The 230,686-nt window shown below is 50.2% G+C and carries 247 protein-coding genes, 1 tRNA gene, 1 riboswitch and 2 other annotated features (1 of these 251 cut by a window edge); of the genes, 202 read left to right on the top strand and 46 right to left on the bottom strand.

All coding sequences use genetic code 11. The annotated features are described in order from the left end of the window. From DESHY_RS10030 to DESHY_RS10060, 7 genes are all read left to right on the top strand, one after another. On the top strand, positions 1-1,523 hold a 1,523-nt coding region (locus tag DESHY_RS10030; protein WP_235695562.1), incomplete at its 5' end, for an extracellular solute-binding protein. 63 nt (positions 1,524-1,586) lie between these two features. Next, positions 1,587-2,519 (top strand): carbohydrate ABC transporter permease, encoded by a 933-nt coding sequence (locus DESHY_RS10035; RefSeq protein ID WP_008412464.1) that lies wholly within the window; start codon positions 1,587-1,589, stop codon positions 2,517-2,519. Between the two features lies 1 nt (position 2,520). Then, positions 2,521-3,360, top strand: a complete 840-nt coding sequence (locus DESHY_RS10040) for a carbohydrate ABC transporter permease (RefSeq protein ID WP_008412465.1) — start codon at positions 2,521-2,523, stop codon at positions 3,358-3,360. Between the two features lie 72 nt (positions 3,361-3,432). Then, on the top strand, positions 3,433-4,473 hold the full coding sequence (locus DESHY_RS10045) for an NAD(P)-dependent alcohol dehydrogenase (RefSeq protein WP_008412466.1): 1,041 nt from the start codon (positions 3,433-3,435) through the stop codon (positions 4,471-4,473). Positions 4,474-4,487: 14 nt separating this feature from the next. Further along, complete coding sequence (locus DESHY_RS10050; protein ID WP_008412467.1) at positions 4,488-5,501, top strand: zinc-dependent alcohol dehydrogenase family protein; 1,014 nt, start codon at positions 4,488-4,490, stop codon at positions 5,499-5,501. Between the two features lie 11 nt (positions 5,502-5,512). Next, a complete protein-coding gene (xylB, locus tag DESHY_RS10055; protein WP_008412468.1) occupies positions 5,513-7,045 on the top strand; it encodes a xylulokinase in 1,533 nt (510 codons plus the stop codon). Between the two features lie 28 nt (positions 7,046-7,073). Beyond that, positions 7,074-8,036 carry a PfkB family carbohydrate kinase gene (locus DESHY_RS10060; RefSeq protein ID WP_082210482.1) on the top strand — a complete coding sequence of 321 codons (963 nt, stop codon included), beginning with the start codon at positions 7,074-7,076 and terminating at the stop codon, positions 8,034-8,036. A 2-nt stretch (positions 8,037-8,038) separates the two neighbouring features. On the opposite strand, the gene DESHY_RS13915 is transcribed toward DESHY_RS10060, so the two are convergent. Then, complete coding sequence (locus DESHY_RS13915; RefSeq protein ID WP_160162496.1) at positions 8,039-8,251, bottom strand: hypothetical protein; 213 nt, start codon at positions 8,249-8,251, stop codon at positions 8,039-8,041. Positions 8,252-8,310: 59 nt separating this feature from the next. On the opposite strand from DESHY_RS13915, the gene hxlB reads away from it, so the two are divergent. Next, complete coding sequence (gene hxlB, locus DESHY_RS10065) at positions 8,311-8,868, top strand: 6-phospho-3-hexuloisomerase (protein ID WP_008412471.1); 558 nt, start codon at positions 8,311-8,313, stop codon at positions 8,866-8,868. A 38-nt stretch (positions 8,869-8,906) separates the two neighbouring features. Here hxlB and DESHY_RS10070 read toward each other — a convergent pair whose 3' ends face one another. From DESHY_RS10070 to DESHY_RS10085, 4 genes are all read right to left on the bottom strand, one after another. After that, positions 8,907-10,136, bottom strand: coding sequence for a diguanylate cyclase domain-containing protein (locus DESHY_RS10070; RefSeq protein WP_008412472.1), 1,230 nt, complete (start codon positions 10,134-10,136; stop codon positions 8,907-8,909). A gap of 211 nt (positions 10,137-10,347) precedes the next feature. Beyond that, on the bottom strand, positions 10,348-11,559 hold the full coding sequence (ilvA, locus tag DESHY_RS10075) for a threonine ammonia-lyase (protein ID WP_008412473.1): 1,212 nt from the start codon (positions 11,557-11,559) through the stop codon (positions 10,348-10,350). Next, the gene (locus DESHY_RS10080) at positions 11,559-12,764 is read right to left on the bottom strand and encodes a dicarboxylate/amino acid:cation symporter (protein WP_008412474.1); all 1,206 of its coding nucleotides are present in this window, start codon (positions 12,762-12,764) and stop codon (positions 11,559-11,561) included. The genes ilvA and DESHY_RS10080 overlap by 1 nt, the downstream gene beginning before the upstream one ends. A gap of 111 nt (positions 12,765-12,875) precedes the next feature. Beyond that, complete coding sequence (locus tag DESHY_RS10085) at positions 12,876-13,571, bottom strand: helix-turn-helix transcriptional regulator (RefSeq protein ID WP_008412475.1); 696 nt, start codon at positions 13,569-13,571, stop codon at positions 12,876-12,878. Between the two features lie 416 nt (positions 13,572-13,987). On the opposite strand from DESHY_RS10085, the gene DESHY_RS10090 reads away from it, so the two are divergent. Next, the gene (locus DESHY_RS10090; RefSeq protein ID WP_008412476.1) at positions 13,988-14,629 is read left to right on the top strand and encodes a lactate utilization protein; all 642 of its coding nucleotides are present in this window, start codon (positions 13,988-13,990) and stop codon (positions 14,627-14,629) included. A gap of 156 nt (positions 14,630-14,785) precedes the next feature. Here the strand turns inward: DESHY_RS10090 and DESHY_RS10095 are convergent, their stop codons facing one another. The 3 genes from DESHY_RS10095 to DESHY_RS10105 form a co-directional block, all read right to left on the bottom strand. Continuing rightward, positions 14,786-15,181 carry a hypothetical protein gene (locus DESHY_RS10095; RefSeq protein WP_008412477.1) on the bottom strand — a complete coding sequence of 132 codons (396 nt, stop codon included), beginning with the start codon at positions 15,179-15,181 and terminating at the stop codon, positions 14,786-14,788. Between the two features lie 24 nt (positions 15,182-15,205). Continuing rightward, positions 15,206-16,165 (bottom strand): ParM/StbA family protein, encoded by a 960-nt coding sequence (locus DESHY_RS10100; protein ID WP_008412478.1) that lies wholly within the window; start codon positions 16,163-16,165, stop codon positions 15,206-15,208. A 227-nt stretch (positions 16,166-16,392) separates the two neighbouring features. After that, entirely contained in the window at positions 16,393-16,749 is a 357-nt protein-coding gene (locus DESHY_RS10105) for a sigma-70 family RNA polymerase sigma factor (RefSeq protein WP_008412479.1), read from the bottom strand. Between the two features lie 76 nt (positions 16,750-16,825). Here DESHY_RS10105 and DESHY_RS10110 point away from each other — a divergent pair, with 76 nt between their 5' ends. From DESHY_RS10110 to DESHY_RS10130, 5 genes are all read left to right on the top strand, one after another. Next, positions 16,826-17,722 carry a helix-turn-helix domain-containing protein gene (locus DESHY_RS10110; RefSeq protein WP_008412480.1) on the top strand — a complete coding sequence of 299 codons (897 nt, stop codon included), beginning with the start codon at positions 16,826-16,828 and terminating at the stop codon, positions 17,720-17,722. 24 nt (positions 17,723-17,746) lie between these two features. Further along, the gene (locus tag DESHY_RS10115; RefSeq protein ID WP_008412482.1) at positions 17,747-19,789 is read left to right on the top strand and encodes a type IV secretory system conjugative DNA transfer family protein; all 2,043 of its coding nucleotides are present in this window, start codon (positions 17,747-17,749) and stop codon (positions 19,787-19,789) included. A gap of 380 nt (positions 19,790-20,169) precedes the next feature. Continuing rightward, a complete protein-coding gene (locus DESHY_RS10120) occupies positions 20,170-20,484 on the top strand; it encodes a hypothetical protein (RefSeq protein ID WP_008412484.1) in 315 nt (104 codons plus the stop codon). Further along, positions 20,484-21,116, top strand: coding sequence for a replication-relaxation family protein (locus DESHY_RS10125; RefSeq protein WP_008412486.1), 633 nt, complete (start codon positions 20,484-20,486; stop codon positions 21,114-21,116). The genes DESHY_RS10120 and DESHY_RS10125 overlap by 1 nt, the downstream gene beginning before the upstream one ends. Positions 21,117-21,127: 11 nt before the next feature. Then, complete coding sequence (locus tag DESHY_RS10130; RefSeq protein ID WP_008412493.1) at positions 21,128-21,775, top strand: hypothetical protein; 648 nt, start codon at positions 21,128-21,130, stop codon at positions 21,773-21,775. A 65-nt stretch (positions 21,776-21,840) separates the two neighbouring features. Here the strand turns inward: DESHY_RS10130 and DESHY_RS13920 are convergent, their stop codons facing one another. Next, on the bottom strand, positions 21,841-22,080 hold the full coding sequence (locus DESHY_RS13920; RefSeq protein ID WP_143147744.1) for a hypothetical protein: 240 nt from the start codon (positions 22,078-22,080) through the stop codon (positions 21,841-21,843). A gap of 408 nt (positions 22,081-22,488) precedes the next feature. Between DESHY_RS13920 and DESHY_RS10140 the strand changes: the two genes are divergently transcribed. The 4 genes from DESHY_RS10140 to DESHY_RS10155 all read left to right on the top strand — a co-directional run bounded on the left by DESHY_RS10140 (position 22,489) and on the right by DESHY_RS10155 (position 24,290). Beyond that, positions 22,489-23,274, top strand: coding sequence for a hypothetical protein (locus DESHY_RS10140; RefSeq protein WP_008412495.1), 786 nt, complete (start codon positions 22,489-22,491; stop codon positions 23,272-23,274). Positions 23,275-23,358: 84 nt separating this feature from the next. Further along, on the top strand, positions 23,359-23,667 hold the full coding sequence (locus tag DESHY_RS10145; protein WP_235695563.1) for a nucleotidyltransferase domain-containing protein: 309 nt from the start codon (positions 23,359-23,361) through the stop codon (positions 23,665-23,667). Further along, positions 23,657-24,049, top strand: a complete 393-nt coding sequence (locus tag DESHY_RS10150) for a HEPN domain-containing protein (RefSeq protein WP_235695564.1) — start codon at positions 23,657-23,659, stop codon at positions 24,047-24,049. Before DESHY_RS10145 ends, DESHY_RS10150 begins: the two co-directional genes overlap by 11 nt. Before the next feature lie 43 nt (positions 24,050-24,092). After that, positions 24,093-24,290 (top strand): helix-turn-helix domain-containing protein, encoded by a 198-nt coding sequence (locus tag DESHY_RS10155; RefSeq protein WP_008412500.1) that lies wholly within the window; start codon positions 24,093-24,095, stop codon positions 24,288-24,290. Between the two features lie 776 nt (positions 24,291-25,066). Here DESHY_RS10155 and DESHY_RS10160 read toward each other — a convergent pair. Both DESHY_RS10160 and DESHY_RS10165 read right to left on the bottom strand, forming a co-directional pair. Further along, positions 25,067-25,420 (bottom strand): hypothetical protein, encoded by a 354-nt coding sequence (locus DESHY_RS10160; protein ID WP_008412502.1) that lies wholly within the window; start codon positions 25,418-25,420, stop codon positions 25,067-25,069. Then, positions 25,413-25,805, bottom strand: coding sequence for a helix-turn-helix domain-containing protein (locus tag DESHY_RS10165; RefSeq protein ID WP_008412509.1), 393 nt, complete (start codon positions 25,803-25,805; stop codon positions 25,413-25,415). Before DESHY_RS10165 ends, DESHY_RS10160 begins: the two co-directional genes overlap by 8 nt. Before the next feature lie 91 nt (positions 25,806-25,896). Here DESHY_RS10165 and DESHY_RS10170 point away from each other — a divergent pair, with 91 nt between their 5' ends. From DESHY_RS10170 to DESHY_RS10195, 6 genes are all read left to right on the top strand, one after another. After that, positions 25,897-26,103, top strand: coding sequence for a helix-turn-helix transcriptional regulator (locus DESHY_RS10170; RefSeq protein WP_048818069.1), 207 nt, complete (start codon positions 25,897-25,899; stop codon positions 26,101-26,103). Between the two features lie 86 nt (positions 26,104-26,189). Further along, the gene (locus tag DESHY_RS10175) at positions 26,190-26,501 is read left to right on the top strand and encodes a hypothetical protein (RefSeq protein ID WP_008412510.1); all 312 of its coding nucleotides are present in this window, start codon (positions 26,190-26,192) and stop codon (positions 26,499-26,501) included. 6 nt (positions 26,502-26,507) lie between these two features. Further along, positions 26,508-27,446 (top strand): copper amine oxidase N-terminal domain-containing protein, encoded by a 939-nt coding sequence (locus tag DESHY_RS10180; RefSeq protein ID WP_008412512.1) that lies wholly within the window; start codon positions 26,508-26,510, stop codon positions 27,444-27,446. After that, positions 27,446-28,885 (top strand): Athe_2463 domain-containing protein, encoded by a 1,440-nt coding sequence (locus DESHY_RS10185; RefSeq protein ID WP_008412521.1) that lies wholly within the window; start codon positions 27,446-27,448, stop codon positions 28,883-28,885. The genes DESHY_RS10180 and DESHY_RS10185 overlap by 1 nt, the downstream gene beginning before the upstream one ends. Before the next feature lie 118 nt (positions 28,886-29,003). Next, positions 29,004-29,771 carry a Fic family protein gene (locus tag DESHY_RS10190; RefSeq protein WP_008412522.1) on the top strand — a complete coding sequence of 256 codons (768 nt, stop codon included), beginning with the start codon at positions 29,004-29,006 and terminating at the stop codon, positions 29,769-29,771. Positions 29,772-30,020: 249 nt separating this feature from the next. Further along, entirely contained in the window at positions 30,021-31,502 is a 1,482-nt protein-coding gene (locus tag DESHY_RS10195) for a recombinase family protein (protein ID WP_008412523.1), read from the top strand. Positions 31,503-31,516: 14 nt separating this feature from the next. Here DESHY_RS10195 and DESHY_RS10200 read toward each other — a convergent pair whose 3' ends face one another. Continuing rightward, positions 31,517-31,882: a sigma-70 family RNA polymerase sigma factor gene (locus DESHY_RS10200; protein ID WP_008412524.1), complete on the bottom strand. Its 366-nt coding sequence runs from the start codon at positions 31,880-31,882 to the stop codon at positions 31,517-31,519. A gap of 201 nt (positions 31,883-32,083) precedes the next feature. Between DESHY_RS10200 and DESHY_RS10205 the strand changes: the two genes are divergently transcribed. The 16 genes from DESHY_RS10205 to DESHY_RS10280 all read left to right on the top strand — a co-directional run bounded on the left by DESHY_RS10205 (position 32,084) and on the right by DESHY_RS10280 (position 46,692). Next, entirely contained in the window at positions 32,084-32,584 is a 501-nt protein-coding gene (locus DESHY_RS10205; RefSeq protein ID WP_048818070.1) for a YqeG family HAD IIIA-type phosphatase, read from the top strand. 52 nt (positions 32,585-32,636) lie between these two features. Further along, a complete protein-coding gene (locus tag DESHY_RS10210) occupies positions 32,637-33,521 on the top strand; it encodes a shikimate dehydrogenase (RefSeq protein ID WP_008412527.1) in 885 nt (294 codons plus the stop codon). Positions 33,522-33,523: 2 nt separating this feature from the next. Then, a complete protein-coding gene (aroC, locus tag DESHY_RS10215) occupies positions 33,524-34,687 on the top strand; it encodes a chorismate synthase (protein ID WP_008412529.1) in 1,164 nt (387 codons plus the stop codon). 1 nt (position 34,688) lies between these two features. Beyond that, positions 34,689-35,216 carry a shikimate kinase gene (locus DESHY_RS10220; RefSeq protein WP_008412530.1) on the top strand — a complete coding sequence of 176 codons (528 nt, stop codon included), beginning with the start codon at positions 34,689-34,691 and terminating at the stop codon, positions 35,214-35,216. After that, the gene (gene aroB / locus DESHY_RS10225) at positions 35,203-36,282 is read left to right on the top strand and encodes a 3-dehydroquinate synthase (RefSeq protein ID WP_008412531.1); all 1,080 of its coding nucleotides are present in this window, start codon (positions 35,203-35,205) and stop codon (positions 36,280-36,282) included. The genes DESHY_RS10220 and aroB overlap by 14 nt, the downstream gene beginning before the upstream one ends. A gap of 23 nt (positions 36,283-36,305) precedes the next feature. Continuing rightward, positions 36,306-37,772 carry a GspE/PulE family protein gene (locus DESHY_RS10230; RefSeq protein WP_008412532.1) on the top strand — a complete coding sequence of 489 codons (1,467 nt, stop codon included), beginning with the start codon at positions 36,306-36,308 and terminating at the stop codon, positions 37,770-37,772. Between the two features lie 122 nt (positions 37,773-37,894). Continuing rightward, the gene (locus DESHY_RS10235; RefSeq protein ID WP_008412533.1) at positions 37,895-39,106 is read left to right on the top strand and encodes a type II secretion system F family protein; all 1,212 of its coding nucleotides are present in this window, start codon (positions 37,895-37,897) and stop codon (positions 39,104-39,106) included. A 19-nt stretch (positions 39,107-39,125) separates the two neighbouring features. Continuing rightward, positions 39,126-39,590, top strand: coding sequence for a type II secretion system protein GspG (locus DESHY_RS10240; RefSeq protein ID WP_008412534.1), 465 nt, complete (start codon positions 39,126-39,128; stop codon positions 39,588-39,590). Beyond that, complete coding sequence (locus DESHY_RS10245; protein ID WP_008412535.1) at positions 39,547-40,074, top strand: type II secretion system protein; 528 nt, start codon at positions 39,547-39,549, stop codon at positions 40,072-40,074. Before DESHY_RS10240 ends, DESHY_RS10245 begins: the two co-directional genes overlap by 44 nt. Positions 40,075-40,083: 9 nt before the next feature. Continuing rightward, positions 40,084-40,530: a type IV pilus modification PilV family protein gene (locus tag DESHY_RS10250; protein ID WP_008412536.1), complete on the top strand. Its 447-nt coding sequence runs from the start codon at positions 40,084-40,086 to the stop codon at positions 40,528-40,530. Continuing rightward, a complete protein-coding gene (locus tag DESHY_RS10255; protein WP_008412538.1) occupies positions 40,494-41,129 on the top strand; it encodes a PilW family protein in 636 nt (211 codons plus the stop codon). Before DESHY_RS10250 ends, DESHY_RS10255 begins: the two co-directional genes overlap by 37 nt. A gap of 3 nt (positions 41,130-41,132) precedes the next feature. Next, positions 41,133-42,608, top strand: a complete 1,476-nt coding sequence (locus tag DESHY_RS10260) for a bactofilin family protein (RefSeq protein ID WP_008412539.1) — start codon at positions 41,133-41,135, stop codon at positions 42,606-42,608. A gap of 17 nt (positions 42,609-42,625) precedes the next feature. Then, complete coding sequence (gene pilM, locus DESHY_RS10265) at positions 42,626-43,693, top strand: pilus assembly protein PilM (RefSeq protein WP_008412540.1); 1,068 nt, start codon at positions 42,626-42,628, stop codon at positions 43,691-43,693. Further along, positions 43,686-44,381 carry a PilN domain-containing protein gene (locus DESHY_RS10270; protein ID WP_008412541.1) on the top strand — a complete coding sequence of 232 codons (696 nt, stop codon included), beginning with the start codon at positions 43,686-43,688 and terminating at the stop codon, positions 44,379-44,381. The genes pilM (DESHY_RS10265) and DESHY_RS10270 overlap by 8 nt, the downstream gene beginning before the upstream one ends. Continuing rightward, a complete protein-coding gene (locus DESHY_RS10275; protein ID WP_048818072.1) occupies positions 44,356-45,099 on the top strand; it encodes a type IV pilus inner membrane component PilO in 744 nt (247 codons plus the stop codon). The genes DESHY_RS10270 and DESHY_RS10275 overlap by 26 nt, the downstream gene beginning before the upstream one ends. A 141-nt stretch (positions 45,100-45,240) precedes the next feature. Next, the gene (locus DESHY_RS10280) at positions 45,241-46,692 is read left to right on the top strand and encodes a TldD/PmbA family protein (protein WP_008412543.1); all 1,452 of its coding nucleotides are present in this window, start codon (positions 45,241-45,243) and stop codon (positions 46,690-46,692) included. Between the two features lie 94 nt (positions 46,693-46,786). Here DESHY_RS10280 and DESHY_RS14745 read toward each other — a convergent pair whose 3' ends face one another. Then, complete coding sequence (locus DESHY_RS14745; RefSeq protein WP_274377196.1) at positions 46,787-46,921, bottom strand: hypothetical protein; 135 nt, start codon at positions 46,919-46,921, stop codon at positions 46,787-46,789. A 95-nt stretch (positions 46,922-47,016) separates the two neighbouring features. Beyond that, a riboswitch (cyclic di-GMP riboswitch) is annotated at positions 47,017-47,101 on the top strand. A 77-nt stretch (positions 47,102-47,178) separates the two neighbouring features. Here DESHY_RS14745 and DESHY_RS10285 point away from each other — a divergent pair. From DESHY_RS10285 to DESHY_RS10350, 15 genes are all read left to right on the top strand, one after another. Continuing rightward, complete coding sequence (locus DESHY_RS10285) at positions 47,179-48,855, top strand: GspE/PulE family protein (RefSeq protein WP_008412544.1); 1,677 nt, start codon at positions 47,179-47,181, stop codon at positions 48,853-48,855. Position 48,856: 1 nt separating this feature from the next. Beyond that, positions 48,857-49,939, top strand: a complete 1,083-nt coding sequence (locus DESHY_RS10290; RefSeq protein ID WP_008412546.1) for a type IV pilus twitching motility protein PilT — start codon at positions 48,857-48,859, stop codon at positions 49,937-49,939. A 31-nt stretch (positions 49,940-49,970) separates the two neighbouring features. Continuing rightward, positions 49,971-51,179, top strand: coding sequence for a type II secretion system F family protein (locus DESHY_RS10295; RefSeq protein WP_008412547.1), 1,209 nt, complete (start codon positions 49,971-49,973; stop codon positions 51,177-51,179). A gap of 82 nt (positions 51,180-51,261) precedes the next feature. After that, positions 51,262-52,224, top strand: coding sequence for a type IV pilus biogenesis protein PilM (gene pilM / locus DESHY_RS10300; protein WP_235695565.1), 963 nt, complete (start codon positions 51,262-51,264; stop codon positions 52,222-52,224). 3 nt (positions 52,225-52,227) lie between these two features. Continuing rightward, positions 52,228-52,866 (top strand): PilN domain-containing protein, encoded by a 639-nt coding sequence (locus DESHY_RS10305; RefSeq protein ID WP_008412551.1) that lies wholly within the window; start codon positions 52,228-52,230, stop codon positions 52,864-52,866. Positions 52,867-52,925: 59 nt separating this feature from the next. Next, positions 52,926-53,408, top strand: coding sequence for a type 4a pilus biogenesis protein PilO (pilO, locus tag DESHY_RS10310; RefSeq protein ID WP_008412552.1), 483 nt, complete (start codon positions 52,926-52,928; stop codon positions 53,406-53,408). 134 nt (positions 53,409-53,542) lie between these two features. Next, positions 53,543-54,157 (top strand): IS607 family transposase, encoded by a 615-nt coding sequence (locus tag DESHY_RS10315; protein ID WP_008412554.1) that lies wholly within the window; start codon positions 53,543-53,545, stop codon positions 54,155-54,157. Then, positions 54,154-54,342 (top strand): helix-turn-helix domain-containing protein, encoded by a 189-nt coding sequence (locus DESHY_RS14645; protein WP_008412555.1) that lies wholly within the window; start codon positions 54,154-54,156, stop codon positions 54,340-54,342. The genes DESHY_RS10315 and DESHY_RS14645 overlap by 4 nt, the downstream gene beginning before the upstream one ends. 56 nt (positions 54,343-54,398) lie before the next feature. Beyond that, a complete protein-coding gene (locus DESHY_RS10320; RefSeq protein WP_235695572.1) occupies positions 54,399-55,421 on the top strand; it encodes an RNA-guided endonuclease InsQ/TnpB family protein in 1,023 nt (340 codons plus the stop codon). A gap of 75 nt (positions 55,422-55,496) precedes the next feature. Beyond that, positions 55,497-56,126: a hypothetical protein gene (locus DESHY_RS10325; protein ID WP_008412560.1), complete on the top strand. Its 630-nt coding sequence runs from the start codon at positions 55,497-55,499 to the stop codon at positions 56,124-56,126. Then, the gene (locus DESHY_RS10330; RefSeq protein ID WP_008412562.1) at positions 56,126-57,205 is read left to right on the top strand and encodes a hypothetical protein; all 1,080 of its coding nucleotides are present in this window, start codon (positions 56,126-56,128) and stop codon (positions 57,203-57,205) included. Before DESHY_RS10325 ends, DESHY_RS10330 begins: the two co-directional genes overlap by 1 nt. A 91-nt stretch (positions 57,206-57,296) precedes the next feature. Continuing rightward, positions 57,297-57,674: a prepilin-type N-terminal cleavage/methylation domain-containing protein gene (locus DESHY_RS10335; RefSeq protein WP_008412563.1), complete on the top strand. Its 378-nt coding sequence runs from the start codon at positions 57,297-57,299 to the stop codon at positions 57,672-57,674. A 169-nt stretch (positions 57,675-57,843) separates the two neighbouring features. After that, positions 57,844-59,490 carry a prepilin-type N-terminal cleavage/methylation domain-containing protein gene (locus tag DESHY_RS10340; RefSeq protein WP_008412565.1) on the top strand — a complete coding sequence of 549 codons (1,647 nt, stop codon included), beginning with the start codon at positions 57,844-57,846 and terminating at the stop codon, positions 59,488-59,490. A 24-nt stretch (positions 59,491-59,514) separates the two neighbouring features. Then, positions 59,515-60,132 carry a PulJ/GspJ family protein gene (locus tag DESHY_RS10345; protein ID WP_008412567.1) on the top strand — a complete coding sequence of 206 codons (618 nt, stop codon included), beginning with the start codon at positions 59,515-59,517 and terminating at the stop codon, positions 60,130-60,132. A gap of 27 nt (positions 60,133-60,159) precedes the next feature. Continuing rightward, positions 60,160-61,539 (top strand): pilus assembly PilX N-terminal domain-containing protein, encoded by a 1,380-nt coding sequence (locus DESHY_RS10350; RefSeq protein ID WP_008412569.1) that lies wholly within the window; start codon positions 60,160-60,162, stop codon positions 61,537-61,539. 15 nt (positions 61,540-61,554) lie between these two features. On the opposite strand, the gene DESHY_RS10355 is transcribed toward DESHY_RS10350, so the two are convergent. Next, entirely contained in the window at positions 61,555-62,721 is a 1,167-nt protein-coding gene (locus DESHY_RS10355) for a PQQ-binding-like beta-propeller repeat protein (RefSeq protein WP_143147745.1), read from the bottom strand. 248 nt (positions 62,722-62,969) lie between these two features. On the opposite strand from DESHY_RS10355, the gene DESHY_RS10360 reads away from it, so the two are divergent. Further along, positions 62,970-63,719 (top strand): prepilin peptidase, encoded by a 750-nt coding sequence (locus DESHY_RS10360; RefSeq protein ID WP_008412577.1) that lies wholly within the window; start codon positions 62,970-62,972, stop codon positions 63,717-63,719. A gap of 134 nt (positions 63,720-63,853) precedes the next feature. Then, positions 63,854-64,066 carry a sporulation peptidase YabG gene (locus tag DESHY_RS10365; protein WP_011877409.1) on the top strand — a complete coding sequence of 71 codons (213 nt, stop codon included), beginning with the start codon at positions 63,854-63,856 and terminating at the stop codon, positions 64,064-64,066. Here the strand turns inward: DESHY_RS10365 and DESHY_RS14055 are convergent. Then, complete coding sequence (locus DESHY_RS14055) at positions 64,063-64,215, bottom strand: hypothetical protein (protein ID WP_160162497.1); 153 nt, start codon at positions 64,213-64,215, stop codon at positions 64,063-64,065. The genes DESHY_RS10365 and DESHY_RS14055 overlap by 4 nt on opposite strands. A gap of 27 nt (positions 64,216-64,242) precedes the next feature. Between DESHY_RS14055 and DESHY_RS10370 the strand changes: the two genes are divergently transcribed. The 37 genes from DESHY_RS10370 to recN all read left to right on the top strand — a co-directional run bounded on the left by DESHY_RS10370 (position 64,243) and on the right by recN (position 98,428). Further along, entirely contained in the window at positions 64,243-65,634 is a 1,392-nt protein-coding gene (locus DESHY_RS10370; RefSeq protein ID WP_235695573.1) for a TldD/PmbA family protein, read from the top strand. A gap of 177 nt (positions 65,635-65,811) precedes the next feature. After that, positions 65,812-66,267: a type II 3-dehydroquinate dehydratase gene (gene aroQ, locus DESHY_RS10375; RefSeq protein ID WP_008412584.1), complete on the top strand. Its 456-nt coding sequence runs from the start codon at positions 65,812-65,814 to the stop codon at positions 66,265-66,267. Beyond that, positions 66,264-67,337 carry a M24 family metallopeptidase gene (locus tag DESHY_RS10380; protein ID WP_008412585.1) on the top strand — a complete coding sequence of 358 codons (1,074 nt, stop codon included), beginning with the start codon at positions 66,264-66,266 and terminating at the stop codon, positions 67,335-67,337. The genes aroQ and DESHY_RS10380 overlap by 4 nt, the downstream gene beginning before the upstream one ends. 23 nt (positions 67,338-67,360) lie before the next feature. Further along, positions 67,361-67,918 carry an elongation factor P gene (efp, locus tag DESHY_RS10385; RefSeq protein ID WP_048818074.1) on the top strand — a complete coding sequence of 186 codons (558 nt, stop codon included), beginning with the start codon at positions 67,361-67,363 and terminating at the stop codon, positions 67,916-67,918. Between the two features lie 82 nt (positions 67,919-68,000). After that, positions 68,001-68,441: a CD1247 N-terminal domain-containing protein gene (locus DESHY_RS10390; RefSeq protein WP_008412587.1), complete on the top strand. Its 441-nt coding sequence runs from the start codon at positions 68,001-68,003 to the stop codon at positions 68,439-68,441. Positions 68,442-68,507: 66 nt separating this feature from the next. Then, positions 68,508-68,767: a binding site (T-box leader), on the top strand. 162 nt (positions 68,768-68,929) lie between these two features. Then, complete coding sequence (aroF, locus tag DESHY_RS10395) at positions 68,930-69,958, top strand: 3-deoxy-7-phosphoheptulonate synthase (protein ID WP_008412588.1); 1,029 nt, start codon at positions 68,930-68,932, stop codon at positions 69,956-69,958. Further along, positions 69,955-71,097, top strand: a complete 1,143-nt coding sequence (pheA, locus tag DESHY_RS10400) for a prephenate dehydratase (RefSeq protein ID WP_008412589.1) — start codon at positions 69,955-69,957, stop codon at positions 71,095-71,097. The genes aroF (DESHY_RS10395) and pheA overlap by 4 nt, the downstream gene beginning before the upstream one ends. 190 nt (positions 71,098-71,287) lie before the next feature. After that, complete coding sequence (locus tag DESHY_RS10405; RefSeq protein WP_008412590.1) at positions 71,288-72,982, top strand: FAD-dependent oxidoreductase; 1,695 nt, start codon at positions 71,288-71,290, stop codon at positions 72,980-72,982. A 119-nt stretch (positions 72,983-73,101) separates the two neighbouring features. Further along, positions 73,102-74,115 carry a stage III sporulation protein AA gene (gene spoIIIAA, locus DESHY_RS10410; protein ID WP_008412591.1) on the top strand — a complete coding sequence of 338 codons (1,014 nt, stop codon included), beginning with the start codon at positions 73,102-73,104 and terminating at the stop codon, positions 74,113-74,115. Further along, positions 74,109-74,627: a stage III sporulation protein SpoIIIAB gene (gene spoIIIAB, locus DESHY_RS10415; RefSeq protein WP_008412592.1), complete on the top strand. Its 519-nt coding sequence runs from the start codon at positions 74,109-74,111 to the stop codon at positions 74,625-74,627. Before spoIIIAA ends, spoIIIAB begins: the two co-directional genes overlap by 7 nt. Positions 74,628-74,643: 16 nt before the next feature. Further along, positions 74,644-74,844, top strand: a complete 201-nt coding sequence (gene spoIIIAC, locus DESHY_RS10420; RefSeq protein WP_008412593.1) for a stage III sporulation protein AC — start codon at positions 74,644-74,646, stop codon at positions 74,842-74,844. 92 nt (positions 74,845-74,936) lie between these two features. Beyond that, positions 74,937-75,323 (top strand): stage III sporulation protein AD, encoded by a 387-nt coding sequence (gene spoIIIAD, locus DESHY_RS10425; RefSeq protein ID WP_008412594.1) that lies wholly within the window; start codon positions 74,937-74,939, stop codon positions 75,321-75,323. Between the two features lie 13 nt (positions 75,324-75,336). Then, positions 75,337-76,506, top strand: coding sequence for a stage III sporulation protein AE (gene spoIIIAE, locus DESHY_RS10430; protein WP_048818075.1), 1,170 nt, complete (start codon positions 75,337-75,339; stop codon positions 76,504-76,506). A 9-nt stretch (positions 76,507-76,515) separates the two neighbouring features. Continuing rightward, complete coding sequence (gene spoIIIAF, locus DESHY_RS10435; protein WP_008412596.1) at positions 76,516-77,160, top strand: stage III sporulation protein AF; 645 nt, start codon at positions 76,516-76,518, stop codon at positions 77,158-77,160. Between the two features lie 19 nt (positions 77,161-77,179). Then, entirely contained in the window at positions 77,180-77,803 is a 624-nt protein-coding gene (locus tag DESHY_RS10440; RefSeq protein WP_008412598.1) for a hypothetical protein, read from the top strand. A 1-nt stretch (position 77,804) separates the two neighbouring features. Continuing rightward, positions 77,805-78,404 carry a SpoIIIAH-like family protein gene (locus tag DESHY_RS10445; RefSeq protein ID WP_008412600.1) on the top strand — a complete coding sequence of 200 codons (600 nt, stop codon included), beginning with the start codon at positions 77,805-77,807 and terminating at the stop codon, positions 78,402-78,404. A 218-nt stretch (positions 78,405-78,622) separates the two neighbouring features. Continuing rightward, the gene (gene accB / locus DESHY_RS10450; protein ID WP_008412601.1) at positions 78,623-80,521 is read left to right on the top strand and encodes an acetyl-CoA carboxylase biotin carboxyl carrier protein; all 1,899 of its coding nucleotides are present in this window, start codon (positions 78,623-78,625) and stop codon (positions 80,519-80,521) included. A 9-nt stretch (positions 80,522-80,530) separates the two neighbouring features. Further along, positions 80,531-81,880, top strand: coding sequence for an acetyl-CoA carboxylase biotin carboxylase subunit (gene accC / locus DESHY_RS10455; protein ID WP_008412603.1), 1,350 nt, complete (start codon positions 80,531-80,533; stop codon positions 81,878-81,880). A gap of 66 nt (positions 81,881-81,946) precedes the next feature. Then, positions 81,947-82,360 carry an Asp23/Gls24 family envelope stress response protein gene (locus DESHY_RS10460; protein WP_008412606.1) on the top strand — a complete coding sequence of 138 codons (414 nt, stop codon included), beginning with the start codon at positions 81,947-81,949 and terminating at the stop codon, positions 82,358-82,360. A gap of 100 nt (positions 82,361-82,460) precedes the next feature. Further along, positions 82,461-83,000 carry an alkaline shock response membrane anchor protein AmaP gene (gene amaP / locus DESHY_RS10465; protein ID WP_008412608.1) on the top strand — a complete coding sequence of 180 codons (540 nt, stop codon included), beginning with the start codon at positions 82,461-82,463 and terminating at the stop codon, positions 82,998-83,000. A 22-nt stretch (positions 83,001-83,022) separates the two neighbouring features. Beyond that, positions 83,023-83,244, top strand: coding sequence for a DUF2273 domain-containing protein (locus DESHY_RS10470; protein WP_008412610.1), 222 nt, complete (start codon positions 83,023-83,025; stop codon positions 83,242-83,244). A gap of 83 nt (positions 83,245-83,327) precedes the next feature. Beyond that, positions 83,328-83,726: a transcription antitermination factor NusB gene (gene nusB, locus DESHY_RS10475; protein WP_008412611.1), complete on the top strand. Its 399-nt coding sequence runs from the start codon at positions 83,328-83,330 to the stop codon at positions 83,724-83,726. 146 nt (positions 83,727-83,872) lie between these two features. Beyond that, positions 83,873-84,724 (top strand): sulfide/dihydroorotate dehydrogenase-like FAD/NAD-binding protein, encoded by an 852-nt coding sequence (locus DESHY_RS10480; RefSeq protein WP_008412612.1) that lies wholly within the window; start codon positions 83,873-83,875, stop codon positions 84,722-84,724. Continuing rightward, positions 84,717-86,123: an NADPH-dependent glutamate synthase gene (gene gltA, locus DESHY_RS10485; RefSeq protein ID WP_048818076.1), complete on the top strand. Its 1,407-nt coding sequence runs from the start codon at positions 84,717-84,719 to the stop codon at positions 86,121-86,123. Before DESHY_RS10480 ends, gltA begins: the two co-directional genes overlap by 8 nt. Positions 86,124-86,304: 181 nt before the next feature. Beyond that, positions 86,305-87,501, top strand: coding sequence for an exodeoxyribonuclease VII large subunit (gene xseA, locus DESHY_RS10490; RefSeq protein WP_048818077.1), 1,197 nt, complete (start codon positions 86,305-86,307; stop codon positions 87,499-87,501). 26 nt (positions 87,502-87,527) lie between these two features. Next, entirely contained in the window at positions 87,528-88,403 is an 876-nt protein-coding gene (locus tag DESHY_RS10495) for a bifunctional 5,10-methylenetetrahydrofolate dehydrogenase/5,10-methenyltetrahydrofolate cyclohydrolase (RefSeq protein ID WP_008412615.1), read from the top strand. Then, on the top strand, positions 88,400-89,035 hold the full coding sequence (locus DESHY_RS10500) for a cyclodeaminase/cyclohydrolase family protein (RefSeq protein ID WP_008412616.1): 636 nt from the start codon (positions 88,400-88,402) through the stop codon (positions 89,033-89,035). The genes DESHY_RS10495 and DESHY_RS10500 overlap by 4 nt, the downstream gene beginning before the upstream one ends. A gap of 12 nt (positions 89,036-89,047) precedes the next feature. Next, a complete protein-coding gene (gene xseB / locus DESHY_RS10505; RefSeq protein ID WP_008412623.1) occupies positions 89,048-89,278 on the top strand; it encodes an exodeoxyribonuclease VII small subunit in 231 nt (76 codons plus the stop codon). Positions 89,279-89,281: 3 nt separating this feature from the next. Next, complete coding sequence (locus DESHY_RS10510) at positions 89,282-90,166, top strand: polyprenyl synthetase family protein (protein WP_008412624.1); 885 nt, start codon at positions 89,282-89,284, stop codon at positions 90,164-90,166. Positions 90,167-90,950: 784 nt separating this feature from the next. Continuing rightward, complete coding sequence (locus tag DESHY_RS10515; RefSeq protein WP_008412625.1) at positions 90,951-91,553, top strand: hypothetical protein; 603 nt, start codon at positions 90,951-90,953, stop codon at positions 91,551-91,553. Continuing rightward, positions 91,550-93,463 (top strand): 1-deoxy-D-xylulose-5-phosphate synthase, encoded by a 1,914-nt coding sequence (dxs, locus tag DESHY_RS10520; protein WP_008412626.1) that lies wholly within the window; start codon positions 91,550-91,552, stop codon positions 93,461-93,463. Before DESHY_RS10515 ends, dxs begins: the two co-directional genes overlap by 4 nt. Before the next feature lie 20 nt (positions 93,464-93,483). Then, on the top strand, positions 93,484-94,290 hold the full coding sequence (locus tag DESHY_RS10525) for a TlyA family RNA methyltransferase (RefSeq protein ID WP_008412627.1): 807 nt from the start codon (positions 93,484-93,486) through the stop codon (positions 94,288-94,290). A gap of 13 nt (positions 94,291-94,303) precedes the next feature. Beyond that, complete coding sequence (locus tag DESHY_RS10530; RefSeq protein WP_235695566.1) at positions 94,304-94,840, top strand: PD-(D/E)XK nuclease family protein; 537 nt, start codon at positions 94,304-94,306, stop codon at positions 94,838-94,840. After that, positions 94,837-95,703 carry an NAD(+)/NADH kinase gene (locus DESHY_RS10535; RefSeq protein ID WP_008412629.1) on the top strand — a complete coding sequence of 289 codons (867 nt, stop codon included), beginning with the start codon at positions 94,837-94,839 and terminating at the stop codon, positions 95,701-95,703. Before DESHY_RS10530 ends, DESHY_RS10535 begins: the two co-directional genes overlap by 4 nt. Further along, on the top strand, positions 95,696-96,268 hold the full coding sequence (mnmM, locus tag DESHY_RS10540; protein WP_008412630.1) for a tRNA 5-(aminomethyl)-2-thiouridylate-methyltransferase MnmM: 573 nt from the start codon (positions 95,696-95,698) through the stop codon (positions 96,266-96,268). Before DESHY_RS10535 ends, mnmM begins: the two co-directional genes overlap by 8 nt. Before the next feature lie 2 nt (positions 96,269-96,270). Next, the gene (gene argR, locus DESHY_RS10545) at positions 96,271-96,729 is read left to right on the top strand and encodes an arginine repressor (RefSeq protein ID WP_008412631.1); all 459 of its coding nucleotides are present in this window, start codon (positions 96,271-96,273) and stop codon (positions 96,727-96,729) included. A gap of 4 nt (positions 96,730-96,733) precedes the next feature. Beyond that, a complete protein-coding gene (gene recN, locus DESHY_RS10550; RefSeq protein ID WP_008412632.1) occupies positions 96,734-98,428 on the top strand; it encodes a DNA repair protein RecN in 1,695 nt (564 codons plus the stop codon). A 43-nt stretch (positions 98,429-98,471) separates the two neighbouring features. Here the strand turns inward: recN and DESHY_RS14750 are convergent, their stop codons facing one another. Beyond that, positions 98,472-98,603, bottom strand: coding sequence for a hypothetical protein (locus DESHY_RS14750; RefSeq protein ID WP_274377197.1), 132 nt, complete (start codon positions 98,601-98,603; stop codon positions 98,472-98,474). 309 nt (positions 98,604-98,912) lie between these two features. Here DESHY_RS14750 and spoIVB point away from each other — a divergent pair, with 309 nt between their 5' ends. Together spoIVB and spo0A are read left to right on the top strand one after the other, a co-directional pair. Continuing rightward, a complete protein-coding gene (gene spoIVB / locus DESHY_RS10555) occupies positions 98,913-100,262 on the top strand; it encodes a SpoIVB peptidase (protein WP_008412633.1) in 1,350 nt (449 codons plus the stop codon). Positions 100,263-100,429: 167 nt separating this feature from the next. Then, a complete protein-coding gene (gene spo0A / locus DESHY_RS10560; protein ID WP_008412634.1) occupies positions 100,430-101,200 on the top strand; it encodes a sporulation transcription factor Spo0A in 771 nt (256 codons plus the stop codon). Positions 101,201-101,401: 201 nt separating this feature from the next. Here the strand turns inward: spo0A and DESHY_RS10565 are convergent, their stop codons facing one another. Together DESHY_RS10565 and DESHY_RS10570 are read right to left on the bottom strand one after the other, a co-directional pair. After that, entirely contained in the window at positions 101,402-103,633 is a 2,232-nt protein-coding gene (locus DESHY_RS10565) for a PAS domain S-box protein (protein WP_008412635.1), read from the bottom strand. A gap of 184 nt (positions 103,634-103,817) precedes the next feature. Beyond that, positions 103,818-105,746, bottom strand: coding sequence for a methyl-accepting chemotaxis protein (locus tag DESHY_RS10570; protein ID WP_008412636.1), 1,929 nt, complete (start codon positions 105,744-105,746; stop codon positions 103,818-103,820). 254 nt (positions 105,747-106,000) lie between these two features. Between DESHY_RS10570 and steA the strand changes: the two genes are divergently transcribed. From steA to DESHY_RS10625, 11 genes are all read left to right on the top strand, one after another. Further along, on the top strand, positions 106,001-107,122 hold the full coding sequence (steA, locus tag DESHY_RS10575) for a putative cytokinetic ring protein SteA (RefSeq protein WP_008412637.1): 1,122 nt from the start codon (positions 106,001-106,003) through the stop codon (positions 107,120-107,122). Positions 107,123-107,135: 13 nt separating this feature from the next. Next, positions 107,136-108,068, top strand: a complete 933-nt coding sequence (locus tag DESHY_RS10580; protein ID WP_008412638.1) for a copper transporter — start codon at positions 107,136-107,138, stop codon at positions 108,066-108,068. Further along, positions 108,025-108,729 carry a glycosyltransferase family 2 protein gene (locus DESHY_RS10585; protein ID WP_048818078.1) on the top strand — a complete coding sequence of 235 codons (705 nt, stop codon included), beginning with the start codon at positions 108,025-108,027 and terminating at the stop codon, positions 108,727-108,729. Before DESHY_RS10580 ends, DESHY_RS10585 begins: the two co-directional genes overlap by 44 nt. 259 nt (positions 108,730-108,988) lie before the next feature. Beyond that, positions 108,989-109,819, top strand: coding sequence for an MraY family glycosyltransferase (locus DESHY_RS10590; protein ID WP_008412640.1), 831 nt, complete (start codon positions 108,989-108,991; stop codon positions 109,817-109,819). A gap of 89 nt (positions 109,820-109,908) precedes the next feature. Continuing rightward, complete coding sequence (locus tag DESHY_RS10595) at positions 109,909-110,604, top strand: nucleotide-binding protein (protein WP_008412642.1); 696 nt, start codon at positions 109,909-109,911, stop codon at positions 110,602-110,604. A gap of 58 nt (positions 110,605-110,662) precedes the next feature. Next, positions 110,663-110,881, top strand: coding sequence for a 4Fe-4S binding protein (locus DESHY_RS10600; RefSeq protein ID WP_008412644.1), 219 nt, complete (start codon positions 110,663-110,665; stop codon positions 110,879-110,881). Beyond that, positions 110,878-111,945 (top strand): 3-methyl-2-oxobutanoate dehydrogenase subunit VorB, encoded by a 1,068-nt coding sequence (locus DESHY_RS10605; RefSeq protein ID WP_008412645.1) that lies wholly within the window; start codon positions 110,878-110,880, stop codon positions 111,943-111,945. The genes DESHY_RS10600 and DESHY_RS10605 overlap by 4 nt, the downstream gene beginning before the upstream one ends. Further along, positions 111,945-112,694 (top strand): thiamine pyrophosphate-dependent enzyme, encoded by a 750-nt coding sequence (locus tag DESHY_RS10610; protein WP_008412647.1) that lies wholly within the window; start codon positions 111,945-111,947, stop codon positions 112,692-112,694. The genes DESHY_RS10605 and DESHY_RS10610 overlap by 1 nt, the downstream gene beginning before the upstream one ends. Then, positions 112,695-113,243, top strand: a complete 549-nt coding sequence (locus DESHY_RS10615) for a 2-oxoacid:acceptor oxidoreductase family protein (RefSeq protein ID WP_008412649.1) — start codon at positions 112,695-112,697, stop codon at positions 113,241-113,243. It begins immediately after the preceding gene. Positions 113,244-113,361: 118 nt separating this feature from the next. Next, complete coding sequence (locus DESHY_RS10620) at positions 113,362-114,495, top strand: M20/M25/M40 family metallo-hydrolase (protein WP_008412651.1); 1,134 nt, start codon at positions 113,362-113,364, stop codon at positions 114,493-114,495. A 94-nt stretch (positions 114,496-114,589) separates the two neighbouring features. Next, the gene (locus tag DESHY_RS10625) at positions 114,590-115,693 is read left to right on the top strand and encodes a DUF3866 family protein (RefSeq protein ID WP_008412652.1); all 1,104 of its coding nucleotides are present in this window, start codon (positions 114,590-114,592) and stop codon (positions 115,691-115,693) included. Between the two features lie 38 nt (positions 115,694-115,731). Here DESHY_RS10625 and DESHY_RS14300 read toward each other — a convergent pair whose 3' ends face one another. Continuing rightward, positions 115,732-115,875 (bottom strand): hypothetical protein, encoded by a 144-nt coding sequence (locus DESHY_RS14300; protein ID WP_162829804.1) that lies wholly within the window; start codon positions 115,873-115,875, stop codon positions 115,732-115,734. Between the two features lie 115 nt (positions 115,876-115,990). On the opposite strand from DESHY_RS14300, the gene DESHY_RS10630 reads away from it, so the two are divergent. The 3 genes from DESHY_RS10630 to DESHY_RS10640 all read left to right on the top strand — a co-directional run bounded on the left by DESHY_RS10630 (position 115,991) and on the right by DESHY_RS10640 (position 117,908). Beyond that, complete coding sequence (locus tag DESHY_RS10630; protein WP_008412656.1) at positions 115,991-116,662, top strand: hypothetical protein; 672 nt, start codon at positions 115,991-115,993, stop codon at positions 116,660-116,662. Positions 116,663-116,845: 183 nt separating this feature from the next. Further along, positions 116,846-117,478 (top strand): stage II sporulation protein M, encoded by a 633-nt coding sequence (gene spoIIM, locus DESHY_RS10635; protein WP_008412657.1) that lies wholly within the window; start codon positions 116,846-116,848, stop codon positions 117,476-117,478. A gap of 139 nt (positions 117,479-117,617) precedes the next feature. Continuing rightward, complete coding sequence (locus DESHY_RS10640; RefSeq protein WP_008412658.1) at positions 117,618-117,908, top strand: alpha/beta-type small acid-soluble spore protein; 291 nt, start codon at positions 117,618-117,620, stop codon at positions 117,906-117,908. Positions 117,909-117,946: 38 nt separating this feature from the next. Here DESHY_RS10640 and DESHY_RS10645 read toward each other — a convergent pair whose 3' ends face one another. Both DESHY_RS10645 and DESHY_RS10650 read right to left on the bottom strand, forming a co-directional pair. After that, positions 117,947-118,402, bottom strand: a complete 456-nt coding sequence (locus DESHY_RS10645; protein WP_008412659.1) for a DUF441 domain-containing protein — start codon at positions 118,400-118,402, stop codon at positions 117,947-117,949. Positions 118,403-118,507: 105 nt separating this feature from the next. Continuing rightward, entirely contained in the window at positions 118,508-118,750 is a 243-nt protein-coding gene (locus tag DESHY_RS10650) for a hypothetical protein (protein WP_008412660.1), read from the bottom strand. Positions 118,751-118,859: 109 nt separating this feature from the next. Here DESHY_RS10650 and DESHY_RS10655 point away from each other — a divergent pair, with 109 nt between their 5' ends. From DESHY_RS10655 to DESHY_RS10720, 14 genes are all read left to right on the top strand, one after another. Then, positions 118,860-119,066 carry a hypothetical protein gene (locus tag DESHY_RS10655; protein WP_008412661.1) on the top strand — a complete coding sequence of 69 codons (207 nt, stop codon included), beginning with the start codon at positions 118,860-118,862 and terminating at the stop codon, positions 119,064-119,066. A gap of 83 nt (positions 119,067-119,149) precedes the next feature. Beyond that, positions 119,150-120,040, top strand: a complete 891-nt coding sequence (gene xerD / locus DESHY_RS10660; protein WP_008412662.1) for a site-specific tyrosine recombinase XerD — start codon at positions 119,150-119,152, stop codon at positions 120,038-120,040. Positions 120,041-120,067: 27 nt separating this feature from the next. Then, positions 120,068-121,261, top strand: a complete 1,194-nt coding sequence (locus tag DESHY_RS10665) for a phosphopentomutase (RefSeq protein ID WP_008412664.1) — start codon at positions 120,068-120,070, stop codon at positions 121,259-121,261. Positions 121,262-121,263: 2 nt separating this feature from the next. Continuing rightward, entirely contained in the window at positions 121,264-122,589 is a 1,326-nt protein-coding gene (locus DESHY_RS10670; RefSeq protein ID WP_008412666.1) for a pyrimidine-nucleoside phosphorylase, read from the top strand. 153 nt (positions 122,590-122,742) lie between these two features. Beyond that, positions 122,743-123,957, top strand: a complete 1,215-nt coding sequence (locus DESHY_RS10675; RefSeq protein WP_008412667.1) for a D-alanyl-D-alanine carboxypeptidase family protein — start codon at positions 122,743-122,745, stop codon at positions 123,955-123,957. A 398-nt stretch (positions 123,958-124,355) separates the two neighbouring features. Further along, positions 124,356-124,694 (top strand): anti-sigma F factor antagonist, encoded by a 339-nt coding sequence (spoIIAA, locus tag DESHY_RS10680; RefSeq protein WP_008412669.1) that lies wholly within the window; start codon positions 124,356-124,358, stop codon positions 124,692-124,694. A gap of 13 nt (positions 124,695-124,707) precedes the next feature. Beyond that, entirely contained in the window at positions 124,708-125,154 is a 447-nt protein-coding gene (gene spoIIAB / locus DESHY_RS10685; protein ID WP_048818079.1) for an anti-sigma F factor, read from the top strand. 18 nt (positions 125,155-125,172) lie between these two features. Continuing rightward, positions 125,173-125,955 carry an RNA polymerase sporulation sigma factor SigF gene (gene sigF, locus DESHY_RS10690; RefSeq protein ID WP_008412671.1) on the top strand — a complete coding sequence of 261 codons (783 nt, stop codon included), beginning with the start codon at positions 125,173-125,175 and terminating at the stop codon, positions 125,953-125,955. 140 nt (positions 125,956-126,095) lie between these two features. Then, a complete protein-coding gene (locus tag DESHY_RS10695) occupies positions 126,096-126,302 on the top strand; it encodes a hypothetical protein (protein ID WP_048818080.1) in 207 nt (68 codons plus the stop codon). A 45-nt stretch (positions 126,303-126,347) separates the two neighbouring features. After that, positions 126,348-126,806 carry a stage V sporulation protein AC gene (gene spoVAC, locus DESHY_RS10700; protein ID WP_008412672.1) on the top strand — a complete coding sequence of 153 codons (459 nt, stop codon included), beginning with the start codon at positions 126,348-126,350 and terminating at the stop codon, positions 126,804-126,806. 52 nt (positions 126,807-126,858) lie between these two features. Further along, positions 126,859-127,842, top strand: coding sequence for a stage V sporulation protein AD (gene spoVAD, locus DESHY_RS10705; protein ID WP_008412673.1), 984 nt, complete (start codon positions 126,859-126,861; stop codon positions 127,840-127,842). A 12-nt stretch (positions 127,843-127,854) separates the two neighbouring features. Further along, positions 127,855-128,208 carry a stage V sporulation protein AE gene (gene spoVAE, locus DESHY_RS10710; protein WP_008412674.1) on the top strand — a complete coding sequence of 118 codons (354 nt, stop codon included), beginning with the start codon at positions 127,855-127,857 and terminating at the stop codon, positions 128,206-128,208. Positions 128,209-128,217: 9 nt separating this feature from the next. After that, positions 128,218-128,793 carry a stage V sporulation protein SpoVABEA gene (gene spoVAEA / locus DESHY_RS10715; protein WP_048818119.1) on the top strand — a complete coding sequence of 192 codons (576 nt, stop codon included), beginning with the start codon at positions 128,218-128,220 and terminating at the stop codon, positions 128,791-128,793. Next, positions 128,778-130,304: a spore germination protein gene (locus DESHY_RS10720; protein WP_008412676.1), complete on the top strand. Its 1,527-nt coding sequence runs from the start codon at positions 128,778-128,780 to the stop codon at positions 130,302-130,304. The genes spoVAEA and DESHY_RS10720 overlap by 16 nt, the downstream gene beginning before the upstream one ends. 206 nt (positions 130,305-130,510) lie before the next feature. Here the strand turns inward: DESHY_RS10720 and mobA are convergent, their stop codons facing one another. Then, positions 130,511-131,101, bottom strand: coding sequence for a molybdenum cofactor guanylyltransferase (gene mobA / locus DESHY_RS10730; protein WP_008412678.1), 591 nt, complete (start codon positions 131,099-131,101; stop codon positions 130,511-130,513). Positions 131,102-131,530: 429 nt separating this feature from the next. Here mobA and DESHY_RS10740 point away from each other — a divergent pair, with 429 nt between their 5' ends. The 12 genes from DESHY_RS10740 (at position 131,531) to fdhF (ending at position 146,116) form a co-directional block, all read left to right on the top strand. Further along, positions 131,531-131,749, top strand: coding sequence for a twin-arginine translocase TatA/TatE family subunit (locus DESHY_RS10740; RefSeq protein ID WP_008412679.1), 219 nt, complete (start codon positions 131,531-131,533; stop codon positions 131,747-131,749). Between the two features lie 47 nt (positions 131,750-131,796). Then, positions 131,797-134,907, top strand: a complete 3,111-nt coding sequence (gene fdnG, locus DESHY_RS10750; protein ID WP_143147746.1) for a formate dehydrogenase-N subunit alpha — start codon at positions 131,797-131,799, stop codon at positions 134,905-134,907. Between the two features lie 28 nt (positions 134,908-134,935). Further along, positions 134,936-135,748, top strand: a complete 813-nt coding sequence (locus tag DESHY_RS10755; RefSeq protein WP_008412684.1) for a 4Fe-4S dicluster domain-containing protein — start codon at positions 134,936-134,938, stop codon at positions 135,746-135,748. 45 nt (positions 135,749-135,793) lie between these two features. Further along, the gene (nrfD, locus tag DESHY_RS10760; protein WP_008412685.1) at positions 135,794-136,960 is read left to right on the top strand and encodes an NrfD/PsrC family molybdoenzyme membrane anchor subunit; all 1,167 of its coding nucleotides are present in this window, start codon (positions 135,794-135,796) and stop codon (positions 136,958-136,960) included. Between the two features lie 24 nt (positions 136,961-136,984). After that, positions 136,985-137,797 (top strand): formate dehydrogenase accessory protein FdhE, encoded by an 813-nt coding sequence (locus DESHY_RS10765; protein WP_008412686.1) that lies wholly within the window; start codon positions 136,985-136,987, stop codon positions 137,795-137,797. 36 nt (positions 137,798-137,833) lie between these two features. Next, the gene (tatC, locus tag DESHY_RS10770; protein WP_008412687.1) at positions 137,834-138,637 is read left to right on the top strand and encodes a twin-arginine translocase subunit TatC; all 804 of its coding nucleotides are present in this window, start codon (positions 137,834-137,836) and stop codon (positions 138,635-138,637) included. Positions 138,638-139,084: 447 nt separating this feature from the next. Next, positions 139,085-139,837, top strand: coding sequence for an SLC5/6 family protein (locus DESHY_RS14755; RefSeq protein ID WP_008412689.1), 753 nt, complete (start codon positions 139,085-139,087; stop codon positions 139,835-139,837). 4 nt (positions 139,838-139,841) lie between these two features. Further along, positions 139,842-140,594 (top strand): SLC5/6 family protein, encoded by a 753-nt coding sequence (locus tag DESHY_RS14760; RefSeq protein WP_274377198.1) that lies wholly within the window; start codon positions 139,842-139,844, stop codon positions 140,592-140,594. Further along, positions 140,584-140,682, top strand: a complete 99-nt coding sequence (locus tag DESHY_RS10780) for a MetS family NSS transporter small subunit (RefSeq protein WP_048818085.1) — start codon at positions 140,584-140,586, stop codon at positions 140,680-140,682. The genes DESHY_RS14760 and DESHY_RS10780 overlap by 11 nt, the downstream gene beginning before the upstream one ends. A gap of 308 nt (positions 140,683-140,990) precedes the next feature. Beyond that, on the top strand, positions 140,991-141,476 hold the full coding sequence (nuoE, locus tag DESHY_RS10785) for an NADH-quinone oxidoreductase subunit NuoE (RefSeq protein ID WP_008412691.1): 486 nt from the start codon (positions 140,991-140,993) through the stop codon (positions 141,474-141,476). Next, positions 141,473-143,419 carry an NADH-quinone oxidoreductase subunit NuoF gene (locus DESHY_RS10790; RefSeq protein ID WP_008412692.1) on the top strand — a complete coding sequence of 649 codons (1,947 nt, stop codon included), beginning with the start codon at positions 141,473-141,475 and terminating at the stop codon, positions 143,417-143,419. Before nuoE ends, DESHY_RS10790 begins: the two co-directional genes overlap by 4 nt. A 12-nt stretch (positions 143,420-143,431) precedes the next feature. Then, positions 143,432-146,116 (top strand): formate dehydrogenase subunit alpha, encoded by a 2,685-nt coding sequence (gene fdhF / locus DESHY_RS10795; RefSeq protein WP_420795118.1) that lies wholly within the window; start codon positions 143,432-143,434, stop codon positions 146,114-146,116. Positions 146,117-146,177: 61 nt separating this feature from the next. Here fdhF and DESHY_RS13725 read toward each other — a convergent pair whose 3' ends face one another. From DESHY_RS13725 to DESHY_RS10815, 4 genes are all read right to left on the bottom strand, one after another. After that, a complete protein-coding gene (locus DESHY_RS13725; protein WP_072866133.1) occupies positions 146,178-146,372 on the bottom strand; it encodes a hypothetical protein in 195 nt (64 codons plus the stop codon). A gap of 55 nt (positions 146,373-146,427) precedes the next feature. Next, positions 146,428-148,338: a methyl-accepting chemotaxis protein gene (locus tag DESHY_RS10800; RefSeq protein WP_008412696.1), complete on the bottom strand. Its 1,911-nt coding sequence runs from the start codon at positions 148,336-148,338 to the stop codon at positions 146,428-146,430. A 451-nt stretch (positions 148,339-148,789) separates the two neighbouring features. Continuing rightward, the gene (locus tag DESHY_RS10805; RefSeq protein WP_008412697.1) at positions 148,790-150,247 is read right to left on the bottom strand and encodes a [FeFe] hydrogenase, group A; all 1,458 of its coding nucleotides are present in this window, start codon (positions 150,245-150,247) and stop codon (positions 148,790-148,792) included. Positions 150,248-150,540: 293 nt separating this feature from the next. Further along, positions 150,541-150,777, bottom strand: a complete 237-nt coding sequence (locus DESHY_RS10815) for a hypothetical protein (protein WP_008412698.1) — start codon at positions 150,775-150,777, stop codon at positions 150,541-150,543. 128 nt (positions 150,778-150,905) lie between these two features. On the opposite strand from DESHY_RS10815, the gene DESHY_RS10820 reads away from it, so the two are divergent. From DESHY_RS10820 to DESHY_RS10845, 7 genes are all read left to right on the top strand, one after another. Then, on the top strand, positions 150,906-151,886 hold the full coding sequence (locus DESHY_RS10820; RefSeq protein WP_008412699.1) for an acyl-CoA dehydratase activase-related protein: 981 nt from the start codon (positions 150,906-150,908) through the stop codon (positions 151,884-151,886). Beyond that, the gene (locus DESHY_RS10825; protein WP_008412701.1) at positions 151,883-152,986 is read left to right on the top strand and encodes a hypothetical protein; all 1,104 of its coding nucleotides are present in this window, start codon (positions 151,883-151,885) and stop codon (positions 152,984-152,986) included. The genes DESHY_RS10820 and DESHY_RS10825 overlap by 4 nt, the downstream gene beginning before the upstream one ends. After that, entirely contained in the window at positions 152,983-153,969 is a 987-nt protein-coding gene (locus DESHY_RS10830) for an acyl-CoA dehydratase activase (protein ID WP_048818121.1), read from the top strand. The genes DESHY_RS10825 and DESHY_RS10830 overlap by 4 nt, the downstream gene beginning before the upstream one ends. A gap of 116 nt (positions 153,970-154,085) precedes the next feature. Next, entirely contained in the window at positions 154,086-154,280 is a 195-nt protein-coding gene (locus DESHY_RS13730; RefSeq protein ID WP_008412706.1) for a hypothetical protein, read from the top strand. Positions 154,281-154,435: 155 nt separating this feature from the next. Next, entirely contained in the window at positions 154,436-156,598 is a 2,163-nt protein-coding gene (locus DESHY_RS10835) for a Tex family protein (RefSeq protein ID WP_008412707.1), read from the top strand. 114 nt (positions 156,599-156,712) lie between these two features. Then, positions 156,713-157,015: a hypothetical protein gene (locus DESHY_RS10840; protein WP_008412709.1), complete on the top strand. Its 303-nt coding sequence runs from the start codon at positions 156,713-156,715 to the stop codon at positions 157,013-157,015. Between the two features lie 82 nt (positions 157,016-157,097). Beyond that, on the top strand, positions 157,098-157,265 hold the full coding sequence (locus tag DESHY_RS10845; protein WP_008412711.1) for a hypothetical protein: 168 nt from the start codon (positions 157,098-157,100) through the stop codon (positions 157,263-157,265). A gap of 65 nt (positions 157,266-157,330) precedes the next feature. Here DESHY_RS10845 and DESHY_RS13735 read toward each other — a convergent pair whose 3' ends face one another. Further along, entirely contained in the window at positions 157,331-157,525 is a 195-nt protein-coding gene (locus DESHY_RS13735; protein WP_072866135.1) for a hypothetical protein, read from the bottom strand. A gap of 364 nt (positions 157,526-157,889) precedes the next feature. Here DESHY_RS13735 and lysA point away from each other — a divergent pair, with 364 nt between their 5' ends. The 19 genes from lysA (at position 157,890) to aroF (DESHY_RS10940) (ending at position 174,849) form a co-directional block, all read left to right on the top strand. Then, positions 157,890-159,230 (top strand): diaminopimelate decarboxylase, encoded by a 1,341-nt coding sequence (gene lysA, locus DESHY_RS10850; RefSeq protein ID WP_008412714.1) that lies wholly within the window; start codon positions 157,890-157,892, stop codon positions 159,228-159,230. 244 nt (positions 159,231-159,474) lie between these two features. Then, positions 159,475-162,168 carry a CBS domain-containing protein gene (locus DESHY_RS10855; RefSeq protein ID WP_008412715.1) on the top strand — a complete coding sequence of 898 codons (2,694 nt, stop codon included), beginning with the start codon at positions 159,475-159,477 and terminating at the stop codon, positions 162,166-162,168. 14 nt (positions 162,169-162,182) lie between these two features. Further along, positions 162,183-162,806 (top strand): site-2 protease family protein, encoded by a 624-nt coding sequence (locus DESHY_RS10860; protein ID WP_008412717.1) that lies wholly within the window; start codon positions 162,183-162,185, stop codon positions 162,804-162,806. Between the two features lie 25 nt (positions 162,807-162,831). Then, entirely contained in the window at positions 162,832-163,824 is a 993-nt protein-coding gene (gene trpS, locus DESHY_RS10865) for a tryptophan--tRNA ligase (RefSeq protein WP_008412719.1), read from the top strand. A gap of 69 nt (positions 163,825-163,893) precedes the next feature. Further along, positions 163,894-164,646 (top strand): segregation and condensation protein A, encoded by a 753-nt coding sequence (locus DESHY_RS10870; RefSeq protein WP_008412722.1) that lies wholly within the window; start codon positions 163,894-163,896, stop codon positions 164,644-164,646. Positions 164,647-164,648: 2 nt separating this feature from the next. Further along, positions 164,649-165,197, top strand: a complete 549-nt coding sequence (gene scpB, locus DESHY_RS10875; RefSeq protein WP_008412723.1) for an SMC-Scp complex subunit ScpB — start codon at positions 164,649-164,651, stop codon at positions 165,195-165,197. A 119-nt stretch (positions 165,198-165,316) separates the two neighbouring features. Continuing rightward, entirely contained in the window at positions 165,317-166,165 is an 849-nt protein-coding gene (locus DESHY_RS10880; RefSeq protein WP_008412725.1) for a Gmad2 immunoglobulin-like domain-containing protein, read from the top strand. A gap of 102 nt (positions 166,166-166,267) precedes the next feature. Further along, positions 166,268-166,930: a DUF2953 domain-containing protein gene (locus DESHY_RS10885; protein WP_008412727.1), complete on the top strand. Its 663-nt coding sequence runs from the start codon at positions 166,268-166,270 to the stop codon at positions 166,928-166,930. Continuing rightward, positions 166,878-167,306 (top strand): GerW family sporulation protein, encoded by a 429-nt coding sequence (gene ytfJ, locus DESHY_RS10890; RefSeq protein ID WP_008412729.1) that lies wholly within the window; start codon positions 166,878-166,880, stop codon positions 167,304-167,306. Before DESHY_RS10885 ends, ytfJ begins: the two co-directional genes overlap by 53 nt. Before the next feature lie 111 nt (positions 167,307-167,417). Beyond that, positions 167,418-169,163, top strand: a complete 1,746-nt coding sequence (locus DESHY_RS10895) for an ATP-binding protein (protein ID WP_008412730.1) — start codon at positions 167,418-167,420, stop codon at positions 169,161-169,163. Between the two features lie 50 nt (positions 169,164-169,213). Then, the gene (locus DESHY_RS10900) at positions 169,214-169,801 is read left to right on the top strand and encodes a nucleoside recognition domain-containing protein (RefSeq protein ID WP_008412732.1); all 588 of its coding nucleotides are present in this window, start codon (positions 169,214-169,216) and stop codon (positions 169,799-169,801) included. 7 nt (positions 169,802-169,808) lie between these two features. After that, positions 169,809-170,339, top strand: coding sequence for a spore maturation protein (locus DESHY_RS10905; RefSeq protein WP_008412734.1), 531 nt, complete (start codon positions 169,809-169,811; stop codon positions 170,337-170,339). A gap of 67 nt (positions 170,340-170,406) precedes the next feature. Continuing rightward, complete coding sequence (locus tag DESHY_RS10910; protein ID WP_008412736.1) at positions 170,407-171,213, top strand: pseudouridine synthase; 807 nt, start codon at positions 170,407-170,409, stop codon at positions 171,211-171,213. 71 nt (positions 171,214-171,284) lie between these two features. After that, positions 171,285-171,524, top strand: coding sequence for a hypothetical protein (locus DESHY_RS10915; protein ID WP_008412737.1), 240 nt, complete (start codon positions 171,285-171,287; stop codon positions 171,522-171,524). A gap of 67 nt (positions 171,525-171,591) precedes the next feature. Then, positions 171,592-172,050: a hypothetical protein gene (locus DESHY_RS10920; protein ID WP_008412739.1), complete on the top strand. Its 459-nt coding sequence runs from the start codon at positions 171,592-171,594 to the stop codon at positions 172,048-172,050. A gap of 55 nt (positions 172,051-172,105) precedes the next feature. Further along, complete coding sequence (locus DESHY_RS10925; RefSeq protein ID WP_008412741.1) at positions 172,106-172,570, top strand: hypothetical protein; 465 nt, start codon at positions 172,106-172,108, stop codon at positions 172,568-172,570. A 104-nt stretch (positions 172,571-172,674) separates the two neighbouring features. Next, complete coding sequence (locus DESHY_RS10930) at positions 172,675-173,097, top strand: HutP family protein (protein WP_008412743.1); 423 nt, start codon at positions 172,675-172,677, stop codon at positions 173,095-173,097. 16 nt (positions 173,098-173,113) lie between these two features. After that, positions 173,114-173,482: a chorismate mutase gene (gene aroH / locus DESHY_RS10935; protein ID WP_008412744.1), complete on the top strand. Its 369-nt coding sequence runs from the start codon at positions 173,114-173,116 to the stop codon at positions 173,480-173,482. A gap of 539 nt (positions 173,483-174,021) precedes the next feature. Continuing rightward, complete coding sequence (gene aroF, locus DESHY_RS10940) at positions 174,022-174,849, top strand: 3-deoxy-7-phosphoheptulonate synthase (RefSeq protein ID WP_008412748.1); 828 nt, start codon at positions 174,022-174,024, stop codon at positions 174,847-174,849. Between the two features lie 86 nt (positions 174,850-174,935). Here aroF (DESHY_RS10940) and DESHY_RS10945 read toward each other — a convergent pair whose 3' ends face one another. Further along, on the bottom strand, positions 174,936-176,126 hold the full coding sequence (locus DESHY_RS10945) for a pyridoxal phosphate-dependent aminotransferase (RefSeq protein WP_008412750.1): 1,191 nt from the start codon (positions 176,124-176,126) through the stop codon (positions 174,936-174,938). Between the two features lie 308 nt (positions 176,127-176,434). Here DESHY_RS10945 and aroF (DESHY_RS10950) point away from each other — a divergent pair, with 308 nt between their 5' ends. The 6 genes from aroF (DESHY_RS10950) (at position 176,435) to DESHY_RS10975 (ending at position 183,255) form a co-directional block, all read left to right on the top strand. Further along, positions 176,435-177,448 carry a 3-deoxy-7-phosphoheptulonate synthase gene (aroF, locus tag DESHY_RS10950; RefSeq protein WP_008412751.1) on the top strand — a complete coding sequence of 338 codons (1,014 nt, stop codon included), beginning with the start codon at positions 176,435-176,437 and terminating at the stop codon, positions 177,446-177,448. 39 nt (positions 177,449-177,487) lie between these two features. Continuing rightward, positions 177,488-178,381, top strand: a complete 894-nt coding sequence (locus tag DESHY_RS10955; protein WP_008412753.1) for a prephenate dehydrogenase — start codon at positions 177,488-177,490, stop codon at positions 178,379-178,381. A gap of 1 nt (position 178,382) precedes the next feature. Continuing rightward, positions 178,383-179,672: a 3-phosphoshikimate 1-carboxyvinyltransferase gene (aroA, locus tag DESHY_RS10960; protein WP_082210490.1), complete on the top strand. Its 1,290-nt coding sequence runs from the start codon at positions 178,383-178,385 to the stop codon at positions 179,670-179,672. A gap of 272 nt (positions 179,673-179,944) precedes the next feature. Beyond that, on the top strand, positions 179,945-180,613 hold the full coding sequence (cmk, locus tag DESHY_RS10965; RefSeq protein ID WP_008412758.1) for a (d)CMP kinase: 669 nt from the start codon (positions 179,945-179,947) through the stop codon (positions 180,611-180,613). A 9-nt stretch (positions 180,614-180,622) separates the two neighbouring features. Then, positions 180,623-181,201, top strand: a complete 579-nt coding sequence (locus DESHY_RS10970; protein ID WP_008412760.1) for a lysophospholipid acyltransferase family protein — start codon at positions 180,623-180,625, stop codon at positions 181,199-181,201. A 35-nt stretch (positions 181,202-181,236) separates the two neighbouring features. Beyond that, complete coding sequence (locus DESHY_RS10975; protein ID WP_174269714.1) at positions 181,237-183,255, top strand: bifunctional 4-hydroxy-3-methylbut-2-enyl diphosphate reductase/30S ribosomal protein S1; 2,019 nt, start codon at positions 181,237-181,239, stop codon at positions 183,253-183,255. Here DESHY_RS10975 and DESHY_RS13740 read toward each other — a convergent pair. Further along, positions 183,239-183,526 carry a hypothetical protein gene (locus DESHY_RS13740; protein WP_235695567.1) on the bottom strand — a complete coding sequence of 96 codons (288 nt, stop codon included), beginning with the start codon at positions 183,524-183,526 and terminating at the stop codon, positions 183,239-183,241. The two genes, DESHY_RS10975 and DESHY_RS13740, sit on opposite strands and share 17 nt — an antisense overlap. A 222-nt stretch (positions 183,527-183,748) precedes the next feature. On the opposite strand from DESHY_RS13740, the gene DESHY_RS10980 reads away from it, so the two are divergent. The 8 genes from DESHY_RS10980 to DESHY_RS11015 all read left to right on the top strand — a co-directional run bounded on the left by DESHY_RS10980 (position 183,749) and on the right by DESHY_RS11015 (position 191,461). Beyond that, complete coding sequence (locus tag DESHY_RS10980; RefSeq protein ID WP_008412763.1) at positions 183,749-184,534, top strand: DUF1614 domain-containing protein; 786 nt, start codon at positions 183,749-183,751, stop codon at positions 184,532-184,534. Then, complete coding sequence (gene spoIIP / locus DESHY_RS10985; protein ID WP_008412765.1) at positions 184,524-185,804, top strand: stage II sporulation protein P; 1,281 nt, start codon at positions 184,524-184,526, stop codon at positions 185,802-185,804. The genes DESHY_RS10980 and spoIIP overlap by 11 nt, the downstream gene beginning before the upstream one ends. A gap of 106 nt (positions 185,805-185,910) precedes the next feature. Continuing rightward, positions 185,911-186,801 carry a YIEGIA family protein gene (locus DESHY_RS10990; protein WP_008412766.1) on the top strand — a complete coding sequence of 297 codons (891 nt, stop codon included), beginning with the start codon at positions 185,911-185,913 and terminating at the stop codon, positions 186,799-186,801. Positions 186,802-186,823: 22 nt separating this feature from the next. Further along, positions 186,824-187,006 carry a capping complex subunit for YIEGIA gene (locus DESHY_RS10995; protein ID WP_008412768.1) on the top strand — a complete coding sequence of 61 codons (183 nt, stop codon included), beginning with the start codon at positions 186,824-186,826 and terminating at the stop codon, positions 187,004-187,006. 63 nt (positions 187,007-187,069) lie between these two features. Beyond that, positions 187,070-188,398 carry a DUF512 domain-containing protein gene (locus tag DESHY_RS11000; RefSeq protein ID WP_008412769.1) on the top strand — a complete coding sequence of 443 codons (1,329 nt, stop codon included), beginning with the start codon at positions 187,070-187,072 and terminating at the stop codon, positions 188,396-188,398. 47 nt (positions 188,399-188,445) lie between these two features. Next, positions 188,446-189,762 (top strand): ribosome biogenesis GTPase Der, encoded by a 1,317-nt coding sequence (gene der, locus DESHY_RS11005; RefSeq protein ID WP_008412771.1) that lies wholly within the window; start codon positions 188,446-188,448, stop codon positions 189,760-189,762. Between the two features lie 46 nt (positions 189,763-189,808). Beyond that, entirely contained in the window at positions 189,809-190,405 is a 597-nt protein-coding gene (plsY, locus tag DESHY_RS11010) for a glycerol-3-phosphate 1-O-acyltransferase PlsY (RefSeq protein ID WP_008412772.1), read from the top strand. 21 nt (positions 190,406-190,426) lie between these two features. After that, entirely contained in the window at positions 190,427-191,461 is a 1,035-nt protein-coding gene (locus DESHY_RS11015; protein ID WP_008412774.1) for an NAD(P)H-dependent glycerol-3-phosphate dehydrogenase, read from the top strand. Between the two features lie 487 nt (positions 191,462-191,948). On the opposite strand, the gene DESHY_RS11025 is transcribed toward DESHY_RS11015, so the two are convergent. The 4 genes from DESHY_RS11025 to DESHY_RS11035 form a co-directional block, all read right to left on the bottom strand. After that, a complete protein-coding gene (locus tag DESHY_RS11025) occupies positions 191,949-193,259 on the bottom strand; it encodes a sodium-dependent transporter (protein WP_048818126.1) in 1,311 nt (436 codons plus the stop codon). 97 nt (positions 193,260-193,356) lie between these two features. Beyond that, positions 193,357-194,742: a tryptophanase gene (locus tag DESHY_RS11030; RefSeq protein ID WP_008412776.1), complete on the bottom strand. Its 1,386-nt coding sequence runs from the start codon at positions 194,740-194,742 to the stop codon at positions 193,357-193,359. A 16-nt stretch (positions 194,743-194,758) separates the two neighbouring features. Continuing rightward, entirely contained in the window at positions 194,759-194,884 is a 126-nt protein-coding gene (locus DESHY_RS14900; RefSeq protein WP_082210491.1) for a helix-turn-helix domain-containing protein, read from the bottom strand. After that, on the bottom strand, positions 194,845-195,399 hold the full coding sequence (locus DESHY_RS11035; protein WP_008412777.1) for a helix-turn-helix transcriptional regulator: 555 nt from the start codon (positions 195,397-195,399) through the stop codon (positions 194,845-194,847). Before DESHY_RS11035 ends, DESHY_RS14900 begins: the two co-directional genes overlap by 40 nt. A 462-nt stretch (positions 195,400-195,861) precedes the next feature. On the opposite strand from DESHY_RS11035, the gene spoIVA reads away from it, so the two are divergent. The 5 genes from spoIVA to DESHY_RS11060 all read left to right on the top strand — a co-directional run bounded on the left by spoIVA (position 195,862) and on the right by DESHY_RS11060 (position 201,679). Then, positions 195,862-197,340 carry a stage IV sporulation protein A gene (gene spoIVA, locus DESHY_RS11040; protein ID WP_008412778.1) on the top strand — a complete coding sequence of 493 codons (1,479 nt, stop codon included), beginning with the start codon at positions 195,862-195,864 and terminating at the stop codon, positions 197,338-197,340. Between the two features lie 376 nt (positions 197,341-197,716). Then, complete coding sequence (locus DESHY_RS11045) at positions 197,717-198,163, top strand: ACT domain-containing protein (RefSeq protein ID WP_008412779.1); 447 nt, start codon at positions 197,717-197,719, stop codon at positions 198,161-198,163. Positions 198,164-198,186: 23 nt separating this feature from the next. Next, complete coding sequence (locus tag DESHY_RS11050; protein WP_008412780.1) at positions 198,187-199,479, top strand: homoserine dehydrogenase; 1,293 nt, start codon at positions 198,187-198,189, stop codon at positions 199,477-199,479. Between the two features lie 8 nt (positions 199,480-199,487). Beyond that, complete coding sequence (gene thrB, locus DESHY_RS11055; RefSeq protein ID WP_008412781.1) at positions 199,488-200,387, top strand: homoserine kinase; 900 nt, start codon at positions 199,488-199,490, stop codon at positions 200,385-200,387. A 53-nt stretch (positions 200,388-200,440) separates the two neighbouring features. Then, entirely contained in the window at positions 200,441-201,679 is a 1,239-nt protein-coding gene (locus DESHY_RS11060; protein ID WP_008412782.1) for an aspartate kinase, read from the top strand. Positions 201,680-201,818: 139 nt separating this feature from the next. Here DESHY_RS11060 and proC read toward each other — a convergent pair whose 3' ends face one another. The 3 genes from proC to proB are packed head-to-tail and all read right to left on the bottom strand — an operon-like array spanning position 201,819 to position 205,019. Next, positions 201,819-202,664, bottom strand: a complete 846-nt coding sequence (proC, locus tag DESHY_RS11065; protein WP_008412783.1) for a pyrroline-5-carboxylate reductase — start codon at positions 202,662-202,664, stop codon at positions 201,819-201,821. A gap of 19 nt (positions 202,665-202,683) precedes the next feature. Then, positions 202,684-203,931 (bottom strand): glutamate-5-semialdehyde dehydrogenase, encoded by a 1,248-nt coding sequence (locus DESHY_RS11070; protein WP_048818090.1) that lies wholly within the window; start codon positions 203,929-203,931, stop codon positions 202,684-202,686. Continuing rightward, positions 203,919-205,019 (bottom strand): glutamate 5-kinase, encoded by a 1,101-nt coding sequence (gene proB, locus DESHY_RS11075; protein ID WP_008412788.1) that lies wholly within the window; start codon positions 205,017-205,019, stop codon positions 203,919-203,921. Before proB ends, DESHY_RS11070 begins: the two co-directional genes overlap by 13 nt. 43 nt (positions 205,020-205,062) lie before the next feature. After that, positions 205,063-205,299: a binding site (T-box leader), on the bottom strand. Positions 205,300-205,458: 159 nt separating this feature from the next. Here proB and DESHY_RS11080 point away from each other — a divergent pair. The 8 genes from DESHY_RS11080 to DESHY_RS14060 all read left to right on the top strand — a co-directional run bounded on the left by DESHY_RS11080 (position 205,459) and on the right by DESHY_RS14060 (position 211,425). Continuing rightward, positions 205,459-206,568, top strand: a complete 1,110-nt coding sequence (locus DESHY_RS11080; protein WP_008412790.1) for a GNAT family N-acetyltransferase — start codon at positions 205,459-205,461, stop codon at positions 206,566-206,568. A gap of 61 nt (positions 206,569-206,629) precedes the next feature. Continuing rightward, on the top strand, positions 206,630-207,094 hold the full coding sequence (locus DESHY_RS11085) for a hypothetical protein (protein WP_008412792.1): 465 nt from the start codon (positions 206,630-206,632) through the stop codon (positions 207,092-207,094). A gap of 412 nt (positions 207,095-207,506) precedes the next feature. Next, positions 207,507-207,731 carry an FmdB family zinc ribbon protein gene (locus DESHY_RS11090; protein WP_048818091.1) on the top strand — a complete coding sequence of 75 codons (225 nt, stop codon included), beginning with the start codon at positions 207,507-207,509 and terminating at the stop codon, positions 207,729-207,731. 87 nt (positions 207,732-207,818) lie between these two features. Beyond that, positions 207,819-207,977, top strand: coding sequence for a hypothetical protein (locus tag DESHY_RS14310; RefSeq protein WP_162829805.1), 159 nt, complete (start codon positions 207,819-207,821; stop codon positions 207,975-207,977). 310 nt (positions 207,978-208,287) lie between these two features. Then, a complete protein-coding gene (locus DESHY_RS11095) occupies positions 208,288-209,031 on the top strand; it encodes an ion channel (protein WP_082210492.1) in 744 nt (247 codons plus the stop codon). A gap of 77 nt (positions 209,032-209,108) precedes the next feature. Further along, positions 209,109-210,737 carry a bacillithiol biosynthesis cysteine-adding enzyme BshC gene (gene bshC / locus DESHY_RS11100; RefSeq protein WP_008412797.1) on the top strand — a complete coding sequence of 543 codons (1,629 nt, stop codon included), beginning with the start codon at positions 209,109-209,111 and terminating at the stop codon, positions 210,735-210,737. 67 nt (positions 210,738-210,804) lie between these two features. Beyond that, positions 210,805-211,020: a hypothetical protein gene (locus DESHY_RS11105; RefSeq protein ID WP_008412798.1), complete on the top strand. Its 216-nt coding sequence runs from the start codon at positions 210,805-210,807 to the stop codon at positions 211,018-211,020. A gap of 228 nt (positions 211,021-211,248) precedes the next feature. Then, positions 211,249-211,425: a hypothetical protein gene (locus DESHY_RS14060; RefSeq protein ID WP_160162498.1), complete on the top strand. Its 177-nt coding sequence runs from the start codon at positions 211,249-211,251 to the stop codon at positions 211,423-211,425. Positions 211,426-211,468: 43 nt separating this feature from the next. On the opposite strand, the gene DESHY_RS11110 is transcribed toward DESHY_RS14060, so the two are convergent. Continuing rightward, positions 211,469-212,185, bottom strand: coding sequence for an LCP family protein (locus DESHY_RS11110; RefSeq protein WP_008412800.1), 717 nt, complete (start codon positions 212,183-212,185; stop codon positions 211,469-211,471). Positions 212,186-212,275: 90 nt separating this feature from the next. Continuing rightward, on the bottom strand, positions 212,276-213,124 hold the full coding sequence (locus tag DESHY_RS11115; RefSeq protein WP_235695568.1) for a methyl-accepting chemotaxis protein: 849 nt from the start codon (positions 213,122-213,124) through the stop codon (positions 212,276-212,278). A gap of 176 nt (positions 213,125-213,300) precedes the next feature. On the opposite strand from DESHY_RS11115, the gene DESHY_RS11120 reads away from it, so the two are divergent. The 6 genes from DESHY_RS11120 to DESHY_RS11145 all read left to right on the top strand — a co-directional run bounded on the left by DESHY_RS11120 (position 213,301) and on the right by DESHY_RS11145 (position 219,204). Further along, positions 213,301-213,858 carry a pyruvate kinase alpha/beta domain-containing protein gene (locus DESHY_RS11120; RefSeq protein ID WP_048818092.1) on the top strand — a complete coding sequence of 186 codons (558 nt, stop codon included), beginning with the start codon at positions 213,301-213,303 and terminating at the stop codon, positions 213,856-213,858. A 165-nt stretch (positions 213,859-214,023) separates the two neighbouring features. Next, complete coding sequence (locus tag DESHY_RS11125) at positions 214,024-215,490, top strand: methyl-accepting chemotaxis protein (protein ID WP_008412805.1); 1,467 nt, start codon at positions 214,024-214,026, stop codon at positions 215,488-215,490. Between the two features lie 3 nt (positions 215,491-215,493). Continuing rightward, on the top strand, positions 215,494-215,697 hold the full coding sequence (locus DESHY_RS11130; RefSeq protein WP_008412807.1) for a hypothetical protein: 204 nt from the start codon (positions 215,494-215,496) through the stop codon (positions 215,695-215,697). A 189-nt stretch (positions 215,698-215,886) separates the two neighbouring features. Next, positions 215,887-217,290 (top strand): VanW family protein, encoded by a 1,404-nt coding sequence (locus DESHY_RS11135; RefSeq protein ID WP_008412809.1) that lies wholly within the window; start codon positions 215,887-215,889, stop codon positions 217,288-217,290. A gap of 131 nt (positions 217,291-217,421) precedes the next feature. Next, positions 217,422-218,936 (top strand): Ppx/GppA phosphatase family protein, encoded by a 1,515-nt coding sequence (locus DESHY_RS11140; RefSeq protein WP_008412811.1) that lies wholly within the window; start codon positions 217,422-217,424, stop codon positions 218,934-218,936. Between the two features lie 191 nt (positions 218,937-219,127). Further along, positions 219,128-219,204: transfer RNA gene (locus DESHY_RS11145), tRNA-Pro, on the top strand. A gap of 82 nt (positions 219,205-219,286) precedes the next feature. Here the strand turns inward: DESHY_RS11145 and DESHY_RS11150 are convergent. The 5 genes from DESHY_RS11150 to DESHY_RS11170 form a co-directional block, all read right to left on the bottom strand. Beyond that, complete coding sequence (locus DESHY_RS11150) at positions 219,287-220,537, bottom strand: glycosyltransferase (protein ID WP_008412812.1); 1,251 nt, start codon at positions 220,535-220,537, stop codon at positions 219,287-219,289. Positions 220,538-220,607: 70 nt separating this feature from the next. Continuing rightward, complete coding sequence (locus tag DESHY_RS11155; protein ID WP_048818093.1) at positions 220,608-221,609, bottom strand: glycosyltransferase; 1,002 nt, start codon at positions 221,607-221,609, stop codon at positions 220,608-220,610. Continuing rightward, positions 221,609-223,597, bottom strand: a complete 1,989-nt coding sequence (locus tag DESHY_RS11160; RefSeq protein ID WP_008412816.1) for a glycosyltransferase family 2 protein — start codon at positions 223,595-223,597, stop codon at positions 221,609-221,611. Before DESHY_RS11160 ends, DESHY_RS11155 begins: the two co-directional genes overlap by 1 nt. A gap of 88 nt (positions 223,598-223,685) precedes the next feature. Further along, a complete protein-coding gene (locus DESHY_RS11165) occupies positions 223,686-224,309 on the bottom strand; it encodes a DUF6385 domain-containing protein (protein ID WP_008412817.1) in 624 nt (207 codons plus the stop codon). 57 nt (positions 224,310-224,366) lie between these two features. Continuing rightward, the gene (locus DESHY_RS11170; RefSeq protein WP_008412819.1) at positions 224,367-225,206 is read right to left on the bottom strand and encodes a DNRLRE domain-containing protein; all 840 of its coding nucleotides are present in this window, start codon (positions 225,204-225,206) and stop codon (positions 224,367-224,369) included. Between the two features lie 210 nt (positions 225,207-225,416). Between DESHY_RS11170 and dinB the strand changes: the two genes are divergently transcribed. From dinB to DESHY_RS11195, 5 genes are all read left to right on the top strand, one after another. Beyond that, the gene (gene dinB, locus DESHY_RS11175) at positions 225,417-226,607 is read left to right on the top strand and encodes a DNA polymerase IV (RefSeq protein ID WP_008412821.1); all 1,191 of its coding nucleotides are present in this window, start codon (positions 225,417-225,419) and stop codon (positions 226,605-226,607) included. Next, entirely contained in the window at positions 226,597-226,917 is a 321-nt protein-coding gene (locus DESHY_RS11180; protein ID WP_008412822.1) for a hypothetical protein, read from the top strand. The genes dinB and DESHY_RS11180 overlap by 11 nt, the downstream gene beginning before the upstream one ends. A 124-nt stretch (positions 226,918-227,041) precedes the next feature. Next, positions 227,042-227,392: a hypothetical protein gene (locus DESHY_RS11185; RefSeq protein WP_008412824.1), complete on the top strand. Its 351-nt coding sequence runs from the start codon at positions 227,042-227,044 to the stop codon at positions 227,390-227,392. Then, a complete protein-coding gene (locus DESHY_RS11190) occupies positions 227,389-228,261 on the top strand; it encodes a CBS domain-containing protein (RefSeq protein ID WP_008412826.1) in 873 nt (290 codons plus the stop codon). The genes DESHY_RS11185 and DESHY_RS11190 overlap by 4 nt, the downstream gene beginning before the upstream one ends. 114 nt (positions 228,262-228,375) lie before the next feature. Then, on the top strand, positions 228,376-228,816 hold the full coding sequence (locus DESHY_RS11195; RefSeq protein ID WP_008412830.1) for a hypothetical protein: 441 nt from the start codon (positions 228,376-228,378) through the stop codon (positions 228,814-228,816). Between the two features lie 102 nt (positions 228,817-228,918). On the opposite strand, the gene DESHY_RS14315 is transcribed toward DESHY_RS11195, so the two are convergent. Genes DESHY_RS14315 through DESHY_RS11200 form a run of 3 tightly spaced genes read right to left on the bottom strand, consistent with a single transcriptional unit; the run spans position 228,919 to position 229,822 of the window. Beyond that, complete coding sequence (locus tag DESHY_RS14315; RefSeq protein WP_162829806.1) at positions 228,919-229,077, bottom strand: hypothetical protein; 159 nt, start codon at positions 229,075-229,077, stop codon at positions 228,919-228,921. A 53-nt stretch (positions 229,078-229,130) separates the two neighbouring features. After that, a complete protein-coding gene (locus tag DESHY_RS14065) occupies positions 229,131-229,292 on the bottom strand; it encodes a hypothetical protein (protein WP_008412832.1) in 162 nt (53 codons plus the stop codon). Positions 229,293-229,297: 5 nt separating this feature from the next. Beyond that, positions 229,298-229,822, bottom strand: a complete 525-nt coding sequence (locus DESHY_RS11200) for a hypothetical protein (protein WP_008412834.1) — start codon at positions 229,820-229,822, stop codon at positions 229,298-229,300. 205 nt (positions 229,823-230,027) lie between these two features. Here DESHY_RS11200 and DESHY_RS11210 point away from each other — a divergent pair, with 205 nt between their 5' ends. Continuing rightward, positions 230,028-230,588: a peroxiredoxin gene (locus tag DESHY_RS11210; protein WP_143147759.1), complete on the top strand. Its 561-nt coding sequence runs from the start codon at positions 230,028-230,030 to the stop codon at positions 230,586-230,588. 86 nt (positions 230,589-230,674) lie between these two features. Then, positions 230,675-230,686, top strand: the start of a protein-coding gene (locus DESHY_RS11215) for a hypothetical protein (RefSeq protein ID WP_008412840.1). It continues 168 nt past the right edge of the window; the window shows 12 of its 180 coding nt (coding positions 1-12); its start codon is at positions 230,675-230,677; its stop codon lies off the right edge, out of view.

Consider the following 230,686-nt stretch of genomic DNA (forward strand, 5'->3'; position numbering starts at 1 on the left):
TTTTGAAAAAGAAACTTATTGCTATTTTAACCTGCCTGGTCGCTCTAACCCTGGTTTTAGCAGGTTGCGGCGGCGAAAAAGCAAAAGAAACGGCCAAGGAGCCCGCTGCCCAGGGTAAATTAGTTGACGGCCCCTTCAAAAAGGTTGAAGGACTGCCTGCCATTCAAGCTCCCGAAGGATTTGACTGGAAGCAGTTTGCCGGTGTTGAACTCAACGTAATTTCCGAGAACACACCGCCCAGTTCTGCCATTGCCGCCAATATCAAAGAATTTGAGGAAGCCACCGGTATTAAGGTAAACATCCAACAAATGGATCTTGGCACACTGGTACAAAAAGTAGGCCTGGACTTTAGTGCCGGCAGCTCCAAGTACCATGTTATTTATGCCGACCCCTACCAGGTATTGGCCAAGTATTCATCTAAGTTTGTTGATCTCAACGAGTTAGAAAAAGACCCCACGTTGCCTAAGATTCCCGGCGGCTTGGAAGACTTTATTCAGAGCCAGTTGGAAATTGACGGTTACATGGGCTCCAAGGATAAACTGTACGCTTTGCCCTATGACTGCCCGACCATGGTACTGGCTTACCGTACCGACGTAATGGCCAAAATTAAAGATAATTTTATTAATGAAAAGGGCTTTGATCCCACCCCCAACCCTAACATGACCTGGGAGCAGTATTATCAAGTTGCCGAATACATTAACAAGCACGCGGCTGAACTGGGTGTAAAATACGGCACAGGTCACCAGGCTAAACAGTACGATTCCTTAATGTGCGATTTCTCCAACATCTTGAATGCTTACGGTGCCGATTACTTTGCCAACCGTGAACTGGGTGGCATTGGTGCTGCCAACCCCGGCAAAACCGCTCTGACCACTCCGGAAGCCTTGCAAGCCTTTGAATTCTACAACAAGCTGCTAAAGATTGCTCACCCCGGCTCCAAGTCCTGGGATTGGAACGGTTTAGCGGAAGCCTTTGCCGCCGGCGAAGTGGCTATGGCTCCTGAGTGGCATGAGTTTGCCTCTATGTTTGAAAATCCTGAAAAATCTAAAGTGGCCGGCAAGGTAGCCTGGACCACCCTGCCCAAGGGGCCCAAGCGTTCTGCCAACATTTTTGGTGGTACCGGTATTGGTATTAACGCTAACGCCAGCGAGAAAGAGAAGAAAGCCGCTTGGTTGTTCCTGGTCTGGGCAACTTCACCGCAAACCCAGCTGATGATCCTGGAGTCTCCCGTCGGGGGCGCCACTCCTTCCCGTACTTCAGTTTACAATGTAGCTTCTGTGAAGAAAGCCATGGAAGACCCTGCTTCCGAAGAGGCTAAGAAAATGCCCAACCTGACTTCCATGAAGGCCACCCTGGAAGCCTGGAAGGCCGAAAATGCTTACGGTCGTCCCAAGGTTCCTCAGTGGCCGCAAATCGATACCATTGTGTTTACTGAACTGTCTAAAATGCTGGCCGGACAGCAAGATCCTAAGACTACTGCTGAATCCATCAGCAAACAAGTTGACGCATTAACCGGTAACTAACAGGATTAGTCAGGGGCCCGCAAGGGCCCCTGCTAAACCCCGGCAGAAGGGAGTTGTTTACCTTTGAGTACAGAAAAAGCACTTGGAGCTTCAATGCCGCAGCCACAGCCAAAGGGTGCCCCCAGCGCCGGGGGACGTTTTGCCCGCTTCTTTACCACTGAGAATATGATGCTGACACCGGCTATGCTGGTGCTGGCATCCGTCAGTATTTTTCCGTTTCTCTACCTGATTTACGCCAGTTTAATGGATTTTTCCCTGGCCATTGATAATCCCGCCTTTGCTGGTTTTCGCAACTGGCTCCGCTTGGTGAAAGATCCGCTTATTTTTCAATCCTGGAAAGTTACATTTATCTATGCTGTAGCCGGTCTGGGCCTGGAGTTGATCCTTGGCGTGGGAATTGCGTTGCTGCTGTATGCCGCTCCCTGGGGTCGCAACTTATTTATTACCCTTTGGATGCTGCCCATCTTTGTGGCGCCGGTTGTGGCGGGGCTGTTAGGCTGGTTTTTGTTGAACAGCAGTTATGGATTATACGCTTGGCTATTGCAGCAGCTGGGCGTCCATGCTGACATTTTTGGCACAGTGGCCACAGCCTGGCCACGCGTCGACTTGTCAGATGTTTGGGAGTGGACACCGCTGATTACCCTTATTGTGCTATCCGGACTGCAATCCCTGCCGACAGAACCACTGGAAGCGGCGGAAGTGGACGGCGCCTCCTACTGGCAAAAGTTGCGTTATGTCATTTTGCCTTTATCTTCTCGCATTATTGTCGTAGCCCTGTTGATTCGTTCCATGGACATTATGCGTTTTATTGACACTATCTTTATCACTACCGCCGGCGGTCCTGCAGACAGCACAAAAATTATCGGCCTACGGCTTTTTGATGTAGCATTTAGATTTATGGATATTGGTTTTGCTGCCGCCATCGGTCTTTCTATGCTGGTGGTAACCATTTTCCTGGGCAAGGCATTTATCAGAGTCATGTACGGGAGGGAGTAACTTGGCCGGAAGAAAATTATCAACTCGCAAATTAATTGCCACGGTGCTGATTTATACCGCACTTGCCATAGCCATGGTATGGGCATTGCTGCCGATTATCTGGATGGTTCTTTCCTCCTTAAAAACCGAGGCTAACATGTTTTCTATGCCGCCTAAGTTCACCTTTAAACCGACCTTCAGTACCTATGCTTTCATGTTTACTGAAGGGAACTTTGGCAGCTTTTTAAAGAACAGTATGATTGCCGCCTTTTCCTCCACCGCCATTGCTCTTATTTTAGGCACCCTGGGGGGTTATGCCCTGGCCAGGGGGAATTACAGACGGGGCAAGGATATTGCCTTTTGGATTATCAGTACCCGCATGACTCCGGTGGCAGCGGCCATTGTGCCGTTATACATTATTTTTGCTAAATTTAATTTAATCGGTACCACCTTTGGTCTGGTTTTTGCCTATACCACCTTTAACTTACCTTTTGCCCTTTGGATGATGATGACCTTTTTTGCAGAGTTGCCGCCTGATATGGAGCACGCTGCTATGGTGGACGGAGCCACCAAGTTTCAGGCCTTTTACCGTATTGCCCTGCCCCAGGTGACGCCGGGGCTGGTAGCTACAGGCATTCTGTGCCTGATGTTTGCCTGGAATGATTTTGCCTTTGCTTCGGTCTTTACCAGTCATAGTAATCAGACCATTCCGGTTGCTGCTTCACTGCTGGTCAGCCAGACAGGTATTGCCTGGGGTCAGGCCATGGCTACCGGTACCGTTATTATTACCCCGATGTTAATTGCCGGCCTGGCGGTGCGTAAGTATTTGGTACGGGGGCTGTCCATGGGAGCAGTTAAATAGAAAAAACAGGGGGCCCTGGCCCCTTCTTCTATACTTGTAATGATTACTTTATTTTTGAGAGGAGTGCAGACCATGAGTAAAATGAAAGCCTGCGTTTTATACGGTCCCCTTGATGTACGGGTGCAAGAATTGCAGGTTCCCCAACTAAAACCGGATCAGGCCCTGGTTAAAGTGAAGGCCGTGGGTGTGTGCGGTTCTGATGTACATTATTATGAGCACGGCAGAATTGGCCGTTATGTGGTGGAAAAACCAATGATTCTCGGTCACGAGGCCGGCGGTGAAGTGGTAGCTGTGGGTGAAGCCGTGACTAACCTGCAGGTAGGGCAGAGGGTCGCCATTGAGCCAGGTGTAACCTGCGGCAAATGCAAATTCTGTAAGGAAGGACGTTACAACCTATGCCCGGATGTTGAGTTTCTGGCAACGCCGCCCTACGATGGAGCCTTTTGCGAATACCTGGCTATGCGGGCTGATTTCCTGCACCCGATTCCTGATCATATGAGCTATGAAGCTGCTTCCCTGGCCGAGCCCTTTTCTGTGGGTTTGCATGCCTGCAGGCGTGCCGGCGTCAAGCCGGGTGACACAGTGGCTGTGCTCGGTTTGGGTCCGGTAGGACTGCTAACCGTTGTAGCTGCCAAGGCCTTCGGGGCTACCAAAATTATTGCCGCTGACTTGGCGCCTATCCGGCTGGAGATGGCCAAAGAAATGGGCGCCACTGCGGTAGTCAATGCTCAGGAACAGGATGTTTATAAATTTATTATGCAAGAAACCGGCGGTCTTGGTGTAGATGCGGCCATAGAAACCGCAGGCAGTACGGCTACGAATTTGCTGGCGGTACAAGCGGCCCGGCGTGGTGGGAAAGTGGCCCTGGTAGGCCTGCCGCCCAACCCGGAAGTTCCCTTTAATGTATTTACTATAGCTGACGGCGAGCTGGATATTTTTGGCATTTTCCGTTATGCTAACACTTATCCCACAGCGGTGGAACTGTTGGCCAGCGGTATCGCCTCGGTGGAAAAGCTGGTGACGCACCGTTTTACCCTGGATCAAGCTAAAGACGCACTGGACAAAGCAAGAACTGACAAACAGGGCAGCATTAAGGTTATGGTTAACCTGTAAGGAGGCAGAAAAACATGAAAACCATGCGCGCAGCGGTTATTGAAGGACCCCATAAAATAACATTACAAGAAGTACCTTATCCTACCCCTGGCCCCGGCCAGGTGGTGGTAAAGGTAGAAGCCTGCGGTATTTGTGGCACGGATTATCATATTTTAGAAGGAGATTTTCTTTCACCCTACCCGCTGATTCCCGGCCATGAGTTTTCCGGTACAGTTTATGAGCTGGGCGAAGGTGTAGAAAACTGGCAGGTGGGCGAAAGAGTTGCCGTAGATCCCTCGGTATACTGCGGTGAGTGTTATTACTGCTTAAGCAACCAGGGCAATATGTGCCAAAAATGGAATGCTGTCGGCGTTACATTAAACGGCGCCTTTGCGGAATATGTGGCAGTACCGGCGAAAAACCTTTACCGGTTGCCGGAGAACATGAACTTTCAGCAGGGTGCCTTTGTGGAGCCCCTTTCCTGCGTGGTTTATGCCATGCGGCGCCTGAATATTCGTTTTGGTGATAAGGTATTGCTGTTTGGCGCCGGTCCTATGGGTTTGCTTTTGCTGCAGGCGGTTGTTAAGGGTGGCGCTTCGGAAGCGGTGGTGGTTGATTTGGCTGAGGATAAACTGGCCAAAGCAAGGCAGCTGGGCGCCCATAAAACCTTTTTGGGTACGGCAGGGCTTCAGGAAGCCTACCCGCTGGGGTTTGACATTGTTATAGATGCCACCGGGGTACCGGCGGTGATAGAGAACATGTTCCGCTTTGCCGGCAACCGCGCCAAGATTATGCAGTTTGGTTGCGCTCCTAAAGATGCCAAAGTTTCCGTCAGTCCTTTTGACATTTATAATAAAGACTGGGAGATTCTTGGTACCATGGCACTGCTGTTTACCTTTCATCCGGCAGTAAATCTTTTGAAGAACGGGGTAGTAGTAGCCGATCCGTTGACAACCAGGGAGATCAGTTTGGATGAATTTCCTGCTTACCTGTCTCAGCCCAAGGACAGTAAAGATTTAAAGGTCCTGGTGTGCCCCTGGAAGAAATAGGAGGGCCTTGTATGCAGAGTTTATTTTTAGGCATTGATATTGGTACTACAGGGGTTAAGGCTCTGGTGATGGATGAGCAGGGTCGGGTGGTAGCCCAGGCAACCAGGGAATACCCCTTGCATGTTCCCCGTCCCGGTTGGGCAGAGCAGAACCCGGAGGATTGGTATAAGGCTGCCTGTGGGGCAATTGCCACGATTATCAGTAAAGGTATTTCGCCCGGCCAAATACAAGGGATCGGCTTAACCGGCCAAATGCACGGTTCGGTCTTCCTTGATGCACAGGGGAAAGTTATTCGTGAGGCAATCCTCTGGTGTGACCAGCGCACTGCGGATGAATGCCGGCAAATTACCGACCTGGTGGGAGAAAGCAAACTCATTGAGCTGGTCAGCAACCCGGCGCTGGCTGGTTTTACAGCACCAAAGATATTATGGCTGCGCAATCATGAACCGGAAAACTACAAGCGTGTGGCCAAGGTACTCCTGCCCAAGGACTACATTAGCTGGCGTATGACCGGTGTTTTTGCCACCGATGTATCAGATGCCAGCGGTATGCTGTTGCTGGATGTAGTTAACCGCAAGTGGAGCTCAGAAATGCTGGCGGCTCTGGAGATTCCCGCTGCCTGGTTGGCAGAAGTCTTTGAAAGTCCCGATGTGGTGGGGCGGGTAAGCGCCCGGGGGGCTGCTGAAACGGGGCTGCCTGAAGGAATTCCGGTAGTGGCCGGTGCCGGCGACAATGCCGCAGGTGCCGTAGGCAACGGGATCATCAGTCCCGGCATGGCCACAGCCAGTTTGGGAACTTCCGGCGTTGTTTTTACCCCCAGTCAGACTCCTGCCGTAGACCGGGCCGGCCGGCTGCACACCTTCTGTCATGCCGTACCGGGTCAGTGGCACCTGATGGGAGTTACCATGGCAGCCGGCGGCTCGCTGCGCTGGTACAGAGATACCTTTGCCGGTGAAGAAAGGGCTGTGGCTCAATTAACCGGCAGAGATCCCTATGAACTGATGAGTGATGAAGCAGCATTGATAGAACCAGGTGCCGATGGATTGATCTTTCTGCCTTATCTTTCCGGGGAACGCACACCCCATGCAGATCCCTTGGCCAGAGGAGTGTTCGTCGGCATGAATTTAAAACACACCAAGGGACACTTTGTGCGTTCTATTATGGAAGGAGTGGCCTTTAGTTTAAAAGATACGCTGGAGATTATGTCCGGTTTGGGCATTGCCTTAAATGATTTGCGGATTACCGGCGGCGGCGGCCGCAGTGCGGTATGGCGCCAAATCCTGGCGGATGTGTTTAACATGCCTTTGCAAGTGATGGAAAACTCTGACGGACCGGCTTACGGAGCAGCTATCTTGGGCGCTGTGGGCGCCGGATGCTGGCAAAGTGTGACCGAAGCGGTGGCTGCTACCTGCAGCCGCCAGCAGCTGCAAGAGGTGGTGCCCATCCCGCAAAACGCAGCCCGCTACCAAAAAATTTACCAAATTTACATTGACACTTACCCGCCCCTGCAACCTCTGTTTAAGCGGCTAAGTGAAGTAAACTAGGGGGTGCGTCTGTACGGATATTATTGCCATTGGGGAAGCCCTGATTGATTTTATCCCCACCACCCCGGGCAAAGGGTTGGCAGATACGCCGGCCTTTGAGAAACGCCCGGGAGGTGCGCCGGCCAACGTAGCGGTGGGGATTGCCCGGTTGGGAGGCAGTTCAGGTTTTATCGGGAAATTTGCTGACGATGAATTCGGTCGGTTTTTGCTTAAGACATTGGAAGAAAACCAGGTAGATACACAGGCAGTTGTTATAACACAGGAAGCTCCGACAGGTTTGGCCTTCGTAACCCTGAAGGATAACGGAGAACGGGAATTTATTTTTTATCGCCGGCCCTGTGCCGATATCCTGCTGACCGCTGATGAGATTGCCGTTTCGTATATTGAACAAGCTAAAGTTCTTCATTTCGGGACTGTATCGTTAATCACTGAGCCAGGTCGCAGTGCCACTTACCATGCAGTGCGGCAGGCCAGGCAGGCGGGCAAAATTATTTCTTTGGATGTTAACCTGCGAGAAGCCCTCTGGCCTTCCCTGGCAGCAGCCCGGCAAGAGATTCGCACAGCCTTGCGCTTGGCGCATATTGTGAAGGTTAGCGGGGAGGAATTAGCCTTTATTACTGAAAATAACGAAAGCCTTGAAGAAGCTGCCAAACAAATACTGGAGCTGGGTTCCGACTTGGTTTTGGTAACCCTGGGAGCGGCCGGGTGTTATGTCCAAACAAAACACTTGGCAACCGCTGTTAAAAGTATTGCCGTGCATTCGGTGGACACCACCGGAGCGGGCGATGCTTTTACGGCAGCTGTGCTGACGCGACTGGTGGAAGCCGGACTGCATGATCCCGGCCGGATTCACAACATATCTTTAAGTACCCTGGAGGAAATTTGTACCTTTGCTAATATTGCAGGAGCTTTGACTTGCACCCGAAAAGGGGCCATACCTGCCTTGCCTACCCGAAAAGAGATAGCAGAACGAATGGGTTTGGCGGAATAACCTCAAGCAAGTAAAGGGCAGCTCCTGTGGAGCAAGTTGGTTTTCTGATCCCCTGACAGCGACTTGGCGAAGCGCCGGCAACCGCATTTGCTGAGCAAAAGGATAAATCGGGCCGGCACCACAGAACGTGGGTGCCGGCCGAACCTGGCCGGAATGGCGCCCCTAATAGCAATTAGTGCTGTTGCCGGTGCGTAGACCGGAGCTAAGGGGATCATAAACTTCCGGCAACCATTACTTGAGTGCTTCCTGAAAGGCATTAAAGGAGGGAAGTTCCATGCAATTGACAGCCTTAAAACAAGATGTTATTACAGAACTGGCCGCTGTTTATAACCAAGTAAAAGATGAAGCAATAATGAATTTGGTGGAGGAAATTGTTCGGGCTAAGAGAGTGTTTATTTACGGACTGGGCCGGGAGCGATTAATGCTGCAGGCTTTTGCCATGCGACTTATGCACCTGGGGGTGCAGGTATATATGGTGGGCGATGTAACCACGCCCGGAATCAGTGAAGGGGACCTGTTTATTACCAGTTCCGGCACCGGCCACTTATCCACTGTGGCAGCTTTACAAAGCATTGCCCAAAATGCCAAGGCGCGCATTGTTTTCATCACCGCTCACCCGGAAGCTCCGCTTCCCCGGGCTGCCGACGCCGTAATTAAGATTCCTGCTCAAACAATGAAAGACAGCAGCCAAAATAAAACCTCCCGGCAACCCATGGGCTCCCTTTTTGAACAGGCCCAACTGCTCTTGCTGGATACGGCAGTTATCCTGTTACAAGAACGGTTGCAACAAAAGGACGAAGATATGGAAAAACGCCATACAAACCTTGAATAAAATGTTTAAATTGCCAAAGTAGCTTAAACAAGAAATTTTTACAGCAAGGAAACAGCGCCGGTGATAATGCTTGCTGCCGTACAAACCCGGTTGCGCCCCTCGTTTTTTGCCCTGTACAGGGCCTGGTCTGCTTGCTCAATCAGGCTTTGCGGCGAACCAGACAGGGATGGAATGGTGGCGGCAACCCCTAGACTGACTGTAACATACTTGCTGCAGTGGGAACCAAGGTGGGGAATACAACGGTCTTCAATGCTCTGACGCAGAATTTCGGCCGCCGTGTACGCACTTTTTAAATCAGTATTCGGCAGCACCACGGCGAACTCCTCGCCGCCATACCGGGCAACCAAACCGGCAGACTGGTGCAGAGAATCCCGGAGGCTGGCAGCCACTTGACGCAAGCAGGCGTCCCCGGCCTGGTGGCCGTAGGTGTCATTATAATTCTTAAAATAGTCGATATCCACCATAATTACTGCCAGCCAGCTAAGTTCACCGGCAGCCTGCTGCCATCGGCGGTGGATAAATTCATCGAAAGATCGCCGGTTTGCTATACCCGTTAATGCATCGTGGGTGGAAAGCTGTTGTAATTGAATATTGTAGTCGGACAACTGTTTTGCTTCCCGCCGGAGGAGTCGTATCATCGGGCGAAATATTAACAGGGCTTCTAAAGTTAACACCAATAGGGTTACAATCAAAACAGTTAACGCAAAATTCTGTATTTTGCGGTTGGCTTTCTCGCTTTCTGCCTGGTATTGGGATACCGCTTTATCAATTGTTTGCAGCAGTTCTCCTTGAGCGGCGGACAGGATATATTGGAGGCGGGGATTATTGTAAGACAGGTTGTTGTTTGTTTCCTTTAACAAAGCGCGTGATGCGGCAATGAATGTCTGCATTTTTATGTCTAAACGGTCGGGTGGTTCAAAATATATAGCTCTCATTTGCGCTGAAAGATGACTTGGCAGGTGCCTGGCGGCATCGCCGTGAATTAGCCCTTGATGAGTTTTTTCCAATAAGGTGATGACTTCAGTTAGTTCCCGGCGAATTTTTTGCTGTTGCTCGGGGCGTTTGCTTTCAACCAACTGCAGGCTAAGCAGGGCAGCTTTTTGCGTCAGCATGCGCTGGCGGCCGCTTAGATTTATAACGGCGGCACTGACTTCTTGCGTTTCAATTATTTGATATAAATTCAGATAACCCGCTGTTGCCAGCAAGGCAAGAGTTGTTAAGGCATAAAAGCACTTTCTTTGCAGGTTTCTAACTGATGCCGGATTCATAAAATTACCTTTCTTTTCTATTGGTCAGTAAAATGTTCAGCGAACGGTCTGCCTTTTATTTTAACAGTGAGAATCATTGCTTGTATTTAATACGACAAAATGAATTAACTTCCTTCCGGCACATGCGAAAAGTATATTGGCAGCCAGGAGAACAGACGGCTAAAAGCAAGCAGCGCCTGAGAATCTTATGACTCCCAGGCGCTGCTTGCAATTAAGAACGGCTGATGCGATAACCTTTTCTTACCAGTTCGCTGATAATGTTATGCAAGTGGTCCATATCTTGGGTTTCCAGCACCAGGTCAACCCGTGCTTGGCCCAGTTCTACTTCCGAACGAATCCTGTTATGGTGGACCTCAACCACATTGGCAGACAGATCGGAAACCGTTTTAAGCAGCCGCTGCAGTTGGCCCGGCTTATCCGGGATAATGGTGGTAAGCTCTGTTTTGCGGCCGGCTTTGGCCAGACCTTTATCAACTATGCGGGAAAGCATGTTGACATCAATGTTACCGCCGCTGATGACAGCTACTACCTTTTGTCCCGGTAAATTAACTTTGCCGTTTAAAAGAGCTGCCACCGGGGTGGCACCCGCACCTTCGGCAATCAGTTTGCACCGTTCCAAAAGTACTAAAATGGCATTTGCAATTTCTCCTTCGTCAACCACGACAAAGTCATCGACAAATTCCTTAACTATGTCATAAGTAAGTTGACCGGGAGTCTTAACCGCAATACCGTCAGCAATAGTGGCGGCATTGGCCAGGGTGACCACCTGGCGGGATTTAATGGATTCCCTCATGGAAGCCGCATTGCAAGGTTCAACGCCGATAACTTTAATACTCGGGTTGACAGCCTTAGCTGCCAAAGCAATCCCTGCAATAATGCCGCCGCCGCCAATGGGCACGATAATGGCATCAGCGTCCGGCAGGTCGTCCAGAATTTCTAATCCGATGGCACCTTGGCCGGCAATAACGTAAGGATCGTTAAAGGGATGGACAAAGGTAGCGCCGGTCTCCCGTTGAATTTCCATTGCTTTGGCATAAGCGTCATCGTACACATTGCCGTGCAGCACCACCTCAGCACCGTAGTTTCTGGTGGCGGTTATTTTAGCCAGAGGGGCACTGGTAGGCATAACGATGGTGGACTTGATGCCGTAAGTTGAAGCCGCCAGGGCAACGCCCTGGGCGTGATTGCCTGCTGAGGAGGCAATCACGCCGGCACGTTTTTCTGTTTCGGACAGGTGGCACATTTTGTTAAAGGCACCGCGAATTTTAAAAGAACCGGTTTTTTGCAGGTTTTCCAGTTTAAGATAGACATCGCTGCCGGAAATTTCGCTGAGGGTGGTATTGGGCACCAAATCAGTACGGTGAATGACGCCCTTCAGACACTGCCGGGCAGCTTTTATATCCTCTAAAGAAATTTTAGACATTATGCTTCACCGCCAACCGCACTGGTTACAGCAGCACCGCTGCCTTTGGCAAATTTATCTGCCAGCAGGGCGATGGCACCGTCACCGGTAACGTTGCAGGCGGTACCGAAGCTGTCCTGGGTAAGGTACAGGGCAATCATCAGACCCAGTTGTGCTTCGTTAAAGCCCAGCATGGATTGCAGCAGGCCCAGGGCTGCCATTACGGCGCCGCCGGGAACGCCGGGAGCAGCCACCATGGTTACACCCAGCATCAGGATGAAGGGAAACATCATGTTAAAACTGGTGGTGCCACCTGACATTAAGATAACTGCCATAGAGCACATGGTCAGCGTAATGGTGCTGCCGGACAGGTGGATGGTGGCACACAGCGGGATGGCAAAGTCAGCCACGCCTTCAGAAATGCCGTTTTTCTTAGCGCTGCGCAGCGTTACCGGAATAGTGGCTGCGGAAGACTGGGTACCGATGGCAGTCAAGTATGCCGGCAGCATGTTTTTCAAAGCGGTAATGGGGTTCTTTCCGGCCACGGTGCCGGCAATGGTGTATTGAAGCAAAATAATGGCAATGTGGCACATAATAACGATGGCAAATACCGAACCAAACACCTTCATGATTTTCACAACCTCGCCGGCGTAGGTCATGTTGGCAAAAATACCGGCAATGTGAATGGGCAACAAGGGGATAATAACGCTTTGGATAACCTTCTCAATAATTTCCTGGAAATCTTTGGTTACCTGATACATGGATTTGTTTTTAATGGCGGCCATACCCAGACCAAACAGGAATGCAGTAATCAGGGCGGTCATAACACCCATGATGGGGGGCATGTCTACCTGGAAGAAACCTTTAACCAGTGCTTCTTCAGGGTTGGAAGCATGTCCGCCGGCAGCGGTGACAATTTTAGGCAACAGGCCGGTACCAACCAGAAATGCAAAAGTACCTGCGATAATAGTCGAGACATAAGCCAGCAGAGTGGTTATACCCAGCAGGCGGCCGGCACCTTTGCCCAGTTCGGCAATACCGGGAGCCACAAAGCCGATAATAATCAGGGGAATCACATAAGACAAGAAACCGCCGAAGATACCGTTAAAGGTAGCCAGCAGGCGAACAAAGAAATCAAACTGCAAAAATTCTTTGGAAACATAACCTACAATAATACCTAAAGCTAGACCGATGATTAATCTGGTTAATAAGCCAACTTTCTTCACGCCAATAACCCTCTCTTTCCGTTAATAATTATTTTAGTCATGGGTCCTGGAAGGTTTTGTTTGCCTAATTCCCCCTTTGCTTAATAATTAGTTAATTATTAAGTTGTTAAGTTATTTGGTTATAAAGTTTAGCCCCTCTGTGGAGCGGACCTTTTGCAAATAGTTGTAAACAGTGTATTTTGACACTCCCAGCACCGTTGCAATGTAGTCTACGGCACCTTTAATTAAAAAAGCGCCTTTTTGTTCCAGGGTTGCCACAAACTTGATTTTTTCTTCCATCGACATGGTGGCAGGCGGTTTGCCGACGATTTCTGACGCCTGAGCCACCAGTACATCTATGGTCTCATGCACGGTAGAAGCAAAGGTTTCCTTCTTTTCATCTTCTCCCTGGTAAGTCAGGTTAATTAAATCCCCCACAGTGGCCTGCATGTGCTGGAAGTCTGTGATGTCAAAGTTTATACAAAGAGCGCCGATAATTTTGCCGGCACCGTTGCGAATAAAAGTGGTAGAGGATTTTAAGATGCGACCTTCTTTAGTAATGCTTTTGTAGCCCACCATATCCCGCGCCCTGTCTCCTTCCTGATGCAGCACTTTCACCACCAGATCCGTGATAGGGGCGCCGGGTTGCCGGTGTGTGATGTCTCCGGCAATATAAATCAGGGATTTGTCCAGGTTGGACAAATCATGGACAGCCACCTCGCAGTTTTTACCAAAATTTTGCGCAATAGTGTCGGCTATCCGAATCAAATTGGTAAAAATAATATCATTTTTTTCTTTGTCTGATTTTACTGTTTTTGTACCAGACATTTTTTCATCACCGCTTTGCTTGGAAACTTAAATAGAAAAACTATTTTTGAATTTTGCCTTACAGCGTCTTACCAATGACATATTACAATCTTGTTGTAAGAATTACAATAATTTTTTAATAAATAGTCCAAGTAAATAAATGGAAAAAAATACAAGTGTGCTTGCAGAGAGGACTTAAAGGTATATAGTAGGCTTTTTCCCTAATATACGGTAAGTATTTGTATGCTGGAGGAGGACATTTGGATTTTTAGTGACGCATTCACATTATATTGAAGTATTGGTGTTAAGTTGCAAATCATTGACAGGTGGTCAATCAACCAGTAATTCTGGTATAATAAATTTTGCTATAAAAATATTTTTAATTGGCCATGAAATAACATAGGCTGGTCAATGTAATTGTTGACGGAGGGGAGAAAATGAGTATTGATCAATGGCATAAAGATGTGATAGGACAAAGGGTAGTTCAAGCATTAAAGAAGAACCAGTTTGATGCTGCTTATTTCCCTACCCGGGAAACAGCCGTTCAGCATGTGTTGAGTTTTATTGCGGCGGGTGCCCAGGTGGGTTTTGGCGGTTCCGTAACTTTGACAAAAGATTTAAATTTAGTGGAACTGGTTAAAGCTAAGGGGGCAGAACTTCTTGTTCACGGCGATCCAAAGCTCTCACCGGAAGAAAAAATGGAAGTAATGCGCAAGCAGCAGGTTTGTGATGTTTTTTTAACAGGGACCAATGCTATTACTATGGATGGCTATTTGGTGAATATTGACGGTGTTGGCAACCGGGTGGCCGCCCTGACCTTCGGACCTAAAAAAGTTATTGTGGTGGTAGGAATTAACAAAATTTGCCAAGATGTTAATGCCGCTTTTGAACGGTTGAAAACCATTGTTTCGCCCAAAAATAATAAAAGGTTGGATTATACCAACCCTTGTACAGTAACCGGTGTATGCGCCGATTGTCAAAGTTCCACCAGAATCTGCAGAATCTACTCGGTAATTAAAAAGAAACCTATGCTTTCCGATATAACAGTGGTAATTATCGGCGAAGAGCTTGGTTATTGATATTTAATATTTAATTAATATAAGGGTGTCCCTCAAGATTTAGGGAACACCCTTTTTCTTAGATACAATCCATAGCTGCCGAGTGCAAGGTTTGGCCTTGCGGACGTTCTGGGCAAGCCAGACCCGCGCGGCCCTAATTCAACCAAAGTTGATCTGTCAGCCCAAATCAAGAAAAGCATTCACATCAAATTTTACTGTCTTGTGCTTGCCTGCGGCCGGTTCGTTTGCTTGCGGCAAGGAGTTAGCCGGGGTATCGGTTGGTGTTCTTAATTCATTTAGCGTTTGTTGTGGCTCGACAGGCACAGTAAGCTGCCCGGCTGAATTTGTTAATTCCTTGATCTCCTGTACAGCAATATATATTTCATCAATAAGTTTTATTTTGGCAGCTAAAAATTCCAGTTTTTCATTTATTTGAATCAGGTGGTTTTCTAACTGCTTAATGTTAGCATAATGATAAATTCCCTGCTCGCCTTTTGATATTTCTAACGGCCCGGCAGCCTGGTTATCTGACGGTTTTATTACCGACCGGCGGGTTTTAAACGTATCTGCCATAAAATCAGCCTCCTGGCAGCGCTGTTACACAATAGATAGGAAACCTTGGGCATTTGCCCATTGGGGTTCCGGGAGGCTGATGGCTCCCCTGAAAAACTCTGTTAACGGTAGTGCCACGGCCCCGCCGCCGGCCAGGTAGACTCTGCTCAGAAAGCTGAACCTTTCGCCCAGAGCGGCTTGTACCTGGTCAAAGACAGATCTGGCTACGCTTTCTTTAATATTTTGAATAATCGGTCGAAAATCATATTCCTTACCGTTGAATACCACCTGACCGTTGCCCCGGACAATTTCAATCACCCGTACCGGTGATATGGGGGAGCCGGTCAGGGCCTGAAACTCTGCCGCAAAGGCATCATATACATTGCCCACCGCAGTTTCCAATGAGCCGCACAGACTGGCAATAGGTCTTACCATGTCATTAACAATTTCAGCTGTTACATAATCAGTGGTTTTTTGGCCCACATCAATTAACAAAACAGTTCCGGAATTTGTTAATAAAGGTGCCTTTAATAATGCCCCTGCCCCCTGGGGGTAGATAATAACCTTGCCAAAGCTAATTCGCTTCGGCTCGCCGCTGCCGGTAGCCACATCTGCTTCCAGCTGTTCCAGATGCTTTTTTAATTCTTCTTTTTGTGCTTTGTAATAGGCTATGGGTAAACCTGCCACCAGGGTGGCTTGGGGTTCTGCGCCCAACAGCTTGGCCACCGTTAAGACTAAAATATCATGGTTTGGATGCCTGTGTTTTTCACGGTCGGTGGTAAAGGTAGCCCCTTGTCCCTCTTTAATGGCTAATTCGCCTACAAAGTACTTTTGGACCGGCCCACCGGGTTTTTGTATGGACACTGCATAGCCTGTTTTTTGGGCAAAGTCAGACAAGGATAACTCCCTGGCCGGGGCAACTACCGAAGGAATGACAATCCGTCCCTGGTGCGAAACTGCCTTAACATGAGAGTATCCTACATCTATGGCGATTACATTACTCAAACCAAGGCCCCCTTTAATAAAACTTATGCAAGCATAATCTGCCGGTAACACGCTGCTTGTAAATTAATTTAGAGTTCTATAGAAAGCACAGTAATCCTTCACAGATCAACTTTAATGTTTCACAAAAAGCAACTGTTTAAACAGGCCAACAGCATTGCAACTGCGTCTGTTTCAGCCGACAGACAGAAAAACACACGCAAGGTTTATTAACACACAGAGGCTGCCGTTCACTGGCAACCTTCTGTAGTAAATTCTTTAGTCAGCTTATTCAACGCTCTTTTTTCAATCCGGGAAACATACGAGCGGGATATGCCCAGAGTGCGAGCGATTTCCCGCTGGGTTTTACGAGCTGTGGTGCCGAGGCCGAAACGCATTTCCAACACTTTTTTTTCCCGGTTGGTCAGGCGACGCACCTTTTCCATCAGGTGTTTTTTTTCAAAAGTATTTTCAACCATGTCAGACACCACTTCCGGGTCGGTACCCAATATATCTATCAGGCTTATTTCATTACCTTCTTTATCCACGCCAATAGGGTCATACAGGGAGACTTCTGCTTTTACTTTTTTGATAAACCTCAAGTGCATCAGAATTTCAATTTAACTGACTAGTAAATAGCAAGCCCCCTTTGGACATGCTTATCAAAGGAGGCTTTTATACAAAATGACCAATACCATCCGTCGCAGAGAAACAGGTTTCTTCATTGGTGATAACGCCATCTTTGACCGTCAAGATTTATCTGCATATGAAAAGCTAGTCTACATTTACCTTTGCCGCCGGGCAGACAGCGAAAGCCGAGCCTGGCCCAGCTATGCCCGCATCGCCAAGGAATGCGGTGTTAGCAGAGATACAGCCATGCGGGCTGTATCTAAGCTGGTGGAAAAGGGGCTGCTGGAAAAAAACGTGCGCAAAGACCCTAACGGTAACATGGCTTCTAATGAGTATATACTTCTGCCTGTTTTTCCACCGCAAAATTGTGATAATAACCATAGTAGTGGCTATGAGCAACCGGGGGTAGTTGCTCACAGCGACCAGGTGGTTGCTGTCAGCCACCAGGGTAGTCGCTCACAGCAACTACCCCTAGTCGCTGACAGCGACCCTAAGAATACCCATATAGAAGAATACCCATTAAATCAATCATTCAATCATCATCCAATAGGTAACCTTACTAAGATAGAAGGGCCTGCGGTCAGCAGCAGTCATGACGGAATGAGTGATGATGGAATGACTAACGAAGAAAAGACAGAAGCAATTACAAGAGTTATCGAATATGCAAAAGAAAAATTAGCAAATATCGTTGCTAAAGAAGATATTTTAAAACTAAACGCAAAATGGGAAAAATGGGTGAGAAAACACGGGGAGCAAAGAGTGCGTTACGCTATCGACAGATTAATAGAGCAAGAGTGCGTGAAGAACATCGCACGCTGGATGGAAGGGCCGCTAGAGCGGCCGGAGGATTACCCGCCAAAAATTGGCTTTATGAAAAAAGTTAAGCAAGTTGAGCAAACACAGCGAGCTGAGCAAAAAAAGAAGACCCTCATCAGGTCTATGTTCATTTAAAGAATAACGAAAGGAGAAATTTTCATGAAAAGTATAACACGCTTTACCCTGAAATTCAACAACCCAAAACTTAATGCCATAACTGCCATAACTAAAGAATGCTTATATTTCGCGGTTTTACCCCTGCTCATAGGGGTATTCATTCTGGATATATGGCTACTGGGCACCCTGGCCGCCTGGCTGGTGGCGGCCGGCAAGTGGGCGGCAGGGATGTCCCTGCTGGCCACGCCTGAACAGAAAGAGGCAGCCAAACACGCCTTAAACATGGTGGGATGGTACTTTCACCATCCCGTATCCACTGCCTGGGCCTGGCTGACCCGCCCCAATGCAGAGCTATCCCAGCCTGGAGTCAGGGTCATGTGGCTTATCCTGAACCTGGTAATGTGCGCCGGAGGCATTGCCTGGTGGATGTGGTGGAAAATCGGGTACGGGAAAAAACATCAGGCAGCCCAAGACGGGAGGGATATTGAGAAAATCAAGTTTGAGAGAGTAAACTTCAAAGCCACGGACTTCATTAACCGGACACCGAAAGATCAAATCTTCCTGGGGTTGGACGACCGGCGGCGGCCGGTGATATTGCCGGTTAAGAGCCTGACCGAACATATTCTTATTATCGGCGGCAGTGGTAGCGGTAAAACCAGTTTGGCTGTGCTGCCCCTGTGCATCCAGGCTTTCCGGCGTGGTATGTCTGTTGTTTGTGTTGATTTCAAGGGAGATGAACAGGCAATTAAGCTACTGGCCAGGGAAGCCAGGGCGGCAGGAAAGCGGTTTTACTTCTTTACCTTACACCCAGAAATTTCCAGTAACACATATAACCCTCTGCAACACGGCACTGCCCTGAGTAAGGTGGAACGCATCATGACTGCCCTGGAACTGGTATTTGAGGGCCAGGCCAAGTTTTATACCTACGTTCAGCAGTCTTTCTTTATTCCGATCGTGAAGGCTCTGGACACCCAGGGGGCCCTGTACACCCTGGAGGGTATTGCCAGAATCCTCAGCAGCGAAGCCCTGGTGGCCAGTCTGCTAGGAATAGACGAAAAAGACGTTAACAAAAATCACTTGAAAGGTTTGACTGCCGCCCTGGAGCCGTTTACTGATTTAAAAATAATCAATCAACCGGCAGCAGACATAAACCTGCGGCAGATCATGGAAGAAGGTGACATTTGTTATTTTGACCTGCGTTCGGCCGTCGCCCCCAGCATAGCTTCTGCTCTGGGCAAGATGATAGCCATGGAGCTGCAGGAGCTGGCTGCTTATCGCACACCGGCTTCCCGGCTGGCCATGATAGCAATAGATGAATTCCAAAACATGGCCTGCCAGGCTTTTGAGAATGTCATTTCAAAAGTACGGTCAGCCAACTACGCCCTGGTGCTGGCCAACCAGGCCAGAGGCAATTTGGAAAAGGTGTCGCCGGCTTTTACCAATGAAGTGGCCACCAACACGGCAACTAAGATCATTTTCCACGTAGACGACCCAAAGGACGTGCAAGACTTTTCCGCCCGGGCGGGTACTGTGTTAGTCAAAGCTAAAACAGAAAGCACAAGCACAAGCAAACCCGGCGGCCGGTTAATCTCTTTTGGCAGCCACAGCAGCGGTGAAAGTGTGCATGAAGAAGAAGTGCCGCGAATTCATCCCAACGTGTTCCTGAGCCTGCCGGAAAGGAAGTCTGTCATCTTCCGCCGACGCCAGCAGGCCACTTTAACAAATCATGCTCATATTCTCACCCGGGAAGAAAAAGAACAGTTGGAAGCAGAGCCCTGGCCGGAACCGGTCAGGGTAAATAAATTTCCGGCCGGCATTACTGTGAGTGAAATCATCGAAGCGGAGAAGCGGAAGATCATCGAAAGACAGTTAGCCAAAAAAAGGGAAGAGGAAGCGGCCCGCAAGCTGCCGACGAACAGGCGGCAGAGGGGCTGCAGCAGGAGGAAATCGAGCTCTAACCGGCCGGTTACGGCAGTGCATCCCACCCGTGCGCCGGCTTCCCGCCGTGTCACGGTGGTTATATACCGTAGCAGGGCACGCCCCGGCAAACCAAGCCAAACCTTGCGCCGCAAGTTTGCCCGTTAGGCCGCAACCTTGTCGCGGTGCGGCCTAACGGAATGGGAGCAGCCACCACGCCAAGCGTTCCAATCCTCGCTACCGCTCGGGGAACGCTACGGCGTGGCGCAGGCCTGACGGCGGCACCCGGCTGCGCGCGCAAGGGGGCTTCGCCCTGCCGCCTGCGCCTGCGGTCTCGCTATCGCTCGACTGGCTGCTCAGTGCCCCGCCGTTCCACCGGCAATTATTCGGGCTACCGCCGAATAATTGACCGGCTTCACTCCGGGGCACAAAGAGGGGGCCGGGGGCTTTGCCCCCTCCCCCTCTTTAACTCCCCCCACCCCCACAGGGGAATTTTATTCCCCTGGACCCCTTTAATTTATCTCTATCTTAAGAAAGGAGCATGTGTGATGAATTTAAACATGACCGCTAACCACGATTTTGAATTAGCCCAGGAAGTAAACGATTTTGTTAACGCCAGGCTGGAAAGCCTCCACCCGGCCGCAATGCCAGAGGAAGCTGTTAAAGCTATCAACAGGCTGGAAAAGTTGCTCGAGGGCATAGACTTTACCATCTTGTCTAACATGACATTTGATGAGGTTAGGGAATTCCAGGCAATTGATGACATTATCTCTATGGCTTTCCACCAACAATATAAGAACGCCTACCGGCTGGGTTTTTGCGATGGCGTCAAATTAATACTCGGCATATTGCAGGAGGAATAATGGCTAGGATTACCAAGGCTAAACAGCTCACCGACCGGGACAGGGATATTTTATCAGACCTGGCCCGGTGCCGGGTGCTGTCTTTAGAGCAAATAAAAGACCAGTATTGGCCAAAGGCCAAGGAAAGGACTTGCTTGGAACGTTTGGCCAGGTTGGAAAAGTCCGGTTATCTAAAGTCCATGGATATTTCCGCCGAAACGCCCGGCCAACATATGAAGGTATATTGCCTTGATATAAAAGGCCGCCGGGAGGTTTGCGGCCCGGCCGGGTTAGACAAGGCTGATGTGTTCATCACCCATGGCAAACAAAACGAAATATTGCACCAAGTGAGAACGAACCAGGTGTATTTCCGGCTATCAAAAACCGAAAGGGAAACTTACAAAATTGGTGATTTGCTAGAAAAAGTTCGAGGCGGCCGGCGGGCCGGCGGTGCAGAAGCGCCGGATGCCGCTTACACTTCGGACGAAGGAGAGGAAATATATATCGAGACCGACACCGGTCAGTATACCGGTAAGCAGGTAAAATCAAAAGTAGCAAGTTTTGCCGGTAAGAAAGTAGTCTGGGTTTGTCCGCAAAACAGGGTTAATTTCTTGCAAAAACATGGTGCAAGAGGTGAATTCTTAACTTATTAGGGGTGGCGATAATGGCAGGCGGAGTAATTATTACAGAAAGAGATAAGCAGGTGTTGTTATTTTTAGCCAAATGGCGGTTTGCCACCGTAGAACAGCTTATTAAGGCCGATATTTTTAAGACCGGCCGCAAAAGGTGCTACAACCGGCTGTTACAGCTATGTAAAAGCAGGTATATTGCCGCCAATCGGTTGGCCAGAGGGCAAATGTATTACCACTTGCTACCCGACGGGGCAGAAACACTAGAACTAGACATACCATGGTATTCTCGCTTGTTTAAAAGCGCCTCGGACAGTACGGTGGTACAGTATTTAGTTTGGTGTGACTACGCCCAGGCTCGTAAGATTGATTATTTATCGTCTAAGCAGGCCTTTCAGGAACTTTCCCAGGCCTCCTACGATGCCCTCAGACGGGTTATAAAAGGTCAGGATAGGTTCTACTACCAGGACGACATTTTACACGCCCTGGTGGCCGATTTTGGGCTTTCCACGAAGTATTTGTCAGAGAGGGCTGCCGCCTATGGTAAACTACCGGCAGCTATTAAAGACCGCTTAACCGTGGTCTTTTTGGTTTTTAACGACACTAAAAGACACGCAGTGGCCAGGTCAGTACAGCATAGCGGACTAAAGGTTAAAATACTTAAAGCAAAGTGGAAGTATTGAACGTACCGGCCATGGCCCTAACGGGCCTTCGCCGGTACGAAAAAAGAGCAGACTGCCGCCAAAGCCTATGCAAGAATGGATTTGGGGTCTGGCTTTGGCGGCAGACTGCCCTGGTGCATGCCGATCTTTGGGGTTTTGCAAGCGGAATAAAATATTTTTCCTTGGCTTCGCTGCGCTGCGGCCTTGGCGGCCGCTGCGGCCGGTGCTGCGGCGGTGCCGATAAGCAGGGCGGCCGGAATAATGTGCATTAAAACGGTATCAAAGCATATTAACGCACCGTCGCTGGCGTATCGGCCTGGTGCCATCGCTAGGCTCTTTCCCAACCCGGCGGGGTAGTTTTATTATACAAAAGCCTAAAAAAATGAATTAATAAGTTTATTCCACTAATTTTTTTCTCTTAGACCATCATTATTGCTATTATTTGCCATGTCTACGTTGCTTTGAGTGGAATAAACGGCAGTTTATTCTATATGTTTATTCTTCTGTATCAGTAAGGGAACATGCTGGCGGTGGCCAGCTTAACTACCTCCACCGAGGCCGGTGGTAGGGCAATGGCGGTTATCGCCCAAGGTGATGGGGTGTACCTTGGTATACCTATATTTAATTAGTAAACCTTGAAAAATTGCTTTTGTCCTTAAAATATCTATGGTATACTAAAAGTATACCGGTTTACCAAGGTAAACTTAAGTAAATTCAAGGGGGTTGAGTATACCATGGCCACAGTGGCTTTTACGGTGAAAGTTGATGAGGAAGTCAGGGATAAATTGCAGGAGGCCATCCAGAATTCAAATATGACGGCCGGTGAGTTTGTGGCCAGGTTGATAGGTTCCTACCAGACGGCCCAGGCCAGGGAGACCGTGGCCCAGGTGAAGGAGTTGGAACAGCTCAGGCACCACTTGGGCAGGGTGGAGGAAATTTATATCAGCCTGGTCAAAGGTGCCCAAGACCGCCAGGAGGCGGATGCCGAGCGCATCGCCCGGGCAGAGGCGGAGGCCCAGGCGGCCAAGGCCGAGGCCCACGAGAAGGAAAAACAAGCGGCGGCAGCCATTGAGTCGGCCAATGAACGGGTACAGCAGGCCGAGGCCCAGGCGGCCCTGTTGCGGGAGCAGACAGCCAGGGAACTGGCAGAGATGAAAGAAGCCTTGGAAAGGGCAGAGAACGCACGGGAACAGTCCAACCGGTTGGCCAGCCTGGCGGAGCAGGCGGCAGCGGCCGCCGATGCCAGGGCGAAAAACTTGGAAGAACAGGCAGCTTTAGCCACAGCCTACCGGCAGGAAAGGGACAGCCTGGCCCAGCAGTTAAAGCAAGCCCAGGAGGCCCTGGCACGGGCCGCAGAACGGGCGGAATTGGATAAAGAAAAGGCGGTGGTGGCGGCCCAACGGGAAATGATGAAGGAGATCAGGGAACTGCAAGAGGCCTTGGTCCGGTGCCGGGAAGAAAAGGCGGTGTTGGAGGTAGAGTTGGCCAGGTTCAAGAATTCTACTCACAATGCTAAATAGTATCATGGACTTGAAGTTATTCAAGGTTTTATAATGGCATTAAGGGATACTCCAGGTTACGGGGGCAATAAGGGGGTGGTCTTGGTGGAAATCATTGAGCTGATGGCCAGGGATATTGCCAGTAAATTTGACCCATTAAAGGTTATTGTTTTTGGTTCCTGGGCCAGAGGGGAAGCAGGGCCGGACAGTGATGTGGACTTACTGGTCATTCTAAACTGTACGAGGGATAAAAAAAGAGATATGCAGGTTGCAATAAGAAAAGAGCTGCGGAAATTCAAGGTTCCCAAGGATATAGTGGTAGCAACGCCGGAAGACATTGAGGAATACAAAGATGCCTGGTGGACTGTCTACCACCCCGCCCTGCAAGAAGGGAAGGTGCTTTATGAGCAGTAAGAAGTACCTCGAAGTCCAGCGTTGGATTAATAAGGCCAAAAGTGATCTAAGGGTTGCTCGAATGGCTTTTAATGATAGCGTTCCTGAATATAGTTTAGCCTGTTATTTATCCCAACAGTGTGCTGAAAAAAGTCTAAAAGCCCTACTAATTTGGTTGGACATCAGGTTTTTGTATAAACACCAGTTAGACTACCTTGTTGAGCTTTTGCCACCAGATTATCAAAGGCTTTTTGAAGAAATGGATATTGAGTGGTTAAGCGACTGGGTAGCAGAGGGGCGTTATCCCGGCGATTACCCGGAGCCTACAAGAGATGATGCTCAAAAAGCAATCAATATGGCAGAAAAAATATTTACGTTGGCAAATGAAATCTTAGTTCTTTGAAACCGCAGCCTAGCGGTTTTTAATTTTAAAGGGAGGTTTTTATATGCAAAATATGGGAATAAAAGAAATTGAGGCGGCAGTTTTATATTCTGTCGAGGATGTCTCTAAGATTCTCAAGGTAAGCAATAAAGCGGTATACAAGTGGTTAAAGAATGGGGTGTTGACCGGATATAAATTTGGCGGAATATACAAAGTAACAGAAGAAGATTTACGGCGATTCATAAAAAAATCACGAATATAAAAAAATATCAAAAAAAGCTTGAAAACAAAAATAGAAAAATATAGAATTTTGGCAAACGGGTGGTTGCGGACGTAGCTCATCTGGCTCCTGTCGGCAGGGGAGAATTTGCTGCCGGGTGCGAAAGAAGGGACGGCAGACTTCTGTAGTGCAAAAAAAAATAAGATGCCGCACGGCCGGCGGTAGTGGCGTACCGCCGGGGTGAAAGAGAGCCCGTCAATGGTAAAGGCGTAAAACAGTCCCTCCGGTGGGTTCTGGGTCGGACAGAACGTGCCACTGGCGAAGTCCTTTGACATAGCCCTTTGTTCCGGCAACACAAAGGGAGTCCCTATGCAGTGTAGTGTAGTGCAAAAGCCTGTAACACCCAGACGGGGTCCCTTGGGCAATGTTTTTGTACTGCCTTTGTGCGTTCTTTGTTTTCGTCGGTTCACCACCCGCCGATGGCAAAGACCCGAAGGGGAAACAGTACAAAAATACCTCGAAGGATAAGACTTTTTCCGGGCTTTCTATTTTTCCGACGCGTAGTTCTGCTTCGGGGGTACATCATGAAAAAAAGATAATTATATTATTAATTCTTGTGTTTTACTCTATTCGTTTCAGCCAGCATTATTGCATGGCTTAGTTTTCTATTGTGTTTTTTGATTTAGTTCTAGCCAAACAAATGTTTTGTTTTTGGCTTAGTTTAGTGTTGTTTTTTGTCGTTTATCGATTTGAGACCGTTCATCTTTTAAAAGATGGACGGTTTTTCTATTTATATAGGGATTTTTGTCTTAAGCTAGCTATTTGGCCCGTCGTTTTAAGTCAAACAGTTGCATGTCGTGCTGGGTGAGTTTGGTTGCTAAGTACATAATGCTGCTGTCAAGTGAGTCAAGTTTTTCAGTAGTTTCTCTACGGTTTAGCAGGACTTCTTCTTTTAAATCATCAATACGGTCAGCCAGGGCCTCTAATGTATTGCTGGTTTTATTAAAGTTATCATTTACAACCTCTCTAAAGTCGTAAAGACCACGGATTTTCTCAATGACTTCGTTTTCAATTTTGGTTTCAAGTTTTAGTTGGTTTTGCTCCAAGTTACTAACCCGTTGGTTAATAGACTTTAGCTCTTCGAGAATTTGAAGAAGTATTTGTTCACTCATGGTTATCACCTTTTATTTCAACTTTTTGTTTTGTTTTAAGTTTTTTCAAGTGCAGTTCTACCAAGGCATCCAGTGTATCCGTTATGTCTTCGATATGTTCATCGGGAAGGTCTTTTACCCGGGCAATTACATCGTAAATTCTTTTAGTGCCTTTAAGTGGTTGCACTTGCGGTGGTGATGGGTCGTCTGAACGGCCCATGAGATAGTCGAGAGATACATTAAAGAAGTCAGCAAGTGTAATAAGATTATTTAAAGGAGGGGATGACTGACCGGCTTCATATAACTGATACTGTCTAAGTGTAATATTTAATAATGTTGCCATATCCGATTGGGTTTTTTTGTTAGCTTTGCGTAAAGCTTTTAATCTATTCTCAAAATTACTCACAGCAGTTTCTCCCTAATATATTTACATGAAATAAAAATTCGTTTATATTAAAAATAACACGAAGTCAAATTACATAAAAGGAGGTGTCATATTGAGGCATTCATTAAAATTAAGACGAAAGGCTGCAAGACTTACTCAGATGCAAGTAGCAAGCAAATTAGGTATCACTTCCAGAATGTACCAATATATTGAGGCTGGTCAGCGCAATCCTTCGTGGCCGGTGGCACTACGATTAGAGCAGATATTTAATACGCCAGCAAGTGAACTTTTGAAAATCTCACAAAGAGGTGGTTATTAATGTATTATAACACAAAACAACCACCCCCAAAACAATAAACCGGAACGGCCTGGGTAAACCGCCGATTTTCGCGAGGAGGGAATAGTATGTCTGTTCCAAAAATACCAAAATCTGACATCATTTACATAGCTGACCTGGACGGTGTGGTAAAATTTTCCATGCCGAAAGAAAAAGCGGAAAAATTTGTTATAAAAGGGAAGGGGGAGTGGGTCAGTCCAAACTTGGTGCAAACAATAGTTCGTCTGCGAGCGCCGCGTCGCGCGATGAAAACAGACGACATCATCTTCACTGACCATTTCTACGATGCCAAAAACTGGAAAGCGGGGGTGGTAGAGCGGGAAAGAATATTTGAGCAAAATTCAAAAAATGTTTTGAAATACCTTCATAAAGGAGAGTGATAGTTCATGAAAAAAATGAAACAAAAACTGTTAACCGCAACCGTAGCAGGTGCTCTGACCCTGAGCTTGGCGGCCGGGGCAGGAGCCGAACAAAAGGAACAGGTTAACATTTACGACCAGCAAAAGAACCTGGTCAAAAGCGTCGTCTTTGTTCCCGGGCAAAAAGAATACTTTGTAAACGGGCAAACCCCCGGGGTAAAGATGGATGCTGCCCCGTATATCAGCCAAAATCGCACATTTGTGCCGGTGCGCTACCTGGGCAACGCCCTGGGCGTGGTAAACGAAAACATTGCCTGGGATACGAAAACAAGCAAGGCTAAGCTGACCCTGGGCAGCCGGTCAGCCGAGCTGACCATCGGCAAAAAGCAGATTATCTCCAACGGCAAAGTGGTTGAAGCAGACGTAGCCCCGGAACTGAAAAGCGGCCGCACATTTCTGCCCGCCCGGTTCGTGGCTGAGGCTCTGGGCTACCGGGTGGACTTCATTGACGGCCTGGTAGTGTGCTACCCGGAAGGCAGTCAGAAACCGGATATTTCAGCAGTTAAGCAGTATATCAACCAGCAACAGCCGCCGGTGCAGCAGGGTGAGACTAAAAATCTGAACGGTTACACCGTGCCGGTGAAGCCGAAGACTGATTTGATTATTAAATATGGTGAAGAAGAAAAAACAAATAAAGTTGAAATGAATATTGCCATCATCATCCCCAACCGGGACGTGCAGGCCCAGTGCGACGAGGCGGAGCAAATCCTGGCATCTAAATTCGGCAAGGACTTTGCTAAAAAAGTGGTGGATGTGGCCAGGACGAAGACTGATGTCTGGCAGGAAATTTCAACAGGGAAGTTCCCTACTTTTACCGGTCCGAATGGTGAACTTGTGGATGTTAATTCCGGGTGGGGAAGTACTAGAACCAGTATCGTGGTCTGGAGTAAAGGAGGCAGTAACTAATGAAAAAATTCATAACTCTTTTCCTGATCACGATATTTGTATTTAGTATGGCCGGTTTTGCTAATGCAGAGCCGGCCAATATTACAGAGGCCCTGGCCACGGCGAATGACGAACTGAGAGATAAAAATAATGGAACAGACTACTTTAAAAGTGTAAATAAGCAGGGCAAACCCATTAACGAAGCCAACTGGGCCAAGAGCCGCCTGTTCACCTACGGCACACCCCAGGAAGCATCACCTGGCAAAAACGATTTTGACCCTGTAACCAACCAATACCGATACCATGGTTACACCCGAAACGGCGAAAAATACACCAACACCTTCTTCCGTAACGACACCACCGATACGCTGGACGTTAACAGTGCAAATTGGATTCCATGGCCGTGGGCTAATACGGCTGTACAAAACTTCGTCACCAACGTCATGCGCGAGCCAGCGCTGGAGTCAAACAACCCCTTCAATAACGACCCGGCCCTTTTGAAGTCAATCATCATGGGTATGGAAAATGTAACCCAGTACAACCCGTATATCAAATTTAAACGAGACAGCCGCCAGTGGCAGCAGTACGTTCACATATTACAACCGCCCACCAAGTACACCTTTGGCATGGGGCGGTTATTTCATATGAAAAATGGTAATATATGGTATTTAACAATCCCCTTGACACCGCTGGCTTTAACTGCTGATCCTGATTTTTCAGTGACATTGGAGGTAGAGAAGTTTCGAGACACAAAACCCGGGGATAAAGTAACGTCAACAGTGACATACAAACTAAATCAAGACCACCCCAGGGCAGAGAGGGCCTGGTTGCGTCTGCACCACCAGGTGGGTAATACTGAATACCCGGTTAAGCTGCAGCCACTCAACCCGGCCGATGCACCGAACAGCAACGGTTACGTAACCTTCCAGCCCGGTGAGAGCAAGACCTACAAGTACACATTCACAGTGCAGAGTACATCTAAGAAAATCATTGCTCGTATTAACCCGGTGGATAGTGCAAACGACAAAGACTGGAACAACAACCGAGATGAAGCAGACATTTTTAGCGGTTACGACGTCGGTATCACTGTAGTTTCGCAGTATGGTAAAGATATCAGCATCGAAAGAGGCAAAACTGATACCCTGCCGTTTTTGGCAATAATTAAACGATACGACCAGGAAGGCGGGACTATCCCGGTTAAACTCACCCTTACCGGCCCCGGTGGAACTGTGACAAAGATACTGAACATGACTTCCGGCCAGCGTATTGATGTGCCGTATAAGTTTACAGTTAACAGTACACCTAAAACATATAAAGTACATGGTGAAGTATGGCCGCCGGACAAATCCTGGGAAGATATTAAACCGAAAAATAATGTTTCTGAAGCCAGCATTACAACTAAAACCTTTGGTCTTGCCCCCGGTGAAAATGAAATCCGAGTCAACCTCGGTGGTATATAACACCGCCTTCCCCGCCCTCCGGGGCGGGGAAATCTTAATAATTTTCCAGCTTTATAATTCCAGGTACATAATAAAAAGTGATAAAATAAGGCTCAAAAGACTCCAGGGGTGTATATAAATGTTTACAAAAATTGATTCTCTAAAAAAAATCGTAGAAGCCAAACGACCTTTACATCCAGAATTAATGGCAACCATTGCCCAAAAGTTCCGCGAGGAATGGACGTATAATTCCAATGCCATTGAAGGCAACACTATGACTTTGCAAGAAACGCTTTTCTTTTTGCGTGAAGGTTTGACTGTACAAGGGCGCACCCTGCGAGAACATTTAGAGATGATTAATCATGCAGAAGCAGTAGATTACCTGCAAGATGCCATTAAACACCGTGATTTAACCGAAGGGCTTATTAAGGAATTTCATGCCATTCTTTTCTCGGGTATTAAGACTATGGCCGGGGGAGTACCTGTGGTACCCGGAGCATATAAAACCAAAAATAATCATGTACTAACTGCCAGCGGTAAAATACATCACTATACGCCGGCCAGTCAGGTTCCGGCTGAGATGGAAAAACTGCTAAAGTGGTACAAGGATAACAAAGGTAAGCTGCATGCCGTTGAATTAGCAGCGCTTTTTCACCACAGGTTTGTTGCTATTCACCCTTTTCCGGACGGAAACGGCAGGGTAGGCAGATTGTGTATGAATTTTATTTTAATGAAAAATGCTTATCCGCCGGCTATTATTCGCAAAGAAAACCGTAAAGAATATTACATTTCTTTAGAAGAAGCTGACCATGGCAACCCGCAGTTATTTATAAATTTGGTGGCTGATGAAGTAATAAGGAATTTACAGTTGATGGTAGATGAAATAGAAAGAGCTCCCAAAAATTAAATAGTTCATGCATTAATAAGACCGCCATGTGCGGTCTTTAATTTTATAGCGGTTTTTTTATTGCAAGTGTACAAACCGTATAAACATATTCTATGACAGGGGTGATATAGTTATGAAAAAAAGCAGCAGCAATACCATTTCCAGGCGGCCGGTTATCTCACTAACAGTTTGTTATTCACAAGATGGCGCAGGTTTAAATGATGCATACAAACTACTGGCCAAAAAGGTCATGGAACGGAGGTTAGCAGTTTGCGGGCGGCGGTCTATATCCGGGTAAGTACAGACGACCAGGTGAAACACGGCTACAGTTTGGCCGAACAACGGGAGGCCTGCTGTAGCCGTGCCCGTATATTAGGAGCCCAGGAAGTGACGGTATTTTCCGATGAGGGAATTTCGGGAAGTACCCTGGAACGCCCTGGCTTAAACGAAATGAGGGAAGCTGCTCGGGAGGGCAGGTTTCAGCTGCTGGTTGTGCGAGATGCCGACCGTCTTTCACGAAAGCTGGCCCACCAGTTGCTTATTACCGATGAATTAGAAAAATGCGGTATTAAGCTGGAATTCCTTGATTTTGACTGGAAGGACACACCGGAGGGACGGTTGTTTTACTCAATACGAGGTGCGATAGCCGAGTATGAAAGGGAAAAAATTCGGGATCGTATGGGCAGAGGGAAAGAGCAAAAGGCAAGGCAAGGCGGTATTCCAATCAATTTTGACGTTTTTGGGTATCAATATGATCCGGAAACCGGAAAAGTAAGCTATTTAGAACACGAAAAAAAAGTTGTAGTTGATATATTTAACTGGTTTACTAGTGAAGATATAGGGGCAAATGGTATAGCAAAAAGACTGAATGAAAACGGTATACCAACCCGCCGTCGGGCTGGACGGTGGCACCGTCAGGTAGTGAAACAAATATTAGCAAACACTGTCTACATTGGCCTGTGGCGGTTTAAAGATATGCTAATTAAAGTACCCCCGATAATAGATGAAAATACATTTTATAGGGCTCAAGAAAAGTTAAGAGAAGTACGCAGGCTTTACGCAGGAAAACAAAAGCATGGGTATCTTTTGTCCGGACTAATTACTTGTGCGGATTGCGGCAATACCATGACGGGCGCATACGCCAGGTGGTGGGGCAAGAGAGAAAGAAGATATACATGCAATAAAACCTGCCAGGGATACAAAAACGAAGGATGCAGACCAGCAAAGTATATATTAGCTGACGTTATCGAAGAAGCGGTCTGGGGGCAAATACAAGCATGGTTAATAGATCCTGACCGCCTGGCCCGGGAGGCTATGGGGCAGATAATTGGGCAGAGCGACCCTAGAGAGCAGATCATGGTTATAAACAAACACTTAGCCGACATAGAAAAAGGTCAAGAGGCGTTAATTGACGTGATTGCCAAAGGGTATCTTGACCATATTGACAGCATAAAGAAAAAATTGACTGAATTGAAACGACGCAAAGAAAAATTGGAAAAAAGAAAAGAAGAATTACTTCTGGCATGCAGGCAACGTGAGGAATTGTTTGCTAAAATAGATGAGATAAGGGAAATATCCGAGTCCATCTTACGAAGGTTAGATGATTTGGCTTTTACTGAAAAGCGTTCCTTGGTCAGGGCCCTGGTCAAACAGGTTATTGTATCCGGCCGAGGTGTACCGGGAGGCAATGGGTTGCGGTTTATCAATGTTACCGTACTGGCTAAAATCCCGGAGCAAAGAATATCTTCTTAACCGCATGGGGCTTGCTATACTCTTGTCAGCGACATTTCATTTTCAATACAGCGAGCTGCGTAGGTAGCCAAGCGGGTTCCCTTATCCGGTTTGAAAGTATTGATGGCTTTAATTAAGCCGATGGTGCCGATGGAAATCAGGTCATCTACATCCTCGCCGGTCGAATCAAATTTTTTTACAATATGGGCCACCAGCCGCAGGTTTCTTTCTGTTAAAACATGCCTGGCATTTTCATCGCCGCCTGCCAGTAGCTCAAGATAATGGGCTTCTTCTTCCTCGTTGAGAGGATGGGGAAAAGTATTGTTGGCAATGTAGGAAACCAGGGCAATGAAGCCGTTGACTAACGACAGGATAGCGACCGTCCACAGGCCGGGTAGCATCAAGCAATCCCCCCCAATAAGAATTAAGTCAACAATATATGTTATGGAGAGAAAAAAAATTGGTGTTTGTCCCGGCAGACAATTTCGGCAAAATTTAGCTGCTAAGTTGACGAAAGGTACCCGATACGAGTAAAATAGGCACAGTAAAATATTGCAAGCAATATGGGTGCCCCGAGGCGCCGGCTATAAGTGGTGTTAAAGATGTTGTCAGTGCTTCATCCCAAGGCCTATGTGCCCTCTTTATTTCATATTAACCTGCAGGATTTAAAAAGCAGGGGTATTAAAGCCATTCTTTTTGATATTGACAACACGCTGATCCCCTGGGATTGTCAGCAGATGGATCCGCAAATTGAAGCCTGGCTGCGCCACCTCTGTCAGCAGGGATTTAAAATATGCTTTGTATCCAACAATAATGAAGGCAGGGTAGCAGCCCTATGCCGCTCTTTGCAGGTGCCGGGTATACACAAGGCTGCCAAGCCCCGGCGTAAAGGGTTGCGGCGTGCCCTTGCCCTTTTAGGTGCGGCAACGCACGAAACTGCCCTGGTGGGGGACCAAGTTTTCACCGATGTACTGGCCGGCAACCGTTTGGGGCTGTATACCATTTTAGTAACGCCGCTGGCCGGTAAGGAGTTTATCGGCACCAGAATTAACAGGCAATTAGAAAAACTGGTACTGGGTCGCATAAAAAAAATGCAATCATAAAGATATTGCTTGGCACCGGCCAAGCTTTTCTTGCATCCGGGAGGAAATATGCATGGGTTTACCTGAAATTAACGGAAAAACAAAAGTGTGCGGATTATTTGGCTGGCCGGTAGAACATTCCTTCTCCCCGGCTATGCACAATGCTGCTTATGCCGGATTAGGACTTAACTGGGTGTATGTACCTTACAGCGTACCCCCCAACTGTCTGAGACAGGCGGTAGAAGGTATGCGTGCCTTGGGTTTGGCGGGGGCAAATGTGACGGTGCCACACAAACAGAGCATCATCCCCCTGCTGGACAAAGTTGATACGGCGGCTCGGATTATGGGAGCGGTCAATACCGTTCGCCTTGAACAGGGTAAGCTGGTTGGCTATAACACAGATGGGCCGGGCTTTATTCAATTTTTAGCTGCTGAAGCAAACTTCTCGCCCCAGGGTAAAAGAGTTTTATTGGTGGGCGCCGGCGGGGCAGCCCGGGCAGTGGCGGTTGCTCTGGCCGGAGCCGGCGCGGCAGCCATTTACATAACCAACCGGACGCCGGAAAAAGCTGAGCAGCTGGCACGGGATGTGGCCCAAGCCGGTCAGTTAACAACCAGGGTGCTTCCCTGGGGCCGCCAATTGCCCGGAACAGTGGTGGCAGAGGTGGATTTGGTGATCCAAACCACCCCTTTGGGCATGGGTGCCCGCTCCGATCAGGTGCCGGAGTTTCCTTTTACTGCCTTGCAGCCCGGGCAATTAGTATGCGACCTGATCTATAACCCGAACAGAACGTTGTTTCTGCAAATGGCGGCCGCTCGAGGGGCAACTGTATTTAACGGCCTGGGCATGCTGCTTTACCAGGGAGTGTTAGCCTTTGAGCTGTGGACCGGCTTGCCGGCGCCGGTGGCGATTATGCGGGAAGCACTGCTGAAACAGGTTTCCGGAGGAGAGGAGAGGTAAGATTGTTGCGATTTTTAACGGCCGGCGAATCCCACGGCCCGGCCTTGACAGCCATAGTGGAAGGTATGGTGTCAGGATTGCCTGTTACGGATGAGTATATTAATAAACAATTGGCCAGACGCCAGAGTGGTTATGGCCGGGGCGGGCGGATGCAAATTGAACGGGATCGGGTAACATTTTTATCCGGTGTCCGGGGCGGCCTGACTACCGGCAGTCCCATTACTTTGCAAGTGGTTAACCAAGATTGGGTTAACTGGTCAGACATCATGGCGCCGGGGCCGCAAGCCCGCCTGAATGAGCGGGTGGTTAGCCGGCCCAGGCCCGGTCACGCGGATTTGCCCGGGGCCATTAAATACAACCAGCGGGATATTCGCAACATTTTAGAAAGATCCAGCGCCCGGGAAACAGCTGCCCGGGTTGCGGTAGGCAGCCTGGCCCGCCGTTTATTGGAAGAATTAGACATAAGCATTGTAGGTTATGTCTGCCGCATCGGAACGGTAGAAGCGACCCGGCAAGAAAACCCGGATCTGCCGAAGTTGCTTGAAAGCCTTGCCAACTCACAGCTGCTTTGTCCGGATCCCCAGGCCGAGGCAGAAATGGTTAAAGAAATTGACCAAGCCAAGGCAGAGGGCGATTCGTTGGGTGGCGTTTTTGAAATTCATGCCTACGGCGTGCCGCCGGGATTAGGCAGCCATGTTCACTGGGATCGCAAGTTAGACAGCCGGCTGGCGGGAGCTCTTATGTCTGTTCAGGCCATTAAGGGTGTGGAAATCGGTCATGGTTTTGCGGCAGCGGCGGCGCCCGGTTCCCAGGTGCATGACCAGATTTACTATGCTGCCAACCAGGGGTTTTACCGGCGTACAAACAGGGCCGGCGGCATTGAAGGGGGAATTAGCAACGGGATGCCTATTGTGGTGCGGGCGGCCATGAAACCCATCCCTACCCTATATAAGCCTTTGCTCAGCGTTGATCTGCATACCAAGGAGCCCTATCAGGCTTCGGTGGAAAGATCAGATGTTTGCGCTGTACCTGCTGCCTGTGTGGTGGGAGAAGCAGTGGTGGCCTGGGAACTGGCGGCAGCTCTGGCGGAGAAATTTGGCGGTGACAGCCTGGCTGAAATAAAAGAAAGGGTTAACCGGTGGCGACAACTGGTTAGGCAGGTGTAAGATGAAAAATATTGTTTTAATCGGCTTTATGGGTACCGGCAAATCCACTGTTGGGCGGGCGCTGGCTAAACGATTGGGTTACCGGTTTATTGATACCGATTATGCCATTGAACAAATTACCGGGCTGACAGTGGAGCAGATTTTCCGCAAACATGGCGTAAAACGTTTTCGGGGTGAGGAAGTACTGCTGGCCAGAAAACTGGCTGCTCAGGAGAACCTGGTGATAGCCACCGGCGGCGGTATGGTGTTGGACCCCGAGAATGTCAAAATGCTCCGGCAAAATGGTTTTCTGGTTTGTTTGGCTGCATCCTCGGAGACCATTTGCCGGCGGGTGCGCAACAAAAGAACCCGCCCCCTGTTAGCCAGGGGAAACTTGCACCGGCGGGTGGCAAGCTTGCTGGAAGAACGCAAAGGAGCCTACCAAACGGCGGACTTCACAGTTAATACAGATGACAAAAGTCCGGATGAGATAGTTAACATAATATACCAAACTCTGCTGGAGAGGGGGGTGCTGGGTGAGAAAAATTAACCTGGCTTTGGGGGAACGCAGTTATCCTATTTATCTTGAGGACGGGGGACTTAACCGCCTGGGTTATTACCTGCAGCAGCTGCCCCTGGAGAAAAAGGCACTCCTCATCACAGACAGCAATGTGTATCCTTTGTACGGCGAAAAGGTTGCGGCAGTTATGAGGCAGGCCGGGTTTCAAGTGGCAGTGGCCCGGGTGCCGGCCGGCGAACAGGCCAAAACCCTGGAGCAGGCTGCCCGGTTGTATGACCTGGCCTTTGACGCCGGGCTGGACCGCAGCTGCCCGGTGGTCGCCCTGGGCGGCGGTGTGGTGGGAGATTTGGCGGGCTTTGTGGCTGCCACCTACATGCGGGGGGTTCCGTTTATCCAGGTGCCCACCACGCTGCTGGCCCAGGTGGACAGCAGCGTAGGCGGCAAGGTGGCCGTCAATCATCCCCGGGGGAAAAATATTATCGGCGCTTTTTACCAACCCAGGCTGGTGCTGATTGATGTGGCTACCCTGCAGACCTTGCCTGCCCGGCAACTAAAGGCCGGCCTGGCGGAAGTCATCAAGTACGGCGTAATCTGGGACGGGGAATTTTTCCAATGGCTGGAAAATAACGGCGTCCGCCTGCTGGCCCAGGACCGGGATGCCCTGCAGTATGTCATAGAGACTTGCTGCCGCATTAAAGCAGCGGTGGTGGAACAGGATGAAACTGAACAGGGGCGCCGGGCCATTTTAAACTATGGCCACACCGTCGGGCATGCGGTGGAAGCCTTAACCGGCTACGATGCATTTTTACATGGTGAAGCGGTGGCCATTGGCATGGTAATTGCTGCCAGAATGGCGGTTCAACAGGGGTTATTAGGCTACCGGGAATATCACCGGATTAAGCAACTTATTGCCTTGGCGGAACTGCCTGCTGAACTGCCGGCAGACTTAGCGCACCGGGACATTTTACAAAGTATCTACCACGACAAAAAAGTAAAAGGTGATCAACTGGTCTTCATTCTGCCGCAACAAATCGGTCGGGTGGGCATCTACAGGGATATTGACGAAAAAAGTGTGATGCGGGCTTTGAAGGAGTAATTTTTAATACTGAGGGTGATCTTTTGTTAAACCAATCGCCCCCCAAAATGATAGGAGATATTTTAGCGGAGCAGGGTATAATTACCCGCAGCCAATTAGAGGAAGCGTTGCAAAAACAGCAACGGTCTCAGGAGCCCCTGGGGCGGGTACTGGTGGGGCTGGGCTATGTTACGGAACACCAGCTGGTGGAAGCCCTGGCGGCCCAGTATCAGTTTGTTGAAAGGGACATCCGTCAGACCGTAGACCTGCCAAATCATAATCTAATCCGGGAAAGTTCCGGGGAAGAAGCGTCGGTTATAGGTCTGGTGCAACATATTTTGCAAAAGGCCGTGCGGTTAGGAGCCAGCGACATTCATTTTGAACCCCAGGAAACCGGCTTCAGGGTAAGACTGCGAATGGACGGAATATTGCGGCCCCTGCTTAACCTGCCTGTAAATATGCAGGCGGCGGTTGTTTCCAGAATTAAAATAATGTCTGATCTTGATATTGCAGAAAAAAGGCTGCCCCAGGACGGACGCCTGCCGTTAAGTACCGGCAGCCAAAAGTACGACCTGCGCGTGTCCACCATGCCTACCGCCTACGGTGAGAAGGTGGTGATCCGTCTGCTGGATACAGGGGCAGTAAGGCAATACCGGCTTGAGCAGCTTGATTTTTCCCCGCACAACCTGGCGCGTTTAAAACATTGCCTGCGTGCCGCATACGGGATGATATTAATTACCGGGCCCACAGGCAGTGGCAAAACCACTACTTTATATACCGTATTGAACGAATTAAACAACGAACAAAGAAACCTGAGCACCATTGAAGACCCTATTGAATACCGCCTGGAGGGAGTTAACCAAACCCAGGTTAATACGAAAGCAGGCATGTCCTTTGCCGTTGGTTTGCGGGCCCTGTTGCGCCAGGATCCGGACATTATCATGGTCGGTGAGATTCGCGACAAAGAAACTGCCGAAATTGCCGTTAAAGCTGCCGGTACAGGGCACTTGGTATTGTCAACTTTACATACCAACGATGCCGTCGGAGCGGTGGACAGATTTATCCATATGGGAATAGAACCGTTTCAGGTGGCCTCCTCGGTGCTGGGGGTAGTGGCCCAGCGGCTGGTGCGCAGGCTTTGCCCGTACTGTAAACAACCATACCGGGTGGTTGCTGATTCTCTGGAAGGCTATTTTGCCGGCGTGTTGCCGGGTCAGGAAGCGGTGTATTACAGGCCGGTGGGCTGTCGCCGGTGCTACCATAGCGGTTACCGGGGGCGGTTGGCCATCCATGAAATTTTGCTGCTGTCCCGGCGGCTCAGAACCCTGCTGTTAAACCGTGCCACTGCCGACGAGTTGCTGGCGGCAGCGGGGCAAGAGGGTATGCAAACCCTGCAGACGGATGGCTTGACCAAGGCTAAACAGGGATTAACCAGCCTGCCGGAGGTAATGCGAGCCACCTATTTCCAGGCAGAAAGTTTTTTTGACACAACCGTATTACAAAAAATGTAAGAGAAAAGATCAAAATGTCGAAAGATTCCTGTCGGTCCGGGCAGGAAATTTTTTATTGTTGCTGAATTTGACAGAATATATTAAATTTTTAGTCGTTTTATTTTGGCCTGCGGGTGGTTATGATGCCCATATTATTTAAATATAAAGCCAAAAAAATAACAGGCCGAACTGTCCGCGGCAGGATCACGGCCGCCGGCAAATATGAGGCCATTCAAATACTCCGGCAGCAAAGGTTGTTTATTACTGAAATTAATGCCATAACCCCGCATCAGCCTTTTTTAAGCGGTTTTGTTGCGCCCAAAGTCAGCCTGAAGGAGCTGGCCCTGTTCTGCCGGCAATTTGCCACCTTAACTGCTGCCGGCATACCGGTTATCCAGGGTTTAAGCATCTTGCTGGCACAAGCCGAGAACAAAAGGCTGCAACATGCTTTGGCCGGTGTAATTGACAACTTGCAGGCCGGTCAATCCTTAAGCCAATCCCTGGCCTGTCAGCCTCGTCTCTTTCCGCCGGTGGTTATTCATATGACAGAGGCCGGGGAAATCAGCGGTTCCCTTGACGATGCGCTGACCCGTTTAGCGGATTACCTCGAAAAATATCATGACCTGTCGGAAAAGTATAAATCAGCCCTGGCCTATCCTGCTTTTATTTTGTTGCTGGCCCTGGCAGTGGTTGGCCTGATGGTGGTGTTCGTGTTGCCGGCCTTTACCCGGGTTCTTCAAGATTTGCAGGCGCCGGTACCGGCTGCTACGGCTTTTGTTATGAAAACAGGCGAACTGTTACGACACCGCTGGTATGTTGGGCTGTCCGCCGGCTTATTTGCGGTGGTGCTGGGGAAAATTTTTGTATCCGGGCCCGGCGGGCAACAGCTAAAGGAAAAGTTAATACTTAAAGTGCCTGTCTACGGATCGCTGGTCAAGAAAATAAATTTGTTGCGCCTTTGCCGGACCCTGGCGGTTTTATTAAGCAGCGGCATCCCTCTTTTGCGCTGTCTGCATGTGTTGCAAAACAGTGCGCCAAATTCAGCCTTTAACCGTGCTGTCCGGTTGGCTGCCGACGGTCTCCAAGAAGGACAAGGGCTGGCTTTTTCACTTCAGCAAAGCGGCTTATGGCCGCCTTTGGCAGTCAGGATGATTCAGGTGGGAGAAGAAACCGGCGAACTTCCTTTAATGCTGGATAAAGTGGCCGGTTTTTATGAAAAAGAAATATATCAAACCCTCAACCGTCTGACTGCTCTGACGGAACCCATTTTAATATGCCTGGTGGGCGGGCTGGTAAGTTTGCTGATGCTGTCCGTTTTGCTGCCTGTTTTCAGCATTATGGATGCTTTGCCATAACCGGCGGGAGGTGAAAAAAATGAATGCATCCTGGCATAAACAAGGCTTTACCCTGGTGGAAATTTTGGTTGTGATAACCATGCTGGGTATCTTATCGGCCGTTCTGGTGCCCCAATTTACCAAACAATTGGACAAGCCCAAACGAAGCAGGGCGGTTTTGGAAATAAAAAGCATGAAGAATGCCCTGGACATGTATTATGCCGAGAACAATTGTTACCCTGCCGGCAAACATGAGATTAACTCTTTGATGCAAAACGAAGGGGTTCTCGGGGGAAAGTACGGTCAACCTTCAGCCGGTGACCCCTGGAACAGGCCCTATTATATAAAAATTGACGGTGCCGCTTATACCATCTGGTCGGAAGGGCCGAACCCGGACAGCCGGGCCGATAATATTTTTACGGACCAAACCGTTAACGATGTTATTACAGGAACCGGTCCCTATGAGCCAAATGAAGCCACCACCCACTCCCGAGACAATTCATAATACTGTCTGTCACCCTGGGGCAAACGGGGCTAACCGGGCTTTTACCCTGGTGGAAATGCTGGTATCACTGTTTTGCATCATTTTACTGTTAACTGCTGCCATGCCTCTGTTGACCGGTTCCCTGGCTCGTTATCAAACAGTTACCACCCTCCACAAACTGGTGGCTGACCTTCAATATGTGCAACAGCTGGCCATTAAGACGGAAGATACCACCGCTTGCTATGAAATATTCTTTTACCCTACCGGACAACAATATGTTATCAGACATGGAGCCAAATTACTGCGTACAGAAAAATTCCCTTATTACGTTTGTCTGGTCAGCACTAATTTCGGCCAATCCGGAGAAACCCAAATCCTAACCTTCAATATCCAGGGTAATCCTGTGCAGGCCGGCACCATTACGGTAATGAACCGCCGCTCGGGTAAAATCTATCTGGTCAGGGTGGCGGTACTCAGCGGCAGAGTAAGGATAGAAGCACTATAGGAGACGCTTATGAAAGCAGTTAACCTGAACCGGCGAGGATTTACTTTAACGGAACTGTTGGTTTGCCTGCTTATTATAACTGTGGTTATACTGCCGGTAGTGACCCTGCTGGCCCATAACAAGCGGCAGCAAATTGCGGTTGAGCGCCGGCTGCTGGCAAAACACCTGGCCCAAGCAAAACTTGAAGAAATCAAAGCCATGTATTGGCGTGATTTTAACGCCGGTTATTTGAACAACCCGGTCATATCGCCGCAACCTCTCACATTTGGCCCACCCTATATCGACGGTAAATATTTAACAGAAAATGATGACCGGCCCCACAATGATTTTACTTATCGCCTTCAGGTCTGGCCGGATCGGAGCAGCCTTTGGGCAACAGTACAGGTAACTATCTATTATCAGGAAGCGGGGCAAGAAAAATGCCTCAGTTTGTACATGGCAAAAGCAAGACGGTAAGTCCCGGCAAGCCGCTGCAAGAGCAGGGGTTTACCCTGGTGGAAGTGCTGGTGGCTACGGTAATCCTGACCCTGGTGGTTAATGCCGCGGCGGCCTTGTTGATGACGGGGCTTACTTCCTATTTAAGGTACAGTGAAGAAAGCGATGTGCGCAGTCAACTGAGGATTGGCATGAACCGGCTGGAACGGGAACTGCGGGAAGCCCGCTGGTTAACTACCACTACCGACACCCATGTACTGAAGTTCAGAATGCCCAAGCCCATGACAGACAGCAACCCGGCCATGCCAACCCTGTATGCCCGGGATAAAATTATTGCTTATTATGTCAAGGACGGCGACCTGCTGCGAAAAATATACGACATTCCCAGCGGTTTTGACGGCCAGGTGCCCAACCGGGGGGAACCGCTTTACCACCCTAACGAAGGGGTGAATACCGTCGCCAGAAATATACAATCACTGAAACTTACCTACCTGCCGGCGGAAACGCCGGACAATTCCTATAAAACCATGGTGATTATCACGCTGGAAGGCAAAGGCCGGCTGACCCGACCACCGCTGCTCACATCGGCGGTACAGCTCAGGTCACCAAAGGACTGGTGAAGCGTGCGAGATTTGATCAATAACCGCCGGGGTCAGGCTGTGCTGCCGGTAGTAACCTTGTTAATGATTTTAAGCCTTTTATGTACCGCTGCCCTTACTCTGACCCGGACAGATCAACTGACTCTGCAGGCTGCGCTGGAAGAAACCCAGGCTTACTATGTGGCTGATGCGGCGTTGGAAAAAACCCTAAGCATATTGCAGAGCCGGGTAAAACTGCTGGACAGTTTGCAAATTAACAAAACTTACGATAAAAAGCAACTGACCTCTTTGCTGGCCGGTTTGTCCGGCCCAGACAAGAACTGCCTGCAATCATTGTTAAATTTGTTTAATGAAAGCTTTGCTGTGCTGGAGATCAGCCGGTCTGACGGTACCCCGCAGCAACCGGCGCAATTTACCGGGGCGGGCACCATCCACTCCCTCAGCCTTACTAAAACAGCGGCAGACGCCGGGGGTTATGCAGTGAGGCTTGAGGTAACCGGCAAATATGCCACCGCCAAACGATCCCTGGTGGCCAATGTGCGGTTTTCCCGTCCGGTCAATGATTTGCCCGGGACGCTGGTGCAGCAATCAGCCGAATTTATCAATGCCATCATCGAATCACCGCTGGTGGTGCTGGCCGACACTGATTTTAGTGCAGACGGCCTGTTTTATGACGGTATCTATATCAAAGGCGGCTGCACATTGGGGCCCGCCGCTAACTTGGCCGCCCCGCAACTGCTGGCAACGGGGCCGATCGTTGTTGAGGCCGGCGCTGTTTATACAGGAGAATTAAAGTCCGGCGGCGATGTTTTAATTAACGGGGATATCATTGACGGGCCTGTACGAAGCTGCGGCAATGTAACGGTACTGCAGGGGCATGTGGGCCGGCCGCTCAACCAGGGACAGGTTATCCGGTGGGATGGCAGCATTTATGCCACCGGCTCCGTTACCCCGATGGTCTCGGATAACTTTGGTCAAGCCTATGCCGCTACTCCCCAGGCGGTCAGCTACCCCTTCCCGGATTTTCCTCTGCTGGATCTTGCCTGGTATGCCCGGCACTGTGACTATTACCTATCCGGCCATCAAACAATCAGGGCGGAAGACCTGCTGCCGGGTATTTATTACATCCAGGGCAATCTGAACGTCTCCGGCCGTTATCAGGGGAATATTACCCTGGTGGCAGCCGGTTCCATAACCATACCCGACAGCGCCCTCCTGCAGGCCCACGATCCGGCTGCCGACTCGCTGTTGTTAATCAGTGCCGGGGAAATCAGCCTGCAGCCGGGAGCTGACGTGGCCGCCGCCTTATATAGCCGGGAGAAGATATCTCTGGCCCAGCAGGCCCGCCTGCAGGGTTTGCTGGTTACCCGGCAGCTGGCCTGCAACCGGGCCACCGTAACCTACCGGCCTGACTTTCAGAATATTCACCCGGCCTGGGTAACCACCCGCCTGAGCATTATATCCTGGCAGGAAAAATATCCGGTCTTTCGCATAGACTAACCTGTAAGAGGTGCCAAGTGAAAAGATTACTTGAACAAATTTTTACCCGGCGGCAGCCCTGCCTGGCAGCTGTTGACCTTGGTACACACCGCATTAAAGCTGTCGAAGTGAAAATTAACCGGGGTGTCCCCAACCTGGCCGCCCTGGGCAGCGTACCGGCCCCGCCGGCAGGCCCGGCACCGGAGGCCGAGGCGGAACTGGCAGAGGCCCTTGGCCGCCTGATGCACACTGCCGGGCTGACGAGCCGCCAGGTGGTTATTTCACTGCCGGTGCAGCAGGTAAAAACACGGCTGTTAAAACTTCCTAAGCTGACCAAACAAGCGTGGCAGGCAAGGATAAACCACGAAGCACAAGAGCTGGTGGGGTTGCCCGCTGCCCACTTGACTGTACGTTATGTAAAGCTGGCTGAACAAGTTGACAACGGGCAGATCTTGAGCAGCCTGCTGCTGGTGGCGCTCCCCACCTCTGTGGTGGAGCAATACTATCATGTTTTTCTGATGGCCGGACTCAGGGTAGTGGGCATTGATTTGCCGGCTTTCAGCCTCTGGCGGTTATTTGGCAGGGAGGCAGACCGGCAACCGCTGGCTGTCATTGATATAGGGGTGGCTGCTGCCCAACTGGTGCTTGTGCAAGGAGGGCGGATTAATTGGGTCGGCCAGGTGGCGGTGGGCAGTGACACTGTTACCGGAGTAATTGCCCAAAGCTACGGCATCAGCCGGCAAGAGGCCCGGCAGTTATTAGAAGAAGGCGGCCGGCTGCCCTCGGGTGAAGGAGCGGCGTCAACTGCCCCGGCGGTTCAGTGGCAACTGGATTTTTATATAAGGGAGGGCATTGACCAACTGGCCAAGGAAATTTACAAGCATCTTGCCCCGGAGCAAACTTATCCGGGCAGAATCTTGCTTACCGGTGCTACTTCCAGGTTGCCGGGGTTAGGCGGCTATCTAAGCCAAAAATGGGGCATTGCCACAGCGGCGGGCCCGCCGGCTTGCTGGCAGAGCGTGGTAGACAAGCCCGACCGGGCCTATGATCCTGCCTATGCAGTGGCTCTCGGGCTTATCCTGGGGGAGGTGGGGTACCATGTATAAAATAAATTTGCTTCCCCCCTGTCTGCAGTGCCCCGGCAATAAAATTAAGGTTAATTATCTCTGGTTGGGGGCCGCTGTGGCCGTTATTTTATTTGCCGGCTGTTTGCTTTTTTATTGCCGGCTGTCGGCCGGCCACAGGCAATTGGCCCAGGCACGGCAGGAACTGGCCCAACTGCAGCCCCGGGTTGCGGCAACAGACAAGCTGACGGCTTCTCTCAGGGAGCAGCAGGCCATATACGACCAGATGTATCAGGTGCTGCACAACCGGCTTACCTGGTACCGCCTGCTGCAGGATTTACCCTTGGCCTTGCCGGCCGATACCTGGGTAAACCGCCTGGAAATTCACAGGGCAGGCGGTTTACCGGGGCACGGCGGTCCGGCTGCCTCGCCGGCCGAGGCTGCCACCGCCGCACAAGGAAATCAGCCGGCCCCGGACAGAACCACCGGGGCGCCGGCGGCTAACCTGTCCCGATCAGCGGCAGTTTCCTGGCGGGTGTATATTTGCGGCAGTTGCTGGGATATGGAGTCGGTGGGTGTTTTACTGCACCAATTAAGCAGGCTGCCTTATTTTGCCTCAATCCAACTAACCGAAGCCCGCTACGACAGGTTGCAGGGCATTGTTAAATTTGAACTGACCGCCGCGGTTAAAGGGGGTGCCCGGCATGACAAGCCGACTGTTCAACCTTAGCACCGGAGAAAGGGTGCTGGTAAGTGCCCTGGTTGTCCTGTGCCTGTGCACCGGTTTGTACCGGTTGGGTCTGGCAAAACCAATAAAAACTTACCTGGATAACCAAAGGCAACTGACCGAAGTCCAACAAGAAATTACCCGGGCAAAGCAGATCCTGGCGGCAGAAAAAATCAGGCAGCGGCAGGCTGCAGCCATGACAGACAAACTTGCCGCCCTGCGGCCGTCTTTTAATACCAATGTACAGACAGGGGCCATGCTGGTGGAATTAAGCCGCCAGGCCCGTCAGGCAGGGGCGGTATTGCAATGGATAAAACCCTGGCCGGCTGCTGCCGGGCAACACCTGTCAGAAACACCCTTTACCCTGCAAATAGACGGTTCGTACAATCAGGTAGTACAGTATGTAAACAGGCTGGAAAACTTGCCGCAGGCTGCTGAAATCCGCCGTATCCACCTCCGGCCGGGCGACAGCGGCCGCCTGTCCGGCTCTTCCGAAACCGCTGCGGAGATACCGGCATGGTATCAAAATGGTGAAGTGCAGGCAGAAATTGAGGTGGTTTTCTTTACTGCAAACGGTTCCCCGGCGTCTCCCAACCGGGCAGCAGAAACCGCAACCAACGGGGCGGTGGGCCGGGCCAATGCCTTTCAAGCGGCTTATCCCTTGTCGTCCCGGCAGAACCTCAATTCCTTCCCTGCCGATGTCAACAAGCCAGGCAATTAAAAACTTTATTTTAACAGTTTCATTGGCAACAACCGGCATATACTATAAAATAATGGTGGAATTTATCAATAATTGTATAGATTGCCTTACCGGGGCAGAAACTAGGTCTAAATATTTGGGTTAGATGTGGGGGGAAGGAATTTGTTGGATAAAAATGATTTAAAAGAAGTGCTTAGTGTTGCTTTAGCTAACGGCGGCGACTTTGCAGATATTTTTCTGGAAGAAAAACAAACCACCGGCATTGGCCTGGAAGCCGGGCGCATTGAGCGGGTTAATTCCGGCCTGGATGCCGGGGCGGGCATCCGGGTGCTGTCCGGCGAGGCCACTGCCTATGCCTACACCAATGACACCAGCAAGCAGGGGTTACTGGCAGCGGCTAAGATTGTCAGCCACGCTGCCCAGGGCGGCCCAAAGGATTTGCAGCTGGATCTTACCACCCTTAAACCGCTGGTTGATTTCCGGATTAAAACCCGCCCGGAGAATGTTTCCACCCAGGCTAAAGTAGAGCTGGTAAAAAGAGTGGAGCAGGCCGCCCGGGCGGTTGACCGTGAGAAAATAAAGCAGGTTATTGTGGGTTACGGCGATACCGTACAAAAAGTAACCGTTGCCAACAGTGAAGGAACTTATGTGGAAGACGAGCGGGTGCGCACCCGTCTGATGGTAAATGTGGTGGCGGCGGAAAACGGCAATATCCAAACGGGCTATGATGCCATAGGCAGTCATGCCGGCTTTGAAATTTTTGCCGACTGCGATCCGGAACAATTTGCCCGGTCGGCGGCCCACCGGGCGGTTAAAATGCTCACGGCCCTGCCGGCCCCGGCCGGCAAAATGCCGGTGGTGATGGCCGGGGAAGCCGGCGGGACAATGGTTCACGAAGCCTGCGGCCACGGCCTGGAGGCCGACCTGGAACAAAGACAACTGTCGGTTTACGCCGGCAAAAAGGGCCAGCCGGTGGCCAGCCAATTAATCACGGTTGTTGATGATGCCACCCTGCCCAACCGTTACGGTTCTTACCGTTTTGACGATGAAGGGGTTCCCTCCCGCAAAGTAACCCTGATTGAAAAGGGTATTTTAACAGATTATCTTTACGACCGCCTTACTGCCGGCAAAGAAAAACGGGAATCCAACGGTCACGGGCGCCGGGAGTCCTACCAGCACAAACCCCTGCCCCGTATGGCCAACACTTATATTGCCCCGGGCAAGGAAGACCCGGACAAAATCATTAAAGATTATAAAAGCGGCCTGCTGGTGAAAAAAATGGGCGGCGGACAGGTAAATACCACCACCGGGGATTTTGTCTTTGATGTGGCTGAAGGCTACTTAATCCAAGACGGCGAAATCGGCCCGCTGGTGCGCGGCGCCACCCTGACCGGCAACGGCCCGGAGGTTTTGCGGATGGTGGAACGGGTGGGCTCCGACCTGGGCTTTACCATCGGCACCTGCGGCAAAGACGGACAGGGTGCCCCGGTTTCGGATGCCCAGCCAACCATGGCTATCAAAGAATTAATCGTGGGGGGGACGGCTCACGGGTCTGCTGACAAGCAGCTGAGCCGCCGGTTTACTGCCGGTTATGGCAAAATACGGAGAATATAGCACACCGAAACGGCCGCAAGGCCGTTTCTGATTGCAGACAAAGAAAAGTCAGGGGGTTTTATGATCCCCTGCCAGCCACTTGTCGAAGCACCGGTCACAGCACTTGATGTGCGAAAGGAGCCATTGGGGTGGTGCTCACAGGATGCGGGCGCCAGCCGATTCTGGCCGGGAGAGCCCGTTTGAGGCGACCCCAAGGGCCACCGTAGCGAATTGGCGGCAGAACTTGCATTTTTTACAAAGTTTTTACCCCGGGGTAATCAGGCAAAGTAGGAATTTTAAATAGTGTGACGAAAATAATTACCAACAAAGCAATATATAACACACGTATTACAAAGGCAAACTCTTTGAAAAAAGAGGACGCAAAGCCACGGGCCTAAGGACCTTAGTCTATGGCGGCCGGGTTGCCTTAGGAATGTAGCTGTCCAAAACCTAAGTAAATTAGAGTTTTGGTTTTTTCATTTTCGTCTTAAAACAGGGGTAATGGCAATGAAACTAACCCGCAGTTTTTTAGGAACCTGGTTGGTTAACGAAGGAATTATCACCCAGAAACAGCTGGAGGAAGCCCTGGCCTATCAAAAATCAAATAAAGACAAGTCGTTGGTGCTGGGTAAAGCCCTGGTGCAGCTGGGTTATTGTTCGGAAGACGATATAGCCGGGGTAATTGCCAAGCATGCCGGGGTACCCTTTGTGTCCCTGGAAAAATACAACCTTGACCCGGCGGCGCTGGCAGCCTTGCCGCTGGAAGCCGTTAAGCGTTACCGGGCGCTGCCCATCGGATTTGCCGAAGGCAAGCTGGTGGTGGCTATGCAAAAGCCCACCGACATCATGGCCATTGATGATTTGCGGGTGCTGGCCGGCTACGAGATTAAACCGGTATTTGCGCCGGACAGTGAACTGGAAGTGGCCATTGAAAAATACAGCCGCAGCAGCATGGAGTTTACCCAAACAGAAGAAGAAGCGGCGCCGGTCACTGAATTAATAGCCGAACCGGAAGATGCCGGCCAGCCGGCGGTGCAGCTGGCCAACCTGATCCTGACCCAGGCGGTCAGTGCCAATGCCAGCGACGTGCATATCGAACGCTATGAAAAACGCATGCGGGTTCGCTTCAGAATTGACGGCGTGCTGCACGATATTATGGAGCCCCCTGTGAAAATGCATGCTTCCCTGGTTTCCCGCATTAAAGTGATGGCTAATATGGACATTGCCGACCGGCGCATCCCCCAGGACGGCCGCATGTCCGTAAAAATAGAAGGAAAATCCATTGATATAAGGGTAGCTTCCCTGCCCGCCAGCTTCGGAGAAAGGTTAACCCTCCGGCTGCTGGACAGTTCGGCCCGCCGCATCAGCCTGGAGGAACTGGGGCTGGCCCCGGCGGTATTGGAACGCTTCCGGGAAGCAATTAAACTGCCTTATGGTTTTATCCTGGTCACCGGCCCCACCGGCAGCGGCAAAAGCACCACCCTGTATGCCGGCCTGAATGCGGTGGACCGGGTGAGCAAGAATGTCATTACCGTGGAAGACCCGGTGGAATACCGGATGGAAGGCATTAACCAAATTCAAATTAACCCGCAGGCCGGCCTTACCTTTGCATCCGGGCTGCGTTCCATACTGCGCAGCGATCCTGACGTTATCATGGTGGGTGAAATTCGCGACCATGAAACAGCCAAAATTGCCATTGAATCTGCCATGACCGGCCACATGGTCTTTTCTACCCTGCATACCAACGATGCCCCGGGGGCCATCAGCCGGTTAACAGAGATGGGCATCGAACCTTTCTTAACGGCTTCTTCGCTGGTGTGTGTGCTGGCCCAGCGTTTGGCCAGGATCTTATGCAGCCACTGCAAGGAAAAGATTGAACTGACCCCGCAAGACCTGGCCCATGTACCCGATTTTCCCATTGACCCCGGGAGCAACCGGGTAACCCTATATAGGCCCAGGGGCTGCATGCGCTGCAGCAATACCGGCTACCGGGGCCGGACAGGCATTTATGAATTGCTTTTTGTCAGCGATACAATCCAGCGTTTAACCCTGGCCCGGGCCTCGGCCAGGGAAATTAAACAAGCAGCCCTGGCCGAGGGTATGGTTACCCTGCGCCAGGACGGCTTGCTCAAGGTGAAACAAGGCATTACTTCCCTGGAGGAAGTGTTGAGGGTGGTCGTTTAAAATGAGCGAACAAGCCTTACCGCACATCAATGAAATACTGGCCCGCACCGTCCGGATGAACGGTTCGGATTTGCACCTGAACGTCGGAACGCCGCCGGTGGTTCGGGTGTTCGGCGAACTGGTCAGGATGGCCGACCTGCCCTGTTTGCTGCCCCAGGATGTGCAAAATTTAATTTATCCCATTTTACAGCCCCACTACCGGGAGCAGCTGGAAAAAGACCTGGAACTGGATTTTGCTTATTCAATTGCCGGCATCGGCCGTTTTCGCGGCAACATTATGTGGCAAAGGGGTACGCTGGCTGCCAACTTCCGGGTAGTTGCCATGCAGATTCCCCGCCTGGAGGATTTAGGGTTGCCGCCGTCGGTGAAAGAGCTGGCCCGCCTGCCCCGGGGTTTGGTGCTGGTTACCGGGCCCACCGGCAGCGGCAAATCAACCACCCTGGCAGCCATCATCGACGCAATTAACCGGGAAAGAAGCTGCCATATTGTAACCATTGAGAATCCCATTGAATTTTTGCACAGCCATCAAAAATCCATTATTAAACAGCGGGAGGTGGGGGTGGATACCCATTCTTTCGCCAGTGCCCTAAGGCATGTGCTGCGCCACGACCCGGACGTTATATTGGTAGGGGAAATGCGTGACCGGGAGAGCATTGCCATAGCCCTTACCGCTGCGGAAACCGGGCACCTGGTGTTTTCCACCCTGCATACCCAGACTGCCGCCCTGGCCGTGCACCGTATTGTGGATGTGTTTGCCGACGGCATGCGTGACCAGATTAGGCAGCAGCTGGCCGATTCACTGCAGGGTATTATTGCCCAGCAGTTAATTCCCCGGGCGGACGGCCGGGGCAGGGTGGCGGCGGTGGAGCTGCTGCTTGGCACGCCCGCCGTGAGAAACCTGATTCGTGAAGGCAAGGAACACCAGCTGTATACCGTCATGCAAACAGCCCGGGCAGCCGGCATGCAGACCATGGATCAAGCCCTGGCCAACCTGTGCCTGACCGGCCGGATCAGCCGCAGCATGGCCCTGGAGCGCTGTGTGGACAAGGTGGAGCTGGAACGCGCCATCAGCAGGGGTTTTTAATTTAGTATTTAATTAAAAGCAGGTAGATAGTATGCCGTTATATGCCTACCAGGCCATCGATAAAACAGGCAATCTGCTGGAGGGCCGGCTGACAGCGGAAAACCCGCAAGCGGCTGCCGACCGTTTAAGCCAAATGGGGTATGCCCCGGTTGAGATAAAGGAAATCAAAGATTCCCCCCTGCGGGGTTCCCTTTTAAAGCGCAACAAAGTAAAACTGGGCGAACTGGCTTTTTTCAGCCGCCAGCTGGCTGCCATGCTTGCTTCCGGTATCCCCCTCACCCGCTGCCTGTATACCCTCAGCGAGCAGACCGGCAATGCCTGGTTGGCCCGCTGCACCGGGGAAATAGCCCGCCGGGTGGAAGGCGGCATGAGCTTTTCGGAAGCCCTGGGGGGCTACCCGGACATTTTTTCCGGCATGTACAGAGAAATGATTAAAGCCGGCGAACTGGGGGGGGCTTTAAATGAAATTCTCCAACGGCTGTCCCAGCAGCTGGAAAAAGAAAAATACCTGCGGGACAGCATCCGGTCTGCCACCTTTTACCCGTCGGTGGTCATTGTATTTGCCGCAATTATTGTGCTGGCCATGATGTTCTGGGTGGTGCCGATATTTGTCGGATTTTTCCCCCAGCAGGCGGCGCTGCCCTTGCCCACCCGGCTGGTGGTTGGTTTCAGCAATTCGCTACGCCAGTTCTGGTATTTTTACCTGTTGGGGCTGGCGGCCGTTATGGGGGGGCTGCGGCTGTATATCGGCAGCCCCGCCGGCAGCCGTGCCTGGGATAAGATAAAATTTCGCCTGCCGGTCTTTGGCGACCTCTTTAAAAAAGCCACCCTTGCCCGCTTTTGCCGCACCCTGGCAACTCTTTTAGGCGGCGGCATTCCGGTGCTGCAGGCCCTGGCCGCGGCCGGGCCGGCCGCCGGCAGCAGCCAGGTGGCGGAGGCTGTCAAACAAGTGGCGGCGGGTATCCAGGAGGGCCGGAGCATTGCTGCTCCCCTTAAGAAAAGCGGCTTTTTCCCGCCCATGGTTATTAACATGGTGGCGGTGGGTGAAGAAACCGGCCAGCTGGCTGCCCTGCTGGGGCGGGTGGCAGATTTTTACGAAGAAGAAGTGGCCACCGTCACCAAGGGGCTAACCGCCCTGATTGAGCCATTACTGCTTATCTTTGTGGGTTTCATCATCGGCGCCATTGTAATTGCCATCTACCTGCCCATCTTTACGGTGGTTACCTCGGTGGGCAGATAGGTGTTTGGGGTGTCCAATAAAACTGAGATACGGAGCTGAATGGGAAAACATGGGATTTTTTGCAAGCCCGGGAGCTGTCGGAGTGGAAATAGATACCGGTGTAATTCGGGTGGTGGAACTGCAGGGCAGCGGCCGGTCAGCCTTCCTGGCGGCGGCCGGTCAAACAGATATCCCGCTGCCGGCGGTGTCCGAAGGGGTGGTGGCACAGGCGGCTGCGGTTGCCGGGGCCCTGCGGGAGCTTTGGGCCCGCTGTGGCATCAGCAAACAGCATGTGGTGCTGGGGATTTGCAATCAAAACGTGTTTATGCGCATTGCCACCTTACCGAAAATACCGGAGAAAAAGTTAGCCCAGGCCCTGCGTTTCCAGGCCGGCCAGTATTTCCCCGTCAACCTCTCCCAACTGGTTTTTGATTACGCCTTGCTGGGCGAGGTAAATAAAGCCAATGCCGCAGAACTGGAAGTTTTGCTGGTGGCCTCCCGGCGGGACATTGTGCAAAGCAACCTGCAGGCCCTGCAGGCTGCCGGCCTGCAGACCGAGATACTGGATATTTCCTACCTGGCTCTGCTGCGCACCCTGTCGGCCGCCCAGCGTTCGGATACCCTGGTGCTGGTTGATATCGCCAACGGATTAACAACCATTCAATTGGTCAGCCAAGGGGTGCCCAGGTTTTCCAGAGTAATTGCTCATTCTTTGATTACTTATGCCGACGAAGCCGGCCTTGCCCTGCAGGAAGCAGCGCTGCTGTCCCGGCCGCCGGCCGGGGATTGGCTTGTCACCCTGGCCAATGAAATTCGTTCCTCGGTAAGCTACTACCTTGCCCAGGGCAATGCCAGCACGGTTAACTCGGTACTGCTCAGCGGCCGCGGGGCCCGCCTGAAGCAACTGCCGGAACGGCTGCAGGAAGAACTGGAGGTGCCGGTGACCGTGCTGGATCCTTTGCAAAACCTCAGCCGATCTTTGCCGGCCACCGGCGTCCATTTAGGGGAGGCAGGAGCAGACTTTGCCGTATGCATCGGTCTGGCTCTGCGGGGATTGGGGGCTTAACCCATGGATATCAGAATCAACCTGTTGCCGCCGGAAATACAACAGCAGCGGCTGCGCTTGCGGCGTCAGAAAAAAATCCTGGCGGCCGGCCTGGTGGTTTTGTGTTTTCTGCTGGGCGTGTATGCGGCGCTGCACCTGGCTGTGCTGCAGGCCCGGCAGGAGCTGGCCCGGCTGCAGGCTGAACGACAGGCCCTGCAGGCAGAAATGGCCGCTTACCGGCCCTATGAACAATTACAGGCGCAGACCAACCGGCTGAACGGCCTGTACCGCGCCGCCATGGGGACACCGCCGGATTATTATAAAATTTTAGAGGGCATCGGCCTGGCCATTCCGCCGGATGTCTGGCTGACGGATTTCCAGGCCGCAGAGCAAACCGGCGGTACGGCGGCTGCCCCGGCAGCCGGCGGGCAGCCGGCCGCCTCAAAGGGTGAATTGGTAATCCGGGGCAACGCCCTTAACCACGCGGCGGTGGCCCGCTGGTTAACAGATCTGCAGCAAATTCCCGGTTTGGCCGACATCCGCTGCCGGTTTATTGATCAAGCAGACCCGGCGAGTCCTTACAGCCGCTTTGAGATTAAAGCAATTTTGTCGGCCGGCCGGGAGACTCCCTTAAGCCAAGCCGAGGCAGGTGGTTTGCCATAGCAGAGAAATCCTTATCTAAAGATAAAATTACTCTTTTTATTGTCGCCGCGGCTCTTATTGTGCTGCTGTGGCCGGTTTACAGCCGGTTCAGCACCCTGCTGGCGGTGCGGCAGCAGGCGGCGGACGAGCAGGACGCCCTGCTGCAGGACCGGCTGCGGCTGCAGGCCCTGGTGCAGGTCAAGGGCCAGGCGGCCCGCTTGCAACAGCAATTGTCAACCCTGCAGGGTCTGCTGCCCGACCGGCCTGATGAAGGCGGGCTGCTTAACGAATGGCAAGGCATGGCCAATGACACCGGCCTGCAATTGCTGCAGGTGCAATTTGCCGACTACCTCCCCCAAAAGGAATATGTGGAGATGCCGGTAACCATTGTTCTGGAAGGACAGTATGAAGGCCTGCTGGCTTTTCTGGCGGAACTGCAGCAAGGTGCCCGGGCTGTCAAAGTTAAGGAAATAAAAATCGGCAAAGGCAGACAGGAAGCGCCGCTGATGAGGGTGGAGCTGACCGCCGGTGTTTTTTATACCGTATCCGGGAGCGGCAACTAAAAAAGTACCATGCCTTTAGGCCAAGTAATAACCGTCAGGGGGTTGTAAAACAGCGATTAATAACTAGTCAAGTTTGCTTAAATATATTCGCATAACCTACCTACCGTTATATAATAATGGCAAGAGGTGGGTTTATGTATACAATTCAAGAAGCAGCAAAACTACTAGGAGTATCAATATCAACCATGCGGAGGTGGGAGAAAGAAGGAAAGATCAAACCTATTCGCACACAGGGAGGACATAGGAGATATACCTTAGAGGAATTATCCCAAATAAAGCCCTTGCAACACGATACAAAACTAACTATAGCCTACTGCAGGGTATCCTCTTCCGACCAAAAAGAAGATTTACAAAGACAGATAGAAAACGTATCACAGTATTGTACGGCCAAGGGATATTCCTTCAAGGTTATCACTGATATAGGCAGTGGTCTAAACTACAACAAAAAAGGGCTTAAAGAACTACTGCATCTGGTTCAATCAAATAAATTAGAACGGATTGTAGTGAATTATAAGGATAGGTTAATTCGCTTTGGCTACGAGGTAATCGAGCAAATCTGCGAATTTCATGGTGTAACTATCGAGATTATCAATCATACCGAAGATAAGACCTATGAACAGGAATTAGTGGAAGATATTCTTTCTATCATAACAGTGTTTAGCAGTAGGTTATATGGCAGCAGAAGCCACAAGCAAAAAAAGATTCAAAAAGAGGCCGAAAAGTGGTTTAAAGAGAGTGATGCCATTTGATATTCAACCGAAAGATAAGGCTAATCGTAACAGACGAACAAGCAAGAATACTAGACTCCCAATCCAAGAAATGCAACTGGCTGTACAACCGGCTTTTAGCTATAGCAAGAGATGACTATATTAACAATGGCAACAGTAAAAAACTCCTATCCGGCCGGAATTTAAGAAACCAGGTGCCATACTAAAGCAAGATAACCCATTTCTTAAGACAGTCCATTCATCACCTCTAAAAAATGTTGCCCTGCGGTTAAAGGATGCTTACATGCGGTTCTTTAAGCAGGGTAACGGCCTACCCAAATTCCGAGCGTGGAAAAAGAAGTGGTTTTCCCTTTTGTATGACGAACCAAACAAAGGCTTTAGAATTAACGGCCGAGAACTAAAACTAAGCCTTGGCACCAATAAAGAAGGCAAAAGGCTTTATATCACCCTGGCTCTGGAAGATACCCCGGCGTCCCCGGAGAGCACCATCAAAAACCTACGCATTACAAAAGATCATAAAGCCTATTATGCAGTCTTTTGTATTGAAAAGCCGGATAAAAAACCGGCTAAAAGATTAAAATGGATAGCCTTAGATCCAAACCACAAAAACCTGATGGTAGGTATTAACCAAAATGGTGTTAGTTATGAGTTTAAGAACTTGACTCAAATTAAATACTGGGACAAAGTAATTGACCGGTTGAAATCGAAAAGGGATGTCTGTCTACGTAAAGCAAAGTTTATTGAAACCTACGAAGGCAGAGGCTATTGGCAGCCCAGTAAGCGTTGGCTGAGGATAAATAAGGCTTTGGATAAGGCCTATAATGCCCGGCGAGAACAGATTAAGCAGGGATTATATGCAATCGCTAACCGGCTGGCCAAAACCTATGATTTAGTTCTTATGGGTGATTATACTCCCACCTTGGAAACAGCTAAATATGATAATATGCACCGTTCGATGCTAAACCGGACAGCCATTGCAAAAGCCAGGAAAATTATTGCCTGGGTCATGGAGAAGTCCGGCAAGCATTTTAAAGAGGTAGCAGAGGAAGGAACCACTAAAACCTGTTCCTTCTGTGGCCACGAAGAAAAGAAGGGCCCAACGGTGCGGGTCTTTACCTGCCCTAACTGTCAGACGACACTTAGCAGGGACATAAATAGTGCTATCAATATAGCCAAAAAAGAAAATTTATTGCCGTGCCTCGGCTATGTGGAAGACTTAAGTCGTACCACGTACACTGTGGCCTGGGATTACACTAGGTGTGACCTGATGGTGCAGATGAATTAAACAGAAACCGTGATAGGTTTCTGCCTGGATTTAGTTAGTTTTAAGTAAATTTAGGAAGGCGGAACCGGTAACACCATGGCAGATAACCGTATAAAAATAGATAAAGAAAAAATTAAACAATTCTGGGCCAGGCTTAATGAAATTAAGGTGGAGGATATAGTTCCTTACGTTAAGCAAAACAAGCGCCAAGCACTTCTGGCCGGCGGTGCTTTGCTTGTACTCATTGGCCTCATCCTGCTTGTTAAATGGAATGTGGCTTTCTTCAGCAGCCAGGCCGGCGGTACGGCGCCCGCCGGGGCCGGGTTGAACCAGGCCGCCCCTGCCGTTTCCCAACCCACCACCACTTTATTGCCGGCAACCAAGCGTACCATGGAGGAGCGCCCCCAGCCCAGGGATCCCTTCAGCGGCTCGCTGCAGCTGAAGGGTGTAATTACCGGCGGCGGTGGCGATAACCTGGCCATTATAGAAGCAGGCAACACCTCTTATATTGTGGGGCCGGGCCAGGAACTGGCGGGCGGCCTGGTGGTGAAGGAAGTTACCGGCAACTGGGTGGTGCTGCAAGCGGCAAGCGGCAAAATATACCTGGAATTCAACGGACGGGTGAAAAAGGAAGCGTCGCCGGCCGCAGCCAAGCAGGATAAGCAAGCGGCGGGTGCGGCTGCCGACCAAGCGGCCGGCAGCCAAAACAAAGGGGGTGGCAACTGATGCCGGGCAAAACAGCGGGGTTAAACAGCCGACATAGGTTTAAAGCCTGCTTGAATAAACTGTTAATAATAGTGTGGCTGGCCGGCAGCCTGGGGCCGGCCGGGGCAGCAGCGGCCAGCGATGCGGCGGCCGGTACCGGCTACCCGGCCTTGGCAGAGGCGGCTTACGACATCGGCAGCATGAATATGGATGTGCGGGATGCCGACCTGCGCGATGTGTTGTCTGCCCTGGCCGTGAAAATGGGCGTCAACATCCTGCTGCTGGATACAGAACCCGAACCGGTAACCTTCCGGGCCTACCGTGTAACCCCCCGGCTGGCCATGGAACTGATTATCCAGAGCAAAGGCCTGGCCTACCTGCAAAAGGGCGATATTATTGTGGTGGGCCCGCCGGATACCTTGCTGCGGGATTTCTTTGACCAGCTGGTGCTTACCCGTTTTGACACCAATTATATTAAAACCGATAAACTGAAAAGCATGCTGAGCGAGCTGGGCATCCAGGGGGTAAAAAGCGTGGTGCTGGATACCAACCCCCATGTGATCTGGGTGCAGGGCACCGCCGCCGGCCTGAAAAAAGTGAAAGAAGTAATTGCCTCGGTGGATATCCCGGAACAGGCGGAGGAAGATGACAAAACTCGTTTTGTTTACAAGTTAACCTATATTGTAGCGGAGGATGCCGCCAAGCGGTTGGAGAAATTTGGTTTTCCGGACGTTCAAACCATTACCACCGACGGTGACCGCTATGGCCACGAGATCATGGTGATCTGCCCCAAAAAGATAGAAACCCAGGTTAAAAGCGCCCTGAACAGCCTGGATATGCCCCGCCAAAAAACCAAAGCCCCCCTGATTACCGCCAAGGGGGACTATGCCCACCAGGCGCTGGCGTCCGCCCGGGATCTGCTCAGCCAGTTGAGCGGCGTCCCGGTGGGCAACATGAGCATCTCCAGGAATTTAGGCACCAGCAAGTCGCCTGCGCATGTTTTATGGGTGGAAGAAACGCCGGATAAAATCAGGCTGCTGCGCGATTTGATCCAGGAAATGGATTTGGGCGATATGAGCAGCCAGGAAAGTTCGGATTGACGCAGTGATTAATCAAAAATATATTAAGCAACCTGATTGCAAAAAGCGGTACTGTGATTTTATGTAAACTAAACGGAAAGGGGGTGAATTTATGTTCCGAAAACTGTGCGCCCTGCTCAAAAACCGCCGGGGCTTTACCCTGGTGGAATTAATGGTAGTGGTTGTCATCATCGGCATCCTGGTGGCCATTGCCGTGCCGGTATATAACAACTCTCAGGTTGCTGCACAACAAAGAGCTGTGGAGGCTAATCTAAGAACAATTGATGGTGCTATTGCTCAATATCAAGCAAACAACAATGGAGCTAACCCTGCTAACATAAATGCTTTGGTAGGAACTTACTTGCAAGGGTTGCCAGAGGGGCCGGCGGGAGCTGTATACTCTATTGGCGGTACGCCTCTTAGAGCGCAAGTGACTGTTACCATTAATGGAACGACTTATACCAATGCATCATTGCCAATCACTTGGTAATAAAGCGACAATAACAATAACTAACATAGTGACAGTAGCTGTAGGGCTAAACAATAACTTTTTTATCCATTGCCACAACGTCACATTCGCCGGGGGAGTGCTGATTGCGCACTCCCCCGGTGAATAATGCGTTGCAGAATTGCAGAATAGCAGCAAAGGAGGCGAGCGGGTGAGGTTGCTGACCAATCAACTGCCAAACCGGCAGGGTTTTACCCTGGTGGAACTGCTGGTGGCCATCACCGTTTTGCTGGTGTTTGTCCTGGCTTATATGCCCCTGTCCACCTTTATTGCCCAGGGTTCCCAGGCCAACCGGGCCCGCCTGACCGCCGGCAACCTGGCTGACAACATGATTGAGGAAATTCGCAGCCGTTCCTATAACGAGGTGGGGGTGCAGGGCGGCAACCCGGCCGGCGACATACCGCCCGTGCAAACCGTCACGCTGGACGGCATTACTTATACCGTTCAAACCTGGATCAACTGGGTGGATGACCCGGCCGGCACCGGCAGCTGCACAGGCAGCGGCCTGCCTTACGATTACAAGCTGGTCAGGGTGGTTGTGACCGCCCAGGGCTTTTTTAACAACGGGGCCGCTGTCCGGGCGGCCGCCCAGACCCTGGTGGCCCGGGAAGGGGAGCAGGTGTTACTGCCCGGCGGCAATATCAGGGCCTGTGTCGTCCGGGGCTGGCGGACGGATGCCGCTGCCCCGGATGTACCGGTCGAAAGCGTAACGGTGGAGCTTACGGCGGGGCCCGACGCGCCCCAAACCCTCTGGACCACCCGCTACGGCGGCGCTGTTTTTGCCGGCCTCAAGCCCGGCACCTACGCCGTGGAAGTGCGGCCTTACAGCCTGGGCATGATACCGCAGCCCGACCAGGCTGCCTGGCAGGCCCAGGTGGCAGAAGGCAGCACCGCAGCCAACAAGTTTGAGGTGGAATACCCGGCCCGCCTGCGTCTCAAGCTGGAAGACCTGGACCACCACCCGGTGACCGGCTTGGCCGGGCAGATGCTTCTGCATCTTGATGCCCCTTACGGGGCTGATATTGATAAAGTGCTGACCGCCGGCCAGCTGCAGGCAGACGGCCGGCTGCCGGACGATTTGCTGCCCCCTCTCTGGCCGGTGGGCAGCGGTTACCCCGGGCGATACCAACTGGCAGTAACCCCCGACGAGGCCGCCGGCTACTTGTTCTCCCGGGTGGTTGAGCGGTCCCACGACGGCGAAAAAGACTGGGATGGGGGTTTTGCCGGGCCGGGAACGGAGAAACAGCTGGTTATTTACCTGGCAGCCATCCCGTCGCCCCCCGGGGATGCCGGGCAGGCCGCTGCCATCGGCTGGTTTAACGGCAACAGCCATGTATTGGAAAACATCACCGACAGGTATCCCCGCAACCCCGGCGAACCGCTGCTGCCGGTAATTTTTCAGCCGGCCAATAACCAATCCCTGATAAAAACCACCGCCAACCAGCAGCCGGATTTTACCGCTTCAGCCATGTTCTGGCAACAGGATTTGGAGATTGCCGGCCGGTCCCGGCTCACCCTGCGCAGCCGGCAGATTGTTTTTAAGGGCAAAGTGGTGCTGGAGGAGCAAAACAACCACCCGACCGGCGAATTATTATTGTCGGTGCCCCGGGAAGAGGCAGCCGGCGGGGAAACAGGCGGCCTGCCTGGACCAAACTACGGCGAGGTGTATTTTGTCAAGGGTGTCTGGCGGGGCGACCAACAAATTGTTGAACCCGGCGCCTATTACTGGCCGGACGGCTTCCGCCTGCCTGCGGATTACGGTAAAACACCGGCGCAGGGCGGCTTAATCAGGCGCTGACCGGCCCCAAGAGGGTGAAAGCATATGCCGTACAGCAAGTTTATGGGCTGCTGCCTTAAAAAGTTGATGAACAACCGGGGTTTTTCCCTGGTGGAATTAATTATCGGGCTGGCCCTGCTCAGCCTTGTGTTGGCTGCCGCTTACCAGTTTTATTTTTTCAGCCAGCGCAGCTGGCAGCGGGCCGAGGCGGAAGCCGGCACCCTCCAGGCGGCCCGCCTGGCGGTCATGCAGCTGGCCAGGGAAATCCGCAGCGCCCGCAAGGCCACCGCCAACCTGGCTGCCGTCTATATTGCCGAAGGTGTTACGCCTGCCGGCAGCCAGCTGGATATTTATACGGATGTTAACAATGACGGCAAACCCGAACGGGTTTGCTACCGCCTGCAAAACGGTGCCCTGCAGCGGGGGGTGGCGCTGCGCCAGAGCCGGCAGCCGGATGCCTTTCCCTATACCTACGGCAGCCCGGCAACCTGGCAGACGGTGGTGGCCGGGGTGGCCAACACCGCCGACCAGCCGGTTTTTTCCCTTAAAGAAGACTATCCCAATGTGGTACAGATAAATTTAATCATCAACGCCGAGGGTTTAAGCAAACCGGTGACTGTCAAGAGCAACCTGGTTATCCGCAGCCGGGCGGCGGCGGACTGATACTGCTGCAGCAAAGGGGTGAAATAAATGGCTGTATGGCGGGATGAGAGAGGTATCGCCTTACCTGTGGTGCTGGTGTTTATCACTGTCTTTACCCTGCTCGGTTTTACCGCCGCTTATCTGGTAACCGGCCAGACTACCCTGGGCAGCCGTTATGCCGGCAGCCGGGACGCCCTGCACTATGCCGAGGCGGGCTGTCAAAACTACCTCTGGCACCTCAACGAAGGCACCCCCGGTAATGTTGAGTTTGATAAGGATATCAAGTTTGCCGACGGCTGGTACCGGCTGCAGTTAATAAGTACCGGCCAGCAGACGGTTACCCTGCGGGCCACCGGCTGGCCGGCCGCCGACCCCACCAACAAGCGGACCATTGAAACCCGCTTCCGGAAGCGGCAGTTTAACCAGCATGTGTATTTATCCCACAATGACGGTTCCAATATCTGGTGGGGGGACGGCGAAAAGTGCTACGGGCCCCTGCACACCAACACCGACCTGCGCATTCAGGGCAGGCCTGTCTTTTACGGCAAGGTTACCTACAGCAACCGGTTGATTAAGGGTACTAGATACAACCCTGATTTCCGGGCAGGCCCGCCCCAAAAGGTAGCCGGCCTGGTGTTCCCCGCCAGCAACAACCAGCTCAAGCTTTTAGCCAGACAGGGCGGCTATTACTACGAGGGGCGCACCAGCATAATGCTGCTGGGCAGCGGCCAGCTGGTCAGCCGCAATGCCAAGCGGGCCGGGGATGACGGGAAATTGGGCAGCCCGGAAACCCGGCCGCTGCCGGCCAACGGGGTCATTTATGTGGACGGCACCACCGGCAATGACCAGTACAGCAATGACAAGTTTGACCTCTCCCGGGGCAATGTCTTTGTTTCCGGTACTTTAAAAGGGCAGTTAACCATCGGGGCGGCCAACGACATTTACATTACCGGCAAAGACCCCACCAATTATGATTACAGCAAGGCAACCGCCACCGGCGGGGTGCGCTATGCCGCCACCACCTTTACCCCGGTTTACCAGAACGGCGAACAGGTGGGCTGGACGGTCAGCGGGGATGATATGCTGGGTCTGGTGGCCAACAATAATGTGTGGATTTTAGGGCGGTACTGGTTTACCGGCAGTGTTCAGGATGTAGCACCCTATGACATGGCCATACAAGGGGTGGTATTTGCCATTAATAAAGGTTTCGGTTATGAAACCTATGATTGGTACGATAAAGGCACCATCAACCTGATCGGTTCCTTAATCCAGTACAAACGCTTGCCGGTTGGTTTGATCGGCCAGAGCGGCTACAGCAAAAATTATTCCTTCGACCCGCGCATGAATTACCAGACGCCGCCGCATTTTTTGGAGCCCAGCGAAGCGGGCTGGGAAGTGGATTACTGGCAGGAGACGGCCAATCCCTGAGCCAACCCGGCGCAATTATTGCGGCACATTAATTTTGGCCAGGTATACCTGCACATCATTGTTGTTATTGCCCAGCCAGGTTAATAAATCGGCCCACCAGCCCACAACCAGGCAACCGCCGTCAGGGGTGGAGCACACTGCAAATCTTTCGTCAAATTTGCTGCCTGGCACGGTTTTCTCCCCCAGCTTGCCGCCCTCCTTATCGGTTTCTACCAGGTACAGGTGGCAGCCCTGCTTGTCGCCGGCAAGCGTCCAACCGGCCAGCAGATACCCCCGGCGGGTAGCTTGCACATGCCTGCCGACAGCCCAGCCGTTGCCATGATAGGATTTTTCCCACTGCACCTGACCCTGGCTGTCCAGCTTAATTAAACAGGCAGCCGGTATGCCGTCCGGGCAGATTTGGCCCGCCAGGATAAAACCGCCGTCCTCGGTTGTTTCCAGCCGGCTGACGCCGCCGCCGCTGCCGCAGGTTTTTTCCCACAGTTTACGGCCTGTGGGGTCGGTTTTAATTAAGTAAATGTCGTAGTTACCCGTTCCCAGGGAGCAGGTGGTACCCGCCAGGAGATAGCCGCCGTCCGCCGTAGGCCGGACACAGGCAGCGGCGTCTGCCCTGGGGCCGCCAAAGGTTTGTTCCCATTGCAGTTTCCCGGCAGCATCGGTTTTAATTAAAAATGCATCTTGATTATCCGACCCGGCAGCAGTTGTTTCGCCGGCGATGATATAGCCGCCGTCGGCAGTTGGCCGGACACAACGGCCGGCCTGCTCGCCCGGGCCGCCGAGATTGCAGGACCACTGCATTTGGCCGGCAGCGTCGGTTTTCAGCAGGTACACGTCCTGATCCGTCCGCCAGGGGTTAGACTGGGTAACCCCGGTCAGGATGCAGCCGCCGTCATTCGTCGGGCAAAGGGCCAAAATCCGGTCGTCTTTGGCGCCGCCGTAAGTTTTCTGCCACTTTACCAGGCCGTTGGCATCCAATTTGGCCAGGTAAGCATCGTATTCCCCGGCGCCGTGCATATAGTAAGACAGTGATTCCCCGGCCACCAGGCAGCCATCGGCGGTTGCCACAGCCGTTAAGCCACGGTCAACCTGCCGGTAACCGAAGGTTTTTTCAAAGGCCGGCGACGGTGCGGCGGCCCAGGCCAAGGAGCAGCTGAGCAAGCCGCCCCAAATCGCCGCCAACACCCACCAAAACCAAAGGAACCCCTGTCTGCCGGGCCAACACCGGTGGACCTGGCTGCTATAGTTTAACCCATCTTGGCTGTTATTGTTGAGCAAACGGTTCACCCTCTAACTGATTTATTAAAGATATTATATCAAAAATTTACCAGGTTTCTTGCATCAGGCCGGCACGAGCAATAAATTTTTGCTCAGGGGCCGCAGGTAAGTGTTTTTGCGGGTTAGCCGGAAAATTAAAGGATTGAGGCAGGTTTATGGAAATATATGTTCTTTGGTTCATCCTGGGATTAATTACAGGCAGTTTTTTAAACGTGTGTATAGTCCGGGTGCCCCTGGGCCGGTCGGTAGTTACCACACCGTCCCACTGTTTTTCTTGCGGCACCAGGTTAAGGCCCCGGGACTTAATTCCCCTGGTCGGTTTTCTTTTGCTGCAAGGCCAATGCCGCTACTGCGGGGCAGGCATTGCCTGGCATTACCCCCTGGTTGAGCTGGCCGGCGGCTTGTTGTTCACGGGCACCCTGTATTACTGGGGGCTGTCCTGGCGGGCCGCTGCCATGCTGGTGTTTTTTTCCCTGCTGCTGGTTGTTGCCGTGATCGACCTGCAGCACCAAATTATTCCGGACGGCATCCTGCTGGCCGGCGCCTTGCTGGGTATGCCCTTTTTATACCTGCAAGGCCCGGCGCTGCTGAAAGACGGTATGGCAGGTTTGCTGGCCGCCGGCCTGTTTATGCTGGCCCTTGCCCTGCTGGCCCAGGGGGGGATGGGGGGCGGCGATATCAAATTGGCTGCCGTCATGGGACTGTTCCTGGGCGTAAAGCAGGTGGCAGTGGCCCTGCTGATAGCCTTTTTACTGGGGGGCACCGCCGGCCTGGTATTGCTGGCCACCGGCCGCAAAGGCAGGAAAGATCCCATTCCCTTTGGGCCTTTTTTAGCCCTGGGCTCCCTTATAGCGGCGGTGGCAGGAGAGCGGCTGGCAGCCTGGTATATTAATTTGCTCTCGTAAGATATCGGCAAAGAACCTTGCTAAAAAGAATTCGTGGCCAGACACACCTGACAGCCGGACGTCATATGTTAATGTAGAAAACGGCAGAGGACTCATGAGTTTTTTGTTTAGAACAGGCGTCTAGGGGGTCGTGGCTGGTGAAAATAGGTGATATCGTAACCAGAAAAATTTATGGGGAAGACATGCAGTTTTGTGTTTTGGGCTTTTATACTAACCAGAGAACCGGTGAAAAGGTTGCTATATTGGCTTTGTTGGATCCAAACCTGATTGTGGAAGCGTCTGTGCAGGAATTAAATCCCGTCTCAGCCAGAAAACTCTTCGCTTTAACCCAAAACTTTGTGCATTAAGCCAACCGTTCCAGGCCGCCCGGCAGGCGGCTCAGAGTGTCGACAAACATCATCTTTGATATTGTTTCGCAGCCTTTGTCTACAGTCTGGGCCGCCCGGCAGGGGCGGCTTCGTTTTTTATGAAGGCAAAGTTTTGTTAACTGAATCACCCTGCCCCCGGAAGGAATATTTTGTCTGTGAGAGAACAATACTTATGGTGTAAGAAAGGAGATGCTGTTTCCTTGGATAATCACAACTATCTAACCATTGCCGAAAACGCTGTGCAAAAAGCCAAAGCCGCCGGGGCGGCCCTGGCCGAGGCTTACCTGTTGAGCAGTAAAGAACTGCTGATAGAAGTGCGCCGGCAAGAAGTGGAAACCATGAAACTGGCGGCAGATCGTGGTTTGGGGCTGCGCATCATCAACCATGGGCGGGTGGGTTTTGCCTATACCACCGAGCTTAACGAAAGCGGTCTGGCCCGGGTGGTGAGCCAGGCCCTGGCCAACAGCGCCATTGCCGAGCCGGACCAATTCTATACGTTGCCGGAAATAACAGGCACCTATCCGGAGCTGGCAATTTACGACCCGGCCATTCGCGCAGCCACCGTTGAGCACAAAATAGACCTGGCCCTGGCCATGGAAAGGGCGGCCAAAGCCTTTGATGCAAGGATAAAAGTCATCGAGAGTGCCGCTTATCAGGACGCCGAGGTTGCTGTCAGCGTGGTAAATTCTTTAGGTTTACAAGCATGGTACAAAAGTGCCTATTGCGGTCTCTACCTGTCCCTGGTGGCGGGAGAAGGAGAGGACAGCCAGACCGGCTTTGCCATGAAATACAGCCTGCAGTTGGCCGACCTGGATCCCGCCTTCATTGGGCGGCAGGCTGCGGAGCGGGCGGTTCGCATGCTGGGCGCCAAACCGGTTAATTCCCAGCGGGCCACGGTGGTGCTGGATCCCTATGTGGCGGCCGGTTTCCTGGGGTTGCTGGCCCCCGCCCTGTCGGGGGAAGCAGTGCAAAAGGGACGTTCCCTGTTTGCGGGCAAAGTGGGACAAAAGGTGGCCAGCCCGCCGGTCACCGTCGTAGACGACGGGCGGCTGCCCGGCGGCATTGCTGCCGCTCCCTTTGACGGGGAAGGGGTGCCGACAGCCGAAACCGTCCTGATCAAAGACGGCGTGCTGCAGGGTTTCCTGCACAACACCTATACCGCCGCCAGGGAAGGTGTCCGCTCCACCGGCAACGGTGTGCGGGGCTCCTTTAAAAGCACCCCGGAGGTGGGAACCACCAACTTCTTTATCCGGCCGGGCCAGGTCAGCAGTGAGCAAATTATTAAAGATGTTGAACGGGGCCTGTATGTTACCGAAGTGCTTGGCATGCACACCGCCAACCCCATTTCCGGCGATTTTTCACTGGGGGCGGCCGGCCTTTGGATTGAAAACGGCCAATTTACCAGGCCGGTGCGCGGCGTAGCCATTGCCGGCAACATTATGGATTTGCTTGGTTCGGTTGACGCTGTAGGCAATGACCTGGAGTTTTTTGGCGGCAAAGGCTCCCCCACCCTGCGCATTGCCTCTATGGCTTTAAGCGGCAGTTAATAAAATACCAAGAACCCGGGCAACCAGGTAAACAGCCTGTAAAACTTTTGCCGGTGCCCGGGTTTTCTTGTGCAACTCATCTCAGCAAGCCCCTTTCCAAAGAGGTATTAAATATGGTAAAATGTGTGTCGGTAATGCGGCTCCGGCATGTTGGCCGGATCTGGGGAGAAGATAAATATGCAGGTTTTGGTTTTGCACGGTCCTAACCTCAACCGGTTGGGTAAAAGAGAACCGGCGGTTTACGGCACGGTCACGCTGGAACAAATAAATTCCCAGTTGGCAAAACTGGCCCAAGAGTTAGGCGTGACGGTGGCATGCTTTCAGTCCAACCACGAGGGAGAACTAATCGATAAACTGCAGGCAGCTGCCGAAATTATGGATGCAGTGGTGTTTAATCCGGGCGCCTATACCCACTACAGCATTGCCCTGCGGGATGCGGTGGCTTCCCTGGAGATTCCGGTGGTGGAGGTGCATTTATCCAACATCCATGCCCGGGAGACTTTCCGCAGCCGGTCGGTTATTGCGCCGGTGGCGGCCGGTCAAATCAGCGGCTTCGGCCCGGCCAGTTACCTGCTGGGGCTGCGGGCGGCGGTTGCCCTGGCCCAATCAAACTCCGGGAGGAAACCAAGTTGAAAACACGTTTGGCTAAGCTGCGCCGGCTGATGGCCCAAAGGGAGATTACCTATTTGATGGTTACCAAACCGGAAAACCGTTTGTATCTCAGCGGCTTTACCGGTACCGCCGGCATCTTGTTAATCGGCCCGGACACAGCAGATTTTTTTACGGATTTCCGGTATATCGAACAGGTTAAACAGCAAAGCCCGCATTTTCGGGCGGTTAAGGTTGACCAGGGATCACCCTTTGAGGCGGTTGCCGAAGTATTAAGGCAGTATAAAAGTGATAAGCTATTTTTTGAAGACGAGCATTTGACGGTTAAACAATACCACCGGCTAAAAGAACACCTGGGGCAGATTAACCCGGTGCCGGCGGGCGATTTGGCAGAAGAACTGCGAATGGTTAAAGACCAACAGGAAATCGGCATCATCCGCCGTGCCATGGAAATAGGCGACCGAGCCTTTGCGCATATATTAAACTATATTAAACCCGGCGTTGCCGAACGGGAGCTGGCCTGTGAACTGGAGTTTTTTATGCGCCGGCAGGGGGCGTCAGGCGCCGCCTTTGCCACCATTGTCGCTTCGGGGCCGCGCTCTGCCTTGCCCCACGGCGTGGCCGGCGACCGGCGGCTGCAGCCCGGCGATTTTATAACCATGGACTTCGGTGCGGTTTACCAGGGCTATCATTCGGATATGACCCGCACTGTTGTGCTGGGTGAGCCGGATGAAAAACAGCAGGAAATATACAACATTGTACTGGCGGCCCAACTGGCCGGTCTGGCAGCCGTCCGCCCGGGGGTTAAGGCCAGGGAGGTAGACGAGGCGGCCCGGCAAGTAATTGAGCGGCGGGGCTACGGAGAATATTTCGGCCACGGCACCGGGCACGGGGTCGGGCTGGCCATCCACGAAAACCCCCGGCTGGCCGCCAAAGATGAAACCGTGCTGCAGGCGGGCATGGTGGTGACGGTAGAACCAGGCATTTACCTGCCCGGCTGGGGCGGGGTGCGGATAGAAGACAGTGTGCTGGTAACAGATGAGGGTTGTGAGGTGTTAACTTCATCACCCAAACATGAGCTGTTAAAACTTTAACAATATTACAGGAGGCGATTTTGTTGATTTCCACCAGTGATTTCAGAACCGGTTTAACGGTCGAGGTTGATAACGATGTCTATCAAATTATTGAATTCCAGCATGTTAAACCCGGTAAAGGCGCTGCTTTTGTGCGCACCAAAATGAAAAACATGCGTACCGGAGCGGTAATTGAAAGAACCTTTAACCCCAACGAAAAATTAGCCCCGGCCAGAATTGAACGCCAGGAAGTGCAGTACCTCTATAATGACGGCGAAAACTACAATGTAATGAATATGGAAACCTTTGACCAGTTTACCATTTCCAAAGCAGATATGGGCGATGCCGTTAAATGGCTGAAGGAAAACATGACCCTCACGGTGGCCAGCTACAACGGGCAAATCATCGGTGTCGACCTGCCCAACGTAGTGGAACTGGAGGTAGTGGAAACCGCCCCCGGCATTAAAGGTGATACTGCTTCCGGCGGCGGCAAGCCGGCTACCTTGGAAACAGGCGCGGTGATCACCGTACCGTTCTTTGTTAACGTGGGCGATGTGCTGCAGGTGGATACCCGCACCGGCAGCTATGTCAAAAGGGTATAACTGCATAAGATGTTTAAAACCCCCTGGATTGCGGCATAATACTGTAGTGTTACTACGGTACCAAGTCAAAGGGGGTTTTTTGATGGACAGTTTAAAGTCAAAGGTGGCTTATTTGCAGGGGTTGGCAGACGGTATGGACTTACCGGCGGAAAGCAAAGAAGGTCGTTTGTTAAACGGCATTATTGATGTCTTGGAGGATTTCGCTGACCATCTGGAGGGTTTGGCAGAGGCCCAGGAACAGCTGGAGGACTATGTGGAGACCATTGATGAGGATCTTTACACGCTGGAGGAGGATTTAACCCAGAGCCAGGATGACGATTATGTGGAAGTTGATTGTCCCGGCTGCGGTGAAACCGTCATGTTCGATGCGGGTATTCTGGAAGACGATGATGTCGTTGAAGTCACCTGCCCCAACTGTGATGAAGTAGTGTTTGTTAACGACGACACCTATGCCAGCGCTGATGAAGCTGAACTGCTGGAGGGCCGGGAGGCAAACGGCAACGGCAAACAGCGGCGGGAATAAAAAAGTACAAGGATGCCCTTGCCAATCCGGGCAAGATTGTATAAAATAAATAACAAATTTTATACCCTAATGTCCATGAAGGAGAAAAGTAGGTCAGACCCAGTCTCACAGGGAGGAAACGTCAGCGACTGAGAGCGTTTCCAGTTATGGCTGATTGAAGTTCTCTCCGGAGATGCCGACTGAACTGACAGTAGGTTAGGCCGTAGTTCCCACGTTACAGGGAAGGGGGTATCGGACATTGTTCCCGTACTCTGCACAGAGGGGGTCTCGTTGAACGGGATCAACTAGGGTGGTAACGCGGTAGCCTTGAGCTTCTCGTCCCTAAAGGGATGAGAAGCTTTTTTATTGGCCTCCCTGTGTTTGTACGGGCAACCCGGTCCTGTATCCTGCTGAGGGGGCCTTTGGGCCAATAAGGGTGGTACCGCGGAAGTCTATGGCTTTCGTCCCTTAGTAGATTTAGCAATCTAAATTTTACGGAGGGATGATCAGTGGTAGTAGTAATGCAGCCTCAGGCAACTCAACAACATATTGCGGCTGTGGATGACCGGTTAACGGCGGAAGGTTTCCGCACTCAAGTAATTTACGGCGAAAAAAGAACTGTGGTAGCTGCTGTGGGTGACCGGCGGGTTATGGAAACCCTGGGGTTAGAAGCCCTGCCCGGTGTGGAAAAGGTGGTTCCCATTATGAAGCCCTTTAAACTGGCCAGCCGGGAAGTAAAAGAAGAAAACACCGTCATCCGGGTAAAAGGAGCTTCTGTTGGCGGTTCCGAACTGGCAGTTATTGCCGGACCCTGTGCGGTGGAAAGCCGGGAACAATTACTGGCAGCTGCCTGGGCAGTGCGAGCGGCCGGCGCCAAGTTTTTAAGGGGAGGGGCCTTCAAACCCCGCACCTCGCCTTACAGTTTCCAGGGCATGGAAGAACAGGGGTTAAAACTGCTGGCTGAAGCATCCGAACTGACCGGACTGGTGACGGTCAGTGAAGTAATAGATGAAGAAAGCCTGGCTATGGCCCTTGATTATATTGATATACTGCAAATCGGGGCCCGCAATATGCAAAACTTCCGCCTGTTAAAGGCAGCGGGCAAAAGCGGCAAACCCATCTTGTTGAAAAGGGGTCTTTCGGCCACAGTGGAAGAATGGCTGATGGCAGCCGAATATATAATGTCGGAAGGCAACCAGCAGGTTATTCTGTGCGAACGGGGCATTCGCACCTTTGAAACATATACCCGCAATACCCTGGATTTAAGCGCTGTGCCGCTGGTAATGGGTTTGAGCCACCTGCCGGTGGTGGTGGATCCCAGCCACGCCACCGGCAAGCGAGATTTGGTGCTGCCCATGGCCATGGCGGCTGTGGCGGCCGGTGCCGGCGGCCTGCTGGTGGAGATGCATCCGGAACCTGCCCGGGCTTTATGCGACGGCCAGCAATCCCTGTCACCCCGGGAATTTGCCCAACTCATGACAAAGTTAAAGCCGGTGGCCAAGGCCGTTGGCAAATCCCTCTGGGGGGTGGGGGCATGAATAAGATTGCCTATCTGGGGCCCCGGGGCACCTTTTCCGAACAGGCGGCGCAGGCTTATGCCGCCGCTCAGCCGGCGCAACCGGTTCCCTGTGCCACCTTGCAGGATGTTTGCCAGGGGGTGGCTGAGGGGCGCTATGCCCAGGGAGTGTTGCCCTTTGAAAACCTGCTGGAGGGCACGGTCAACCCGGTGCTGGATTTATTGTTGGAACTGCCCGGTTTGAAAATTCAGGCTGAGCTGCTGCTGCCGGTGGCCCATCATCTGCTGGTCAGGCCGGGCAGCAATTTTCGGGATATCCGGGCCGTGCTGTCCCATCCCCAGGCCCTGGCCCAGTGCCGTCGGTTTTTAGCCGATAACCTGCCGGCGGCCCAACTTATTCCGGTAGAAAGCACGGCCCGGGCGGCCGGCCAGGTGGCCGGCGGGGATAACACACTGGCGGCCGTTGCCACCGACGCCGCCGCCCAATATTACAACCTGACCGTCCTGGCCCCCAATATTCAAGACCGGTCTGATAACTGTACTCGTTTTGTGGTGGTGGGGCGGCAGGAGATACCCTGCCGGGGACCGTCCTGCAAGACCTCCCTGGCGGTATCCCTGCCTGACCGTCCCGGCTCCCTTTACAGTATTTTAAAAGAGTTTGCCTGGCGGGGTATTAACTTAACCCGCATTGAATCCCGCCCCGCCAGAACCAGCCTGGGTGAATATATCTTTTTAATAGAACTGGCAGGCCACCGGGCAGACCCGGACGTCAGCGAGGCCCTGGCCAATCTTGCTGACCAGGCCCGGCAAATCCGTTTGCTTGGCTGTTATCCGGCCTGCCGGCAGGAGCCCGGCGCGTCCCGGCAGCCGGCCGCAACCCTGGCAGAACTGCGGCAAGCCATTGATATTATTGACGGGCAGATTATTGCTTTACTGGGTCAAAGGGCCAGGCTGGTGACTGAGGTAGGCAAGCGAAAACCCGCCGGCGGGGCGGTGCGGGATCAGGCCAGAGAAGCCCAGGTACTGGCCCGGGTGCGCCGGTTGGCCCGGCACCATGGTTTTGCCGAACCCATGGCCGAAACCATTTACCGTACCCTGCTGGACCATTTTGTGGAATTGCAGACCGAACGGCAAACAGCCGGTTTGCCAAACCCCCATTAAGGTTGCCAAAATGATCACCGGGTGGTTTGATGGTCCCCTGCGGGATCATTGACCACCTAAAACCGGCAAGCCGGGTTTTAGTTCCTATACTAATGATTTTTGGCAATACGATGGTATGGCTATTGAATCTTTTCCAACGTTAGCGTTATAATGTTATTGTTGAAATTTTGCATAAACGGGGGTGGACTGTTTGTCCAACAAAAAAATTCTTATCATCGGCGGTGTGGCCGCAGGCCCCAAGACAGCAGCCAGGGCACGCCGCTTGGATCCGGAAGCGCAAATTACCATTCTGGAGAAAGGTAAATACATATCTTATGCCGGTTGCGGCATGCCTTTCTATCTGGCCGGCAAGATTCACGATTTTGACCACCTTTACTCTACCTCCTACGGGGTGAAACGGGATCCCGATTTCTTTAAATCGGAACGGGGTGTGGAAGTATTTACCGGTATGGAAGCCATTGCCATCGACAGGGACCGCAAGCAGGTCATTGCACGCCATGTTGATACCGGCGAAGAAAAGGTTTTTGATTATGATAAACTGGTGCTGGGCACCGGGTCTTATCCCATCACGCCTCCCATTGAAAACCTGGATTTAAAAGGTGTTTACCGGTTAAACCACCTGGAAGACGCCCAGTTGATTAAACAGGCCCTGGACGCCGGGGAAGTTAATGATGTGGTGGTTATCGGTTCCGGCTTTATCGGCATGGAGGCCGTTGATGCCATTTTCAGCCCGCGGCGCACCGTTACGGTGGTGGAATTTAAAGAAACCCTGCTGCCCGGCATTTTGGATCAGGATATGGGAAACCTGCTTTACAAGAGCCTGTATGAGCAGGGTTTAGAAGGCCGTTTTGGTGAGAAAGTGCTTAAACTGGAAGGCGAAGACGGCAGGGTGGCCAGAGTGATTACCGATAAGGGGGCCATTGATGCGGATGCCGTTATTTTAGCGGTGGGCGTGCGACCCAATGTGCAACTGGCTCAGGCCGCCGGGCTAACCATCGGAGAAACCGGTGCCATTGTAGTCAATGAATACATGCAGACCAGTGACCCGGATATTTATGCCTTGGGTGACTGCGTTGAGAATACCCATCTGCTGACCGGCAAGAAAGTATTCGCTCCCATGGCTACCTATGCCAACCGCCAGGGCCGTGTAGTGGGGGATAACGTGACCGGCGGGCAATCAACCTTTAAAGGTGTATTGGGTACCGGCGTACTGCATTGCCTGGGAATTAACGTGGCCCGCACCGGTTTGGGCGAAGCGCAAGCCCGTGCCCTGGGTTATGAGGTGGAAACAATTCGGGTGGCTACCTTTGACATGACCCACTACCATCCCAACAGCAATAAAATTTTATTAAAAATGATTGCTGATAAAAAGACCCGCCGCTTGCTGGGAATCCAGGGAATTGGCAAAGGGGAAGTGGCCAAGCGCATCGATGTGGCTGCAACCATGATTTACTATGGCGGCACCCTGGACGATTTGCTGAACATCGACCTTGGTTACTCACCGCCGTATAATACCCCCATTGATCCCATGGTGCATACCGGTATGGCGCTCAAGAACAAGCTGGAAGGAGTTGCCGTTACCTATACGCCGGCCGAAGTTAAAGAAAAGTTGGACCGGGGCGATGATTTTATCCTGTTGGATGTACGGACGGCACCCCAGTTTAACATGCGCCATATTGAAGACCCGCGGATTCAGCAGTTGGCCCTGGGCGAACTGCGGCAAAAACTGGATCAGGTACCCCGCGATAAAGAAATCGTTACCGTTTGCGTCATGGGCTCCCGGGCCTATGAAGCCTCCCGCATCCTGCAGGGTGCCGGATTTACCAATGTTAAGTTTATGGAAGCCGGCATGGAAGGCTGGCCCTACGATATGGATGAATTTTAAGTTAACCTGAGTTGCACCCTGACCCGTACCAAGGCGTACGGGTTTTTTTATTTGTCAACAAACTAATTGGTATAAATTGGCGGTGCAGTCATATGTATAAAACAGGGAGGGGACAAACTATGTCTGTCTTGCGATCATTGCCAACCCCGCACGCCCCAAAACACACCGCCCTGGATGAAGTATTAAACTTGCTGCCGCCGAACTTGCGGCAAATGCTCAGTGCGCTGCCGCCGGCCGTCAAAGACAGCGTTGAGGAAATCCGGATCCGGCAGGAGCGGCCTCTGATGCTGGGGCTGGCCCAGGGGGATTGTTTTGTTACCGATCAGGGGGTACCGGTTGCCGGAACGGCTGCTGCTTATACAGTAAGCGCCGCTGATGTAGCAAGAGTTACCCAACTGGTAAGCCGCAGTTCCCTGTATGCCCTGGAAGAAGAACTGCGCCACGGCTTTATCACCCTGCCGGGCGGTCATCGGGTGGGCATCACCGGCAAGGTACTTACAGACCAGGGGGTGGTACGGCATATTAAATACATTTCCGGTTTTAACTTGCGCATTTCGCGGGCCATTAAGGGAGTGGCAGACAGGGTATTGCCGTACCTTATTTCGCCCACGGGAAAATTTTATCACACGGTGCTGGTGTCGCCTCCCCGTTGCGGCAAAACCACCCTGTTAAGGGATCTGGTACGCCGGCTCAGTGAAGGAATACCGGAACTGGGTTGGCCGGGCAGCAACGTGGGGGTGGTGGACGAGCGCTCAGAAATTGCCGGCTGCTACCGGGGTATTCCCCAGCAGGATGTGGGGCCCCGTACAGATGTGCTGGACGCCTGTCCGAAAGCAGCGGGCATGATGATGCTGCTGAGGTCCATGGGACCGGCGGTAATTGCCACGGATGAAATCGGACGCCGGGAGGATGTGGCAGCCCTGGAAGAGGTTTTGCATGCCGGCGTCAAGGTTTTAACCACTGTGCACGGCGGTTCGCTGGCAGAACTGGCTGACCGCCCGGCCCTCCAATATTTATTTAAGATAAAAGCCATTGAACGTTTTGTCATCTTGGGACGCTCAAAGGGTGTGGGCACGGTGGAGGATATTATTGACGGCCGTACCATGAAGTCTCTGGGGGTGAAAGGATGTTGAAATTTATCGGGGCAGCGGCAGTGCTGTTATCCTGCACCTTGATGGGTCTGCTGGTAGCGGGCAGCTACAGCAGGCGGCCGGTGGAAATCAGGTGCCTGCTTAACGCCCTGCAGATGTTGGAAACAGAGGTAACTTACGGGGCGACGCCCCTGCCGGAAGCCCTGGCGGCAGTGGCAGAACGGTGCGATCCCCGGGTAGCCTTGTTATTTAACCGTGCCGCTCAGGAATTGCTCACCATGCGAGGCCTTACTGCCCGGGAAGCCTGGGAAGCAGCTTTGCGTGAATTTTATCCCGGATCAGCCCTCACCAACAGCGAGCGGGCGATCTTGCTGGAATTGGGGAACAGCCTGGGGATTTCCGACCGGTCAGACCAGGTCAAACACCTGGTGCTGGCTAAGGAACAACTAAAGCTGGAACAGGCTAAGGCGGAGGAAGCATCCCTGAAAAACAGCAAAGTATACAACTACCTGGGTTTTTTGGGAGGTTTAACCATCGTACTGATCCTGATATAGGAAAGGGGACAAAAGCATGGGGAATATTGATTTAATCTTCAAAATTGCCGGGGTGGGGCTGCTAACTGCTGTGTTAAGCACGCTGCTGAAAGAATATAAAAAAGACGATTATGCTGTATTGGCCACCCTGGGCGGCCTGGCGGTGGTTTTATTCTGGGTGGTGCAGCTGCTGGGCAGCTTGTTTGACCAGGTAAAATCGGTGTTTAAACTTTTTTAAGCCAGACAAGCAACAGGAAATGCAGTCAGGTGTAACCGGGGGCTGCTCACCGTTCAGCTCATTGCTCAATCTCGCAAGCGAGGTGCCGGAAAATGGATATCTTACAAATTGTCGGCCTTGGCCTGGTGGTTTGTGTCCTGGCTGTTATTTTACGCCAGCAAAAGCCGCCGATGGCCGCCTTGCTGACCATGACCGCCGGGGTCATCATTTTCTTGTTGATGATGCCCCAGATTGCCGGAGTATTCAACATTTTAAAGGACCTGGCCGCCCAGGCCAATATCAACATGGCTTATATGGGCACTATTTTAAAAATTGTCGGCATAGCTTACATTGCTGACTTCGGCTCGCAAATCTGCCGGGATGCCGGTGAGAGTGCCCTGGCCGCCAAGATAGAGTTTGCCGCTAAAATCATTGTACTGGTAATGGCGGTACCCATCATTGTTGCAGTATTACAGTCCCTGATCAAACTGGTACCTTAAGGTGGGGAGAAGGTTGCCCAAGATTATTTGTACCCTGTTGCTTTTATGTATGCTGCTGGCCCCGGGCCCGCTGCAGGCAGCCCCTGAACTGCCGGCCGTAAACCCGGCGGATCAACTGAATGAACTGGATACGGGCAAGCTGGAGGAATTTGTGCAGCATTTGAACACAGAAATTCAGGGAGCGGTACCGGAACTGAATTTTAAAGAACTGGTGGTTCAACTGCTGAAGGGAAATTTAAATTGGCAGGCTACAGATCTCCTGGCCGGCTTGTTTAAGTTGTTTTTTAAAGAAGTGGTTGCCAACGCCTCCCTGCTGGGGAAACTGGTGGTGCTGGCCGTGATCTGTGCGGTGCTGCAGAATTTAATGGCTTCCTTTGCCAAAGGCACCACCGGTCAATTAGCTTATGCGGTCAGTTATATGGCCTTGATCAGCCTGGCGGTGGGCAGTTTTGCCCTGGCGGTTAATACCGGCCGGGAAGCGGTAGATAATATGGTTCACTTTATGCAGGCCTTACTGCCTCTTTTGTTAACCCTGCTGGCAGCTATGGGCGGTATTGCCTCGACAGCCATTTTCCATCCGGTAATTTTTGGTTCTATTACCGCTATCAGCACAATTATTAAAACAATAGTGTTTCCTTTAATCTTTTTTTCCGCTGTATTAACCATACTGAGCAATTTATCGGAAAAATTTCAGGTGTCCCGCCTGGCGGATTTAATGAAAACGCTGGCGCTGGGGGTGCTGGGTTTATGTTCTACGGTTTTCCTGGGTCTTCTGGCCATCAAGGGAGTAGCCGGCTCAGTCACCGACGGGGTGGCCATACGGACGGCCAAATTTGCCACCGATGCTTTTATCCCGGTGGTGGGAGGCATGTTTTCAGACGCCCTGGATGCGGTGGTAGGTTCTTCATTATTAATAAAAAACGCCCTGGGTATGGCCGGAGTCATTATCATCTTTTTCTTAACAGCTTTACCAATGCTGAAAATTTTTGCGGTAGCCTTTGTGTATAAACTGGCAGGTGCCCTAATCCAACCGGTGGGCGATCAACAAATGGCTGAGTGTCTTACGGCCCTGGGTAAAAGTTTAATAACTGTTTTTGCGGCTGTGGCCACGGTGGGATTGTTATTCTTCTTTGCCCTTGCCATTGTGGTGGGCATGGGCGATTTGATGACCATGCTGCGCTAAGGAAGGGTGATGATCGGTTTGGAAATAATAAAAATGCTGGTGCAATCTTTAGTCATCATCATCGTGCTGGCAGTGTTTTTAGAGATGCTGCTGCCCGGCAGCCAGATGCACGCTTATGTAAAAATGGTCATGGGATTGCTGGTAATTGTGCTGGTGCTGGAAGCCGGGGCCAAACTGGTCAGGCAGGATTTTCAGTTGGCCTTGCCGGCCATCAGTCAAAGAACGGCACTTCCCTCAGCGGCCGGGATCATGGCTGAAGGACAAAAGCTGCGGGAACAACAAAAACAACTGGCGGCGGCTGAGTACCGGCAGGGTCTGGAGAAACAAGTATTGGCTTTGGCCCGCCTGCAAAACCGGCTGCATGTTACCGGGGTACAAGTAAAGATAAATCAGCAGGCGGGCAACCAGGATTTCGGCCGGTTAACAGGCATTGTGCTGGAAATTGACCGGTCTGCTGCGGAGGGCAAGACCGGGATCGCCGACATTGAGCCGGTTAAGGTAACTTGGGAAGCCAACAGCCAACCGGAAACCGCCCCCGGGGACGGTCTGGCCGGCAGCGAACAGGCCCGCCGGCTGGCTCAAACAGTGGCCAACTTTTACAATTTGCCGCTGGAGCAGGTACAGGTGGTAGAAAAAAGCCGGCAGGCTGACTGATATGCAAAGGAGGTTATGTATGAGCTGGTTTAAGAACCTGATCAGAGACGGTGAAACGGGTGAGCCCAAAAAGGAACTAATAAGAAAATTAAAACTGCTGGCTGCCGCTGCTGCGCTGGGGGTGGCTCTAATTTTGCTGGGCGGCCTGGGTGGCAAGGCCGACCAAACTGTGCCGCCGGCAGCCCGGGAACAAACCGCCGAACGGGCCACCGACCCGGTTCCGGTAAAGACCGCCATGGCTTCCGAAGAAGAATACCTCTCCCAGCGTTTATGCCAGATGCTGGAACAGGTGGAGGGGGCCGGAAAAGTTAAGGTCACTGTCAGGCTGCAAAACTCCACCCGCACTGAATATGCCGTTAATACCTCCACCGGCAAAAAAACCACCCAGGAGAAAGACCAGTCCGGTGGCACCCGGGTGCTGACAGAAGACACTGATACCGGGCAGCTGGTATTGGTTACCCGCAACGGTGAACAAACCCCGGTGCTGAGCCGGGAGGTGGCTCCTGCTGTGGCAGGGGTGCTGGTGGTGGCAGACGGCGCCGGTGACCCGGCAGTAAAGGCCCGGCTGTTCAGGGCAACCCAGGTGGCGCTGGGGGTAGAACCCCAAAAGGTTGTCGTGATGGCCAGAAAGGCGGGTGAATAAAATGTTAAAACGCTTTTGGCTGCTGGGTTTGTTAACCGTCATGGGTGTCACCATGCTGCTGGCAGGTTACCGGGGGGGAGCCGGGGAAATTTTCCGGTCCCTTGACGGGGCAAGCAGGCAGCAGCCTGCCGCCCTTTCCCCTGACAAGCAAACGGCGGCATCGGATCATCCACAGCCGGCGGCCGGCAGCAGCGTTAAGCAAGACCGACCGCCTGCCGGCCAGGCCGTGCAGGTGGAGCGGCAGGAATCCGACAGCAGCTTTTTCGTGGAATACCGTTTAGAGAGGGAAAGAAACCGCGGGCAGCAAATAGAAATTGCCCGGGAGATCATTAACAATCAAAATGCCGACCCGGAAATTCGCAAAAAAGCCCAGGAACAGCTGTATAATATCAGTAACCAACTGCAAAAGGAATTGGAAACAGAAAGCCTGATCCGGGCTAAAGGGTACCGGGATGCGGTGGTATTTCTTGAAGGAAAAACCGTGACGGTGGTTATTCAGGCTGACCGACTGAACCAGGAAGACGCTATAAAAATTACCGATCTGGTATCCCGCAGCACCCAGGTTAACCCACAAAACATTGTTATTATACCCAAGGCTTAGCAGGCATTTGAAGAATTTTGTCGAAATACTATTATTGCTTACAAAAGCTAGAAATATTGTATACTTGAACCCCTTTGCTAGCCAAACCTTCCCCCGTCTTATATAATTTATATTGTAATGAAATTCAAACATTTTATGGCAACTGACGGACCTGCTCAGGTTGTTAATTGTGCAATAACCTGAGTTTTCTGTTGTATTTGTTGGGGGGAGGACTTGCAATGACGCATCGTTTAAAAATCACCGACACGACCCTGCGGGACGGGCACCAGAGTTTGTGGGCTACCCGGATGGCTACCGAAGATATGCTGCCGATTCTGGAAAAGCTGGATCAAATGGGGTATCACTCCCTGGAGGTTTGGGGCGGCGCCACCTTTGATGTTTGCCTGCGTTTTCTGAACGAAGACCCCTGGGAACGTCTCCGGTTGATTAAAAAACATGTTAAAAATACCCCTCTGCAGATGCTGCTCCGGGGGCAGTCCCTGCTGGGCTATACGCACTACCCCGATGATATTTTGGAAGCCTTCATTCATAAAACCGTAGAAAACGGTATGGATATCATCAGAATCTTTGATGCTTTAAATGATATCCGCAATATGGAAAAGGCCCTGCAGGTTACCAAGCGAGCCGGAGCCCATGCACAGGCGACGGTGGTTTATACCGTCAGCCCGGTGCACACTATCCAGCATTATTTGGAGACCGCCCTGCGTTTAGAAGAAATGGGGGCTGATTCCATTTGCATCAAAGATATGGCCGGCCTGCTGGCGCCCTTTAAAGCCTATGAACTGGTTAAATTGTTTAAAGCTCATTTGAGTGTTCCGGTACAGCTGCACTGCCACTATATCGGCGGTATGGCGGTGGGGGCTTATTTGAAAGCGGCCGAGGCGGGTGTGGACGTGGTGGACACCGCCTCGGTGCCGATGGCCTTCGGCGCCTCGCAGCCACCTGTGGAGACGGTGGTCCGGGCCCTCAAGGGAACCCCCTATGATACAGGTTTAAGTATTAAAGCCTTGTTTGAAGTAGCCCAGTATTTTGAAGACCTGCGCAAAGAATTAGGGCAGCAGCGGGGAGTAACCCGCATTAGTGATATGCGGGTATTTGAACACCAGGTGCCGGGGGGTATGATTTCTAACCTGGTGTCCCAACTGGAAGAACAAAAAGCACTGCACCGGCTGGACGAAGTGCTGGAGGAGATCCCCCGGGTGCGGGAGGAACTGGGTTTTCCGCCTCTGGTGACGCCCACCAGCCAGATTGTGGGTACCCAGGCCGTCTTAAACGTCCTCACCGGCCAGCGGTACAAATTGATTCCCGGGGAAGTAAAGCTGTATGTCCAGGGCTATTACGGACGACCGCCGGCTACCATTGACCCGGCCATCAGTCGCAAAGTACTGGGAGATAAGGAACCCATCACCTGTCGCCCGGCGGACTTGTTGGAACCAAAAATGGATAAACTAAGAGAAGAAATAAAAGATTTGGCCATTAGCCAGGAAGATGTGCTGACTTACGCCATGTTTCCCCAGGTGGCCCGCAAGTTTTTTGAAGCCCGGCGCCGGGGCGAAACCGGTCCCCGGCGGAAGGCGGCATCATACAAAGCGGGGTCACCGGCCGATGCTAGTGGCAACAAGCGTACCAAGGAGGCCAAAAACGTGAACCTTAATGAATTAAAAGAACTGATTAAGGTGCTTGACCAAACGGATATTACAGAAATAGATTTGGAAAGTGACGGGGTAAAAGTGTCCATCCGCAAGGGAGGTAAAATGGCAGCCGCTGTAACTGCGGCGGCAGCACCTTTGGCGGAAGTGCCGGCGGCAGAGACGGCCAAAACTCCCGAGGCTGTTCCGGCAGCCCCGGCAGCCCCGGCGGCTCCGGCGGCCGAGGACCTGGTAGCGGTTACGGCGCCTATGGTGGGAACCTTTTACCGGTCCCCGGCACCGGATGCCGATCCCTTTGTCAAGGTGGGGGATGTCGTGCAGACCGGCCAGACCCTGTGCATTATTGAAGCCATGAAGTTAATGAACGAAATTGAAGCGGAGACAGCCGGTGAGATTGTGGAAATCCTGGTGGAAAACGGCCAGCCGGTAGAATACGGACAAAAATTGTTTTTGATCAAAAAGAAGTAGGGAGAGCGCATGTTTAAAAAAATACTGATTGCCAACCGGGGCGAGATTGCCCTGAGAATTATTCGGGCCTGTCAGGAATTAAACATTAAGACTGTGGTGGTATATTCAGAGGCGGACAGGGACAGCTTGCCGGTCCGCCTGGCTGACGAGGCTTATTGTATCGGGCCGGCCCCCTCGGGCAAAAGCTACTTAAATATTGCCAATATTATCAGTGCTGCCGAAGTTTCCGGGGCGGATGCCATCCACCCCGGTTACGGGTTCCTGGCTGAAAACTCACAATTTGCCATGATCTGCGAGGATTGCGGCATCACCTTTATTGGCCCCTCCCCCCATGCCATTGAATACATGGGCAACAAGGCGCTGGCCCGCCAGACCATGATTGAGGCCGGAGTGCCGGTGGTGCCGGGATCTGAAGGGGCGGTAAAAAGCGACGAGGAAGCGCTTGCCATTGCCAGGGAAATCGGCTATCCGGTATTAATTAAGGCTTCCGCCGGCGGCGGCGGCCGCGGCATGCGGGTGGCCCACAGCGAGGAGGATTTACTGAAGGCCATCAGCACTGCCCGCAACGAAGCCCAGGCAGCCTTTGGCAACGGGGATGTCTATTTAGAGAAATATGTTGAACAGCCTCGACACATTGAAATTCAAGTGCTGGGGGACAAGGAAGGTAACCTGGTTTACCTGGCGGAGCGGGATTGCTCAGTGCAGCGCCGTAACCAGAAGGTTATCGAAGAAGCCCCTTCCGTGGCGTTGAGTCCTTCCCTGCGCCGCAAGATGGGCGAAGCAGCCATTAAAGCAGCCAAAGCAGTTGGTTATTACAATGCGGGTACCGTTGAGTTTTTGCTGGACAAACACAACAAATTTTATTTTATTGAAATGAATACACGTATTCAGGTGGAGCACCCGGTTACCGAACTAATTACCGGCATTGATTTGATAAAAGAACAAATTCGCATTGCCGCCGGGGAGCCCCTGGGTTATGGTCAAAATGATGTGCGCATTGACGGGTGGGCCATTGAGTGCCGGATTAATGCGGAAGACCCTGATAAAAATTTCATGCCCCATCCCGGCACTATTCAGTTATATCACCCGCCCGGCGGCCCCTGGGTAAGGGTGGACAGCGCTGCTTACACAGGGTATGTTATCCCGCCTTATTATGATTCGATGATTGGCAAGTTAATTGTCTGGGGTAGGGATCGTGAGGAGGCCATCCGGAGGATGCAGAGGGCCTTGGATGAATTTGTGGTCGAAGGAATTCCTACCACCATTCCCTTTCATAAAAAGGTACTTAACAATGCCTTTTTCCGCCGGGGTGAGGTTTATACCAACTTTATCCAACGTCGAATTTTGCCTGAACCCTAGCATGGTTGCTGTGTGTTACCAGAATATGTTATAATGCACTTGGAAGTGGATTAACGGAGGTGTAACATGGCAGATAATAAACGTGATATTGTAGTGATGACTCCCCAGGAGGGTTTGGGCGGTATCCGCATCGCGGATGATGTGGTTGGTGTAATAGCCGGCATGGCGGCCACCGAGGTGCCCGGTGTGGCAGGCATGAGCGGCGGTATCGGCGGCGGTATTGCCGAAATGTTAGGCCGCAAAAACCTGTCCAAGGGCGTTAAGGTAGAAGTGGGCGAAAAAGAAGCCGCTGTGGATCTGTTTGTGATTGTGGAATACGGCGTGCGCATTCCGGATGTGGCAACGCAGATTCAAATGAATGTAAAGCGTGCCATTGAAGGCATGACCGGCCTTTCGGTGGTGGAAGTCAATGTCCATGTGCAGGGAGTAGCCTTTGCCAGCTCTGACAATAAGGAAGAAGAACCCCAGCGAGTAAGGTAAGCCAAGTTAACAGCAATGACAAATTCGGAACCAATGCTGCGTTGGTTCCGCATTTTATATGTATAAGTTATGTTTGTATTATCCCATAAGGGAGGGGAATATGGTGAGCCCCTTTGATCGAGGTTTGCTTTTTCTTTATACTCTGGTAATGACGTTCTTTTGTGCCGTGTTACTGCTTATTGTCACCGGCTGGTGGCAGCAGCCCCTATACTTTCTATGGCAGAGCGGCTATGCTTATGAACTGCAGATTTATCTGGCGGCTTTGCTGGGGTTGCTGCTGCTGGTGGGAGTGCGGCTTTTCTGGGTTGCCCTGGTTCGCCGGGAGTCCGGCAAAGCGGTGGTGCACGACTATATGCTGGGCCAGGTGCGTATCTCTTTGCAAGCTGTTGAAAACCTGGTTAAAAAAGCAGTTTATCAAATTGCCGGCGTTAAAGATGTGAAACCCCGGGTAACCCAAACCCCGGGCGGTATGGGGCTGCATATCAGAGCCATCGTGGCTCCGGATATCAGCATTCCTGAGGTCAGCCGCCAAATCCAGCACAGGGTGCAGGAGTATCTTGCCCAAACCACCGGCATTACCGTAAACGATATCAAGGTTATAGTTGAAAATATTTCCACTACCCGCCCCCGGGTTGAGTAGGCCCTTTGGAGGGGAGGTTACTATGATTTATAAATTAATCCAGGATATTTTGGAAAACCACCGGGGAAAAGCCGTCGGCATTTTCTTGGGGCTTGTTTTCGGCTGGTTTGCCATCAACTATGGTTTTTTTAAGGCGCTTTTTGTCGCTTTCTGCGTCACGCTTGGTTATTATGTGGGCAAAGGGGTGGACGAAAGGTTCGATTTTCGCGGGGCCTTTGACCGGCTGTTTCGGGACCGCTGGTAGCAGGCTGCGGTTAGTGTTTATGCAAATAAGTTGCACGGGAAAAACTAGACACAATATCATTGACTTTCAGAGGAGGTCCTAACTTGGGTAGAAGGCAAGCCAGGGAAACTGCGCTGCAGGCTTTATTTCAAATTGATGTAGGAAAAATCGAGCCTGATTTTGCTATCCACAATACGGCCAGGGAGTTTGGCAGCGGTCCTGAAGAATTAGCGTTTGCCCAACAATTAGTTAAGGGTACCCTGGAGCATATGCAGGAAATAGACGAGCTGATCAGCCAGGTCAGCAAAGACTGGCAGCTTAACCGGATGGCCAATGTGGACCGCAATATTATTCGTTTGGCCCTGTATGAAATGAAGTTCCGGGATGATATACCTGCCAGCGTGTCGGTTAACGAAGCAGTGGAATTGGCCAAAATTTTTGGCGGGGCGGATTCCGGCCGGTTTGTTAACGGCATCTTAGGGAAATTTGTGTCTGTTGAATAAACCGGTGGGCAGGTTTTATTACTTAAATACATAATATTCTTTAATCATCAGTTAAATGGCGAAGCGTAGTTTTGGCCCGGCCAGGCTGCCTGCGCGCATTTTTATATATTATGCACTGTGCAATACCGGAGAGGAGGCAACCGGGGATGTATCAGATTGTGTCTAAAAAAACTCTGGCACCGGCTATTCACGAGTATGAAATCCTGGCACCCAAGGTAGCCAAAAAAGCCAGAGCAGGTCAATTTGTTATTTTAAGGGTTGATGAGGACGGGGAGAGAATTCCCCTTACCATCGCCGACTATAACCGGGAGGCAGGTACCATTACCGTCGTATTTGCCGAGGCGGGCTATTCCACCGGAAAACTGGGCAAATTAGAGGCCGGTGACGCCGTGCAGGACTTTGTGGGGCCGCTGGGCGTTCCTTCCCATGTGGACAAGTTTGGCAAAGTAGTTATGGTTGCCGGCGGGGTCGGGGTGGCACCGGTTTTTCCGATTGCCAGGGCCATGAAGGCGGCCGGCAACCATGTGGTGGGCATTATGGGTGCCCGCAGCAAAGACCTGATTTTCTGGGAACAGCGCATGCAAGAAGTTTGTCACCAATTGCTGGTTACTACCGACGATGGTTCCTATGTACGCAAGGGCTTTGTGACTGATGTACTGCGGCAATATATAGAAGAAGCAGGCCGGCCTGATCTGGTTATGGCCATCGGGCCGTTGCCCATGATGCGGGCGGTGGCAGACCTGACCAGAGAATACGGCATTAAAACCATGGTTAGCTTAAACTCTATTATGGTGGATGGCACCGGCATGTGCGGTGCTTGCCGGGTTACGGTGGGCGGCGAAACCAAGTTTGTCTGTGTGGATGGGCCCGAATTCGACGGTCACTTAGTTGATTTTGCGGAACAGTTAATGCGCTCTCGCAAATATAAGGCCGAGGAACAGCTTGCCCTTAACCGGGCCGGTTGCGGCTGTGGCGGAGGAGGTAAATGCCATGGCTAAGCAAATTATTCCCCAAAAGCATGCCATGCCCCAGCAAGACCCGCTGGTACGGTCGAAAAACTTTGCCGAAGTGGCTTTGGGATACGATGAAGAACTGGCAGTGGCAGAAGCAGAGCGCTGCCTGAATTGCAAGAAACCTTTGTGCAAACAGGGCTGTCCGGTGGGAGTTGATATTCCGGAATTTATTGCGCTGGTGAAAGAAAGGAAGTTTGCCGAAGCAGCCAGGGTTATTAAGCGCACCAACGCCCTGCCGGCCGTTTGCGGCCGGGTGTGCCCCCAGGAACACCAGTGCGAAAAATACTGTGTAGTGGGCAAGAAACACGAGCCGGTGGCCATCGGCCGGCTGGAGCGCTTTGTGGGCGACTATGTGATGAATATGGAAACCGAGATAGAAAAGGCGGCGCCAACCGGTTACCAAGTGGCCATTGTGGGGTCCGGCCCGGCAGGGTTGGCCTGTGCGGCTGATTTGGCGCGCTGGGGCCACAGTGTTACCGTTTTTGAAGCGCTGCATACACCCGGCGGCGTGTTGATGTACGGTATTCCGGAATTCCGTTTGCCCAAGCGGATTGTCCAACTGGAAATTGAAAATCTAAAAAAAATGGGTGTCAAAATTGAAACCAATGCTGTTATCGGGCAAATTGCTTCGTTAGATGAATTGTTGAACGAAGAAGGTTTTGATGCTGTATTCCTGGGTACCGGTGCAGGTACGCCTTACTTTATGAATTTGCCGGGTGAAAATTTAAACGGCGTGTATTCCGCCAATGAATTTTTAACCCGTGCCAATTTGATGAAAGCTTACCGTTTCCCCCAATCGGCTACCCCCATTAAAGTGGGTAAAAAGGTGGCCGTACTGGGCGGCGGCAACGTTGCGATGGATGCTGCCCGTACTGCCCTACGCCTGGGGGCTGAGGAAGTTTACATTGTGTATCGCCGCTCACGGGCTGAATTGCCGGCCCGTTTGGAAGAAATTGAACATGCAGAGGAAGAAGGAGTTAAGTTTTTGTTCCTGACCAATCCCACCAGGTATATTGGCAACCAGGAGGGATGGTTAACCGGTTTGACATGCATAAAAATGGAACTGGGCGAACCTGACGCTTCCGGGCGACGCAAGCCGGTGCCCGTTGACGGCTCTGAATTCTTACTGCCGGTGGATGTTGCCATTGTAGCCATCGGCCAGGGGCCCAACCCGCTGATTACCAAAACCACGCCCGATCTGGCTACCAACCGGCGCGGCAACATCCTGGCTGACGAAACCGGTAAAACCTCTAAAGAAGGGGTATATGCCGGGGGTGATGTGGTAACCGGCGCTGCCACTGTGATTAAAGCCATGGGAGCCGGCCGGGCAGCCGCCCGGAGCATTCATGATTATCTCATGTCCAAGGGGCCGCAGAAAAACTAACCAGAACGTGACCGGGTGTATCGCTCCTCAAGGGCGATACACTTTTAGCTTGCGAAGCTAAATCAGAGTGTCGACAAAGGTTGTCAAACAAGTTCGAGATGATTTTATGATCCCCTGCCAGCAACTTGTCGAAGCGGCGGTAACAGCACTTGATAAGCGAAAGGAGCCACTGGGATATTGTATGAAGATACTTTCTGTAACCGAAGTTACCAGGTACATTAAAGATAAACTGGAAAACGACCTGCTGCTGGCTAATGTGTGGGTAAAAGGGGAGATTTCTAACCTTAAAATACACACCTCCGGCCATATGTATCTGACATTAAAAGATCGGGATGCCTGCCTGCGGGTAGTCATCTTTCGATCCCGGGCCCGTAGCTTGCCGTTCCGGCCGGCCAACGGCATGTCGGTGATTGTTCGGGGCTATATTTCGGTCTACGAGCGGGACGGCAGCTACCAGCTTTATGGCGAAAGCATGGAACCTGACGGGTTGGGCGCCCTTTACCTGGCCTTTGAGCAACTAAAACAAAAACTGGCCGCCCAGGGGCTGTTTGACCGGGGCAGAAAACGCCCCCTCCCTAAAATACCCCGGGTGGTGGGTATTGTCACCTCCCCCAGCGGGGCAGCGGTGCAGGATATGCTGAATATTATCGGCCGCCGCTGGCCGATGGCGCAGGTTATCCTGGCACCTGTTCTGGTGCAAGGCGAAGGAGCGCCGGCCTCCATCGCCCGGGGCATTGCCCAAATGAACGGTTTACCCGGGGTAGATGTATTGATTGTGGGCCGGGGCGGCGGTTCGCTGGAGGAACTGTGGGCCTTTAATACCGAGGAAGTGGCACTGGCCATTGCCCGCTCACAAATTCCTGTCATTTCAGCGGTGGGTCACGAAACGGATTTTACCATAGCCGATATGGTGGCCGATTTGCGTGCGCCAACACCTTCGGCAGCGGCCGAACTGGTGGTGCCCGATACCCGAGAAATGGCACGTTACCTGCAACTGCTGGAACAACGAATAGTGAAAGGCATGACGAACGGACTGGCCCGGGCCAGGCAACGGCTGCAACAGTGTACCGAACGCCAGCCGCTGCGGCGGCCTTATTTGATTACCGGCAACCGCCAGCAAATGCTGGATGCGCTGACCGGCAGCCTGCAGCGGGCAGGCAAACTGCTGTTGGCTGACAAAACAGCCCGGCTGGCCGGCCTGGCCGGCAAGCTGCATGTGCTAAGCCCGCTGGCTACCATGGCCCGGGGCTATAGTATTACCACCACCCGTGAGGGAAAAGTAGTAACGGATGCCGGCAGCATTGACATCGGGCAAACTGTTTTGGTATTGTTGCATCAAGGCAAATTGGCCTGCCAAGTTGAATCAAAATCAGATTAACAAGCTACACCAGGGAAGGAGACACCATGGCACAAATTTTAGACGGCAAAAAAGTAGCGGCCATGCTGAGAGAAGAATTAAACCAGCAGGTTGCCGCCTTAAAGGGAAAAAATATACAGCCCACATTGGCTGTGCTGCTGGTGGGTGAAGATGCGGCTTCGGTGGCTTATGCCAGGTTTTTGGAAAAAGTAAGCGGCAATGCCGGGGTTAACTTTCAACTGCATCAGTTGCCCGCCAATGCCAGCGAACTTTATGTAAAGCTGACCATAGAGGATCTCAACCAGGATGCCGGCGTGCACGGCATTTTACTCATGATGCCCTTGCCGCCCCATATTAACAAGCAGCGTGTGATGGAAGCAGTATCGCCCCTGAAAGATGTGGACGGCCTGCATCCCTTTAATCGCGGTCACCTGATCAGCGGCGGCGTTTGCCTGCAGCCGGCCACGCCCATGAGCTGCCTGGAGATTGTTAAAAGGTCCGGTATTTCCTTAGCAGGCAAGCACATGGTGATTGTGGGCCGGGGTGAAACGGTAGGCAAGCCGCTGGTGTTCATGGCGCTGGCGGAAAATGCCACCGTGACGGTATGCCACACCGGCACCAAAGATCTGGCATACATGACCAGGCAGGCCGACATTCTTGTTTCCGCTGTGGGTAAGCCCGGCTTAATAACTGCGGCTATGGTGAAACCGGGCGCTGTGGTGGTGGATGCCGGTATCAGCGAAGTGGCAGGACAAATAACCGGCGATGTGGATTTCGCCGGGGTTAAAGAGGTGGCCGCTGCCATTACCCCGGTACCCGGCGGGGTAGGAAGTTTAACTACGGTTTTAATGCTGAAGAACTTGATCAAAGGTATTCAGCTGCAGGAACAAGCCCGACAATGGGAGGAGGCGGAGGAATTATGATGAATTACTTGCAGTGGTCAGTGGAAGAATTATTTGCCCGGACCGCCTCGCCGGCCCCGGAACCGGGCGGCGGCGGGGTAGCCGCCATGACCGGCTGCCTGGCTGCCGGGCTTTTAAATATGGTAGCCGGCATTACCGCAGGGAAAGAAAAATACCGAGCCTTTGCCGGTGAAATACAGTCATTAATCAGTGACCTGCAGCAGTGTACAGACCGCCTGAAACTCCTGGCCCAAAGGGATATGGAAGCCTTTCACATGTTTATGGCTGCTCTGGCCATGCCCAAGGGTACACCGGCTGAAAAAACGCTGCGGGAAGAGCATAAGCAGCAGGCAGCATTGCTGTGTGCCGACGTGCCCCTGCAGGTTGCCCAAACCTGCCTGGACTGCTTAAAGGCAGCGCACCGGCTGGCTGATGTGGCTGCCAAAACGGCTGTCAGTGATGTGGGTGTGGCAGCTCACCTGTTAGCTGCATCGCTTAAAGGCGCCCTGCTGATGGTGGATGACAACCTGGGCTATATCAATGACCTGGCCCGGGTAAAAGCTCTCATTACGGAAAAGGAACAGTTGCTGTCGGCTGCAGAAGAACTGTGCGCAAGTACACTGGCCAGGGTTAAAGGCCGTATGGCGGAATGACGGGGGTGTAACATGGAGGCAGCAAAACTTAGTTTTGAAGAAGCCCTGGGCAGGTTGGAAGAAGTTGTGCGAGAATTGGAAGCAAACCAACTTCCACTTGACCGGGCGCTGGAATTATTTGCCGAGGGCATTGCTCTGTCTAAGTATTGCAACGGTTGTTTAGAAAAGGCTGAGCAGAAAATAAGCCTGCTGATGGCGGACGGCGAAATTAAAGAAGCCCCCTCTGTCGGCCAGGGAGGTTGACTAATGTCTTTTAAGGAACAATTAACAGCGTGGGCCCGGCAGGTGGATGAGGCACTGCATAATTACCTGCCGCCCGCTGATGCATACCCGGCTGTACTGCACGAGGCCATGCGCTATAGTGTCTTTGCGGGCGGCAAAAGGCTGCGTCCCATTTTGGTTTTGGCCGCCGCCAAGGCAGTAGGGGGCAATACCGACAAGATTATGCCTGTGGCCTGCGCCCTGGAGTTAATCCACACCTATTCTTTGGTGCACGATGATTTACCGGCCATGGACAATGATGATTACCGGCGGGGACGTCCCACCAACCATAAAGTATACGGCGAGGCGACGGCAATCCTGGTGGGAGACGCCCTGCTCACCCTGGCCTTTGAACTGGTGGCCCGCTGCGGCGAAGACTGTCCGCCGGCGGCTGTCAACCGGGTAGCCCGGGAAATTGCCCAGGCGGCCGGCAGCCGCGGCTTAATCGGCGGTCAGGTGGTGGACTTGCTTTCTGAAAACAAACAAATTGAAAGCAGCGTGCTGGAATACATCCACCGCCATAAAACGGGCGCCCTGTTTAGAGCGGCTGTCCGGGCAGGCGCTATTCTGGGCGGGGCCGGAGAGGCACAACTGGCGGCTTTAACCACCTACGCCGAGCAAATGGGTTTAGCTTTTCAAATTAAAGACGACCTTTTGGATATTGAAGGGGACGAAGCAAAAATCGGCAAGCCGGTAGGCAGCGATATAAAAAATCAAAAAGTTACTTACCCGTCCTTATACGGGCTGGACGGGGCCCGCCGGATGGCTGACGAGGCAGCCCGGGAAGCTGTCACGGCATTAAATATTTTTGGTCCGGAAGCGGAATTTTTAAGACTGATGATGCATTTTATTATCAATAGAGATCACTGAAAAGAATGCTACAGCCAGCCAGAGCAATCCCGCAAATGATTAACCGAGTTTTCATTGCAAAAACCGACTGTTACAGTACAGGCGGGTCCGGTTTAGGTTAACAGCGTATTTGTGACGAAGACCGCAGCATGTTATAATTCATAACGTGCAAGCGACATACTTAAAAAATAAGTGATGCAGTATCCTAGTCAGCATCACCTTTCTGAAGGCGGGCCTAAAAATCCGTCAAGGGCACATCGATGAAGTTCCTGGTGCTGGCTTTTGACGCCCAGTTGGGGGCTGGTACTGGGAGTTAAGGGGATGGGGCGACCTGCAACGGCATGTGGGCATCGACCCCGTCCCCGTGGAGACCCAAGTGCGTGGGGAGTCGGCAACGACAAACTATGGCTTGGTTGTTAACCTGCATGTGGTAGGAAGCTGCGTGCAGTGTAGCCTGACTTGAAGTGGCACTGGTGAATTCCTCTGGTACAACAGCTGCCTACGGGCCCGTAAGCGGTTGTTGTGGGATGAAACCTTTGCTGCAAAAGAGTCTAAGAAAGCCTGATGCTGTTGAGGAAAACTCCTAGGCTGTCCGGTACACGCCGGGGCAGGTCAGGGATTAAAGTGTGGACTAAGTGGTAATCCAGCCCTGAGAGCGGCGACGCCTCTGATAGGGTTTAATGGGAAACCGCCGGTTTGGCGACAGCCGGTACCGCTATGGGAAAACCTGCTGGACCTAAGCCACAACGTTTACCTGATCTGCTACCACTTATTAAATTTACATACACTATGAGGTGAAATATTTTTGCATAACCACAAATCCAGCGTGTCTAAAAGATATATTCTTTTTATTTTCGTTGGATCTTTCCTGTTGGCGGTTGCCTTTTCCCTGCTTTCGGAAACCTTAACCAGAAGCGTTAAAAGTGTAGCTATATCCTTGACAGGTTTATTATTTATTATACTGATCGGGATCCTGGCTGATATTATCGGAACAGCTGTTACCGCTGCCCAGGAAGCACCTTTTCATGCCAGAGCGGCCAAGCGTGTCCGCGGGGCAAAGGAAGGTGTTTTTTTATTACGCAATGCTGATAAGGTGGCCAATATATGTAATGATGTCATCGGTGATATTGTGGGTACGGTCAGCGGTGCGTTAGGCATTTCCATAGTGGTTAAAATATTAAATAACAATCCTGGCTGGCCTGCCCTCTGGGCCAATATTATAATGACCGCCTTAATTGCCTCGCTGACGGTTTCCGGTAAAGCATTAGGAAAAACACTGGCGTTAACCAGGGCAAATGATGTAATATTTTTGGTAGGGAAGATTTTGGCTTACTGGCAGAAAATTACCGGTAAAAGATGCACCAAAAAGAATCGCCCAGTTAATAAAAAGAGGGTGAACAAAGTTTGACCTCATTATTGAAAAATATTTACAGTCCTCAAGATTTGCAAAATCTAAGCCTCAAACAACTGGAAGAATTGGCAGCGGAAATCAGGCAGCGGATTATTGAAACCGTGTCGGTAACCGGCGGCCACCTGGCACCCAATCTGGGTGTGGTGGAACTTACCCTGGCTTTGCACCGGGTGTTTAACTCTGCAGTGGATCGCATTATCTGGGATGTTGGCCACCAAAGCTATGTGCATAAGTTGCTGACCGGGCGGCAAAACCGGTTTGCCAGCCTGCGCCAGTACGGCGGTATCAGCGGCTTTCCCAAGCCGGCCGAGAGTATCCACGACGCCTTTGCCACCGGTCACAGCAGCACCTCCGTATCCGCCGCCCTGGGCATGGCGCTGGCCAGGGATTTAAACGGAGCCACCTATGATGTGGTGGCTGTGATCGGCGACGGTTCCCTGACGGGCGGCATGGCCTTTGAGGCCATGAACCATGCCGGGCATTTAAAAACTAATGTAATTGTGGTTTTAAACGATAACGAAATGTCTATCGCACCCAATGTAGGGGCATTATCCGGGTATTTAAGCAGGTTAAGGACCGATCCCAAGTATTCCAAGAGTAAAGATGAAATTGCTGAATTGCTGCAAAAACTGCCCCACGGCAATAAACTGTTAAAAGTTGTCGACCGGTTGAAAGACAGTTTGAAATATCTGGTGGTACCCGGCATGCTGTTTGAAGAGCTGGGTTTTACCTACCTGGGGCCGGTGGACGGACATGATATTAAAGCGGTGATGACCCTCTTGCAGCAGGCTAAATCTGTCAACGGTCCGGTTCTGGTGCATGTACTCACCCGGAAAGGCAAAGGATACTGGCCGGCCGAAGAAAATCCGGATCGTTTTCATGGCGTAGGGCCCTTTGACGTGGCAACCGGCAGGGTGAAAAAAGCCGGGGGAGCTCCCAGTTACACTGAGGTGTTTGGTCAAACGCTGGTTAAACTGGCCCGTCAAGACTCTAAAATTATCGGCATCACTGCCGCCATGCCCAGCGGCACCGGATTACAGGATTTTGCCAGGGAATTTCCCCGGCGTTATTTTGACGTGGGTATTGCAGAACAGCATGCGGTGACCATGGCGGCAGGCCTGGCAACCGCCGGGTACCGCCCGGTGGCGGCCATTTACTCCACCTTTTTGCAACGGGCCTATGATCAAGTATTGCATGACGTTTGCCTGCAAAACCTGCCGGTGACCTTTGCGCTGGACAGGGGCGGTTTGGTGGGAGATGACGGCCCCACTCATCACGGGGTGTTTGACATTGCCTATTTACGGCATATACCGAATATGGTGATTATGTCTCCCAAGGACGAAAACGAGCTGCAGCACATGCTGAAAACCGCGGTAACGCACAACGGCCCGGTGGCGGTGAGGTATCCCAGGGGGCAGGGATTAGGGGTACCCCTGGATCAAGAAATGCACTGCCTGCCTATCGGTCGAGCCGAAGTGCTGCGTGACGGCAGTGATTTGCTGCTGTTGGCCGTTGGCAATATGGTGGCTGAGGCTATGGCAGCGGCAGAAGAATTAAGCCGGCAGGGCATTACGGCGGCTGTCATTAACGCCCGTTACGTCAAACCGCTGGACGAGGAGTTAATTTTGGCATATGCCGGCAAAACTAAAAATGTCATTACCATCGAAGAACATGTTCTGATGGGCGGTTTTGGCAGTGCCGTTGTGGAGCTGCTGCAGCAGGCCGGGCTGCCGGATGTGCAAGTTAAACGAATAGGCCTGCCTGATGAATTTGTGGAACACGGCAAACAATCTTTGTTAAGGCAACAATACGGACTGACGGCTGAGGGCATTGTGGAAGCTGCGCTGGCCTGGGGAAAGGATGTTAAAAAAGTTCGCAAGTTAAAGGCTATCCGGGCGAAAGGCTAAAAATTTAGGAGGCTGTTCAGTTGGCAGTAACAAAAGAACGTCTGGATGTTTATCTTGTCAATAACGGTTATTTTTCCAGCCGGGAGAAAGCCCGTGCCGCGGTAATGGCCGGGCTTGTTTTTGTTGACGGGGCCAAGGTGGACAAACCCGGCCACCAGGTAAAAGAAACCGCCCGGGTAGAGGTGCAGGGGAACCCGTTGCCCTATGTCAGCCGCGGCGGCTTAAAGCTGGCCAAGGCTATCCGGGCATTTGGGATTGATTTAAAGGATAAAGTGGTCATTGACATCGGAGCTTCCACCGGGGGATTTACAGACTGTGCGCTGCAGCAGGGGGCCAGGCTGGTATACGCAGTGGACGTAGGCTACGGGCAGCTGGCCTGGAAACTTCGTTCCGATCCCCGGGTGATATCCCTGGAGCGGACCAATATTCGGTATTTGGAGCCCCGGCTGCTGCCGGAAAAACCCTCCTTTGCCACCATTGATGTGTCTTTTATTTCCCTGGCGCTGGTGTTGCCCCGGGTTGACCTGTTGACCGAAGCCCAGGCAGCCGGTATCGCTTTAATCAAACCGCAGTTTGAGGCGGGGAAAGAAAAAGTCGGTAAAAAAGGCGTGGTTCGCGATCCGGCGGTGCACGTTGAGGTTATTCATAAAATATTAGGCGTGGTGACAGACCTGGGCTGGCAAGTGGGCGGTCTGGATTTTTCTCCTATCCGCGGCCCGGAAGGAAATATCGAATACCTGCTGTATTTTCTGAAGGGATATCAAACAGGTGCAGCCACGCCCAAGGTCAGCGAAGTGGTTGGGCAAGCGCATCAGACTTTGGGGTAGGACATCCGGGGAGGTGTTAGCCCTGCTGCCGGTAGATCTTTTAATTATTGGCATGATTGCGGGTGCCCTGATAATTTATAATATAATCAAGCGGTGGCAGTCCTTTAGGGCCAGGCACCGTGTACGGCAGGCCGGCAAAGCTGAGGCGGCGGCCGGCAGGTTGCTTGAAACGGCGGGATACCGTATCCTGGCTGTGCAGGAGAGGGTGCCCGTTGTCACTAAAATTAACGGCAAGCCGCATAAAAGCCATATCCAGGCTGATTTTATTGTACAAAAAGGCAAGCAGGTTTTTGTGGTGGATGTAAAAACCGGCGAGGCCGCCCAAAAACCCGCCGCGCCGGAAAACCGCCGTCAACTGTTGGAGTATTATCTGGTGTATCGCCCGGACGGCGTGCTGGTGCTTGATATGGACAAGCTAAAATTGTATCACCTGGAATTTGAGGTTGAATTTCCCTCCCCGCGGGGTGTTAGTCCGGTTCCCTGTATCCTTTCTTTTTGTGCCGGGATTCTGGCGGCGTTACTAATCATCAAAGGGGGAAAAATCAGTTGAACACCATTGGCCTGGTGGTCAACAGCAATAAAGGCAATGTATCGGAGCCTGTGAGCAAAGTGGTTGACTGGCTTAACCAGCAAAACATTAAGGTTTTGTTTAACCAGGAAAGCGCCGCTTTGCTAGGGCGCCGGGGGGAAGGCATGCCTACCTGGGAGCTGGCACAGCAGTGCGACTGCATTATGGTGTGGGGCGGCGACGGGACGCTGCTGAACTGTGCCCGGCAAACGGCAGCCACCGGGACCCCCATTTTTGGTGTTAATTTGGGCCGGTTGGGCTTTTTGACCGAAATTGATATGCCGGATTTGCGCCATAAGATGCAAGCCTTAATTGCCGGCCATTACTACATAGAAGAAAGAATGATGCTGCAAACCACCGTGCTGCGGCAAGATGAAATAATAGACCGGGCATTATGCTTAAACGATGCTGTGGTAGCCAAGGGATCTTCCTTTCGTATGGCACGGTTAAACATAAAAGTTAATCAACAGTTTGTGGGAGCATTTGCTGCCGACGGCGTGATTATCGCCAGCCCAACCGGTTCCACGGCTTATTCCCTGTCGGCCGGCGGGCCCATTGTGACGCCGGAAGTACAAGTGATGTTAATTACGCCTATTTGTCCCCATTCCTTGGCCAACCGTTCTATTGTCATTGCGCCTGACAGCGTTGTGGAAGTTGAGGTTTTGCCCTGCGTGGAGGATGTGCATTTAAACTTAGACGGGCAGTACAGCTTCCCCTTAAGGGCCGGTGACAAGGTCGTGGTAAAAAAGGCGTCAGTTAAGGCACGCTTTTTAAAAATACACAAGACGAGTTTTTTTGCAGTTCTGCGGGAAAAATTAAAGGAGTGGCAGCAGGGACTTGATTAACTGGTTTATGGCAGCCAAACTGGGGCATTATTTTTTGGCAGAAATTTTGCAAGAGGGACATACTGCGGTGGACGGCACCATGGGCAACGGGCATGATACCTTAATGCTGGCTGAGCTGGTGGGGGCCCGGGGCAAGGTTTATGCCTTTGATATCCAGAGCCAGGCTCTAAACAACACCCGCCGGCGGCTGGCGGAGGCGGGCCTGCTGGATGGACGGGTGCAGCTTATTCAAGACGGCCACCAGCATATTAAACAATATGTTCAACAGACCATTCAGGGGGCCATTTTTAATTTGGGTTATTTGCCAGGCGGTGACCACTCAGTTATTACCCGCCCTGATACTACCCTGACGGCCATCCGACACACCCTGGAACTGCTGGCCCCTGCCGGGCGCCTGGTGGTAGTGGTCTACCCGGGACACCCGGGCGGGCGGGTCGAGCAGGAGGCGGTGGAAGCACTGGCAGCCAGGTTGGATTCTCTGCAGTTCAGGGTTTTGCGTATGACTTTGCTCAACCGGCCACCCTCAGCACCGGGAGTAATTATGATAGAGAAGGTGAGGGATTAAGGGTGAAGGCGCAGCGCCAGGCTAAAATATTAGAAATAGTTCGTGAAAGAATTATAGAAACCCAGGAAGAATTGGCGGCTGCCCTGCGGGCAGAAGGATTTGAAGTGACCCAGGCTACGGTATCAAGGGATATCAAAGAATTAAGTTTAATTAAAATCCCGGGTGAAAACAATACCTCTTACTACGCTTCACCTGACGAACCGGTGTTGCGACGGGGCAATGAAGACCGGCTCAGACGCTTGGTTCGCATGTCTCTGACCGATATTAATTCCAGCGAAAACCTGATTATTATTAAAACACCTCCGGGGGAAGCCCAGGGCCTGGCTTCCGCCATTGACCAGTCCCACTGGCCTGAGATCATTGGTACCGTGGCCGGCGACGATACCATCCTCATTATCACCAAACCTAAAGAAATCACACCGCAGGTTGTGCAGCGATTCCTGGAATTGGCAAGGGGGTAGAGTTGTGCTCCTTTCGTTATATATTAAAAATTTTGCCTTGATTGATGATGTTGAAGTGACCTTTGCCAAGGGGCTGAACATTATAACAGGCGAAACCGGTGCCGGTAAGTCCATGTTGATTGATGCCCTGCAAGTGGCGCTGGGCAGCCGCGCTTCAACGGAATTTATCCGTACCGGTCGTGACAGGGCCACCGTGCAGGCTATCTTTGACGTTTCCGAGTTAGACTGGATGAAGCAGCGGATGGCAGAACTGGGTGTTGAATGGGAAGAAGACGGGTTGCTGGTGCTGGCCAGAGAGATCAGCCACAGCGGCAAGAACACTTGCCGCCTCAACGGGCGGCCGGTTAGCCTGAGTCTTTATCGCCGGATGGGCAGCGGGCTGGTGGACATGCTGGGCCAGCATGAACAGCAAATTCTTTTAGATCAGGACAGGCACCGGCAACTGCTGGATAAATGGGGCGGTCCCCGGCTGTTGGCCCAGGCCGCCAAAGTGCACGATATTTACAGCCGCTGGCGGGAGGCCTCCGACAGTCTGCAAAGCCTGGAGTCCAACGCCAGAGAAGTGGCCCGGCGGCTGGATATGCTTTCTTTTCAAATTGAGGAAATCAGCCGGGCACAGTTGTCAGAACAGGAGGAAGACGGGCTGGTGGCCGAGCGGCGGCTGCTGGTGAATGCTGAAAAAATTTCCCGTCTGGCCGGCGAGGTCTATGACTACCTGTACGGGGGAGAAAGGGGGATAACCCCGGCCGTTGAAACAGCGGGCAAAGCCCTTGCATCACTTAAGGAACTGGCAGAGATTGACCCCCAGCTGGCCGGTTTAACGGAGATACTGGAACCGGTTCTTTACCAGGTGGAGGATGTGGCCCGGGAAATTGCTTCCTATCGTGATAACCTGGAATATCATCCGGGGCGGCTGGACGAAATTGAACACCGCCTTTCCTTAATTAAGCAGCTGAAGTACAAATACGGCACTACTGTTAAAGAGATACTGGCCTACAAAGAGTCAGCCGAGGCTGAACTGCACCGGTTAAGCCATCGAACAGAAGAAGCCGAAGCATTACAGGCAAAAATTAAAGCTGCGGCCGAAGCATGGCAGCAGGAAGCACAAGCTCTCAGTCAACTGCGTAGGCAAGCGGCCCGCACATTGGAAGAAAGAGCCGCCGGAGAGCTGCGCTATCTGGAAATGGGCGGCGTGGATTTTCGGGTTGGTTTTACGGAGGTGCCGGAATTATCACCCCGGGGTAAAGAAGAGATAGAATTTCTTATTGCCCCCAACCCGGGCGAACCGCTTAGGCCCTTGCGAAAAACAGCTTCCGGGGGCGAGCTTTCCAGGATTATGCTGGCCCTCAAGGTGCTGTTAGCCGGTGTGGATGAGGTGCCCACCCTGATCTTTGACGAAATTGATACAGGGGTGGGGGGCAAAGCGCTGCAGGCCATCGGCGAAAAGTTAGCCCAGGTGGGACGGCAGCGTCAGGTTATTTGCGTCACCCATGGGCCGCAGGTAGCCTGTTTTGCCGACACTCATTACTTAATCAGCAAAAAAGTAATGGCCGGACACACCCGGACAACCGTTGAGCGTTTGGATGAACAGGGCCGCGTGGAGGAACTGGCCAGAATGCTGGCGGGCCGGCAAATTACCGATGTGGTGAAAAACCATGCCCGGCAAATGTTAAAAATGTCTGCTGCCTATAAAAAATAATTTCAGAGTGCAGACAAAGGTTGCCAAACAAAGTGAGGCGGTTTTATGATCTCCTGTCGGCGACTTGTCGAAGCACCGGCAACAGCACTTGATGAGCGAAAAAAGCCATTGGGCCGGGCCGGCATGGCCCGTTTGAGTAGCGAATCATAGTGCTGTCGGTGCGTAGACCAGCCAAAGGGGATCATAAACCACCGATAATGTTTGTCGACACGCTGATTAATTTTTTGTTTTTTTAACAGCTGTTAAGCAGCTGTTATTTTTTTTCGGTAAACCAAACAAAACTTACAAAAAGGTTTGCAGCAGGCATATAGCTTGAATTCGGCAATTTCAGGCAGAATTAGCATGAGTAAAAGTGTTTTCGTAAGGTTATCTTAAAAATACTTAAGAAAGATTCAAATTTTACCGATTTACTTGTTTTTCTGCAATGACAAAATTAGGGGGTGATTTGGCAAAGGTTATTCAAAATAAAAAGGAGGGGCTGTCATTGGAGCAAAAAAATAAAACACCACTGCTTTGCCTGGTGGTTATATTTTTGGGCCTTTGTTTACAGCTACCGTTCCAAACTATTAATAACCTGCCGGTTCACCAGCGGGTTACAGTGGGCGAAAGATTAAACCTAAATCTTAGTTTGCCCAAATTTTTAGCGCCTCATTGCCGGTATACCGTTGACGGCATGCAACCGTCAAATTTTGGTTTAAATGATATAACACCGGTTGCCGCTACCCCTGGTCGGCTGGATGTGCAGATAAAACTGTTTGGGTTTATCCCGGTCAGACACCTGACTGTCAGTGTAGTGCCGGAAATCAGGGTTATTCCGGGCGGTCAAGCCATTGGCGTGATGGTCGAATCAGAAGGCGTGATGGTGGTGGGCAGGTCGGTAATTATTGACCGGCAGGGCCGCCGGCACAACCCGGCTGCAGCAGCCGGCATCGAATTGGGCGATGTGCTGCTGAAAGTCAACGGCATAAAAGTAGAAACCGAAAGCCAGGTCAGGGATTTAATAAATAACTTAGGGCAGGCCGGCAAGCCGCTGCAAATGGAATTAAAGCGCCGGCAGTCCCGGGTAACCTACCGTACCACGGTAAAACCCATATATTGCCAGGAAACAAAACGCTATCGTATCGGTTTATATGTCAGGGACGGTACGGCGGGCGTAGGCACCATGACATTTTATGAACCAAGAACCAAAAGCTATGGCGCCCTGGGACATATCATCAGTGACCTTGATACCTGCCAACCCATTGAACTGGGCCGGGGAAAGGTTATGGGAGCCCGCATTGAAGGAATCAGAATGGGAAAAAAAGGCCTGCCCGGCGAGAAAATGGGGGTTTTCAGGGGTGATGCCGATCTTTCCGGCAATATTATCAAAAACACCAACTGTGGTATTTTCGGCAAGCTCACCCAGGAACCTAAAAATATATACCGAAAAGATGCCCTTCCGGTAGCCATGGCCCATGAAATTAAAGAAGGCCCCGCTGAAATATATACAGTGGTGCAGGGAGAGCAGATAGAAAAATTTAACATAGAAATTCAGCAGGTGCATCCCCAGGGCAGGTCAGAGGGTAAGGGGATGATAATTAAAATTACAGACCCACAATTGCTGCGAAAAACCGGCGGCATAGTACAAGGTATGTCAGGTAGTCCCATTATTCAAGAGGGCAAGCTGGTTGGTGCCGTAACTCATGTTTTTGTCAACGACCCCGCCAGAGGTTATGGAGTATTGGCAGAATGGATGTTAGATGACTCAGGCATATTGCCCGAACAAGTGAGCAAAAGAAATGTGGAAAAAATGACGATATTAGCCTTAAAGCTTGGTTATAGTTTAAAAATTTAAATATACAGCCCAATATATGTCGAAATGAATTAATATAAGCATTTTGGTAAAAATTTACGTTTTCCGGAAGGAGATTATGCCCCGCCTGTCGAATGACTTAAAGCATAAAAATCAATTTCCATTTTATGGAAATTAGAAAGAGAAAATAGGAGGCGGGGTTTTAAATTATGATGAGAAAGGCTATTAAGGTTTTAATTGCTGATGATAACAGAGAATTCTGTGAATTATTGAAAGAATTTATCAATCAGCAGGATGATTTTATTTTGGCCGGCATTGCCAATAATGGATTGGAAGCCTTGGAAATAATTAACCAACAGGCACCCGATGTGATGGTTCTTGATATTATTATGCCACACCTGGATGGCATCGGTGTGCTGGAGAAAATATCATCCGGAGCGGTCGGTCATAAACCAAAGGTTATTATGCTTACCGCTTTCGGACAAGAAAGTGTTACCGCCCGGGCGGTTGAGCTGGGTGCAGATTACTATATTTTAAAACCCTTCGATTTTTCTGTTCTGGCCACCCGTATTCGCCAGCTGGCCGACGGGGTTGCTGTATCCCAATATATCTCTTCGCTTAAGCCTCGCAACCTGGATGTTGCCGTTACCAACATCATCCATGAAATGGGTGTTCCTGCTCACATCAAAGGTTACCACTATTTAAGGGAAGCTATCCTTTGTGTTATTAACGAAGTTAATTTATTGGGGGCTGTTACCAAAGAGCTGTACCCCATGATTGCCCAAAAATACCAGACTACACCCAGCCGGGTGGAACGGGCCATCAGGCATGCCATTGAGCTGGCCTGGGATCGCGGCAATGTTGAGATGATGACCAAATTCTTTGGCTATACCATAAATTTAGAACGGGGCAAGCCCACCAACAGTGAATTTATTGCTATGGTGGCGGATAAACTGCGCATTGAGAGTAAAGTGAGTTAGATTTTTACGCCATTGGGGTCGCCTCAACGGTCCCTCCTGGCTTGGTTCGGCCGGCGACCGCATCCTGTGAGCGCCACCCCAATGGCTCCTTTCGCACATCAAGTGCTGTGACCCTGTTTCGACTGTCGCCGGCAGGGGGAACATAAAATCACCTTTAATGTCTATTGTCTGTAATCCCTATGGTTAGGGATTTTTTTATTTTTATTCAGACGGTATGTTGAATTTAACGTAAAAAGCAGTGCCGGCAGGGGAAGTGTCAACCGCTACAGCAGCCCGGTGCCGTTCGGCAATACTGTAACAGGTTGCCAAGCCCAGGCCGGTGCCCTCAGGTTTGGTAGTGACAAAGGGTGTACCCAGTTTATCCAGCAGTGACGGGTCGATGCCTTTGCCCTGGTCCTTTACAAACAATACCACCCGGTCGTCTTCCACATAAGTTCCTACTGTTACTTGCTTACCGGTTTCTGTTGCTTCCAGACCGTTGCGGACAAGGTTAAGAATTAACTGGTGAATTTCCCGGCGATCCAACAGCAGCCAGGGGGTATCCGAAGGTTCCAATATCAGGTTAACGCCAAAATTCAAGGCATCCGCTTGCAGCAACGGGAACAGTTCTTCGATAATCAGGTTAAGTTTATAGGGCCTTAATTCAGCAGGCTTGTTTTTAGCCAGGGCAAGAAAATTAGTAATAATATCGTTAATGCGGTCTATTTCACTTTGCATAAAGTCAAAATAATGCTTGTGCCGGTGATACATCTCGTTGCTGCCCAGCAGCTGCAAAAAACCTTTTAAAGAGGTAAGGGGTTGTCTTACTTCGTGGGCCAGTGTTCCCGCCATTTGCCCAATAATGTTTAAGCGTTCCAAACGGGCCATTTCTTTTTGATATTGTTTAAATTCTGTAATGTCGTTGCAAATGCTCAAAACATGTGTTTGTCCGGAAAAGTTTAATAACTGGGCAGAAAACAAACCGGTAATAATTTTACCTGATTTGCTGCGGATTTCCAATTCAAAATTATAAAGCCGGCCGGTTTCCAACAGCCTATTAATCACCATTTGACGCCTGTCCGGGTTAACCCACAGGTTTAGGTCCTGAAAGGTGCGCCCCAATACCTCACCAAGCCGGTATTCTGTCAGTTCAAGAAATTTGCTGTTAACGCTTAATATTTTATTGGTATGTAAGTCGGTAATGGCCATGGGGAAGGGGCTGTTGTTAAAAATTTTATAAAATCGTTCCTCGGAGGAGGCCAAGGCCAATTCAGTATTTTTCTGGGCCGTAACATCCCGGAAAAATACCGACAAACCGGGGCCGGCCGGATAGCAATGAATCTCAATCCACTTGTTAACAGCGAATGTTTCAAAATGAACCGGCACCTGGTTGGCCAGTGCATAATGCAGCTTTTGGCTGATGGCCGTAAAACAGGGATGGCTGCCCAGGGCGCTTTTGCCAATCAGGTCACCGGTAGCCATTACTTTACTGAAGATTTGTTTGGCCGCCTGGTTGAGGTAAATAAACCTGAGCTGTTGGTCTAAAGCCACAAAACCGTCGCAGATGCTTTCCAACAGCCGGGTTAATTCTTCATTGGCCCTGACCAGCTCTTTGGCCAGCCTTGTTTCTTCCGTAATATCCAGGCACACGCCGACAATGCCCTGGGCCTGGCCGTTGTGGTCGCAGTAAAGGGCCTTTTGGAAGATAACATGACGCAGGCTGCCGTCGGCATGCTTGAATATGCTCTCATACTTCTGGATGCCGTGATTGTTTATCAGTTCAGAGTCTTTCTCACCGTACAAGCGGGCGGCATCTTTTGGGTATAAATCAAACACGGTTTTTCCGATGACGGCTGTCCGGGGCAGGCCGGTAAATTCTTCAAAGGCTTTGTTGCACCCCTTGTAAACGCCGGCTAAATCCTTATAAAAAATCGGGCAGGGGACGGTATCCAACACCTGCTGCATAAACACCAGCTGCTCCTGCAGCTTGGCCTGAATTTGCTTTAAGGCGGTAATATCCCTGATGACGCCGCAGGCCCAAGAACCCTTGTCTGTTGTGATGCTGAAGGGCATATCCTGGATGGTAAGGGTTTGGTTGCCGGCGGTTATTTCTTGTTCGATGACTTGTTTGTTAAGTGGTACCCGGCCGTTTAACATTTGTTCAAGCATACGTCCCTGACCGGGGCGGCCGCTGTTTGGCCCCTGCTTAATGCGTGAGCGCACAGCCAGGGCGGGCTGGCCGAGAACCTCCGGCTTGGGCAGGCCGGTTAACCGCTCCATTTCTTGGTTCCACTTGATTATCAAACCCTGCTGGTCAACCAGCACGATACCGTCGGTGGCTTGTTCAATAATGCTGTTTAAAATGTCATTTTCATTTTTCAGCCGGCTGTTTTCTTCCTCTAAGGCCCGCAGCCTGGCGGCAATTTCTTCCTGGGCATGTTCTTGATATTTCATGGTACCCACCGTCATTTCGTATAAATTATTTTTATAGAAAATTATATAATAGAATACAAACTTTTCCTACTGTTAGCTTTATGTACAACACAAAACAAACCGGACAGGTTTTCAGCAAAATAAAAAAGCTGCGCTGACACACAGCACAGCTAAATGTTAATTAGGCTTGTCCGGGCGGCCTGCCCTAGTTGATGCGAAACTTCTCAATTAGTTCTTTCAGTTCCTGAGCAAGTTTGTCCAGGGTTTCGGAGGTGGCTGACACTTCTTCCATGGTGGCGGTTTGTTCCTGGGTAACCGCAGCAATGTTTTCGATGCCGGCGGACATATCGCCGGTGGCTGACACAAGTTCTTCGATTTGCCTGGTCAGGCCCTGGACAGCAGTGATAATCTCTTTAAAGTTGCCGCCGATATCCTGCACCAGGGTGGATCCCTTAGTTACCTTTTGGACGTTTTCATCAATACTGGCCACAGCTTTTTCGGCGCCGTCTTGTACCGCTTCAATCAAGCTGCTGATACGCTTGGTGGCTGCGCTGGTTTGTTCGGCCAGCTTTCTCACTTCCTCCGCCACCACAGCAAAGCCGCGGCCTTGTTCCCCTGCCCGGGCCGCCTCAATGGCCGCGTTTAAGGCCAACAGGTTGGTTTGCTCGGCCACACCGTTAATCAACTCAACAATTTGGTTAATCTCCAGCGATTTTTTACTTAATTCCCGGATTGCTTCTGCCAGGGAGGCGGTTGCGCCGGCAATTTCCTCCATCTGGTGGGTAATGGCTTTGATCTCGCTGTTACCCTTCGCTGCCTGCCGGGCCGCATGTTCAGACACCTGAGAAATTTCCTGCACCGACAGGTTGAAATTTTCCACTGTAGCCGATATTTCTCCCATGGTGGAAGCTGTTTCGTTGGCACTGGCGGATGTTTGCTGGGCGCTGGTGGTTAACTGCTGAGCCGAGCTGGCTACCAGCTGCGATTTGGCATTTATATCACTGACTAATTGCTTCATATTTGCCACCATCGAACGAAAAGCCCGGGCCAGCTGACCGATTTCATCGTTGGTCTGCTTAGCGGCAGCCTGGTCATAAATGGTTAAATCGCCGGCAGCCACTTTTTCTGAATCCTTAACCAGTTGATTTAGAGGACCGGTAATTTTTCTTGTAATAAGAGCGTACAGGACAAGAGATACCAGGGTTATGGCAATTAAGAAGGTAATGATGTTGGTGGTAAAGTATTTGGCAATGACGCCGTTAACTTCATCTTCCGGCAACATGATCACCAGTTTCAGGCCGGTATCGCCCACCGGGGCAAAAAAAGCATGGAAGTTTTCTCCTTTTAGGCTCACCTGTGCCTCACCGGCCTGCGCTTGACTGAGAATGGTTTTGCCGAGGGCTTGCAGGCCGGCTTCCTTGTCGGCGGTAATTTTTTCTTTAAGGTTTTTGCCGGTATCCCGGTGGCCCAGGTAGTAGCCCTGGGATGTTACCACAAAGGCAAAACCCGCTTGTCCCACCTTGATTTTAGAAATATAATCCTGCAGTTCTTTAATATTGATATCACAGGTGGTTACCCCCACCACCCCGCTGTCTTTACGGATAGGGCTGGCGGCAGTAATCATGGCAATATTAGTCACGGTATCCAGGTAAGGTTCGCTCCAGGCAATTTTATGGCCTGCAGAAAGGCCCTTTTGGTACCAGTCGTATTGAAAATAATCGTATTGCTCGTTGCTGTATTCCCAGGTGGTAACCAGTTGGTTATTATCCTTGTAAATATAAGGGCCGAAATATTTAAGTCGGCCATCAAAGGCGTAAGGTTCAAACCAAAAGCCGGCCCCCAGGGCCATGGCTTGTTCGGTAATATATGGTTTTATCATGGCCAGCATATAATCTTGATCATAATCGGTCATGGCAGAAATATTGTTGGCCAGGGCCACGCTGACGCGGCCGGTATCCAACAGCTTTTGCGCCAGGTAAGCAGCTTCTTTCTCAACCTGCAGGGTCAGTTTGTCATTGACATTGGTGGAGTAAATTTGTTTGAATTGATAAAAACCCAGGCCCGTCTGGGCGGTAAAAATTAAAAGAATGATGCCTATCGCTACGGAAATAACCAGGGTTTTTAAACTCTTCACAGCATAGATACCTCCATCAACATTTTTTTACATATTGTAACACATTGCTGCCTGTAAAATATTAACTTTTTGTTGTTTTTTTTGTATTAAAATTTTAAATAATAAATTGCTAAGGCTGCTGTAAACCGGGACCATTAAATTTTCGCCATATTATTTTCCATATCAGGAAAATAATAGTATTTTATTCCTGTGGGTATACTTGACTTAACGTATATATAACATTAGAATGAAGTTGGTAAGGTGGTGATTTGTGATTGAATATTAAAGCAATCGCCCGTATTGATAAAAGAACAAAAGATTTAGCCAAAAGAATTAATGCCAATGAAATTGCCGTAATCTGCCATTACGAGCTGGACAAAGTGGCTGCCGATTCTTTGCTTGCGGCTAAAGTTAAAGCTGTCATAAATGCGGTTCCTTCTATGAGCGAAGATTACCCCAACCAGGGCCCCATTACCCTTTTAGAAGCAGGCATTCCCATTTTAGATAATGTTGGCAAAGAGATTATGGAAAAAATTCATGAGGGTGAAGAACTGGAAATTCGGGGTAATCTTGTGCTGCGGCAGGGTGAAGTTGTGGCTGCCGGTACCCGGTTAACTTTGCAGCAAGTTAAAGAGCATATGGAGCAATCCCGCAGCCGGATGGACCGGGTGTTATCTCGTTTTATCCACAACACCCTGGATTATGCCCGCAATGAAGTGGATTTTGTCTGTGGGGGGTTGCAAATACCCGAGATTACCACTTCTTTTAAAGGCCGGCACACTTTGATAGTGGTGCGGGGACATAATTATAAACAGGATTTGAATGCCATTAAATCTTATATTGACGAAGTACGGCCGGTTCTGATCGGGGTGGACGGGGGAGCGGACGCACTGTTGGAGTTCGGCTATACTCCGGATTTAATTATCGGTGATATGGACAGCACCACTGATAAAGCCCTGTGCAGCGGGGCGGAACTGGTGGTGCATGCTTACCCGGACGGCCGGGCGCCGGGTATGGAGAGGATTAAAGCCCTTGGGCTGCAGGCTAAAGTTTTCCCCGCCCCCGGCACCAGTGAAGATATTGCCATGATGCTGGCTTATGAAAAGGGTACCGAGCTGATTGTGGCAGTAGGTACCCACTCCAATATGCTGGACTTTTTAGAAAAGGGACGTAAAGGTATGGCCAGCACCTTTCTTGTGCGGCTGAAGGTGGGGGATATCCTGGTGGATGCCAAGGGTGTCAGCCAGCTTTATAGAAGCCGCATGAAGCTGAAATATGTGGGTCAGCTGTTGCTGGCCGGTTTGGTTCCTCTGGCGGTGGTTATGGCCATGGCACCACCCACCAGAGAATTATTAAGGTTACTGGTATTGAATGTGAGGTTAATTTTTGGCATTTAGGAGGATATTCTCTGTGATTATTGATTATCGCTACCATGTGGCCTCCCTGGTGGCTGTTTTTATCGCTCTGGGCATTGGCATCTTGGTTGGCAGTGCCGTGCTGGGCAACGAAGCCATTGTTAAAAGGCAGCAGCAGTTGGCAGACCGGTTGGAAATGCAGTTAGAAGAACTGCGGCAAAAAAACGAAGCGGTGCAGGCCAGAGCTAACAATCTGGAAATTGACAACAATATACAAAAACAGTTTGAGAAGCAGGTTTTACCGCCGCTGGTAGCCGGCAAGCTGGCCGGCAAACGGTTGGCCATTGTGGAAACCAACAGTTACGGTTTCCGGGATGATCTGGTCAACACTCTGACCATGGCCGGAGCCACTGTGCAATCTGTCACCACAATTCTGGACGGTTTTGATTTAGCCGGCCGGAAAGACAAGCTGGTTCGCGAATTAAACCTCAAGGCCACCGAGGACAACGCCATCGTCAAGCAGTTGGCTGCCGAAACAGCCAGGGGAATTCTAACCGGCGAAAAGCAGGCCTTGTTAAATACCCTGGCGCAGGCTGAACTGTTAAAGTTGTCCGGTGATTATGGTGTACCCATTGATGCGGTAATATTCATCGGCGGCAGTCAGGATCAAACCCTTGTCAAAACAGAAATACTGGACTATCCCATGATAGATTATTTTTTGCAGCAAAAACTGCCTGTTTTCGGGGTTGAAGAAACTGACGTTACTTATTCGTATATGAAGGCCTATCAAAAAAAGAGGATCAGTACGGTGGATAATGTGGAAACACCTCCCGGACAGCTGGCGCTGGTGATGGCTATGGCCGGAAAACCGGGGCATTATGGAGTTAAGCCCACCGCCAAGCAACTACTGCCGCCTTTTGATACCGTAGTGGGAGGTGTGGGTAATGGCCGACCGGGCCAGGGTGTCAGTGGTAATTCCCGCCCATAACGAAGCAGAACGTATTTATGCTACCGTTAAAGGTGTGCAAGCCATTCCCGAGGTTACAGAGATTATTGTGGTGGATGACGCCTCCACTGACGATACCGCTGCGCTGGCCAGGCAGGCGGGGGCGGCTGTGATTTCACTGCCGCACAACCTGGGTAAAGGAGGCGCTCTGAATACCGGGGTAGCTAAAGCCGCCGGTGAGATAGTGGCCCTGCTGGACGGCGATCTGGGCAGCAGCTCCGGGGAAGCCAGAGCCCTGATTTTGCCGGTTCTTAACGGCCTGGCGGATATGACGGTGGCCCGGTTTCCCAAAGCGCAAAAAAAAGGTGGGTTCGGACTGGTAAAAAACCTGGCCCGGGCCGGTATCCGCTACTTTGCCGGGCTGGACAGCCAGGCGCCTTTATCCGGCCAGCGGGTGATGACCAGGCAGGTGCTGGAAAGGGTTGTGCCTTTTGCATCCGGCTATGGTGTAGAAGTGGCCCTTACCATTAAGGTGGCCAGGGCGGGTTTCCGGGTGTTGGAGGTGCCCACCCAGATGCGTCACGCCGAAACCGGCAGAGATCTTAAAGGTTTTTGCCACAGGGGCAAACAATTTATTCATGTGGCCCGGGTGTTGGCCGGGTGCTTTTTAAAATACGGCTTTGTTTCCGGGCGGCAACGGTAAGCGGCCGGCGTTCGGCAAAATTTAATCGGGTGCCAGGCAAACGGCAGTTTACAACAGGCCTGGCACCTGATTAGTTTTCAGCCTGTTTTTTTAGGCAATAATATAAATTGCTTAATTTACTTGCACCGGCACAACCCGGTGCCTGCGCAGCTTGGCCAACGTTTGTTAATTAATACTTTATAATACTTTTGCCAGTGTTATGCAAAATAACGGTTTGGCATCGGCCATGCCGCAACAGACGCTTATTTGAGGTGTTTTTATGCTGCCAAAGAATGAATGGCTTATTTTACTGGCTCCCTTAATATCTTACGGGATGGCCCGGTTGATGCTGCCCAACCTGTTAAAACTAATTGCCGAGGCAGGGTTTGTCAGGCCCAATTTCCGGGGTGACTGCATCCCCCTGGGGGCGGGGCTGCTGTTTTTTTTGAGTGTTCTTTTGCCCGCCGGCTTGCTGATTTTTTCTTTCCCGGCTTACCGGACGGCAGGTTTTTTATACCTGTTTGTCTTCAGCACCATGACCCTGCTGGGGTTGGTGGATGATATTTTTGGTTCCCGGGCGGACAGCGGTTTGAAGGGGCATCTTAAAAAAATGCTGCGGGGCCAATTAACGACCGGGGGATTAAAATTGGCAGCCGGCGGTGTAATGTCCCTGGTGGCGGCGGCTGCCGTCAGCCAGGAATGGCAGTCAATCCTTACCAATACCCTGGTGCTTGCCCTGTCGATCAATGCCATTAACCTGCTGGACTTGCGGCCGGGCCGGGCCGGTAAAGGCTTTTTGTTGGGCGGTCTGCTGTTATGCCTGGGTGGCTGGCCATCTTTTCATTTGATATGGCTTGTTGTTGCGGCGGCAGCTTTACTGGCCTACTTGCCCACCGACCTGCGGGCCGGAGCCATGATGGGGGATACCGGCTCTAATGCCCTGGGGGCAACCATCGGCCTGACCGCTGTGCTGGTTTTGCCGGCTTCGGTGAAAACCGGCTACTTGATTTTTTTAATTTGCTTTCACCTGTTGACTGAAAAATACAGCTTGACCAAGATCATTGAAAAAAATAAAATGCTTAATTACCTGGATCGGTTGGGGCGAAGCTAAGAAATGGCCACAACCGTTTAATTTTTAAGCAGCTAACGGAAGGGATTTTATTGACACAAAACGAAATATTAAGACATTGGAGGTGTTCAATGCAAATCAACATTAAACCGGTCACAATTTTTACAGCCAATCTGGGCAGCGGTAAAACCGAAATTTCTATCAATTTTGCCGGTATGCTGCAAATGCGGGGTGCCAAAGTGTCCCTGGTTGATTTGGATATTATTAACCCCTATTTTCGAACCCGGCTGGCCAAAGATAATTTAGCCGCCCGGGGACTGCGTGTGATATGCCCGCCCGGCCACCTGGTCAATGCCGATGTGCCTGCCCTGACCCCGGCCATCCGGGGAGCCCTGCAGGCCCCGGAGGGTTATTGTGTATGCGATGTCGGAGGGGATGATGTAGGAGCCATTGCTCTGGGTGCTTACCGGCCCTTCCTGCCTGAGGGGAGGTTTGATCTTTACTTTGTTGTCAACACCTGCCGTCCCTTTACCAGGGATTTTGACGGTGTGGTCAAAATAATGCGCAGCATTGAAACAAACTCTCGCTTGCGGGTTACCGGGCTGGTCAGCAATACTAACCTGGGTCGTCAGACCGATGTTGAGGTAATGGTAGACGGTTACGGCAAGGTTTCCCGAATGGCTGAAAAGCTGGGTTTGCCGGTAGCCTTTTTGGCGGCTCCGGCCCCGCTGGCAGCAGAAACGGCAGCGCGGCTGCCGGGTGTTGCCGTGTTGCCCCTGGAATTTCACATGAAAACTCCTTGGGAAGAAGTCTGCGGCGAATGGTAAGGGTTTGCTTATATTTTGAGCAATAGATTAACTAACTGAAATCAAGGAGGGGAAAAACTTGGCCACTGTAACATTCCGGGAAGAGCGCTGCAAAGGATGCGAATTATGTATTGCAGTTTGCCCCGAAAATATTATCCGGCTGGCTGACCACTTTAATGCCATGGGTTTTCACCCGGCTACGGTGGTAGAAACGGATAAATGCAAGGGCTGTGCCATGTGCGCCCGCATGTGTCCGGATGTGGTTATTGAAGTTGTAAAGGAGGAGAAGCAGGCTTGAGCAAGGTATTGATGAAAGGCAACGAGGCTATCGGCGAAGGGGCTATCCGCGCCGGCTGCCGTCATTTTTTTGGTTACCCCATTACTCCCCAGAGCGAGCTGCCACACTACCTGGCCAAACGCATGCCGGAAGTGGGCGGTGTTTTTCTGCAGGCGGAAAGTGAAACTTCTTCAATTAACATGGTATATGGGGCGGCCGGTGCCGGTTGCCGGGTGCTGACCTCCTCCTCCAGTCCTGGTTTAAGTCTTATGCAGGAAGGCATATCTTACCTGGTGGGGGCTGAGCTGCCCTGTGTGATTGTTAACGTTATGCGCGGCGGGCCCGGCTTGGGTAATATTGCGCCGGCCCAGTCGGATTATTTCCAGGCGGTTAAGGGCGGCGGCCACGGTGATTATAAATTAATCGTGCTGGCGCCTGCTTCGGTTCAAGAAATAATTGATTTAATGCAGGTGGCCTTTGACCTGGCTGACCGGTACCGCACCCCTGTCATGCTGGTGGGGGACGGTATCCTGGGGCAAATGATGGAGCCGGTGGAACTGGCCGATGAGGTGACCTTACCTGCTATGCCGGCCAAGCCATGGGCTGCCGGCGGCCTGCGGGGCAGAGAAAAGCCCAATATTATTAACTCCCTCTATATCGTACCGGAACAGTGCGAAAAACTGAATCAAAGGCTGTTTGCCAAGTATGCGGAAATTGCTGCCAAAGAAACCCGCTGGGAAGAATATCAGCTGGCGGATGCAGAAATTGTCTTAACAGGTTTTGGCACGGCAGCCCGCATTGCCAAGTCGGTGGTTGATAAAGCACGGGCGGCCGGCATTAAAGCGGGTTTAATCAGGCCCATTACCCTGTGGCCTTTCCCGTCTGAGGTTTATGCCCGGGCGGCGGCTCATGCGGCAAGCTTTTTATGCATTGAGATGAGTATGGGGCAAATGGTTGAGGATGTTAAACTGGCGGTCAACGGCCAAAGACCGGTACATTTCTATGGCCGCAGCGGTGGCATGGTGCCCCTGGCCAAAGATGTTTTGGCAGAGCTGAAAAAAGTTATGGCAGGGGGTGCTGAGTAATGACCAAAGTAATATTTAAGCGACCGCAAGCCCTGACAGACAAGCAATTTCACTATTGTCCCGGCTGCACTCACGGTATTATTCACCGGCTGGTGGCTGAAGTAATTGATGAAATGAATATCCGGGATAATACTGTGGGCGTTTGTCCGGTTGGTTGTGCGGTATTTGCTTATGATTATTTTAACCTGGATATGTTTCAGGCCGCCCATGGCCGTGCGCCTGCGGTGGCCACCGGGATTAAGCGCTCGCTGCCCGATCGTATGGTGTTTACCTACCAGGGGGACGGTGACCTGGCTTCCATTGGTACGGCTGAAATTGTTCATGCGGCTGCCCGGGGTGAAAAAATAACCACCATTTTTGTAAATAATGCTGTTTACGGTATGACCGGCGGTCAAATGGCCCCTACCACACTGCCCGGTCAAAAGACCACCACCACACCCGGCGGACGCCAAAAGGAGACAGCCGGGCTGCCTGTTAAGGTTTCCGAAATGCTGGCTACCCTGGACGGGGCCGCTTATATTGCCAGGGTTTCGGTGCACGACCCCAAGCATATTATGCAGGCCAAGATGGCTATTCGCAAAGCCTTTGCAGTACAGCAAGCCGGCCTGGGCTTCGCCCTGGTGGAGGTTCTTTCCACCTGTCCCACCAACTGGGGATTAACCCCTAAAGAGGCGTTAAAGTGGCTGGCAGACAACATGATCCCGTACTACCCTCTCGGTGTGTACAAAGAACCGGCGGAGGTGAAGTAAATGTTGCAGGAAATTTTAATTGCAGGCTTTGGTGGCCAGGGGGTTCTTTCTACCGGCCAGTTGCTGGCTTACGCAGGGATGCTGGAAAACAAGCAGGTGGCCTGGATTCCTTCCTACGGCCCGGAAATGCGAGGCGGTACCGCCAACTGTGGGGTGACTATATCTGACGAGCCGATCAGCTCACCCCTGGTTACCGAGCCTACCACATTAATTGTGATGAACCGCCCGTCTTTGGAAAAGTTTGAGCCGGCGGTGGTACCCGGCGGTTTGATTTTAATCAATGCTTCATTGGTTGACCGGCAGGTAAAGCGAAATGATGTTCAAGTAATGGAAATACACGCCAACCAAATTGCTGAAGAGCTTGGCAACGTTAAAGTGGCCAACAATGTGATCCTTGGTGCTTTGATTGAATTAACCGGCATTGTATCCGTTGAGTCGGTGGTGGAATCACTGAAAAAGGTTTTGCCGGCCAGACGTCATAATATGATCCCGGTTAACCGGCAGGCCCTGGAAAAGGGCGCTCAGTTAGCCAGGGAAATGAAAAAATAAATTAAAAGCAACAGGCAGCCGGCAGCATAGCAAGCAATCTATGCTGCCGGCTTGACTTTCTTTTTCGCATATATTAAGTTGATGAACAGCGGGGAGAAAAAATTGGGAGGTGACCCCTTTGGTAAATAAAGAAAGAATAATCCAGGAATTTTTGCAGCTGGTACAGGTGGATAGCGAATCCGGGGCAGAAAGACAGTTAGCCGACCTGCTCAAGGAAAAGCTGACCGACCTGGGACTGGCGGTAGATGAAGATGAAGCGGGCAATTTTATTGAAGTGGGCCGGCGGACCGGCAACCTTATAGCCACCCTGCCGGCCAACGGCGGAGCCGGTCCGCTTTTATTGCTGTCAGCCCACATGGATACAGTCAAACCCGGCCGGGGAGTGCGGCCCCGGCGGGCAAACGGGATTATTGCTTCAGCGGGAGATACTGTTTTAGGTTCGGATGATAAAGCAGGCATTACGGCCATCTTAGAATGTTTGCGGGTTATTCAGGAAGAAAAAATTGCTCACGGCGGTATCCAGGTGGTCTTTACCATAGCGGAGGAGATCGGCCTGGTGGGTGCCAAAAATTTAGATTACAGCCGTATCAAAGCCCGGTTGGGCTTTGTGCTGGACAGCGGCGGGCCGCCGGGAGAAATTATCATCAAAGCTCCTACCCAGTACAGCTTTACCGCCACTGTCAAGGGGAAAGCAGCCCATGCCGGTATTGCTCCGGAACAGGGCATCAATGCCATTGTGGTGGCTGCCCATGCCATTGCCGGTATGCGGGTGGGCCGCATTGACCGGGATACTACTGCCAACATCGGTTTGCTGAACAGCGGTGTTGCCACCAATATTGTGCCGGAACAGGCTGTCGTTCAAGGGGAGGCCCGCAGTATCGATCCTGTTAAAGCAGAGGAACAAATTCAACACATGGTGGATGAATTTAACAAAGCGGCAGCAAAGTTTGGTGCTACCGCCGAGGTCGAAGTAGTAAAAGAATACGATGCCTTTAATTTAAGCCCGGACGCCCTGCCGGTGCGGATAGCCAGGCAGGCGGCAGAGAAGCTCGGTCTTAAGCCGTTGTTGGGACAAACCGGAGGCGGCAGTGACGCCAACATTTTTAACGGCCGGGGTATTGTTTGTGCGAATTTAGGCATTGGCATGTCTAAAGTGCATACAACAGAAGAATTTATCAGTGAAGAAAACCTGGTAACAAATGCCCAATTAATGGTTGAAATCGTTAAAACAGCCCAGCAGACAAAGGAGTAAACCGCCAAGCCGAAGAACAAGGTTTAGATAAAACCTGTTATGTAAATAATGGCTGTTAGCAATATTTCCTGCATGAAATCAAGGAGGTTTTGTTTTGATTCGCACTCGTTTGGGGGTTGTCAAAGAGATTACCGGCACCAGAAAAGGTCTTACGGAATGCCTGGTGGAAGCGGCCGGTGAAATTCAGCGGGCGGTAAATTATGATGAACTTACCGGGCAGTTGCAAGCGGGTGATCAGGTATTGTTAAACACCACCGCTGTTTATAAAAAACTGGGTACCGGCGGCTTTCACTTTGTAATGGCAAATTTGTCCAGGCCGGAAAAAGAGGTGCAGCCGGCGGGGCATATTATGAAGATGCGCTACAGCCCTTGCCAGGTCAAGGTGCTGTCAGTGGAAGACCCGGACAGCCCTCATGCCGCCGTCATGCAACAAACTGACTCGCTGGACGGCACGCCGGTAATTATAGGTACCTTGCACAGCATGCTGGCGCCGGCGGCGGCAGCCCTTAAAAAGCTGGGGGGCGGCAGGTTGCAAGTGGCGTACTTGATGACTGACGGAGCGGCCCTTCCTTTACCGCTGTCCAAGCTGGTTGATGAACTAAAGGCAAAAGGGCTGATACAGCAAACCGTTACCTGCGGCCATGCCTTTGGCGGCGATCTGGAAGCCATCAATATTTATACCGGTTTGTTTGCTTGCAAAGCGGTGGCCGGGGCGGATGTAATCATTGCTGCCATGGGTCCGGGCATTGTGGGCAGCGGTTCCCGTTACGGCTTTACCGGGGTTGAACAGGGGGAGATTATCAATGCTGTGAACATCCTGGGTGGCCGTCCCATTGCCATTCCCCGTCTTAGCTTTGCGGATGCCCGGCCCAGGCACCGGGGCATCAGTCACCACACCCGCACCGCCCTCGGCCGCATAGCCTTAACGAAAGCAACCGTAACTTTGCCCAAATTAGCACCGGACAAAATGGAGACAGTGCTGCAGCAATTAGAAGCAAGCGGCATCAGTCAAAAGCACCAAATTGCCGTGCTGGATGCACAACCGGCTCTGGCAGCCCTGCAGGAATACAACCTGCAAGTTACCACCATGGGCAGGGGAGTCACAGAGGACCCCGAGTTTTTCCTGGCCGCCGGGGCAGCCGGCATATATGCCGCGGACATATTATCAGGCAGCAAATCGGCCGATTCAACAATTTAACCACTAACCGGCCCTGAAAACCGCTGTCGGATATTATGTTAACTGTCATGCCGGTTAAAGGTGGCATTAATTAGGTCCTCCACGGTTTTATGACGACAAGCATATTGATTAATGAGTTTACATAAATCTTTAACCTGGCACAAGAAATAAACTTTATCGCTGTAGATATATACCTGGGCCATGGATGTCCCTCCTTTCCGGTTATGGGACAGTATATGAGGAAAGGCCGTGCCTTATGTGTAGCAGATACACGGCAGGAAAGTGAGAAAAGCAAAAGAACTTTGGGGGAGATATCAAGTGAAGTTAGTTACCCTTACAGCCAATGCCAGCGGTGCTGCCCGGGCTGCCCGGGAGGGCCAAGTGGTGATGGTGGTGGATGTTATTGACATGTCCACCACCCTGGAAGCGGCCCTGGATGCCGGGGCACTGGCTGTTTTAGGTGCCAGTCCGGACGGCGCATCGCCGCCGGTGGAGGTGCGGCCCGAAGCTGTGGGCAGACAGGCGGCGGCGCTGGCTTTGGCGGCGGGTACCGGTGTGGTGCTGGTCACCGAACCCCGGGTGGGCTCGGACCAGGCGAGGGCGGCCAATGCGTCCCGGTTGCTGGCGGGGGTGCGCCAGGGGGGAGCGCCGGTAACCGCCATACTGCCCAATCTGGGAGCGGAAACCCCCAAACTTGGCGACCTGGCCGGCAAAATTGTAGTGGCTGCCACCGGCACCGGCGGTGTTGCTTACGATGCGGCTGTTACCGCCGGCGCCCCGGCAGTGGTTACCGGCACAGTGGCCAGAACACTCAAAAAGAAAGGCGCCGCCCCGGCTCTGGCAGCCGCCCGGCGTGCCATAGCGGCCGCCCGGCAGCATAATACAGGCATCTGCGTGGTGGCAGCCAGCGCCAATTCATTGGAGGATTTGTTGGCGGCAGAGTACATTATGAAAACCATTATTCAGGAAGGGTTTTTAAATCAGACTTAATTGCCCGGGTCAGCAAGGTTTATTAAAGAACCTTTTTCAGGCGCCCCACAGGCAATTAGCAACCCGTTTTAGGTTTGGCTGACGACTTGCTACTCACCCGGCCAGGTCATTTTTTATGGTACTATTTAGTTCAATCCCCGGCATAAATATGTACAGGAGTTCCTGGACCGGCGGGGTGATGGCTTGGCTAAAGGTATTAAAAACATGTGGAAAGCCTCCTGGCGTGACAGTTGGCCAGTTTATTTACTGGGCTTGGCAACCTTGCTGGCAGGTCTTTGCTTTGGCTGCTGGGGTGCTTATCATTTGGATGGCTCTCAGGCCGGCCGGCTGTCAGTGCTTATAGACAGTTTTGTTAACCAGGCGGGCAGCATGACCGTGGATCGCCAGCAGGCGGTGAAAAACGCCATTGCCAACAACCTTTTTTTGGTGGGCCTGTTTTATTTGCTTGGCTTAACCGTAATAGGCATGCCGGCTGTTCTGGTCCTGCTGTCGGCCAGGGGTTTTTCCCTGGGCTTTACCATTGGGTTTCTTACCCGAGATAAGGTGGGAGAAGGCATGGTGATAGCTCTGGCTTCAGTGATGCCGCAAAATGTCTTATTTATTCCCGCCATCTACCTGGCCGGTGTGGCAGCTTTGTCTTTTTCCTGGCTTCTTATAAAAAGGTTGCTTGATTCCAAGCAGCCGGTGCTGCCGGGACTGTTGGGTTATCATGTGCTAATGCTGGTGGTTTGCTGTATTGCCGCAGCGGCCGGTCTGGTGGAAGCCTTTGTAACGCCCGACCTTACCAGGGCTGCGATAAATCTGTTAATTAAATAAATAATTGGCAATGCCGGAAATATAACTTAACATATTTTGAAGACGCAGGGGAATAATAATAGTAAACCAAGGACAAACTAATTTCTTGCCTGTCAGAAAAACTTTATGATTAATTTATTTTTGCCGGGAGGGAGTACCAATGACGCAACAGTTAACCAACATGAATTTGCCCTATGATTTAATTAAAGGCGCTGCTTTTTCCGGTTTGGTCCCCCGGGAATTGGTACCCTATGTAAAACCCGCTCTGACAGAATTCCGCAATGAAATGGCTGCCGAATTAGGAATGCCCGATTATGCCCGGATTGATAAAGGAGAGCTGCCAAGTCGGCGTAACGGGGAAGTGGGCGGCGGCATGACTAAAAAAATGGTGGCTTTTGCTGAAGCAGTGCTGGCTTGGCATTATAAAAACAGATGCCTGCTCAAGGAATAAACGGCAGGCTCCCGCCGCTCGTGCAGGCAGGAGCCTGTTTATTTTAACCAGTAAATAACTTCCAGGAACAAAGCTGCTAAGCCGGCAGCCATTAACGGCCCGATGGGAATGCCGCCCAAAAAAATAATACCGATGAGAGAACCGATTACCATGCCAAAAATTAATTGCGGGTCTAATTTAAGCAGTTTCAGGCCTTCGCCATTCATGTGAGTGGCCAGGGCGCCGCCAATTAAAGCCAGGATGCCCTGGGGTGACAGGGTGGTTATTAGCAGGTCCCGGTAGATAAGATGATCGTTGGCCAGCGGAACCAGTACCGATAACATTAAAAAGATTAACCCCACTTCCAGGCCACGGCGTTCAATGATAGTGATAACTCTGTTCAACCGGCTTAATTTTAAAATCAATAAAATACAAGCGGCTGTGGCCAGCAAACCGGAATCGGCGGCAAATCCCATGAACAGCAGTATTAACAAAAATATATTGCCCCTGGTCACCAAACTCACCTCACAATATTTACCACCCTCAAATCATCCTATGCTGCATTGAAAAAACAATATGCCAAAAAAAAGACCCTGCATTGAGGGCCGGCCGTTAACTGCTTAAATTTGCTTTTTATTTTGCAACTCCATTAACTGGGCATGAAAAGACAACATATTGGCATGCATGTTTTCAAACCCACCCCGGATGCTTTCCAGTGACCGTTTGGTTTCTAAAATAAAAGTCCTGGCATTGTCAAAATAGCGTTCTATATCTTGTTCAGTGCCTAATATTAATAAAATTAAGATTAAAAATAAGGTAAAAGGACTTTGGGCGTTTAGAGCATTGGCGTAATGCTGATCCATAGGACACCTCCGTTAAGATTAATCCTTACTGACAGGATATGGCTGGCTGTTTTGATTGGTGACAGTCCATAAACAAAGCAAAATTTTACTGCCCCGGGGAGGGAACGGTGTGCTGGTTGTGTTGGTTACCAGGTTAAAGCACAAAATATTAAAAGGGTTGAGGTTAATGCTGGTTCTTTTAATACTGTCTGTTTTAATTTGCCAGTTGGCAGGTCTGCTGCGGTCGAGCGGTTTCCCTTTGGAAGAAAAGATTCCCAGCGGCAATCCGATGAAAGTGTTGGCTCCGATCTCTCAAGTTTTGTGCTGCAAAAATTAACATAAATTAAAAAAGGAAAACTATGGATTTTTGTTGAAGTAGTCCCCCAAGGGACTATTTTTATTATAAGGAGGCGGAGGGAAATGGAACGCTGGTTGGAAGAATTTATCCATTACCTGGCAGTGGAGAGGGGTCTGGCCCAAAATACATTAGCCTCCTATCGTATAGACCTCAATCAGTATATCAATTACTTAAAAAAGCAAGGGGTTACATCACCGCCCCTGATGGAACGCAATCATATCTTAGCGTACCTGTATAAATTACAAAAAGAAGGGAAGGCGCCTGCCACCGTTTCACGTTATTTGGCAGCCATCAAGCATTTTAACCGTTTTTTGCTGGCTGAAGGGGCAATTACGGAAGACCATACGGCCGGTCTGGAATCTCCCAAGTTGGCGCAGCGGCTGCCCAAGGTACTTTCTACGGCGGAAGTGGAAACGCTGCTCAGCCAGCCACAGTTGGCAGATCCGGCGGGGATCAGGGATAAGGCTATGTTGGAGCTGCTTTACGCCACAGGTATCCGGGTTTCTGAACTGGTATCCTTAAATCTGCAGGATGTGGATTTAGATATGGGATATATCCGCTGTTTTGGCAAAGGATCCAAAGAACGAATTATTCCGCTGGGTTCTGTGGCGGCTCATTATGTACGGGAATACCTGGCCAGGTCAAGGGTCAAACTAACTAGAGGGAAAGCCGAGCACCCGGCCTTGTTTGTTAATATACAGGGCAGGCGCTTAACCCGGCAGGGTTTTTGGAAAATTATCAAAAAGTACGCCCGGGAAGGGAAAATTGATAAACATATAACACCTCACACCTTAAGACATTCCTTTGCCACCCATCTGTTGGAAAATGGCGCAGACCTGCGGGCGGTGCAGGAGATGTTGGGCCATGCTGATATATCTACCACCCAGATTTATACCCACCTAACCAAGATCAGGCTGCGGGAGGTATACACTAACGCTCACCCGAGAGCTTAAACAATACTGCATAAGGGGTGATTCTTTTTGACTCAAGCAAAAGTAAACAGGGTTACTTTGATTGTTTTGGACAGTGTGGGCATCGGAGAACTGCCGGATGCTGCAGAGTATGGCGATCAAGGAAGCAACACCCTGGCCAATGTGGCCAGGGCGGTAGGAGGATTAAAACTGCCCAACCTGGGGCGGCTGGGGCTGGGCAATATCCATCCTATCTTAGGGGTGCCTGCGGTTGGCGACCCCCTGGGAGCCTACGGCAAAATGGCCGAAGCATCCAAAGGGAAAGATACTACCACCGGACACTGGGAGATGGCAGGCATTATTCTGGAGCGGCCTTTTCCCACTTATCCCCAGGGTTTCCCGCCGGAAATAATTGCTGCTTTGGAAAAAAGAATCGGCCGGCGGGTACTGGGCAATGTGGTGGCATCCGGCACCCAAATCATTGAGGAGCTGGGACAAGAGCACATGGCTACCGGCTACCCCATTGTTTATACCTCGGCAGACAGTGTATTTCAGGTGGCAGCACATGAAGAAATTATCCCCGTACCCGAGCTTTACCGGATATGTGAAATTGCCAGGCAACTGTTGGACGGTGAACACAGGGTGGGCAGGGTGATTGCCCGTCCCTTTGTGGGGCAGCCCGGCTCCTTTAAAAGAACCGCCAACCGGCATGATTACGCTGTACCGCCGCCAACCCCCAATATTTTGACGGTGCTGCAGCAAGCAGGCATTAAAACCATGGGGGTTGGCAAAATTTACGATATATTTGCCGGCGTAGGAGTGGCGGAAAGTTATAAAACCAAAGACAACATGGACGGCGTTGAGCAAACCGTAAATTTAATGAAAAAATGCCCGTCAGGTCTGATTTTTGCTAATCTGGTGGAATATGATTCGGTTTACGGCCACCGTAACGACCCGTCAGGCTACGCCCGGGCTTTGGAGGATTTTGACCGCAGATTGCCGGAGATAATGGCTGCCATGCTGCCGGAGGAGGTATTAATCCTGACGGCGGATCATGGTTGTGATCCTACCACCGCAAGTACCGACCATAGCCGGGAATATGTTCCCTTGCTGGTATACGGGCAGCCGGTCAAGGGCGGCAGCAATCTGGGCATCCGAAGTTCATTCAGCGACGTGGCAGCAACCCTGGCTGATTTCTTTGGATTGTCTTTTCATGTAGGAACCAGCTTTGCTGAACAGGTGCTAAGGCGGGGAGGCAACTAAAAATGCGAATGGTTGACCTTATACTTAAAAAAAGACGGGGGCAGGAACTGACTGCCGAAGAAATAAATTTTTTCATTAATGGTTATACCCAGGGAGAGATACCGGATTATCAAGCAGCGGCTTTTTTGATGGCGGCTTTTTTTCAGGGATTATCTCCCCGGGAAACCGGCGATTTAACCATGGCCATGGCTAATTCCGGTGAACAGGCGGATTTATCGGCCATACCCGGCATTAAGGTGGACAAACATTCCACCGGCGGCGTAGGGGATAAAACTACTTTAATTTTAGGGCCGCTGGTGGCAGCTGCCGGGGTGCCGGTGGCTAAAATGTCCGGCCGCGGCCTGGGACATACCGGTGGCACCATTGACAAGCTGTCGTCTGTTCCGGGGTTTCAGGTGAACCTGGACAACCGGCGTTTTCTCCGGCAAGTAAAAGACATTAAGCTGGCGGTGGTGGCCCAAACCGGGCACTTAGCCCCGGCAGATAAAAAGCTTTATGCCCTGCGGGATGTTACCGCTACTGTAGACAGCATTCCCTTAATAGCAGCTTCTGTAATGAGCAAAAAAATTGCCGCCGGTGCAGATGCCATAGTGCTGGATGTAAAGGTGGGCAGCGGTGCCTTTATGAAAAATCCTGAGGCAGCCTTTACCCTGGCCGGCACCATGGTGGATATCGGCTGCCGGGTCGGACGCCAAACCGTGGCGCTGGTTACTGATATGGACCAGCCCCTGGGCAATGCTATAGGCAACGCTTTGGAGGTTAAGGAAGCTATTGACACCTTGAAGGGTCAGGGGCCGCAGGATTTGCGCCGCTTGTGCTTAAGCCTGGGCAGTGAAATGATCATGCTGGCGGGTCAGGCAGCTGATTTTGCAACCGCCCACAGCCGCCTGAGCCAGATCCTGGACAGTGGTTTAGCCTTAGCCAAATTTAAAGAGTTTATCAATGCCCAGGGTGGTAACGGGCAAATTGTTGACCAATACGAGTTGTTGCCCCAAGCCCCGGTTGTTTATGCTGTGGCTGCTGCGACGGCTGGCTATGTAGAAGCTATTCAAGCGGAACAAATCGGCCTGGCGGCCATGCAGCTGGGGGCCGGACGGGCTACTAAAGAGGCAGCCGTTGATTTAGCGGTGGGCGTAGTGTTGCGTAAAAAAGTAGGTGACCGGGTGAATACGGGCGAGCCCCTTTGTGATATTCATGCCCGGGATGAGGAAAGTGCACGCCGGGCGGAGAATATCATCCGCCAGGCTTACACTATCGGCAACCAGGCACCTGAAAAAAGAAAGCTTATCCTTGGCAAAGTAACCGGTGCAGGCAGATATGAATTCTGACATTTCTCAGGGAGTATGCCTACAATACTTAACGAGGCGTCTCCCTGATTTATTTTTTCCAGCAACTCCCTCCTGGTCTGGCGGCATATTACATGGCCAAAAGATAACAATAATAGTAAGGAGATGAATAGAGAACCTGGAGGGGGAAAGCCAATGCAACCAAAGTTTAAGTATATCTTGATCATTATCTGTCTGTTATTATCGGCAATTTTTGCTTTATCAACCGCCCTGGCCGCTCCGGCAAGCCAAAATCAACCTAAGTCGGTTAACCAGGCAAGCCAGGGTGATCAATCAGCTGCCGCTTCGCTGGAGACTACGGCGGCTACTGCTGTTTTAACGGATTATTTGTCGGGGCAGATTTTATATGATAAAAATATGCATCAGCCCAGGCCCATGGCCAGTGTTACCAAGCTGATGACCATGCTGTTGATTTGTGAAGCAGAGGCCCAGGGGAAAATTAAATTGACAGACAAAGTGGCAGTCAGTGAGCATGCTGCCGGAATGGGCGGTTCCCAGGTCTTTTTGGAGCCGGGAGAGGAAATGACCGCCAAGGAATTATTAATTTCCATCGCAACCGGTTCAGCCAACGATGCCAGTGTGGCCATGGCTGAACAGGTGGCCGGGTCGGAGGAAGCCTTTGTGGCTATGATGAACGATAAAGCTAAAGAAATGGGACTGAAAAACACCCATTTTGCCAACCCCACCGGCTTACCGGCAGAAAACCACTATACTTCTGCCTACGACATGGCTCAAATTTTGCGCGAGTGTTTAAGATATCCTTTATTCCGGGAAGTTTCCGCCATTTATGAGTATGACCTGCGGGGCGGCGAATTTAAACTTTGGAATACCAATAAGCTTCTCAAGTGGTATCCCGGCGCGGATGCCGGCAAAACCGGCTGGACCAACGAAGCCGGCTACTGCCTGGCGGCCACTGCCAAACGGGACGGTTTGCGCTTGATTTCGGTAGTGCTGGGCTGTCCCATGCCGCGTACGCATTTCCAGGAAACCATTAAAATCTTTAACTACGGCTTTGCCAGATATAAGGCGGTTAACCTGGCGGAAGCAGGACAGGTGGTAAAGGAAATTCCGGTGGGCAAGGGAGAGGTTGAAAAAGTGCCGGTAATTACTAAGGAGCCGGTTGGTCTGGTGGTACCCAAAGGGCAGGAGAAATCTGTCCGGGGTAAAATCAACCTGCCGGAAATGATTAACGCTCCTGTGCAAAAGGGGCAGACCGTTGGCAGTTATGTATTAATCAAAGACGGCCGGGAGGTGCTCAAGGTAGATTTAGTGGCAGGCCGGGAAGTCAAAAAAGCTTCGCCCCTGCAGTTGTTAAATGACATGCTGAACAGGGTGTACAGTTTGGATTAACAAACCTGCCGCCAACCGACTGTGACAAACCTTGTCGGTGGTTTATGATCCCCTTTAGCTCCGGTCTACGCACCGACAGCACTATGATTCGCTCCGTTCGCCATTGATGTCGCCTCAAACGGGCCATCCTGGCCCGGTTCGGCTGGCGCCCACGTCCTGTGGGCGCCACCCCAATGGCTCCTACGCTTATCAAGTGCTGTTACCGGTGCTTCGACAAGTCGCCGGCAGGGGATCATAAAACCACTTTTTTGTTATTACAGCTTTGTATGCATATTGCACAGTGTTAACCAATGACTGCTTTCTTCGACATTAGTTTTGGAAATTTTTAGCAGGAATTCCCGGAGATAAAATAGAAAATGGCATGGCAGGGAATTTCTTGGGAAGGGGAGACTGTCGGGATGCATTTAGATATGGAATATCAACAGGAAACCTTGCTGGTTCGCCTGGGAGGAGATTTAGACCTGGGTGTGGCCGATCAATTGCGTAAAACTTTAGATAATCAATTAGATGAAAAAAAAATAAAAAATTTAATTTTAAATTTAAACCGGGTAACCTTTATCGACAGTTCCGGTTTAGGGGTAATTTTAGGACGATACAAGCGTTTGGCTAATCAAGGAGGTAAAGTTATCCTGGTGGGGGCACAACCGCAGGTGAAAAGAATATTAGAGCTGTCCGGCCTGCTGCAGATTATGGAAGATTATCCTGACGAGCCCAAGGCATTGAGCAAGATTGTTTAAAGGAGTGGTGGCGGTGAAGATGCTTAACCGGTGTACCCTGGAGTTTGCCAGCCAACCGGAAAATGTGGCCTTTGCCCGGGTGGCTGTGGCAGCTTTTGCCTCGCAGCTGGATTATACTTTGCCCGAATTAGAAGAAATAAAGGTAGCTGTTTCAGAAGCAGTGGGCAATGCAATTATTCATGGTTACCGCAATAAACCGGACGAAACGGTACAGGTAAAAGTTGTTATTTACAAAAGCGGCATTGAAATTCAGGTGGTGGATCAGGGCTGCGGCATTGCTGACATTGATTTGGCCATGCAGCCGGCTTACTCCAGCGACCCGGAACGAATGGGACTGGGCTTTGTTTTCATGCGTTCATTCAGTGATCGCCTGCAGGTGGTATCTGCGCCGGGTCAGGGGACCACAGTAATCATGTTTAAACACATCAAAATGCGCAAAGCCAAAGCCCGGGCAAATTAAAACAAAGGCGGGCTGCCTATGAGTTCAACCAGGTTACTGGAAATGAATCTTCCCCGTTTTCCCCTGCTTAGCGACAAAGAGATGAGAAAACTGTTAAAAAAAGCTCAGGCCGGGGATACAGAAGCCAGGGAACGATTGGTAAACTGCAATTTAAAATTAGTTTTTAATTTAGTGCAGCGCTTTAATAATCGTGGTTACGAGCTGGAAGACCTGTTTCAAATCGGCTGTATCGGATTAATGAAGGCCATAGACAAGTTTGATTTGTCCTATGATGTTAAATTTTCCACCTATGCGGTGCCTATGATTGTGGGTGAGATAAGACGCTTTCTACGGGATGACAGTCCGGTCAAGGTAAGCCGTTCCTTAAAGGAAACAGCCTATAAAATCCAGCAAACCAGGGATCGCCTGACAGCCAGACTGGGGCGTGAACCCTCCATCAATGAAATTGCTGACGAGCTGGGGTTTGGCCGTGAAGAAGTTGTCAATGCTCTGGAAGCTGCCCAAACCCCCACTTCAATTTACGAAACGCTGCATCAAGATGACGGTGATCCCATTTATATTTTAGACCAGTTAAGCGGTGAGGCGGACGGTGACGCTCCCTGGCTGGAAAAATTGGCGGTTAAGCAACTGTTGATTGAACTGCCGGAAAGGGACAGGCAGATATTATTATGGAGATTTTTTGAGGATAAGACACAGTCTGAAGTAGCCCTCCGGCTGGGTCTTTCACAGGTACAGGTATCACGACTGGAACGCCAGGCCCTGAAAAAGTTAAAAGAATTAATACAACAAACCGGCAGCTGATTCGTTGGGGTAAGCTGCCGGTTTTTATTTGCCTGAAGGGAAAAGAATAAAATTAAGTGTTTAACACATAATACCTTTAAGTTTGCAATTTAAAATTAACAGGTGTCGCTACAGCTTGTAGAAAAGGTGGTAAAACAAAATTGAGGTGGTTTTGTGGTCCCCTGCCAGCAATTTATCGAACAGCACTTGATGTGGCGAAACAGCCGTTGGGGTGGCGACGGCGGGAAGTGGGCGCCGGTCAAACCGGACAGGAGGGCCGGTTTGGATGGGAGCAAATCATTGTGCTGTCGGAGCATCGACCGGAGCCAAAGGGGATCATCATCCAGCGGTTGCAGGGACACCCTTAACAGGTGTCCCTAAAACTATCACAGTAAGGGGTGGCGAAACAAACCATGAAATTCCCCCATCTCTTTGAAATGCAGCAAGAAATGTATAAAAAGCTGGTGCAGCAGGTTAAGCCTAAACCGCGGGTGGTGCAAAACGGGGTCATGGCTTTTTTGGCGGGAGGAGCCATTTGTGCCATGGGACAGCTGTTGTGTGATTTTTTTGCGGCACGGCAACTGCCGGCCCAGGATGCCGGTTTGGCCGCCACAGTAATATTGATCTTGCTGGCAGCTTTGTTAACGGGTGCGGGCATCTATAATGACATTGCCAGGTATGCCGGCGCCGGGGTGATTGTTCCCATTACCGGCTTTGCTAACTCAATGGTAGCTCCGGCAATGGAGTTCCGCAGCGAAGGTATGGTTTTTGGGGTGGGGGCCAGGTTGTTTTCCATTGCCGGCCCGGTGCTGGTGTTTGGAATTGTCAGTGCCTGGCTGGTGGGTTTAATTGCGCTGGTATTTTCGCTCTAAAAATACAGTTTAAGGGCGGTGTCATGACATAAAGGCAGGGAAAAAAGTTGGCTTGCAAACCGTGGCCTTCTGTAATCCCCCGGTTATCCTGGCTGCCGCCTGCATCGTGGGGCCCCGGGAGGGAGAGGGACCGCTGCAGGGTTTCTTTGATAAAGTTCTGGATGATATGTATTACGGTGAAAAAACCTGGGAGAAAGCGGAACAAAAGATACTGGAAGAAACCATGCGGCTGGCTTTGCAAAAGACCTCTTTAAAAACCGAGGATATTGATTTTATGCTGGCCGGAGACCTGACCAACCAAATTATTGCAGCCAATTTTACGGCCAGAAATCTGGCCATACCCTTTCTGGGGCTTTACGGTGCCTGTGCCACCATGTATGAAGGGTTGGTTTTGGGCAGTGTGCTGATTGACGGGGGATTTGCCCGTTATGTGTTGGTAGGTGCTTCCAGTCATTATGCTACAGCTGAGCGGCAGTTTCGCTTTCCCACAGAGCAGGGCGTGCAAAAGCCCTTATCGGCCCAACAAACAGTTACCGGTGCCGGGGCGGTAGTTTTGGCAGCCCGGGGTCAAGGACCGCGCATTACTCATGCCACGGTGGGCAAAGTAATGGATTTTGGCACAGGAGATGCCAGCGATATGGGGGCGGCCATGGCCCCGGCCGCCGCAGCGACCCTTTTGCAGCACTGTCAGGATACCGGGCGCCGGCCGGATGCTTATGATCTGATTGTCACCGGTGATCTGGGCCTATATGGCCGGGAACTGGTGATAAAACTGTTAGAGCAAAGAGAAATAAAGCTGCTTGACAACTATCAAGATTGCGGGGTGTTAATCTTTAACCGTGATACCTATGCCGGGGGCAGCGGTTGTGCTTGCTCCGCAGTGGTTACCTGCGGATATATCCTGAACCGCATCAACCAGGGTGAAATAAAAAATTTTTTGGGTATCGGCACCGGCGCCCTGCTTTCAACTTGCAGCTGCCTGCAGGGAGAATCTATTCCCGGCATTGGCCATGCTGTAGCCATAGAGGCGGGCTAAGGAGGGTTCTTCATGTTGGTCAAGGCTTTTCTGGTGGGAGGTGTTATTTGTTTAATCGGGCAGTTGATCATGGATTTAACCAGCTATAAAGTTACGCCCGGGCATATTTTGGTTGGTTTTGTGACAGCCGGAGTCTTTCTCAGTGCCCTGGGACTTTACCAGCCGCTGGTGGATTTTGCCGGAGCCGGTGCCACCGTACCTCTGACCGGGTTTGGACATTTACTGGCCCAGGGTGCCATAGAGGAAGCGCGTCGCACCGGCCTGGGGGGGGTTTTTCGGGGAGCCGTCAACGCTGCAGCGGGTGGCCTGACAGCGGCAGTGGTATTTGGTTACCTGGCGGCCCTGCTGTTCAGACCAAAGGGGTAGGTGTTAGCGGTGAACCAGAAAAGACATGTCATCCTGGTAACTGACGGTGATTTGGCGGCCCGCCGCGCCCTGGAAACGGCGGCCAAAAATATCGGGGCCAGGTGTATTTCGATGTCTGCCGGCAATCCGACCCGCTTGAACGGGCAGCAGTTGCTTGAACTGATCAAGGCGGCTCCTCATGACCCGGTAATTGTAATGTTTGACGATAAAGGGGTAGCCGGCGAGGGGCAGGGGGAAAAAGCCCTGCTGGAGATTTATAACTGCCCGGATATTAATGTGCTGGGGGTGCTGGCTGTAGCATCTAATTCCCATTGTCATGAGGCGGCTCGGGTGGATGTTTCGGTCACCGCTGCCGGCGAGGTGGTGCAGGAGGCAGTGACCAAAGAAGGTAAAGCAACCCGGGGCAAAGAGCTGCAGGGAGATACGGTAGGAATCATTAACCGCCTGGCATTTCCTGTAGTGGTGGGTGTTGGGGATGTTGGCAAAATGCTTGGGGCGGACGACTATCATATGGGGGCGCCGGTAACCACCAAGGCTTTGCAGGAAATTATAAAAAGGAGTGGCTTTAAATGGCAGCAACCGTAAAAGAAGCACCCAGAGTATCGGCTAATTTAGAGAGAAATATTGCCTACTTGAACAGCACCTTGGGTTACGGTAAAAGTTTTGACATTGTATTAAGGCGTTTTAATGTGGCCGGCAAAGAAATTGCCATGTATTTTGTTAACGGTTTTGTTAAAGATGATGTGATGGCATTAATTTTGCGCAACCTGGATGAACTAAAAAGAAGCGATGTTAGCCCTAACAGCTTGCAAAAACTGTTTAACGAGCACATCAATCACATCCAGGTGGAAGCGGTCGACGATTTGGAAAAGGTCATTGACCAGGTTTTAAGCGGTCCCCTGGCCCTGTTAATAGACGGTGAGGAACAGGCCTTAATTATTGATCTGCGGATATATCCTTCCCGTGCGCCCCAGGAACCGGATTTGGAAAAGGTGGTACGGGGGCCCAGAGACGGTTTTGTAGAAACTATTTTAATGAACACACTGCTTATCAGAAGGCGCCTGCGCGACCCCCGCCTGCGCAATGAAGTAATGCAAGTGGGTACCCGGTCGAAAACAGACATTGTTATTTCTTACATTGAAGATATAGCTAACCCGGAACTGGTAAAAAAAGTAAAGGAAAATTTGCAAAAGGTTAAGATTGACGGTATACCCATGGCAGAAAAGGCCATTGAAGAATTAATCCAACCGGGTAGATTCGGCCATCTTTTTCCCAAGGTACGCTTTACCGAACGGCCTGATGTGGCGGTGGCCCACTTGCTGGAAGGGAGAATTTTAGTGATGGTGGATACCTCCCCCAGCATGATTATTACTCCCTGTACCTTGTGGGATCATCTGCAGGCGGCAGAGGAATACCGGCAAGGCCCGCCGGTGGGAGTATATATCCGCTGGGTACGTTATCTGGGGGTGCTGGCAGCTCTGTTTTTGTTGCCTTTATGGTTTTTATTTGCCGTCCAACCGGAATTGCTGCCTCCCTCTCTAAGATTTATCGGACCTAATGAACCGGGTAAAATACCCCTGATCGGCCAGTTTGTGACGGCGGAATTAGCCATCGATATGATCCGGCTGGCCACTGTACATACACCTTCGCCGCTGGCTACCTCAACAGGCATCATCGCGGCATTGCTGGTGGGTGATGTGGCCATCTCGGTGGGATTGTTTAATGCCGAAGTTGTAATGTATACTGCTATTGCTGCGGTGGCATCCTTTATGATTCCCAGCTACGAAATGAGTTGGGCCATCAGGATTGTCCGGTTGTTCCTCTTGCTGGCGGCCGCTGCTTTTAAGCTGCCGGGTTTAATTATCGCCACTCTGCTGGTGCTGGTCTACCTGGTTCGTACCAAATCCCTTGATGTTCCTTATATGTGGCCCTTATTCCCCTTTAATGCCAAAGAAATGCTGGCAGTTCTGGTGCGCACCCCGGTGGCTGTGAGAAACACCAGGCCGGCCGTTTTTCGCCCGCAGGATGTCATCAGGCAGGCAGCGCCGGCAGCCGCCCGTAAGCCTGAGGAAAAGCCAAAGGACCGAATAAAGTAAAGTTTCCGGCCGCAAGAGTTTAAAAGGCAATCATCCCGTCCCACTTTAATAGTGAAACGGGATGATTTTTTATTGTTTTTGGGCAGCTCTTTTCGCTTTCAAGCGCTGTTGCCGGTAGTTCGACAAGATTGGCAGGGGCTCAAAAAACACCCCTGCGTTGTTATTTACACCTTTGTCTGCAGCCTGCTTATATTGGCATACAATTATTATTTTATGCCGGTTATCTGTTGATAATCAGACGGGGTGTTGACGTTAAAGAAAATGCGATCCCAATTATACTCTGGGTGTTGTGCAAAATCAAAATAATTTATGTTAACCCATTGATAAAATGATGTTATTTTTGGCTGTCCGTTTTGCAAGGATTTTTCCACCGCAGGCAAGCACTCTTTGCTGTAGGCTGCGTACAGCGGTTGCAGAAAAGCGCCCAGCCGGGGGACAACCCCTTGATAAGAGTGCAGCAGTTGAGTCAACTGCCAGGCCAGCCGGGGGTCAATAAAAGGCATATCACAGGCTGTAAAAAAAGCCCCGGCTGAGGAGATGTGAGTAAGGCCGCTGTGAATGCCAGCCAAGGGGCCCTGGTTGAGAAAAATATCACTATAAACAGGCAAGCCAAAACGGGCATAAACTTGAGGTTGGTTGCTGATAATGATTACTTCTTTAAAATAAGGTGTCAGGCGGTCAATAATTATTTGCATAATTGATTTGCCGTTTATCTGCAGCAGGGCTTTATTGGTTTGCATGCGGCGGCTGCTGCCGCCGGCCAGAATAACTGCGGCAAAGTTAGTTTGATCAGTCACTGTTAATCACACTTTCTATAATATTTGCTTACCCATGCTTATTAGTTAACGACTTTAAATTGTGAAAAAAATCCGCAATGCCATAAAGATTGCGATTAAAGAAGAACTGGCCTGGCAGTAAAAATATTTTAACCCATATTATTGCTAACAGCATTTCCAGTATTTTTTAATTGTTCGGAAAATATATTATTATTATACTTGAACAATTTTTTTTTGCAAAGGCGGTGATGGATAAACCGGTCCCCTGATGTAAGACAGTTCCCGGACCCCGTGTTAAACGACAATAAGTTTATTAAATTTTCAGACAGCGTTTTATATTCATGTTGCCAAGCAGCATGTTTGTTGGCATAATGAATACAAGCATAACTTAATACAGGTTGCCGGATACAATCTGCCGGCAAAACCAAACACAACATAACAGAAAGGGGCGTGAACGTCTTCTTCGAGGGAATTTTTCAACCAACCCACTTGTTCCTTATTTTAATTGTGGTCTTGATTATCTTCGGACCCGGCAAGCTGCCCGAGGTTGGTAAAGCCATGGGCAAAACAGTCAGTGAGTTCAGGCGGGCAACTTCGGCCAGCTTTGAACAAGAAGAGAAAAAAGAAAAAGAGAAGTCTGCCAAGGAAAAGGAAGAATCAGACAAATAACAACCCATATCAAAGAATCCCGGTAAAACCGAGGGGGTTAAGGTTACATGAGAAAAATAAGCAGGCGCGATTTTTTAAAAAATCTTGGGCTGGGGACGGCCGGGCTGAGCTTGGTGGCAAGCCCTGCCCTGGCTTCTGAGTCCCATGATAAAATCACGGGCGAGAAATTACCGGCCAAAATCAGAAAAGTTAAAGAAACCTATACAGTTTGCGCTTTTTGCGGCTGCGGCTGCGGTATTATCCTTTATACCAACAACGATAATAAAATTGTATACTGCGAAGGGGACCCGGATCACCCCATTAATGAAGGCACCATCTGCTCCAAGGGCAATGCCATTATTGATGCATATAATACTGTTGAAAAGAAAGGCAACCGTGTCATCAACAAGCTGCGGGTGACCAAGCCGCTGTACCGGGCGCCCGGCAGCACCAAATGGGAAGAAAAAAGCTGGGACTGGGTTCTGGCAGAGGTTGCCAAGCGTGTTAAGGCTACCCGGGATGCCACATTTGAAGAAAAAGATGATAAAGGTGTAACAGTTAACCGGACCACCGCCATGGCTGCCTTGGGCAGCGCTTCATTGGACAACGAAGAAAACTACCTGCTGCATAAAATGTTCAGAGCGTGGGGGTTGTTAAATATAGACCACCACGCCCGTCTCTGACACTCCTCCACAGTAGCCGGTCTGGCTGCTTCTTTCGGACGGGGTGTAATGACCAACCATTTTATCGACTTTATCAATACTGACGTATTTTTAATGATTGGTTCCAACTCAGCGGAAAACCACCCGCAGTCCATGCGCTGGATTATGAAAGCCAGGGACAAGGGTGCCAAGTTAATTGTGGTGGATCCGCGCTTAACCAAATCTGCCGGCCTGGCTGACCTGTTTGTACGTCTGCGGCCCGGCACTGATATAGCGTTTATTAACGGAATGATTAATCATATAATTCAAAATAATTTGTATTTTAAGGAATATGTTTTGCATTACACCAATGCCAGCTTCTTGATTAACCCGGAATATAAATTTGAAGACGGCGTTTTTTCCGGCTTAACCGAAAAAGACGGCAAGAAAGTCTACGATACCAAAACCTGGCAGTACCAGACGGAGGGCGATCCGGCCAAGGACGGCCTGCGGGAAGAAGCGATTTTGAAGGATCCCACCCTGCAGGATCCTAACTGTGTATTTCAAATTCTCAAGCGTCATGTCAGCCGGTACGACCTAAAGACGGTTTCGGCCATCACCGGTACGCCGGAGGAAAATTTGCGGCAGGCTTATGATTTATTTGCCTCCACCGGCAAGCCGGACAGGGCGGGTAACGTAATTTACGCCATGGGCATTACCCAGCATACCCATGGGTCCCAAAACTGCCGTGCTTTAGCCGTTTTGCAGTTGTTGCTGGGCAATATAGGCATTGCCGGCGGCGGTGTCAACGCCCAGCGGGGTGAATCCAACGTTCAGGGTTCCACCGATATGGCCATGCTGCATCACCTGCTGCCCGGTTACAACCCGATGATTTATGCCAGCCGGCACAGCAAATTACAGGACTACCTGGATAAGGACGTGCCGAAAACCGGCTACTGGTCCAACCGGGGCAAATTCTTAATCAGTATGTTAAAGGCCTGGTATGGCGATAAAGCCACGCCGGAAAATGACTTTTGCTTTGACTGGCTGCCCAAACATGACGGCAAAAACCGCAGCCATATGGGTATTTTTGAACAAATGGATCAGGGCAAAATTAAGGGCTTGTTTGCCTGGGGCCAAAACCCCGCAGTAGGCGGCCCGTCTGCCGAACAATCCCGCAAAGCCATGGAGAAACTGGAGTGGCTGGTGGCGGTAGACTTATTCGAAACCGAAACAGCCGCTTTCTGGCACCGGCCGGGAGCCGATCCGACCAAAATCAAGACAGAGGTCTTCCTGCTGCCGGCTGCCATGTCATACGAAAAAGAAGGTACGGTTACCAACAGCGGCCGCTGGTTGCAGTTCCGCTACAAAGCGGTGGATCCGCCGGGTGAAGCGAAAAGCGACCTATGGATTGCCGACCGGCTGTTTAAGGCTGTCAAAAAAGCATACCAGAGCGGCGGCAAGTTTCCTGAGCCCATGTTAAACATGGTTTGGAATTACGACCGGCCCGGCGAAGATGAACCCAATATTGAACAGGTGGCTGTCGAGATTAACGGCTACGATGTTAAAACCAAACAAGTGTTGCCTGGCTTTGCCAAGCTGCAAGATGACGGTTCCACCGCCTGCGGTTGCTGGATTCACAGCGGCTACTGGGCCTTGGACAAAGAAGCCGGTACGGTGGCTGCCAAGCGAAAATTGCTTAAAGATAAGTCCGGCTTGGGGCTGTACCCGCAGTTTTCCTTTGCCTGGCCTGCCAACCGCCGCATTGTTTATAACCGTTGTTCTGCCGACCCGGCCGGCAACCCCTGGAATGCCAAAAAGGCCTTGGTTAAATGGGATGCCTTGGCCGGCAAGTGGGTTACTGCCGATGTACCGGACTTTAAGGCGGCCGATCCGCCCAAGGATCCCGACGGCCAGCCGACGCCTGTACCACCGGAGAAAACTGTACCTTTCCTGATGCAAGAGGAAGGCCGTGGCCGCCTGTTTGCGGTGAAGGGTGTGGTGGACGGCCCGTTGCCTGAACACTACGAACCTATTGAGAGTCCGGTGCTAAACCTCCTGTCCAAGCAGCAAAATATGCCTTTGGCCACCCGGTTTAAGGGTGATTTCAGCAAACTGGCCGAAACCGCCAGTGAACAATACCCCTATGTGGCCACTACCCACAGGGTTATTGAACATTACCAGAGTGGTGCTGTCACCCGTAACTGCCCGACCTTAGCAGAAATTTCAGCTCACATGTTTGCCAATATTTCACCGACCCTGGCGCAAAAGATTGGCGTAAAAACCGGCGATGATGTGGTGATTGAAACCGCCCGGGGTCAAATCACCTGCAAAGTTGCTGTTTCCGGTGTCTGCTTGCCCCTTAAGGTCAACGGAAAAGAAGTTGAGATCGTTGGCATGCCCTGGTGTTTTGGTTATCAAGGCATTGCCAGGGGAGCTTCTGCCAATAGCCTGACGCCCTGTGTCGGTGACCCGAACACCAGTATACCGGAATACAAAGCTTTCTTGTGCAACATCAAGAAAGCCGGCAAACAATAAAAGAGCAGTGCTAATGGGGGTGTAAAAAGTGCCAAAAGGCGTTCTCGTTGATATAACCAGATGTATGGGCTGCAAGGCGTGCCAAGTGGCCTGCAAGCAGTGGAACGACCTGCCGTCAGGTGTTCCTGAATTTAAAGAAGGGCTTACCAGCCCGCCGGAAATGAACGGCTATACCTACACTACGGTACGCATCGAAGTGGTGGAAAAAGCAAATGATTACACCATGAGGTCTGCCAAGCGGCAGTGCATGCACTGCGAGCACCCGGCCTGCGCTTCGGCCTGCTTTGCTAAAGCACTGCAAAAAGACCCCAAGACAGGTGCGGTGGTCTACCATTCCCACCTCTGTGTGGGGTGCCGTTACTGCATGCTGGCTTGCCCCTTTGATATACCGAAATACCAGTGGGATAAACAATTCCCCCTGGTTGCCAAATGCCAGTTTTGTTTTGATCCCAAGGGCAAATATGATCGTCTGGGGTATGGTTTGCAGCCGGCCTGCGTGGATACCTGCCCCACCGGCGCTTTGAAGTTCGGCGAGCGGGATGAACTGCTCAAAGAAGCCTGGCAGCGGATCAACAGCAACCCCAAATATATCAAACATGTCATGGGCGAAAAAGAAGCCGGCGGTACCTCGTGGCTGTATATCTCCGACGTACCCTTTGAAACCTTTGGCTTCCGTCGCAACCTGGGTACCAGGCCGTTGCCGGAGTACTCCCATAATTTCCTGAAATGGACACCTTTCATTGCCGTAGGCTGGGGTACTCTGCTGACTGTCTTGTACCACTATACCAAGCGCCGTCAACAGGTGGCTTCGGAAAGCGGCAAACAAGATGTTCATATGTAAACACTTGTTAAGAAAGTGTAATCAAAGGTGATTGGGGGGACAATTATGTCGGAAAATAAAGGATTATTGAAGGAAATTGCCGAATATAAGTGGAGGTTCACCATGACCCCCACCCGCAAGATATTGCTCCTGCTGGCCGGCTTGGGTGTAGTGGTAATGGTTTACCGCCTGATTTTCGGCTTGGGAGCTGCTACCAACCTGAACGACCGTTGGCCCTGGGGCCTTTGGATTGGCTTTGACGTGCTGACCGGTGTGGCTCTGGCGGGGGGCGGTTACGGTACAGCCATTATTGTACATGTGCTGCACAGAAATAAATACCATGCAATTGCCCGCAGTGCTATGTTAACCTCTTTGCTGGGTTACCTGCTGGTAATGGCCGGGTTATTCATGGATATCGGCCAGTGGTTTAATTTCTGGCGTCCTTTTGTATCATGGGGTCATACCTCGGTATTGTTTGAAGTGTTCTGGTGCGTATCCTGCTATACCACCGTCCAACTGTTGGAATTTGGCGAAATCCTTACCGAAAAGGTGGGCACCAAGTACCACAACATGTTTAAAAAGGCTTTACCGGCCTTGCTGATTCTGGGAATCATTTTTCCCACCCTGCACCAGTCCTCGCTGGGCGGGTTATATCTGATCATGGTGGATAAATTGTACCCGCTGTGGTGGTCACCCTATATCGGCTTGTTGTTTTTGATTTCTTCCTTCTTTGTGGGGCCTGCCATGACTTGCCTGGAAACCACTTTAGCCGGCCGGGCCTTTAACCACGAAGTGCCGATACCTGTACTGCGTGGCTTGGTTCGTATTTCCGCTTCCTTTATGGTGCTTTACCTGGCCATCAAGCTATACGACCTGGCTGCCCGGGGTGTATTTGGTTTGATATTTAAGGGTAACCTGGAAGGCAATATGTTCCTGTTGGAAATTGTTTTGGGTGTGATTATTCCCATTATTATTGCCTTCAGCAACACGGTCAATACCCGCCAGGGTCTGGTTGCCTTTGGCTTGCTGGTAAGCGGCGGCGTAATTTTAAACCGGATGAACGTGGTCTTTACCGGTATGTCTGCGGCTCTGGGCGGCTGGTATTTCCCTTCAATTATGGAGTGGGCTGTAAGCATCGGTCTGGTGTCCATCGGCTGCCTGGCTTACTGCTTTATTGCAGAAAACTTTAATATTCTGGAACATGAGGCAAACCACCACAGGGCAACTGCCTAAACCGCTCTTAAAGGAGATGCTTTAATGGTAATCAAGGACAATACCGAAAATCTGGCTAACTTTTATCTGGAAATTTTGGAACAGGAAGATGTTACCGAGGCATTAGAGTGGAAGGTGGTTTTGGAGCCTCAACAGATCAAGCAATGGGAAGCAGGTAATGCCGCTATAGCGGTGGCTCCACCGGTCTTTGACTGGGAGAAATTATTTAACCGTTTTATGGTTGTGGCCCGGTCCTGCCGGAAATGGCAGGCGGGCCCGCAGCCTGTTTCTGATCAATGCTTGCATAATTTAGAGAGTATGGCTGCAACGGCCAAGAGAGATTTTGCTGCCTCCCTGGTCAGGCCGGACGGTCAAAAGGCAAACTGGGCCCGGGAACTGGGCATGCCCTTGGATTTGTTAAATTTTCTTGCCCTGGTTGCCTGCCGACCCTTTTTAAAGTCTTATGGACAAGCGGTGCTGGCCCGGTTGCCGCTGCAAGACTGGCTGCACAGTCATTGCCCCGTTTGCGGCGATCTGCCTGCCATGGCCAAACTGGTGGGTCAGCAGGGACAACGCAAGCTCTACTGTGGCCGCTGCGAAACTGAATGGCGCTATAAGAGGATTGGGTGCCCCTATTGCAAGGAAGACAACGTTTCCCAGGCCTCGTTTATTACCCTGGAGGACGGTCAACAATACCGTATATACCTGTGTGAACGCTGTCAAACTTACCTAAAAACCGTAGATGAACGGGTGAGCGGGGAAGTGGATCTGTTTTGTGAGGATTTGGCCACTGTTGCATTAGATCGTATAGCCCGGGCGGAGGGATACCGGCGGGGCGACAGCAGACATCAGGTATAACAGGGGTTACTTGCAGAACAGAAGGGGGTATCTGTATTGTTGGAAGATCAAGACCAGACGATGATGGAGCACCTGGAGGAACTCCGCCGGGTGCTAATCATCTCTTTAGCGGCAACCTTTATAATGGCATGTGTGTGTTGGTTTTTCAGCGACCGCATCCTGGAAATTATTCTTCAGCCGGTGCTGGCTACCGGCAATAAAATGCATTACATAGGTATTATGGAAGCCCTGATGACCAAAATCAAACTGTCTTTTTTTATGGGTTTCCTGCTTGCCCTGCCGATCATCTTATGGCAGTTTTGGGCTTTTATCATGCCTGCCCTGCGTAAAATGGAAAGGGTATATTTCACCATATTTGTGGTGGTTTCTTATTTGTTTTTTATCGGTGGGATATTATTTGCTTTTTATTCAGTATTTAACATAGGGGTTAAGTTCCTGCTGCACTTTGGCGGCGAGGAGCTGTTGCCCATGCTGACCATAGGCAATTACATATCTTTTGCCATGATGTTTATTTTGCCCTTTGGGGTGATTTTTGAACTGCCGCTGGCGGTATTTCTCTTAGCCCAGCTGGATATTATCAATTACCGGTGGATGGTGAAAAAACGTAAAATGGCCATCCTTATTTCAGTAGTGGCAGGCGCCGTACTGGTTCCCTCACCGGATATTATTACTCCTTTAATGATGGCCACTCCCATGTATCTGCTGTTTGAACTGAGCGCTTCCATTGTAAAGCTGGTGGAATGGCTGAAAAGGCGCAAGTCTAAAAAGCAAGCTGCTGAGGAAGCACAGGAAGAATCAACGGAAGATAACGTTACCAGGCAAGCGGAGGGTAACGATTAATTTAATATCCATATTTATTACACAAAGGCCGGGACTACCGGCCTTTCAGACTGTAGACCAAGGAGACCAAGGTTGTAAAACAAAATGAGGTGGTTTTATGATCCCCTGTCGGTGCGTAGACCGGAGCCAAAGGGGATCATAAACCACCGATAATGTTTGGCGACACTCTGAAAGGCCGGGACTACCGGCCTTTCAGGTTTTGAGCAGCTGCAACAACAGCCGGCCTTTTGTGTCAATAAATTATACATGAAAAAAGCATGATATTTTAAACTATGTCAAAAATCTAGACACATAATTTTGCAGGTATTTTTAAAAAAGTGTCGTAAATTAAAAGTACAAAAAATTGTTCAATTAGTGACACATGTGTTTAGAAAGGGGGCTTGACACTTTAAACATAAATTTACCCGCGGTATTGATAAATTACTAATTAATGAGGGGGTATGACAGTTGGGACAACGTGAACAATGGGGCACCAGGTTTGGTTTTATTATGGCAGCCGTAGGGTCAGCCGTAGGGCTGGGCAATATTTGGCGGTTCCCTTACATGGCGGCTGATAACGGCGGCGGTATCTTTTTTCTCTGTTATCTTTTTGCTTTATTAACCGCAGGGATTCCTATAATGATTTTGGAGTTTGGTATCGGTCATAAGTTTCGGGGCGGGGCTCCGCTTACTTTGGCCCGTATGAACCGCAAGTGGGAATGGTTAGGTTGGTGGCAGATACTGGTATGTTTCTTTATTGCGGTGTATTACGTGGTGGTTATTGCCTGGGCCTTGTCTTATGTCGGTTTTTCCTTTACGCAGGCGTGGGGCGATGCGCCTAAAGACTTTTTCTTTGGCCAATACCTGAAACTTACCGGCGGTCCCTTCGAACTGGGCGGTCTTAATACCCAGATTTTAGTTCCGTTATTATTAGTTTGGTCCGTTGCGTTTATTTCCATTTACGCCGGTGTTAAGGCCGGTATCGAAAGGGTAGCCAAAATTTTAATTCCTGTCTTGTTTTTTATGGTTGTATTTATCACCGTCCGCGGCATAACCTTGCCCGGTGCTGCCGCAGGTTTAAACTTCTTGTTTGAGCCTGACTTTAGCCGGTTGTTGGATTACAACGTGTGGACAGCTGCTTACGGCCAGATTTTCTTTGATTTGAGTATCTTGCTTTGCTATTATGATTACTTATGCCAGCTATTTGCCCAAGGATTCTGACGTAGTGAATAACGCCTTTACCACCTGCCTGACCAACTGCAGCTTTAGCCTGCTGGCCGGTATGGCAGTGTTCAGCATTCTGGGGCATATGGCCTTCACCCAAGGCGTACCTGTAAAAGAAGTTGCCGGTGCCGGTGTTGGTCTGGCCTTCATTACCTTCCCGGCGGCCATCGGTACCCTTGGCAGTGCGGCACCCTTCTTTGGTGTGTTATTTTTCCTGGCGCTTACATTTGCCGGAATCACTTCATTAATTTCCATTAATGAGGCAGCAATTGCCGCCTTGATGGATAAATTTAACCTGGCCCGGAAACCGGCAACCATTTTTTACACCGGAACGGCAGCCGCCTGCAGTCTTTTGTTTGCCACCGGCGGCGGCTTATATATCCTGGACATTGTTGACCACTTTACCAATAACTTTGGCATTGTATTTGGCGGTTTGCTGGAGGTTCTGTTGATTGGCTGGTTATTTAACCTGCAATCCATTAAAGACCACATTAATCCCATCTCCGACTTTAAGGTTGGCAACTGGTGGTTGTTTTCCATAAAAGTTGTTACACCGCTGGTAGCCGGCTATACCGGCATCATGACCTTAATCAGCGATTTGAAAAAGCCCTATGAGGGTTACCCGCCCGAGGCTTTGTTCTGGATGGGTTGGTTTGTTTTAATTGTTATTACGGTGGGCGGCATGCTCATGGCCAAACTGAAGTGGCAAGGTGAGCAGTCACTGGTTAAAGGGGGCGTGACATATGACAGGTAGCGCGGTCTTTATGATGGTTTTGGCAATGGTTCTACTGTGGGGCGGCGCCGGCTATTGCCTGGCCAACGCTTTAAAAAAGAAATTCTGATGGTTTTAAGAGGTCCTGCTTAAATACAGGGCCTCAGTTTTTTTGACAAGCTTTAAAAAAATGCGGGTACTTTATGATTCCAAGTCGGTTGCATGTAACCTTTCGCACCTCAAGTGCTGCTGGCGGCGTTTGGGTAAGGCCGGCAGGGATCAAAAAAACAGCTCAACTGGCTGCCCAATCTTTTTCTACAGTCTGTTTGTCTTCATCAAGACAACTTGCTGGACTTAATAAAGTGTTTATTCACGGTGGAACTTTGTTTGTCAAAATAGTACAATAAGAAATGAATTTGATTGTAGGAGGATGGCTTGATGAATTGCCAGTGTGATGACAAACAAAGAAAACTTGCCCACCTGCTGCAAAAGTATCAGGGCCGGCCGGGGGCACTGATTCCTGTGCTGCAGCAGGCTCAGGCCATCTACGGTTTTCTTGCCCCGGATCTTTTACAAGAGATTTCTGCAGGCTTGCAAATACCGTTGTCCAGAGTTTATGGGGTGGCTACTTTTTATTCCCAGTTTCATTTAAAACCAAGGGGGCGCAACATAATAAAAGTTTGCCAGGGCACAGCCTGCCACGTTCGGGGTGGTGGCAGAGTGCTGGAGGCGATAAAAGGATACCTGGGGGTAGAAGCCGGCGAAACCACCCAGGATTTAGGGTTTACCCTGGAAACCGTAGCTTGCTTAGGAGCCTGCGGCTTGGCGCCGGTGATGACGGTGAATAAAGCTACTGAGGGGCTGCTGACGCCGGATAAGGCGGTTAAAAAGATTGTTGAGTGCAAATCGGGGGGCTGCCTATGAAAACTTTAATGGACAACTGTTGTCCGGCGTGTACACATACACCCACTGCGCCTTGCAGCAGCTATATTGCTTGCCGCACGGCAGGCCCCCTTTGCCATAGCAATGACGAGTGCAAAACAAAGATACAGAACCACCTGCAACGGATCTTGGCACCGTCCGGCGGAACGGAACAGCAAATTCTAACCTGCGGTGGCACGGGTTGTCAGTCTGCCGGCTCGGCCCAACTGGCCGCGGCCTTGCAGGAGGCCCTGGCGGAGACAGGAATGACAGCCGCCGTAACAGTAAAGATCACCGGCTGCCACGGCTTTTGCGAACAAGGACCTATTGTGCATATTAAGCCGGCAGATATTTTTTATACCCGGGTAAAACCAACAGATGCCCGGGCTATTGTGCAGCACCTGGCCGACGGAAAAATATTGGAACGGCTGGTCTACCGGGATTCGACCGGGCGGCCATACCCCCGTATGGCTGAAATTCCTTTTTATGCCGGCCAGACTATGCTTTTGCTGTCACGGTGCGGTCACATCGATCCCGAGCAAATTGCTGACTATGTGGCAACGGGAGGTTACCGCAGTTTGACCAGGGTGTTGCAGCACATGACCCCTGAGCAGGTGATTGAAGAAATAAGCCTGTCCGGGCTGCGGGGCAGAGGAGGGGCCGGTTTTCCCACCGGCAAGAAATGGCAGGCAGCCCGCCGGGCGGCAGGCGACATAAAATATATTATTTGTAATGCCGATGAAGGGGATCCCGGTGCCTTTATGGATCGCTCGCTGCTGGAAGGGGACCCGCACGCGGTTTTGGAGGGTATGCTGATCGCCGGCTTTGCTACAGGTTCCCGGCAGGGGTATATTTATTGCCGGGCCGAATATCCCCTGGCCATCAAAAGATTGCGTATTGCCGTCCATCAGGCCAGGCAATGGGGGTTGCTGGGTTCAAACATATTGAATTCCGGTTTTTCCTTTGACATTGAACTTAAGGAAGGTGCCGGGGCCTTTGTCTGCGGCGAAGGCACTGCTTTGCAAGCCTCCATTGAAGGTTTGCGCGGCATGCCCCGGGTAAAACCGCCCCGTTCCACCGAAAAAGGCCTGTGGGATAAACCTACTGTTCTTAATAATGTAGAAACCCTGGCCAACGTGCCGCTGATAATACAACTGGGGGCGGCGGCTTATCGTCAACTGGGCACGGCACAATCACCCGGCACCAAAATATTTGCGTTAAGCGGGGCGCTGGCTAACCCTGGTTTGGTGGAAGTGCCGATGGGCAAAACACTGCGGCAAATTATCTTTGATATTGGCGGTGGCATCCGGGACGGCAAGTCTTTTAAGGCGGTACAACTGGGCGGACCTTCCGGCGGCTGTTTAACCGGCCAACATCTGGACCTGCCGGTAGATTTTGATTCTTTATCATCCCTGGGTGCCACCATCGGTTCCGGCGGCATGGTGGTAATGGCTGAGGATACCTGCATGGTTGACGTGGCACGTTTTTTTCTTGCTTTTACCCAGCAGGAGTCCTGCGGCAAATGTACGCCCTGCCGGGAAGGCACCATGCGCATGCTGGAAATACTGGAGCGGATATGCCGTGGTGAGGCTGAGCCGGCAGATTTGGCTGATTTGGAGCGATTGTGCCGGGTGGTTAAAAGCACTTCCCTGTGTGGTCTGGGACAGGCCTGTGCCAACCCTGTATTATCTACCTTGCAGTATTTTCGAGCGGAATATATGGCGCATATCGTGGAAAAACGCTGTCCGGCCGGTGTATGCAGCAGCCTGGTACGCTATTCTATTGATGAAAAAATGTGCCGTGGCTGTGGTCTTTGCTTGAAAAGCTGTCCGGTTAATGCTGTCAAAGGTGAGCGGAAGCTGCCCCATGTTATTGACCAAAGCCGCTGTGTTAAATGCGGTACCTGCCTGAATTCATGCAAGTTTAAAGCAGTAGTTAAGGCCTGAGGAGGTATGCGGGTGTCTGATATCACATGTATGATTAATGATATAACCGTAACTGTTCCCAGGGGAACCAGCATCTTGGCAGCAGCCGGTATGCTGGGCATTGATATTCCCACCTTCTGTCACGACCCGGCCTTAAGCCGCTACGGCGGTTGCCGCATTTGTGTCGTGGAAGTGCAGGGCTGGCAACAGTTGCCGGCCTCCTGTGTGACAGAAGTTCGGCCGGGCATGGTCGTATATACCGAGTCGGCCAGGGTGTTGGAAGCAAGGCGAACCATATTGGAACTTATGCTGGCCAACCACCCGTCTGATTGTTTAACCTGTGAAAAAAACGGAACCTGCCGTTTACAGGAGTATGCTTACCGCTATGGGGTAAAAAAGGGAGCCTGGCAGGGGGCCGCCCGTGCTTATGACATAGAAACAGACAACCCTTTTATCATACGGGATATGAATAAATGTATTCTTTGTGGTAAATGTGTAAGGGTTTGTTCTGAGGTGGTGGGCCGCAGTGTTATTGATTACAGTTACCGGGGCTTCCGGGTTAAGGTGGCCACACCTTTAGACCTTGGATTGTCAAAGGCGGGTTGTGTTTTTTGCGGTTCCTGTGTAGAAGTCTGCCCGGTAGGTGCTTTAACCGATAAACCCAGGGTAGGTCAAGGAAGACCCTGGGAATTGACACCTGTTACCACCACCTGCCCGTACTGCGGAGTTGGCTGCCAGATTGACCTGTTGGTAAAAGATAACCGGGTAGTGGGGGCTAAGGCAGCGGGGCACGGCGTGAACGGACGCCACCTGTGCGTTAAAGGACGGTACGGGCATCAATTTATTCACCATCCGCAGCGCTTGACTGTGCCGCTGGTGAAAAAAAACGGGCGTTGGCAGGAAGTGAGCTGGCCTGAAGCTATCCGGAAAGTGGCTGAAGGTTTCCGGCAAATAAAACAACAATATGGCGGCCGGAGCATAGCGGTGCTGGCTTCTGCCCGCATAACCAACGAAGAAAACTACCTGCTCAACAAGTTGGCCAGGCTGGTGCTGGGTACCAATCATATTGACCATTGTGCCCGTCTTTGCCATGCCCCCACGGTGGCGGGACTGGCAGCTGCCACAGGCAGCGGCGCAATGACTAATCCCATTAAAGATATTGCCGGGGCAGATCTGATTCTGGCCATTGGTACTAACACCACCGAAACTCACCCGGTGCTTTCCTTATTTATCCGCCAAGCTATCCAAAGGGGAGCGGTATTGGTGGTGGTAGACCCCAGGAAAACCGAGCTGGCCAAACTGGCTGCCATTCACCTGCCCGTTAAGCCGGGCACAGATATTGTTTTATTCAACAGTATGATAAATGTAATTATTGAAGAAAACCTCTGGAACAAGCCGTTTGTCGAAGAACGCTGTGAGGGTTTGCCCGAACTGACAGCAGCCGTGCGGGATTATACCCCGGCCTACGCCCAGGAAGTAACGGGGATTGCGGCAGAAACCGTCAGGCAGGTGGCCCGGGCGTACGCTACCGCCGGCCGGGCTGCGATCCTATATACCATGGGACTGACCCAACATGTGACCGGAACGGACAACGTTTTGGCGGTTACTAACCTGGCCCTGCTGTGCGGCCAGATTGGCAGGGCATCTACCGGCATTAACCCCCTGCGCGGTCAAAACAATGTGCAGGGTGCCTGTGATATGGGGGCGTTGCCGCAGTACCTGCCCGGCTACCAACCCGTTTGGGAAGAAAGCTGTCGTGAAAAATTCAGCAAAGCCTGGGGCGGCCCGCTGCCCGCACAGCCGGGTATGACTGTCGGCGAGATGCTGCAGGCAGCCTGCCGGGGCGAGCTAAAAGCCATGTATATTGTTGGAGAAAACCCGGTTATTTCGGAAGCGGATGCCAATCATGCAACACAGGCCTTAAGCCAGCTTGATTTTTTGGTGGTGCAGGATATTTTTCTTACCGAAACGGCCCAAATGGCTGATGTGGTGCTACCGGCAGCCAGTTGGGCTGAAAAAGACGGTACCTTTACCAATACCGAGCGCCGGGTGCAGCGGGTCAGGCAGGCTATTCCGCCGGTGGGCAACAGCCAGGCAGACTGGCAGATCTTTTGTGCTCTGGCCGAGGCGCTGGGCAGGCCCATGAGGTACCGGCACCCCAGGGAAATATTTGATGAAATGGCTGCTTTAACACCTGCTTATGCCGGAATTTCATATGATCGCCTGGTTAAAGAGGGAATTCAGTGGCCCTGTCCAACCCCGGATCACCCGGGCACCGGCATACTGCACCAGGAAAAATTTGTTCGCGGTAAAGGCAAATTCCATGCAGTAGCATACCGGCCGCCGGATGAACTGCCGGACCGGCAATATCCCTTGCTGTTAAACACCGGCCGGCGCTTGTTTCACTATCACACCGGCAGCATGACCCTGCGGACAGGCTTAAAGGATGTTTACCCTGTTGAATATTTAGATGTTAACAGCCAGGATGCCGGAGAAATGGGGCTGGCCCAGGGGGACCGGGTCAAAGTGATTTCCCGGCGGGGCGAAATAGTTATGCCAGTGCGGCTGACGGATGAGGTACCTAGAGGGATGGTGTTTGCGTCTTTTCATTTTCCTGACGCCGCCGTCAATAAGCTGACCAACGGGGCTCGCTGTCCCGGATCCCATACCCCGGAGTTAAAAGTGTGCGCAGTTAGGTTAGAGAAACTGGAGCAATAAAGCAGACAGCCCCCTTCCGGGGGCTGTTCAGGCTGAAGACAAAGGATGTAACCAAGTGGTTTTATGATCCCCTGCCGGCGACTTGTCGAAGCACCGGCAACAGCACTAGATGAGCGAAAGGAGCCCTTGGGGTGGCGCCCACAGGATGTGGGCGCCAGCCGAACCGGGCCAGGAGGGGCCGTTTGAGGCGAACCCAAGGGCGACTGTAGCGAATCATAGTGCTGTCGGTGCGTAGACCGGAGCCAAAGGGGATCATAAACCACCGGCAATATTTGTCGACACTCTGGACAGCCCCTTCCGGGGGCTGTTATTTAATACTTATATTTCTCTAATGACTGCTTCATTTCAACCGCCACCTGATTTAATTCGTCAGCTGAACCGGATAATTCCTGTACGGTAGCGGTTTGCTCTTCAGTGTAGCCGGCAATGCTTTCTGCCGCTTCAGCGGTTTGCGTAACTGCCCGGGCAATCACGTTAATTTCTGTTTCAATTTGCCGGCTTTCCTGCTGAATTGCCTGGGCGGCGGTAACCAGGTCGGATACGCTGCCAGAGGCCATCTGAGCTTTAGTTAAAATATCTTCAAAGCATTGCACAACATTGTTGGTGTTGTTTTGATCTGAGGCCAGGTTAACCACTTTTTCAACATCACTTTTAATATCTTGTACCAGCCGGGCAATTTTAGTAGTTGCCTCGGCACACTGGCCGGCCAGTTTTCTTACTTCTTCCGCCACTACCGCAAATCCCTTGCCGGAGTCTCCTGCCCGGGCAGCTTCAATTGCCGCATTAAGAGCCAGCAAGTTGGTTTGCTCAGCGATGGAACTGATGGTATCAACAATAGTGTTAATTTGATTTGTCTTGTTGTTTAAAGTGTCTATGGAAGAAGCCATCTCTTGCACCAGCTTGCGGCCGCTTTGGGCAGAGTAATAGGCCTGGTTGGAGGAATGCCGGCTGCCCGCCAACTCATCCTGGATGCGTAATAATTCACTGTTTAACTTTGCGATAAAGCTGCTGATTTCATTAATTTTTTCCTTTTGCGCCTGGGTTGCTTCGGCAATACTCTGGATTTTGCCGGACAAATCACAGGCGGCGGCGGCCGAGTGTTCGGTTATTTCTTTAAACTTTTCAGAAGACGAGGCCAGCTTATCTGTATTTTGACTAAAGGATTGCAGCAATGCCCGCAGGTCTGCTGCTAATTTTTGAAAAGCGGTACCAAGTTCATCCGAACCTTTAATGTTTTGCGAGAAATCCCGTTCATTAACCAGCCTTATATAACCATAAATTGGCTTTAATATTTTACCGGTGACAAAGGAAGCGACAATAAACAACAACAGGGTGATTATGAGCAGTGCTTTCCAGGTATCTTGTTTTAGTTTGCCCGCCAGGGCATAAACTTCCGTAACCGGGCTAACGGCGGCAATAGACCAACCGTTGATGTTGGCCGGTTTATAATTAATAATCACTTCCCGGCCGTCCAGGGTTATTTCCTCCACACCGCTTTCCTGTTTTAACATGCGTTCAATAATTGTTTTACAGTGTTGATCAATATCGGGATTCTCCAGCATGTTAACTTGCAATAATTTGTTTGTATCCGGGTGGCCGATTAGATAGCCGTCTTTGTTTAGCATGAAAGTATAGCCGTTCTGTGAAACTTTTTTGGTGGTAATCCGCTCTGATATATATTCCAGGCGAATAAAACCAACCAAGACGCCGGCCTTTTGATTGCTGTTGAAAATGGGCACACCCAGCCCCACAATTTTTCTGCCGGTACTTTTAGAAAAGGTGGCATCCGAGATAACAGGTTTACCGGTTTCCCAGGGAACTTTGAAATATTCCTTTTCGGCAATGCTTTTACCATGGTGATCCGAACCTTCGGAATGGGCAATTTCAATCCCCTGGGAATTACAAATCAAAAGGTGAGAATACTGGGGATTATCCTTAAGAAACCTTTGAAAAAAAGGCTCAGCCTGTGTGTAATCCATTGATTTTATGATAGGGTTTTGGGCCATCTCAATGATAATTCTTTGTTCAGCCGCTAAAATTTCATTTAAATTAGTGCTTAATAACTGTTGCGTTTGTATCTCGTATTGCTGCTTCAGCACCTGTTCTGATTTTTTAATACTATAAAAAGAATAACAAATTAAAGGGACCAAGGTAATAACCAGGAAAGAAATGAATAGTTTTAGGCTAAGGCTTCCTTGCTTAAAACCGGTGCCCACCTTCATGATCAGTAAACCTCCTCGCTGACAACTTGTCGCAAAAACGACATTATATGACATTTTACTAATCTTTGGCAGGCGTCACTGTCACACATACGACAAATATATTACAGAAACTTAACACAAATGAAATATGAAACATAGTAGTCATCTGCATGAAACAAATTATTCAGTTTAATTTAAAAGGGTCTGTCTCAACAGTCATTTCCTGTTTTGCAGCCCTGCTTACATGTCAAAATAACATGAAAAACAAACATTCCGCCTCACTTTTGATCGTGAAGCGGAATGCTTTTATGTTTATTACCCTTTTGAGACTGCTCCTCCGGATTGTGGACAAGCCTTGCCGGCGGTTTATCACCGTTCCGGTTTTCGCACCGCCGGCAGGGAATCATAAAACCACCGTAAACTTGTTTGTACAACTTTGTTGACATTTTCGGTTTAATCCAAACTAGCTTATTTACAACCCCCGCGCAATATAATCGGTGTGCAGTAATTGGTGTGCTTTGTCACTCATGGGAAAACCGAAAAACTCCTGATAAATCTTTTGGACTTCCTGGTTCTCGTAACTTAACCGCTTGCTTGAGGCGGCATCCAGGTTATATAAACCGGTGGCGCGGGCGGTACGGGCATTATCGGTGGTTTTGGGCTGACCGCCGCCACCCACACAACCGCCGGGGCAAGCCATAAATTCGACAAAATGCCAGGAACCCTGGCCGGAACGGATTAGTTCCAAAACTTTTCGGGCATTTCCCAATCCCTGGCAGACGGCAACTTTGAGGTTGCCAAAACCGGGTATGTTAACAACTGCTTCCTTAATGCCGGTTAGTCCTCTGACCTCAGTAAAGTTAAGCAATTGATCCGGCGGCCGGGTATTGGTCAACAGGTAGAAGGCGGTGCGTACGGCTGCCTCCGTCACGCCGCCGCTGGAACCAAAGATTAGGCCGGCGCCGCTCTTTTCGCCGAAAATGGAATCGTACAGTGAGTCGCCCAGCTTGGTAAAATTAATATTTTTTTGCTTAATCATGCGGGCCAGTTCCCTGGTGGTCAGAGCAGCATCCATATCCTTAATGCCCGGCTTGCCTGCCAGCAGACCGGCATCATTCATTTCAGGGCGCTGGCACTCAAACTTTTTGGCTGTGCAGGGCATGACAGAAACGGTGAAAATTTTAGCCGGGTCAATGCCTTTTTTCTGTGCGTAGTATGATTTTATAACAGCACCCAACATTTGTTGGGGAGATTTGCAGGTAGACATGTGGGGCAGCAGGTCGGGGTAAAAATGCTCACAAAATTTAACCCAACCGGGACTGCAGGAGGTAAATTGCGGTAGAGGTTTATTCAACTTGCCCGTAAGACGCTGCACCAATTCGGTGGCTTCTTCCATGACAGTTAAGTCCGCGGCAAAACCGGTGTCGAATACAGCAGCAAAGCCTAATTGTTTAAGGGCAGTTACCTGCTTTCCTTCCACCACCGTGCCGGCTTTAAGACCGAATTCTTCTCCCAGCGAAACCCGGCTGGCCGGAGAGGTTTGTACTACCACATGCAGGTCATGGTTATTTAAGGCCTGCCATACCTTGGCGGTATCATCCCGTTCGGTGAGAGCGCTGTTGGTGCAACGCAAAACACATTGGCCGCAATTGGTACAGATAATTTTGCCGCCGCTGCTGTTGTAATAGCCTAAAACGGTTTGGCCTGTGCAGGCCCCCACACATTTGCCGCACCTTTTGCATTTACTTTCGTGCCAGACAATAGAAGGGTTATCAGCGGCCACCGGTACTACTTTGAATGATCCCCATGCGAAACGGGGTTGGTAATTAATAACGCCCATGGTCAGGCTCGTGAGGCCGATTTTACCCATAATTTCCAGAAACTTACGGCGAGAAATGTCCTTTTGCAGCAAACCGGATATTTTGTCCATAAAAACTGCCACTCCCCAGATATGATAATGATAATTATTATCATATCTGGGGAAATTATATTTGTCAACTAACTTAGAAAAATCTTATTGTCACTCCGGGAACCGACGGCACTATGATTCGCACCGGCCCTTGGGATTGCCTCAAACGCCCCCTTTTGGACCGGTCCGGCCGGCGCCCACATTATGCGGGCGCCCCCCAATGGCTCCTTTCGCTCATCAAGTACTGTTACCGGTGCTTCGACAAGTTGCCGACAGGGGATCATAAAACACTCCCCTTGTTTTACAACCTTTGTCTACAGTCTGCAAAACCCGATGGGATTTTTTTGCTTTTGCCCGGCTTTTAAGCGAGCTAAAATATATACTTCTTGCTGTTCGGCCTGGTTAAAATACATGCTGACAAAGAAATAGCCTTCTGCCAGCAACCGGTTGGCTTCTTCTATGCCAACCACCCTGGTTAATTCAGTAACGGTTTCCTCGCTTCCCACTGAAATGCCGGCCGGCCCGCCGGAACTGCAAGTATGGCAACTCATGGGCTCCCCTCCTGAGAATAAAGTTTTATTGCAAAAATATTATACCAAGTTTTTCCTGGTTAGAGCATAACCAGTAACAAATTTGCCAATACTAACAATGCATTTGTTTTTTATAAAGGAGGGGGAATATGCCTGTTCGAGTGGGGATTCCCAGGGCTTTACTTTATTATTATTATTTCCCTTTATGGAAAAGTTTTTTAGAAGGTTTAGGGGCTGAGGTGGTAGTTTCCGACCGCACCACTAAAGATATCTTAACCCGGGGAGTGCAGCATTGCGTAGATGAAGCCTGCCTGCCGGTTAAGTTGGCCTTTGGCCATGTACAGAATTTGCTGCACAAGGGAGTGGATTATATATTTCTGCCCCGCATGGTCAGTGTGGCCCGGCGGGAATATATCTGTCCCAAGTTTTTAGGGTTTCCGGACATGGTTAAGCAAAATATCAGCGGCCTGCCCCCGGTGATAGATAATGTGATCAATCAGCACCGCAAGCCGGGGGATATTCATAAATTTATCCGGCAGGTGGGGGAGCTCCTGGGTAAAGGGCCCCTGCAGTCCTGGCTGGCTTATCAAAGAGCCAAGCCGGTTCACCAAAAATACTGCCGGCTGCTGGAACAAGGGTTGCTGCCGGAAGAAGCCATGTCAGTCATGGCCGGTAAAAAACCTCAACCGCACCAGGCAAACGGTGACCTGACAGTGGCCGTTATCGGTCACCCCTATAATATTTATGATGCTTTTATCAGTATGAATCTGATCAATCGCTTAAGAAAGTCGGGTGCCCGGGTCTTAACGGCAGATAATCTGACCGAACATACGGTTAATCAGGGGGTGGCCAGGCTGCCCAAAAAACTGTTCTGGACCCTGTCCCGGCGCATGACCGGCGGAGCAATGGCTTACCACGACCAAGGTACGGTGGACGGCATAATTCATGTGGCTGCCTTTGCCTGCGGGCCGGACTCGATGACCGGCGAGCTGATAGAACGCTTTATTCGCAGGGAAGGAAAAATGCCCTTTATGAACATCAACCTGGACGAACATACCGGGGAAGCCGGTATTATCACCCGCTTGGAGGCCTTTTTAGACATGGTTCGCCGGAGGAGGACAGCCCTGTGAAGGTAACCTTTCCGCATATGGGATATATGTATGTATCCTTAAAAGGAATGCTGGAATACCTGGATATCCAGGTGGTGGTGCCGCCGCCTTGCAGCAAGCGGACCTTGGACTTAGGAGTAAAACATGCCCCTGAGTTTGCCTGCCTGCCCTTAAAATTAAATATCGGCAACTTTATTGAGGCCAGGGAACTGGGGGCAGACACCATTATGATGGCCGGCGGTTGCGGTCCCTGCCGCTTTGGGTATTATGCCTATGTGGAGAATGAAATATTAAAAGACTTAGATATTCATTACAATCTGGTGGTTTTAGAACCGCCGGAAAAACATATCGGCGAACTGCTGGGGCGCATCCGTAAAATTACCGGCAACCGGCCCTGGCTTAAAGTAATTAATGCCATCCGCTTTGGTTATTTAAAAGCCAGGGCGGTGGATGAGATAGAACAAATGTCTTTTCGCCTGCGTCCCCGGGAACTTGTTCGTGGGGCGACCGACCGGGCGCTGCAGCAGGCAGTGGCAGAAATTGACCGGGCAAAGCAGCCGGCAGAAATCCCCCCGGCTCTTAACCGGGCTCGGGCCATTATGGAGCAAGTACCGGCAGATATGTGCCGGCCGGCTCTTAAAGTGGCCCTGGTGGGCGAAATATATACCCTGTTGGAACCGTTTTCTAATGTAAATATAGAAAGGCATCTGGGTTACCTGGGGGTTGAAGTGGAACGTTCCATGATGCTCAGCCAGTGGATCAATGATCACTTGTTCATGGGATTAGTAAAAAATGTACCCAGCAGCGAAAGATTCAAGCAAGCAGCCCCGCCCTATTTATGCCATTTTGTCGGGGGACACGGGGAGGAAACCGTAGGTGCGGCTGTCTGGTATGCCCGGCAGGGTTTTGACGGGGTTATTCAAGTCCTGCCCTTTACTTGTATGCCGGAAATTGTGGCCCAGAGCATTCTGCCCAAGGTGAGCGGTGCAACCGGTTTGCCGGTAATGACTCTGATTATGGACGAACATTCCGGCGAAGCAGGCATGATAACCAGGCTGGAGGCGTTTATTGATTTACTTCATAAAAGGAAAGAACAATGGGGGGTATTGGCTTGCCGCTGAAGTGTTATCTGGGTATTGATGTAGGCTCTGTAAGCACTAATATAGTTTTAATGGACGAAAACACCAACGTTTTACAAAGTATGTACCTGCGCACTAACGGTCAACCGGTGGCGGCGGTACAGCGAGGCTTAAAACAAATCAGTGACAAACTGCCACCCCACACCGTCATCCGGGGAGTCGGCACTACCGGCAGTGGTCGGCAGCTAACGGGCATCGTGGTGGGGGCGGATGCCGTAAAAAATGAAATAACTGCCCACGCGGTGGCCGCATCCCACCTGGTGCCGGGTGTTCAGACCGTGTTGGAAATCGGTGGACAGGACAGTAAAATTATTATCCTGCGCAACGGCGTAGTTACGGATTTTGCCATGAATACCGTTTGTGCGGCAGGCACCGGAAGTTTCTTGGATCAACAGGCCAGCCGGCTGAATATTGCCATTGAAGAATTTGGCGATCTTGCTTTGCGGGGCAAAACCCCGGTGCGCATTGCCGGGCGTTGTGCGGTTTTTGCTGAATCTGACATGATTCATAAACAACAAATGGGTTTTAACCTGGAGGATATTTTAGCTGGGTTATGTGAAGCATTGGTGCGCAATTACCTTAATAATGTAGGCAAAGGCAAAGAAATTCTCGGGCCGGTGGTGTTCCAAGGCGGTGTTGCGGCCAATGCCGGCATGCGGCGAGCTTTTGAAAGGGCTATCGGTATGGAGGTGCATGTTCCCAAGTACTTTAATGTTATGGGAGCGGTAGGAGCGGCCCTTTTAGCCAGGGATGCCGTAGCCAGGGGGGGGCCAACCCGGTTTAAAGGTTTTGGGGTGGCTGACCTGGAGTATAGAGCAGGCAGCTTTGAATGCAGCGGCTGTCCTAATTTATGTGAAGTAATTGAAATGGCTGAAGCCGGTCAGGTTATTGCCCGCTGGGGCGATCGCTGCGGCAAATGGTCCAATGCCTTGGCTGCCGGTGCAGCCGCCGGTCACTGCAGCTGATTTTACGGAGGCTTCAATGGCCACTGAAGCCAATTATATTGCAGTTTATGCAAAACCGGAGTTAGATGCCCGATTAACGGGCATCCCAGAGCGTCGACAAACGTTATCGGTGGTTTATGATCCCCTTTGGCTCCGGTCTACGCACCGACAGCACTATGATTCGCTACGGTCGCCCTTGGGGTCGCCTCAAACGGGCCATCCTGGCCCGGTTCGGCTGGCGCCCACGTCCTGTGGGCGCCCCCCCAAGGGCTCCTTTCGCTCATCAAGTGCTGTTACCGGTGCTTCGACAAGTCGCCGACAGGGGATCATAAAACCACCTTCCCTTGTTTTACAACCTTTGTCTCCAGTCTGGATGCCCGTTTAACGGGCATTTTCACATATCTTACGCAAGGGAGGAAAGCTGCTGTTTGACGTCGAAAAAGTCTTGGCATAAGTTGCATAAAACCATAGTTAGGAGAATGGTTACATGTTAGGGGAAACCAACATTTACCGGCAAATAGCCGGTGAACTGGCTGTTAAAGAAAAACAGGTGGAGCAAACTGCCAAGCTGCTGGACGATGGCAACACCGTCCCTTTTATTGCCCGCTACCGGAAGGAAATGACCGGTGAACTGGATGAGGTGCAAATCCGGCAAATTGCCGAAAGGTTAACCTCCCTGCGCAATTTATACAAGCGTAAGGAGGAAGTAATTAACGCCATTGCCGAGCAAGGCAAGCTGACAGATGAACTGAAGGATAAAATTTTAACAGCAGCTACGGTTACGGCGGTAGAAGACCTGTATCAGCCTTACCGGCCCAAAAGAAAAACCCGGGCCGGGGTAGCCCGCGAGCGGGGGTTGGAACCGCTGGCACACTGGCTGCTGCAAGCTCCCGCCGCTGCCGACCCGTTACAACAAGCGGCGGCTTTTGTTAACCCGGAAGCCAAAGTTATTACGCCCCAAGAAGCACTGCAGGGAGCCATGGATATTATTGCTGAAACTGTCACCGATGACCCGGCTGTCCGCGGCTGGGTGCGTGACTTTACGTTTCAGCGGGGGGAACTGGTTTGTCAGGTAAAAAACCAGGAGGCAGACCGGCGGGGGGTTTACCAAATGTACTACCGGCACCGGGAGCCGGTAAAACAGGTACCGCCCCACCGGGTACTGGCCATTAACCGGGGCGAGAAAGAAGATATTCTGAAAGTAAAAATAGAAATTGCAGAAGAACCGGTAATAGATAAAATATGCCGCCAATGGGTGCCTGCTCATGGCGGTGCTGCCCGCCTGTTGCGGGAAGCTGTGCAGGACGGTTACCGGAGGTTGCTGGCGCCGGCTGTTGAGCGGGATATCCGCAACCGGCTGACGGAAGCTGCTGAGGAACAGGCCATTAAAGTATTTGCCAAAAACTTGCGGCAGTTGCTGCTGCAGCCGCCGGTAAAAGATAAAACGGTTTTGGGTATAGACCCTGCCTACCGAACCGGTTGCAAGTGGGCAGTGGTAGATGCCACCGGTAAACTTTTGGATGTAGGTGTTATTTATCCCACGCCGCCCCAAAGCAAGGTGGCGGAGGCCGGCGAGACCGTCAGCCGTCTGGTGCAGCAATACGGCATTAATGTTATTGCCATCGGCAACGGTACTGCTTCCCGGGAAACAGAACAATTTGTAGCAGAACTTATCAGGCGGCAGGGCTGGTCACAGGTGCGCTATATTGTTGTCAATGAGGCAGGCGCCAGCGTCTACTCAGCTTCCGAACTGGCGGCCCGGGAATTCCCCGGGTTGGATGTGGCCCAGCGCAGTGCGGTTTCTATTGCCCGGCGGCTGCAGGATCCCCTGGCGGAACTGGTTAAAATTGAACCCAGGTCGGTTGGTGTAGGTCAATACCAGCATGACGTAGCTGCCCGCAGGTTGGAAGAAAGCCTCGAAGGGGTAGTTGAATCGGTGGTCAACCTGGTGGGGGTTGATTTGAATACAGCCTCGGCTTCTCTCTTATCGTATGTTTCTGGGATTAACAGTGCCGTGGCGCAGCACATTGTCAAATTTAGAGAAGAAAACGGTAAATTTACAGAGCGAACCCAATTAAAAAAAGTGCCTCGCTTGGGACCCAAAGCCTTTGAGCAAAGCGTTGGCTTTTTGCGTATATTGGACGGGTCCAACCCCCTTGACAGAACCGGTATCCATCCGGAGTCTTACCCTGTTGTCAAGAAGCTGCTGCAAGAAATAGGTTGTGATTTATCTGATCTGGGCAGCCCCCTGATGAAAAACCGCCTGCAGCAGGTGGAGCCGGCAGACCTGGCAAGCCGGTTAGCTACCGGCATACCCACCCTGCGGGATATTATCGATGGTTTGCTGCGGCCGGGCAGAGATCCCCGGGAAGATTTGCCGGCCCCCCTGTTTCGCAGTGATATTTTAAAGATTGAAGACCTGTCACCCGGCATGGAACTACAGGGTACGGTGCGTAATGTGGTCGACTTCGGTGTTTTTGTGGATATTGGTTTAAAGGAAGATGGCTTGGTACACCGTTCTGAACTTACCGACCGCCGGTTTCGCCATCCGCTGGATGTTGTGGCAGTGGGTGATGTGGTAAAGGTAAGGGTACTTGCTGTGGATGCTGCCAGGGGAAGGGTTTCTCTGTCCATGAAAGGAATAAAGTAACCTTTTAAAATGCAATTTATTTTACATAACAAATGTATTTAAATATAAGCGAAAATAATATATAATATAATCATTGATATAGTTCTGTTTGCCTTCAACAGAGAAGGGTAGGTCATGGCAATGGTAGCGGACCGCAGGGAACTGTTATGGCGCATCGAGCGGGCAATGCTGTCTATGCAGGCATTAGGTTACAGCCCGGAGCAAATCGAAAAAATACTGCGGGATGTTTTTCGGTATCAACCACAGGGAGTTTATACCAATCAGCAATTGCTGCCCATGGTGCAGGACCTGGAAAAAAGGGTTCACCAGGCTAAACGGTGGATACTTTATTTAAACAGCGGCAGCTGCGGTTTAAGCCCCCTCCATAAGACAAACAGACAATCTACGGCACCGCAAATAGGTCAAGGCATCCAATAATTACCGCTTGAAGCAGGACTGTTTGTTGTATATAATGAGTTGTCTGATTGGTTAGTAGATTTATGTGGGAGGGGTTTGCATCATGGCCGAAAACAGGGTTTACGATTATGTGTTGACTCCCGAAGAGCTGGAAGAAATTTGGGCTAAGTACGGTAAGCCCGGTGAAATTGCCCCGGGAACCAAGGCGACTAAAAAGCGTAATCATAGAAAAAATCAGCAAAACATTGCAGAATCCGATAAGACACGGTAAATTAACCTGCCTGTTAGGGCAGGTTTCAGACTGTAGACAAAGGTGTAAAACAAAGTGAAGTGGTTTTATGATCCCCTGTCGGCGACTTGTCGAAGCACCGGTAACAGCACTTGATGAGCGAAAGGAGCCATTGGGGTGGCGCCCACAGGACGTGGGCGCCAGCCGAACCGGGCCAGGATGGCCCGTTTGAGGCGACCCCAAGGGCGACCGTAGCGAATCATAGTGCTGTCGGTGTGTAGACCGGAGCCAAAGGGGATCATAAGACACCGATATGTTTGTCGACATTCTGTAACCTGCCTGTTAGGGCAGGTTTTTTGTATCCGCCTGAAATTAACTATGTTCATCCCTGTGGGATAAATTAATAATGAGCAATCTTTGCCGGGGAGATTAAATTCCACTGCAAGTATACAGCATTATAAAGCCGGGCAGCTTGACCCTGTTTTTTGGCCTGTGCTATAATTTACGCAATACTGAAAGTCCTTAACTCACACGCTTTTTATCTTTGGCGGCCCAAGTAACCCTTGAGGCCGTTCAATATTATCAGGTTATTTCCACTAAGTGGTATTGCCGGGCAGTGACAATTTTAACTATGGGCGGCGTAATATAGTTTGGGAGGAGAAATGCATGAAACTACAGGGAACAATGCAAGTTAACCAGAAGAACCATTTAGAAATCGGCGGTTGCGACACGGTAGAACTGGCCAGGGAATTTGGCACTCCCCTATATGTAATTGATGAAACCCTGTTCAGGCAAAACTGTCGTGCTTATTACCAGGCTTTTACCGAGTCCTACGGGGCCACAGTGATTTATGCCAGCAAAACCTTGTCTAATTTAGCTGTTTGCTCTATGGTTGAACAGGAAGGACTGGGGCTGGATGTGGTATCCGGCGGCGAATTATATACGGCAGCCAAAGCCCGCTTTCCCATGGAGCGCGTATATTTTCACGGCAACAACAAGTCGCCGGAAGAATTGCGGATGGCTTTGGAATATAAAGTGGGTCGCATCGTGGTAGATAACCGGTATGAGCTGGAAACCTTAAATAATCTTGCCGGTGAGATGGGGGTAAAAGTAAACATTTTGCTGCGTCTCAGTCCCGGCGTTGAAGCTCACACTCACGAGTACATCAAAACCGGACAGATTGATTCTAAGTTTGGCTTGGTCATTGAAAACGGTATGGCTATGGCAGGCGTCAAAAGAGCGCTGCAGTTGCCTCATGTACAGTTGACAGGTTTTCACTGCCATATCGGCTCCCAAATCTTTGAACTGCAATCCTATGCCCATGCTGCAGAGGTTATGATGGGCTTTGTGCATAACGTTTACCGGGAGACCGGTTTTGTTGCAGAAGAATTAAATATGGGCGGCGGCCTGGGTATTTACTATTACCAGGGCGACCGGCCCCGCCCGGTGAAAGAATATGCAGATGTACTGATGACAGCTGTGAAAAATACAGCGGCCGCTTTGGATTTGCCTGTACCTAAGGTTATTGTTGAGCCAGGCAGGTCGATTGCCGGTCCGGCCGGTATTACCCTTTATACTGTAGGTGCCATTAAAGATATTCCCGGCATCAGAAAATATGTGGCAGTGGACGGCGGTATGGGGGATAACCCCCGACCGGCCCTTTACCAGTCCAAGTATGAAGCTTGTGTGGCCAACCGGATGCATGAACAGCCGGTGGAAAAGGTATCTATTGCCGGCAAATGTTGTGAATCGGGCGACATGTTAATCCGGGACATTGCCTTACCGTCCCTGCAACCGGGTGATATACTGGCGGTACTTGGCACCGGGGCTTATAATTACTCTATGTCTATGAATTATAACAGGCTGCCCCGTCCGGCCATGATCCTGGTAAATAACGGCAGGGCAGATTTAATTGTACGGCGGGAGGACTACTGTGATTTGATTCGCAATGACGTGATGCCTGACCGCCTGCGCAGCAACCTGGTTAAACTGGCATCTTCTCGCTGATTATAGCGCACCTGTAAATATTTAACCAATTACCCTGGTCAAAGTATATAGCATGGCCAGGGTGTTTTACTTATACCCTGGATTTCACGGAAACGTTTCAAGTTGCCGCCAAGCCTGCTTGTGCCCCCCGGAAACCGACCGGGTTTGTGCCTTTTTGAGCAAGGCTTCTTTTCCGGGGCAATTATTATATGTTATAATTGTATGTATTTACATAAAGTAACATTTTTCTCAGGGGGTGTACTGGTTGGAGATTATCACCACGCACGTCAACACAGATCTGGACGGTCTGGCCTCCATGGTGGCAGCCCAGAAACTTTATCCCGGCGCGGAACTGATTTTTCCCGGCAAATTATCCCGTAATGTTGAAGAATTTCTTGCTCTGCACAAAGACACCCTCAAAAATGTGCGCAACATTAAAGATATTAACATTGAACATGTTAAGCGTCTGATTATGGTGGATACCAAAAGTCCGGGGCGGGTATCCAAGTTAAAAGAACTGTTTAACCGGCCCCAGGTGGAGGTGCACATTTACGACCATCATCCCCGGGCGGCGGGAGATGTTGAAGGCAAAGTTGAAGTGGTAGAGCCGGTAGGAGCGGCTACTACCCTTCTGATTGAACGGATTAGAGCCAAGGGGCTGGAAATTACTCCCCTGGAAGCTACCATCATGATGCTGGGGATTTATGAAGATACCGGTTGTTTGGTTTTTACCAATACAACTCCCAGGGATATCCGGGCGGCGGCTTTTTTGTTGGAACAGGGAGCTAACCTGGCGGTAGTGGCAGACTTTTTAGGCCGCCCGCTGACCCAGGATCAAAAGGCACTGCTGAAAAAACTGCTGGTCAGTGCGGAACACCATCAAATTAACGGCACCAAAGTATTAATTGCCCGCGGCAATGTGGATGAATTTGTGGGGGGGCTGGCCTTGCTGACCCATAAATTGTCCGAAATTGAGCGGACTGACGCCGTTTTTGCAGTGGTTGAGATGGAGGACCGGGTTCACTTGGTGGGGCGTTGTGCTTTAAAAGAGGTAAACTGCAAGGAGGTTATGGAACAGTTTGGCGGCGGAGGGCACCCGGCAGCTGCTTCGGCCACCATCAAAGGGCAGTCGGTGGATGAAGTGGCGGAGCGGCTGTTGGAACTGATTCGCAACATGATCCAGCCGCCCCTGACAGTTAAAGATATTATGTCAAGCCCTGTTAAAATGGTTTTCCCTGAGACAACCATAGAGGAAGCCGGCAAAATAATGCTGCGTTATGGCCATACCGGTTTACCGGTGATTAAGGACGGTAAGTTGGTAGGGGTTATCTCGCGGCGGGATGTGGAAAAAGCAACTCATCACGGGCTGGGCCACGCGCCGGTTAAAGGTTATATGACCGCCCATGTCATAACAGTGCATAAAGATATGAATATCCATGATGTACAGGATTTAATGATTGAAAAGGATATAGGCAGGTTGCCGGTGGTGGAGGGGGATCGGGTGATCGGCATCGTTTCCCGCACCGATGTGCTGCGCACCCTGCATGAAGGATATAAGGGGCGTTATAGTACCACCTACACTCAGAAGGCGGCCACCAAAACTGCCAATATTAAGCCGGATTTACAGCGTGTCTTGCCCGGCCGGATAATGAGCATCCTGATTAAAGCCGGGGAAGTGGCCGAAAGGATGGGTTACCAAGTATATGCCGTGGGCGGCCTGGTTAGAGATGTGTTGCTTAAGGTAGAAAACCTGGATGTGGATTTGGTGGTCGAAGGCAACGGCATTGAGCTGGCCGATCAACTGGCCCGGGAAATCGGTGGGCGGGTACGGTGCCATGAGAAATTTGGTACAGCGGAAATAATTTTTCCTGACGGTTACTGGGTAGACGTGGTAACTGCCCGGGTGGAGTATTACGAATACCCGGCTGCCCTGCCCCAGGTAGAACAGTCATCCCTTAAACACGACTTATACCGCCGGGATTTTACCATTAATGCCATGGCGGTGGCTTTAAATCCTGACCGGTTCGGTGAATTGGTCGATTACTTTAACGGCAGAGAAGATTTGCAAATCGGTGCTGTCCGGGTGCTGCACAACTTGAGTTTTATCGAGGACCCCACCCGCATACTGAGGGCAATCCGGTTTGAACAAAGATATGACATGGCCATTGAACCCCAGACCCTCCGGTTAATTAAAGAGGCTGTGCGGGAAAAAATCCTGGCCCGTCTCAGTACAGAGCGCATGTGGGGGGAACTTAAGAGCATCCTGGAAGAAGCGGACCCGGAGCATATGTTGGACCGCATGTGGGAGCTGGGGGTATGGGATTACCTGTTTCCGGAAATTACTTTCTGGGAAGTGCAGTATGTTATCAGTGAGATTCCGCAGGCCCTGATGATTCTGCGCAACTGGGGCTGGACCGAACCGGCGGAAAAATGGCTGCCGTATTTCCTGGGCATCTTACACCTAACCACCCAGGAAACGGCTTACCAAATTTGCCAGCGCTATAACCTGGGACGCCGGCAGACCGATAAGGTATTGGATACCATTGCCTATGGCCGGGTTGCCTTAAAAAGGTTAGCAGTGGCGGAAGAAGTCCCCCTGTCGGAATTGACCAAAATTGTCCAGACCCTGCCCCGGGAGGCTTATCCTTTATTTTTGACTTTGTTGGAGGATAAAACTGCCATTCGCCGTTTCCGCATGGTAATGGAATCCGTGCATAAAAATAAACCCACTGTAAACGGGAAAGATATTAAGGAGATGGGTTATCAACCGGGTCCCATGTACCGCAAAGCCCTGGATGCCGTATGGCGGGCCAGATTGGACGGCTTAGTGCACACCCGGGAAGAAGAGCTGGCCTATGTCCAATCTTTCTTAGAACATCATCAGGCACCCAAAATGCAGCCCAAGCAAGCCAAGGCCAGGCACAACCGCCCGCAGCAAAGCAAACAGGCCCAAAGGTAAAGGGGGCTTAACAAATGTTTGGTGTACCATCCATAGAAGAAGTAATCTATAAATTATTATTAATCTTTTTTGCTTTACCCCTGCATGAATATGCCCACGGGCTGGTTGCTTATAAACTGGGGGATCCCACCGCCAAGTATGAAGGCAGGCTTACCTTAAATCCCTTTAAACACCTGGACCCGCTGGGAACCATCTTAATTTTCTTCGGCCCCATCGGCTGGGCCAAACCGGTTCCGGTCAACCCGTTTCATTTTGCCAACCGCAAAAAGGGCATGATGCTGGTTTCTCTGGCGGGGCCGGGTGCTAATTTTCTGCTGGCAGTTATAGGAGCGATGCTGCTGGGGATCTTTTATCAATCACCTGTGCCGGCTTATATTTTTGAAAATTTTATGGTATTAAATGTCTGGCTGGCAGTTTTCAACTTGTTGCCCCTGCCACCCTTGGACGGTTCTAAAATTTTAGCCGGGCTTTTGCCGGGACGCCAGGCCTGGTTGTACGAATTAGAAAGATATGGTTTTGCCATTTTGTTTCTTTTAATATTTTTTGGTTTTTTAACACCTATATTAATATTTTTTGCCAAACCGGTAATTAAATTTTTGGTTGTGCTGGCAAATCTTGTGGCGGGGTTGCCACTTTAAGATTAAGATAAAGGAGAATCTTGCTATGACCAACAAAGGAACAATTTTAAGCGGCATGAGACCTACCGGTCGATTACATCTGGGTCACCAGAGTGTGCTTGACAACTGGGTTGATTTACAGGATCAATATAACTGCTTTTTTATGGTGGCTGACCTGCATGCCCTGACTACCGGCTGGGAAGAAGCCCGAGATATTAACCGGAACACATTGGAGATGGTGGCTGACTGGCTGGCTTCCGGCCTGGATCCCGAAAAGAGTGCTATTTTTCGCCAGTCCAATGTTTTACAGCATGCCGAGTTGCATTTAATGCTTTCTATGGTAACTCCCTTATCTTGGTTGGAACGGGTGCCCACTTATAAGGACCAAATACAAAAGCTGGGAGAAATGGGCAAAGATATAAACACCTATGGCTTTCTCGGTTATCCCTTGCTGATGGCGGCTGACATTCTCCTTTACAAGGCCAATGCCGTACCGGTGGGCGAAGACCAGCTGCCTCACATTGAATTAACCCGGGAAGTGGCCCGGCGGTTTAATCACTTGTTTAAGCCGGTCTTCCCGGAACCCCAGGGTATTGTAAAGAAAGAAGTTGCTGTTTTGCCCGGCATCGACGGGGCTAAAATGAGCAAAAGCTACCACAACTACATTTCCATCGGGGCAGATCCGGAGGAAATTCAAAAGAATGTCAACCTGATGGTTACCGACCCGGCTCGCATTCGCAAAACCGACCCGGGCAATCCTGAGGTATGTGTGGTTCATAAATTCCATCGTATTTATAACCGTGAACTTTTAGAAAGTATTGAAGAAGCCTGCCGGGGCGGTCGTACCGGTTGCGTGGCTTGCAAGAAACAGCTGGCCGGTTCTTTGGAAAAACAAGCTGTGGCGGTGCGCGCACGCCGGCAGGAGATTTTGAGTAAGCCCAGCTATATTGAAGAAGTATTAAGGGCAGGGGAGGCCAAGGCCCGGCAGGTAGCCGGCCGGACCATGCAAGAAGTCAGAGAGGCCGTCTTCGGTAGCTAGATATAGGCTCCGCCGTTAACCGCAGTGCAAACAAGACCACAGAGTTAAATTAAGGCGGGGGATGGTTAATTGTCTTACCAGGTGAAACTGGCCACCTTTGAAGGACCCTTGGACTTACTGCTGCACTTGATAGATAAAGAGCAAATAAACATTTATGATATTCCGATTGCCCAAATCACTTCCCAATACCTTTCATATTTACAGCAGATGCAGGCCTTGGATATAGATGTAGCCAGCGAATTTTTGGTTATGGCTGCCACCCTGGTGTCCATTAAGGCGAGGATGCTGTTGCCCCGCTCGCCCGGAGATCAGGAACTGCAGCCGGCAGAACCTGATCCACGGGAAGAATTAGTGCAGCGCCTTTTAGAGTACCGCAAGTTTAAGGAAGTGGCTGCTTACCTAAAGGAAAGAGAAAGCAAAACCGGCAAAACATATACCAGAAATAATTCCGCCGAGTTGTATCAGCACTTAATAAAACCCCGCGACCCGCTGGGGGGTGTCACCCTGGAGATGCTGCTGCACTCCCTGCAGCAGGTGCTCCGGCGGGCGGCTGCCGGTTTTACATTGCCCGAAGCAATAACCCGAGAGGAAATCCAGGTACCCGAAAAGATGCGCCAGTTAATGGCCAGGCTTCTTTTATATCCCCAGGGGTTGTTGTTTTCCCACCTGTTTGCCGAAAAAACAACTCTGTCAGATATTGTGGTAACCTTTTTAGCCGTCTTGGAGCTGTTAAAAACAGGCCAGATTGAGGCCCGCCAGTGTGACACCTTTGGGGAAATAACCATCCTGCGACGAACTCAGGCGATAACTGGGGAGGGATAGTTTTGGCTGTATTGTTTAAAGAGCAGACCAAAGCAGCTCTGGAGGCCTTACTGTTTGTAGCCGGTGAGCCCCTTTCGGTGCAAACCTTGGCTCGCATAGCGGAATTAGATGCGACGGATGCCCTGGAACTGTTGCGGGAACTGGCCCGGGATTATGACACCAGGCCCGGCGGGCTGAAGATAATTGAGGCGGCAGATACCTGGCAAATGTGTACCCGACCGGAATATGCCTCTTATATTGAAAGGCTTTACAGAAAAAGCGGCACCGGTTTGTCCCGAGCGGCAGTGGAAACGCTGGCGATTATTGCCTATCGGCAGCCGATCACCAAAACAGAGATCGAATTGATTCGGGGTGTCAAGGTGGATTCACCCATCAGCACCCTGCTGGAACGCAACTTAATCGAGGAAAAAGGCCGGCGCGAAGGACCCGGCCGGCCGGTTCTTTACGGTACCACGGTGGATTTTTTAAAGTACTTTGGTTTAAAATCGTTAGCCGACCTTCCTCCTTTAGAGGATTTTTTGGTAGAAAACGCAGAGCAATGTGAAATCTAAGGTGTAGCAAGAATAATCTTGCTACACCTTTGTTTTTATAAGCAATGCGCATATTTCTCCAGAAATTGCTAAAAATAATGTTAAATTTGTACTTGTTCTTAAAACAAGGAGGAATTGCCATGCGTAAATTTTTATGGTTGTTTTGCCTGAGCTTGCTGATTGCACTGCCCCTGGGCTGTGCCCCGGCCAAAAAACCCGCGCCGGCCCCACAACCCAAAACCATTGTGGTACCTGATGTTTCCCGGATTACTTTTGAAACTATGGATTACGACAAGGCTCCCGAAATTGTAAAGGCTCTGGCAAATACCTTGCGGGATAAGCATTTTGCCGTCTGGACATCGGTTAACGGCAGGAATTATGTGCTTGTCAGCCAACAAAACCTGCCGGCAGGCAGAGCGATAAAAATTGCAGAGATTGAACGGCGCTTGCCGGCCAATGATTTTGACTGGATAAATGTCAAATTAAAATATCTGTCAACTGCACCAAGCGGGCCAAAAGCAGATACCGAAAAGCCTCTGGTGGCATCATTTACCATGGACAGGCCGGTTAAAGCTTTGGGGTTTGAGATAGAACGGGAAGCTGCGCCTCCCGGTTTACCGGTCCCTGCCGTACCTGTTGCGCCTAAAGAAAAGAACACCGCAGACAAAGGTTTAAGATTAGACAGCCCGGCGCCGGGGGAACAGGTTAAAAGTCCCCTGCAGGTCTCCGGCACGGCTGCCGGGGTGGCAGGACAAGTGAGAATTAGAATAAAAAATGCTGCCGGCGTAACCCTGGCAGAAAAACCGGTAGCAATTCAAGGCGGTAAATTTACTGCTACCATGGGTTTTAGCTCCCCTGCCGAACGGGAACGCGGCAGTGTGGAAGCCTTTGTGACCGGCGATGAGGGAGTAGAAAAAGATACTGTGTCGGTGCCGGTGGTACTGCTGCCTGCTGCGGCCGGCGAAACTGAATCGATCGGTGCCCCGTGAGCAAACACTTAAGCAAAAAATGAGCAAAGCCCGATAGTAAAGAGAGGTGACCAAAGTCTGTTAATAATTTTTTGCTTAGTAACTGCTGTAACCTTACCGGCTTTGGTCTTCCTTTCTTATATTAAAGTTCGCTTTCAGTATTTTCGCTTGCATGAAGATGATACCGTCAGTATAGAATTTTTTCTTTGGGGCGTTTTTCATCACAGGATAGAAATTCCGGTGTTGATGCTGCGGCAAAAAATGGCCGGTTTTTCTTTGATTAGCCGAACCGAACTGGAAACCGGTCAAGGGGACCCGGGAGAAATTATGAGCCGGGAAAACCAAATCACCATAACCGGTGTGCAGCAGTTGTTGGACAAACTGCGTAAGTGGCTGCTCTGGTTGCAGGTTGTTCAAGAGGATGTCGATTTTTTTTTAAGACATCTGGTGCTGGAGAAATTTTACTGGCGAATCAGCTTTGGTACGACGGATGCGGCGGCTACCGGCATGCTGGCCGGTCTGGCCTGGAGTTTTGCAGGCCTTGTCACAGCTTTGTTTTATCACAAAATTGCACCCGGCAGGGTACAGCCGGTTATTAAGGTTGAGCCTGATTTTAAAAAAGCCGGCTTTGCCACATCGGCTGACTGCATATTTAAAATTAGGATTGGCTATATTATGGTTACGGGTCTGAAAATTTTGAAGAAAAAGGCAAACAAACAGGGGGTGAATTTTCTTGGCAGAACATCCCATAGAAGGTCTCATGAAAACTGCCATGGAAAGTATTAAAGAAATGGTGGATGTCAATACGGTGGTGGGAGATCCTGTAGAAACACCGGACGGCAGTGTTATTATACCTGTTTCCAGGGTTGCCTGCGGCTTTGCCGCCGGGGGGGGCGAATATGCCGTGGGAACCGGCAGCAAAAATCAGGGGGAATCCTCCGGGGCACCCTTTGGCGGCGGCAGTGGCGCGGGAGTATCAGTACAGCCCATGGGTTTTTTGGTGGTTGGCAACGGGCAAATTCGCCTGCTGCCGGTGGATGACAGCCACGCCTTGTTTGACCGGCTGATTGATACGGCACCGCAGATGTTGAATCAAATACAAAGCATGTTTAACAAAAGTAAAAATACCGCAGAAACCGGAGCAAAACAGCCGATTGTCTAGGGCATTGGAAAAAAGTGGGGTAACCCACTTTTTATTTTGTCTTTTTTAAAGGGATATAGTAGTTGATGTCGAAACAACAATTGTCTTTTCATTAGAACGGAGGTAATTATTTTGATTGATCGGTTAATATCCGTTCCCCACCTCAACCAATCCCAATTATTGGCAAGGTGGCAAAAATTTATTAAAGGAGAGCCTATAGAATCACAAGACATCTTTGAGGAGACATATAAGGGTTGGCAGCGCTGCCTGGCCAGGGGCATTAACCCGTTTAAAATTAACATAAAGTGTTTATCCGAGGCCGAACTTCAGTACAGAAAAGTAAACTTGCATGAAATAAGCTGTCTCCTGGAGCCGCATCTGCAAACCATAATCCGGGCGGTAAGCACACACAGTGATCACTACTATATTGCAGTGGCGGATCACGAAGGCTATGTTATGGAGGTGTTCAGCGACAAGGCATCGGCGGCCGGCTTGTGCAATATGCCAATGTACCCGGGAGTGTGTTTTGCGGAGGAATATGCAGGCAACAACGGGATAGGTTCTGTATTGGCTGTGGGCAAACCTTTAGCTGTTATCGGTGCGGAACATTATTTAGCCATTTTTCACAAGTGGTCCTGCGTCGGGGCTCCGGTTTTGGACGATGACGGCAGGGTGCGGGCTGTCATCGAGGTAAGCACGCCCTGTGGTTCGGAAAGTCCTTATACATTTAGTTTAACAGTGGCGGCAGCCAAGGCAGTAGAAGCTGCCCTTAAACAAATTCAAATGGCCAGGCAGTTGCAGGAGTCAAAAAAAATCCTCAGGCAATTGATGCAACAACGGGATATTATTTTTAATGCCATGTCCCAGGGAGTGGTGATATTAAACAAAGACGGCATTGTTACCTTTTTTAACAAAGCGGCAGAGAAAATTTGGAACCTGCCGGCCAGTGAAATCGGGGGCAGAAGTTTTGAATGTCTGAGGCAGGGCCGCTGCCGCCGACCGGAACCTTTGCTGCTGCAAACCATCCGTGAAGCCAGGCCCTTTACCAACATTGAGTGCAAATGCCGCAATGACCAGCACGATAAATTTTTGCTGGTAAATACCAGCCTGTTAAGAGATGAAAACGATGCGGTAGCCGGTGCCATCGGCATTTATACCGATGTTACCGATCTGCGCCGTCAGGAAGCCCGCATTAAGGAACAGGAAAAACTGGCCGTAGTGGGTCAGATGGCTGCCGGCATGGCCCATGAAATACGCAACCCCCTTGCTTCTGTGCGTGGTTTTGCTCAACTGATGAGTGAAAAAATTGGAAAAGTAAACAGCACCTTTAAAGAATATATGGAAATAATGATTCAAGAGATTGATCAGGCAGATAACTTTATTAACAACTTTCTCCAGCTGGCCAGACCCAAGGCACCTTCCATGCAGCGGTGTTCGTTGAATGAACTTATTACCAGTTTTGTCCATATTTTTGAATCCCAGGCATTTATCCAGGGAGTTAAAGTAGAAACTGATTTGCAGAAAGACCTGCCTTTGATTACCATTGATAAGGATCAAATTAAACAAGTGCTGCTTAATTTATGTCAAAATGCCCTGCAAGCCCTGGAGCGGCAGGGGAGGATTTTGCTGGTAACCAGATACCATCAGGCAGAAAAAGAAGTATGCCTGTCAGTAATTGACAACGGACCGGGTATACCGCCGGAAAACCTGGATAAACTGGGGACGCCCTTTTTTACGACCAAGGATAAGGGCACCGGCTTGGGGTTGTCGATTTCTTACACCATTGTTGACAGCCACCGGGGACGCATTGAAGTGGACAGTCAACCGGGCCGGGGAACTTGTTTCTCTGTCTACCTGCCGGTGGACGAACAGTTCTAATTAATTTCTGCCCCTCATAAGATCTGGTAGGAGGACAAGGGGGGGAGAACATGGTCAACTATGTATGGCTGGGGATGATGGTTTTTGGTGTTCTGGTGGCCGCTGCCCAGGGCCGCATTGAAGTAGTTACCAGGGCTGCTCTGGAGGGAGCCCAGGTGGCCGTCAAAACATCTCTCAGCTTGATTGCTATTATAACCTTTTGGCTGGGCATGATGAAACTGGCGGAGGCAGCCGGCTTGGTAAGGGGGCTGGCCCGGCTGGTAAGGCCCCTGACGGGTTTTTTATTTCCCAGCGTACCTAAAGACCACCCGGCCATGGGTGCCATCGTCATGAATCTCAGTGCTAACATTTTGGGGCTGGGGAATGCTGCCACACCCATGGGGCTGATTGCCATGCAAGAGCTGCAAAAATTAAACCGGGGCCGGTCCACCGCTTCCGAAGCCATGTGCACTTTCTTAGCCCTCAATACCGGGTGCGTTACCCTTATACCCACAACCATTATTGGCATCAGGGTTTTTTACGGCAGCAGCAACCCTACTGAAATAGTGGGCACCACCATTTTTGCCACCCTGTGCGGCATGACGGTAGCTGTTTTAGCGGACAGGATTCTGCGCAAGCTGTACCGGAACAGGTGGTGAGAGATCGTTGTATGAAGTCATCAACCAAATTTCTCGCTGGGCCGTTCCGGTTATTCTGCTGCTGGTGCCCTTGGCAGCCTTTATAAGAAAAGTACCGGTATTTGAAACATTTGTTGAGGGGGCGGAGGACGGGTTTGCCACTGCCGTTAAGACCATTCCTTATTTAACTGCTATGCTGGTGGCAGTGAGTGTGTTCCGAGCTTCCGGGGCCATGGAACTGTTGGCTGCCTGGCTGGCGCCTGTTTTAACGGTCAGCGGCCTGCCGGCGGACATCCTGCCCCATGCTTTGATGCGGCCGCTGTCAGGAGGTGCCGCCCTGGGCATTGCCACTGAAGTCATAAAAACCCACGGTCCTGACAGCTTTGTGGGGCGGCTGGTTTCTACCATGCAGGGCAGCAGCGATACTACCTTTTATATTCTTACCCTGTATTTCGGTTCGGTAGGTGTTCGCAAATACCGCTACGCAGTGGCATCCGGCCTGGCAGCGGACTTTACCACGTTGTTGGCATCTGTTTTCATTTGCAAGCTGATGTTTTAGTTCTGACCGGCTCGGGAAAGCTATCCCTGACTAAATTTAACTATAGATAAGAAGGGACATGACACATATGGAAGAAAGACTGCAAAAGGTATTGGCCAGAGCGGGAGTGGCTTCCCGGCGTCAGGCCGAGGAGCTGATTACCGGCGGTAAGGTGACAGTAAACGGCAAGGTGGTCACCCAACTGGGTACCAAGGTTAATGCCGAAAAAGATAAAATTTTAGTTAATGGCAAACTGCTGCCGCCACCGGAAAAAAAGGTATATTTTCTGTTGCACAAACCCCGGGGCTATGTTACCACCCTCAGCGATGAGCGGGGGCGTAAAACCGTTTTGGATTTGTTGCCGGATGTAGAAGAACGGGTCTATCCTGTGGGACGCTTGGATTATGATTCAGAGGGTTTGCTGCTGTTGACCAATGACGGAGAACTGGCCTACGCCCTGACTCACCCCCGGCACCAAGTGAAAAAAACTTACCTGGTACGGGTTGCCGGGGTGCCGGAACCGGAAAAGCTGCAGGCCATGGCCCGGGGACTGCAGCTGGCGGACGGGCTGACAGCACCTGCTGATGTAAAGCTGGTAGATATCCTAAACGGCCGGGCGCTGCTAAAAATCAGCATTCACGAGGGGCGCAACCGTCAGGTCAGGCGCATGTGCGAGCATATCGGATACCCGGTACTCCGGCTGCGCCGGGTTTGCATCGGCCCGTTGCAGCTGAAAGATTTAAAGCCGGGTCAGTACCGGCCTTTAACCCGGCAGGAGGTTAAAGAATTAAGGCAACTGGCAGGCTTAACCGTGCCTGAAGCAAAAGTAAAAGCTAAACAGGTTGCCGGACGGCCGGCGGCCCCGCGGAGGCCGCAGGCAAAAAATAAAAGGTAAGCTGCAACAGCATAAATTATCCCCCCTCAGGGCAATAATGTAATGACATCTTGCCAGAGGGGGGTTATTTAATGCCTTACTGTAATGTTTGCGGCAATTGGGAAAGTTTGGCCAGCTCGCGGTTTCCTCCTGCCGCAGATACGGCTAACGGGCCGTCGTACGGTTTGCTGGGCAATTTTAATGAAGAAGGCTGCTTGCTCACTATGGAGTGTCAGGGGGCAAGTTTGGACGATGCCCAGGAAGCCTATGAACAACCGCAAATATACTTTGATACCTGTCCTTTTTGCGGCTCCCGGGACATCAGTTGGTAATCCTTAGCAGGATTTTGCCTCGCCTGAATCGAATGATTGAGAGGAAGTTTGGCGAGGAGGGTTTCCTTTGAACATACAAAACGAAGATTTGCTGCATCGGCCCCTCAGGGTGAAGGTTCGCATGGATTTTAAAGGCGTCGGGAAACCGGGACGTTTTTTATTCGGGGGAAAACCCAGCGACAAAGCTGCTGAGGATTTGCGGGAACAGCAGGTGGCTGTTTTTCGCAATGTGCCAATTCAGGGTATCCAGGTGGAAGATATAGATATGAGTGCGGAAGTTTATACTGTGGTGGATGAAGTCTCAAACCACGAAGTGGCTTATGCCCCGGTGACTTTGCAACTGCGGGCGGAAACACTGGAAGACGTGGTGAGGTTTATTGCCCGGGATGATTTTCGCAAGATAGAAATCATTGACCCGCCTAACCTGGCCCTTACCAAATATGATGTGGAAAGACTGTTGTTCAGGGTAGCCGAAGAAATGAGAATATATCGTGCTTTGTTAGAAAGAAAATATAACAGCCGATAACCCCACATAAAATAAATTGCCGCCGCATATACAATAATTGGTAGGAGGCGGTGGTATGCAAGTAAAAAATAAACTGCGGTACAGCGCTAAAGCAGTTTCCCGTTACCTGTTAATGCCGGTTGCTATACCCGTTGTTATTTTACTGTATTATCATATATGTTTAGCACCGTTCCCTGCTGACCGGCTGATCAACCAGGTGGGGTCGGATGCCCAGACAGTAATGCAGCCGGCTGCAGTGGCGGAGCATGTGTTAATCTTGCAACTAATAAATTTTTCCACTCTGCCCAAGGCGAAGGTGCTGGTTAACGGCCAGGTGAAGGGAGATTTCAGCCACCCCTATGTAACCGTTGCCGTCTGCCAGGGAGATTGTGTGGAGGTTGATACTACCTTTTATGATCATTTAGTCACCATAAAGGTGCTGGACAGCACCAGGCAGGTTATGTCACCTGCCAAAGGAGCGGAATTTACCGGGCGAAAAACGGTAATTGCACTGGGGCATGTGAAGCTGGCCGGCAGGTAGCGGGACGTTGCATTTGCCCACAAGCTGTAATATAATCTAGGCAACCCACAGGGGAATAAGGCTGTTTATACACCTGAGGGTGTTATTTTTTTGGGGGTGTTTGTTTGGTTTATCAAGGAAGCAGGAAGATAGCCAGGGTTGCTATTGAAATGGCCATGACAGAAAGCCGTGAGCAGGAGAAAGAATATAAAATGAAATTTCTCAATGAAGGCATTCGCACTGCTGCGGTGGATTATGGCGGTGATTTTATCTCTTCTGTTAACCGTATCATTGAACGGGCGGTGGTGGCGGCCAAAAGAGAAGGGGTTATTAAAGAAATCCATGCGGACGAAGGTGCCGTGGCGGGTGCCACCAGAGAAGCTCTTTCGATGATTATGCCCAAGGCGGTAGGTTTAAATGTCGGGGGCAAAATCGGCATTGCCCGGCAGGCTGACCATATCAGTGTGGCTGTATTTTTTGGTGTCGGCCTGCTGCATCTTGATGAAGTGGCCATTGGCTTAGGTCACCGGGCTGTTTCAAGCGATTAACAAGGAGGTTGGCAGGATGGCTGGTTTTGTCAGGGGCATCAGAGGAGCCGTTACGGTAGAACGGAACGTGAGCCAGGAAATTATTGAAGCAACCCAGGAACTCATAAAGGCCATTGTTGAGCGCAATCAAATAACCGTTGAGGATATTGGCAGTATATTTTTCACAGTAACGCCTGATTTAAACAGCGAATTTCCCGCCAAAGCAGTAAGGGCCATGGGCTGGCATTATGTACCTTTACTGTGTGCCCAGGAAATAAACGTAGCCGGCTCTTTACCCCGCTGCATCAGGGTGCTGGTGCATGTAAATACCGGTAAGTCACAGCAAGAAATGGTCCATGTGTACCTGCGGGAAGCAGCTCATCTTAGACCGGATCTTATTAAATAAAAAGCAGCAGGCCGGGGGCGGTCTTACCCCCGGCCTGTTGGCATGCTATTTCTCTACGTTATGTCCATAGAAACCCGGGCTGAAGAACAACAAAATAAGAATTAAGAACAGAATAAAGGAGAAATTGCTGCCATAACCGCCGTAGCCGTATCCCATAATATGACCTCCTTGCGTCTTTTGTTTTCCCCACTCCATATTATGGCAATAAATTTGCGAATGTTACTATGTTGAGACCGTTGTTAAGCATTATTTTTCAACATTGTAGCCGTAGAACCCCTGGCCGAAGAGTAACAGGATGAGAATCAGGAATACGATAAAACTCCAGTTACCATAACCATAGCCGCTCATCGTAACGCCTCCCTTAATAGTTTTTGGGTTGCTACCCTGCTAACATAATAAGAAAATGCCTGCAAAAATGTTACACTCCGGGGCATAATTCTTAACAAATGATAAGATTTATCTTTTGACAGCCAGCTGAGCAGGAAAGACACCAAAAACAGCGAAAATATATGGCAAGACCAGACACGGAGGGTTAAACCTTGTCTTCAGATAGATTAGTGAGCAGAAAGAACCGGCAAGCGGATACGGTCGTTAAGGTAGGCCCGGCTGCCTTTGGCGGCGGCAATTTTTCTGTGGTGGCGGGTCCCTGTGCGGTAGAAAACCGGGATGAACTGATCCAGTTGGCCTTGCAATTAAAGGCAAGCGGGGTGCAGATGCTGCGGGGAGGGGTATTTAAGCCGCGCACATCCCCCTATTCCTTCCAGGGCCTGGGCCGGGAGGGCCTGCAATTCCTGGCCGAGGCCAGGGCAGCAGCCCGGCTGCCGGTGGTTACAGAGGTGCTGGATGTGCGGGATTTAGACCTGGTGCTGCAGTATGCAGATATGATTCAAATTGGCAGCCGTAACATGCAAAACTTCGGACTGCTGCGAGAAGTGGGCCGGGTAAAGCATCCGGTCTTGCTGAAAAGAGGTTTGTCCGCCACAATTGAAGAATGGTTGCTGGCGGCGGAGTATATCCTGGCAGAAGGAAACCATCAGGTGGTATTATGTGAAAGGGGTATCCGCACCTTTGAAACCGCCACCCGCAACACCCTTGACATCAGTGCCATCCCCCTGGTGAAACAGCTGAGCCACCTGCCGGTGATGGCAGACCCCAGCCATGCTACCGGCAGAAGGGATTTGGTTGTGCCGGTGGCCAGGGCGGCAGTGCTGGCGGGGGCGGACGGTTTGCTGCTGGAAGTTCACCCGGCGCCGGAAAGGGCCCTTTCAGACGGGGCACAGTCTTTACAGCCGCAGCAGTTGGCCTCATTTATGAATGGTTTGCCCTACTTGCTGCAGGCCAGAGAAAAATGTCAGGCTGCAATATAACCTCTTGGTCAACCGTTGATCAACACCGCTTTGTACATTGTTGAGCCAATAAAGAGCCGGCACCCACGGTGCCGGCTGTTTAACTGTTATGACGGCATACCCAGCTCCCGGGCCAGGGCTGTCCAGGCGGGCAGGGACCGTTTAATTATTTCCATGTCAATGCAGTAGGCCAGCCGGAAGTAGCCCGGTGCACCAAAGCCGCCGCCGGGAACGACCAGTATATTATGCTTGAGTGCTTGGCGGCAAAACTCAATGTCATCCGGCAGGGGGGATTTGGGGAACAGATAAAAGGCCCCTTGGGGTTGCACCATCTGAAAGCCGAGAGAAGTCAGGTGATGATAAAGCAGGTCTCGCTTGGCCTGGTACTCGGCAACATCCACTGATACTCGCTGCAAGCCGGTTACCAAACGCTGCATCAGAGCGGGTGCGTTGACAAACCCCAGGGTGCGGTTGCAAAACACCAGACCTTCCACCAGTGTATCCGCACCCTCAATGCGCGGGCTGACAGCAATATAACCGATGCGTTCCCCGGGTAAAGCCAAGTCCTTACTGTGAGAAGTAACCATTACGGCGTTGGTAATGTATTTAAAAACCGAAGGCACCTGAACCCCGTCGTAAACGATTTTGGCATAGGGCTCGTCCGAAATCACAAAAATCTCCCGTCCGGTTTCCCGGGACTTTTCTTCAACCAGCTGTCCCAGTTGAGCCAGCACTGCCGCCGGGTAGACAACGCCGGTGGGATTATTGGGCGAGTTAATAATAACGGCCCTGGTTTTGTCAGTGATGGCGGCCCGCAGGGCGGGTAAGTCAGGCAGGAAATCCGCACCGGCGGGTACTACCTTGAGGACGCCGCCGTGATTATCCACATAAAATCCGTATTCTACGAAATAGGGCGAAATGGCAATTACTTCTTCGCCCGGGTTTAAGATGGCTTTAAACACCACGTTCAAACCGCCGCCCGCTCCCACGGTCATAACGATATGCCGGGCCGCAAAGGGCAATCCGGATTGTTCGGCCAATACTTCAGCTACCGCAGAACGGGTTTCCGGGTAGCCGGCATTGCTCATATAACGGTGCATACCCGGTTCCGGGTGAAGGGCCAATTTTTTCAATTCCTCACGAAACTGCGGCGGCGGTTCCACCGATGGGTTGCCCAGGGTAAAGTCAAACACCTGATCAGCCCCGTGAATTTTTCTCAAACGATCCCCTTCCTCAAACATTTTGCGAATCCAGGAGGCCCGGTTTAAAAAAGAAGCCACTTTATCTGACAGTACCATTTTGTATACCACTCCTTTCGGCCGCTTGGCCGTTTGTCAACACCATTAAAAAGTAAAGTTATCAAAAGCATACCATTAAGTGACATTTTTTTTCAAGAGAATTGCCAGGTTTCCTCATAAATGATAAGATAAAGTTTGTAGAACGGTATTTTCCATGAAGGACGGTAGAACGGTTAGGAGGGATGGTTATGTCAAATTGATGTCGCCGGCACTCTTAATTAAGGAGTGTTTTTTTATTATTTGCCAGGTCAGGTTATATTAAGGACGGCAGTGCCCTGTACAAATAAGGGGCGGAAGGAGGAGTTGCCATGATTGTAGTAATGAGCCGGCAGGTGCCGGAAGATAATATTGAGGCGGTGTTGGACCGATTAAAAAAGGCCGGGTTTCAGATACATCTTTCCCGGGGGGTAGAGCGCACCATTATCGGGGCCATTGGCGATAAAACCCGCATGGGCGATTTAGCCCTGGAAGCTATGCCCGGGGTGGAAAGTGTGGTACCGATACTGCAACCCTATAAACTGGCCAGCCGGGCTTTTAAGGAACAAGATACAGTGGTTAAAGTGGGCGATCTGGCCATAGGGGGCCAGCATATACATGTAATGGCCGGTCCCTGTGCAGTTGAAAGCAGGGAACAGCTTTTAGAGGCCGCTGCCCTGGTTAAAGCTGCCGGGGCTACCCTGCTGCGAGGCGGGGCCTTTAAGCCGCGCACATCGCCTTATTCTTTTCAGGGTTTAGAAGAAAAGGGGTTACAATATTTAGCTGAAGCCAGGGAAAAAACCGGGCTGAAGATTGTCACCGAAGTCATGGATGCCGGCACGCTGCCCATGGTGGCCGAATATGCCGATATTTTGCAAATTGGCACCAGAAACATGCAAAATTTCTTTCTGTTGCGTGAAGTAGCCCGGGTGGATAAACCGGTTCTGCTGAAGCGGGGCGCCTCGGCCACCGTTGAGGAATGGTTGATGGCGGCGGAATACATTATGGCAGGCGGCAACTACAACGTGATATTATGCGAGCGGGGAATTCGAACCTTTGAAAATTTTACCCGCAATACCTTGGATTTGTCGGCGGTGCCGGTGGTGAAGCATTTATCCCACCTGCCTGTAATTGTTGATCCCAGCCATGCCATCGGCAAATGGCGCTTTGTTCCGCCCATGGCAGTAGCAGCGGTGGCAGCCGGGGCTGACGGCTTACTGATTGAGGTTCACCCTAACCCTTCCGAAGCTCTGTGTGACGGACCGCAATCCCTGACACCGGAAAACTTTCAAACTTTAATGAAGGATGTGCGGCGGGTGGCAGAGGCGATGGGAAGAAGTCTGTAGCAGCGTTTTCCTTATCCATTATGTGCAGGAGGTAATTGTTTGTTTAAAAAGGTTGTCATAGCCGGCGTTGGCTTGATCGGCGGTTCCCTGGGCCTGGCCTTAACCAGAAAAAAATTGGCCCGGGAAGTGGTAGGAGTTGATCCGGACCTGGAAAACCTTAAGCTGGCTGTTTGCATGGGGGCGGTGGGGCGAGCCGGTACCCTGTCTGAGGAGTTGCCCACCGCAGACCTGTTGATCCTGGCCACTCCCATCGGGGTTACCTTGGGCGTGCTGGAAATGGCAAGGCCATATTTAGCGCCGGGTACCATAGTTACCGATGTAGGCAGTGTTAAGGGCAGGCTGGTGGAACGGGCCGAGGCCATGCTGCCCTCCCGGGTATATTTTGTCGGGGGTCACCCGATGGCCGGACGGGAACTGGCAGGGGTGGCGGGAGCCCGGGAGGATCTTTTTACAGGAGCTGCCTATGTTTTAACCCCTACGGCATCAACCAACCCGGCAGCCCTGCACGTGCTGCGCCAATTAGTGCAGGCGCTGGGAGCCATACCCCTTGAGTTGTCCTGCCGGCAGCACGACCGGGCGGTTGCTCTCATCAGCCACTTGCCTCATTTACTGGCAGCCACCCTGGTGAACACGGCGGCCGGGGAAGCTGACTGTGAACTGCTGTTAAAATTAGCGGCCGGCGGGTTCCGGGATACCACCCGCATTGCTGCCGGCAACCCTGCCATGTGGCGGGATATTCTGCTGACCAACCGGGACATGGTTTTACAAGCGGTAAAAAATTTTCGGCAGCAATTAACAACTGTTGAACAAGCCATTCGTGCTTTTGAACGGGAGGAACTGGTACAAAAGCTGGCAGCAGCCAGAGAGATCAGACAAAACCTGCCCGAAAACAGAAAGCATGTGCTGGCTGAACTACATGAAAACGAGGGTTAGTATGGAACTAGTCATCAATCCGGTTCACAAACTCCAGGGAACACTGGCTGTTCCCGGCGACAAATCCATATCGCACCGGGCGGTTATGCTGGGCGCCTTGGCCCAGGGTATTACTGAAATAGATAATTTTCTGATGGGTGAAGACTGCCTGGCAACTGTTCAATGCTTTAAGGCCCTGGGTGTCAACATAGAGGGTCCTGTGGCCGGCAAACTCAGGATTTACGGGGTGGGTCTGCATGGCTTGCGGGAACCGGCAGAGGTACTGGACGCAGGAAATTCCGGCACCACCACCCGCTTACTGATGGGCATTTTGGCCGGGCAGCCTTTCTGCAGCGTGCTTACCGGCGACCAATCCCTGCGGGGACGCCCGATGGCCCGAGTAACCGCTCCCCTGACAGAGATGGGGGCAGTTTTTCTGGGACGGCAGCGTAATAACCTGTTGCCGATGGCGGTCAGGGGCGGGCGGCTACAACCACTGCACTATCAATCGCCGGTGGCCAGCGCTCAAGTGAAATCCGCCATACTTCTGGCAGGTTTGTATGCCGCCGGGGAAACTTCGGTTACCGAACCCAGCCGCTCCCGTGACCATACTGAACGTATGCTGCAGGCTTTTGGTGCGGCTGTAAAGGTAACCGGCAATACCGTAACCCTGCAGGGCTTACCCCGGTTAACAGGACAACAGATAACCGTACCCGGTGATATTTCTTCCGCCGCTTTTTTACTGGTGGCGGCAGCTATTCGGCCGGGGTCCCGGGTTCGCTTGACGGGAGTGGGGATTAACCCCACCAGAGACGGCCTGCTGCAAGTCCTTAAACAAATGGGGGCAAATGCAGAGATTATTAACGAGCGACAGCAGGGCGGCGAACCGGTGGCGGATATCATTATCACCGGCAGTAAGCTGCAAGGCACCCGAATTGCGGGTTCACTGATTCCCCGGCTGATTGATGAGATACCCGTCCTGGCGGTGGCGGCCGCTTACGCCGAAGGACTTACAGAAATACGGGATGCCGCTGAGCTTAAAGTAAAAGAAAGTAACCGCATTGCCACAGTGGCGGGCGAACTTAGAAAATTCGGGGCAGATATTGAGGAGCTGCCGGACGGCCTGCTGATCCGGGGGGGCCGGCCCCTTACCGGTACCACCTGTGAAAGTTACGGAGATCACCGGATTGCCATGGCGATGGCGGTGGCAGGTTTGGGCGCCAGAGGTCAGACTGTTATTCGGGGGGCCCAATGTATTCCGGTGAGTTTTCCTGGTTTCAGTGATGCCTTAAAATTGCTTTCTGTCCAATAATTCAGTCGCTCAGCAAGTGCTGTGACAGGTGTTGTGACAAGTTGCCGGCCGGGTGATCATAAACCACCGGCAAGGTTGGTTAACTTTTTGGCTGATAGAACCTTCTCTGTCAGCTTTTTTATTTTCTCTCGTATCGTCAAAGGCCTTTAGTGGTTAAGCTAATTTCTAGGAATAGCTGCCTAAGTTTTATGGAAAAAAAGGAATTTTCAGCTGAATGTCGAAAAAATTAAATGCTGTTGCAGCTTAGCCCATTATTTTGGAGGTAGCACCGATTGTCACAAAGAGTCTGTATAGCCATTGACGGGCCGGCCGGTGCAGGCAAAAGCACGGTTGCCAAACTGGTAGCCCACAGGTTGGGATTATTATATATTGATACCGGTGCCATGTACCGGGCAGTTACCCTGAAGGCTTTGCGACGGGGAGTAGACCTGAACGATGCCGCTGCCTTAACTGAGTTGGCCAGGGCAACCAATATTCAGCTAATTCCCGGCGTGCGGCAAACAGTATTGCTGGACGGTGAGGATGTTACGGAAGCCATCCGCTCCCCTGAGGTTACCCGTTGTGTTTCTGTGGTGGCGGGAGTGGCAGGCGTAAGGGAGATTTTGGTTGACCGGCAGCGCCAAATGGCCGGTGAGACGGATGTAATTATGGATGGCAGGGATATTGGAACAGTGGTATTGCCTCATGCTACAGCCAAATTTTTTCTCACCGCTTCGGCAGAAGAAAGGGCCCGTCGGCGTGCCAAAGAAATGGCCGAGAAAGGTTATACCGTGGATATAACCGGTTTGATCAAGGAGATCCAGGAAAGAGATTACCGGGACAGTCACCGCAAGGTATCGCCGCTGGTACCTGCTGCTGACGCCGTTATCCTGGACAGTTCCGGCATGACCGTTGATGAAGTGGTTAACCGCATTATTTCCTGGCTTGAGAAGAATCAATAGGAGGATACCATGCTTTATACAGTTCTCCGGGTGATTATCCGCTGGTTGTTGCTGGTGTGGCGCCGCTGGCAGGTAAAGGGAACAGAACATATACCTGCCGGCGGCGGCGTTGTGGTAGTGGCCAATCATGTCAGCAATCTGGACCCGGTGGTTTTAGGATGTGCTCTGACCCGGCGTATTCACTTTATGGCCAAGGTACAGTTATTTAAAGTACCTGTTTTGTCTACCGTTATTACCATGCTGGGTGCATTTCCGGTTAACCGTGATAAAACAGACCGCCATGCTGTTCGCAGGGCCCTGGAGCTTTTGCAGGGCGGCCATATGGTAGGAATCTTTCCGGAAGGAACCAGAAGTAAAACCGGTGACTTACAAAAGCCACACATTGGAGCAGCCATGCTGGCGGTTAAAGCGGATGTGCCGATTCTGCCGGTTTCTTTACAGGGCACCCGCGGTATATTTAATAAAATTACGGTAAACATTGGCGAACCCATCTACCTGCCGGAACTGTGGCGCGGTAAGCCCGGCAAAGCGGAACTGGAGGAGCTTAGCCAACAATTAATGGACAGAATTAAAAATTTAATGAAATAACGGGTAATTTAATAAAAGGACAGAGGGTGGTCTTTATTGAGGTGTTATTGGCCAACAAGGCCGGATTTTGCTATGGTGTAAAGCGCGCCATTGAAATGGCTTTGCAGGCTGCCAGGGTAAAAAAAGCAAACATTTATACCTTGGGGCCGTTAATTCATAACCCACAAGTGGTGCAAGATTTGGCCAGGCAGGGGGTAAAAGAAATAAATGACCTGGCTGAAGTGACAGAAGGCAGCATCATTATCCGATCCCATGGGGTGGGCCCGCAAATTTTTCAGCAAGCCGGAGAAAAAGGCCTGGAAATAATTGATGCAACTTGTCCCTTTGTGGCAAGAGCCCAAAGGGCGGCTCATGCTATGGCCGAGCAGGGCTTGCCTGTTTTCATCCTGGGAGACCCGGGTCATCCCGAGGTGCAAGGTATTCTGGGCTGGGCCATGGGTATGGGTGTGGTAATAGAAAATGCTGATCAATTAAGTCGGGTGGATCACCCTAAGGTAGGGGTCGTGGCACAGACGACGCAGCCTTTGGCTAATTACCTGAAATTGGTTGAAGCGCTTGAAAAACAAGGAGTAGAAGTGGATGCACGCAACACCATTTGCCATGCGACCGGAGAACGCCAGCGCGCTGCCCTGGAACTGGCTCAAAAAGTGGATGTTATGGTTGTGGTGGGCGGCAAAAACAGTGCCAATACCAAAAAACTAGCCAGGATTTGTCAGGAAACCGGGACTCCCACCTATCATGTTGAATCTGCGCAGGAGCTGCGGGAAGAGTGGTTTTACGGCCATCGAATTCTCGGCCTGACAGCGGGTGCTTCAACACCTGACGCAATTATAGAGGAGGTTAAAAGAAGGATGAAGGATCTGGACCAGATGACCAACGGCGAAGAAGGAATGAACGAAGCAATGGAAGTTAAATCTCCCCAACCCGGGGAATTAGTCAAAGGCGTAGTTGTTCAAGTTGGCATGGATGAAGTAATGGTAGACATTGGCGCCAAGTCCGAGGGTGTAATTCCTCGGAAGGAGCTGGCTTTTTATGGTATAGATCCCCAGGAGGTTGTAAAAGTCGGGGATGAAATAGAGTGCGTTGTCATTAAAGCCGAGGACAATGAAGGGAAAATTATCCTTTCCAAAGAACGGGCTGACGCCGAAAAGGCCTGGGGCGGCCTGGAAGAGGCTTTGGAAAAAGGCACCGTGATTAAAGGTGTAGTCCGGGAGGTTGTTAAAGGCGGCTTGCTGGTAGATGTTGGCATAAGAGCTTTCTTACCGGCTTCCCTGGTGGAACGTGGTTATGTAGAAGACTTATCCAAATACCTCAATCAGGAAATTGAAGTACGTGTCATTGAGCTGAACAAACACCGTAAAAAAGTGGTTGTTTCCCGTAAATCTGTTTTAGAAGAACAGCATGCCCGCCGGCGGGAAGAACTGCTGGCCTCCCTCCAGGAAGGCCAGGTTGTCAAAGGGACAGTACGACGTCTTACCAACTTTGGTGCTTTTGTAGATTTGGGCGGCTTAGACGGTTTGCTGCATATTTCAGAAATGAGCTGGCACCGGGTTAACCATCCCCAGGAAGTGGTAAAAGCCGGTGATGAGCTGGAAGTAATGGTATTGAAGGTAGATCGGGAGAACGAAAAAATTTCTCTCGGTCTCAAACAAGTTTTACCCAACCCCTGGGATAACATTGAAGAAAAATATCCTGTCGGCAGCGTGGTGCCTGCCAAAGTGGTTCGCCTGGCTCCCTTTGGCGCTTTTGTACAATTAGAACCCGGGGTTGAGGGGCTGGTACACATTTCTCACTTAGCTGCCCAGCATGTGGAAAAGCCGGAGGATGTGGTAAACGAGGGCGATGAGGTTAACGTTAAGGTGCTTAATGTTGACCCGGCTGAAAAACGCATCCGCCTTTCCATTCGTGAAGTAAGCGGTGAAGGACGGTCTGCCCGGGAATCCCGCCAGCGCAAACAGGAAGAGCCGGCTCCCCAGCCCCAGGCAATTGAAAGCCCTGAGGAAAGGGTTACTCTGGGCGATGTATTTGGCGACATGTTTAAAGAAGATAAGTAAATACCCTATTATGCGGCTGCCTTATAGGCAGCCGCTTTAGAGTGTCGACAAAGGTTGTAAAACAAAGTGAGGTGGTTTTATGATCCCCTGCCGGCGACTTGTCGAAGCACCGGTAACAGCACTTGATGAGCGAAGGAGCCATTGGGCTGGCGCCCACAGGACGTGGGCGCCAGCCGAACCGGGCCAGGAGGGCCCGTTTGAGGCGACCCCAAGGGCGAACGGAGCGAATCATAGTGCTGTCGGTGCGTAGACCGGAGCCAAAGGGGATCATAAACCACCGATAATGTTTGTCTACAATCTATGCGGCTGTCTTATAGGCAGCCGCTTTTAATTTTCTGCCGCAGTGCAAACACAACCGGATTACCTGCTGTGTTTGGCAAATCGCGGTATTTTTTTCGATTGTTCGGCAGTCTGCCGGCAGCTGCCGGTATATTTTAACCGTCGGCGGGAACCCTATTTTTAGATATGAATTTTATCAAAGGAGGCAGGTTTAATGGAGCGGTTTCCCTTGGGACTTATTGTTTTAATTGTTGTATCCTTGCTCATCTTTTTTGGGGTTGCCCAGCGGGCCCTGGACCGCATGAGACTGTCAGACAAAGGAGCACTGGTGGTAATATTGGCTCTTATTGTAGGCAGTTTTGTTGATATTCCCATACCGGGCATGCCGGTACCCCTGGAAATTAATTTGGGCGGTGCTTTGGTGCCGGTGGGCCTGGCCGTCTATCTGCTGGCCAAAGCAGGTACCGGCAAAGAAGTGGCGCGGGCTTTAATTGCTGCCGCCCTGACAGCACTGGTTATCTGGTTTGTTGGTACCCGGTTGATGAGCGGTTTACCGGAACCGGCCGGCCGGTTTGGATTTTTAGATACACTTTATTTGTACCCCATTGTTGCCGCATTAATTGCCTATATTGCCGGACGCTCCCGGCGAAGTGCCTTTATCGGTGCCACCCTGGGGGTTTTACTGGCTGATATGGCCAATTATTTTTATCTGGTTCGCAATAATGCCACCAATGCCTTAAAAAGCATCGGCGGTGCCGGAGCTTTTGACTCTATTGTTATTTCCGGTATTTTGGCCATCCTGTTGGCAGATCTGATTGGAGAAACCAGGGAAAGATTACAGGGCGGCCCTGCTTCGGCAGGAAAACCGGATGCCCTGCTGGCAGGTCTCAGGAAACCGGAGTTTGGCCGCCCGGCAAGAGATGACAAACATCGGGATAAAACAAATGATACAGCTCGCAGGGAATCTGCCAGGAAGGAGGTTGACCGTCTTGAAGACTAAAAAATTTATTTTAGTACTAAGCCTTTTACTAATGTTTTCAGGTATTGGCATAATTGGTTGGCTGGGTTTGTCACAAACAGTTCTGCCGGCCTGGCAGCCTGCTTCATTAATGTTTAATGACGGTGTGGATCACTTGGTTGGCCAGGCAGTGGATATCGTGGATGATCAGGGAAAAGTGATCAGCCGGGCCTGCCGGGTAAATGTGGGGGACGAGATTATCAATGCCAAGGGGAATCACTACCGGGTGATTAAGGTAGACCGACATAAAGCGGTGGTTAAGTCCCTTGGGCAGGACAAACAATTTCTGGCCTGGCAGGAATTCTATACGGATGAGCGGCTGGCTATGGCTGCTGCTAACCCTAAGGGCGGCACGGTAGGAATTTATCATACCCACAGTGATGAAGCCTATGTGCCCAGTGACGGCAAAGAGAGCATTCCATTTAAAGGCGGTATTTATGATGTGGGGAAAAGTTTGGTAAGCCGGCTAAAGCAAAAAAGTGCAACCAGGGTGGTGTATGACCAAACCCCCCACGACCCCCATGATAATGCAGCTTACCAGCGATCCCGCCGTACCGCCATGAAGTTAATGAAACAAAACCCGATAGCCATTATTGATGTGCACCGGGACGGTATTCCGGACGCCGGTTATTATAAAGCCAATGTATCGGGCAATCAGGTCAGCCAGCTGCGTCTGGTGGTGGGGCGGCAGAATCCCAACATGGAAGCAAATAAAGATTTTGCCCGGCGGATGATGGCTTACGCCAATAAAGTGCATCCCAACATTGTCAAAGAAATTTTTATGGCCAAGGGCAATTACAACCAAGATTTAATGCCAACAGCTATTCTTATTGAAGCCGGTACCCACACCAACACCAAAGGAGAAGCTGAGCGAGGGGTAGCTTTGTTTGCTGACGCCATCCCTACGGTATTAGGCATTGAAGGCGGCCCGCAAACCCGCAATGTTCCCGGCGGCGGCCTTACTCAGCCCGGTGCCGGCGGGGCAGGCGGCTGGCGGGCGGTGGGTTGGATATTAGGGATAACCCTGCTGCTGGGCGGCGGGTTCCTGCTGATCAGTGCCGGCAGCCTGAAGGGAGTAGGCAACCGTTTGGCAGGTTTAGGAAAGGAATTTACCAATTACCTGGGGCCCCTGGTCGTTAAGAAACCTCAGCCCCAAAAACATAAAACCAAAGCAAAAGCAGGCCGCACGGTTTATGACGAGCTGGCCGACCGGGCCTCTGTTGATCGGCGGGATGACGTGACAGAAGACTAATGAGCTGCCTTAAGATCTTGACTGCCGCCTTCAACCGGGAGGCGGCAGTTTTATAATCACGATGCAACCGATAAAGCAGCCAGATTAAGCGCATGGAGGTAATCGGATGGAAAAGTACCTGGCGGTGGTAATAAGCGGGATTTCAGCCGGCTTTTTAACCCGGGTGGTATTATTGCGGGTAGATTACCGGCAGTATCCCGGTTACCCCCATGGTTTTGTGACCCACCTTTCTCTAGGCTTCATTGCAGCGGCTCTGGGGGCCATCGCTGTGCCGGCGCTGTTAAAACCGGATTACGCGGCGTTTACCTTTCTGGCCCTGGCAGCCCAGCAATTCCGAGAAATTCGCAGCATGGAAAGGCAAACCTTGGAAAGCCTTGAAGAAAGCGAATTGGTGCAACGGGGGAAAGATTACATTGAAGGAATTGCCCGTACCTTTGAAGCGCGCAACTATCTGGTGATGGCCACTGCCTTTCTTACCTCCCTGATAACTCAGTTTTTAGGCTGGCTGCCCGGTGCGGCCGGCGGTTTGGTGCTGGTTTTACTTAGTTTGCTTTTTAAATCAGGCCAAACCATCGGTGATATTTGCGACGTGGTGCCGGCTAAATTGCACTTTAAGGATACCATTTTGCATGTGGACCATATTAATATTATGTCGGTAGGATTAAAAGACAGCCGTCGCAAGATTTTACAGGAGGGCCTGGGGGTGATTATTAAGCCCAAAAATGATGATGCCCGGGCCACCATCCATGATATAGGGCAGCGGTTAGCCATTGCTCACACAGCCGCCACCATTATGGGTACAAAAAAAGATGTGGATTTGCCCGAGTTTACTCCTATGCTCCGCAAAGATCCGGATACCGGACAGGTCGGTTTTTATATTGTTCCCAACGAACCTGACATGAAGGCGCTTATTGAAGCGGTAAAAAAAGCCCCGGTACTGGAAAGTGCATCCACCCGGCCGTTGAAAGCCAAAGCAGGACGGTACGCTGCCGATTAATTGCCGGGAGGGAGGTGATGGTATGTCCAAGGGAACCATTATGGCAGCTGTTACTGTCAACCCGGATAACATCACGGGGGATTTGCCGATTGTGATTGCCAGGGATGAAGAAGAACGGGAAAAGCTGGCCCGTCATTTGGCCAATGTGTTGCAAAGCACCGTACATGACCTGGGAAACGGGACATACCTGATTGTCCAGCACTAAAAACTTGACTATGACTGGCAGATGGTGGATAATTGATGCAGTACGTCCACAGGGAGATTTTATATGAACAACAAAGGATTATTAATTACAGGTGTCGATAAAGACAGCATTGCCGATCAACTAGGTATTCAGCCGGGGGACAGGTTGCTGTCTGTCAACGGTCGGCCGGTGCGGGACATATTGGATTATCGTTTCCTTTGTGCCGCGGAAGAACTGGTGGCCAGGGTGGTAACCGGGGCAGGCGAAGAATGGGAAATTGATATTGAAAAGGATTATGAAGAAGATTTGGGGTTGGATTTTGGTGAGCATTCCTTTGGGCCCATCAGGCGCTGCCGAAATCGCTGCCTCTTTTGCTTTGTAGACCAGATGGCGCCGGGGATGCGTGAAACCCTTTATATTAAAGACGATGATTATCGTCTTTCTTTTTGGCAGGGCAATTTTGTCACCCTGACCAATGTGGCTGAAACAGAACTGCAAAGAATCATTGAGCAAAGGCTGGGGCCGTTATATATCTCGGTTCATACCACCAACCCGGACTTGCGCCGGCGTATGTTAAACAACCGTCACGCCGGCAAAATTATGGATCAACTGCGCAGGTTGGCGGCTGCCGGTATAGAAATGCAGACCCAGGTGGTGCTTTGTCCGGGCATCAATGATGGCCCTGAACTGGAGAGAACCATTCAAGATTTGGCCGGGCTGTGGCCGGAAGTACACTCGCTGGCGGTAGTGCCGGTGGGGATTACCCGGTACCGGGAGGGGCTTTATGAATTAAGGCCCTTTAGCCAGGAGGAAGCTGCAGCTGTGGTGGCACTGATAGAAAACTACCAGCGCAGCTTTTTAGCCCGTTGGGATTATCCCTTTGTTTTTGCCTCGGACGAATTTTATGTAATAGCAGGAAAACCAATCCCTCCCACCGAAAATTATGGTGATTTTCCCCAAACCGAAAACGGCGTCGGACTGGCTCGGCTGTTTTTAGACCAGTGGGAACAGGTGCGGCAGGAGCTGCCGGAGCGCCTTGCGCATCAGCGCACCGTTACTTTGGTGACCGGCGTGTCAGGCGAGACCTTTTTGCGTCAGGTGGCGGAACGGTTGAACCAAGTGGTTAACCTGCAGGTAAATCTTGCGGTTATTAAAAATAAATTTTTTGGCGAAACGGTTACCGTAACCGGGCTGCTAACCGCCCGCGATATTATAAACAGCTTGCGCGGCAAACAACTGGGCGATCTTCTGATTTTGCCCTCGGTTATGCTGCGCAGGGGTGAAGATGTTTTTTTGGACAACCTGCGGGTTGCTGATGTTGGCCAACAACTGCAGACAGCGGTGGCAGTGGTGGAAGATCCCCGGGAACTGGCGGAGGCGGCCCTGGGGATTAAACAAGATGCCATCTGGTGAGACTTATTTATATAAGAAAATCTAACAAAGAAAAGGGGGAAAACCCTTTGGCAAAGCCTGTTGTAGCCATTGTCGGACGCCCTAATGTGGGAAAGTCCACTTTATTTAACAGGATTGTGGGTGCCCGGATAGCCATAGTGGAAGATATGCCCGGAGTCACAAGAGACCGGCTTTACCAGGATGCTGAATGGCGGGGGCAGGAGTTTACTTTGGTTGATACCGGTGGTTTGGATTTTGCTGAGGATGTTATTACTTCACAAATCAGAAAACAAGCTGAACTGGCCATTAAAGAAGCCGATGCAGTGCTGTTTGTGGTGGATGCCAGGGAAGGGGTAACCGCCCTGGATGAGGAGGTGGCCAGAAGCCTGCGCAAGACCGACAAACCGGTTTTGCTGGTGGCTAATAAAGTGGAACAGTTTGACAAAATCCCTTATTATGAGTTCTATCAGTTGGGGCTGGGGGAACCTATTCCGGTGTCTGCAGCCGAAGGTTTGAATACAGGTGATTTGTTGGATGAGCTGGTTGCTTTGCTGCCGCCCCAGGAGGAGGATCCTTACCCGCCGGACACAGTTCGCATTGCTGTTATCGGCAGGCCCAACGTTGGCAAATCCTCCCTGGTTAATGCCATTTTAGGGGAAGAACGGGTTATTGTAAGTAATATACCGGGTACCACCCGGGATGCCATTGATACGCCCTTTGAGCGGAACGGTAAAAATTACGTGATCATTGATACCGCCGGCATGAGAAGACGCAACCGCATTGATTTGCCTGCCGAACGTTACAGTGTGGTACGGGCTTTACGGGCCATAGACCGCTGTGATGTGGTTTTAATGGTTATTGATGCCACAGAAGGAGTGGCTGAACAGGACAAAAAAATTGTCGGTTATGCGCATGAAAAAGGCAAAGCCATTGTCCTGACAGTTAACAAGTGGGATCTCATTGAAAAAGATGATAAAACCATGAATAAATTTGACAAAAAAATAAGAGAAGAACTGAGTTTTTTAGATTACGCACCGACATTGTATATTTCTGCTTTAACCAAACAGCGCTTACCCAAGGTGCTGGAAACGGTGGATTATGCAGTGGATGAAGCCAGCAAGCGTGTGGCCACAGCCGACCTTAACAACTTGATCCGAGAAGCCACACAGACTACCCCGCCGCCGGGCGACAAACATAAAAAGTTAAAAATTTTTTATGCCACCCAGGGTGGCGTTAAGCCGCCAACCTTTATTTTATTTGTTAACGAACCGGAATTAATGCATTTTTCTTACCGGCGCTACCTGGAAAATAAAATCAGAGAGGCTTACGGTTTTACCGGCACCCCTATTCGCTTCTTCCTGCGTAAAAGGGAAGCCCAAAATTAATATTCAACAGTGACACTAGTTTTCCTAAGATTCGGGGGAATGTATTTTGGTTACGGTAACCGCTATTTTAGTTACAGTAGGGGCCTATTTGGTGGGGTCAATTCCTTTTGGCTTTTTGCTGGCGCGTTTTTGGAAAGGCATTGATATACGCCAATACGGCAGCGGCAATATCGGGGCCACCAACGTATGGCGTACCTTGGGTAAAGGGCCTGGTTTAATCGTGTTGGTTCTGGATATGCTGAAAGGAATGGCGGCAGTTTTGCTGGCTAAACAGCTGGCCAACAGCGACCCGGCCGTTTTGGCGGCTGCCTTGGCAGTTATGGCCGGACACAGTTGGCCCCTTTGGCTTGGCTTTAAAGGCGGCAAAATTATTGCCACCGGTGCCGGGGCGGTGCTGGCTATAGCGCCGCTGCCCTTGCTGCTGGCTTTTTTGGTCTGGCTGGGCACAGTGGCGTTATCCCGTTATGTTTCGCTTGGTTCTATTCTGGCAGCTGTATCTTTGCCCCTCTGGATGATGCTGTTTAAATATAATCAACCAACTTTAATTTTTTCTGTGCTGGTGGCTGCCTTTGCAGTTTGGAAACATTCGTCCAACATCAAGCGGCTTCTCAACGGCACTGAATTTAAGATTGGCCGGAAGTAGTCATAAGAAGGGAGGCCTGGCATGACCAATATTGCCATAATTGGTGCCGGCAGTTGGGCCACCGCCCTGGCCCAGGTGCTGGCCCGGAATAACCATCGGGTGCTGCTCTGGGCACGCCGACGTGAGTTGGCTGACGCAATTAATAACGGGGAAAATCAAAGGTACCTGCCGGGAGTAACATTGCATCCTCAGATCAGTGCCGATACCGACCTGGCTCGCGTCCTGGCAGGGGCAACAGCAGTGGTTTTTGGTGTTCCTTCCCATTGTTTTCGCCGGTTGTTACAGCAATCTTTGCCATTCATAAAACCTGAGGCAGTGATTATTAATGTAGCCAAGGGTCTGGAAGAAAGCTCCCGGCAGAGATTATCCGAGGTGTTTGCCGCCGAGGCAGGAGCGGACGCTCTTGGTCGGTATGCGGTACTGTCAGGTCCCAGCCACGCCGAAGAAGTGGGCTGTCATATTCCTACTGCTGTAGTGGCCGCCTCACAAGATATAGCAACAGCCGGTTATGTGCAGGATTTATTTATGACCCGTGATTTTCGTGTTTACACCAACCCGGACCTGGTTGGTGTGGAGCTGGGCGGTGCTTTAAAAAACATTATCGCCCTGGGTACCGGTATTGCTGACGGGTTGGGCTACGGGGATAACACCAAAGCTGCCATGATGACGCGGGGATTGGCTGAAATTACTCGTCTGGGCCTGAGTATGGGGGCAAACCTGTCTACCTTTGCCGGTCTGGCCGGCGTAGGTGATTTAATTGTCACCTGCACCAGCATGCACAGCCGCAATCGCCGCTGCGGTATTGCCATCGGTCAAGGGAAAACCTTGGATGAAGCTGTGGCCGGCATCAACATGGTGGTTGAGGGAGTCAGAACCACCCGGGTGGCCTGGGAACTGGCCAGAGAGCAAGGGGTAGAAATGCCTATCACCGAACAAATTTATAAAGTATTATTTGAAAATCTTTCGCCCCGGGAAGCGGTATTAAATTTAATGGGCAGGGGTAAAAAGTTAGAAGTTGAAGAAACTGTTCTTAGCAGTTTAAACTGGACAATGTAGCAAACGGCGCCCACAGGACGTGGGCGCCGTTTTTACTTAGGTTGTTTGCCGCCAAAGAAGTCGTTAATATCAAAAGGGAAATGGGGTTTTTTGACAGGCGGTTTATTGGGACCTGCGGGTTTTTCATGCACCGGTGATTTGCCGGGCGGTTTATCATGAACTGGTTTTTTGGCAGGTTTTTTTCCAGGCTGCTGGCCAGGTTTGTGCCACCCGGGGCCAAATCCGTAACCCATGAGCAATCCTCCTTTTTAAGATGTTATATAGTCAATATATGGAAGGTAAAGCCGGTTGGTGACATTACACGTTGAAATTATAAAAATAAAACAGCCTTTTCCGTTGCAGGAAAAGGCTGTAGATTGTTGATAAAAGAAAGTCAAGGCGGTTTTATGATTCCCCTGCCGGCGACTTGTTAAAGCGCCGGTCACAGCATTTGAATTATTGACAAATGCGAAAAGTTATAAACCTTGCCGTGATTTATAACAGTCAGTTAAAAACCACCCACTACAATACCTAAAATAAGCACTGCCACAGAAGTTAGCACAAAGACATACTTAGCATGAAACTCCCACCATTTGCCCAGAGGCCTGGCAGCGCCCCGGTTGATTTCCTGCCGGGCCCGGTCAACGCCGTAAATCCAGAAGAAGACAAAGGCGGCGATAACAGCCCCGAAGGGTACCAGATAAACAGTAACAAAATCAGCAAACATGCCAAACAGGTTCATATTAATATCCAGCGGCAGGCCAACTAAAAATCCCAGCAGGGCCACTATAATTACACTTTTATTGCGGCTTAATTTAAATCTGTCCATTACCGCTTCCACCGGTACTTCCATCAAATTGATTGCCGAAGAAATGGCTGCGAAGGTTACACACAAGAAGAACAGTACACCAAACAGGTAACCGCCGGGCATGGCTTGAAAAATTTGCGGTACAGTAATAAAAAGCAGCGGCGGTCCGGCCTGGGGATCCATGTTGAAGGCAAAGGCAGCCGGAATGGTAACAAAGGCAGAAATTAATGAAGCAATGGTAGTCCAAAAGGCGGTGTTAATGGCTGAAGAAGGAATATCTTCGTCCTTTTTCAAATAGCTGCCATAAACCACCATGGCTGCACCGCCCAGGCAGACCGTGAAGAAAGCCATCCCAAGGGCAATAACCCAGGTCATGGGATCGGCCAGGTGGGACCAATCGGGTACCAGCAAAAATTTGATACCTTTGCCGGCGCCGGGTAAAGTTAAAGAGCGAATCATTAAAATAAATAATATTATGAATAAGGCCGGCATCATAATTTTGTTGGATTTTTCAATACCGCCCTGCACGCCTTTAATTACAATGGACAGGGTGACGATCATGGCCAGCAGGTGCCAGACAATACTTTCGGGCTGACCGGCAAAAGCGCCGAAATAAGCAGGCAAATCAAGGCTGCCAAAGGCATTGGTTACGGCTAAGACGAAATACTTAAGGATCCAACCGCAAACAATTATATAAAAGATAAATACACCGGTAACTCCCAGAACCGGGATAATTCCCAGGGATGCCCCGTAGCCCTTGCCTTTTTCCCGCAACACATTTTCAAAGGCCCCCATGGCACCCCTTTGCTGGCTGCGGCCGAAGCCAAATTCGCCCATCAAACCGGTTACTCCCAGCACAAAGGTAAAGAGCAAATAGGGCACCAGAAAAGCCGCACCGCCGTAGGTGCCCAGCCGCCAGGGAAACATCCAAATACTGCCCAGTCCCATGGCTGCTCCTACGCAGGCCAAAATAAATCCTATTTTCCCGGAGAATGTTTCACGTCCTGACATTAACAGCAAGCCCCTTTCGAAATGTTCAATAAATTTTGTTGGCAAAGGCCGGCTCCCTAAGCGGGAGCCGGTTGCCGTTATTAATTATGATGGGCTGTTATTTAACAGGTTTCAGACGGGCGGTGAAATGTCTTAAAATTTTAGGTTCGTAAGTAAACTCCAGTCCCACCAGTTTATCAGCCTTCTCCATAATGCCAATCAACCCATCCGCAACCACATCCATATGGTTGTTGGTATAAGTGCGGCGGGGAATGGTCAGGCGCAACAATTCCATGGGAGATTCCAGGTTTTCACCGGTATCCGGGTCACGACCCAGCAGGAAGGAACCGATTTCCACACCGCGTACGCCGGCATCCAGGTATAATTCATTGGCCAGGGCTTGCGCCGGGAATTGATAGTAGGGAATATGCGGCAGGATTTTTTTAGCGTCCACAAATACCGCATGTCCGCCGGTAGGATACTGGATAGGAACACCGCCTTCCCGCAGCCGGTTGCCCAGATATTCTACCTGGCCGATACGATAAGCAAGGTAATGCTCATCCAGTCCTTCATACAAACCACGGGCCAGGGCTTCCATATCACGGCCGGCCAGACCGCCGTATGTAATAAATCCTTCCATGGGTACTGTGCGGGCGCAGCACTGTTGATACAGTTCGGCATCTTCTTTAATGCACAGCAGACCGCCGATGTTAACAATGGCGTCTTTTTTAGCGCTCATGGTGAAGCCTTCTGCATAGCTGAACATTTCTTTTACAATTTCTTTGACGGACTTATCAGCATAGCCAGGTTCCCGCTGTTTGATAAAATAAGCGTTTTCGGCAAAACGGGCAGCGTCAATAAACACCCTGATGCCGTATTTTTTGCCCATCTCAGAAACCGCCCGGATGTTGGCCATGGAAACAGGCTGGCCGCCGCAGCTGTTGCAGGTTACAGTAATTAAAATAAAGGAAATATTTTCGCTGCCTTCCTTTTGAATAAAGGCTTCCATTTTTTCAAGGTCAAAGTTGCCCTTAAAAGGATGATAGGTACCGGTATCAAAGGCTTCTTCAATAACAAAGTTAACTGCCCGGCCGCCGGCCAGCTCCACATGGGCTTTGGTGGTATCAAAGTGCATATTGCTTAAAGCGTAGGCACCCGGATGCTTAGTCAGGAGAGAAAACAATACCTGTTCAGCACCCCGGCCCTGGTGGGTAGGAATGGTGTATTGGTAACCAAAGATATCTTCAACGGCATTTTTTAAATTGTAATAGTTTTTGCTGCCGGCATAGGCTTCATCGCCCAGCATAAGACCGGCCCACTGATTGTCACTCATAGCACCGGTACCGCTGTCGGTCAGCAAGTCAATAAACACTTCTTCACCTTTTAAAAGGAACAGGTTATAGCCGGCCCGTTCCAGAGCGGCCTGCCTTTCTTCCCGGGAAATCATTTTGATGGGTTCTACCATCTTAATTCTAAAAGGCTCCGCTTTGCTGAAATCAATCATGTCAATCCCTCCATAATTAGCTGTTTATATTGCCAGCGTTTATTTCATCAAGGTAATTGTATATTGTATACCTTGAAACGCCCAGCTCTCTGGCAACTACATCTACTGCACCCTTAATGCTGAAAACTTTGTTTTTATCCAAACAATCTTTACTTTTTCTTCTTTACTAAGCAAAGCAGTGGGCTTGTCTACCAGATCCAGGGCCTTTTGCACCATTACATTCAAAAAATCGCCTACGTTTTCCGGAAAACTTTCCGGCGATTGGTCGGTTTCTACATAAGATAATTCTTCTAACAGCTTTTTGGTTACATCCAAATGGGTTAAATCAATGTTTAGACAAAGGGCCCCGATGACCCGGTTATTTTCGTCCCGGATCAGCATGGTGGAAGATTTCAGTTTTCTGCCGTCTCTGGTGGTGGTTAAATAGTTAATAATGCTGTCAACCTGTTGATCACTGTGGAGATACTCCATCAATAGGTCAGTGGCCGGCGAGCCGACGCTCCGGCCGGTAACGTGCCCGTTGGCAATGGCAATGATGCTGGCTTCTGCATGGGATACATCGTGCAAAACCACCTCGCAATGGCGTCCCAAACTGCGTCCCAGTCCCTCCACCACCGGCAAGTAGCTTTTAATAATGGGATGGAAATCTTGTTGCAACTTTTTCAGTTTTATTCCCTCCCCCCTGTAAAAAATCCCTTACTTGTTAATGATATTACAAATACTCTTAAAAAAAGTCAATAATACTTAAAAAATTTTAATAAAAATTTTTAAAGATGCTGCAATGTGTCGAAAAGATGTGGGTGGAAAATAATTTTCCAAATTGCCACAAACAGTCATAAATGGACAAATATCAAATATCTTTAAAACAACAAGCAAAATGAACTGTTAACGGATTAGGCAGGCATTAAATTTTCTGTCATAAAGCGCCCTGACAGTCATATATATATAATGTTAATGTATGCCAATGGAAAAAAATTCAGGGAGGAAGGGACTACCTTCCTTCTGCAAAGTAATTGGTTTTTCCTGTCTCTACGGTCCATCATCGCGGAGGAGGGATGCAGTATTTCAAGATAAATTTCCCTATCATTTTAGGAACTTTGAAGGAGGGGATAATCATTTATGGATAAGCTGGATATCTTCCGCGATATAGCGGAGCGGACCGGGGGAGATATCTACCTCGGTGTGGTGGGGGGCGTGCGAACCGGCAAATCCACTTTTATTAAAAGATTTATGGAACTGGTTGTCATCCCTAATATTAAAAATGTTTATGATAAAGAACGGGCCAAGGATGAGCTGCCGCAAAGCGGTGCCGGCAGAACCATTATGACTACCGAACCTAAATTTGTGCCAAATGAAGCAGTGGAAATTGCTGTTAATCCCAATCTTAAAATCAGGGTAAGACTGGTGGATTGCGTGGGTTACCGTGTACTGGGGGCGCTGGGTTATGAAGAAGAAGACGGTCCCCGGATGGTAACCACCCCCTGGTATGAAGAACCCATTCCTTTTCAAGAAGCGGCAGAAATCGGTACCCGTAAAGTGATCTCCGAACATTCTACCATCGGGGTAGTGGTTACCACCGACGGCAGTATTACAGATATTCCCAGGGAAAACTATGTTGATGCGGAAGAACGGGTGGTGGAAGAACTTAAGGATATTAACAAGCCCTTTGTGATTCTGTTAAACTCCATTAAACCCCAGGCAAATGATACCCTGCAGTTGGCCGCCGAGTTGGAAGAAAAGTATGATGTACCGGTACTGCCTATTGACTGCGCGGAATTAAAACAACAGGATATACTTAAAATTCTTGAGCAAGTGCTGTTTGAATTTCCGGTTAATGAAGTCAATATCAGCCTGCCTCTTTGGATTGAGGAACTGGAAAGCAAACACTGGCTCAGGCAGAGCTTTGAAGATGCGGTCAGAGATACCGTACGCCATGTACGCCGCTTGAGAGATATTGAAACAGCGGTAAACAGTCTGGATAGTTATGATTTTGTGCATCAGGTAAATCTCAAGCAGATGGATATGGGAACCGGATCTGCTTCCATTGAAATGGTTGCAAAACCGGAGCTGTTTTATCGGGTTCTGGCGGAAGAAACCGGTTTTGCAATTGAAGGTGATCACCACCTGTTCCGGTTGATGAAAGATTTGGCCGTGGCCAAACGGGAATACGACAAAGTAGCAACTGCCTTGCAGGAAGTACGGGATACCGGTTATGGTGTTGTTACACCCAGGTTGGATGAAATGAACCTGGAGGAACCGGAATTAATTCGTCAGGGAAATCGTTTTGGTGTTAAGCTGAAAGCCAGCGCACCTTCGTTGCACATTATTAAGGCAGATATTACCACTGAGATTACCCCCATTATCGGCACAGAGAAACAATGTGAGGAATTAGTTCAGTATATGCTGGCAGGTTTTGACGAAAATCCACAGAAAATCTGGGAATCCGAGATCTTCGGTAAAAGCCTGCATGATCTGGTTCGGGAAGGCATTCAGAATAAGCTGCACCGGATGCCGGAAAATGCTCAGGTTAAATTGCAGGAGACTTTACAAAGGATTGTTAATGAAGGCAGCGGCGGTCTAATTTGCATTATCATTTAATTTAATTAGTCAGGCAAAACTCCGCAGACGGGCAAGGGTCTGTGGAGTTTTGTTTTGGCAATCTTATTTTACATACAATTTTTAAGCAAGAAAGAGAAATACTAATATCAGAGTGCGGCAAAGTTCATAAAGGCTGCCCAAACACATCATGCGGGAATATTTAAAAACTGCAGCTAAAATCTGAATTTTGTAAAAATGTGTAAATTATTTATTTGATTAAGAAATATAAAGTAAAATAAAGATTGCAGTGGATATTTTAAGAAAAAAGATATAATTTTAGGCATAATCAATTTGAAGGGTTATTCTTGTAGTGTTATAATGTCTACTGTGAAAGGATAAATATCCACTGAAAACGGACTGAGGGGTAGGGCGTGCCGTGTCAAAAAAAGAGTTGCGATACTTCCTGGTACAAGAGGATATTCTCCCGGAAGCCATTTTAAAAACCGTTATGGCCAAAGAATTGTTGTTAAGGGGTGAAGCGCACACCGTAAATGAAGCGGTAGAAAAGGTGGATTTAAGCCGCAGCGCTTTTTATAAATATAAGGATAAAGTATTTCCCTTTCACCAGTGGAGCAAAGGGAAAATTGTCACCCTGGCCTTGATTATGGAACACCGTCCCGGTGTTCTCTCCACGGTATTAAATATCATTGCTTCTGTCAAGGGCAGTATATTAACCATTAACCAAAACCTGCCCTTACAGGGGCTGGCCAATGCCACTCTGTCAATTGAAACAGCAGAAATGAACCAGGATTTGGAGGAATTGCTGCGCATAATCGGTGAGGTGGCAGGAGTGCGCAATGTGCGCCTGTTAGGCCAGAATTAACCGGTGTGGGAAAGGAGAAACCTATGGAACAAGTTATAAAAATAGGTCTGTTGGGTCTTGGTACCGTTGGCCGCGGTGTATACCGCATCCTGGCCGAAAACCGGGAAAATATCAGGCAAAGGGTCGGTATCGGGCTGGAAATTAAAAAAATTATGGTGCGCAATTTAGATAAAGACCGGGGACTTTCTTTACCGGAGGGTATTCTGACCACCAATATTCAGGATATTACCAATGATCCGGAAATTAAAATTGTGGTGGAAGTGTTGGGAGGTATTCAACCGGCACTGGACTATGTTTTAGAGGCCCTGAACCGTGGCAAAAGTGTCGTGACAGCCAATAAAGATATGGTGGCAGAGCACGGCCAGAGACTTTTTAAAGCAGCCCAGACCAACCAGTGCGATTTATTGTTTGAGGCCAGCGTGGCGGGAGGTATCCCGATTATTCGCACCTTAAAACAAAGTCTGGCCGGAAATCGCATTGATGAAGTTTTTGGCATTATTAACGGTACCACCAACTATATGCTGACTAAAATGACTCAGGAAGGCTGCGATTTTAAAGATGTTTTGCAGGAAGCCCAGGCCAAGGGTTATGCGGAAGCTGATCCCACGGCTGATGTGGGAGGCTTTGACGCGGCGAGAAAAATTGCTATTTTAGCCTCTATTGCCTTTAATACCAGGATACCGCTGCAGCAGGTCTATACAGAAGGCATTACCCATATTACCCCGCAGGATATTTTATACGCTAACGAACTAGGATATATCATTAAATTACTGGGTATTGCCAAAAATCGACCGGAAGGCGTTGAAGTAAGAGTTCACCCCACGTTTATTCCGAAAGACCATCCCCTGGCTGCGGTGGGCGATGCTTTTAACGCTGTTTTTGTCCGGGGTAATGCGGTGGGAGATACCATGTTTTATGGCCGGGGCGCCGGCGAACTGCCCACTGCCAGTGCGGTGGTGGCAGATATTATGGATGCGGCCCGGGATATTATACGCAACGTGCCGGGTATTATAGGTTGCACCTGCTTTAAGCAATTGCCGGTGCTGCCTGTCGGTGAAACACTCAGCAAGTATTATATCAGGTTGCGGGTAGCCGATAAACCCGGCGTACTGGCTTCCATTGCGCTGGTTTTCGGCAACAAAGAAGTTAGTCTTAAATCCGTAATCCAGAAAGAAGCTACCGGCAAAACAGCCGAGCTGGTACTGGTAACCCACCGGGTACAAGAACAAAATGTGCAGGATGCTTTGATGGATATCAAGCAGCTTTCTTCCGTAATGGAAGTGGCTAATGTAATCAGGGTGGAAGGAGAAGAATAACTGTCTTTATGAATAACATTCGCGTTTTGGTACCGGCTACCACAGCCAATATGGGACCGGGTTTTGATTGCCTGGGAATGGCGCTGGGGCTTTATAATGAAGTGCATATGGCCCTGTCACCCGGCAGGCTGTCTATAGATGTGGAAGGGGAAGGGGCAGCTGATATTGAGAAGGATGATAAAAATATTGTCTGGCAGGCTGCCCGGCGGGTTTTTCAGGAGATTGGCCAGGCCAATCCCGGCCTTTCTATTAAACTAATTAATAAAATACCCACCGCCCGTGGCCTGGGCAGCAGTGCGGCGGCCATTGTCGGGGGCCTGGTGGCGGCCAACCGCTTAACCGGGGATACCCTGTCCCGGGACAGGCTGTTAGCCTTGGCCACAGAGCTGGAAGGCCACCCGGATAATGTAGCGCCGGCTTTGTTAGGGGGAGCAGTGGTATCGGTAATGGCCGAGGGAAAGGTACATTACCTGAAAATTAATCCCCCTGAAGAATTAACTGCGGTGGTGGCTGTCCCGGATTTTCCGCTGTCCACCCAGGCAGCCCGGGCTGTGCTGCCGGCGCAGGTAAGCCTGCGGGATGCGGTTTATAACCTGAGCCGTACCGCATTACTGGTAGGCGCCCTCTGCGCAAAACGGCTGGATTTGCTTTACATAGCCTCCCAGGATGCGTTGCACCAACCTTACCGGACCCCCTTGATTCCGGGCCTTAATCAGGTTATCCAGGCGGCCAATGGGGCGGGTGCTTTAAGTGTTACCCTGAGTGGTGCCGGCCCCACTGTAATTGCGCTTACTGACGGTAAAAGTAAAGGAATTGCCGACGCAATGCAAAAAGCTTTTGAACAAGCCGGTGTCAGCTGTCGTATCAGTGTGCTGAAGCCGGCAGTTGAAGGAACCAAAATTTTATGATTAAATAACTTTATGCAAGTAAAGAATTAAATCACCAGAGAGGCGGTAGCAAAATGCTGGTTGTCAAAAAATTTGGCGGCAGTTCAGTGGCCAACCCCGAACGCATAAAAAGAGTCGCCAAACGGGTTGTGGAAGAACACCAAAAGGGAAATCAGGTGGTGGTGACGGTTTCCGCCATGGGGGATACCACAGATGATTTGATTGCTTTAATGAAACAGGTCACCAACAACCCTTCCGAGCGGGAAGTAGATATGTTGCTCTCTACCGGAGAGCAGGTTTCCATTGCCCTGTTATCCATGGCTATCCGAGATTTGGGTTCGGATGTTATTTCTCTTACGGGTGGGCAGGTAGGTATTTATACCGATGATGTGCACACCAAAGCAAAAATACTTAAGATTGAAACCGGTCGTGTAATGCAGGAGCTGAACCGGGGCCGGGTGGTGGTGGTGGCCGGCTTCCAGGGTATTAATCCGAACAATGATATTACAACGCTGGGTCGTGGTGGCTCAGATACCACCGCCGTAGCCCTGGCAGCCGCTTTGCAGGCAGATGTGTGTGAAATCTTTACCGATGTGGATGGGGTTTATACGGCGGATCCCAGAGTGGTGCCGGATGCCAGTAAACTTCCCCGTATTTCTTATGATGAAATGCTGGAGCTGGCCAGCCTGGGAGCCCAGGTATTGCACCCGCGTTCTGTGGAACTGGCCAAACAATACGGTATTCCCATTCATGTACGTACAAGTTTTGACTATAGCGAAGGAACTATTGTGGAGGAGGCCCCGAATATGGAAAATGCACCGGTGGTCAGCGGCGTGGCCCATGATTATAATGTCGCAAAAATTGGTTTGTTTGATGTGCCGGACAGACCCGGCATAGCCATGAAAATATTTAAGGCTTTGTCTGCCCAGAACATTAACGTGGATATGATTATTCAGAGCGCCATGCGCAACAACATGAATGATATAGGTTTTACTGTCACCCAGGACGATTTAAGAAAAACCTTGTTAACCATCGAAGCCATCCAAGAAGAAGTTGGCTTTAAAGGCTATACCCACGACGAAGATGTGGCAAAGGTTTCTATTGTGGGTGCCGGCATGATTTCCCACCCGGGCGTGGCTGCCGACATGTTTGAGGCATTGGCTGAAGAAGGCATTAACTTAGAAATGATTACCACTTCGGAAATTAAGGTTTCCTGTGTTATTAAAAGATCTGAAACCCAAAAGGCCGTCCGGGCCCTGCACAAAAAATTTAAGCTGGACAACCTGGAAGAAGCCATTAAGTACGGCAAATAAGACTGGCTTGAACGGAACAAAAGTATAAAATTTTATTCCCAAATGAAAGTATGCTCCCTTGATGGCAAACGTTGAAAATCCGTTTACCATCAAGGGAGCTTTTTTGAAAAAAATCCGGTTTGCCAAAATACTTGGTTGACTATTGTTGAGCGCATTGTTTTTCCACGATAATGCGGCCCAACTCCCGGGAACGCTGGGTAGCCCGCAAAACCGCCCGGCGAATGACGCCTTGAAAATTCCCCTTGTTTAATTCATTAATACCGGCCATGGTGGTCCCGTTGGGGGAGGTTACCTGTTGCCGTAATACTTCGGGTGGTTCGCCTGTTTCCAAAAGCATTTTGGCAGCTCCCACCAATGTTTTTAAGACCAGGGGTCTGGCTAATTCTCTGGGTATGCCGGCATTTTCCCCGGCTTTTTCCAGGGCTTCCACCAGGTAATAAATATAAGCCGGACCGCTGCCGGACAAGCCTGTTACTGCGTCCAGCAGAGTTTCCTCCAAGATGACCACTTCGCCCATTTTGCGAAAAATTTCTGCCGCCAGCCCCAACTGATCCTGATTGGTATAACGACCGGCACACAGACCGGTGGCTGATTCCAATACGGCACAGGAAGTATTGGGCATGGCCCGCACCACAGGTACGGCCAGGCCCAGTCCGTCCTCAATCAGTGAGGTGGGAATACCGGCCAGCACAGAAATAATCAGTTGATTTTCCTTGACCGCCCCTGTCAGTTCTTGCAGAGCAGAATAGATATCCTGGGGTTTCATGGCCAGAATAATGACATCTGCCTCACCGGCAGCAGATTTTTTATTATCAACCGGGACAATGCCGTAATAGTTGCGCAAGAAGTTTAATCGTTCCTGGTTGCTGCGGTTAGACACCCGGATATCCCCCGGACGCACGGTACCGGTAGACAGCAGGCCTTTAACCATAGATTCACAGATATTGCCGGCGCCTACAAAAAAGAAAGTCTTTCCTTCCAGCATGTGCAATCCCCCTTTAATTTTATGAACGAACTTGGCCGGTTCCCCTGACCACATATTTATAGCTGGTCAGTTCCCTGAGCCCCATGGGGCCGCGGGCATGCAGTTTCTGGGTGCTGATGCCGATTTCGGCGCCAAAACCATATTGGAAGCCGTCCGTAAAACGGGTGGAGGCGTTGTGGTAAACTGCCGCCGCGTCCACCAGCTTTAAAAACCGGGAGGCAGTTTCCTGATTATTGGTAACAATACTTTCTGAATGACCTGTGCCGTAGGTTTGAATATGCGCCAGTGCTTCTTCCAAGGTTGCCACGATTTTAACAGCCAGTACGGGTGCCAGAAACTCGGTGGACCAATCATCCCGGTCTGCCAATTTGACGTCCGGCTGAAGTTCCAGCACAGCCGGGCAGCCGCGAATTTCCACGCCCCTTTGGCGTAGGGCTTGCAGGGCTTCCGGCAGCCAGGCAGCGGCAATGTTCCGGTGCACCAGGAGAGTTTCGGCGGCATTGCAAACACCATAGCGCTGGCACTTGGCATTCAGAATAATTTCCAGAGCCATAGCAGGATCGGCATCTTTATCCACATAGACATGGCAATTTCCGACGCCGGTTTCAATCACCGGTACGGTGGCGGTTTCCACCACCCGTTTAATCAGGCCGGCGCCACCCCGGGGAATAACCAGATCTAATAAACCGTTGAGGCGCAGCATTTCATCCACCGCAGACCGGTCTTCGGTATCGATAAACTGTACTGCAGCTACCGGCACAGCAGTGCCTGCCAGCCCCTTTTTAATCGAGTTTACCAGTGCCCGGTTGCTGTTCAAGGCGCTGGAGCTGCCCCTTAACAGCACTGCGCTGCCCGCTTTTAAACACAGGGCGCAGGTATCCACCGTTACATTGGGGCGGGCTTCATAAACCATGCCGATTACACCCATAGGAACCCGTACTTTATCAATAAGTAAACCATTGGGGCGTTGCCATGACTCTGTTATTTCCCCTACCGGGTCAGGCAATGCGGCTACCTGCTTAACACCTTCTACCATATCATCAATGCGGGCGGCGTTCAGGGCCAGACGGTCCAGCAGAGCAGGACTGAGGCCAGCCTGTTTGCCCCTGGCCAGATCCTCCTGGTTAGCGTACAGGATGCTGTCTTTGTCTGCCAGCAGTTGTTGGGCAACTTTCAGCAAAGCAGAATTTTTATCTGCGGTTGTCAGGGTGGCCAGCTGTCTGGAGGCTTCTTTGGCTTGACGTGCCAACTCTCTTACGATTGACATAATGAAAAACTCCTTTCGCAAACTAACCAATCTCGATGAATAACTTCCAAGCCACGTTGGGGATTTTTTATAACCAGTTTCAGGTCATCGGATGACAGGTTGGAAATGCCGCGGGCCAATTCAATCCCCCGGTCGTCCTCTACCGCCACCACACTGCCGGCGGGAAAGGTTCCTTTTACTGCGGTGACACCTACTGCCAAAAGGCTTTTATTGTCTTCAGTCAATGCTTTGACAGCCCCCCGGTCAATGGTCAGGGTGCCTCTGGCCACACTGCCAAAGGCAATCCATTGTTTGCGGCTGCGCAAACAGCGGGGTGACGGTTCAAAGCAGGTGCCTGGCCGTTCGCCCGCTGCCACCGCGAGAATGACCGAAGGATCTTTGCCGCAGGTAACCACCGTACGCACACCGCTGCGGGCAGCAATGCGGGCGGCAGCCAGCTTGGTGCGCATGCCGCCGGTACCTACCGGGCTACCGCTGCCGCCGGCTGCCTGCATAATGTTTTCATCTACCTGGCGAACCACCGGGATTAACCTGGCCTGCGGGTCTTTACGGGGATCACCGCTGTACAGACCGTCTATATCTGTCAGGATAACCAGCAGTGCGGCTTCCACCAATCCTGCCACCAAAGCACTCAGGGTATCGTTATCGCCAAAACGTATTTCAGCAAAAGCTACCGTGTCGTTTTCATTAACAATCGGCAGCACTTGACGATTCAGCAACACGTTAAATGTGTTGCGGGCATTTAGATAGCGACGGCGGTGCGCCAGATCTTCTTTTGTTAATAACACCTGGCCTACCTGAATACCCCTGGCCTGAAACAAGTCGTTATATTTTTCCATCAACAGGCCCTGCCCGACAGCGGCAGCAGCCTGCCTTTCCGGCATGGTTAAGTTGGAGCGGTGCCAACCCAGTTGCCCCAGACCGGCAGCCACTGCTCCGGAAGAAACCAGGACCGGCTGCCAGCCCCGGCGCAAAAGCTCAGTTATGGCATCAGCCAGGGCAGCCATACGGGAGTCATCCAGTAATCCTTTGCTATCAGTCAGGCTGCTGCTGCCGATTTTTATGACAATTCGTTGACAGTGATCCATACTTGCACCCCCTGCAGTTTCCAAAACAAAAACCCTTCCGTCCCAAAAGGACGAAAGGGTTAACTTTCGCGGTACCACCTTTATTAATGCATAGCATGTAAAAGGCAAAGCAAAGCTATGCATTCACTCACTGCCCTTTATCGGAGGCAAAACCGGTTCGGTTAATTCCCGAACAACTCCGGAGCGGGTTTCAAAACCTTGGCCTGAGGAACCTTCCAGCCGCTGAGTTCCACTCTCTGTCAGACATGGGGTTTTTACTGTTCTCCATCATGGTCTGGATATTATGATGTTGCCACAATTATAACGATTTTAAAATGCCTCTGTCAAGTAAAGCGTTATATTACTTTAATAATCTAAAATTTTGGCACCGTTTAATTTTTGGCACCATGCGGAAAGAAGCTACATAAAATGCATTAGCAAGAAGATGGAGGAATTAATTTTGTTAGAAATAATAAAAGTATGTGAGCGGCGTCATTGGCAAAAATTTATGGAGGTACCTTGGCAAATTTATGCCAGGGATCCGCTTTGGACACCGGCTCCCTGGGATTCCCGGCTGCAACTGTTTAACCCGCAAGCCAATCCTTTATTAAGTCATGTGCACCTGGAATGTTTTTTAGCCTTTGCTGATAATGTACCGGTTGGCCGTATTGCTGCCATTACCGATGACCTGCTGAATGATCAAAGAATTGGTTTGTTTGGCTGTTTTGAAACTGTTAACCACCCTGAGGTGGCACGGGAACTTATTAAAGCGGCTTGCCGGAGTCTGGCCGGGCAAGGAAAAACTCTGGTACAAGGACCGGTTACTTTGAATACCAGCCAGCAGGTGGGCTTGTTGGTGGAAGGATACAACATACCACCGCAACCGATGATGCCCTATAACCCGCCCTATTATGCAGAATTGCTTGAACAAAACGGTTTTGGCAGGTTGCTGGACTTATACTCTTACCTCTGGAGGGCGGAATTTTTCAGAGAAAATAATAAGCTGGCCCGGGTGGCGGCCAGGGCAGCCGGTATTCCCGGCCTGCAAATACGCAGTTTTAAGTATTATGATCTTTATGGAGAAGCTAAAAAGTTAGCAGATATTCACAACCGGTCTATGACCAACCAGTGGGGTTTTGTGCCTATGGACCAGTCAGAGGCGGCTCAGTTTCTGGCTGGATTAAAAGATTACACCGATCCGGAAATGTTAATTATGTGTGAAGTAAAAAAACAACCGGTGGGCATCTGCCTGATGATGCCGGATATAGGCCCGCAGCTGCGGGCGGCCCGGCGGGCAGGTTTATTTGGCAGCCTGTCGGCCTTCAGCCGATCCAGGTCTTTGCGGGTAGGCGTGCTGGCAGTCATACCGGACTACCGGCGTAGAGGAGTGGTGGCCCTGTTAATAAAAAAAGCCATGGAAACAGCAATAAAAAAAGGATACCGACAAGCTGAGCTTTCCCTGATTATGGACACCAACCAGGATATGAACAGCATTGTTGCTTCTCTGGCGGGCAGTCAGGTGTATAAGAAATATCGCGTTTATGAAAAAGCTATTTTAACTGACCGCTGACAAGCAATTACTCTGTCAAACATATAACAGGCAGAAAAATATGGATGAGAGGAGTTAAAATATGTTTCGCTTACCGCCTTTCGGGGATCCGCGTATTGCACTGTTTGGTCTGACTATGTTTACACAGGCTAATCCGGGCTTGGAAAAACAGCTGGAGGTTTTTGCCAACATCCTGGCAGCTACCCGCAATTCACTTTCTGCTATTCGCAGCGAAATGCATAATTTTGAAGCATCCATGCTTTCTCTGGCAACACCGAAAACCGCTTATACCACGCAACCGGTTCATGAAACCGCTGGCCCAAATGATGCAGCTGCCGGCCACAGCTCTGCCAACTATAGCCAGACCAACTTTCAACAACCAACCGTCCAACCGGAACAGACCTATACCAATATGCAAACAATGGAGGTTAATACAGAACAACAAACTCGGTTAAGAGAAACATTGGAAAACATGATTAAACAAAATCCGGATAAATTAACGGAGTTTTTAGATGATCTGGAGCGATTGATCAAGAAATACCGATAACTTGTTTTACCGCTTTGGCAGACGGGAAATCAACTTGCTATAAGGTTGACAAAAATTATCGGTGGTTTATGATCCCCTTTGGCTCCGGTCTACGCACTGACAGCACTGTGATTTGCTCCGGTCGCCCTTGGGGTCGCCGGGCCGGGAGCGCACCTCCAGGTGTCGCCCACATCCTGTGGGCGCTAAGGGCTCCTTTCGCTTATCAAGTGCTGTTACCGTGCTTGGACAAGTCGCCGACAGGGGAACATAAAACCACCTCACCTTGTTTGACAATCTTTGTCTACAGCTTGAAGTTTCTATGGTTATGTGACCATAGATTTTTGTTTTTTAAGAAGGAGTTTTGCAAATAATGTCGAATAAGCACAGACTGGAAACTTTGCTTGCAAAACTTACGATAGAGGTGGTGAGATCAATGCCAATCTTTGAATTTTCCTGCAAAGTTTGTGGTAAAGAATTTGAAAAACTCCAACTGGCAGGTCGGGAGGAAAAAGTAACCTGTCCCCAGTGTGCCAGTGAGTCTGTTGAGAAAAAAATCTCAGCGCCTTTTTTACCCAGTTCGGTTGGCAGACCGGCAGACAGTGGTTCCTGTAATCTTGCCAAAGCACCCAAGTCAGACGGATGTGGAGCCGGCGGTTGAGGCATTTAAAACCGTTACGGTTCGTAACGAATAAGTTAAACCGGGCAAAGCCCGGTTCAGAGTGTTGACAAACATCAGCGGTGGTTTATGATCCCCTTTGGCTCCGGTCTACGCACCGACAGCACTATGATTCGCTCCGGTCGCCCTTGGGGTCGCCTCAAACGGCCCCTCCTGGCCCGGTTCGGCTGGCGCCCACGTCCTGTGGGCGCCACCCCAATGGCTCCTTTCGCTCATCAAGTGCTGTGACCGGTGCTTCGACAAGTCGCCGACCGGGGATCATAAAACCACCTCACTTTGTTTACAACCTTTGTCTACAGTCTGAACCGGGTAAAGCCCGGTTTTTGTTTTGCCCTGTGTTTTGCAATTCTAACCAAACTCTCAACCGGAATATAGTAAGAAAAACGGGCAGAGAGGGTGTACGAGGTTGCTTGAAGTATTGCATGGGTTGACCGCGTTGCTTGTTTTGTTAGGCACCTTAATACTTTTAATACACTCATCAACCCCATTGACACAATGGCCCCAAAAAAGGCTTTTGCTGCTGGGGCGGGCAACCGGTATGATTAAATATTCGCTGCTGTTTATCGCCCGCTTGCCCCTGGCGTTACTTCTGTTTCTGATTATTTACGGTCTGTTGCTGTCTTTTTACTATTGGTCGCAGAGAGTACAAGCGGATCTGGTGGTCATTCTTGGTTTAAGTATTATAACGGCCATGCTGTCTCTGGCTATGTTGGCCCTGTTAATGGCACCCATTATTTTTATTACTCAAAAATTGCTTTTTGACAGCGAGATTGAATTGCGTGTTTTTCGAATAGCGGTTTATTCTATTTTGGTACCCTTTCTATACATTTTTTTGATTAATGATCTGCCTGCGTCTGTTTCTTTGCTGCAAGGGGTTATGCTGGCCGGACTTATCTTAAATTTTTATCACATATTTAAAGGGATTTTAATTTGCCTGCAGGCGCCGGGTGCTATGTTTACTTATTTAGATAAACGTTTTGTTCCTGTGTTGATGATAATTTCTTGGTTGCTGGTAATCATTTTTAATCTTTTTGTAATGGTATTTTTAGTTGCCCGAACCAATCCGCCGGCTTTTGTTGACAGCTGCGGACCGGTAAATCAGCCTTTGCGCCTGCTGTATTTTACCGTAATAACCTTCACCGGCGTGGGCTATGGCGATATTACCCCCCGGGGGAATACGGCAGAATTTATTGTAATGCTGGTTTCAATTACCGGTTTTCTGTACGCTGCCTTATTTATCGGCGGTATATTGGCTGTTTTTTCCGGCAGCAGAAAAGAGTAGTTCTGATACCGGCAGCCGATTATAATTATCGGTATAGATACCGGGCATTAATTTGCCTGTGGTGGAGGTTATGAACTTTGCGAATTGAGACACTTGACGTTTTTTTTCCACAGCCTTTAGCTCAGGTTTACATAAGCAATTTTTTAAAGGTCAGCCGTTTTTTTACTTACGATCCGGGGCAACTGTCACAGCTCGCCAAACGACTTAGTTATTTGTCTGCCCGCCGGCAGAAAAACCATAATTATAAAACGTTGGCGGCTGTTCTACGGCAGGATAATTTACAGTTAGGGTGCAGTGAGCAAACCTTACACCATATCAGCCTGTTAGAAACAGGCCGGGCGGTGGCTTTGGTGACCGGCCAGCAACCCGGCCTGCTGACCGGACCGCTTTACACGGTTTATAAAGCCATGGGAACCATTGTATTGGCCCGGCAACTTTCTGCCCAGTTAAAAATTCCGGTGGTACCGGTATTTTGGATTGGTGCGGACGATCATGATTTTGCAGAGGTAAATCATATTTTTGTGCCTAACGCCCGGGGACCGCAAAAAATTGCCTTAGCATATAAGCCTGCCGGACGCTGTTCGCTGGGGCATCTGCCGGTCCCGCCGGAGATATTTGAGTTCCTGCAGCAGCTGGAGCAACTGACACCGCCCATTGGCTGGCAGCAGGAAGGTCTTGCTTTGCTAAGGGAGACCGCCCGGCAGTCGGCTGATCTTGCTCAGTGGTTTGGCAGGTTAATGACTTTTCTTTTTAAAGATGACGGTTTAATTCTTGTAAACCCGGTGTTACCGCCTCTGCGCGAACTATCGGCAGGTGTATTTTACCGAGCGGTAAACACGGCACCGGCTGTCAACTGCCTGCTGCAATTAGCCTGTGACCGGGTTGCAGCGGCGGGCTTTACACCCCAGGTTGCGAGCGAGGCAAATAAGCTGCACTTGTTTATGTATATAAACGGGCAGAGAACCGCTTTGTATTTAAAAAATGACAGGATCAGCGACCGCCAGGGTAACCATACCTGGCTGCCGGAGCAACTGGCTGAGCTAACCTTAAGCCGGCCGGAAAGTTTCAGCCCGGACGTTGTTTTGCGGCCGGTGGTTCAGGAAGCATTGTTGCCGGTGCTGGGCTATGTGGCAGGTCCTGGGGAGATTGCTTATTGGGCTCTGCTGAAAAATATTTTTCAACATTTCGGGCTGGAAATGCCTCCGGTATTCCCGCGTCCCAGCTTCATTTTGGTAGAGCCGCCGGTGGGAAAAATCCTGGGCAAGTATCAAGTTTCCCTGAACCTGTTGCCGGAAGGTTTGGAGGGATTTATGGCAGATTATATTAAACAGGCAGACCCGGTGGGTATTGATGAATTGTTTAATAATTTGCGCTCTGTCATTAAAGAAGAACAAACAAATCTTGTGCAAAAAGTAACCCAAATAGATCCGACACTTAAGGGAGCGGGTAAAGAAAATTTGCGGCGTTTAATGCGGGTGGTTAATTCCTTTGCCGATAAGGTAAAACAGCGTCATCGCAAAAACAACGAGACAGCTTTGCGCCAGCTTAAAAAAGCAAATGAGATGCTTTGTCCCATGGGACAACAGCAGGAGCGGGTATATAACATATTTCCGTACTTAATGAAATACAGTCCGGGCTTACTTCAAGCAATCTACCCTGCCGTCCGTTTGTATGATGGGCGACAAAAAATTATATTTTTTAATTGAGAAAGTATTCACTTTCTCACAAAAATGGAATAAAATATTGCAAAGGGGAAAAAGGAGGTAGGCAGGGATGAAGTACCGGCTCAACGTGATAGAAGCAATTAATCGGTTTCGGGAATTTAATTTATCGGTTGCCCCGGTGCCGGGTACCAGTAAATATTGCATTTCTTTTCCAGAGGGGCGCTCCACCTTGTTAAAAGAAAAGATGCTTATAGAAATAGCAGGCAAACTGAAAGGTGAGCAAGCAAGCGAAATATTCCAGCACCTGCAAGCCTCCGCACGCTAGCAAAAATTAAAATCAATGAGGGTGTTGTTCCCTAAGACCGGCTTTAGGGTAACACCCTCTTTATATTAATATTAATAACAAGACCGCCCGCTTATTGTTGATGCGGGTTACTTATTGCGCTTGGTTTGCGGTGCCTGCGGGCATACGACAATTGAGACAGCGCCTTTTAATAAAATATATGGTATAATTCCCGTAAAATAATGTTAAAAGCAGCCGGGAGGCAGTAAAATGTTGGCAGTTAGTTTTTTCTTCGCACTGGCAGGGTGCATAATGTTTGTGACGGGAGTTGTAGCTCTTTTAATTAATCGTTTAACCGGTCAGAATTGGCCCCCAAAGAAGTGGTTTATTTTATCCGGCAGCGGTTTTCTGGCCATTATTTTAAGTATGTTAATGGCCATGACCTGATACAAGGAACCCGGCAAGGCAACATTTAATAAGACCGGTAAAGCTAGGCACTTAACTCGCTGATAATATTTTGCCAGGTTTGGGGTTTCACATAGCGGTACCGGTGTCCGTTATGATAATAATCATGCCCCTGCAAGGCCCTTTTTGTCAGGGTGGCGGGTCCGTCGCGCCTAACCACTTGATAAATGGCCAGCATTAGTTCGGGATGAATATTGCTGTCTACCTGGGTGGTGAACAACCACAACAAACCAGGTACTTTTTTTATGCCTACCGGCGAGATAATGCCGGCAGCCAGAGCCCGGATTACTTCCTGATCGTCTTTACGCCTTTCTAAACGGGTTTCTTCAAAAGCCTGCAGTAAGGTAGTAGGCTGACCATGAATATTAATATTGCCCACCAGGTTACTGGCTTTTTCAATCACAGGTTGATCAAAGGTAATATGTCCGTCAATCTTAATGTGCAGGGCGTGCTCCAGTTTTTCTTGTAAGCCCTTTCTTCCTTCGCAAGACCACACATTTGCTACCGTACTTGGCTTGTCAACCAATTCCAGCCGGGCAAAAACAGGTACGCTGAGGATGCCTATACGGCCGTTATAGGGGTTAAAAATTAATAAAGTAACAGCTTTTAAATTGTGCCGGTCTGTCCAAATGCATAATATGTTTGCGTTATTATGCTGTTGGCGGGCTGCCGCAGGCAACGGACATGCGGCAAATAAAAGCATAACGGCTAAAAGCATGGTTATTAGCAGTTTTTTCTTCATAACCCATAGTATGCCGGGTTAATAATCGGTTTATTACCGTTTAAAAAATAATTATATATAATTCCTTATGGATCAGTTAACCTCCCTGGTCTAACTGGCAAACTCCGCCAGTTTGCCGGCAAAGTCTTTCATTTCATCAGCCATTTTGCCCAGCTGTAAGACAGCTTGCCCCACTTGTTCGGTGGTGGTTGTTTGCATTTGAGCGATGCTGCTGGTTTCTTCGATGCCGGCGATAATGGTTTTCATAGATTCCTCAATATTTCCTAAGATGGTACTGATTTTTTTGGCGGAAACAACACTGTCCTCGGCCAGTTTGCGTACCTCATTGGCTACCACCCCAAAACCGCGGCCATGGTTACCGGCCCTGGCGGCTTCAATGGCAGCATTGAGACCCAGTAATTTTGTTTGATCAGCCACTTTTTTAATAAACTCAATGACTTCATCGGTATCCTTAATATGTTTTTCGGCCTGGGATACCGCACTGTTCAGTTTTTCACAATGGCTGCCCAGGGCTCGGGTAACCGCATCGATGGCGGCCGGGACGCTTTGTACGGTGGTGTTTAAACCTTCTGCCATGCCTGCCAGCTGCTGGGCCTGGGCCCTTAATTCCTGAGCCGCTTCTTCCTGGCTTTTGGCCACGGTATACATTAACTTGCTGATCATGGCATCAGCCAGGTGAGTGGTTTCCTGCTTGTGTTCCATGATGGCCTGGTTAACTGCAGCATTGCCGGTTACATCCAATACCACATCCAGATTCGGCAGTTGCAGGAGCTGCTTAAAATCTGTAAAGACAGGGATACCTGATTCCCTGGCGGCCACAAGGGCAGGTGCGTTTTCGTTAATATCTGCAATGCCGACTACACTAATTTCTGATAAGGAGGACATTAGCCGCAGCATAGCTAATCCGCCTCGGCCGCCACCTACAATGCCTACTCGCATCAATCTTATTAACCTCCTCTTAAGTGGTTAAAGAATGTATTCTCGACAGACTTTTGTTTTCCTACCATACAGTTCAAATATTTTCAAATATTGCATAAATTTATACACAAAACTTGTATCCCGGGCGAGGGTTTGCTATGGTAATGGGGAGAAAATATCACAAGGAGTGATAAATGATGGTTTATTGGGCTAAAGAAGGCCGGGAGAATACCGAGGCCACTATCCGGGCAGCCCTCAAATATGCGGCGGAAAAAGGCATTGATTATCTTGTGGTGGCTTCCAGTACCGGCAGTACTGCCGAAAAGTTAATCAACTGCGGTAAACAAGTGGTTTGTGTAACTTACCAGGCCGGCTTTAAAGAAGCGGGGCAGTTAACCATGCAGCCGGCAGTGCGGCAGAGGTTGCAGCAGGCGGGCATTCCGGTATTGGCCACCACCCATCTGATGGCTGGCTTGGATCGGGCCCTGCGTTTTAAATTTCAGGGAGTTTATCCTTCAGAAATTATAGCTTATACGTTGCGCATGTTTGGTCAGGGTGTTAAAGTGTGTGTGGAGGTGGCTGTGATGGCTCTGGATGCAGGATTGATACCCTTTGGCCAAGAAGTGGTGGTGGTGGCGGGAAGCGGCCGCGGTGCGGATACGGCAGTTGCTATGGTACCGGCCCATTCCCAATATATTTTTGACAGTAAAATAACTGAAATTATTTGCAAACCACGTGATTTTTCTCATCACTAAGGTTGCTAGTCCTCTGAAACCGGCTTTGTGCCGGTTTATTTGTTTTATGACAAAAAATAAAACATAATACTTTAACTTTATACTTTGAAATTTCTAAAAAATATTGTCGGGTATTGTAGGGTGAAATATAATAAAAAATATTGTAAGAATTGGAGTGATAAGCATATGTTGCCAAGGTGGCGTGAAAAGTTTTTTACCATTCGCTCTAAATTGATGTTGGGATTTGGTGTGATATTGTTTCTTAATTTATTAATGGGTTTTGCTCTTTTGTACATGTTTGGGCAGGTAAATGCCTCATACAACAGGTTAATTTCCAGAGAAGTCAAAGTAATGAACGAAACCCAGGCTGCCCTGGTTAAATTTGAGCAGGCTGCTCTGGATTTGCGGGGATATATGCTTTCGGGGGATCCCAACTATATTATGCGGTATCAGGAGGAAATGGAAACTGCTCAAAAAGCTATTGATCAATTAGGTAAATCAATAACTTTTCCGGAAGGGAAAAATTATTTTAACACCTTATTAAAAGCGGTGGCAGATTTTAAGGTTTACGGAGACGGTGCGATTGTCTTAAAAAGACAATCCTTACTGGAAGCAGACCAACTGGCGGGTTACCGGCAAATTGAGGACTATCTTAACCAGGGCAAAGGGACCGTAGAACGTGTGGTGCAGGCAGGTAATGCCATCGTTTTATATATGGAGGATCAATTAAATAAAGGAAAACAGCATAATAACGAAATTTCCTTACAGGTAAAGCGTTGGGTTATAGGTGGGATGGCAGCTTCTGTACTCCTGGGCTTGGTTATCGCGGTACTCATTGTTAACATGATCAGCACGCCGGTGCGTGACTTAACACGGCAAGCCGGGCGAATTGCCGAGGGGGACTTAACGACCGATAAGGTGTGGGTAAAGAGCAAAGATGAGCTACAGATTTTGGCAAAAGCATTTAATAAAATGACCGGCAACTTAAGTAATATTTTATCGGAACTGAGGGAGAAGTCCTCTCAGGTGGCGTCGAGAGCCCAGCAGCTTACTGCCATTATCCAGCAAACATCATCCGGCATAACCGGATCAACAGCTGTCATGCACCAAATGGCCGCCACAGTGTCCCAAGTGGCAGACAATACTCAGAATGTTTCCCGCATGGCAGAGTCAGCCGGTGGACAGGCCAGAGAAGGGCAAACAGCTTTGGATAATATTCGTCTACAAATGGAACAAATTATTTTTGCCACCCGGCAGGTGGGCCAAGCCATTAATAACTTAAACCAAACCTCTCGGGCAGTATTTCAAATTGTTGATTTAATTACTGAAATTGCCGAGCAAACCAATTTGCTGGCACTCAATGCAGCAATTGAGGCAGCCAGAGCAGGCCAAGAGGGAATGGGTTTTGCGGTAGTGGCAGAAGAAGTAAGAAAACTGGCCGAAAGGTCAGCTAAAGCGGCCGGCGAAATCAGAGTGCTGATCACCGCCGTGCAAGAAGAGTCCGGCAAAGCGGTAAGTGCGATGGATAAGGGTGTCCGGGAAGTTGAGACAGGCAACCGGGTTCTTGCGCAGGTTGGGGTGGTGCTCGAATCCATTATTCAGTCAGTGCAGGATGTAGAGACCCAAATTCGGGAGGTTGCAGCAGCTTCTTAGCAGATGTCCGGCAGCGTTAGCGGTGCAGTAGCTGCTTTTGAGGAACAATCAGCCATTATGGAGGAACTTTCATCTATGGCAGATAGTTTCTCTGTCCTGGCCGGCCAACTGGCACAAATGTCCGGAACCTTCCGTTTAACCGACAGCGGGGAGAATTTGCACCAACAGCTTGAGGCAGGTTTAGAGCAGACAAAAAATATTACTTAAGAACAAAACCCATCAGGCACCTGGAAGATACGGGGGGCAGGTTGTAGAGTACATGACAAACCTGCCCCATTGTATTGTTATTTAAAAATTGTTACCTTAGGTAATATAATCCTTGCCTGACTGCCGAAACTTTTTATTTGTTTTTACGTCTTATTGCTATGACCGTTGTAAAGAAAGAAGGTTTTAATTTTGACTAAGCAAAGTAAAGGTGCCGGATTGCCCTTTTTGATAGGTTTACTGGGTTTGGTTGCCTTGGTGGCAGGCGTTGTATCAGGTTTTTGGATTTTTCAGCTGAACCATGCCGAGGCACAGTGCATCCCTCCCGGAATTTTTGTAGAAGGAATTGATCTGTCAAACCTGGACAGACGGCAGGCTGCCGCCAAATTGCAGCAATATGAGCAAACTTTGTTAAGCAAACAGATTCAGCTAAGCTATCAGGACCAAGCCTGGCACATGACACTACAAGAACTTGGCTTTATGGCGAAATCCGATGAAGTGCTGAATCTGGCTTTGCAGAATAATTTCAGTCTTTTACAGCAGCGGCTGCAGGCATACTTCCGGCCGGTAAGAAGAGACTATCATGTCACAATAGAAATTAATAAGGAACAAATGACTAAAGCGCTGGAATCGGTTGTGCGATCTATCGAACGTCCTGCCAGGAATGCCGAGCTGGTTATTTCAGATCACGGCAGGGTAATGATCCAGCCTGATCAAAAAGGTTATCAGGTTAACCTGGAGCAGGTTTACAAACAACTATTAAATACTGATATCAGACAGGCCAGTATACAAGTTAATCTTGCAGTTAACGAGTTAATAGCCGACAAAACCACCGCAGATATTGAAAAGTTGCGTATAAACGGTAAAATAGCGGAGTTTACCACTAAATTTGATGCCAACAATGTCAACCGGACTGTCAATATTCGTACTGCCGCTGCCCGTATCAACGGTGTGATGCTGGCACCCGGCCAAGAATTCTCTTTTAATAAAGTGGTTGGCGAACGCACCGGCAAAGCCGGTTACCGCCCGGCAGCAGTGATTGTTGCCAATAAATTTGAGGAAGCCCTGGGTGGCGGCATTTGCCAGGTTTCCACCACCTTGTATAATGCCATCCTGCTGGCCGGCTTAACTCCGGTGGAGCGTCATAACCACTCCCTGGCCATTGGCTATGTGCCTCTGGGGCGGGATGCGGCAGTGGCCTGGCAACAGCTGGATTTTAAATTTAAAAATACCCTGCCCGGACATCTGTACTTGCGTACTGTCGTGACAAGTGATGCCATTACTGTACAGGTATTTGGCGATACAGCCGCCAAAAAGGATATTGTTGTGCGCAGCTGGGTTACTGAGACCATTATGCCGGATCAGGTTATTAAAGAATATGATCCAGCCCTGCCGCCCGGAGAGGAAGTGACGGTTGCGCCGGCCTATGCCGGTTTTCGGGCTAAGGCAGAAAGAATTTTTAAGGAAAACGGTACTGTCGTTAAGCGAGAAGCATTACCGGACAGTTATTATCAGCCTCGTCCCAAAATAGTAAAAGTAGGGCAAAAAACTGAGCAAACTGACCCGAATTTACAGGCGGTTGAAACAGAGTTTTAGTTTTACGAACAGAATTTGCTCAGCTAAGTCTAAATTGGCCGGTGGCACCTGCCCACAGAATCTGTTAGAATAAGTATTAACCTTTAATCAGATGTAAAGGTTTAATCTTTGACTTAGCACGGGAGGTTAACATGCCAAACCTTGGAATTATAGATTTAGGTTCCAACTCCATAAGGCTTATATTAATGAAGATAGATGAAAACGGTTCTTATAAATTGTTGGATGAGATTAAAGAAACCGCCCGTATAGGTGAGAACATGGGGCCTGAAAGAGTAATCAAAGGACCGGCTGTTGAGCGGGCTGTGCAAACCATTAAGCTGTTGCAAAAGTTCTGTCGGGCTAACCGGGCTGACAACGTGCATGGAGTTGCCACAGCAGCCATCCGTTATGCGGTTAACGGCGGTGAAGTATTGGAAACCATCATGAAGGAAACCGGGGTATACTTCCGGATTTTATCAGATGAAGAAGAAGCTCGTTACGAATACCTGGGTGTCGTTAACAGTATGGAGTTCAAAGATGCTTTGCTGGTTGATATTGGCGGCGGCAGTACGGAACTGATTTTATGCCGGGACAAAAAAATTCTTCACTGGGCCAGCTTGCCCTTTGGTGCCGTTAATCTTACTGAAAATTACCTGTCCGGTGTGGTTCCCCAACCTGCGGAAATAAGAAGGTTGGAGGATTTTTTAAAGAACCAGTTTACTGCCATTCCTTGGTTGGAGTCTGCCCGCGGTTGGGAAGTTATTGGCATTGGCGGAACCGTACGAAACCTGGGACGCATAGACCGCAAACGTACTCGCTACAGCCTTAATTTGCTGCATAACTACCGACTGCATGCTGAACGGGTGAAAGAGATTTATCAGTATCTGCAAACGACAACCGTGGAAGAACGCAAGGCCGTGCCGGGTCTGTCCAAAGAAAGGGCAGACATTATTTTGGCCGGGGTAGCTGCCATTGCCAAACTGTTGGATTGCACCGGTGCTCCGGGAATCCGTGTTAGCGGTGAAGGTCTGCGGGAGGGGATTTTTTACGAATACTTGTTTCGGGATTGGCCCCAGCCGGTGGTAGAAAATGTTACGGAGCACAGCGTGCAAAACTTTATGGATCTCTATCAGGTGCGGCGTTACCATGCCGAACATGTGGCCAAACTTTCTCTTTCCTTGTTCGATCAGTTGCAGCCTTTACACGGATATGGTCTCTGGGAACGAAAAATTCTTCGCATTGCCGCTCTGCTGCACGACGTAGGGAATGTAGTAAGTTATTACAACCACCACAAGCATACCATGTATGTTTTGTTAAACGCCCGGCTTAACGGGCTTTCCCATCGGGAGTTGGTGCTGGTTGCCCTGGTTGCCGCCTGCCATGATAAGATGGATTTAAAATTTAAACTCCAACAGCATGCGGATGTATTATTTCCCCAGGATGGCAATCTGGTGCGCCGGTTGGGCGTTTTGCTCCGCATGGCGGAAAATTTAGATCGTACTGAGGCCGGTGTGGTGCAGGATGTCGTTTGTACCATCAAGGAAAACGAAGTACAGATAGATTGCATTGCTTTGGAAAATGCGGATTTGGAAATACGTGAACTTTATAAAAAAGTAACTAATTTTAATAAAGTCTTTGGCAAAAAATTTAAGTTTCCGAAAGACTAACTTAATTTTCAACCCGGGAGTTCTTAATTTATATGGGGCTGTTTGGTACATTTTGCTGCCCCCAAGTAAACCTTTACGCCGGATGAATTCAAATTTAAAATATGCAATTTATCTGTTGACTTTTAATATGGCTTTGGCTATAATAACACTTGTCGGCAGGGCAAGGTGCTCTGTATGACAAGTAAACAGATCGGGGCGTAGCTCAGTTTGGGAGAGCGCTACCTTGGGGTGGTAGAGGTCGCAGGTTCAACTCCTGTCGCTCCGACCAGTGGAATACCCCCACAAAAACCCGTGAATCCTTGAAATACAAGGCTTCACGGGTTTTTGATTGTTTGGCTGGCTCTGTGTCACTACTCCTCCCACCGGAGTAAGCGAGGTTCGGTATCAAGAATAGATTTATACTGCTCCATGACACCATATTTGCCTTCGGGATCCAGCTGCATATAGCGACGGTACTTTAACAGGCGGTCGGCAGGTTTCATCCAGCCTAAATGCTTTATTCTTAACGGGTTGGCACAACCTTTAAAAATTTTTATGTTAACCGGAAAACGACCACAGTGCTGGGGGGTAGTTAACCATTTATAAGGAAACCCAGGCTTATAACGTAACATAAAAGGGCGGTAGGTAAGATGTGCCTGCCAGTAAGTATCTTCGCGGTAGTGCTGTTCATCCCACATATCATATAGACGAAAATAGTAAACATCTATATCGGGGTCTAAAGTTAAAAGCGGTATTTCTTTAACAGCTTTATCCTCAAATTTTTCATCAGCATCTAAAATTAATATCCATTCAGCACCAGCCTTAACAGCCATATTCCATAATTGTTGGCGCAAAACAATTTCGTTGTTGAAGGAGGGCTGCTCGTTTGAAACAATAGTGCAGGGTATATTTGCCAGTGCTTTTTGACATACCTCCACTGTATTGTCTTCACTGGCATCGTCCAGAATAACAGCCTGGTCAATATACTGAGCAGCGTGTTCCAGAACTTCCTTGAGATATCTGTCTGCTTCGTTTCTTACCAGCATAGCCAGCGTGATGCCGGCTTTTTTCTGTTTATTGACGGCATGTTGGTGTGTAATTAATTGAGCCTCTGAGGCCAATATTTTTTCTTTGTACTTTGCCACTCCTGCCAGATCTGATTCACGATAAATATGATACGGTTCATAATGTGTATCGGCAAATAATTCAAATCCCAGGGCCGCTGCCCGGATACTAAAGTGGCGGTCTTCTCCCCAGAAACCTACATTATATATTTCGCTGAAGGATACTCCTTTGGCTATGGCGTGCCGGCTTATCAAAGTACAGGCTCCGACTCCTCCCACTTTGTAGGTGCCGGGAGCGGCCAGCATCTGAAAAAACTGCATTTGACGCCGGTTTACTTCCGTTTCATCCAATAGCTCTTGGCGGTTTTTCTGGTACAAACGGTAAGCATCACCCAGCCAGACTTGGGGTTGCAGGGGTAAATTGGGTTGCCAACGGGTCCAAAAAACCTCAGCCACAATATCTTTTTGCAGACTAATGAGATGCACAAGGGTTTTGGGGTGTAATATCAGGTCGGCATCCACCAGAAAAACATAATCATATTCTTGTTCCAGTGCCATGCGTAAAAATGTATTTTTGTAACTGGCAACTTGCCAAATTAAAGATTCCTGCCAGTGGTGGGTAAATTCATCACAACGATAAATAAGTTCCTATACCATAGGGAAAGGTGTAGCGGTGCCAGGGCGGGTCGCCCATATCAAGGGTCTGCTGCCAAATGCGTGCAGCTTGTTGATAGTTTCCTTGACGGAATTCTAGCATTCCCTGTAAGTACCAGAGGCCGGTAAAGTCAGGAAAAATATTTTGACCTTGTTTTAGAATTTTCAGGCCCTGTTGATATTGGGCAAGTTCTAAGCAGCAGACAGCCATTTTAAAATATACGTCTGCTGTCACGTTGCTGCCTGCCGATAGTGACAGAGTTTGTCGGAATTGTGTGAGAGCATCTTCATAATTGCCCTGTTGAAACAGTTCTGTGCCCATGGCATAAAGATTATAGGCATCGGTAGGGTTGTTGGCTGCTTCTAAGTCCAGAATGTTGATATTTCTGGCGCTTTTTTGTTTTAGCAGGGATTGATTTAAATATCCCCGGTGGTCAATGTGTACTTCAACCGGTCTGATGCAAGAGTTACCCTGATAATTTATGATTGAAGGGGCGATGCTTTCATGAACAGATCCGCTAAACCTATATTGAGGTTTATTTTTAAACAAGCGGCATACGGCATCAATGGTGTAATCATCCGGATAATTGCTAAAGTAATTGACCAGTTTTAAATAAAAGCCTTCACATGGTAGGTTACCGGATATTAGTTCTTTAATAAGACTGTGTTCATGGGAACGTAGTGTTTCATCGGCATCTAATACCAGGATCCAGGTTTTGGTAGCCTGAACCAGAGAAAAGTTTCTGGCTCTGGCAAAATCACCTGTCCAAGGTAATGAGAAAACCTTGGCACCCAGGTTGCGCCCAATCTCTATGGTGCGATCACGCGAACCGGTGTCAACCAAAATTATCTCATCTACCAGGTTTTTTACGCTGTGTATACATTTAGGCAAGTTTTTTTCTTCATTACGAACAATCATACACAGACTGAGTCCGTCTGCCAAACTGTCCGCAGAGTTAACCGGATGCTTTTGCATCAATCTAAACACCCCGCAGCATTCAATTGTTGTTGACACTCATTAACAATGTCGAGCATATATTTAAATACTTGCCGGTGGGGGAATTTTGTTATGGCTTCCGCCAGAGTAACACCGGTTTGGCTAAGCAGTATTTCCACTAATTTTTCATGATATGTTTGTTTGGCAGGGGCCATGGCAATAGCTTGTTGCACCAGTTGTTCGGCCTCCCATAGAATATTGCGCTGCTGACAAATACAGCCCAACATAAAATATAATTCGTCATTTGAGAACCCCGCTTGCATGGCCTGCAGCAGTTGATCGGCAGCTTCAAGAATTTTATTATGCTGAAAAAGTATTTTGCCCAAATTAAAGTGAATTTCCCCGGTGTTTAAACGACCGGACCAATTTACTGCTTCCTGGGCCAGCCGGGTATTGCCATGTTCCACCAACTTTAAAATCAGCTTGCTTAAACTCGCGGGATGGACATGGGTAAAGGTGTTAAGCCCCTTAACTAGTTTGTTGTTAAAATTAAGCAGAGTTAAATATAGATACCGGTCAATATCTGTCAACTTTTCAATAAAAATTTGTGCATCAACCGGGTTATCCTTAGACCAGTTGCAAATACAAATATCCAAAACAGCTTCACAAAAAACAGAGCCGGCGTGATTAATTTCTAATATTAAGTTTTTTGCTTTATCCCAGTTTCCCAGTTTAATTAAGTTATTGCACTTAAGCAAAACCATCTGATCAGACAACCGGTTGCATTTTTCCAAGAAGGCCAGGCTACCCGCAAAATCTCCCAGCTGATGAAGGATAGTGGCTATTTGTAATAAATGATCATCATTTAAGGATGGCAAGTTATTTTCAATATATGAACGAATTTCTGCCGGGTCATTGTAAACATGAGACAGGTTGCGCAACAGGTGAGTCAAAAATTCTTGCTGCGCCGGCTGACATTTAAAGGCCTGGCAGTAATACATAACTGCTTCTTCGTACCGCTGGCAGGTTTCCATGAGATTAGCAAGCCGGCCTAATGGAAAATAACTGCCCAGACCAATGGTGGAAACATAGTGAGAGGGAGCTTCGCCCAGGACAAGGCAGTGTTTATAAGCTTCCTCAGCAAGAAGAAACTCTTTTGATTTTTCTAAAGCCTGACCTTTAAGATAGTACAAGTCTGTATAATCATGATATAGACGGATGGCTTTTTCTGCCGTTTGCAGAGCTTTCTTATGCTGCATGGTTAATATTAAACAAATAATATAGTTGCGCAGCAAATTAGGTGCATAGCCGGCTGTGTAGTCCAGGGTTTCTATAACTTTCTGCCATTCCGTTAGAGCACCCTTTAAATCATTGATTTGATACAGAGCAACTCCCAGATTGTATCGATAAAAGTTATTGCCAGGGTATTGCTCCACCTGTTGCCTGGCTATCTCCAGATTACGCATACATTTATTTTTATTCTCTATATTGGTGTTTTTATAGCCGTGGTGTAAAATGGCGATGTCTGTCTTAACCAGCTTAGCATCTGGCTTATGAGCCAAGATGGCAGGAATAATTTGTTCGTGTATGGCCCCCTGAAAACGGTATAAAGGGTGATTTCTAAAAAGCCTTAAACTGCTGCTGCGCAACTGTTGACTGGCCGGATTATCGTCAGTGGGGCTGATAATAACAAAATAATAACCGTCTGTTGCGGTCTGGTTTATTAAGTTGTGCAGGGTTGATTTTTCATTCAGCAACAATTCTTCATCGGCATCCAGGTAGATAATCCAATCCCCGCTGGCCTGGTCAAGGGAATAGTTTCTGGCTTTGCTAAAATCTCCTGCCCAATCATAACTAAAAATCTTAGCATGGTAATTACGGGCAATTTTTATCGTATCGTCTGAGGAGCCGGTATCGACAACAATAATTTCATCTACCAGATCTTTTACCCTGGATAAACAATCGTCTAAGTAATTTGCTTCGTTTTTTACTATCATGCATAAACTAATTGTACAGGAAGTGCTCACCTTTAATTCACATCCTTTACTAAGAAAAAAACCCGAAGTTTTACCCTCAGGTTATTTTATGTTGAGTTGTATCTATAAGTTAATTATGCTAAATAGCTTGCGTTTGGAAGAAGACATCAATAGTAGTAGAATTACCCGGTAAAGTTGATTTATAGGCAATTCTGGTATATCTTAGGAAAGTTTTAGCAACAAAGGTGTCGGTGGTACCCGAAGTAAGGGTGCGAGCGGCAACGTCAGTAAAATAAGTTACCTGATCCGGGCTGATATCCAGTCTTATATCTACAGGATTATCTCCTTTGTTGTATACATAAAAGGTATACATGTTCTGAGTCGATGTATCTACATAGTCGAGGCCGGTGAAGGAATCATCGGTATCCACATCGATATAGTTGATTTCTGTAAATGTAGGTGTTATTTGAATACTCCCTGTTACGGTGACCGGGTCGGAGATGTTTCTGATTTCCAGGCGGCCGTCGGCGTCGGTGCGCACCGGTTGAACATCTGCACCGTCAAAGCCGAAGGCCAGCAAGTTATCCTGGTTGGCGGAGAGGTCGCGTATATCCAGGTTGGTGGCTGTTACGGTGACCGGGTCGGAGATGTTTCTGATTTCCAGGCGGCCGTCGGCGTCGGTGCGTATAGCGGTATTCTCTGAACCAAAAATTTTGGTCCTAAGGACGTCTGCATCTAAATTAAACACTGAAAAATTAGGCATTACCTACCACCTCTTTTTAATTAACATATGTTGCCAAATAGTCTTATGTTACAACTGTTAAATTCTTCCCTGCAAAAAGACACTTACTTTAACCGGGTTCTTTTGTTCTGATGCTAAGGTGAATTTCAGGCGAGTAAATCTGGTAAAAAAACGGTTTACCAGTATCTTGGTTTGTTGGGGCTGCAAAGTGCAGGTAGGGCCCTCGTCAATAAAGTCAATGCCGTCTGCACTGTCCTGAAGGGTTATCATAACCGGTGAAAAGCCCATGTTCTTAACAATCAGGCTGAAAACAGAATAACACCAAACTTCCCTGGTAGTGCTGAAGGTTTCCGACGGAAGAACTTTGACAATTTCTTCTATATTTTCAACTTGGCAGCCTTTAGGCCTGTCAATTTTTAAAGTTAAGAGAGGGCGCCGTTGCAGATGGGGACTGTTGCTGCTGTTAATGGCCAAAATTTTCCGGCCCCATAGGCAACTGGATGAAATTATCAGACCATTATTTGCCAGCTGACCTGTCAACCAAGAGGCTGCCATCTTCTTGATGTCAATATTTATAACCCGGGTAGCGTGGTTTATTGTCCAGTGTATGCCGGGTTCTTGCAGGCTGATGGGCCTGTTTTTATAATTTGTTACACAATCCTCAAAGGTCTCGGCTAACGGTTTTATGATAAGTGTATCAAAACCGGTCGGTTGAGGAGCCACCGGGAATAAGGACAATACAGCCGACTTGATGCGTGCGTTTGGCGGTATGTGGGAAAGATCAAAAAACAGGTAAGCAAATAGCTTTCCGGCATATCTGGTGCCAACCAGCAATACGGGTGATGAACAGGGAGTTAACCAGGGCTGCCGGCTGTAAACAAACGTGTCTTTTTGGGCGGTTAAGGTGACTATGCTCATTATTGCACCTCTTAACGGGTATATATATAGAATATAAACAAATGGCAATAACTGTTACTAACTAAACTAAACATTCTGGATTATACCTAGCTCCCCGGGGAGCAGGCTGAAAGAAATTTTACCAAGTTAAACTATAGAAAATGCCCTTGTCACCAAACATATGTTTGATATAATAATTATTGCAGACAGAATAAATGTTTGGTGGTAATTATGTCCAGGACTATTTTATTATGTGACATGAATAGCTTTTATGCTTCGGTGCATCAGGCCATGGATGCCGGTTTACGGGGGCGGCCTGTCATTGTGGCGGGAGATCCGGCTAACAGAACCGGTATTGTTTTGGCAGCCAGCTATGAAGCCAAACAACCATATGGCATTAAAACAGGCATGCTGGTTACCGAAGCCAAGGCGCTTTGTCCCCGTGCGGTATTTGTGGCACCGGCCCATCGCCATTATGTTGCTTTTGCCAGCCGCATTAATAATATTCTGCGGGATTTTAGCGATCTGGTAGAACCTTTTTCCATAGACGAAAGTTTTCTGGATGTTACCGGTTGTCTAAAACTGTTTGGCAGCCCCCAGGAGATTGCCCGGCAAATTCAGCGCCGCATTAATCAAGAAGTGGGGGTGGGAGTCAATATTGGTATCGGGCCTTCCAAACTGGTGGCCAAAATGGCGGCAGAAATGGAAAAACCCAATAAAATTATCACCCTTACCAGGGAGGACTGGCCCCATAAAGTGTGGCCGCTGCCCGTTAAAGAACTGTTCGGGGTAGGCACCCGCATTGGCAAGTGGTTAAATCAGATCGGGGTTCAGACCATCGGTCAGCTGGCAGCCCTTCCGGTGGCATTGTTGAAAAAAAGATACGGACTGGTGGGGGAAGTTCTCCATTACGCCGCACATGGGATTGACCACAGTCCGGTGGATCCCGGGTCAATGGAGGTTATAAAGAGTGTGGGCAACCAGATTACCCTGCCCAGGGATTACCGGGGTTACGATCAGATCAAGGTAGTTATCATGGAACTGGCGGAAGAAGTAACCTGGCGGGCCCGTAAAGCAGGGTATTTAGGTAACCGGGTAAGTCTTACCATTCGCACCCCTGATTTTTATACCGAAACACATGCCAGAGTATTACCCGCCTATACTGATATAACCGGGGAGGTTTACGAAATGGCAGTGTTTCTATTAAAAAAACACTGGTCTGAAGATGTTAAGGCCCGGCTGGTGGGATTAACGCTGGCAGGCCTGGTCAGCCGGCAGGAGAAACAACTGGATTTGCTGTGCCGGCGGGAGAAGCAGGAGAAAATTGACCGGGCTGCGGATTTAATTCGCTCCCGGTGGGGACAGCACAGCATTAAAAGGGCGGTGTCCCTGACAGACAGCGGGGTATACTATGGACGATAAAGTAAGGAGTTATTATAAAAATAATTTTCTTTTTACCGGTCACCGTATGATGATGCCCCAAACCGGGGAGATATTTAAACATTCCTGCAGCCAGTGCCAATATTTTGTAAAGGTTATCGGGCGGCAAGAAAGCCGCAGGGTTTGTCTGGCCGGGGTAAAGGCTTATCAAAATAAAAGCAAAAGAGTGCCGGATAGCATTGAAATTATTGAATTAATGCTGCAGCTGGGGAAAGAAGCATTGGAGGAGCTGTTAAAAGAAGGCCGCCCGCACCAAACGGCATGCGGTAATTTTGAGAAGAAAGTTAAATAAAGCGGCTTAGCAAATAAATTTAAAATAGGATTAACATATGTCGGGCAATCATTAATGGCTTTTTAGTTTATCATATGATAAAATATGCAGGAATTTAAAATATACCATCTCAAGGTGAAAAATTATGAGCGATTTTGTCGAATCGACCAGGAAGGCAGAAATCACCATGCGTGTTTCTGAGTTTGAAGTTCCCCCCATGCAAGACGTTTTGCTGGTGGGCAGGAAGGCACCCATAGGACCGGAAGCTGCCAGGCGAATGGTAGATATTTTGTCTCCGGAACAATACGAAATAATTGAGGTGGACCACCCGGTTATTGAAGCCATTGTTATTAGAAAGTCATTAACCCATATGCTGACCAGGGATCGGCTTATCCCGTTAATTTTAGAAGAAGGGGGGAAAGTTGCTAACGAGTCTAACATAATTAAAGCACAAATTAATATCGTGCTGCATGTTAGCAAGTCTATCGACCTATGATGTACTGTGTTTCCAATATTATGAGAAAAGCGGTTACTACCGTTGATGCTTATGATGGCGTACGCAAAGCGCAAAGAACGATGGATGAAAATAACGTTAGCTGCCTGCCCGTCTTGCACAATGGTAAACTGGTGGGGGTATTGACCTGCGGGGATATAAGAAAAACCCATCCTAACAGAATTGTAGCAGATGCCATGACCAAAAGGGTTATTTCGGTTGCCCCTGAGACATCTCTGTGGCAAGCTAAGCGGTTGTTTGAACAATATGAAATTAAAACACTGCTGGTTCAAGAAAACGATAGGCTGGTGGGGTTGGTTAACAAGAGCCGTCTTTATGCTGAACTGGGTAAACACTACGACCTTCTTACCGGACTCTACCGTAGTGAATATATCTATCAAATGGGTGTAGAGCTATTGGAAAAGGGCAGTGCAATATCTGTCATTTTCATTGATCTCAATGAGTTCGGACAAATAGACAAGGCCTACGGGCACACCCAAGGGGATTTAATTTTAAAAGAAGTAGCTGTGCTTTTGCAAACCTACGCACCGGCAGATGCTTATCTTTGCCGGTTCGGGGGAGATGAATTTACCCTGCTGACCGGCTACGACCCGGCTAAATGTGAAGCTCTGGCAGAAGTGCTGTTAAAAGCAATCGCTAACCATAAATTTAGTAATAATATTAAAATTACTGCCGCAGCGGGACTTGCCGCAAGCCGGCAGCAAAACCTGATCACGTCAAATCCCAGAAGCATGGTAATAAATCTTGTGAATTCAGCCAGCCTGGCATCAACCAGGGCTAAGCAAGAGAAACTGCCGCTGGTAATAGCAGAGAGGTATTTAGCTTCTGAAACGGCCTGGGAAAGTGCGTAGTATATATTATGTCAACTAGTGATTTTAATAGCGATGTGCTTAAAATGTACTTTATATAAATAGATAACATGGATAGATAACTTATTGCTTAAATCCAGAGGGGGCTTAAACGTAGTGACAGCGCAACCTAATATTAAAATAATTGAGCCCGTTAGCGGCAGTATCGGCACTATTAAACCAAGGAAAGCCAAAGAAACGGTGGGGATTATTTTAGAACACCCTGATTTTGTTGTTCCCTATCAAACAATTCATCCCAATAACCGTATTGCTGCGGCACATACCGGTAAATTTGAGTACCGCTGGCAATACAACCGGGATGAAGATGCCTATTTGCTTTATCTGGCCTTTACGGATGGTGTTGGCTTTGCTATTAAATTTGCCCGTCACAAAGCCGGTCAGATTTTGCAGAAAATGCAAGAACTCAACCAAAAGTCTCCTATGTTTGGCCTGATTTTGCGTTTTAAGGAACACCGCAGCCCGGACATTTTTGATGATTCCATTTCTTTAATCGGGCTGGAATTTGATAAAGATCCTGCTGCAGGCTGGCCGCAATAAACTAACCGGGGCGTTTAACCCCGGTTTCAGACTGTAGACAAAGGTGTAAAACAAAGTGAGGTGGTTTTATGATCCCCTGTCGGCGACTTGTCGAAGCACCGGTCACAGCACTTGATGAGCGAAAGGAGCCATTGGGGTGGCGCCCACAGGACGTGGGCGCCAGCCGAACCGGGCCAGGATGGCCCGTTTGAGGCGACCCCAAGGGCGACCGGAGCGAATCATAGTGCTGTCGGTGCGTAGACCGGAGCCAAAGGGGATCATAAGCCACCGCTAATGCATGTCGACACTCTGTAACCGGGGCGTTAAACCCCGGTTTAATTATTTTTCTTATTGATATAAGGAGCTAAAACAATGAACACAATAGCCGTTAAAATGCTGTAAGCCCAGTCAATGTGACGGTACAGAAGATATTGAGTAACAGAACTGCCCACCAGTACAACCGTGCTGATGATAACACTTTGCTTATCAATCTTCATGGCAGTTACCTTCTGGTTTCTTCAATAAATAAGTTATTTAAACGAGTTTTCGAGATAATATGGTACACGCCGTCCTGAGCTTCAATCTGCCTGACCACGCCGCTTTTAAAAGCCTGGAATTCCTGGACTTCTTTATTTTGTTGTTCAAGGATATTAATTATTTCATTAACTTGTTGTTTTAATTGTTGAAATTGGGGATGCTCGCCCAGTGTTGCTGCCAGCTCGTGGGTTAGCAGCATGGTGCTGGACATCAGCTTGCTTATTTCATCATCACCGATATAAACAAAAGTAGTAAGATCCGTTAGCTCCCGACCCCGTTCTTTAATTTGAATGGTGCCGTTTTGTTCCAGCTTATCCAGTGCCTCCACCAGGATGGAGGGCAGCAGTAAGCCCATTTCATCAGCTATTTCGGCAATACTTTTAACGCATACACCGTCCACAGATTTGTCACGGATAAAATTAGCAACTCTGGTCAGCAATCCTTTTGAAATTCTGCGGGGTTTGCAACCGCAGGCATTGTTTTCGGGCATAGCCATACCTCCTACTTTAACGTCTTTCATAATTAAATCAGACAAACTTAACACTGTAAATATATAACCATGAGTTTTATTTCGTGTCAAATTTTGGTTTAAACTCATAAATTAAAATAAAGAGAAGCAGGATTTGGAGGTGTTGCCTGTGAACGGTCAAACGCAGCCGGAAGTTTATTTAAAACCATGCCAATATCCTAATATTTTGCTTAAACCTGAGCAAATGGCGCCTGATTTTACTGCCGATGCTTATTACCGGGGCAATCGGGTGACTGTTAAGTTAAAAGATTTCAAAAATCAATGGGTGGTTCTTTTTTTCTATGCCAGTGACTTTACATTTGTTTGACCTACAGAACTGGCAGCCGTGGCTGCCCGCCATGAAGAATTTAAAAAGCTGGGGGTTCAGGTATTAGCCGTCAGTACGGACAGTGTCTTTTCCCACAAAGTATTTGCAGAAGTTTCTCCCTCAGCCCGCACTATCCAATATCCCTTATTATCTGATCGCTCACATGAAATTTCACGTAAATACGGCGTGCTGAGGGAAGAACTGGGTTTTACCTATCGGGCCACTTTTATTATCTCTCCCGAGGGAATTATAAAATATGTTTCGCTGTATCCTCCTGAAGTAGGACGCGGGGTAGAAGAAATCATCCGGGTTATCCAGGGATTGCAGTATGAAGCTGCTACCGGGCTGGGCGTCCCGGCCGGCTGGCAACCAGGCATGCCAGGTATTAAAAGAGAATTTAGCATGGTAGGAAGAATATAATTTCAAAAAATTTAATTTTACAATAACAACCGGTTAATTTAAATGTCATGTTTTATTGTTAAACTGCTGCCGGGAGGTTGATCAAAATGACTATTTCT

This window comes from Desulforamulus hydrothermalis Lam5 = DSM 18033 (assembly GCF_000315365.1).
Classification (GTDB): domain Bacteria; phylum Bacillota; class Desulfotomaculia; order Desulfotomaculales; family Desulfotomaculaceae; genus Desulfotomaculum; species Desulfotomaculum hydrothermale.

Bases quoted from the DNA above. Each gene is read 5' to 3' on its own strand.
- DESHY_RS10220 (WP_008412530.1), top strand. From the start codon at position 34,689: ATGAAAAATATTGTTTTAATCGGCTTTATGGGTACCGGCAAATCCACT.
- DESHY_RS14060 (WP_160162498.1), top strand. From the start codon at position 211,249: ATGTTGGCAGTTAGTTTTTTCTTCGCACTGGCAGGGTGCATAATGTTT.
- DESHY_RS11095 (WP_082210492.1), top strand. From the start codon at position 208,288: ATGATTAAATATTCGCTGCTGTTTATCGCCCGCTTGCCCCTGGCGTTA.
- spo0A (WP_008412634.1), top strand. From the start codon at position 100,430: ATGATGAGAAAGGCTATTAAGGTTTTAATTGCTGATGATAACAGAGAA.
- DESHY_RS10155 (WP_008412500.1), top strand. From the start codon at position 24,093: ATGCAAAATATGGGAATAAAAGAAATTGAGGCGGCAGTTTTATATTCT.
- spoIIIAD (WP_008412594.1), top strand. From the start codon at position 74,937: ATGGATATCTTACAAATTGTCGGCCTTGGCCTGGTGGTTTGTGTCCTG.
- DESHY_RS10090 (WP_008412476.1), top strand. From the start codon at position 13,988: ATGAGTATTGATCAATGGCATAAAGATGTGATAGGACAAAGGGTAGTT.
- DESHY_RS10880 (WP_008412725.1), top strand. From the start codon at position 165,317: ATGCGTAAATTTTTATGGTTGTTTTGCCTGAGCTTGCTGATTGCACTG.
- DESHY_RS11000 (WP_008412769.1), top strand. From the start codon at position 187,070: ATGAACAACAAAGGATTATTAATTACAGGTGTCGATAAAGACAGCATT.
- DESHY_RS11170 (WP_008412819.1), bottom strand. From the start codon at position 225,206: ATGAGCATAGTCACCTTAACCGCCCAAAAAGACACGTTTGTTTACAGC.
- DESHY_RS11155 (WP_048818093.1), bottom strand. From the start codon at position 221,609: ATGCAAAAGCATCCGGTTAACTCTGCGGACAGTTTGGCAGACGGACTC.
- DESHY_RS10290 (WP_008412546.1), top strand. From the start codon at position 48,857: ATGAGCGAACAAGCCTTACCGCACATCAATGAAATACTGGCCCGCACC.
- DESHY_RS11200 (WP_008412834.1), bottom strand. From the start codon at position 229,822: ATGCCCGAAAACAATGCCTGCGGTTGCAAACCCCGCAGAATTTCAAAA.
- DESHY_RS13735 (WP_072866135.1), bottom strand. From the start codon at position 157,525: ATGATCCCCTTTGGCTCCGGTCTACACACCGACAGCACTATGATTCGC.
- DESHY_RS10800 (WP_008412696.1), bottom strand. From the start codon at position 148,338: ATGAAGGTGGGCACCGGTTTTAAGCAAGGAAGCCTTAGCCTAAAACTA.
- DESHY_RS10120 (WP_008412484.1), top strand. From the start codon at position 20,170: ATGAATTTAAACATGACCGCTAACCACGATTTTGAATTAGCCCAGGAA.
- DESHY_RS10350 (WP_008412569.1), top strand. From the start codon at position 60,160: ATGGCTGTATGGCGGGATGAGAGAGGTATCGCCTTACCTGTGGTGCTG.
- DESHY_RS10130 (WP_008412493.1), top strand. From the start codon at position 21,128: ATGGCAGGCGGAGTAATTATTACAGAAAGAGATAAGCAGGTGTTGTTA.
- DESHY_RS10925 (WP_008412741.1), top strand. From the start codon at position 172,106: ATGCAAGTAAAAAATAAACTGCGGTACAGCGCTAAAGCAGTTTCCCGT.
- DESHY_RS10805 (WP_008412697.1), bottom strand. From the start codon at position 150,247: ATGGACAAAATATCCGGTTTGCTGCAAAAGGACATTTCTCGCCGTAAG.
- spoIIIAC (WP_008412593.1), top strand. From the start codon at position 74,644: ATGGGGAATATTGATTTAATCTTCAAAATTGCCGGGGTGGGGCTGCTA.
- DESHY_RS11110 (WP_008412800.1), bottom strand. From the start codon at position 212,185: ATGAAGAAAAAACTGCTAATAACCATGCTTTTAGCCGTTATGCTTTTA.
- DESHY_RS10240 (WP_008412534.1), top strand. From the start codon at position 39,126: ATGAATGCATCCTGGCATAAACAAGGCTTTACCCTGGTGGAAATTTTG.
- spoVAC (WP_008412672.1), top strand. From the start codon at position 126,348: ATGAAATTCCCCCATCTCTTTGAAATGCAGCAAGAAATGTATAAAAAG.
- DESHY_RS10590 (WP_008412640.1), top strand. From the start codon at position 108,989: ATGCTGCCAAAGAATGAATGGCTTATTTTACTGGCTCCCTTAATATCT.
- DESHY_RS11125 (WP_008412805.1), top strand. From the start codon at position 214,024: ATGTTGCCAAGGTGGCGTGAAAAGTTTTTTACCATTCGCTCTAAATTG.
- nrfD (WP_008412685.1), top strand. From the start codon at position 135,794: ATGTCGGAAAATAAAGGATTATTGAAGGAAATTGCCGAATATAAGTGG.
- DESHY_RS10995 (WP_008412768.1), top strand. From the start codon at position 186,824: ATGTCCAAGGGAACCATTATGGCAGCTGTTACTGTCAACCCGGATAAC.
- DESHY_RS11030 (WP_008412776.1), bottom strand. From the start codon at position 194,742: ATGATTGATTTCAGCAAAGCGGAGCCTTTTAGAATTAAGATGGTAGAA.
- DESHY_RS13920 (WP_143147744.1), bottom strand. From the start codon at position 22,080: ATGGCACCAGGCCGATACGCCAGCGACGGTGCGTTAATATGCTTTGAT.
- DESHY_RS10500 (WP_008412616.1), top strand. From the start codon at position 88,400: ATGATGAATTACTTGCAGTGGTCAGTGGAAGAATTATTTGCCCGGACC.
- DESHY_RS13915 (WP_160162496.1), bottom strand. From the start codon at position 8,251: ATGATCCCCTTAGCTCCGGTCTACGCACCGGCAACAGCACTAATTGCT.
- DESHY_RS11090 (WP_048818091.1), top strand. From the start codon at position 207,507: ATGCCAATCTTTGAATTTTCCTGCAAAGTTTGTGGTAAAGAATTTGAA.
- thrB (WP_008412781.1), top strand. From the start codon at position 199,488: ATGAATAACATTCGCGTTTTGGTACCGGCTACCACAGCCAATATGGGA.
- DESHY_RS10845 (WP_008412711.1), top strand. From the start codon at position 157,098: ATGGCCGAAAACAGGGTTTACGATTATGTGTTGACTCCCGAAGAGCTG.
- DESHY_RS10980 (WP_008412763.1), top strand. From the start codon at position 183,749: ATGGAGCGGTTTCCCTTGGGACTTATTGTTTTAATTGTTGTATCCTTG.
- DESHY_RS10335 (WP_008412563.1), top strand. From the start codon at position 57,297: ATGTTCCGAAAACTGTGCGCCCTGCTCAAAAACCGCCGGGGCTTTACC.
- DESHY_RS14310 (WP_162829805.1), top strand. From the start codon at position 207,819: ATGATCCCCTTTGGCTCCGGTCTACGCACCGACAGCACTATGATTCGC.
- DESHY_RS10945 (WP_008412750.1), bottom strand. From the start codon at position 176,126: ATGGTACTGTCAGATAAAGTGGCTTCTTTTTTAAACCGGGCCTCCTGG.
- lysA (WP_008412714.1), top strand. From the start codon at position 157,890: ATGAAACTACAGGGAACAATGCAAGTTAACCAGAAGAACCATTTAGAA.
- DESHY_RS10765 (WP_008412686.1), top strand. From the start codon at position 136,985: ATGGTAATCAAGGACAATACCGAAAATCTGGCTAACTTTTATCTGGAA.
- DESHY_RS10285 (WP_008412544.1), top strand. From the start codon at position 47,179: ATGAAACTAACCCGCAGTTTTTTAGGAACCTGGTTGGTTAACGAAGGA.
- DESHY_RS10315 (WP_008412554.1), top strand. From the start codon at position 53,543: ATGTATACAATTCAAGAAGCAGCAAAACTACTAGGAGTATCAATATCA.
- DESHY_RS10175 (WP_008412510.1), top strand. From the start codon at position 26,190: ATGTCTGTTCCAAAAATACCAAAATCTGACATCATTTACATAGCTGAC.
- DESHY_RS10445 (WP_008412600.1), top strand. From the start codon at position 77,805: ATGTTAAAACGCTTTTGGCTGCTGGGTTTGTTAACCGTCATGGGTGTC.
- DESHY_RS10160 (WP_008412502.1), bottom strand. From the start codon at position 25,420: ATGAGTGAACAAATACTTCTTCAAATTCTCGAAGAGCTAAAGTCTATT.
- DESHY_RS14315 (WP_162829806.1), bottom strand. From the start codon at position 229,077: ATGATCCCCTTTGGCTCCGGTCTACGCACCGACAGCACTATGATTCGC.
- xseA (WP_048818077.1), top strand. From the start codon at position 86,305: ATGAAGATACTTTCTGTAACCGAAGTTACCAGGTACATTAAAGATAAA.
- gltA (WP_048818076.1), top strand. From the start codon at position 84,717: ATGGCTAAGCAAATTATTCCCCAAAAGCATGCCATGCCCCAGCAAGAC.
- proC (WP_008412783.1), bottom strand. From the start codon at position 202,664: ATGCTGGAAGGAAAGACTTTCTTTTTTGTAGGCGCCGGCAATATCTGT.
- DESHY_RS11120 (WP_048818092.1), top strand. From the start codon at position 213,301: ATGGTTTATTGGGCTAAAGAAGGCCGGGAGAATACCGAGGCCACTATC.
- DESHY_RS10780 (WP_048818085.1), top strand. From the start codon at position 140,584: ATGACAGGTAGCGCGGTCTTTATGATGGTTTTGGCAATGGTTCTACTG.
- spoIIIAF (WP_008412596.1), top strand. From the start codon at position 76,516: ATGATCGGTTTGGAAATAATAAAAATGCTGGTGCAATCTTTAGTCATC.
- DESHY_RS10860 (WP_008412717.1), top strand. From the start codon at position 162,183: ATGTTTGGTGTACCATCCATAGAAGAAGTAATCTATAAATTATTATTA.
- xseB (WP_008412623.1), top strand. From the start codon at position 89,048: ATGGAGGCAGCAAAACTTAGTTTTGAAGAAGCCCTGGGCAGGTTGGAA.
- DESHY_RS10815 (WP_008412698.1), bottom strand. From the start codon at position 150,777: ATGAGTTGCCATACTTGCAGTTCCGGCGGGCCGGCCGGCATTTCAGTG.
- amaP (WP_008412608.1), top strand. From the start codon at position 82,461: ATGGTGAGCCCCTTTGATCGAGGTTTGCTTTTTCTTTATACTCTGGTA.
- DESHY_RS10105 (WP_008412479.1), bottom strand. From the start codon at position 16,749: ATGCACTTGAGGTTTATCAAAAAAGTAAAAGCAGAAGTCTCCCTGTAT.
- pheA (WP_008412589.1), top strand. From the start codon at position 69,955: ATGAATAAGATTGCCTATCTGGGGCCCCGGGGCACCTTTTCCGAACAG.
- DESHY_RS14300 (WP_162829804.1), bottom strand. From the start codon at position 115,875: ATGGCCCAGGTATATATCTACAGCGATAAAGTTTATTTCTTGTGCCAG.
- DESHY_RS14065 (WP_008412832.1), bottom strand. From the start codon at position 229,292: ATGAAGATTGATAAGCAAAGTGTTATCATCAGCACGGTTGTACTGGTG.
- DESHY_RS10305 (WP_008412551.1), top strand. From the start codon at position 52,228: ATGGATATCAGAATCAACCTGTTGCCGCCGGAAATACAACAGCAGCGG.
- DESHY_RS10205 (WP_048818070.1), top strand. From the start codon at position 32,084: ATGTTGTCAGTGCTTCATCCCAAGGCCTATGTGCCCTCTTTATTTCAT.
- DESHY_RS10470 (WP_008412610.1), top strand. From the start codon at position 83,023: ATGATTTATAAATTAATCCAGGATATTTTGGAAAACCACCGGGGAAAA.
- xerD (WP_008412662.1), top strand. From the start codon at position 119,150: ATGGAACGCTGGTTGGAAGAATTTATCCATTACCTGGCAGTGGAGAGG.
- DESHY_RS13730 (WP_008412706.1), top strand. From the start codon at position 154,086: ATGATCCCCTTTGGCTCCGGTCTACGCACCGACAGCACTATGATTCGC.
- DESHY_RS10110 (WP_008412480.1), top strand. From the start codon at position 16,826: ATGACCAATACCATCCGTCGCAGAGAAACAGGTTTCTTCATTGGTGAT.
- aroQ (WP_008412584.1), top strand. From the start codon at position 65,812: ATGCAGGTTTTGGTTTTGCACGGTCCTAACCTCAACCGGTTGGGTAAA.
- DESHY_RS11070 (WP_048818090.1), bottom strand. From the start codon at position 203,931: ATGTCAATCGTAAGAGAGTTGGCACGTCAAGCCAAAGAAGCCTCCAGA.
- DESHY_RS10480 (WP_008412612.1), top strand. From the start codon at position 83,873: ATGTATCAGATTGTGTCTAAAAAAACTCTGGCACCGGCTATTCACGAG.
- accB (WP_008412601.1), top strand. From the start codon at position 78,623: ATGACGCATCGTTTAAAAATCACCGACACGACCCTGCGGGACGGGCAC.
- DESHY_RS10990 (WP_008412766.1), top strand. From the start codon at position 185,911: ATGGAAAAGTACCTGGCGGTGGTAATAAGCGGGATTTCAGCCGGCTTT.
- DESHY_RS11140 (WP_008412811.1), top strand. From the start codon at position 217,422: ATGCCAAACCTTGGAATTATAGATTTAGGTTCCAACTCCATAAGGCTT.
- proB (WP_008412788.1), bottom strand. From the start codon at position 205,019: ATGGATCACTGTCAACGAATTGTCATAAAAATCGGCAGCAGCAGCCTG.
- accC (WP_008412603.1), top strand. From the start codon at position 80,531: ATGTTTAAAAAAATACTGATTGCCAACCGGGGCGAGATTGCCCTGAGA.
- spoIIAA (WP_008412669.1), top strand. From the start codon at position 124,356: ATGCATTTAGATATGGAATATCAACAGGAAACCTTGCTGGTTCGCCTG.
- DESHY_RS10190 (WP_008412522.1), top strand. From the start codon at position 29,004: ATGTTTACAAAAATTGATTCTCTAAAAAAAATCGTAGAAGCCAAACGA.
- DESHY_RS10245 (WP_008412535.1), top strand. From the start codon at position 39,547: ATGAGCCAAATGAAGCCACCACCCACTCCCGAGACAATTCATAATACT.
- DESHY_RS11190 (WP_008412826.1), top strand. From the start codon at position 227,389: ATGATGTACTGTGTTTCCAATATTATGAGAAAAGCGGTTACTACCGTT.
- DESHY_RS10720 (WP_008412676.1), top strand. From the start codon at position 128,778: ATGGCAGCAACCGTAAAAGAAGCACCCAGAGTATCGGCTAATTTAGAG.
- DESHY_RS10210 (WP_008412527.1), top strand. From the start codon at position 32,637: ATGGGTTTACCTGAAATTAACGGAAAAACAAAAGTGTGCGGATTATTT.
- sigF (WP_008412671.1), top strand. From the start codon at position 125,173: ATGAGTTCAACCAGGTTACTGGAAATGAATCTTCCCCGTTTTCCCCTG.
- DESHY_RS10790 (WP_008412692.1), top strand. From the start codon at position 141,473: ATGAAAACTTTAATGGACAACTGTTGTCCGGCGTGTACACATACACCC.
- DESHY_RS10495 (WP_008412615.1), top strand. From the start codon at position 87,528: ATGGCACAAATTTTAGACGGCAAAAAAGTAGCGGCCATGCTGAGAGAA.
- DESHY_RS11180 (WP_008412822.1), top strand. From the start codon at position 226,597: ATGGACGATAAAGTAAGGAGTTATTATAAAAATAATTTTCTTTTTACC.
- DESHY_RS10900 (WP_008412732.1), top strand. From the start codon at position 169,214: ATGGTCAACTATGTATGGCTGGGGATGATGGTTTTTGGTGTTCTGGTG.
- DESHY_RS11185 (WP_008412824.1), top strand. From the start codon at position 227,042: ATGAGCGATTTTGTCGAATCGACCAGGAAGGCAGAAATCACCATGCGT.
- DESHY_RS10045 (WP_008412466.1), top strand. From the start codon at position 3,433: ATGAGTAAAATGAAAGCCTGCGTTTTATACGGTCCCCTTGATGTACGG.
- trpS (WP_008412719.1), top strand. From the start codon at position 162,832: ATGACCAACAAAGGAACAATTTTAAGCGGCATGAGACCTACCGGTCGA.
- DESHY_RS10150 (WP_235695564.1), top strand. From the start codon at position 23,657: ATGAGCAGTAAGAAGTACCTCGAAGTCCAGCGTTGGATTAATAAGGCC.
- aroH (WP_008412744.1), top strand. From the start codon at position 173,114: ATGGCTGGTTTTGTCAGGGGCATCAGAGGAGCCGTTACGGTAGAACGG.
- DESHY_RS13740 (WP_235695567.1), bottom strand. From the start codon at position 183,526: ATGATCCCCTTTGGCTCCGGTCTACGCACCGACAGCACTATGATTCGC.
- DESHY_RS10295 (WP_008412547.1), top strand. From the start codon at position 49,971: ATGCCGTTATATGCCTACCAGGCCATCGATAAAACAGGCAATCTGCTG.
- DESHY_RS10840 (WP_008412709.1), top strand. From the start codon at position 156,713: ATGGCAATGGTAGCGGACCGCAGGGAACTGTTATGGCGCATCGAGCGG.
- DESHY_RS10235 (WP_008412533.1), top strand. From the start codon at position 37,895: ATGCCCATATTATTTAAATATAAAGCCAAAAAAATAACAGGCCGAACT.
- xylB (WP_008412468.1), top strand. From the start codon at position 5,513: ATGCAGAGTTTATTTTTAGGCATTGATATTGGTACTACAGGGGTTAAG.
- DESHY_RS10330 (WP_008412562.1), top strand. From the start codon at position 56,126: ATGCCGGGCAAAACAGCGGGGTTAAACAGCCGACATAGGTTTAAAGCC.
- DESHY_RS10640 (WP_008412658.1), top strand. From the start codon at position 117,618: ATGACGCAACAGTTAACCAACATGAATTTGCCCTATGATTTAATTAAA.
- DESHY_RS13725 (WP_072866133.1), bottom strand. From the start codon at position 146,372: ATGATCCCCTTTGGCTCCGGTCTACGCACCGACAGCACTATGATTCGC.
- spoIIIAB (WP_008412592.1), top strand. From the start codon at position 74,109: ATGTTGAAATTTATCGGGGCAGCGGCAGTGCTGTTATCCTGCACCTTG.
- DESHY_RS10095 (WP_008412477.1), bottom strand. From the start codon at position 15,181: ATGGCAGATACGTTTAAAACCCGCCGGTCGGTAATAAAACCGTCAGAT.
- DESHY_RS10915 (WP_008412737.1), top strand. From the start codon at position 171,285: ATGCCTTACTGTAATGTTTGCGGCAATTGGGAAAGTTTGGCCAGCTCG.
- DESHY_RS10180 (WP_008412512.1), top strand. From the start codon at position 26,508: ATGAAAAAAATGAAACAAAAACTGTTAACCGCAACCGTAGCAGGTGCT.
- DESHY_RS10185 (WP_008412521.1), top strand. From the start codon at position 27,446: ATGAAAAAATTCATAACTCTTTTCCTGATCACGATATTTGTATTTAGT.
- DESHY_RS10565 (WP_008412635.1), bottom strand. From the start codon at position 103,633: ATGAAATATCAAGAACATGCCCAGGAAGAAATTGCCGCCAGGCTGCGG.
- spoIIIAA (WP_008412591.1), top strand. From the start codon at position 73,102: ATGTCTGTCTTGCGATCATTGCCAACCCCGCACGCCCCAAAACACACC.
- DESHY_RS10820 (WP_008412699.1), top strand. From the start codon at position 150,906: ATGCCTGTTCGAGTGGGGATTCCCAGGGCTTTACTTTATTATTATTAT.
- aroA (WP_082210490.1), top strand. From the start codon at position 178,383: ATGGAACTAGTCATCAATCCGGTTCACAAACTCCAGGGAACACTGGCT.
- DESHY_RS10050 (WP_008412467.1), top strand. From the start codon at position 4,488: ATGAAAACCATGCGCGCAGCGGTTATTGAAGGACCCCATAAAATAACA.
- DESHY_RS11050 (WP_008412780.1), top strand. From the start codon at position 198,187: ATGGAACAAGTTATAAAAATAGGTCTGTTGGGTCTTGGTACCGTTGGC.
- DESHY_RS10970 (WP_008412760.1), top strand. From the start codon at position 180,623: ATGCTTTATACAGTTCTCCGGGTGATTATCCGCTGGTTGTTGCTGGTG.
- DESHY_RS10255 (WP_008412538.1), top strand. From the start codon at position 40,494: ATGCCTCAGTTTGTACATGGCAAAAGCAAGACGGTAAGTCCCGGCAAG.
- spoIVA (WP_008412778.1), top strand. From the start codon at position 195,862: ATGGATAAGCTGGATATCTTCCGCGATATAGCGGAGCGGACCGGGGGA.
- DESHY_RS10250 (WP_008412536.1), top strand. From the start codon at position 40,084: ATGAAAGCAGTTAACCTGAACCGGCGAGGATTTACTTTAACGGAACTG.
- DESHY_RS10140 (WP_008412495.1), top strand. From the start codon at position 22,489: ATGGCCACAGTGGCTTTTACGGTGAAAGTTGATGAGGAAGTCAGGGAT.
- DESHY_RS10325 (WP_008412560.1), top strand. From the start codon at position 55,497: ATGGCAGATAACCGTATAAAAATAGATAAAGAAAAAATTAAACAATTC.
- DESHY_RS10835 (WP_008412707.1), top strand. From the start codon at position 154,436: ATGTTAGGGGAAACCAACATTTACCGGCAAATAGCCGGTGAACTGGCT.
- DESHY_RS10085 (WP_008412475.1), bottom strand. From the start codon at position 13,571: ATGTCTGGTACAAAAACAGTAAAATCAGACAAAGAAAAAAATGATATT.
- DESHY_RS10200 (WP_008412524.1), bottom strand. From the start codon at position 31,882: ATGCTACCCGGCCTGTGGACGGTCGCTATCCTGTCGTTAGTCAACGGC.
- DESHY_RS10345 (WP_008412567.1), top strand. From the start codon at position 59,515: ATGCCGTACAGCAAGTTTATGGGCTGCTGCCTTAAAAAGTTGATGAAC.
- DESHY_RS11150 (WP_008412812.1), bottom strand. From the start codon at position 220,537: ATGGCACTGGAACAAGAATATGATTATGTTTTTCTGGTGGATGCCGAC.
- DESHY_RS10650 (WP_008412660.1), bottom strand. From the start codon at position 118,750: ATGGATCAGCATTACGCCAATGCTCTAAACGCCCAAAGTCCTTTTACC.
- DESHY_RS10585 (WP_048818078.1), top strand. From the start codon at position 108,025: ATGGCCGACCGGGCCAGGGTGTCAGTGGTAATTCCCGCCCATAACGAA.
- DESHY_RS10595 (WP_008412642.1), top strand. From the start codon at position 109,909: ATGCAAATCAACATTAAACCGGTCACAATTTTTACAGCCAATCTGGGC.
- DESHY_RS10270 (WP_008412541.1), top strand. From the start codon at position 43,686: ATGTATAAAATAAATTTGCTTCCCCCCTGTCTGCAGTGCCCCGGCAAT.
- DESHY_RS10910 (WP_008412736.1), top strand. From the start codon at position 170,407: ATGGAAGAAAGACTGCAAAAGGTATTGGCCAGAGCGGGAGTGGCTTCC.
- DESHY_RS14745 (WP_274377196.1), bottom strand. From the start codon at position 46,921: ATGCAAGTTCTGCCGCCAATTCGCTACGGTGGCCCTTGGGGTCGCCTC.
- DESHY_RS11085 (WP_008412792.1), top strand. From the start codon at position 206,630: ATGTTTCGCTTACCGCCTTTCGGGGATCCGCGTATTGCACTGTTTGGT.
- DESHY_RS10610 (WP_008412647.1), top strand. From the start codon at position 111,945: ATGACCAAAGTAATATTTAAGCGACCGCAAGCCCTGACAGACAAGCAA.
- DESHY_RS10440 (WP_008412598.1), top strand. From the start codon at position 77,180: ATGAGCTGGTTTAAGAACCTGATCAGAGACGGTGAAACGGGTGAGCCC.
- DESHY_RS10390 (WP_008412587.1), top strand. From the start codon at position 68,001: ATGGACAGTTTAAAGTCAAAGGTGGCTTATTTGCAGGGGTTGGCAGAC.
- DESHY_RS10115 (WP_008412482.1), top strand. From the start codon at position 17,747: ATGAAAAGTATAACACGCTTTACCCTGAAATTCAACAACCCAAAACTT.
- spoVAE (WP_008412674.1), top strand. From the start codon at position 127,855: ATGTTGGTCAAGGCTTTTCTGGTGGGAGGTGTTATTTGTTTAATCGGG.
- DESHY_RS11015 (WP_008412774.1), top strand. From the start codon at position 190,427: ATGACCAATATTGCCATAATTGGTGCCGGCAGTTGGGCCACCGCCCTG.
- ilvA (WP_008412473.1), bottom strand. From the start codon at position 11,559: ATGTCTAAAATTTCTTTAGAGGATATAAAAGCTGCCCGGCAGTGTCTG.
- DESHY_RS10070 (WP_008412472.1), bottom strand. From the start codon at position 10,136: ATGAATCCGGCATCAGTTAGAAACCTGCAAAGAAAGTGCTTTTATGCC.
- nuoE (WP_008412691.1), top strand. From the start codon at position 140,991: ATGAATTGCCAGTGTGATGACAAACAAAGAAAACTTGCCCACCTGCTG.
- DESHY_RS10675 (WP_008412667.1), top strand. From the start codon at position 122,743: ATGCAACCAAAGTTTAAGTATATCTTGATCATTATCTGTCTGTTATTA.
- DESHY_RS10510 (WP_008412624.1), top strand. From the start codon at position 89,282: ATGTCTTTTAAGGAACAATTAACAGCGTGGGCCCGGCAGGTGGATGAG.
- DESHY_RS10125 (WP_008412486.1), top strand. From the start codon at position 20,484: ATGGCTAGGATTACCAAGGCTAAACAGCTCACCGACCGGGACAGGGAT.
- DESHY_RS10615 (WP_008412649.1), top strand. From the start codon at position 112,695: ATGTTGCAGGAAATTTTAATTGCAGGCTTTGGTGGCCAGGGGGTTCTT.
- DESHY_RS11105 (WP_008412798.1), top strand. From the start codon at position 210,805: ATGAAGTACCGGCTCAACGTGATAGAAGCAATTAATCGGTTTCGGGAA.
- DESHY_RS11115 (WP_235695568.1), bottom strand. From the start codon at position 213,124: ATGCGAGTAGGCATTGTAGGTGGCGGCCGAGGCGGATTAGCTATGCTG.
- dinB (WP_008412821.1), top strand. From the start codon at position 225,417: ATGTCCAGGACTATTTTATTATGTGACATGAATAGCTTTTATGCTTCG.
- DESHY_RS11025 (WP_048818126.1), bottom strand. From the start codon at position 193,259: ATGTCAGGACGTGAAACATTCTCCGGGAAAATAGGATTTATTTTGGCC.
- DESHY_RS11165 (WP_008412817.1), bottom strand. From the start codon at position 224,309: ATGCCTAATTTTTCAGTGTTTAATTTAGATGCAGACGTCCTTAGGACC.
- DESHY_RS10460 (WP_008412606.1), top strand. From the start codon at position 81,947: ATGGCAGATAATAAACGTGATATTGTAGTGATGACTCCCCAGGAGGGT.
- hxlB (WP_008412471.1), top strand. From the start codon at position 8,311: ATGCAATTGACAGCCTTAAAACAAGATGTTATTACAGAACTGGCCGCT.
- DESHY_RS11060 (WP_008412782.1), top strand. From the start codon at position 200,441: ATGCTGGTTGTCAAAAAATTTGGCGGCAGTTCAGTGGCCAACCCCGAA.
- DESHY_RS10360 (WP_008412577.1), top strand. From the start codon at position 62,970: ATGGAAATATATGTTCTTTGGTTCATCCTGGGATTAATTACAGGCAGT.
- DESHY_RS10275 (WP_048818072.1), top strand. From the start codon at position 44,356: ATGACAAGCCGACTGTTCAACCTTAGCACCGGAGAAAGGGTGCTGGTA.
- DESHY_RS10670 (WP_008412666.1), top strand. From the start codon at position 121,264: ATGCGAATGGTTGACCTTATACTTAAAAAAAGACGGGGGCAGGAACTG.
- DESHY_RS11130 (WP_008412807.1), top strand. From the start codon at position 215,494: ATGTCCGGCAGCGTTAGCGGTGCAGTAGCTGCTTTTGAGGAACAATCA.
- aroF (WP_008412751.1), top strand. From the start codon at position 176,435: ATGATTGTAGTAATGAGCCGGCAGGTGCCGGAAGATAATATTGAGGCG.